Raw genomic sequence first — 230686 nt, 5'->3', positions numbered from 1 at the left:
GAACTTTGCGTTCGAATTTGTGGCGAGCGAATCGCTGAAGCCCTCGACGACGAAAACTCCCTTCGGAGTGCATTGCGAGCCGACGCGATTGCTTTCGCCAAGGTCGTCGCAGTTGTTGTCGCCCAAGCCTTTTCCAGGCGAACTGCGGAACGGCCCCGACCGTTGCGAGGCGGCGTTCGGTCCCGCCCACGTCAGCTTCACGAAGTGATCCGGGCTGGAAAGATCGACCTGGACCGACTGAATGTATGTTTCCGGATACCCCGGGTTACGCAGCGGAGCGTCCGTAATAGGGGCGTCAGCGACCGGGTCGAACGCGGCCCCGCCAATCAGCAGCAAGCCGTTTACTGCGACCAGGGCAACCAACGATGCCAGGATAAATTGCTGTCGCGACAGGTTAGGCAGGTTCATCATCACGCCATTCGGGCAAGCACGAGAAAACAAACGCGACAATCGGACGCCTACGGCTGCGTTGCCGCATCGTCATCGCCGTCTCTGCTTCCTTTCGCGGTGAACACCGCCATGTCGACGTCGTAAGCGATGCTAACCACCGAACCGTCGCAGGAAGCCATGTTCATGCCCGATGGGTGCGGGCTGCCAAAATTCCACGTCACGACGCTCTTGCTATCGCCAACCGGATACCAAGCGCTCTCGATGTCTCGATCAAGCAGCGGCGGGTGAAGCACATTAGTTGATCGCGCATTGTCGCGGTCGAACCCGATGCAAAGTCCTTGGTCGTCTCCGTCAGATTTTCCGTTCGTGTAATACTTAGGGGCCAAGAACTTCTCACCCGCGAGGTAGGTATTGCTCATTCCGTCCAACACCGACCGCGGTTCAACAGTGCTGCGCTGGAAGACAACGCCGTTATGCTGCCAGCCGACCCACGTCTTCAGGCGATCGGTTCCGATCGACCACTTCTCCGCCTCCTCATAGGTACGAGGGCCCGGGCCGCGTTGGTCCGAAGGCTCCAGAGATCCGATACTAGCTGCATAGTCGCTGCGCCCTGCATTCTCTGGCTTGATGGAGTTGAAGAGCGCTCGATTGAACCGCAGGGGGCGGGCGAGACGGCGGGACGGACAGGAAAATCCTGCGAGCGGAGTTGAAAACATCACTCCGGCAGCCTCCTTACGCTGCTGGTCGCTCAGCCCCTTGCCCATGTCGTGCAATGCCTGCTGCTCCATGTACGGAAGGAGGTTGTAACACCACCCGCCTGGCTGGTTCTTTGCAAATCCCCGATTCGGATCGCCAAGCCAAACGCTCGTCCAACCGCCGGAGGAAAGATGCCCCTGAGAGTCGATGTGGAGCTGCGAAGCGATCCCGATCTGCCTGAGATTATTCGTGCAAGACAGCTTCCGAGCGGCTTCTCGCGTCATCTCGACGGCCGGCAACGCCAACTGTAGAAGCAGCGAGATGATCGCTACGACAATCAGCAGCTCAACCAGCGTGGCGCCGCGCGAATGTGGCTTCGTCTTCACGTTCAATCCTTGCGCTTCGACCATTGCGGTCTGGCTACTCACCTGAATCCCAACGTCCAGCCGTGCTCTCGCTCCACGCGAGACTACCGATCTTCGAGTTGGGAGGCTTCACCAAGGGCTGCCGGCATCCCGCGGATGCAAACCCGGCCGGCACGAAAGTCGCGCCGTCGCACGCCGCACGCCGCACCAGAAGCGTCATCGCCAAATATGCGACACTCGGCTCACCATACTCTATCCACATCAAGCGAATCAATAAAAACAAATAACAAATTTGTCCACTTGCCAAACACCGCACACGCAAGCCCGCTAGTCACGTCGACGCACTCCGGGTGTCGCCAAATACGACGCCAACACAGATAGACTGCGAGCCCGCGCGAGAACGAGCCGCCTAGTGCCGCTCAAGCTACGGCAAACGTCTTACAACCATCTCTTTAGTTCCTCAATCGACAGGCCCATCTCATTCAACAGTTGCAAGATGTGGCGACGTTCGATCGGCCGCAAGCCCTCTGCTGCGCCGCTCTCGCAAATCGGCCCCAGTAAAGAAGCCAGTAGGTCGCGGTGCTGGCCAATTTCATCGAGTACCACAGCGGCCTCGGAGCGGGAGTGACCCGAAGTGCGGCCACCCGCACCCAATGCAATTCCTCGGCTATTAACCTGCTCCTGAGACCCCTTGCGAGATTGAGCGAGGCGAAGCAGACCTGCAGTCGAGAGCTCCTTGCCCGAGCGATTAGCGTTCCGGATGTATTGCTCAAACTCCCCATCAGGCACAGTCGCCGCAAGTTGCCATCGCTTAGACTGGTCTCGAGTGATGCCAAGGGATTCGAGTTTCAAAGAGGCAGCACGCCCCTTTGATCGGCGATCCCCTCCCTGCAGCGGCAGTCGAGCAAGCGCTGCACCAGCCTTCCGCTCGGCGCGAAGCTTCAGCTCCGCAGCGCGGTTATGAAGCTGCAGCCCTAACTTCGCAGCCTTCACGTAAATACGAGCAGACTCAGCCAAGCTGCGAGCTTCCTGGAAGTCGCTGAGAGTTGCCGCACCAGTAATAGACTCTGCCGCTCGATCGAGCAAAGCAGTTACTTTGGGAAGGGTATACACGGAACCTAACGACTGCAGTTTATCTGATTGCCCTGCTGGCGACGCCCAGCCGCCCAACGCCCCCGCTTAGCATTAGTTGCAACGGCTGGCCGACATCGCTCATCAACTCTGCAAAAATCCCAAGTTCGGCGTCTTACTCGCCCAGTCTCGTCTCCTGCGCATATCCGCGAGTCGAGAACGGAAATGAATCAATCCCCTCAAGAGCGAACTGCTCTGGCCTCGCAGGCGGCCGTGAACGCCATACACCTCTAGGGTGCTGGCGTGCGGCTATCTGTCCTCAGACTTTAAGTCGCGCAACTCGACATCAAACAACCACGCACCAGCTCTCACGTAAATGAGGTTCGATCGCAACTCCTCTTGCGACAGAGCTCCAATCGCATCGCCCGAAAGAAAGCCGCAAGCCTGAAGGCCTCAGAAACACAGTTGCGATTTGACATTTGCGAGTCTAATTTGCTATACACCGCTCCAAGAGGATCCCACTGGCAAGCAGCACGCATCATTGTTGTCCGTGGCTTGCAGAAGAGCTGCAATACCTTTAAGAGTTGGCGGAGCGATCGCATAGCAATACATCGTATAAACTGCAGCGTTTACAGCCATGCCGCGAGTGAATTCGATTATTCCTCCCGGTTCTTCCCTATAGTCCGCCTTGAATTTCTGAAAGTGCGGCGATGACACGGCAACAAACGAGAGAAGACTGATTAGCGGAGCAAGCAGACAGTGCCATTGAAGCAACAGATGACATCCAAGCATTCACTCGCGATCTTGCTGACCGTCGGGGTTATGGCCCTAGTCGCACAGTTAGCGTATTTCAAGCTGACGGCCCCGCTAAACCAAGACGAACCCTTCCTTGAAGCCGACTTCGGGAAAGCCGACATGTCGGCGCGCGTCGACGACTACCCCGCAACGTTTATCGAGGAAGTCCACGTCAGCCTCACTGGGCCTAGCCATGAGGTACACCTGAAGTGGGCCGGCCCGAATGCGGCTAGCCAGAAGCTGGGGCCGTTCCGTAGCTCGCCTGGCATCGGCATCGGCGGTGATTGCAACGATTTCGAAGAGAGCCGCAAGATGAACTCTTGCTGCACCCCGAAAGGCGAGTGGAAGGTAGTCGGCTTCAATGACTTTCTATCTAGCGTGCGACACTGCCATCACGTGACCTGGTTTCATCTCCCGCGCGAAATCGCCCTCCATAGCCACCCAGACGTCCCTCCTTATGCGGCGTCTCACGGTTGCGTTCGCCTGGAGCCGTACGTCGCGCAGCTTATTCATAATAACACAATCGCCGGCAAGACGGTGGTCCGCATCGACGGCACATGGCAACGACCGCCGGAGAGCAGCTTGAGACGCTCCGTTGCCGTTAGCGACATTGACGATAAATCGTGAAGCGTGTGGCGATTAAAGCACACGCAGCAACCGTCTAGTAATTAAGGCGCGCACGCAGCTTGGTACGGCAAGCCATGCTACGCGTCCGCTGACGCTCCGCAATGCCTCAGTGAAATCAAATGCCGTACGCCGCCAAACCGACAGGAAGCCAACGACTGTGGAGTACATATCAATTCGTATCGCTCTCCTTTTGGCGCTGACATCCGCGATGCACGAACACTCTCACAGCGAAGCGAAGACTGAAACGCCGACGCAACATACCCCCCCAACTAGCGAGTCGAATTTGGGTCGCGTGCCCAAGATCGTCAGGATCGAGTACGCCCTTGCCGAGGACGATCCGACGACACTGCTCGTGACCGCGTACGGGAAACTCCTCGCTGGCGAGCTGAGCGACGTTCACTTACTTCGGCGAGAATACGTTCAACCTCCGGTCGACGGCATTTGGGAGTTCGATTTCCTGACGACCGCGCCCCCTGAAAAGACGAGCAAAGGCGAAACCGAAGCGCGTGCGACGGCGAGATGGACAGGGTACGATCAGTCGATGGCCGGAATCCGCGTCTACGGCGTCGGCAAGGGCGTCAAAGAGGTCAGGTACCACCCCGATGGATGCAAGTAACGCTGCCTGGCAGCGACTCGCGCTAACTCTCGCGCAATGCTGGGCGGTTCGCGACGCAAACTCATCCATCAGCAACGAATCGAATATAGCTCAGGGGCGCTGCGTCGCAATTGCCGGCAGCATAGCCGACGCGCCAGTGACAATTCCTGCGTCGACTTCGATCTCAACCGGCGTTTGCACAAACCACTCACGGCTATCCGACAGTCGACTACGCAACGCCGCCCCCTCAACGGAGTCGCTTTCGCCGTACGGCGGCGTCTCAATGAGGACCACTCGGCGATCGGTAGCAGTCTCCGCAAGGCGCTCGTATTGCGGCGCCGCTTCTTGGCAGTGCGGGCAATCGTGATGGTGAATGAGAATCGTCCAGCGTCCCTCCTGAAGCGGAATCGCTGGGCCGAGATAAGACGCGAGCGGAAACGGCTTCCCAACCCATGATTCAGGATCGAGGATAACAATTCCATCCCCTTCCAAGAAAGCAGGCCCGGCAGGCGACGACGCCCCGCCGAACGCCACGACCGCCGCGGCCGAGAAGCCAAGAACAGCGTAGGCGCCCCCGGCTATCCAAAGCGGTTTCAACTCTTGGCGAGCCCCTCCTGGCGATCTCCAGCCCCCCCAAGCCGCCAGACACACCATGCCCGCATCCAACGCGGCTGTGATCCATGGGTTGACTTGGAACGCCCCGAAACAGCCGCACGACTCATACCCCGCCAAGCCGCGATAGGCTGAAAATGCCCCGAACAAAGCAAACAGAGCAGCCGCAGCGAAAAGTGTTTGCCTCGGCCAGCAACCGAAAATTAGCAGCGCGGCAAACGCAAGCTCCACCTGCACGGCTGCTGCCGACAAAAGCGGGGGAATCCCGTAGACAGCGGCCACCTTTGCCGACTCGGCTGGCGCGCCAATCTTCAGGGCGGCGGTCGCCAAGAGCAAGCCGCCGATCAACATCCTGACGAACCAGACGCTCCGCAGCTCATGCGGCAAACGGAGGTCGCTCAGCGGCGAAACCGTGTCGGAGGCGATTAGTTCGGGCATCGTGGAGATTGAAACCTGGCCTGGCTGACTAATCCTCTTGAAGCTTACAAAAAGTATATCTGAGCTGAAATTAGCGACAATCACATTTGATCGGACGCGCGCACGAGTCGCGAACCAAACGAGCAACCCGCGCGAGCGACCTTGCCTTTTGTCACGGCCGCACTGCTCCCCGCAGCCGAACCGTTCGTACCCGCAACACGCCTCAGTGTATAAGTCACGCAACGAAGCACTGCCCCTCGTTTCAAAGAGGCGCCATGCCCCTTTGATTCACACAGACTCCCTCTGCCGTCGCGATGAATCGGAGTCGCTGCATATTGCCGCACGCCGAAAGCGAATCGCACGCTTGTCTCCCCCACAGCCTCGCCGACGCGGGATTCTTTCAACACGCGCCAGCATGCGCGGGGCTGGAAAACACAGCGCAGGCGATTATCGGCGCGACACGAGCAATCACCGCCGCCCCCCCTCCACCTTAATCGACGCGGCTTACTAACGCGAAGCTGAAGCCTCCGTAAAACACTCTCGTCAGATGCGGTTACATTAAAACAGGTCGCGGTAATGTTCAAGGAATTTAATTGACAACAGTATCCTTAAGGCACTACTCTACGCCGGTTGAACACGCCCCGCATGAGAGGATTTGCATTTGATGCCGAGGCAATCGCCAACTGGAACGCTGGTCAATTGCAAATGTGTGCGAAGATTAGAGCAAAGAACACCTCGCCGAACGGCACCGACAATCGGCCACAGTTAAGATCTTTCTAGTGAACTTGCCAACAAATACCTCTATCCGCACAGGAATATCTCGCTTTCTAAAAAACAACGCTCGCTCAGTGCGACATGCGAGCTAGCGGACACACGTCACGGCAATAAACTTTGAACGGTTTCATTCATGGATAGCCTTGCGACAAGATTGGGCATTAGAGGACTTTCGCGAGTTTCGGTGATTCCTACCGCCGCTGCACTTACCTGCATGATGGTTGTCGCGACATGGATCGCATTGGATTCGAACTATCCAGGGCGAGGTAATCCTGCCGAGTCCACGTTGCGATTCGAAAACACGAGCATGGCGATTGGCACTGGCAGGCCAGGGCAGCGCGTGACAGGCGAAATCGTAATTGCTAACAATGCCGCAGAAGAGGCGTCCTAGGGGCCGACGCGGCAGCTACGAATACACTTCCACATCAGCCGGCATTTAAGAAATACCAAACGTCGATCCGTTCGCTCCCGCAACTACAAGCAGATCAATCGGCGATCGTCGGCTTAGAAACACGCAGGACAACGTCGCCATGAACGCCACAACTGTACGCCAACCGACGTTGCGTACACCCGTGCGCGCCGGCGTTATGAGGCTCGAAGTCATCCTCGTTGCGGCTTTTCTCGCTCTGCTGCTCCAAATCGTCCCCTCGCTTTGGGCGATCGTATGGCAAGCGATCGACGTCCGGCAATGGCCCCGAGCAGCCTGGATGACCTTGAACGTCTTCGTCATCCTCGCGCTCTTTGGAGTCCGCTTCGGACCAAGCGTTGCGACGATCATTCGCGAGCGATGGAAGCAGCCGACGCTGCGCGGACAGAGCAACGCGCCGGCAGCCACTGCTCCAGCAAGCCCGGAAGACTACGGAGCCCGCCGCCGCCGCGACGCCGAGTGGGCAAAGCGAGCGAATAAACGCCTTCCATGGCAGTAGCGAAGCTAGAACCGAGAATCACTGCCTTGCGTCACTCTCGCTAACGAGCCCCCTGTGAAGGCCGCGCAAATCGCCATTCCGCTCGGAGCAATTCACTAACACTCGAAGAAACTTTTAGTAGATGAGGGCGTGTTTTCCGACGGAGCGTGAGCAGGCACGATCAATACCAAACTTGAGAATATACGCTCTATATATGGCATCACATCGCCACGTTCAATGATGGCAGCATTTGCGATGCGTCCTGGAGTGCGTCCCATTCCAGAATTGCGATCTTTCTCGGGGTTTGTTGAGTTTGGCGGCGGGTTCGATTCCCGCCGCCTCCACTCGGACGAAGTGACTCGTCCAGTCCTATTAAGGCCCGTCCAGACGCTCCGAAAGGGCCTCTGGGCGGGCCTTTTCTAATTCTCACGAGCGGTTCAGTTTGAGACGGCGCGAGACTCTTTTAGTCCGAACGAGAACGCGGCCGCATACGTCCGGAGATACGTCGGACACTCTTGGCTACTGCAAACTGCTGCGCTACAATCGCCCAGGCGTTGTTCCGGCATGGTGCCGAACCGCAACATTGCACGATCGGAGACAATAGTGAGTATATGGAAAAGCGTATCGAGGAATCCCAGTGGTCGCGTACCGACCACGAAGCAATTCGGTCATGGGCTAGTGGCCAGATTGAAAAAAGCCGGGGAGCAACGCCGCCTGCGATTTGATCCGTTGCGCAACGAAATTGAAATCGACAACGGCCAACGAGTTCCGATCGGCGATCTGTACGGCGCGTACACGAAAGAAGAGCATTACAGGCGTGTGCCAGTGGTGCAGCGATATGTGAGCACATGGATCAAGCAACTTGCTCCTCGGCCGCTGACACCAGCCACGTCCCAATCTCGAGTGATGAAACGCCTGCTAACGAAAGCGGCAATATCGAAAGCGCTCCATCGCCAGAGCAGTCGCGGGCTAGCTGCACCGGAGAAACCTCAATCTGCCAGTTGACGTTCGGCTTGCTCGAACTATCATTTTTGGTCCGAGGCGATCGCCTCACTGCGTAATAGAGATTTATTTGCGGCGCGATCTGGAGAAGTTGGGTCGTACGGGGCCAGCTCCAGCACTCTAGGCCAATCTGAACTCTCCGCAGACAACTCGAACTTGCCGACTGCTCCCCATGGTGCAGCCGGTCGTTGTCTAGGAGACTTTTAGTGGCTGCATCATCACCCAGCGACCTCACTCCGTCCGACGATGATCGTTGGATATCTCGTCAGGATGTCGCGGACATGGCAGATGTCCACCCCCGGACCATCGACCGCCTAGACGCCGACGATAGCCCTGGCCGGACGTTCCCCCGCCCGAGTCGAATCTGCGTACCCGGCGCGAAGAGAGGTTTCCGTCGGTGGAACAAGCAGGAGATAGCTGACTGGCTCAGAGACCTGAAGCGTACTCGCTGACGAGTGGAAATCTTCCATCCGAACATATTGCTGTGTTCGGATGTTATTTCCACTCAATTAAGGAGCCAGTGAATGCTTTTGCCCGAATACCGCTTGATCGGACCGCCAAGACGCTACTGCGACGGTCGCGGCAAGCCCGCAAAGTCCTACGCTCAGAAGTTTCGTTTGTTGAACGATCCATCCCGCCGGATTCAGAGCATCACTCTGCAAACTTCAGACGGCACGGCGGCTCGCCGCCGTGCCGTCGCTTATGTGGAGCGACGCATCCAGACGATCGCGTTCGATGCAGATCCCCACGCCCGTACATTAGCCAGTTGCATCCACGCAGCGCTCGTGGAATACATTGATGACCTCACCGCTCAAGGAAACACCCGCCGGCAAGCTGACCTAGTTAAGCATCGACTCGAACGCGTCTTAACGGAAGCGAGGCTGACCGAGTACGCGCAACTCGACCCCGTGAAAGTCACGAAAGCAATCGCCGATCTTAAGGCGAAAGAAGAGTTCACGACCGTTGCTACCGCGAATAAGTATCGCGAAGCGATGCGAGCCTGGTCACGATGGATGGTGAAGAACGGTCGGTGGCCGAACAATCCGCTTGAGTTCATGCCGAAATTCAAGGGCGACACGACGACCTCCCGACGTCGAGCCATTCTAACCGACGATCAGTTCACAATCCTCCTGACATCAACCCACCAAGGCCCCCCGCGTAGGAATCTCACCGGAGAGCAGCGATACTGGCTCTACTTGCTTGCCAGCCAAACGGGGCTCCGCGCTCAGGAGCTGCATAGCCTGACGCCACAGAGCTTTCACTTGAAAGAGGCCACGCCCTTTGTCGAAGTCCACTGCACGATCAGCAAACGCCGCACGACCGATCGAGTGGAGCTGCATCCCGAATTGGCGAAACTACTCTCGCGTTGGCTTCGCGATAAGCCGCACGGCCGCGGACTCTGGAGCGATAGCGTGGCATGGTTCAACAAGGCAGCGACCATGCTGCGAGATGACTTAGCAGCGGCTGAGTTGCCGTCGACGATCTCGACGCCTGACGGGCCAGCGATCGTCGATTTTCATTCGTTTCGCGCCTATCGAGTCACGCAGGCAATCATGACTGGCGCGAACAGCCGCGTCGTCCTGGCGACCGTCCGACTGTCATGCGAGGCGTTACTCGACCGGTATGCGAAGATTCCGAAAAACGAAATCACAGCGTGCACCAGAGCGATTCCCGTGCCGAGCGTTCTAACCAAAGCCGCTCAACGTTAACTTCGTCAAGATGCACAATGTAACAGGCGGCACTACATTGCCGGGCAAGATCAAACTATTCAACGCAGCTATCGGCAAGTCGCCGACATTACCTTTTTTACAGCCAGCAGGAACACCACCTTCGATGCAATCCTCCGACGCGGGAATACCAATTTATGTACGGGCTATCGGCGAAGCGTTCGAAGCCTTGGGGTGTGAGATCGTACTCAGCCAGTCTGATGGCGACTATGTAATCAAAACCAGCCTGCCAAGCTCCGGTCGTGACGAACACGCATTTCTTACACTACGAAACCCGTCAATGGACGGAAGCGTTCATGTAGAGATTGAGCTGTCGGGATCAACAAGACTCTGTTTGTCCGATCCTCAGCTAATCGAAATCCTTGAGTCTTACGTCGTGGGCAGACTCCGGTAAGGTCCGACTCGATAGTGATAGAATCCATTAAAAATCGGAAACCCGCAGGTATTCCAGGTTATTCAATGTGGAGATCGGTTAGCGACCGCGAAAGTTAGCGTTGCTGACGATGGCGTTACCATTGCGACCATGGCTCGCGAAAATGCTCCGAGACGCAACTCCGATGACGTTGTCAGGGTTCGAAGAACCATCCAACATTGCTAGATACGATCAACCAACGACTCGACAACCACTTTCCGCAGGGAGCACGCTGCATCGTTCCACGATAGAGGTCGGAATGAATGTTTCACGAAACGCAGCGATCCGGCTAGAAGGAAACATGCCGAGCCAGCCCAAAGTCGCCGTCTACGCCCGCGTCTCAACGGACGAACAGTCCCCCGACGCCCAACTCCGCGACCTGCGCGAGTACGTCCACAACCGCGGCTGGGAGCAAGTCGCCGAATACATTGACGTCGGCGAGAGCGGCTCAAAGGATTCCCGCCCCGCCTGGAACGAACTCTGGGATGCAATCCGACGGCGGAGGGTCAACGTCGTCGTCGTTTGCGCCCTCGATCGGCTGGGACGGTCTTTGCCGCACTTGGTGAAGATTCTATGCGCCGTCAACGATTCGTCGATTTCGCTCATCAGCCTGCGCGAAGGCTTTGACCTCAATACTGCGGTAGGCAGATTGCAAGCCAACCTCCTCGCCGTCCTCAGCGAATACGAACTGTCGCTCATCCGCGAGCGAACCAAGGCCGGCATGCGCGCCGCCCGCGCGAAAGGGAAGCAGATCGGCCCAAGGAAGCGATACTTTGATGTCCGTAAGGCGACCGCACTTCGGGACGAAGGGATGGGCATCATCAAGATCGCCAGGGAACTGGGCGGCATCGGCGTCCAGCGAGTTCAGCAATGGGCCAAACACGAGTACGTTCCGAAGGCTCAGCGGCTTCGTCTTACGGCTAGCGTGACATCGACGAATATCGATCGATAGTTATCGAAGCGAAGATCGACGGCTAAAAGCAGTGCGGTCAGGGAATCTCCGCGATGTCAGCCTCGCGCTCCGAGTCACTCAAGGCCGCTTGGGACAGGGCTCGCCGTTACGCCACCGATAACGGACTCTCCCTTCGTAAAGCCCGGTCAATTCTTGTGACGCTGGCGCAAACTCAACCCAAACGCACTCGACGCTGCACGCCGCCGCTGCTCAACCCCAATCAGGTGGATCTAGCCGCCGCCGAGAAAGAACTACGCTCCAAATATCCCCACATCGTCGCCGGAACGCTCCGAATCGAGCGGCTGAAAGGCGGCTCAACGCGCCGCACCGTGGAGATTCAGTGCGAAACCCGAGGGTGCCAACAACGCCGTCGAATCCATACTTCCGACGCCTTTCAAACCACCAGATGCCTTGTATGTGCAAATCGCCACCGTAAGAAGCGCCGCTCTATCACAACCGCAAAGGAAACGCCTTGAACTACAACACCGCTCAGAACGAAGAGCTATTAGTCACCGTGCTGAGGCAAGCGTACGAGGATATTTCCAGGAATGCTGGACTCGTAGGGATTGAGTATGCAGTCCTTCTCGACCCGCGGATTCGTCATGTATTGGAACAAACGACCTATCCTGACGCGCAACGGATCAACCGAGTTCTCGTTCCGCTTGCATTTTTACTAGGTCGATTTGAAACGATGACACAATTTCGCTTCGGAATCGGCCCCGCTGAAGATCGCATCCCGATCCTTGCGACTTTTCATTCCAACGACAGCCGTGGCTATTTCATCGCGTTAACCTACGAGGAGGCTCATCGGTAATTTGGCTCGTTACGCACGAGGCGAGTACTTTCTTTGCCAGAGCGACTTGAAGACCCATCCGCCAATTCCCGTACTTCCCCGCCATGGTTACCCCACTATAGGTAGATAAGTGTACAAGTCTCTCCATGACGGAGATCTCCTCTCCCTCCGAAGTTGCGTCTCGCTGGTACGTCTGTTTCACCAGCGCATCAAGGCCCCGATCGCCGTGACGCCCCAAACGCTCAATTGCGATCCGGCATCGGCCTTGATGTTTGGCAGCCGGCTGCTGGAGCTATCGAAGGAATTGGCCGCAGCGGCCAACGGCACGGAAGACGTCTTGTTGAGCCGAGCAGCCATGGCGGTTGAGGAGTTGGGGGAGTGGCTGACGGCGAACGCCGAAGCCGACTTGCCGGCCGCAGCCGATGCACTCGGCGACCGACTGTATGTACTTTGCGGGGACGCGGTTGCCAGCGGCATTCCCCTATCTGAAGTATTCGAAGCGGTGCATGAGAGCAACTGCTCGAAACTTCCGCTCGTGACGACTGCGTTCGGAAAAGCCTTCAAGGGTCCCGACTACAAGGCACCCAATCTCGAATCACTTCTCGCTCGCTACGACGTGCTTCGGGCAGAGGACCCCGACGCCAACGAACACGACATCCTGGAATTGTGATGCAGCCTCGCTATCCTCCAACTCCCAGCAATCCGCCTAATGGCAAGCTCTGGAGCGCGTCAACTTATCTTAATTACATCCACGGAGTCGACTGCGAGTTGCGCGAGTTGTGTTTGCGTTGGGTACAAGTCTGTCGATTCGCTCGACAATTGCCTGCTGGATGGGCGTTCTTCGCGGGACGGCTCGCCAGTCTCGGCATCGATCGACTCGGACTTACCAATACGCATGTTCTAGAACTACTAGAGGCGGTTGCTGGATCGGGAGTGCGCATCCCTGAGACCGAGTGGAAACTCCGAGTCGCTCGCCCTTGGTTCGCCCTTATCGAACCGGTGGGCGACGCTCAATCAGTTCTGCCGATGCATTGGCTCGAAGGGCTGGAACTGCACGACACACGGGAGAGCGTCTGGATCGGCAAACGTGCGTTGGAACATCCCCTCTGTCCTGATTCGTTTGCCCACCTTGATGAAGAGGACGCTGGTGCTAGTAGAAAGGCAAGAAAGATTGATTGGTCCTTGTACCAGTCGCACCATTACGGCTGGCAGCGACGAGATGTTGCCGGCTCGCCCGATTCTACGGAGGCACATTCGTGATCGATCCCGATGTTGAGGCCGACTGGCTTCAAGACACTCTTGCCGACGTGGCCCGGAAGATACGGCAGCCCGGCGTTAATACGGCTCAGTTGGCGGACTGCGCGTCGGTGCTCGAACGGATTGTCGGCGATCTGCGGGGGACACCGCCGGTGGAGACGCCTCCAGTGGCTGCGAGAAGCAGTCGGACGCGATGGTGGCTGACAGTCGCCCTTGGCTTCGGGCTATTCCTGACGTTGCGACGACTCTTCAGCAACGACCGCAATTCCTAGCCTGATCACCTTCAACTCGGGAGTCGATGTTGCAACGCCCTAAAGATCTCAGCCGCGGTGAACTAGAACGCATCGTCAACGAGTTGCAGCAGGCTCTCTACCTGCGGTACGACGAGGAGGCAGATGAATTCTTCTGGGATCCGGCGAAGGAGTGGAGCGGGTTTGACGTCTGCGACGCGATGGGGCACGTCCTCGGCGAATTGTCGATGATTCCCGAAGAGCTGAAGCCGTTCCAGTAGGGCGGCGAATTCGACGACTACTATATACAGTCACGGCGGAGGGTGGCAGCTAGTCCCCCCTCCGCCGTTGATGCTAATGCCGCCAGTTTCGAACTATTCGAGGGCGTCCTCGACCGTGTCGAACGCCTCTTCGGCGTCGTCGATGTACTCGATTTGCAACTGGGCCAAAAGTTCTTCGCGAGACATCTCGCTGTAGCCTCTGTGCCCCGACCAGAGGATATCGCCGAGCCAAGCCTGCAAATCCCTGGCCTTCTCTTTGTACATTCCTTCGACCAGCCGTTCATGAAGGACGCCGGCCAGCTCTAACTCTACTGAGTTAGGTTTGCCTTCAATGGTCGGTTCGGCGACGACTCGATCCTCCGCCCAAGCGACGAATCCCTCCTGCGTGAGGGGATGAGTCAGCCCCTCCTCCACTTCCTGCATCTCAACCAGTACCGAGCTGGGATAGGGCACATCGTAGGTGAAGACGAACTGCAGCTTGTTCTGCGACAGGTCTTTCGAGTCGATGCGGCCTTGAATATTCAGCAGCACGGCGTCGTGAAGGTCGGCAAGATACTCCCGAGCGATGGCGTGCGGAGTGGCTGCGTCCGTACGGATCTTGCCGTATTGCTCGGTCCGTTGGAGTTTGGCGTCGTTGGGCGAGGCGTAGCGGGTGTAGTTGAATCGACGCCATGGGCAGCTCCTAGAGGGTTGAGAAGGAACTGCTTCTTCTAGCACCGAGAGGGGGTAGAGATATGCTGAGTGCCGTCACTGGAGCATTCCCAAATGACCGTTTGAGAATATCCAATAAGCAGAACCTTAGAATATTTCCTCATTCGGTTTTGAGACACCGCTGGCAAGATACCTCCGAGAATACTCAGTGACCAGCAGCCGTTTGAGAATAGTGCGCCAGACCTAGCATCGCCAACTCCACGGAGAAGCGGTCAGTCTCTCGCCAAGATTAGAAAACGGCACTCAAATTTAGTCACTGACGCCATTGCTCCGGAACGGTCCAAAAAGCTCGCCAGAATATGTTCAGAACGAATGGCAGACGAGGTCATGTAGGGGCGGCGAGCTTAGTCTTCCTACCCGTAGAAGCCCGAAGGCATGGCATGAGAAACGCCTCCATCGCTTCTTGCGCCTTACGGACGGCATGGTTGTGTTCGCTTTTCCAATCCATGTCGAACAGGTTGTCGATTTGCCTCCGCTCATCACTTGAGACATCGACGCCGCTGGAGAGCTTCGTTCTAGCCTCCAATATTTGGATTACGTAGCTCCGTATGGGACGACGCAACTCGACGACCTCGTCTCCCCAATGCGCGCGCCCCTCAACGATCGCATTCTCGAATTCCGCGTAAACGCGATATATCTCATCGTTCATCGGTGGCAGTCGCCCACGTCTTACAGGACGCAGCGATTTTGCCATTCGAACCAAAGTGTAATTCAACACCAGAATTCTCTTGGCAATCTCGTATTCGCTTTGACCGACTAGTTGACGCTTCCATGCGTTGACACCGATGGTTGCTAAGTAGGCACCCCACGACACAACTAACAAGGACCCGAATTGAACGAGTAGCGTTCCCGCCTTCAGGGCTTCTTCAAACTCCATCACATTGGCCCCCAACGTCGCATGAATTGAAGCGAGCAGCATTTTTGAAGGATTATACATACTTTTGCTGTATTCATAGCCTCTTAATGAGATATCGCAAGCGCCAGTGATTGAGAGCAGATTCGCCTCAGAGTTTAAACTGCACATCCTCCGATCCCTGTGGTTAGGTGCTGATATCGAACCACCGTTCGATACTTCAGAAAATGGCCATCTTCGAGACGGCCAAACTGAGGTTCGAAACGCCTGATGGCTGAACGGATTTTGATTAACTGCGAGCTGCGGTCGCCTACCTATCCATGTACGGGTTCGATAACGGAGCGTCGGACCGACCGCCGCAAATTTCTACGCGACCAGAAGGGACAAGATGCGACAACTTCGTCGATGCCCTTCCTCGCGCCTACCCTGCATGCCTACCGTCCGGTAGCGTTCATGAGCGGCAAGCATTCCATTAAATCTGCGATTGCCGTCGGCGACGCCAGTCCAATCCTTAACCCTGAAAACGGATGCGTCGCAAGCAAACCTACCCGTGAACGCAGGCCGTTAGTTGGATAGCAGCCCGCGCTCAGTATCGAGCAAGACGCATCCGAAACCAACTAACCGGCCCCGGCGGGCCACCTTTGTCTTGCTCACCCGCCGGGGTCGCGCTGTATCCAGAGCAAGACAATCATGAACCTCATGAATAATCTACGCGGCCTACTTCACGAACAGGAACTTGAGGGGAAGCCAACCGATTGGGGGCCCGACTTCGAAGAGCGTTTGATCTCGCTCCTGCTCGAAAAGCCAGATCTCTTCTCAAAGAATGCGGCCTATCTCGGCCCCAAACTCTTTACGTCGATTCCTTGCATGTTCGTCATGCTGCAGATCGCGGACAGCTATCAGGCGCACCGCGTCGTGCCGTCTCGTGAAATCCTTCGGGAACAGCTAGCGAAGCAACTGACGGCCGACGATCCCTGGGAAAAGATCTTCGCTGTCGTTGAATCAAAGCCCTCGCCTAGAGACGTCCCTTTTGTCACCCAAGAACTCGACAGCTTCATCGCCACTAGAATCCTCAGCCAACTCAGAAGCGATGAGATGATCGAGCTCATGGTATCCAATGACGCTCCGCTAATCGCCACCAAGGTTAACGAGATCTACGCCGAGTACGAGACATTCTGCCGCGGCGAAGCCAAAGATTCATTCTCCGCAACGGAACTTGTCGCAGGATTCCCTCAACAGCGACCTGCAGTCGTCGATGGATTCTTTCGAGAGGGCCAAATCGCCAACATCGTAAGCAGCAGTAAAGTAGGCAAGTCGTGGCTGATGTACGGGTTAGCCTTGTCAGTCGCCAGTGGACGTCCCTGGTTCGGGCACGACACTCAATCCGGTCGCGTCCTCTTGGTGGATAACGAACTACAGAAGGAAGACCTCTCCTTTAGACTCCGTTGCGTCTCGGATAAGATGGGCGCACCTCTGGATGCCCTGGACATTTGGACGCTTCGTGACACTCCCCAGAGCTTGAGCGACCTACGGCCGAGGCTCAAATCGTTGGGGGCAGGGCAGTACAAGCTGATAATCTTAGACGCCAAGTACAAGCTCGTCGAAGCCGACGCCAGCGAAAATGACAATGCCGATGAAGCTCGCTTCTACGCCATGCTAAGCGAGATTGCAGGAGCCACCCAATCAGCCATCGCCCTCGTCCATCATTCCACCAAGGGCGATCAGAGCGAGAAACGCGTCACCGACGTTGGCTCCGGGGCTGGGACGCAGAGTAGAGCTGCCGATTGTCACATCGTTCTTCGAGAACATGAAGACGAAGGCAAGGTCGTTCTCGACGCCGCCATCCGATCCTTTAAGCCGGTGAAACCGCACGTCCTATACTTCCAATGGCCGCTGTGGCTGTTAGACAAAGAAGCTGACCCCGCCAAGCTGGCTACAAAGCAAGGGCGAGATCAGAAGGCCAGAGATCAAGAGGGCTGCAGTCAGGTTCTAAATCACCTACGAGATACTGGGGCGGCAACTCCCAGCAAACTCCGGGCGGGGGTAGGAATTAGTGCGGATCGATTGGCAAAGCTGCTTCGTCAGCTAGTCGCTGCGGGAACCGTCACTGAGAATCCCATAAAGGTTCGAGGAAACCCAACTTTTGAATATGACGTTGTCGGTACGTTGTCGGCCGAGACATGCCCCCTACAACACTAGAGCCGACAAGGGCCGTCGTGTGTTGTCGACGTCCCTTAAAAGGGGACATCGACAACGTCACCCCCCAACGATGGCCTTTCCCTGTCGGATAGTGGGCAGACAACGTTAACCGACAACAATATTGAATAGCATATGTAGATCACGGCTGGAGTAATCGGAAGCGCCGGGCAACCACTAGAATCTTCTGAGTGCGTGGAGCAGTTCACGATAACAATGACCTAGCCGGAGGAGAACTAGCAGTTGCAGTTGAGTCTGATCCCTTCAAATCGCCACTTAGCCGCATACCCTCCACTGGCTTTCCTCTAGCCTCCCTTGCTGTCAGTTGTTCCTTAGCTATACCTGGAACCCTGAGCGCTGAAGGCCAACCGAAGGCCCGGAAAGGCTTCGAACGGATAGCCCCCCTGGATCGGCTGCCACTAACGTTGGCGTCAGTCAGCTTAAACTGAATTCGCCGGTTGATGGTTGCGGCCCGTCGCAGACGCCAGCGATGTCATCATGATGCTAGGGGGAGCGTTTCGTGTAGTTCAGGCTCGACACACACCCGTTGGGTCTAACCGCTAGGCCAGGCCAGCGGAAAGCCAAGAAACCCAACGGCGGGATACTTGGACTATCGGGATGGCAAGGGCCCAGCTTGGTAGCGACAATTATCCGACCACCAAGTTTTCATCGCCGCCCTTGAAAAACAACGTCCTCGGAATCGTATGGGGAAGGGGATCGGCACCCCGCTCGCGATCTGAGCCGTCGCCAATCGCTGCAGCAGAACTCGTCGTGTAGCCTCGGAGAGGCTCGCCAATACCCTAAAAGATTATGCGGCAATCAGTTCTACTCGCGATGAGCAGAGTTCCTGTTGCTCGGCAAACCGATACCACCAGAGGCGTTTACTGTGCGATCCTGTAAGAACCTCACGACTCGCTTCGAGCGAGAATTCAGACGCCAATTACTTACTATTACGTTGACGTTAAGGCTGCGCGGTTGACGAAATCCGCTCTCTATTATTCGCCGGCCACGGCTCTCAAGAAGCGGTCGACGCCTTCAAGATTCTCATTACCGCTCACATCTCGGTGCCATCTCGCAAGGTTTTCAAGCTCATCCCATGTATCTCGATCCTGAGTAAAATCTGGGTCGCATTCGTACTTCTCCATGGTGATGCTCATCCCCAAGGCATTCCTCCCCGTAACGTTGCCGACGAAGCGAAACATCCCTGATACCACCACCTCATTGGGACCGGCGGAACCGCCATAGTAGTTTGATCTAAAGTCCTTAGGGATAACAATGACTTTCGGAGGCTGTCCCGGATTCCCAATAAAATGGTCGTCTCCATCAATCAGGTACGTGATACCCCCTGCGTGCATGAGCTTCGCTCGTTGACTTAGTAGCTCACCCCATCTACTCCAGAGCGCCTTAAACGATCTCAGTTTCGCTGCATTTTGTCGGTCGCTGAGAAGTTCCTTCCACTCTGGCAGATATTGCGTCACTTCCTGCCGAAGTTGCTTGCGAATTGCGGCCGCCGATGATTGAGCTGGCGCCACCATATTCAGAGAATTTCTCGGAACGGAGTTCACGAGCAACCCGAGAAGGCAGAGCCCTGCGACCGCGATCGCAATCCTCGGGGACCAACTCTTTCGCCGATGTCGCCGAAAGACAGAGCGTACTTCATCAGCAGGTATCATGTGACTGGCGGGTGGCGACGCTGGAACATCAAAGAGTCCCTTTACTTTGCTTGCCTCAATTGGTTGCCGCATTTCTTCTCGCCTGATGAGGTCCGTCGTCTTCAGCTTGCCCGACAGGGCGAGTTGCCGTAACTGGGCATCAACGCATGGTCCTCGCTCCTCTGTTCCGATTGTGACGAACCAGTTGGCCATACCAGTTTCCTCCGTTGGGCGGTGCTGCGAGCAATTTGAGAAGTCTTCTAGCTGCACCCAGATATCGACTATAGTCGACAGACATTCATGAACCAAGACTTGATACTCCCGGCATGGGCAAACGCCGGGATACTCTGCTGATTGGAGAAGTCTTGCGTGCAGCCCGCTTAAAGGCGGGGCTGACGCAGGAGGCGCTGGCGTTCGCAGCTGATGTGGACCGGACCTACATTTCTTATCTGGAGAATGACCAGAAGTCGCCGACGCTTGAGATGCTCGTGAAAGTCTGCCGGGAGCTGAAGCTGCCTGTGTCGGAGCTGATCAAGCGGGCGGAGAAGTTAGCAAGTTAACCGCCAGCAGCCCCCGCCATCTCTAATCGTTTACATTCGAGACGCGGGAACCGAACCAGAAGACGCAGTTTCCCAACGCGTTTCAGAGCAGCACCTTAAGGCCCCAGCGAGCGAAATGTCTGCACTATGCCTGCATTGCGATGGCAACGCCTGTCACTGCATAGCATCTCTAGACCTGACACTCGTACGAATGACAGAACTCTGTCCATCGCTTTCGGTTCGAATCCGAAAGGCCACCTATGCGATCAGCTTAGACGCAGGACCGCTATGCGATGAGTGGCAGATTGGGTTGGAGCACGGCTAAGTATCGGCAACAATAGATGGCGTCGCTGTTATCTGCTTCCTTTCCTTATCAGCCACTTGCCATCTCATGTCGCTCGACGATCTTCCAGCTCGCGACAGCAATAGCGAGCTTGCTGCATTGGCGGAGAGCGTTTTTGAGTTGGCGGTGGCAGAATTAGCGCAGTTCGCAGTCCAAAAGAAGGACCGAAATGACTATGGCAGTGATTTCCAGCTGGAAGCTCAGCACTCTGGTGGTATGACCAACTACCGCGTGCATGTTCAGCTGAAGGGTACAAGGGCCAAAGGCAATCGTGACGGTTCTGTTAGCGTGTCAATCGCACGCAAGAATCTCAATTACCTCCTGCGACAAGCCCATTCCATATACGTCTGTTATCACGAGCCAACAAAAGGGCTTCTTGTCCGCACAGCTGAAAGCGTGTTTCGGGAGGTGGGGCACCAGCACGACGGCGGGCAAGCCCAAAACAGTCTGACAATTCGATTTGCTGCTCCGTTCGATCACAACTTCCAAGCTGCTCTTCATGCCAGAACGGTCGCAGCATCGACGACGCTACGAGATGACAGACTTCAATGGATTATGATGGAGCCGGACCATTTTTATGAGAAGGTAATTGCAAACGTCCCGTCTATTACGGTTCCCGAGGCGCCGGAGGAGGCGTTTATATGCCTGGAGTCGCTCTTCAACCAAGGACAGGACGAAGTAATTTCGAAGGCGTTTGGACAATTCGCCGCTGCTTTAGGGCTGGGAAGTTCTAATCTCATTTATGCGTATCTGTCTGAGATAAACCTAGCGATGCGACATAGGCGGTTCGACCGAAGTCGGGTTCAAGAGGCCATCCTCTTTTTAGAGAAGATCGAACAAGATCCTGCAGGCGTTCTATATTGCCAAGCCAATGGATACTCGGCGTTGGGACAGATTGATAATGCCAAGCGATATTACCGTCAGGCAATCGAGAAGTTAGGCGGCCAGAATCCCCATCTTGAAGCCATGTGCTGGAAGAATCTAGGCACGGCCATTGAGCAGGAAGGCGACCAAGCTGAAGCCTGCAAGTGCTATGAATCTGCTATTCGACATGAGCCCCAGTTGATGGAAGCGCACATGGCTCTCGCACTTGCACGCGTGAAGGTCCATGAATTGGACTCTGCATTGAAACATTTTAGATGACGTTTCAGCCTATATTGCCAAGGACGCGACAGATGCCGCGCACTTATGGGATCGAGTTGGCCATTGGGCTCAAGTCGATAAGGAGTGGAGAAAAGCCGAGGAGCACTATCGAAAGGCATACGAGTTAGAGCCTGAACGGTACGGATACTGCCTTGGCACGGCCCTTAATTGGTTAGAGCGTTACGAAGAATCCTTGCCCATGCTCCTAAATCAGGCAAAGATCCATCAGCCCAATGCATTGAGTTGGTTCCAGGTGGCGGTAGCACAAGAAAAGTTAGGCGACATCGACGGATGCAAAGAGTCGTTTCGCCAGGTTGTTAACCTGGATCCGGACGATGCTACTGCGGCATTCAACCTCGGTGGAATCTGCTGGAACCACGGTCCGAAGAGCGAAGCAATTCAGATTTGGACTGAGGCAATAATGCAGTTTCCAACGCATCCGCTAGCAATGGAACTGCGTCAGAAGTTGCCACACTTCTTCGGCGACTGTTAACGAACATTAAACATCCCCATTGCCATTGCCGCAGTCCCAGCTTAGGGCCAGTTCCTTAGTTTAGTTTCGTAGACGGGTTCGCCGACTGCACCGCCATCATGGTAGCGATACACTGCCCGTATGTCGGTGTGGCCAACATACTCATCGTGCGGATTCTTGCCACCGGATCGTTCGCGTTGACCCGATACAACCCAGACTAGCGACAACTTGTTTGATGCTAGGAAATCATCGAGCGCATCGCGACGTACTAGCAATGCTGGTGCTCCCTCAGCATATATGGCCGGATCGAAGGCAACGAGTCGACCACTCTGGTCCATCCAGTGACCGTCTTTGCCTATCTGCAAGCCTAGTGAGGCAACAACGAAACTACAGGGAACGTAGAAGGATACGGCATCGACAAGAGAGGCGTCGGAGGCCGTATGTTCCATCGAATACCGCTCGACCCCAGCCAATACCTGGACCGGTAGCTCGTCCCAAGTGCCTCGAGTCCAGCCATCGGGACTACCGCTCGCGCCGACCGAATACTTGTAAGCGTCGCTCCAAAATAATTCACCCCAGAATACGTGCGAGTGCCTGACATCGTCATCCGGCATCGCGTCCGGACGCCATTTCTTCTTCGAAGTCCACTTCAGGAATACGGGCAAATCCTCGGATCGCACGAAATATCCGGCAATCCTATACCAGATGTTTCGAACTGGTAATTCCCAGTGACGGTGTCCTGGTTTCGTCGGCTGTTCCCATTCATAGTAGCCATTCATCGTTACCCATTGGTTTCCGCTTGGATCGCAAGGAAAGATCATTGCAGTCGGATCGGGCAAATTATCGGTGCGGCTAATCCACTCCACGTCGTCGCTCGGAAGTTCCCATTGATCGAAGGGATTATCGAACCACCACGTCTGATTGAAGTGCGTTAGCGACTGATTCCTCGTAGAAGCAAGAAGCATCGAAGGATCAATATCGCGCCCGTAGGAGACCTCCCATGGCCCTTGGAGAGCAGCTTCGTCTTCTAACCATTGACTGCTTGCGCAAAAAGTGTCTGCCAGTCTGGCCTGCATCTCTGCTAGTGCGATCCAGCAATATTTCTTCCCAATACTTTCTTCAACGCAAACAGGGTCGCTATCAGTGCGAAAAGAATGGTCGAACCTTCCAAACCGAGGAGCGGACCAGCCACGATCGCGGATGCGAGCAGACATCCATCTTCGTGCCGCGTGATAGTTGATGCGACGCTCATTCGAAAACACCCAAGGTTCCTCGAAGTAGTCGGCTAGATACGCATTAAATCGTGCGTGCTTGGCGGTCCCCCGCCGAAGAGTCGCGACGAATGCTCGTTGGCATGACCGGAACTTCTTTTCCGCCGCGGCCTCAGCTTTGCTCATTCTATGTTCGCGCTGCAGTCGCCGATAACGAGTGTGAGCAGCGCGAAGCGACGAGAACGCTTTTCTTTGTAGCGGTGTGAGGAGCCTGCCGTACTCACGTAGTTCACGCTCAGGCGTCCTGGTGGGACTACCGTCCAGACGTGTGGACCGCCATTCGCTGAAATCTGTCACATACTTGGCGAAATCGCCATAAGGGCCGTATATATACTCGCGATAAAGGCAGCTCTGCGAACTCAACACCTCATCGCGTGACGGAATTTCACCATCTGCTGGCCATTGGCAGTTATAGGGTGGCCGGAGCACCCTCGTGTCTACAGAAATTGGCAGACTTCTTGCAATTGCCAGTTCAACGGTCTGCCGTAAGTAATCTCGCTCCACGAGATGAGAAGGCGGCGATCCTGAGTCAAAGTACCTGTCGTAAACATAGGACGCCAACCCGATCAGAGCCCCGATATCGTCGGCACGAGCCGATGCTCCAAACGCTACTGCGGCAAGCCGCTCGGAAACATATGGATCATCCACATCTTCAAACCGCTTTAGCAACTGGTGGAGAAGACCAAGTCTCTCTTCATGAAGTCGAACTAGACCTTTGGTCGCGGAATCGCGAAGGCGTCTGTGCGAGCAGGTGAGAAACCAACCAAGCGTGATGCCAGCCAACCGAGCTACTTCCTCTTCCCCGTGCCAATCCTGAGATTGATTCCAAGCCCAGCTGATCAACCGGTCCACTGCCTTTTGGCGACCGCATTGTCGAAAGAGAAACGTTGACCACCAGGAATCCCGATCTGGCATGTCTGCGGCCTCAAGCAGAGTGGCGAGATAATCCGCATTGAGGGGATGCGAAGGAACGGGGGCAAGCGAAACGAGAGCATTCAGTAGCTCGTCGGATGACTCTTCATCCTTCTTCGGAAGCGAGCGTTCAATGAACTTGCGTGTGTAGTCAGTGACGGCTTTGGGATCTCGCCAAGCGAGGCTCTCGTACATGGCGGAGCGCATTGCCCGACTTTCCGCCACGCCTGGCGAGACATCGATTAATTCAACGCCAGTATTCTCGGGCAATAGTATAGCCAGGGCCTCGATAATCCCGCCGAACTCCCAGACAGCTTCTTCGTCGGCGACAAACTTGTGGAATGCTCCTTTCGACTTGAAGGCTTCACCGATTGAATGAGGCTGAACATCCTTCAAGAGCCTCTGCACGAAGAGGTAGTCGGATAAGCGTTGGTAGGTGAAGCGGACGAACTGCCGTTCCGCATCGCCCTGCCAATCTGGCACTACGATAACTAGCGACTCAGCTTCCAAGTGCCGCAGTAGAGAGCGGCTATGACCGGTCGAAGGGAGGATGGCCTCAAGCAGGCTCTTCGCCTCAGAAAAGAGCAATTGGTCAGTACCACGGTTAAACATCGCGTCTGCCAACGCCTCGATGGCTCGTGTCACCACGAGTTCACTCTTGTCGTAGTCCAAGCAGTCTTCCGCGGCGAGCTTCTCATCAACCGCTCGAATAAGAAACTTGAATACCTGCGTGAAACCACGCATTCCCAGAGGAATGCGTCTCACGCCAGCGTCCCGTAAGCCCCGGCACAGGAGTACTAGGAAAAGTGGGTTATCAAACTCCGGTTCCAGTAGTGGGGCAGCCGGCTCCAACTCGAAATGACGAAAGAACTTCGTCGCCGCCTCAAAAGTATGCTCCGAAAACCCAGAATGATGGATGAAGCTAAATGAGCGCTCGGAATCGATCGGAATAACATGCGAACGGTATACGTCTCGCACTGATATGCACAATCTTAGCCAAGGTCTGTCGCGGAGTTCCTCTGCGAAGGCAGCGATATGATGAGACCAAAACCTCCCCCCAGACCCTTCATTCAGCGCATCGATATAGATCGTCGCCAATCCGCCGCTTGCTTGGGCTGCTGCTTGCAGTCCGCCTAAGAACTGTTCGCGGTCGCAACTCAATCCGGCGAGACGGATTAGCTGCGTCCATGGCTCATCCGTCGTGAACTGCTCCCCAAAGAAGAGAAGGGACGGCCTGCCGGCCGATAAGTCCTCCGCTAGAAGGTCACAGAGAAGATGTGTTTTTCCGCTTCCAGCTTCTCCAACGAGCGCAACTGCGTTGGCATTTGAACAACTGCACTCAATGTCACGAAGGAAGTCCTGGAATGTCGATATTCGCGAGCCTACTTTATCGAGAGCTCTAAGCTTGTCGTCGAACGGCAGCTGTGCATACGTAGAGGGTGGCCGTTCAGACTTCTTGAGCGCATCTTTCTGGAGACTGGCGAACTCTGCCTGAGCACAGTAGACGGCATCCATAGCACTGTCTGCTAATTGCGACCATTCATTGGTCGGCAGCGCGGCAGTGAGTGTCCATCGTTCCTCAAGAAAACCCGCTGACGCCCAAAGTCGAAAAGAAACAAGCAATGCGTCGTATGCGGCATTCAGTTGCACTAAGGCATTCTTCGCTTCAGGAAACTCATCTTTGCACCAGACCGTATTGGAGGAATGACGCAAATCGCGAAGTAATTCGCAGGCTGCTTCCCAAAATCGATGAGTCCTTCGGAAGCCTACAAAAGTCCGCTTTGCCTCCGTATCAATATTCAGCTCGGGAATATATCTTGTTCCCGCGGTTTTGACTGATTGATTGCGACGCCTTTCGAACCACTCAGAGGTTAGTACAGTCTGGCCGAACCAATACCAGCACGCTCCTCGGTTCGCGGGCGCTGTCAATCGTTGGGTCAGTTCATGGCTACCCCAGAGCTCGAATTCTAAAGTCCGACCTTGAGCAACGGCAAAAGCCGTCCAATGCGATACCCACTCTTCCCAACGTTGCTGAGCAGTGATAACGCTATCTCGCCTTCCATCTGGCAGATCCAGTGGTAGGCATACGAAATACTTTGTCAGCTGGGGATGCGCATAAAACGCAGTCTCAAATGACTGGTCAAGTTGTGTCCATTGAGCGCTCGTCAGCGAATTCGGGAACCACTTTGCTTGCCAACCCCATTCCTCGCCCGTTGGGAAACGCCACAGGCATTCAATTCCTGCGTCCGGTCTACCCTTGCGTTGAAATCGGCATCCATCCTGCGGCAGCTCAGCCGCGGCAAGCTGGCAACACAGCTCTTCAAACGATGACTCGTATGGCTGCTTTAGAGTACTCCACTCCATTGTCATTCCATAGTTAAGCACGCTCCAATCGCCGATGTGACTCGTTCACCGGCCATCGAAGCACTTATAGATCCTGGCCAACTTCGCGCTTATGCCTCAACCACTTAACGATGATCATTTGTCGTATTCTTTATTATCACTCGGTGCTTCGCTGTCATCGCTTATCACCTCTGCAGTTGAGTAAAACCGCTTAATGATGTCACGGAGTTGTGTTTGACTCAACTCGTCAAGCCATTTGAGCAGCTCTTGCCGCTTCCACACTTTGCATGAAATGCCATGGCTTTTCGCGTTGGCCGTCGCATACGCGTCTGCGTCGAGATCTAGCTGTCCACTCGTAATGAAGAGTGCTTCCACGGTGGAGTAATGACCTGTTACGTTCCATCCATACTTATCAGCGGCGGCTTTGCAGCGGTTGACAAAGTGTCGCTGAACTTCAGCTACGGACTCCTGATAAGTTGCATGTCTGCCTTTGCACTCGATTAATTTGCACTCATTGCCTCTAATCGCCACGACATCCACCTCATATTCGTTTCCGTCCTCATTACTTCGAATGCCTTTCTGGAGCGTGACTTCGTATCCAGCGGCTCGCCATGCAAGAGCAACGATCAATTCAAAGAGTGCGCCTTTGAGGTTGCCTACTACGCCCTCTCCTAAGATCGTTCCCGAAGCAATGGACAGCGTTTTCTCTATCTGAGCTACTTGCTCTTCGCTCGTCGTGGAAGCCAGTACTTTCCAGAGGGACTTCATCAGCTCGTCAACGTTTCTTCCGAACACGTCGCGAAGCGGAACTGGTATTGCGCCAGCACGACGTAATGTGTTCCATGCATCATTGGAGAAAGACGGAGCGACAACGACAGGGACTAGAGCGATCGTCCTCCATCTGAAAGCGACGCTTTTGTAGCGTTCCATCAGGGCTTCGGAATCTATTTTTCCGAATGGTCGGTATCCCAGAAAGTCGAGCGCTAGGAATGCTTCTCTGGCCTGCGTCTTCCTTAGCGTTGAATCACGGGTGAACGGCCCAGCATAGAAGGGACCATGCAAGTCCCAATGTGTCTGATTGAAGCTTTCGATCGAAGTCTCGGTCGTGCGGCATGAGTGCTGGTCGTATGCCAAGAGAAAGCTGTTTCGAAGCCAGTCTCTGGCCTCTTTCAGTAACGTAAGCTCGCTCCGCAGTTTGTGCTCGAAGGCAGCGCGGCCAAGCTCTGGAGCTCCAAACTGAGTTCCAATGCGAAAAATGTCGAACGAAATGCCAACAGTTTCAATTAGCTCCAAATGGAGCAGTTCGCTGACAACCTCCAACAAAGGAAGGCGCCCCCCTGCCGCCGAAGTGTCTCCGTCCGGAAGGCACGCAGAAGCTTTCCCAATTTGTCCGTAGGTGATCCAACCCTTGTTGGCGAGGATGATTTTGTAGACGCGTTGCAAAGCTGGCTTCTGGGCCAACATCTTGCGAACTGCTGTCGCGTACGCACGGCCGCGGTGTGCCGGGAGATAGTAGAGATGGCTCCTATCGAACCGTACTGGTGCTGTCGAAAGAATCTGTTTTCTCTGGGTCGCCCGCTGAATCTCTTTGCGGGCGTTCGCCAGCGTCGATGCGAGCTTGGAAGCGACTAATCGTGCAGCTAGGGAGCTCGAACTGAGCGGCCCCTCATTCGCGAGAATACGTTCAGCGGCAGTGGCTTTCGCCGTCATTGGCGCCTCATGTTTGGACTGCGTGACACTCTTGCTGTCTCAGCTTGGATTGATGAATATTCGCAACTCATTGTACCGCAACGAGTTGCGTCAACTCCAGTCTTTTCGCGAGGTGTTGCCCCTATTAGATAGATATTACAGTATGGGCTGTGTGACACTGTTAGGGATCGGCGAGGCCGATTGGCGTAAATTCCCCACCCTCTGACCGCTACACCACGATCTCGATTTGATCTGACGCCAAGAGGTTCGAGCTAATCAACTCTTCGCGTGCCGCCGCAGGATCATCGGTGAAAAAGAAAACCCTAAGATTTGCCTTTGCTCGCGAAAAGCAGACATACGCCAATTTTCGCGTCCGCTCCAACTGTCCGTCTTTCGGCGTTCCCGCAACTCCTGGCGTCAGAACTTTGGAAAAACTGTAGTTGTACCAGCCGGCTTCAACGTCATCGAGAACTACCACTATGTTCTGGTACTGCTCGCCTTTGACCCCGTGCTGAGTGCTGAAGGGCGTGTTCTCCGTCACAAACTCAACGTACGCTTCGATCTCGGCCGTAGACATCGCAAAGAACGCATCCGCTAGCCAATCTGCTTTGTCCTCAGCGTGACGAAGCTCGTCGTAGGGCTCTGATCGAGTTGGGCGGGCTAAGTGCGATGTAAGTCGAGTGCCGCACTTTGTGAGTGACACTGAGCCCGCCCACCGAAGCAAATCCCCAAGCGAGCTAGTAGCCCACTTGCTCTGCAGTTCACCTATCAACTCTGTTGCAAGTGCCTTCATCTGCTTGACGGTCCGTGTCGCATTTATTCCATGCGGGTCAAATGCTGGACTGCAGTTTCGAAGGACCTCCAATGCACTCTTCATGTCGTTCGTGCGTATCGAACGAAGAAGAGGATACAGCGTCGAGACAAAAGGCAGAGTGAGATAGTGAGTGCCTTTCTCAAACGCCTCTTGACTGCGTGAGGACGCAAGTTCACCAGTAAACAGCTCTTGCAACTGCGGAAAGCCCATTCGCCGGGCGATCATTTGTCGAGCGAGAAACAAGTACTTTGTGTCATCATCGCCGAGGTTCCATCTGGCTAGAGCCTCATCAAACCGCCGGGATGTACGTTCCAGTTGTTCAGCGGTGTATCGTTTTCGAGGACCTTGAGGAGTTTCGGCTTGCACTAGGCAGAATAGGACGCTTCCTTCTCTCGTGGCGTTATCCCCGGCCGGCTTCTGCCTTACATCGGTCCGGAACGAGTTCAAAAGGGCCGTCACAGATCGAGCGCAACGATAGTTCTCTTCTTTCGTTATTGTTACGATGCCATCGCTATGAGAGAAATCTCCTGCTCGCTTGTCGTAGATCTGCTGCATGGGATCGCCGAAGTAGCCTATGAGCGGACGCTTGTTCTTCTGCACAAGCGAGTTCAAACCCATAACAACCTCTTCGAAAGTATCCTGAGCTTCGTCCACGAAGATGTACGGGTATCGCTGTCCTACGATCTTACGAAAACGATCATTTACCTGGAGCATATGAGAGGCTACGCGTACGACGTCATCGTGACTCAGTTTGCCGCTGGCGTAGTCGCTAAAATTTGAGTCACCGTAGTCGAAACTTTCGATTGAAGCCACGTGCTTGATAGCCTCTTGTAGCTGCGAGACCTTCGCTCGAGCCTCGACTGCCTTAACGCTATTGCCACCATTATCATCTGCCTTTTTCTTCTCTATCTGATCCGGTATCACCTTCTCGGTCAGTGCTTCCTTAATGCAGGATGTGAAGCGACCACTCAGACTCCACATAAACGAGTGCAGCGTGGAAATCGCAAACAGATCGTCCCACTCAAGTCGCCCTGAAATTACCTCTACGGCTCTCTTGGTGTAGGCGATGCATGCTATCCGTTGCCCATCTCTTCGAAGGTTGGGTCCAACGCTCTTGCGCAAATGCCTGAGAGCCTCGATCAGCGACATCGTTTTCCCCGACCCTGCCCCAGCAACGACTGCGAAAGATGTGTCGGAGTCGAGGCACTGTCTGATCAGTACGTCTGACTTTGTAGGGCTAAAAGTGCTCATTTAGCTGCGGCACTCCTAGTCTTAGGCTTAGGCTTAGACTTAGGAGCAACTTGGGCCATTGCAACTGGCCTGATACGGCCTTCTAGCCATTTCAAGCCATCTGCAATGTACGTCGGTGTGCGAAACTTGCTTGTCGATGTCAGGACGTCGAGTGCGAACTCCGTCTTCTTGAAAGCCGACGAAGCAACATGGCTGAACACTTGGTCGTACTCCGACGCAAGATCGGGGGCTGAACTAAGGTCGAGTTTGAATGTACCCTTACCTAGGCGAAAAACTTCCAGGTTCTCATAGATGAGTGCCTCTTCGAAAGTTCGGGCATGAAACTTCGCCTTTTCCTTCCCGCGCGAGGTAGGCACCGGTCTTTGGTACGCAACATAACACGCTCCGTTCGCGAGCACTTGCTGAGTTGCCTTGATGGCGATGTAGTCGACAATAGTCTTCTTTGAAAAGAAGAAGCCTAGGGTGGCATTCGATGAGCAAGCTCCAGCATGGTCAGCACGGCACACCGTGTTCGACTTCTTCGGATCAACGGAATCAATGTCAGTAATTACTAGGTAGGGAACGCACAAAAACTCTAATAGGCTTGCGAACTTGCTGGCGTACGCACCACCTACCTCTAGAACGCTGACGTAGCAACTTCTGAGGGTTGCTGCGGACTCGTCGATCATCTCCGCGAGCAAAAGCTTCTCGCCCGCTCCTTCGACCAGTATAGCTGCGTCCGCAAAGAACAAGTCGCAGTGAGTCAGTCGCAGATACTTGCGCAGAAAAGTCAGTGTCTCATTGGCATCTTCTGCAGTCCCAGCTGCCGACTTCTTTGTCGGCTGAAAGTCACGCAGACTCACCACTTCCGTAGCATTTAGTATTGCTGCTTGATTGGGAGCGGCTGGCGTGCGGCGTAGCGAATGGCATCGCCGAAAATACCTTACCTTCGAGAATTCTACAGAGTCCAAGATGTGAGAAGAGTGTGTCGTTACGACGAGCTGAGGCAGCATCTCTGGCTGTCCAGCATCCTTCGAAGTCGCTTGAACTATCTTCCAGATATTGGTAATGAACGTCTGCTGGACCTGTGCGTGAAGGTGAACCTCCGGCTCCTCAATAAATATCAGCTGGCATAGCGGGCGACTTTTCTCGGTGCGTATCCACCGCATCTGGTAGTGGCACACTTGGATCGCAACATAGATGAGGTTCTTGAATCCAAGGCCGTTGTAAGCTTCTGGCAATTGGTGGTTTCTTACAGCATCGACATAGAACAGCGAGGTGCTTCCCCGCAACGCCTCTTCTGCTTTTAGAGATGAGACAAGCTTTAGGCTTCGGTCATTTATAGAAGGCACGCCCAAACTTTGGATCATCCCCATTAGGCCGCTGAAGTGTTGATCGTAGTGCTTGGTGAGATTGTCGTTGTTGACGTCAATGATCTTGTTGGCTTCTTCGCTTACCTCCGCTTGCTCAAGGTTTCGCTTGTAGTAGTCCGCAAAGGCAGACGAAAGCCGATTGCTTCTCGCCATTTCTTGCTCATGAATGTTCCTCTGGGCCTCAACGAAATCGATCCTTAATAAGGACTCCAGGACCCGTCTTCCCTCTTGAGGGTCAAGAGCCGTTGCGAGCGGCTCAGGCGATGCGGATTCCAGTGCGAAATAGGTGATAGCGAAGTGCCGCGATAGGTTGGACTCCAGCGAAAGGAAGTGTGAAAGGGACTTTTGGCCATCGCCGGGCGGAAATGTGTTCAGGTAAGCCTCTTTGAGCTTCTCGGCGTCTACCGCACCGAACCTGAGACGTATACCGACCTCGTCAAATGCGATGTTGGGATCTGGCACAAGTGCAAAGACTCGCCCAAACTCTGTGTTCTCATCGAAGGAAAACCACAAATCCAGCTCAATCGCTAAGAGAGGGCTAGCGGTCGAAGCAGCGCCGAACTCATCGATGTCCTGGATCATCTCGGCCGGAAAGTCATGGACCGAGAATGACGATTTGCCGGTAAAGCACCGAAATGCGGCGCTCACTGATGTTTTCCCACTATTGTTCGGGCCAACGAAGACTGTTTCAGTGTCCTCTAGGTCGATGACGACCTTTTCGAGGCGTCGAAAGTGCCGAAGGCTAATGCGTCGTAGGTGCATAGAAAACTCCGCTAAAACGACTACGGAGGCGCACCTGCCGTTGGTATACACCGCGTCGATGCTAGGCGTCCGAAGAGCAGCTCATCATGGCATCATGCCATGCGGCGTAAACATTAGCACGGACGGCCAGTAATCTCAACAATCTTATAGTCTCGACTGGACAATGCCGTGAAGGCAATCCAGTGCTCTACTTGCATGTGATGCGGCGGAGAATATCGCTCGCTTGTCGCCCTTCAAAACTTGCAGCCAGTTCTCGATATAGCAGGCATGGTCATCGCGAAGTTCGGGCGTAATCTGGAGATCGGCAAAAAGAAACGCTGAACCTAGTTCCGCAACGAGTTCCTCCATTGCATAGCCTCCATCGCCCCATTGCTTCCGTCCTAAATCGCGGTTCAGTCGCGATGGGTGTCGGGTCCAGTGGGTCAATTCATGGGCGAGCGTCGCCGCATGGCTTTCCGCATCGCGGAAGCACTCGAACGGAGCCATACGGACGTGGTCATCGCCGATGGCGTAATAGGCTTGCGTCCCGCGGTGCGGATATCTGCTCCGGTGCGGGCGAAAAAGGCCTCTGCGTGCTCGATCCGCTGCATCGTTTCTAGAGGCTGCTGAGCCAGTTCGTAGAACCGCTCCGGTAAGCCCTCGAGCTGGCTGGCATTGGAGACTGTGTAATCCTTGAGGAACGGAATCTCGGCTTCGACTTTAGCCTCCTCCTCGGTCGTCTCGGATCGTTTGAACGTGCTGGCGAAAACGACGGGAGAGCCATGCTCCCCTTTGCGGACGAATGCGACAAGTTGCTCCGCCTGCTGAAATGTGAGCCAATACGGAGAGTTGAACCCGACGAACTCTGCCGATTGCTAGAATAGGAGTAGAGTCGAGTGCATAATGTTCATCGCGACCTCGTGTCGTTGCCGTGGGCTCGACGTCGCATGCGACGCACGCCTACCAGGATTGCCGGCAGAAAACATTTGGACTTCCCCAAACGCTTCGTCAAAAATTGAATCTTCAATTCGCTTTACTCCGTCTTTCTTAAAAGTAAAGCAAGGTGCGTCAGTGGGTCAGACTGCAAGCGAATTGCGAGTAAAATATTGCTCGTACTGATATCAGCGGCGTCGAGCGTTCTGAGGTCGTGCGTCGCTGCGTCGTTCGAGCGAGTCTTGGAAAGACTCGCCGACCGTGGAGGGAACGCTTAATATCCAACGGCGGCGCAATGGTTGGACGTGTGCGCCGGTACGACGAAGCAATTGATCCGTCGGTAGCACTAGCCCGAATTTCCGGCAGACTCTGAAGAGCAGGGAGACACCGCAGCTCGATACCTAGATTGGTGCGCGTAGGGGGGCACATCGGCAACGTTTGTAAAACGGGTCGAGTTTCGTCGGTGCGACGCTCCGGGCGACCTGCTCTTAGGTTCGTAAATTTGGCGACGTGCGAGAACAGCTTCCAGGATGTGCCTTCTTCTAAGCTGTAGCAGCCGCCTCACGCGAATTTGGACACTACCGGGCCGAATCCTCCCGCGCCTAGGCGGTGAAAATCAGATGTCGCTTCCTGTCGCTTTTAGGCACTTACAGGCCAGGAACATTTCCCTGAGCCATGTTCGGCCCACGGCTGTTGCCGCGTCGGAACCCGGATGGAACTCTCGCCATCCTCCTTTCTGCATAAGGTGCGTGAAGTGAACTTCTTTGTTTACTCTGCCGTCCTCAGGAACGTCTGAGCGTTTGGAGCCGATCTGCGTGGGTCGCATCGCGACGTTTATAAAGCGGGGTGGGGTTGGTCGGTGCGATGACCCTCGCGATCTGGCCACGATCGATGGCGGTGTTTTAGTGGGCAATCTCCTTCTAATGAATGGTAAAACTGGTGACGGATGGTTAATGCCACCGGCTCGTCATGTTTTCGACTTTAAGGGGCTGGACGCGGTCGCAATAGAGGTGAACTGGGACGCTCGCTGATTTGTCACTACCTGTCGCTTGTAGGCACTTCCGAAGCGGAAACTAATTTGCCAAGCGATGCTCACACGCTGCTCCACGTCCGTCGAACTCCAACTCAACGGTGATGAAATTTGCGAGGCTGGGTATCGCGGCGCCGGCTTTCACGGCCATCGCGGTGAGCGCCTCGGCGGCTCTTCGCCTCGCTCGACGCAGTGATCATTGCAAGAAGTTGCCGACGGAAATCCCGCAGCAAAATCCGCGTCGCGTCCTGACCCGTCGTGGGATTTCGAGTCGCTTGCAGTCGCTATTTCGAATAGCGAAATTCACACGGTGGACAGCTGCGTACCGTGGGAATCGCACCCAAGCAACTCATCCTCAAGCAAGCGGTCACTACCTTTTCGCGGCTGAAGACGGCGTCGGACTCCCGGCAATCGCGATGCCTGTCGACAGCTCCTGCAGTGGCTGGAGCACTAGCGACCTCTTCGACGCTGGGCGGGGGAGGGCGAATGCAAGTCGCGACGCCGGCCGCGGTAGCTACTATCAGAGCGGTGACCCGTCGGAATCGTTCTTCGCGTGAAAAGGCTCACAGAGGCCTCGCAGCGTTCCAGCTCTTACGACTTTTCGTGCCCTCGGAAACGCCGCAGGGCAGGGATGGGCCCCGCGGCTGCCCCCATCAGTTCGAAATCATCGAAGAGATATTCTCGACGCCAAGAATGGGCTACCTGCCTCCGACAAGAAGCTCGACCGCAACAATGCCGGAGAGGCGCCTCGCGTCGACATCGGCGCCTACAACGTCGATCGCACCGTGACACGCTGTACTTCGCCGGGGTTCGTCATCCCCAAAGCAATTTTGAGCAGACCATCGTCGCGAAGTGACCGCATGCCGGCCCGCACCGCTCGATCTCTAATCTCTGTGGCGTTTGCTCGCTATTGAATGCCGTCTCACACAGCATCGTCGACGTTCAATAGTTCGAAGATTCTCACGCGACCGCGGTAGTCGCTCTGCCTGCGGTGCTCACAACCTTTATCAATTGCGTCAAGAAAGCTCGCACTCAACCAACCGCCTAACCACTTGCCTCCAGGTTTTGCGATCCCGCGAATATCACTTCACTTCAAGGCAGCCGCGGTTGCGTCCATTCAATCAGTGCAGACCGCAATGCGCACAAATCGCGTTAAGACTTGCTATGGCGCATATGGCGACCAAAAAGCCCGCAAAAACGAGGCGACGACAGATTATTCCTGACTGAGTTCAGGGTGGCCGAAAATAGTCGTTGAAGGCGACGTGTTCATGCGTACACTCTTTAATATCGTCTCGCACGAATGAAATATCGGCAATCGTTTTTGTAGATTCGAAAGCGGCGAGAACTATCCACTAACTCCCGAAACCGTGCAATAGCAAACATGCTGATCAATGCGCGGCGCGCATTTACGCGATCCTTGACTGCTATTCATAAGGCCAACTGACTCAAGACAACACGCGAAGGAGATGTATCGACATGCATTGATGGATATTGGCACAGCTCATGCCGTGCTGCGACGTGAGAGGCACTTTATTGCACTGGCACTTATGCATTAGTTGGCCGGAATTTTCGAATTGAGTCGCGAGACGAGAATGTTAGGGTAGGTTCTGTGGTTAAAGCGACAGGAGCACGCATGCAAGCGTTTAATGCACACAAGATATTTAATAGCACTTTTAGCGAGAGACCTTGGCTAGCGTTCGTCACGAGCAGTTAATCCTGCCGGCTGACTATCCTCGCCTCACTCGATTGGCGAGAGCCCTCAAGGCCGGAGCTAAGTCCGGCATTCATCTGTTGTTGTGGCATAGGCTTGTAACTTCTGCGCTCACACTGCGAGCATTGCGCCAAGAGGTATACGTGTTAACAGAAGAAATGATTAGTGAGATTAATCGCCTCCTGAAGACGACCCCTATGTCCCAGCGGGCGATTGCGCGTCGACTTGGGGTCAATCGCGAGACAGTGAATAGAATCGCAACCGGCTCGCGGTTTGACGTTCATGCACACAGGAAAGCTGTTGCAGCGCTAGCGTCGAAGGAGATTGAGCCAATTCGATGTCATGGGTGCGGAGACCGCATCAATGTGATCCCATGCCTGCGATGCAAGCTGCGGCGGATGCGTCGTCAGAAGTCGCTTGCACAGCGGTTTGCGGACGGCAGCCCCAATGGATCAATTGCCCTCGGCGTCGACTTACTGCCTCCGCACCGCGAACGGTATCTGGCCGTTCTAGCCCGAAAGCTCCGCCGCGGCGAACAGCCGGAGTCCAATCTGTGCCTGACCGCAAACCACCTCACTAGGAGAAATCGAATTATGCCCACCGCCGGCTACGTTAAGTATCTCAAGTGGTTTGTCTGTCATCGAGAACGATTGAATCCGCTCCTAAAGTTACCAGCAAACCTGTCAAGCGCGCCGAGACGGCAGGACAAATGGAATCTCCTAAAGAATGCTGGTGATTTGGTACTGAGCGTCGTGGAAGTGCATCCCGTGCGTGAAGTCGCGCAGGTCTGTGCGACCTCTGAGTTACGACAGGAAGTCGAGCAGGCCGGCATTAAATGGGACCGATTGATCGACCTATTGCCCGCGCTAGTTGATCTGGTCGATATCGTTCAAGACAAAAGACTGGAAGACTAGCTACTAAACGCAACTACAAACCTACTTCCACTCGGTGGATGGCTAACCACGCTAACGACTCCCATCTAAGGTGCTCTTATGGTGACCAAAGAACAAGTCCTGACTGTAATCGACAAGACAATTTCGGCTGGAGAGTTTCTGGCGCCGCTTCTTCCAGGACTCGTCGACGATGCATTCATTAGTTTTCTCAAGTGGGCGCGTTCCGACGCAATTATCCTGAAGTGGTTCGAAACATTCGTACCGCCAGCTCCATCGGCGGTGACAGCGCCTCCTGAAGTCGTCGTCGATTCATTGCGACGCTGGTCGAGCGAAGCCGACCGGCTCTCGACGCCTGGCGGCTACATCAAGTTGATGCAGCTGCTGATTCAGCTCGCCACCACGCTACAAGAGCTGTTCGGCAAATCACAGACGCCAGTTACCCAGTAAGTCGAGCGAGCATGAAGCCACGGGCTGCTCGTGGACCAGGCCATTGCATCGTCAGGTTTTTGATCGGAGAGAGAGCATGTCTGCTTCAACGATTCGTTCGAACAATGAAGGGTTTCGATTCTGTGGCGTTAAGGAATCACTGCTTGAAGAAGCGCGGCGGCAACAGGCAGCATGGAGGAGCAAGCGGCGGCTGCGGTGGTACTTGGCCGATCGACTCGCAGGAATCCCGCTTAATGCATTAACTGCCGCCTATGCTCAGGCCTACGCGAACTGGCAATCTGTATGCGGGCTCGTGTTCGAGCAAACCATGACGTCTAGCGACGCTGACATCGTAGTTCTCGCACGGCGAATCGATGGATCAGGAGGCACGCTGGCTGAGCACGAGTTGCCGATGGGCGACGATCGGCAGCTGCGAGGCTGGTACGACGTCGGCGAAAGCTGGACGACGACCAGTCCGCCTGGCGGCAAGATCGATCTAGTTGCGGTGGCTTGCCATGAAACAGGACATGGCATTGGGCTGAGCCACACAACCGTTCCGGGCAATCTACTTAATCCGTACTACGATCCGGCAATACGGACGCCGCAGCAGTGGGATATTGCGGAGGCTCGAGATCGCTACGGGCCGCCGGTCGAGGAACCCACACCTACCGCTCCCTCCGTACCGCCCGGCGCAATACTGGATCAGTTTTCAGGGCTACTTGAAATGCCGTTCGGAGTGTACACCGCCACCTTTACGAAAACGTTGCTCTAATGCGATTCGTGCAGTCAGTAATGCTTTGGGTGTTTTTAGCCGAGATGGCTGTAGCTAACGATGGAGCTGCCGCGCTCGAAGACCGTCTGTCATCGCCACCGACGGCACAGCCATTTCTTTACTATGTGACAACGTCGTCGGCGATTGATGAACTGGAAAGGAAGCACCAAGAGTACGCACTCAAGCTAGTTGTCCCACACCTGAGCCGTCAAACCGTGCTGGAACGCTGCCTGCCGGTCCAGGTTGGCCCTACACTTTGGCGGCTTAATCTCGCCGACTTGCAGTGGTCGCTCGACAATTGGCGTCACATCATCGCGTCCTACCCGTACCACCGGACGGGAAGCCGCCATCCGCTCGTGGTGCGCGCAGACTGGCTCCTGCTGACCATCACCGACGCGTCGGCGAGTGACGCCTATTATCGCTTGCTGCTAGGGAGGCGTCCGAAGAACCGCCAGGAAGTCTTCCTCAAGCTCGGAGTTATTGACGATCCTCAATATCAGTACGGGCAGATCGCCGGAGGGTCCCGAGTCAGTAAATCGGGGATACGGTTCGTTCGAAGCCTGCCGGTTCTCCGAGGCTGGAGTTACCTCACTGAAGACGCCTTCAAAATCGCAGGCGACCGAGACCCGCTGCAATTTCCTATCGGCAAGTACCCACATGACGGAGAAGAGTTGCTAGTTGCCTCGCCGAAGCTCCATATGGCAACAGGCGTTCGCGGGGTGACGATGGTTGGATTCTTATTCGACGGGAAGGGTAACACTGTCGACAAAGCCGATACCGCGTTGGTTGAAGACTACTCCAAGACGAGAGGCTTCGCTCACATCGTCGCCGGACTAAGCTGCTTCAGCTGCCATCAGTCTGGGCCGAACGGTCCCAGTCAAAACGTCTTGAAACGAATCATTGCCAGTGGCGCCGAAGCAGACGTCTATCGTTATCAAGACCAGGAAGCAATTGAGGCGTTTCATTTTACTGACTTGGGTAAACAAATGAGACGCGAATCGAATGATTATCGTGCAATCGTCCGTCAGGCGACCGGCGTGGAATCTGAAGATGCGGTTGAAGCGCTGCGATCGACGCTCAATAGCTACGACGCCGACGTCACGCTAGAGAGAGCGGCAATCGAACTGGATTTCGCCGTTTCGGAATTAAGGCGCGCCGTTGCTTGGATGGATTCCAAAGACTACCAGATTAGCGGATGGTTCGCCGCGATGCCCCATGCCCCCCAAAGCACAATTCCTCGAGAGGCGTTCGAGGAGCAATACAACACGCTTCGCTCAGCATGCGATGCATGGAGGAAATCTCAGTGACCGTACTAAGAAAATCAAATCGCTTTATGTCGGCCATCGCAATCTTGTTGTCGTTGGGAGTTGTCTTCGAGTTCCCGCCGCAAGCATCTCACGGGGGACAGCCACGATCCGCGTGCCGTCCGCCTGAGACTACACGCGCCCCTCTCATTTCCGGCGGGATTGCCCATCCAATTATTCGTTACCGCGTCGGACAAGAACTTCGCAGCGAGGCCGCGGCGACTTACGGCTTCCGCCAGTCCGACGAATATATCGAGTTGCAGCAGCTGCGAGGTTTCCGGGCCGGCATTGAGAGTCTGAATCAAGTGATGGAAACGCAAACTCGCGTGTCAGCACTGGAAACGACAACCAGGCCAGCAGGCCATGTCACTCCAGAGAAAAGCCGGTCGCAGGAAACTTCGGCACCGACGTCTCCCTACCCGACGCTTTCGCAACAATGCGGTCAGTGCCACTCCGGCGATTCTCCGAAGGGCGATGTCTGGCTGGATGGAAGCGTTAGGTACGACACCCCGGAAATGGCTGAGAAACGCGATGCGATCGTGCATGCTGTCCGAACTGGTCTCATGCCTCCTTCTTTGAACGAAGGCGAGCGATTGAGTCCGGAGATACGAGAAGAGATTGAAGATGAAGTTCACGGCGTCAAGGCCGAGTAGTGGTTCGTGTTTGTTTCATTAGTTTCGAATGAGGAGAAGATGATGCGTCGAATTTTGAATGTGGCGGCATTTGCCGCTGTAGGCTTGGCGGCTCAATATGCCGCAAGTTGTGAGCCCTACGCCGTCCAGGCATTGGACATTGGCTACGCGCCCGCTCCTTTCGTGCTTCGCCAGCAAGTCGACTACCAGTATGTACAGCCATTTACTCAACGCCAGATTGTGCAGGAGCGACTAGTAGTCCCTGTCCAACAGGAGGTAGTCGTCGATCGCGCTCGACGGGCGTCTGTTCAGCGTCTCGTTCAGACGGAGCGAATTCGACAGCCACGTCGATCTCGATCCGTGAGCGTGGAGCGAGTTGTCACACGCGGATACTAGTTGATCCATGTTGAAATACGCCGGCTGTTGCACAGATACGTCTGGCAGCAGCCGGCGCTTTAGATACGGCCGACCGTGAAATGAGAAATGAATGGAAGCGTGGACTCCCTTGCAGATTTTTATGGCTTCCTATGCCGCAGCGGCGATTGGCGGCGTTGGAGCTCTGCTCGCTTCTGACAGACCAATTACGTTGCGATCGCTCGGCAAAGCCCTTGTTTACTACGGGGTTGCGGGCTGTGGATTCGCAATGACCGGATTTGAATACATCGGCGGTAAGGAGAAGCCGTGGCGGATTATTGGCTTCGCGGCGCTACTAGGGGTCGGCGCCATCAAAGTATCCGATGTCGCGGCTGTCGCTAGACGCATGCTTAGTAGCGAGGACTCGAAACCGTGAAGACGCTTCGTGAGGCGATTGACTGTCCCATGCCGATTTCACATCGCGCTCGGGGACTATTTGCGATGATTTACTTCTCAGTCGGCGCAATACTGGCTTTCCTGGCCTACGAGAACGCGGCTCAGAGAGCATTTAGAATTGAAGCCGGCGGCCGCAAGCAGCAGGCGTTAAAAGCGGTTGACGCTTCTCTCGATTTCGGGCGCGTCATTCTAGACTCCAACGGCCGTATTCTTTCGTGGAATCGCGGCATGACGGAGCTTACAGGAAGGACAAGCCAAGAGATGGTCGGGCGTCCCATCGCAGACATCGCCGACAACGATGCGGACACGAGAGAGATGATAATCCGACTAATCTCCGCAGCTGAAGGGGCGTCGTTTGCCAATCTGGAGTTGCCTCGCGCAAACGCCCACCCGGAAGCGAAGACGCTGGTGCGTATGCAGATTCGCACCGTTAGCGGGCAGCCTGGAACCTACCGCTTCGTTGCGGTCGATCCAATCGGCCAAATCAATGCCGTGACGCCCTAGTTCTCATCCGGCGATCGCCGCCGCGATGGTTGCGACCATCTTCGCAATTCTTTCCAAAAGCTGCGGCTGGAATAAGAGCCGGCTTAGCTCATCGATGTGTAACGCTACAGGCTTGCCAGCTAAGACGTCGACAGCAGGCCGACGAACGATGTTCGAGTGCAGAAATTTGCCCTACAGGGGCGTCGCAGTAGATTGCGCTGCGTTACATCAGTTTCCGCGACTTTAGTTACGACGATGGCCGGAAAACCCCGGTAGCTCAAAATCAGAGAACCGCCACACTCAATAGTAATCAATGGCAACTACAGTCACGATTCGTGGAGAAGATTCTTCAATGGGACAAGCTAACTCATCATTGCGAGAGACGTTTGATCGAGTCGTTTGCATCAACCTCGATCGTCGTCCTGATCGATGGAAGGAATTCATCGATCAGCTCTCTTCCATTGAATGGCCATTCGCCGATGTGCAACGATTTCGTGCCATTGACGGCGATCGCGTCGGCTCTCCTGATTGGGTTCAATGCGGCAATGGTGCGTGGGGATGCTTTATGTCGCATTTGCGTATTTTGGAAGAAGCGTTGCTCGACGGCGTCACCTCTCTGCTGATTCTTGAAGATGACTTGTGTTTCGCCCCTGATTTTCGTCAGCGCGCCATGGAATTTCTGGGGCGTGTTCCGTCCAATTGGGACGGTTTGCTTTTGGGCGGCCAACACTTGATGCGCCCTCACTACGTAAGCGATGGAGTCGTTCGTGTTCTGAACGGCAACCGAACGCACGCTCATGCCTTGCAGGGACGCTATATCCGCGCAGCCTACCAGCATCTCTGTAATTTTGCTGAGCATCTTCTCGCCCCCTCCCATCACGTCGACCATCGTCTCGGGACGTTGCATCTTCGAGGAGATTATAATATCTACGCCCCGAATCCCTGGCTTGTCGGCCAGGCGGCTGGTTCAAGTGACATCACCGGACGAGAAGAGTCATTCCGCAAGTGGGATAACTCGATACGCGTGCCGTCGCAGAACGAGCCGCAGCTCGATAAGAACGCTCTCGAACTTGCCGAGAGAATTCCATTGATTGTGCTAATGGGACCCTACCGCAGCGGGTGCGGCCTCGCAGCAGGAGTTCTAAGTCAACTCGGTGGCTATCGGGGAAACGTGGACAATCCCTACATGGAAGACCGCGACCTGCGGGATCTTTGTCGTAGCTGCTTTACGGAACCTGCACTTACTGAGCACGTCCCCAGCCGAGGTCGCGTTCGATTGCTTCGCAATTGGTTGTCGCAGCATCGGCTCGACGCGGCGCGGCGAAATCATCCGTTTGCGATCGTCAAGCATCCCTTGCTATCGCTAATGGGGCGCGATTTAGTAGACGTTTGCAAGGACAACGTTCAGTTCGTATCCGTGCAACGTGCGCTAGAAGAATCCGTAAGAAGTCTACAAGCAATGGAGTGGCCGACGTTTCGCGTTGGCGCCAAAGAGGCGCAAGAGCGTCTTCTTGCCGCACGCGATACCTTCCTAGACGAACATAAGCATCATGTCATTACGTTTGACGACCTGCGTGGTAATCCCATGGACGCAGCGACACAGTTGGCGGATATAGCAGGAGTAATTCCTACTGAAGAACAGCTTAAGATGGCGTGCGCATACGTTAACGCAAGTAGAACGTCGGCGATTCAGTTGCAGGCAGGATAGACATGGCGGCCGGTGATGGGTAGCTACAGAAAATACGTGATCACTAATGTGACCTTGTGAACGCCGGGATGCAATGGGCTGCTTGCACGCCCACCGTATTGGCCTGCGGTTTCAGCGCAATAGGTCTGGTTGCGACGCGCAGTCGGCGGCGGCGTCGCTCCCTTAAACTTTGCCTACAGCGATCAATCTTAGTGCAATCATACGCAAATCGCAGCAGCAATATTAAGTATTTTATGACCCTAATATTTTTGATCTAAGGCTGTCAAATGTCCGAACTTGCCGCCGTGTGCTGCTATTTCAATCCGTGCAGATATGCCGCAAGACGTCGCAACTACGATGCCTTCCGTCGACGGATTGAACGTAGCGGCGTTTCGCTTCTAACGATCGAGTTGCTCTTCGGCGAGGACGACAAGTCCGAGCTAGGGGGGCATGGCGACGTCATTACCCTACTCGGGGGCGACGTGATGTGGCAAAAAGAGCGACTACTGCAACACGGCATCGATATGCTCATTGAGGATGGCCAGACCGCAGTTGCATGGCTGGATGCTGATATCGTGTTTGGACAACTTGACTGGCATGAGTCCGTCCTTAGGCAGTTGGAGCATTTTGACTGCGTCCAAACGTTCGATCGGCTGGTTAGCTACCACGGGCCTGGCTATCGCACATCGATCGCGACAGCGAAGGACCCAAAGTCATTGAGTGCAGGCGGAGGCTGGGCGGCAACCTGCGAATTCTGGCGCCGGGTAGAGCTATATCAGCACTGCATTGTCGGCGGTGGAGACACCATGATGGCAAAGGTATTTCTCGAGTTTGGGCAGGAGAATCCTCGGATATGGTCGTGGCGGTTTAGCGGCCCCCGTATGCAAGGCATGAACGTGGATTTCAGAGAACACGTCATCGCCTGGGCACGCAGGTCATGGGGGCCCTGGCGAGTTGGATGCACAGATGAAGTGACGGCCTATCTGCTCCCCCATGGAACGAGGAGCAATCGGCAGTATGGCGCCCGACACAAGATTCTGGACGACTTCAGACCACTCTCGGATATCAAGTTAGGCCCGCAAGGGGCTTGGCAGTGGAGCAGTTGCAAACCCGATCTGCATCAATCCATCGCAAACTACTTTTTGGGTCGCAACGAGGATGAAGCATGAACGCTGAGTATTGGCGTCGACGCGCACAGTTTCGCTACTACAAGATAGTTCGGCACCTCTTAGAAGATCATGGCCCGGGGGAATTGATCATTGACGTGGGTGGGGGCAGCACTCCTGTCGCAACTTATGGCCATTTCAGAGAGCGACTCTCGATTGATCAAGACGTGATGCCATCGATTGAGGGCGTCCGATCAGTGCAGTCCGATTGGATGGAATTCACCCCGGCACGGCCAGCCTCGGTCGTATTGTGCCTTCAAGTTCTCGAGCACCTTGAAGATGAGCTGGTTCGCCCTTTCGCAGAGAAACTGTTTAGCAGCGGTCGGCTAGTTATCATCTCCGTCCCCTACAAGTGGGACCGCAACAGGTGTCGCCATCACAAACAAGATCCAATCGACGAACGCAAGCTCAATCGGATTACGGGGCGACAACCGCTTGAAAGCCTAGTCGTAACCGAGCGACCCAATCGAGCAGACACTCGACGTTTAATTGCGGTCTATGAAGGCGACGCTTGACCTGCTGTTGAAGGTAACAAAGCTGTCCCAGCAGTCGAGAAAGTGAGAGTGGAATTATGGAGTCAAGGCAAATCCTTCACGAACGAGTCAAGCCATTCATTTTCGTGCTTGGAGTTCCAAGCGGCGGTACTTCTTGCGTGGCGCACCTAGTGCGCCTACTAGGCGTTGATATGGGAAAAATCCCAACCACGAAAGGGCCGCATGGCCGCTCGTACAGCACCTGTGAAGACGAGGCATTCTTCAGGCGAGTCGTAAATCACCACTGCCCATGGCATCGCCCTCTTCCAACGTCATCGCCTCAAGTAACTGCATTGGCGATTCAAGAGTACGTAGCGTTTCGTCGCCGTCAACCTACTTCGGCTATGACGCTAGGTTGCAAGGGCTGGGTCAACTGGGGGGCGACGGACGAGAGGTTCTGGCAGATTCCCGACATCCATGTAATTAACGTCGTTCGCTCTCTTGAAGGAGCAATGAAATCGTTCATGAAGTACCAGCAAGCGGCGCCCGATCATTCAGCTCAGGCGATGGTTCTGGCAGCCGCGCGATTGGGGGCATTGTGGCAAATGAAGGAGATCGCCGTGCTCAACAATCCGACAAAGATTTTCCATATCGATTTTGAGGAGTTGAAGAGCAACCCGTTGGCACAAGTCGAGAGAATTGCGAAGTGGCTTCCTCATCACCCCAGTGACACGCAAATTGGATCGGCAGTGATTTCCGTGCATCAGGGCAAGTGAGATTTAATGTGTCGCAAGGCCGTTTGCGAGGCAATGGAACAATGACTGAAGAGCAGATACGAATGCGTTTTGCACGCCGTCTATCGTTGGCGCAGTGTGAGGAGATTTACGACAATTTGGCGCGATTAGATGCGACCGGGGTTAAGTACATCCTCTATGCGGGATCGCTACTAGGGGCCGTGTTATACGGGGAAGTGCTTCCATGGGACGACGACGTCGATGTTCTTCTTCTAGAAGATGTCGATCGCCAATGGTTGCAGTCGCGCTTACCCGAGTTAACGGCAAGACAACACTGCGCCCAACTTGTGAAAATCTTTCGGCCTGCAAAGGGGGCCTCTAATGGAGTACCTCCTGGAACGCTATCGCTGGATGTTCTTAAGAGCTTTCGAGACGGAGACCAGCTTTGTCACCGGTCAATGTGGGGAGGGATTGATCGATTTCCCATTGACAAAGTGATTCCGCTTAGACGCCTAAAGTTTGGTCCTGTCGACGCGTGGGGGCCTCACTGTCCCCAGGAGTTTTGCCAGATAAAGTACGGCCGCGCCTGTCTGGAATCTGCGTTACCTCCATTCTGGGATCATGTGGCGAAAGCTCGCACTCGCTACCCCCAGATGAGAGTACCGCTAGCGGAAATCGAGCGAGTCATGGGATATCGGGCGCACTTCGAGCAGTCGTAGTCGTTCGTCAAATAGGGCGAATAGGTACAGTCGATCGATACGCTCACAGTTCTGCGGTTGACGCCCAGCGTCCGATGGCATCTCAGCCCAGCGGGTTAAGGGTAGTGCGAGCTTACCCGCTCTTGCTCGTTGGACTCAATGCATTACCGGTCGGCAAATTAACGACTGATTTATTCGCTTTCTGCAAGCTAATCCTTAAATGGAGACGCACGGCAATTCGTGGCACGCCAAGACGAACAGGCGCGCAGCTCAGAAAACGCTTGGCTGTCGGATGGAACTTCAAAAACCACGCTGCTGGCCGGAAACCTCGCGCATCATTCTTTTAGAGGTGCTCTATCTTCGGAATATCGTCAAAGGCGGCCAAATGAGTGCCATTCGCACTTAGATCTTCGGGAGTCGACGTGTTGGCGTTACGACTCTGCACAATAAAGAAATTCTCAAAGGAGTTATCATGACAAATTTTTCGACTAATTATGCCGATCCGTCCGGCGATGATCCGTTGGATGAGTTCATTCTTGCGATGACTGGATCGGGATCTGATGGCAGCTCGGGCGGTAGTAGCGGAAGTGACTCGTCGAGCAGCGACTCAGGAAGCAGCTCCACTTCAAGCAGCAGTTCATCGTCAGGAAGCGAAAGCGGATCCGGCAGCGGATCTAGCTCAGCCGGGTCGAGCTCCAGTAGCGACAGCGGTTCGAGTAGTTCGAGCAGCTCTGGCTCGGAAAGCAGCTCGAGCGGCGGTTCCTCTGGCGGTTCAAGCGAATCAAGTTCCGCTAGCAGCAGCAGTAGCGCTTCGGGAAGTGGTGGATCCGGCAGCGGCTCGGGCAGCGGCTCGGACGACAGCAGCTCGTCAGAAGGTTCGAGCGGCGACGGAGGCGGAGAAGACGATCCGCCACCGAACGATGAGGGACAATGCGGGAAAGATGCGAGCGATGAGCCCGTTTACTACGGCACGGGTGAACTGCAGTTAAGCACCACAGACGTCTCGGCGACGGGAGGCGGGAGAGCGTTATCGCATAGCCGGAGCTATAGCAACCGTCGATCCAATCTTCCCCTGACCAACGGCCGACGGTGGATGACCCGCCAACAGCCCCGGCTTCTTCGTGACAACGGAGATAACAGCGTCATTCGAGTGGTCGTTGCTCCACGAAGCATTATTGTCTTCGATAACGTCGCCACTAGTGGACCGCCAGAATATGTCGGCCGCTACGGCGCGCGACAGATGCTAATTCGCGGGACAGCCGTCTTCAAATTCCTCGACTCGAGTGGAACGCTTTGGGAATTTCACGATTTCGAGCAGACCGCCGCCCCCCAAGGTCAACTGCATCGCGTTACGCCTCCTGGAGGCGCATTGCAAATTGAGTATGCGTACGTCGATGGCCGTCTCGACAACATGCAACGAACGACAGTTGACGGCGCCGAGACCGTGGTCGACAAGTTGGCCTACGCCTACAGCGCTGATCTGATCGCTAGCGTCACGCTCACCCAGAAGATTGGCGTCGCTTCTGAAAAGAACCTGCGTCGCGCAATCTATACCTATGACGCTGACCAATTGCAGCAGGTAGACCAACAGGAACACGACGGCACGGCGTGGATTACAACCGGCTCTTACCACTATCGGTATCATGCGGACGGGAACAATCTATTGAAACTCGTTCTTAGCCCATCGGCTTACGAGCGTGCAAAAGACAATCTGCTAAACGTGGCAGCGGCAACCGACTCCCAACTGAAAGCCTACGCGGACTACTACTACGAGTACGATTCGCAGGGGCGAGTCAACCACGAAGAGGTCAAGGGAGGCGCCCGCGCCTACAGCTTTAGCTACGAACGGCAAGCTAAGGTCGAAGACTTCAATAAGTGGCGCACCAAGACGATTGAAACGTTGCCCGACCAGTCGACGAACACTGTATTCGCCAACTTTCTCGGGCAGGTTCTCCTCAAGGAGCGAGCGATCGGCCAGCAGAAATGGATCGAATACAAAGTTTATAATGACGAAGGACGTCTTACCGAGCAATGGACTCCGGCGGCGGTGGCTTCCTATTCAGTAAGCGAAAATGTCCTTAGCGTCTCTGCTACGACAGACGGGCTGATTCAGGTTACTGAATATGGGTCTGCGACGACAGCGAGTGAGTCGACGGCGGGCGATGTCAAAGGCCACCCGAAACAACAGAAACTGCGTAAAGGAAACTCCGGGCTGGAGGTGACTTTACGCGAGATAACCTACTACAAGCACTTGGACTTGAACGGTCGCGACACCTATCCTCTCGCGGAGGAGACCGTCCACCAAAGCGAAGACGGCTTGCATCCTAGCACCACTAGCTACGAGTACGAGTGGCACGCGGACGTTTCTAATCCGCTGCTGAGTACCTCGCAGATTCGACAGCGAAAGACGCTGATGCCAGTCGTAACCGCGACTCAACAGGGAGCGGCGACGGTGGACTCCAGCGTTCAAGTCTTTGATCGTCACGGGTTAGAGGTTTGGCAGCGCGGAGCTCGCGGCTTTATTCGCTTCAAGAAGTACGATCAAGCTCGAGGCGTGGTACTGCAGTCGATCGAAGACGTCGACGTTTCGCTGATGTCGGACGTGCCCAGCACGGACGGCCAAGCCTGGAGCACTCCGGCCGGTTGGGGAAAGCACTACGTTACCGACTATGCATATGACGTCCAGGGACGCTTGATTCAGACACTGGGGCCTCTTCACAATGCCATCGACGCCGAAGGAGACGAGATTGAGCTTCGTCGTGCTTCATGGATGTTCTACAAGAGCGATCACGAAACGTGGTCGGCGCAAGGTTACCAAAAGGCTAGTGATTCGTCAGTCGTTCTAGTGAATCCAGTATCGATCACTCGTCGATCTACTGACGGGATGGCAACCGAAGCAATTGTCGCCAAGTATGACAGCGCACCGTCGCTTCTAGATCCGGATACAGACGATTTCGATGTTCAGACCGATTGGGTTCGTTGGTCGCGGCAATTCTACAACGCACAGGGGCAGCTGGAGAAATCGCAAGTCTATCATGCGATTCCAGCGAGCGGGGCAGGGACGGTCGGCACGAATTACGATGAAACGCTCTATGCATACGATGATCTTGGGCGTCAGGCAAGAGTGCAAGCCCCTGACGGGACGATTAGCCGTACCGTGTTCGACTTGCTTGGACGAAGCGTTGAGGCGTGGGTTGGCACCGATGACACGCCAACTGTTGGAGCGTGGTCTCCTGACAATACGGCTGGAGCCAATCTTGCCAAAGTCACCTCGACTGAGTTTGATGCGGGTGGCGTAGGCAACGGCCTCGTGACCCAGAAGACACATTACGTCGATGCAGATTCCGGCAACGATCGCATCACGACATTTGATCACGATTGGCGAGGCCGGCAAGTAAGGGCTATTGCACCATCGGATGCTGAGGGTCGGGTGACGTACACGAGCTTCAGCCATGACAACGCCAATCGAGTGATTGCCGTCGAGCGATTCTTGGAGAACGTGGGCACCGATGAACTTCTCGACAAGAGCGAGTCGAGATACGACAACCGTGGGCGCGTTTATCAACAGATTCGTTATAGCATCGAAGACGGCGTTCTAGGTTCGCAAATGATCGAGCGAACCTGGTATGACTGCTGCGGAAATGCGATTAAGCGTCAGCCAGCAGGAGGTGGTGCATTTACGAAATCCACCTACGATAGCCTTGGGCGCGATTACAAAACGTACATCGGATTCGACTTCAATGGTGAGTCCGATTATGCCGCGGCGGCATCCCTAGCCCAGGACAACCTTGTGGAGCAAGGCGAGACGATTTACGACAGTACCGGCAACGTGATCGCGACTATTTCACTCCGGCGTTACCATCCCTCTTCGTTTTCGGTCGGTTTGCTAGTGGCCGGAGAGAATGCTCGGGCCGATTATGCGGCTTCGTGGTACGACGCTTTGGGGAGAGTCGTGACGTACGCCCGTTATGGGAATCAAGGGGACGATTCAGTTGGTTTTGATAGAAGTGCTATTGCGCGTCCGACCATTACCTCCTCAAACATCTTGGTGAGCAGTTCGCAGTACGACGACTCCGGTGATCTCACTTTAGAAGTAGATCATGCCGGGAGAACACATGCCACCATGCGTGACAATGCGGGGCGCGTGACGCGTGTGATTCAGAATGTTGTCGGCACAGGCAGCCCAAGGACGGGCACTTCGGACCAGAACGTCGCCATCGATACATCCTATGGGCCGGCCGGTAGAGTAGCGACTTTAACCGCCTTACAAAAAAACTCGTCTGACGACCAAGTTACTCACTATGTCTACGGCACCGACCAAGGAGACGGCACGCCTGAAGTTTATCGAAACGATCTTCTGCGGGCTGAGATCTATGCTGATAGCGACGATTCCGAAGACCTGTCTGGCAATGGCGCTGACGGTTTATATGATCGCATCGAGTATGAGTACAACCGGCAGGGGCAGGTGATTGTTAAAAAAGATCAGAATGGAACGTGTCATGCATTTGGATATGACAAATTAGGTCGCCAAGTTAGTGATGAGGCAACTGCATTTGGCGTTGGAATTGATCAGTCCGTTGTCAAGATTACTACTGCATTTGATAAATACGGTCGTGTCGGTGCGATTACTTCTTATGATGCGTTAGGCAATGAGGTCAACCAGGTGGCCCGGCAGTACGACGGGCTGGGGCAGCTAATATCGGAGGAGCAAGCAGTTACAGGAGCAGTGGCCATTGGAGTGCCGACGGTATCCTACCAGTATGATTACACGGCCGTTAATGGCGAATTCATCCGGGCAGCGCGACGCAAAGCGTTAGTTTATCCAAATGGGAGGGCGTTGACCTACGACTACAACAGCGTCGATGGTGTCGGTCTAAATCGTGTTGCGAGAATTCGAGACAGTGCTTCGGGCGGCTCAGGATTCGTTCTCGTTGAATATCAATACCTCGGATTGCATTTGCCCGTTGTCACTGAATTACATAAACCTGGCGTCATGCTCACGTACGATCCAGACGGGAATTTCGCATACTCTGGCTTGGACAGATTCGATCGCGTTGTCGATCACTGCTGGTTCAAGAACTTAGATGTTGGATCTGGCGACCCTGATGCAGAGTTAGTGCACCTAAGGTACGGCTATGATTTGCTCGGAAGTCGTGTTTACAGGGAAGATCTCAGGGCAAAAAGCCACGGCAAGCACTACGATGAACTGTACGGATACGACGAGGCAGGTCGATTGAAGTCGATGGATCGCGGCACACTTAATGGTACGAGGACAGGGCTCGTTGGCGGCTCCAGGAAAGCAGTACTGGAGTGGGAGTTGGATTCCCCTGGAAACTGGAGTCAGTTTAGGGAAGATGTTGACGGAACTAGTGGCTGGGATTTTACTCAAAGCCGCACGCATTCGAAGACGAATGAAATTGCCTCAATCTCCAATTGGGCTGATCCGCAATACGATCACGCCGGCAACATGGTGGCAATCCCGAGGCCAGACGATCTCGAAGACGTCTATCGAGCGACCTGGGATGCATGGGGCCGATTGGTTGAGCTTGAAGAGGAGTATTCGTTAAGCTCGTTCCGACCCATCGCTAGCTATCAGTACGATGGATTGAACAGACGTTCGGTTAAGGTGACCTATACATCGGGCACCCCCGTGGAGGCGAGGCGGTACTATTTCTCAGATGCCTGGCAAGTGCTTGAAGAGCGAGTTGGTTCCTCTGAGGACGCGGAACAGCAATTTGTGTGGGGAATACGCTATGTCGACGACCTCGTACTGCGGGATCGCCCCACCGAGCGGCTATATGCTTTGCAGGATGTGCTGTTCAGCGTGGTCGCCCTCACTGACACCAATGCTATCGTTCAGGAGCGTTTTTCGTACCGGCCCTACGGACACAGTGAATCGCTCGCCCCCGACTTCACCTCCGATTCAGGAACGGACTACGAGTGGGAGCATAGGTTTACTGGAAGAAAGCTCGACCTAGAGAGCGGCTTGCAGATAAATCGCATGCGGCATTTACATTTGCAATTGGGACGTTGGGTAGCCCGTGACCCGGTGGGGTATCAAGGAAGTTGGCCGAACTTGTACGCTTACGCGAATTCGACACCATGCCTAGCTACTGACCCCAGTGGCACAGTTACTGTCCATTTCAAGGAGGGGCGGGTGACGCTTTCGTCCGCTTCAGTGATCCCGCTGCCGCCCCGCCTCGATGGAGGACTGGGGCTAAAGTCCCTTCAATCCTTCATGAATGCGGGATGGGACGTCGATACATCCGCCTTCGGTGCAAATGGTTGTTCATCCTGCTCCGAGATCGGTATAGTTCAAATTGTCAAGCAGACGGCAAACACCAACTCAAACCCAGCCAATTACGCACACAATTACTCGTGGAAGGTTGATACACCCAGCACGACAGATCCAACTTACTTATATAACAGCGACATATTGCCAGGCCCGGTGAGAGGTAATCCGCAAAGCACCCCCCACCTTTCAATAGAGGATGTTCCAGGGGTTATACCTACTTACCCAGGATTATGGGGAACGGTAGTTGTGTCGAGCTTCAAGCAAGAATTTGAAACTTATGTTGCTTGTGTTGGCCAAGCTGGGGCGCCGGATGACATCAAGGTGACGACCAGCACCGATTTCGGCATTATGTCGCAGGACTTAACGGATATTTCTGTCTACGGTGGCATTCATTGGTTCCATAGCTATAATCGAAAAGCGAACGGGACTTATTCGGCGACCCGAAGCATCACCAATCGTGACGCGAGGCCTGGTGCCGTATTTGAGTCTACAATCAGCGGATTTTTCCATCGGAGGATTCTCATTCGGGCACTCCCGTGAACCGAGCGATAAGTCGCGAAATCGAACGCTCCAGCCGGACAGCCGCAGTAGAGATTACCAAAGCTAACGTTCACTCGATCCTTGGATCGCCAGCAAGGTACATTGTTGACGGATTCGGTTAAAATATCATGCGTCACTCAATACTGGAACTGTTCGGATGGTTGGCGATTCTAACGATCGCTATGTTAGCCGCGGCGAAAGCAGAATTGTCCATTATGGGCATGCTGTTGCTGGGGGCGTGGGGGGCGGGTGCTGTAACGTCGCTTAAACTCGGCGGCATTTACTTGTGCTCGATAATCAGTTGCGCATTTGGTAGCACGTTCGTGGCCGTATCGCTCTTGCAACTGCGACATATGGCACACCCTATGCCCCCTCAATTGTCTACGACTGAGATCACGACCAGTGCGGTTTTTGTGGGCATACCTGCTGGAGTTTTAGTTGCGATTGCTATCGTAGCAATCCAAAGACTTGTACTTAATCGCATTGAATGAGGCGATTCAGTATCGCGACAAATCTGCCTGCCATACAACACAAACATGACTCAAATAGACAAAACATCAACCGATGCTGGTTATGCATAGGATTTCTTTCCCACCTCCCCCAGGCGGAGTGCTTAACCGAGATTGCTCTGATCGACGCAGCCCGCTCAATTGACGTCGCGAGCTGGTGACTGCGAGGGAACTCGACTATAAGGTCGAAACTTACTGACGACGCGGATCGACCGCGGCTCGCCATGCTGGGCCTAAAGTTGCCCTAGATCTGTCACGACGTCGCCTCCCTTGAGCCGTGGTGGAGCTGAATCGCAAGACTCTCCTTGATCAAGGCATCGACTAGAGTGTCTATCCGCAGTCTCTTGCGCCGTGGCCGCAACGGAGGTATGACCTTCCCCCTTCAAAAGAGCCCACGCCTGGAGCGACAATCCAAGTCGTTTGACCCTCACCCGAATCCTGATCCAGTCGGAATGCTAGGAATCGGCTTGCTTCGCTGAGGCGTAGCCGAAGCGAAGCAAGCCGCGAACTCTTTCGGAGTGCGGTCCCCAAGACTACTGTGGGGACGTTACTCGTTAAAATCGACACTGCAAGCTTCGACCGTCGCCGCGGCTTCTGGCAGGTCTTGGAACCAGTGTTGGTTGAGGCATTCCTGCCGCAGTCGACCGTTGAATGACTCGATGAACGGATTATCGGTGGGCTTGCCGAGCCGACTGGAGTCGAGTGTTACCTCGTTGAAGTATGCCCATCAATCGAGCGACTTCGAGATGAACTCCGGGCCGTTTTCGACGCGAATCGACTGCGGCGTGCCTCGATCGGCTTGAAGGTGCTCCAGAACTGCCAAGACGTCGTCCCAGGTGAGCCGCTGGCCGAGCCGGATCGCCAAACTCTCCCTGGTAAAGTTATCGACTAACGTACCCGGGCTCGGCAACTCTTGCGTCGTCGGGGCGTCTTGATCCGCACCTGCAAGCCTTCTTCGATGTACCGCCGATACACCAGATTGTGATTGACCTACCAGCCTTCGCGCTTCAGCAGCGTATGGAGACGGCGGTAGCCGTACCTTACGCGGCTGGCGGCCAAGTCGCGAAGTCTGATCCGAAGTTCGGCCCGACCGTTACGAACGCCCACGTGGCGATGCGTCGAACGAGGGAAGCCCAACGCTCGGCATGTGCGACGTTCGCTGATGCAGTAAACGGCTTGCAGCCGCTTCACCATGATCTTCCGACGATCGGGCCTTGGACCTTTCCCGAGACGACGTCCTGCAGCATCTTCTTGTCGAGACTCAGGTCGGCCACGAGGGCCATGAGCTTTTTGTTCTCTTCCTCAAGCTGCCGCAGGCGACGTAGCTCAGCGACGCCTAAGCCCGCGAACTTCTTCTTCCAGCGGTAAAGCGTCTGCTCCGTCGCCCCAGCTTGCGAATGATATCCGCGACCTGGGCGCCGCCCTAGTGCTGACGCAGCGCGAACGCGATCTTCTCCTCTGTAAAACACTTTCTCGGCATAGCTTGCGGCACTCCTTCAGAATGCAAGTTTACTAAAATCTTGCATTCCGCGTGGACGAAGAAACGGGGGGACGTCACGGGCGAAGACATCGCTCGATCGGTCCAGCTTCCTCGCTCTTGAAGGCTTCGAGCCAGGTCGATCGCTAAACATTCGCGCGTCACTCGTCGATCCATCAACATGCGAATCGATCAGCCATCGCTGTGCGATCATCGACGAAGTGGTCGCTCCAGGCGTGACCTTTTGCGTTCGGCTTAGCCTGACGCACGATTCGTCGTCAAGCCAGAGCCGCTTTCGTGGCTGTTGGCTGGAAACCTCTTGCACGCACTACATACGCTAGCAATACGCATCAGGTAACAAACGGAATTTCGCTAATTGCCCTATTGGCTGGAAAACGCGCGCATCTATCTTCTCAGGGACTTCTATACTCGGGATATCGTCTAGTGGCAGTCGAACGACACCACTCGCAATTGGTCCTGCGAGGGTGACGTGACCATGTCACGACTCACTGCTATTCGCCTTTTCCAAAGGACGGGCCGCGCGCCTTCGAAGCAGCCTGGATGGGCAACGCTTTGCAAGTATCGCGCCAGAAGCATGAGCAATGCATCCCCTGTGATTGATGTTCCCGAACTGGCGGCTATCATCGGCGCCGACGCGGTCTACTTGAAATTCGAAGGTGTTCACCCGACAGGAACGCACAAGCACCGCGCCGCCCGATCGGTGATTCGCCATGCTGTACGCAGTCAATTTGCCGTCGTGACAGTCGGTTCCTGCGGAAACTATGGCGCTGCGATAGCATTCGAGGCGGCTGCCAGTCGCGCGAGTTGCCACGTCTTTGTTCCGTCAAATTATGCGCGATCGAGAACGGCAGAGATGCTCGAATACGGCGCTGAAGTTCATTTCGTCGAAGGCACGTACGAAGATGCCGTAGCCTCCAGCCGAGAATTCGCGGTTCAATCTGGCGCGTATGACTGCAACGCCAGCGGTTTTGCGGACGACTTAATCCTCCGTTCCTACAGGGCTATTGCCGCCGAGTTGCGTGAACAAGTCCATGGAATTACTGCAGTATGGGTTCCCGTCGGAGATGGAACGACGATCACGGGTATTTACGAAGGGTTCCGAGCAAAGAACAAAGTTGCCCGGATGTATGCCGTTAGCAGTGCTGGGAACAATGCTGCATGTGCCAGCGTAGCGGCTGGAATGGTTGTGGAATTACAGCCCGCTGATATCTGCCCGACTAGCTTCAACGAACCGCTCATAAGCTGGAGGTCGGCGCATGCTGAGGACGTCGTACGGCTAGTGCGTGAAAGCGGCGGAGGGGCGATTGAAGTTACTGATGCCCAATTGAGTGACGCTGCGAGTCAACTATCTTCGTTCGCCGCTATCAACTCATGGCCAGCAGGCGCTGCTGGCCTAGCCGGATTGATTGCAGCTCCAGCCCATCTGCGTACCGGTCGTCATGCGATCGTCGTCACAGCGGCAAAAAATGAATCGCCGTAAAATAAGGAACAAAGGCTGGAGATGAGTTCGAGCTGGCGATGAAATGCCGTCAAGGATACGTAGTGGCTATCGATCTTCCCCTATAGGTTCTCGAAAGATGCACGAAGATACACCACCGAGTAGTGAGACCGGCACTACTGTTTACTACTGGCAGTCACGATCTGGCTTCCTATTGTCGTCACTGATTCCCGAGGCGACATTCATTCAAGCAATTCCCGGTGAAGATAGTGTGGAAGTCATCAATCGCCTGCCGCAATCCGTTGACCGCTTTATTCTCCACCTAGCGGTATCCCAAACTCATGCTTTTCCACTTCGGCGGGACCACTTGTTAAGTGCCCTGAGAGATCGCAGGGTTGCCGTCGTGAACGAGCATGTATTCGATGTTACAAAGCGACACATCCAGGATGTGTGTCGGGCGGCCGACTTACCGGTAGCCGAAGCGACGCGGGATAGCCCGCCCACCCAGCAGCTCATTGTGAAAACCAACTACAATTATGGCGCAAATAATGAACGTGCCTTATCCGCGGAGCTGAGAACGCTTCTGGGTCTCACCTGCATTTCAAACGTTGTGTTAAACGCCAAGAAATATAAAGTTGTCCCCCGACGCAATATTCCGGACGCATGGTGGAATCGACCAGAGCTGTGCATTGAGCGATTTGTGGAGAATCCAGACCACATTTTCTACAGAGTGTATGTCGCGGGGCGACACGTCGCTGTTTCAAAGGTGATTGATCCAAAACCGATCAAAAAAATGCCCGTTGGAATCGAGCGGCAGACGGCAACATTCTTGCTGAAGCCGACTGCGTTAGCACTGGTGGCGGGGCAGTTCGAGTGCCCGCGAAGTTTGCTGCAAACGTTATTCACCTTTCTGGCTGCTTTTCAGCTCGAATACGGTGCCCTCGATATTGTGTTTGAACCTCCGAATTCATACTTTGTCATCGATGTGAATAACACTCCATTCTGGGGAGGGAGCGGACATCCCGAACTCCTGAAGTTCTTGCGAGACGGATTGCTCCAATTCTCACCATCACGATGAACGTCTCAATGCATACTAGAGCTTCGACTCGCAGCTATGGTCGCGGTAAGCTGCATGCCACAATTCGGGCTCCTTATTGGAAATGTGGATTTCGACAACCTCAGACAAATCCCGTGATCGATGAACATCTTTGTGCCCCCTTCCTTACGTGGGAACTTCCAATCACATTCGATCATGACGACGTCGAGTTCCCGGGTAGAGCGGGGCTTCTTCGTATAGCGATCAGACCTTATCGGGAATAGACTCGGGATGACTATCAATGTAGCTCGTACAGCGTTCGTTAAAGTACTCTCGGCCAAGCGATCTGAGTTCCAGCCGTGCAGCGGAGGCAGTTTAACCGACGCCTTCTTGGTGGGTGGTGCGGGAATCTGAGGCAGCTCAGAAGCAGTTCTTACCTGCGCCCTTCTGGGCGTGAACGACCGCGACTTTGGGTCGAGAGCTTTTGCAGGTGATACGATAATATGAGGGTCATACCCTACCGCGAGTTGAGTCAACTCGCATGTCCAGGTGGTCCACAAGTTCGGTACCCTGTCGGCCGCTGGCATCCCGCCACTGGAGTCCATCGACTTGCTCGTCCTCCTGCAGGCAGCGGCTTTTCCCAGTCGATAGCGATTCTCCGCAACCGAGTGCCCGTAGATCTTCGGTTGACTAGATGGGACGCAAATCGCGTGCGTCCTGGAGTGCGTCACGTTCCAGAATTGCGCTCCTTCTGGGGCTTTGTTGAGTTTGGCGGCGGGTTCGATTCCCGCCGCCTCCACTCGGACGAGCAAACTCGTCCACTCCGCATTGAGGCCCGTTCGGATGTTCCCCAGAACTCCGAACGGGCCTTTTTATTAGCTGCCTGCTGCTCCAACCGCGTCAGACAATAGACTGTGACGGCTGCACAATCGCTAAATCGCAGAAGGGAGCGGTGCTCGCACCCTGCTTTATTGCATCATCTTAGCGACGCCTTTACTGTCGATGAGCCGATACTCTGACGCTGGTTCGTCGTAGATACCACGCCAGATCGGCGAGTGCCTCGGATCATCTGACTTGCATTGCCCCTGTACTCTGTTCTTCTCATGCTCTGCAACCGCGATGGGCATGGCTAATAAGAAATCACGTATCAGCATTGGTAAGCTTACGTAACGACCTGCGTCTTCATCGTAGAAGTGGCCGTTCACGGACAGCAGCGGTCGCTGCATCACTACCTTCGAGTTCCCCGTTTCGACGACATTGGGAGCTTCACCGATAGGCAGCGATACCATTGCAGCGCCTTTACTGGCCTTGAGTTTCATTGGCCCTTTGAATGATTGCATAACGCCCTTCGTCACAGGTGGCGTAATACCGAAGCGATGAAAATCATGAATGCGAATCTTCTCAATTAGTGCAAACCCAGGGAGCAAGGATTTCAATGCAGCTTTTAGGTTCTCACGAGTAACGCTGACACACTTGTCAGAACACTCCTCGTACATGAGTTCAACCATTGCCTGGCACGAGTAAACAGCAGAAAGCAACAACCGAAAAGCGTGCTTGGCGTCGCCGACGGCAAACGACAGATTATGAAAAAGAACAGCTCGTTCAAAATGCTCAAGAATTCCACCATGCGGCGTAATTGGAATTGAGACGGCTAGTCCAGGCGCCTTCTGCGGTGTAACCGAATCGGTATGCTGCTCGTCTGACACTGGTTGATCCCCCATTGGTACAGGAGAAACATGACACCAGCGAATTGTATCCGGTTCGCGGGTGGCACCGACACTCTGGCGCACATGCCGCTGCCTACCGGCGACACATAAACGCCAGCGTGTCGGTGTTGCCGCAGGCAACAAGAGACGAGTCGGCGTCAAGATCCTGCGCCTCCTCCCGCTGGCGCGACCCCGACGCTCGGCCGGCAATGCGTTGCAATGCGTTGGCGAATGTGCCGTGATTCGCGCCCAAGTGTCGGGGCCACCTGCGTCATCTCTCGGGCTGGTCGCTCCAGCGACCAGTCGGCGGCGCTCCCCTCCTCGCCGCCGCAAGGCCCGTCGGCCACCTCCCAGCTTATCATTGAACCGACGCAGGCGTCCGCTTATCCTCTAGACTCGCCTCTGCCGCCGGGACGACGCCAATCCCGCCTGTTCGTCCCTCCTTTTTGAGAACTCCTCCATGCTCGTCTCGCCATCCGCCGCCTCGCTCCCGGTGCGCGCTCGCCTGCTGCTCCTCCTCACAGCCTTGCTCGCCAGCGCCGCCACGGCCGGCAGCGCCCGCGCCGTAACCAAAACCTGGACGGGCGGCACGAACAGCGACTGGAGTCTCGTCGGCAACTGGTCGCCCATAGGCGCCCCCGCGAGCGGAGATTCCGTTGAGTTCCCCACCGCCGGCGGCAACCGCACCATCAGCTTGTCCGGGAATCGCACCGTCGCCGATGTGACGTTCAACAGCAGTAACGCCTACCGCCTCATGAACGATCAGCTGACGATCGCCAGCGGCGACGTCACGAGCCTACAGGGCAATCATCGTATCGACAGCAACGTCCTTCTCGGCGGCGAAGCCGATTGGAATATCGCCAGCGGCAAGCTGTCCGTGTACGGGTCGGTGAACTCCACCGCGGGCAACGTCTTCGGCATCAACAAGACAGGCGCCGGTTCGCTCGATTTTCTCAACCAAGGCGCGACGAACGTCATCAAGAACTATCTGCACCAAGCTGGTAGCGCCGAGTTCTTCGAAGGAACCTACACGCTCACGAGCACGTCGTTCGACGCCTTCGCGGCCATGTATATGGCCGAGGGAACGGTCACTGTTTCCCACCGCACGAAGCTGAAAGGAACCAGCGGGGGAAATTTGGTCCTGCAATCAGCCGGCGCCGGCAGCTCGAACCTGATCATCCGCGACGAGGAGACCGAGGTCGCCACCTTCGGCCAGCTCTTCATGGGCGCGAGCGGCACGAGCGGCAACAGCCTCACCGTCACCAAGGACGCGAAGGTGCGGGACATCGGCTTGTTTGTCGCCGGTTTCAATGGCAGCGCGACCGTCACGGTCTCCAGTGCGGCCACGGTGAATTCAGCCGCCATGGCCGTTGGCATGCTCTCGGGCGTCACCGGCACGCTCACGGTCGAGGATGCCTCGTCGGCGCTCACAACGAATTCCCTCGCTTTAGGCGGTTACAACTCCGCCCAAAAGGGCGGCACGGGCACGGCGACAATCAGCGACCGCGCCTCTCTGACTGTCTCTGGCGAATTGAGGTTTTTCTCGTCTACGAGCTCGCTCACCGTCGACTCTGCCACCGCCAGCATTGGCGCGTTGACTAACGAAGCGGGCGTCGTCGGCAGCATCAAACTCGATAACAACGGCGACACGCCCGCCCTGACCATCACCACGCCGGCATCGCTGCCCGGCCCAGTCACGTTCGACGGCGTCATTTCGAACGCCGCCAGCGGTCCCGGCGGCATCGTCAAGCAAGGGCCGGGCGAGCAGATCTTCACCAAGCAGCACACCTACACCGGCGGCACGCGCATCGAAGCCGGCACGCTCAGTTTGGCGACTGCCAACGCGCTCGCTCCGACCGCACCGGTCAACGTCGCTGGCGGCACGCTCAATCTCGCCGGAAACGTTCAGCAAACCGGCACGCTAACGCTGCAGGGCGGAACAGTCGGCGGCGCCGTCGGCAGCGTGCTCGTCCCCGCCACGCTCGCCCTGCAGTCTGGCACGATCGACGTCCCCGTTATCGCCGCTAACGCCGTGAACAAAACCACGGCCGGAATCGCCATTTTGAATCAGGGCATCACGGCCCCGGCGCTCAACGTGTCAGCAGGCACGCTGCAGATCAAAGGCGCCGTGAACGCCAATCTCCAAAGCAACGCCGCGAGCTCCGTCGCGCTCAGCGGCCACACCATCGTGTCCGGAACCACCGCGATCAGCGGCGAGCTGACCGTCGGCGGGCACGCTTTCACCGCCACCCAAGCCGTCGCCGTTGGTTCCGCCACGCTCGCCGGCGGCTCGATTGTCGCCGACGCCGGAGTGACCCTCACCGGAGCGGCTACTGGCTACGGCGCCATCTACTCTCGCATCACCGGCGCGCCTACGAGTTCCATCACCGCAGCGGGCGGACCGCTAACCCTCGGCGACGCCAAACTTGCGACGGGCTTCGATGCCTTCCAGGGCACGCTCAACACGGGCGCGCAGCAGGTCAATCTGCTTAGCGCCGGCGTCGCCAAGCTTGGCGCAACGACCACGCTTGCCGGCGGCTCGCTCTCCAGTCTCCATGGCATTCAGCTCGACTCCGGCAGCACGGTCGCCGGTTACGGCACGATCAACGGCGCGTTCAAAAATGCAGGAACCGTCAACGGCACGGTCGGCGTCGGGGGCATTCGCTTCACCGGCTCCGTCAGCGGCGCCGGCTCGTACGCCGGCTCCGTCCAATTCGATGGCGCCTTCAGCCCCGGCAATAGCCCCGCGGCGGTCTCGTTCGCCGGCGACGCCACGCTCGCCAACACCTCGCTGCTCCTCATGGAGATCGGCGGCGATGATCAGGGAACCGAGTACGACCACCTCGACGTAGCCGGCAAGCTCACCCTCGGCGGCGCTATCGCCGTGCAGTTCATCAATGGCTTCACGCCCACCAGCCCACTGTCGTTCGATCTCTTCGATTGGGGCACGGTCGCCGGCAGCTTCAACTCGCTCAACCTGCCGATCGTCGACGGCTTCGCGTGGAATACGTCGCAACTGCTCAGTACTGGCACGATCTCGCTTGCACCGAGCTCCGCCGCCGACTTTGATTCCAACGGCCAAGTCGACGCCGCCGACCTGGCGATCTGGAAAACGGGCTACGGCGCCGCAGGCGGCCGCAACGCAGGCGACGCGAACGGCGACAATCTCATCGATGGCGCCGATTTCCTTCTGTGGCAACGACAGTTCGGCAGCGGCGTCGCCGCCATCCCCGCGAGCTCCAGCATTCCCGAACCCGCCACGCTAGGTCTAGCCTGCCTGTGCGGCTCAGCTCTAGCCCTCGTCGCCAACAAACGCCGTCGCCGCGGTCAATAACTCTCCGGCTTTCTCATCGTTTGCCGGGCAGTCAGTTCAATTCAAGTAGTGAGCCGCTTTCTCAAGCGTCATCTTCGTCGCCGCGTTCGCCGCTTTTAAAATCAGCTTGTTCGCGGCGCGTCCCGAGAGAGATGATTTTGAGCGAACCACCTCATCGACTTTGAGTTGAGCGAGCTGAGCGGCGCGGGTCTGGACGTAATCCCTTAGTCCATTCTTGCCGGCGGAGTTCTTGCCAAGCTTGCGGCGAGTGCTTTCCCAGAGTTCCGGAGAGATCTGTACGGCAATCCGCGACGCTGCCGTCACCGGGAGGTTAGAACGCAGCCAAGTCATTGCGGAGCGTACGCTCAATTGGTTTCCGAACTTAAGACCGAGTTCCACTTGAGTATTCCTTGGCCGAAATCGGCAAAAGGGAGGAATTTCGCTTCGTGCCTGGGCGGTGCATCCCTGCCGTAACAGGCACAGAGCGCACGGAAAGCGAATCCCATGCCGTTACAATCGGAACAGGCCCAACGCGGGAATACGAGGGCGATTTCGGGCTAGGCTCTCTTTCAACGCCCGCTCGACCGTAGCCTGCCGCTGCTTGCGTGAGTGGTAAAGCACCAACTTGCTGAGCGCCGCTCGCTCGGCGGGAACCATGGATGAAGCAGCGGGTAGCCCTAGCGGGTAGCGGGGTAGCCCTGGTTGGTGTACTCGCCTACCAGGGCGGCGCAGCCGCAAGAGGCAACGCCGCCCAAGCCCTGCCTACTGCACCTGCGCCGCTGGCATTGAGGCGCCGCCAGCTCTAACTTAGCGGCTGGCTCACGAATCGGCAGCAGGTCACAACTTGCCGGAGTGCCACTCTCCACAGGCAACGCCATGAACGAACTACTCGGCATGCACCATGTCGCACTCATTTGCTCGAATTACGAAGCGTCAAAGAAGTTTTACACGTCAGTCTTAGGACTGAAGGTGCTTTCCGAGATCTACCGTGCTGACAGGCAGTCGTACAAACTCGACCTCGAACTGCCAGGGGGAGTGCAGATCGAGTTATTCTCCTTTCCCGAGTCTCCCAAGCGGCTGAGTTATCCAGAAGCATGCGGCCTGCGGCATTTAGCTCTGAAGGTGAGCGATATCGAGCGCGTGATTAATCGTCTGGAGCAACAAGGGATCGAGGTCGAGCCAGTAAGAACTGACGAATCCACCGGTAAGAAATTTTCCTTTTTCTCAGACCCCGACGGCCTTCCCATCGAACTCTACGAAGCATGAACGCCCGCCCGGGTCTCGTACTCAATGCCGACCCGCACCCAACACGTTCGACGATCAGACGCCGCCCTTCATGCCGCATTGCTGCTGAGCTTACTCTTCCCGATATTTGCCAAATTTGGGGGCAGTCGATGGGCGCCTTGCTCGGGTGCAAAAAGTTTACGATTGAGATACCAGGCGGTTGTAACAAGAGCAATCATTGCAGGCGCTTCCACGAACGGCGCAACGACAGTCGTGAACGCTTCGGCAGAGTCAACTCCGTAAACGGCGAAGGCAATTGCAATTGCGAGTTCAATATTATTGCTAGCGGACGAGAGCGACGTCGTTGCAGCGTGTTCGTAAGAATCGCCTCTTGCGTAGCTCCAATAAAAAGCCACCGCGAACATCGTTACACAGAACAGAGTTAGTGGAACTGCAATCAGTAAGAACAGCTCCGAAAAGGCAAGGGCCTCTTCAGCTTTCAATGAGAGGATTAGAACAATAGTCAGCAACACTGAGACGCTCCTCAAAGGCAACAAACGTCTCATAAAAAACAATTCGTACCATTCACTCCCGGCTACACTTATTAGAATCGCTCGCGTGACAACCCCAGCGAGCAAAGGAATTCCTAAATACAGCGCGACGCAGATCGCGAATTGCGAGACGGTCGCTTCAGGCCCAGAGCCTGCAACCCCAATTGTCCGTGGTAGGACTGCGACAAAAAGCCAGGCGTAAACGGGATAGAACAGCAGTTGCAAGACCGCATTGAGCGCAGCAAGTCCTGACGCCAGATCCGCGTCACCCTCGGCCAACTTATTCCAAGTCGCGGCGCCGCCTATTCCCCGAGCCAGACCAATCAAGATAATTCCGGTCATGTACTCCGGCTGCTGGCGGAAGAAGAGCACAGCCAGGGAGAACATAATTAGCGGACTAGCGAACCAATGACTGACGAAAACTGGCCATATCCGACGAATGCTTCGTAACAGGGGTGCAAGCGATTCGTACCGAATTGCACACATCGTCGGGTACATCATCGCTACGAGACCGAAGGCGACGGGAAGGCTCACATTCCCGCAACAAAGAGACTCAAGAAGCTCTTCAGTACTCAAAGAACAAATACAGAGCGCGATGCCCTGAATGATCGCAAGAGCAATCAGAGCCGTGAGATAACGGTTGATCGCAGCTAGCCTGGCGTAAATGCGCAGCATCAGCGTTGTCCGATAGCAAAGCAACGAACGGAGTCGCTCAAATGCCGCAAAGAGGCCAGCTTCGGCTGCTTGTCAGCCTAGCTGCTCGGCGCAAGGCATCGTGAGCGGATCTTTTCCGGATTGACTGAGAATCAAAAGTGCGGCCAGCGCTAGGGATTGGCCTCACGACAACGCTCGTGTCGGAAGAGTGCACTGCGCGCAGTCTCCTGCGCCAATGGCTCAACGAATATTCTTGACGTCGGCGACCGGTTTTGCGCCAATCAGGGCCTCTCCAGGCGCCTTCATTACGGCCAGTACAACTTTGGCCGGTCCTCGATCGGCGACCTTTATCAGATGCTTACCAGGAGGAAGCGATTTCCGCAGGTATTCAACTTGCTGGTCCGTCTTCAAGACTAAAATCGCCTGCTCGTGCTGCCCCGCGTACTCGATCAAGTCGCTCATGCAATTCGCTTCGAAGTGCTGAACGTCGTTTCGGTCGAGATCAAATGGCACGGAGGACCACTCGTGACCGATCGTCGCCATTGGGATCGTGCCCCTCACGTCCAACGCGACCGGCGAACCACTTCCAAATACTGTCTCTGCGAGCGCGAAGCGCGGGATATTTCGGTGCAGCACAACCGCGCTGAGAATGAGCGTGACTGAAACGCAGACAGACCACTGGAATGCCGGCGTCGGCCATCGCCGCATTGAAAGAGCCGCTCCGGCCGCCAGAAGAATCCAGAGGCCCGAGATTGCCGCTCCTGCAGTCCAGGATTCTAGGCCGCTCATCAACATGAAAATGGTGAACCCAATTCCAGCTAGGCAAGTCGCCATGCTCGCTAGCCAAGGCGACCAGCGCCTTGAGAAATCAGCTCCGAATCCGCCGATCGACGCAAACACTGCACGATCTAGATAATGCCCAATCATCAGAGCAAAAGCTGGAGCGGCCGGCAGTATGTAGGTTGGCAGCTTGCAACTCGACATCGAGAAAAAAGCGAAACACCAAGCGCTCCAAAGTACGGGGAAGCTAAGTGATCGAGACCTGAGCTTCCGGATCGGTTCTTTCTTGGACCACAGAAAACTCGCATACGGAATTGCCATGAACGTCCAGGGATGCCCGGCGACAAGCAAAATGGGCACGAAGTACCAGAACGGCTCAGCGTGAAATGCGCCGGCAAACCGTTGCAGATTATGACGGTAGAAAAACTCGCTAATAAACGCCGGGTCTCGCTGCGAAACAGCGTAGAACCAAGGAGCGTTCACTAACACGACGATCGCAAATAGATACGCCCAGTGTCGCACCAATAAACGCGCGGGGTTCTTCGTTAGCCAACAATGCATAACCAGCGGCGGAGCCAGTAGCACGACAGATATTGGGCCTTTGCACAAAAATCCAAGCCCGGCTGCAAGCGCTGTTATTGTCCACCATTTCCAATTTAGCTTGTCGCTTTTCACTGCCTCATATGCGGCCACAAACGAAATGGTCGTGAAGCACGTCAGCAACCCGTCGAGCAACAGAATTCGACTTCCTCCCAGGAATCCAACGGAAAGGAAGAGCGCTAGCCCCGCAAAGAATCCTGCTCGGCGTCCGAGTACCCGATTTCCGAACCAGACTGTTGCGAGCAGCGTCGCCAAACCGCAAATTGCTGGAATGATCCGAGCGGCTCCAGGCGATACTCCGAATATCGAATAGCTCGTCGCGCACAACCAATAGAGCAATACGGGCTTATCGTAGTACGGCCGGAAATTGAGCGTTGGCAGCGTCCAGTCGCCGGACTCGATCATCTCACGAGGTATTTCGCCGTAGCGAGTTTCATCTCGATCGATCAGAGGATAGTTGAGGTTTGAGAGCAGGAGTATCGCGGCAACCAGAATCAAGATGAATTCTGCAAAGCGAAAGCGGCGGTCGTTTGCAGCCTTCTCTGGCGATAGTTTCGCTTCTACTGCTGATTGGCCGTCAGCTGCTGAAAATTGTACCTTATTCCACCAGTGTCGAACCAGACTCGCCAACACTACAGGTATGTGCGCAATCGACACCGTACTCGCCCCAGCCTCGCGCGGCCGGTGCGAAACGCCAACTTCGACGATGGATCGCCCTTGCCGTCGGGCCTGTGAGATGATTTCCGCATTGACCAGAAATCCATTCTCCGTGATGTCGCACTCGTTCAATGTCTCGCGCCGAAACATCTTCAAAGCACAATCAACGTCTCGCACGCCCGTATCGAGCAGCAATCTCACCAGTTGGTTGTAGACGCGAGAGTAGAGGCAACGAAGCGGCGAATCTTTGCGATCAATTCGATAACCGCAAACGATCTCGTAGTCTCGTGAGAGCAAAACAAAGCGATCTAATTCAGTTAAGTTGAACTGGCAGTCGGCGTCGGTAAATGCGACTAACTCGAAGTTGGCCGCCTCGAATCCAGATCGCAATGCGGCACCGTACCCGCGATTCGCTTCATGCCGGATCAGCCTCACGGAAGGTCTCGTGGCTGCCATTGCTGTCACGCGTACGGCAGTTTCGTCAGAACTCCCATCGTCCACAACAATGATTTCGAAGCAGTCTGAAACGATCGCTAGCGCGGCTTCAGCTTCACTAACGGCGCGCTCGATTGATTCAGCTTCATTCCATGCGGGCAGGACAAGCGAAATGCCGTTTGACGTCGAAGTCGCTGTTACTGCTAACGCTTTGCTTGAGTTTTGAAACATACCTCGCATCCATGCGGGTCAAGTATTTGGAAAGCTGGGCACTACACGCCAATTATCGACTATCGGCAAATCGCGCAAAATGGGACGTACGAAAATCTAAGATGCAACGCGATTCCTCAGTTCCGAGTTGTTGGCCCAACCTCAGATACTGAACTTAAATTCGACTATTACACATAAGCACGATTCTATTTTGAAAACCGAATGCAATGTGATGGCCAGCAGCCAGCCGCGCGAGCTTAGTAATGCAACAAAAGCGCCGTCCCAGACGCTCTGGAAAGTCCCGCACGAAGAGCGTGAATCTCCTGGCCGCGTTACCATTTTCGCCGGTCGTGCCACTATTTACTAAACAATTAGTAGTTAGATCAATGCCGATTTTGGGTGGCCATCGCAAGAGCAGGGTAGGACAGGGAGTTTACTTCCAGCTGCGGAATCCAGCGGGTAGCCCTGGTTGGCGTACTCCCCCGCCACAGGCTGGCACAGCCGCAAGAGGCGATGCAAACATGCGCAGCGCTCACGCTGGCTGAGACGTCACCGAGAGTCTCTAATTCGCGACGGACTGATTAGCGGCGATTCCGACCGCTGCAAAGCATCGCCCAACCAACGACCACACTCGATAGACGAGAACCAACATGAGCCCCGACAACCTAAACTGGTTCGACAACGTCGAGCATCGCCCCCACCCCTGGCCGGGCCTCAATTGGCTCACCACCGCGATCGCGTGTGCGGACGTGCGGCGGGCGGTCGACTTCTACGCGCAGGCGTTGTCCTTCGTCGCGATCTTTGAGCTGCCTGGCGATAACGGCGAACTCCTCTTCGCGCGGATGCGCTACCGTGGTTGCAACTTCACCCTTAACAAAATCGGTTGGGACTTCGACGCTCAACCGCCGGCCGACGCCAACCAGACGCCGCCGTTCCAGTTTTACCTCTACGTCGACGACGTCGCCGCGACGAACGCGCGGATGAAGGAGCAGGGCGCCGTGGAAATCTTTCCGCCGCGCACAGAAATGTGGGGAGACCTACGCTCGCGCCTGCGCGACCCGTTCGGCTACGTGTGGGACCTCGCGCAAGCGCCGAGGTAAGCGGCGGGTGGCGCCGACACTCTGGCGCACGTGCCATTGCCTGCCGACAAAACGCAAACGCCAGCGTGTCGGCGTTGCCGCAGGCAACAAGAGGCGCCGAGGCCCCATGCCTCTTTTCGCCGGCGCGACCCCGACACGCGGCCGGCAATACGTTGGCGAATGGAGCGTCATTCGCAGCCAAGCGTCGGGGACATCTGCGCATCAACTGTCGACAAACTAGCTATAACCGTAGAAAGACCAGCAACAAACACGAGAGCGTTGGCTGACGGCATGAAACTTCGAAGACTCTCTCTCGGCGCCATGCTGTCCCTCGTTGCAGCAGTCGCCATCTTACTCGGAACCTATGCCTATCGCGCCGACCGCACCAGAGATCTAAACCGAGCTGTGTCGCAGTTGGGAGGCGTGGTCGTCTACGATCACGAAATATCAAACGGGGAAGCGACCAAAGGCACGCCGCCTCGCGTTCCCGAAGCGATTCTAGCGATCGTTGGCGAGGAATGGTTAGCAGACCCCAAGGCTCTGGTGCTTGATGGAGTCGACGTCAAGAACGAAAGCCTTGACTTCTTACCCGCCTACCCCAACATCTCCGCTATCAGCCTGGGGTCAACCGGCGTAACGGACGAGTCGCTGAAATACATTTCCAAGGTAGAGCGGCTCAACGTCTTAATACTATTCAACGCCAAGATATCCGACGCTGGCTTGAAGCAATTGGCGGGAATGCGAGAACTAACCTACTTGGACTTAAGAAACACACCGATCGGCGATGCCGGGCTCCGCGAACTGGCTGCTGTAAAATCACTGCTAGGCATCAATCTGACTGGAACCAACACCTCCCCAGAAGGACGTCGCGAGTTCTCGCAAGCTCTGCCAAAATGCGATGTAAAGTACGTTGAGTGAGGGTTCGACCGACCGGCATACTTAGACAGCGGGTAGCCCCGGGTCGGCGTAATCACCTACGGCGACGAGCGGTAAACGATCGGTTCGAGCGAACTCGTCCAGCGGCGACTACGTCGCCCACGTCATCCGCGGAATCGTCGCGCGGAGATCGTCGAGCCATTGCGAAGCGTCGACCGGGGCCGGAAGTTCTGGGCGGCTCAACGGCCGCAAGTCGGCGAGAATTCTGCCGACGCGCTCACGATTGAGATCGCAAGGCAAGGGCGCCTCGCGGGCGTCCGACGGCATCTGCTGATCCCAGTAGCTATTGTTGTCGAGCCACGAGAGGACGTCGGCGAGCGCCGCGATGTCTTCACGTTGGACAATGTTGCGGGCGAACTCGCGCTGCACGTCGGCGATGTCAGCGGCAGGGTCTTGAGCCAATCGTCCGAACCCGTACGTATTGGCAAGCTGCAGATTGGGCAGGTTGAGATTGCCCATGACGCGATCGAGGCCCGCCGCCCGCAGGCTTTGCAGCATCGCTTTGATGTAACGCAATTCGACGTGCACCAGCCCCCATTGCGGCGCACGGGCCGTGTCGTCGTCCATCAGGAAGTGCGGCCAGCCCATCACGTGCCGCCCCGAATCGAGAATCGACTGCACGTCGGCGAGCGTCGGGAACACAGGGGTCTGCTGCTTGCCGCCGAACGCAGAGAAGACGAGCGGCCGGTACAGATTGTGGCAGGGCAGGGCGAGGTGGACGTTCGCCGGCATGCCGCTTAGCGCGGCGACGACGGCTTGGCTGCCGGGGGTTTCTTTGGAGAACACGTTGTTCCAACCTTTGGGGATCGGATCCTCCCCCCAAAACGAGATTGACCACGTGTTCGCGTAGAGCGGCGCGGCCGCATTCTGCTTCTGCAAGCGATGGGCGAACTCTTCGACGTACCGCATGTAGTCGTTGACGCCGCACTCGCCGCAGTTGCAGGCGCCCCAGTCGGCGGCGAACTCTTCGAAGAAGTCGGCCTCCTTGTATGTCTGCATGTACCAGGACTGCAAATCGACGGTCTTCTGGAAGTTGTCGCCCTGACGCGGGCAAAGCTGCACGGCGCGGTTTTTACTCTGGTCGCCCGGTTCTTAGTCCGCGGGCACGGTGCTGACGACGGTGTTCGATAAGATGTAGCCGAACTGCAACCCAAGCTCGTGAGCAAGATCGAGCACCTGCAAGCGATCGGCGATCTTGTTGCGTTCCAATTCGGTTGAGGGCAACCGGTTGAACTCGAGCATCGTCGAGAACTTGACGGCGTTGACGCCGCACGCCGATAGCCACTTGATCTGTCGACGCCATTGGGGCTCCTCCCAGTGGAGCGGCGCCAGACGCTGCGGGTCGGCGGTAAAGCCGTCGTGGAAGTAAACGCCGCGCAGGTCGAATCCCCCCTCGCCTGGCTTCTCCTGCGCAGCGGGCGCCGGCTCCGTTTCACCAAACAGCGGACTGCCTGCGCTCAAAGAAAGGCTTGAAGCGGCGGCCCCTGCAAAGCAGGCTTTGCCAAAATCACGGCGATTGACTGGTTGATTTGGTAGTCTCAACGGCATCTTAGAATCTCCTCGATCGATGAATCGGCGCGATGTGACTGTGCACGATGAAGCTGCGGCCGACTACTCCGCATTCATTACATGCTCGCATCAATCGCCGACCGCCAAACGTGAGCCATCAGCGACGCTCCGTCCATCGTGGCGTGAACGCCGTCGGCCGCCCAGCGCTCGGGCGGGGCCAGGGCGACGGCTCGGTCCATCATTTCCTGAAGCGGAACCAGCACTGCGTCGGCGCGTGCGGCGACGGTGCGCACCGCTTGGCGGAATTGACCGAACATCGGAAACCATTTGTCGTTGATCACGCCGCAACGGAGGACGAAAGGTTCGCAAACGATCAGCTTCACGCCGGGCAACGATTGCTTCGTGAGCGCCAGTAACGCATGGTAATCGGTCTCAAATCTTTCGAGCGATTGTTCGATCGTATTTGTTTCCAACGCGCGGGAGGCGTCGTTCACGCCAATGAGAACGCTAACGAAGTCTGGCTTGAGATCGATGCAATCCGCCTGCCAGCGTTCAGCCATGCCTTGCAGCGTCGAGCCGCTGACTGCGCGGTTGAGCAGGGCAATCCCAGCATCGGGGTAGTCGACGAGCAGTTGCGATCCGGCCAACCATGCGTAGCCATTGCCCAATTCGTCTGAGAGCGATTTGACGGCGTTCGCGTCCCGTTGACGACCGGCGTCGGTGATCGAATCGCCTTGAAAGAGAATCCGTCGACCGTTCGGCCAAGCGGGCGCTGCAGGCTCGTCCGCGCTCGCCACTGCGGGCGCCATTGCCGCCGCTCCGAACAAGGAGGCGCCAATGGCATTGAACTGACGACGCGACGGCATGCGATTGGTGCTCATGTGTTCCAAAGCTTTCCAAAAGGTTAACGGCAAATTACGCAAAGGCCCCGTCACCGCAGCGCCGGATCGGCCACGGCCACTCGCAAATCGCAAACGTTGGTATGCGTCGGGCCGGTGTGCAGCAACGCGTCGACGCTGCTAAAGAAGGTGAATGAATCGTTGCGAGCGAGATGGGATTGGAAATCGAGGTGCTGCCGCATCGCAGCGGCGACCACCTCGTCGTCAACGAAGGCGCCGGCGGCATTGGTAGGCCCATCTTCGCCGTCGGTGCCTCCCGAGACGAAGCATGTTCCCCGCCAGTCGGCTCGCAGCGACGCCAGCGCGAGGGCGAGGTGCTGATTGCGTCCTCCTCTGCCGCGTCGCTCACTGGAGCAGAGTTTGACCGTCGGCTCGCCGCTGATCAAACAAGCTAGTGGTCCCTGTGTGTGCAATTCGTTCATTGCCGCCGCGATGCCCGCCGCGACCTGATTGACGTCGCCTGTCGCGAGTTCATCGCCCGAGTTCACGCCCGCGTAGCCTAGCTCGCGCGCTCGCCGGGTCGCCGCCATGACCGCTAGATTGTTGTCGCCCACAATCGCATTATGAACGCAGCATCCAAAACGGTTGACGCCGTCGATGCGCGACTGCCAAGCAGGCGCTTCATCGCTGCGCTCAGCCATTCGCTTTTGCAGCAGGTCGACGGCGATCACTCCCGCGGGAAGTCGCGTGAGCGCGTACTTGTCGATGATGCGCAATGCGGCCGCCGGCGAGGCGGTTCCCAGCGCCGTCGGACCGGAAGAAACCATCGAGCCGTCATCGCCCATCACATCGGAGATGATCAGCGACACGAGCCGCCCGGCTCGGCATGCCTCGGCGAGCCCGCCCCCCTTCACGCGACTCAGCGACTTTCGCACGGCGTTTATCTCTTCGATGGTCGCGCCGCACGCGGACAGCTCGCGGGTGAGGGCGGCCTTCTCGGCGATCGACAAACCTGCGACCGGCGCCGGCATCAGTGCGGATCCGCCGCCCGAGACCAAGCAAATGCACAAGTCCCGCGGCCCGAGCGCGGCAAGCAGTTCGAGCATCCGCTCGACGCCGCGCAGTCCCTCTTCCGTCGGTTCGTTGATTCCCGCTGCTCGACCGACATGCAGCTCGATCGCGACGGTGGCTTCCACGCAATCGGCCGGGACGTTCACCACGCCCGTGAGCCGTTTTGCTTGAACGATGTCGGCCCCCAAGCGCTGCTCCAACGCCACGGCCATCCCGGCGCCGGCCTTTCCGCCCCCGACGACGGCGATCCGTTCGATGCCCGCGAGATCAAACTCGTGCTTGGCGAGCTGCAAAACGCCGCCGGACACCTCAACCGCATTGGCGATGAGTCGAGGCGAACGAACCGCTTCTAAGCCGGCATGCCAGATTTGCAACGCATCGTTACGGAGTTGGAGCGAGGTACGCTGCATCTCTTCTCGGCGTGGAGGACGTTGTTCAGATCGGATGGCGGCCAAAACGCGGGCTAGAAATTTTCGCGATTCCACCCCTTCTTGATCCACCCGACGTAGTTGCTCAGCGGCGTGTGAGTCGCGGCGAACGTCGGCGACGACGCCATCAGCGCAGCGAATTCCCTCGAGAGCTGGTCTGTGCGATCGTGCTCGCCGATCGCGGCCCCAATCAGCGCGATGGCTTTCGAAGTCGTGGCCAGCCACTCCAGCTCTTCCGCTTTCTGCGGGCCGACCGAATTCAACGCGGAGGCGACGAGCGACTCGATTTGCTTTCCCTTCGCCAGATGATCTTGATTCTCGGCCCCCTCGCACATGAACGAATCGAGTAGCGTCAGCGCCTCGTAGAGTTGATCGGCCGCCTCGGCGTTGTCGTTGGCGATCCACTGCACATACTCGCGCAGCGCCTCGTGCGGATCGGCGGAGGAGTTCCAGAAGAACCGCGACGCGATGTACGAGTTCGCGAATTTGCTTGGTTCCTCGATGCGCATGTGATGCACGGCGTCGACTTGGTACTGGCGAGCCGCTTCCATCGTCGGGGGAAAGTAACCCAGCATAGGGATCAACAGATTGCAACCACTCTCAACGTTCGTCGGAAAAATAAAACCGTTGCGGCGGAGCCCGCGCTTCATGGCCGGCTCGAGCGTCGTGCCGCCGTTGGTAAGGCGGTCGATTACCGTCAGTTCAACCTCCGACTTGGGGTCGGCGTCTCGATATTGCTGAAACAGATCGAGGAACTGATCCTGGCATTTGACTTTGTAGGTTTCTTCCAACGCCCAAATTGCCCACAGATGAACTTGATAGCGTGCGGCGGGGTTGGCCTGCTTCACGATCGAACGGAAGGCGTCGACTTGCTCCATCATGCGAAGCGCCTGATGCTCGCGGCAATTTTGTTGGTCGGGCCCGCAGAAGCAGCCGCCCGGATCGTAGAAGACGAGGCTGAACTCGTCCGCCTCGCGGAACCAGTGCACCTCGCTGGCGTAGGCGTCGGTCGCCAGATCGCGCACGCCGTTCCAGGAATGGGGGCCGAGCGTCAAACGATCGGGAGCGGCCCAACAGGCGACTGGAAAGCCGTGCTTGGCATACTCGATCGACGCCTTCGCGGTTTGCTCGTTCGCTTTGAAGATGTCGCGCGGGATCAGCGTCGGCGAGAACTGATGCGTGACCTTCAAGCCCCGCTGGTGTGCGTAGCGAATCATCGTGGCGATCCGCTCGTGCAACGTGCGATTGAACTTGTTGTTCGTCGCGGGCGATTTGTCGAAGCAGAGATGCTCGGACCAAAGAAAGAAGTAGATGTGCGTGAATTGAGCGCAAACGGCCTTGTCGACCCAGTGACGCCATTGCTCATCGGTCCAATTGATCGGCGTGAGATCGCCCAAATCTTGCCAGGCGACGTTGTAGTACACGCCGCGTTCTTCGAAGCTGGGGCGAAAGACTTCGTGATAGCCCCCCTCTTTGGCCGTACGTTCCTTTTGCAGCAGCAATTCGCCCTGGTCGCGCTGCAAATGCGTCCGCAAGTGCGAGGCGGCGTAGATGGCGCCCAAGGGATTCCAACCGGCGGCGACGATCACCTTGCCGGAGTCGCCAACGACTGGCTCGACGCTCACCACATAGCCTTGCTGCTGCACGAACTTCGCTTCGTCACGCAGCGCCGCCTCCAGCTTTCGACCAGCCAAATGCTCGGCCGCCAAGCTGTTTTGATCGCACTGACCCACTACGAGCAGATTCGACGACTCGCGTTGCTCCGCCGTGAGCGCGCTGTCAGCGACGACCGAAACTGGCGTTCCCAACAGCGCGGCGACGTCATGCTGGAGCGCGGTGATATTCTCGACCACGGCCGGCGCTTCGTTCGTACCGGTGACGATCAACCACGGCCGAGCGTTCGCCTGGGCGATCGCGGCGGAGGCGCTCGTGACGCACGCCGCGAGGACAATGAACATGCGGATGATCGTCATCTACTTTCCCCGTGAGGCGGAACTTTTAATCAGCGAATGCGTTCGGAACCGACGACAAGCGGTCCAGAGCCGAACCGTTGAGCCAGCGGTAGATGGCGTCGTCGGCTAACTGCTCGTCGCGTTCCGACCGTCCGGCGCCAATCACTTCGCCACGTCTCGGACGGGGCGCCGTCCATCCAGCCTCTTTGTTGGCAATCGAAAGAGACTTCTGCGAGTGCTCTTCTGCAAACAACGCCATCCAGCGGTCAATCGCCGGGCGGCTCGATTGAAGTTGAAAAGCCTGCAACTCCAAGCCATTCAACGCAGCCAGAGCCGACGCCGAGTCTTGCCCTTCAACGCTCGCAGCGGCGCTAGAAGATTCCGACGACTCCGAAGCCGCAACGCTGAAACGTTCACTCACGCTCGCCTCGGTCGCGGCGACTGCCAACGAGACTGCGGTTCTCGCAGCCTTTTGCCCGAATCGCGTCCGCCAGATGGCTAAATCGTCGGCATCGACGTCGCGATCGAGGTCGGCGTCTCCCTGAGTTGCAGTCGCGTTGCCCGACGCCCCGAAGCCACGTTGCCAAGCCAAGAAGTCGGCGCCGTCGACGATGCCGTCGTTGTTGAAGTCGGCCGACTGCTCAGCAGCCGAATCGACGGCGTCGATGTTGATCAGGAACCCGCTCTGCTTGGTGAGCGTTAGCGTGTGATTGCCGTTGGTTAGTCCCCTGGTGAGGATGAACGGCATCTTATTCGTGTAGCTGGAACTCTGCAGGCTGACAGTCCCTGAACCGCCGGCGCCGCCGTCGATGCTCCACGCAATCACGCCATAATCTCCGCGCAGCGTGGCGGCGATGCCGACCGCCGTGCCAGTGAACGGGATCGTCACCGAGGCGGCGTTCTCCGTCGTGAAATGCCACGAACCGCCGCTGGGCGCTCCCTCGCTCGTGGAGGCCCATTGCCCGCTGTATGTCAGCAGTTGGCGATCATCCTCGCGCCGCAACCGATTATTGTTCTGGACGACGACGCCGTCGATTTGGATGGCCGTGCTGGCCGCGCCGCCGATCTTCTTGATCGTCAACACATGGAGCGTCTGCGCCAGCCCCGTGGCGAGCAGCGTTTCAACTTGATCGGTCCGCGTGGCGGCGTTCATCTGGATCGTGCCCGACCCGCCCGCGCCGCCGTCGATCGACCACGAAGCCGTCGCCCCTTGTTGCCACAGCGAGTGGATCAGCGAGACGCCGCTGCCGGAGAACACGATGTTCACTTCGCTGTTGATGGTCGAGTTCTTGATTGCGGTGCCGCCGGAGAAAGCGGCGGACGATTCCGTCGTCCACTGCGTGTCGCGGGCGTACGAAAAACTGCCGCCGGTTTGTTCCACGCGCCCGTCGAGCTGCTTGAAGAGCGTCGGGAAGGCGGGCGCATCGAACTCCAAGTAATCCCCGGAAAGCTCCACCGATCCGGCGACGGAAGTCGGAATGTTCAGGCGGAGGAAATCGTAAATGATTCCCAACGGATGGTTCTGATTCGTGGTCGTCTGCCAAAACTGCGAAAGATATGCCTCCATGCGCTGCAGGGCGCCCGCCGAGCCGGCTGAATGGAAGTCAGCCTCTATTTCAGCAGCTTCCGCCCGGCTCAGCGGCGCGATCAACGCGGCGACTGCGGGGTACTGGTCGTTGAGGTAGCTTTGCGATTGGGCGACCAGATTGCCGATGTAAGCGGCGTCGTGCAAGAACTGGATTTGATCCCGCAGCATTTGCACCCACGCGGCGGCCGTGATCTGCATCGGAATCTGCGACACAGCGCGAGGATCGGTCACGGCGGTGATGTTCGCCAACGCGGAGTGCAAGTAGCCCAGCTGAGCAGCGCTGTAGCGCGTGGTAAACGGCGCCGCCGCGTTCACCGGCTGCAACGCGGCGGCCGTCCAATTGGCGATGCCGCTCACGGAATCCCAAAAATCGCTGAGGCTGCCAATCGCGTTGGCGAGGGCCGTCTGCTGCGCCGGCGGCTCGACCAAAAACGCGGCGAATTCTTTCAGCAGCGTCGCCTCGCTCAGATTCACGTCATCGAGCAGCCGCGAGTAAACATATAGCGACGGCAACTGTTCCGTCGGATGCGAGATGTGAGCGACGACGCTGTCGATGCCCTGCGCCTCGATCTTTCTCAGGTAGTTTCTCGTCCAGTCGAAGTGCAGCTTCGTATGGCCGACTGGAAATTCGTGATCAATCAGGAAGAAGGGCCACGCGTCGACGTCCCGCCCCGTGGCTTGCAGAGAATTGGTGAGCGCGTCGTCGTTGCCGTGCGTGCTCAGCGGCACGTCGCTCGGCAGGCGAGACTGCTGGACCAGAAATTCCGCGAGTTGCGAACTGTAGCCGGGCGACGTTCCCCACCAGTTGAGGCCCCACGTTTCCGCCACGACGCTGGCCGACGGATTTACTTGTCGAGCGGCGTACCGCATCGCAATCTGCAGCGAGACCAATTCCGAAACGTTGCTCGGATTCCCCAATGGCGACGGCGTCTCGAATGCGTAATCGATGCCTGCGCTCGACGGCGAACCGCCAGGATCTTCGCCCCCCATCACCCATTCGTCGACCCAGGCGCCATACTTGTTCGCCCAATATTGGTAGTCGCTCAGCAGCGTCTGCCAGTTGGGATCAGCGGGGCTGTTGCCCGGCGACAGAATCCGCCAGGGATTAGTGAGATCGCCGTGCCACGTCGTGCCGAAGACGATCGAAGTGGTCATCCCCCGCTGCTTCGCCGATTGCAGCACCTGCACCCACAGTGCTTCCTTCGCCAGTTCCGCCGGCGTTTGCGCCGGGCGTTCCGACCACGGCGCCCGCATCAGCTGGAGGTGATTGAAGTTCAAGAACTCCATCTGGTCGAGCCAGGTCTCCCACTGCGCGAAGGTCCAGTCCTTCGGCGCCCACACGCCTTGGTACGCGCTCAGCGTAAAAACGTAGACGCCGCGGGTCGTCGCCCAGGGCTGCGTTTGCGCCTGGGCGTCGTCCGTTGCGGTCGCCATGGTCGCGAAATCTGCAGCGACGTCGGCGACAGGTTCAACAGCCGGCGCCTCCGCTGCATCCATATTCAGCAACGGCGCGTCGGCAGCCAAGAGCTGTCGCGGCTCCAGCAGTTCAATATGGAGAGTGCGTCGCCGCAACTGCGAGAGGTTCATGTCGAATCAAGGCGTCAATCAATGGTGCAACCAAATGACGAGAACGGGCGGCCGTCCGGGTTGACGACCGCCCGCTCCGTCCCCAACCAAGCGAGATTTATGTTTGCCGACGATTCCGCAAGCAAGCGAGCAGCGAGAGACCGATCAAGCCGATCACGCCCGCCGCCGGTTCCGGCACGGCAGTCGCAACGGTCGTGGCGGCGGCGCCGAACTGCGTCTTCCAAATGTCGAGGTCAGCGGCATTGACGATGGAGTCGCCATTGGCGTCGCCCTGCTGCAGCGTCGAACCCGAGCCGAAGCCCCGCTGCCAGATCAAGAAGTCGCGACCGTCGACGACGCCGTCGACGTTGAAGTCGGCGTTGTTCTGGATAACGACTCCGGAATCGTACACCGCGAGCGCATCGAAGATGTTGTAGCCCAACCCCGTCGGAATGGCGCCGCCGGCGCTCGAGCCGCTGAGCGTAATGCTCAGGGTGTGCTCGCCCGACGAGAGACCGTTCACGACCAACTCCGGCCAACGCACCGCAAACCCGTGCACGTCGAGATCGAGTGTTTGGTCGACGGTTCCCGCCCCCCCCAGTCCGCCATCGACGGCCCAATCGTAGACGCCGGTGATGCCGCCCCAGTTGAAACCGTAGAGCGCGAACGCCGTGCCCGTGAACTTGATATCGAGCTTCTCGCCAGCGCCAGCCGACCCCGACCGAGTACCTTCGTAGAGCGGCCCGTCGCCGAGCCCGATATCCCACAACGATGGGTTGACGTAGTTCCAGTTTCCGGAAAAGTTGCTGTCGTCGTCGAACGCGAGAGGCGACTCATCGTAGACGTCGAAGGCATCGATGATCGCGCGCCACTTGCCCCCTTGGCCACCGTGGAGTCCGTCAGAATCGTTCACCTTCAGGCGAAGCATGTAGATCTTATCGGCAGTCAGCGTGCCTTGCGCGGCGAGCGTCACCTTCTGGCCAACCGGGCCGCCGGCAGCGTAGGTCTCGACAGTGCCTGAAGAAACAACTTGGAATTCGTTATTCGAACCTGAGGTGACGATCTCCCAGTCGTAGCTTTCACCGACGGCGTCGTTGATTTGGAGGACGTCGAGCCCGGTGCCGACGAACGGCAAGCGGAGTTCGGCGGAGCCGTAATGCGCGGGGCCCAGTCCGGCATTCGCCATCAACCGCGCGTTGTACTCCGACTGATCGAACATCAGCAGCGAGTAGCCGTCGGAAGCGACGGCGTTATAGGCGGCGTCGCCGGCGCTGTACCCAACGTCGAAAGTGCCGTTGAAGTAGCGAATCCCCACGTCGTTCTGCCCGGTGGGGTTCGTCTTGCTCACTTGATGCCGCGTCGTTTGTGCAACCGCCGGCGCGGCAACGATCGCGGCGCTCAACGCGACGGCGACCGCTTGTAGCATTGGCGAAAGAGTCAGTCTCCGCGCTCGTTGCGGCGCACGCCCCTGGCCCCGCTGAACGCTGGCCGCACAGGCGACTTCAGAGACTGGACATTCGGTACTCATCAGGGAGTCTCCTCTTGAGATTCGGGGATGTAACTTAGTTGTAACTGCAATCTGGCTGACGGGCGCGCGAACGGCCTGGCCGCCGAGCGTCCGCAACCCATAGAAAAATGGTTCAAAAACGCGAGCAGCCTGAAGCGACGCCGCGATTGGCGCGATTGGCGCGCAGCGAGAGACGGAGCAATCCCGAGCGAGAACCACCCGAGTATTGATGCGATGAAAGAGACGAATCTCCACTCGCAAGAAAAGCTTTACTTCGATCTCTTCGCGAGCAATTCTGAACTAACGGCGACAAGAAAAATGGCGTCCGCACACATTTACCTCCCGCCGCCCAAGACGATAGGTGACCGCTGCATGCCTGTCTTTTCCATCTCCCACGCGACGATCTTCTTTGGAATCGGCTTGTGTTCGATGTAAACAAACATTAACATAGTCAAACATTCGTGTCAACGATTCGCAATCGTTTCGACAAGAAAAGATGAAGACCGCACGATGGCGAACATCGCCGTTGGGGAAGATCGAAGAGCAGGACGCGAGCAGCGACGAGTGCGGCGCATTTAAAGCGCAACAACTCGTCGTCGGCAGTGGCAGACTTTCACCCGGAACGCGCATGGGGTACTTTCCACATGCGGAGTTTCCGCTTTTGCGGTTTGCCACCCACAGCCTTAATGCGTCACGTCCTATGGGAAATGCGGTTCGCGACAAAAAGCTCATTGAGATGATCGCCGCCAACGGCGAATGCTCAATTGATCAGTTGGCCACGGAATTGGGCGTCAGCGACATGACGATCAGACGCGATCTGCAGTCGCTCGCCGAAAGCGGCAAGATCATTCGCACCCACGGCGGGGCGGCCATGGCGGAAAGCGTGAGCTTTGGTTTTGAATTTCTGAAGAAGTACGGCCAGCACCAAGAGGCCAAAGAGGCGATCGCCAAGCTGGCGGCCGGCAAGGTCGAAGAGGGCCAATCGGTGCTCCTCGACTCGGGCACGACGACGCTCGCGATCGCCACGCAGTTGCGTGCGAAACCGAACATCACCGTCGTCACCACGTCGCTGCCAATCGCTTCGCGCTTGCAGTACGCGCCGAAGGTGGAGGTGTTGTTGCTCGGCGGTTACGTCCGACCAACGTCGCCCGACTTAGTCGGTGCGCTAACCGAATCCAACCTCGAATCACTGTGCGCCGACATCGCCTTCATTGGCGCCGCCGGCATCGACCACAAGGGCATCGTTTATCAACAATCGCCGGAAGTCGCCAAAATGCTGGCGACGATGGTGAAGTCGGCCAAGGTCGTCTATCTGGTGGCCGACAGCTCGAAGTTCGGCAAGACGGCGCTCTGTCGCTGCGGGAAACTACAAGATTGGGACGGAATCATCACCGACCGCGGCGTTGACAAGAAGCTGGTCGAATCGTTCGCAAAGAAAGGGGTTCAAGTTCTGCTCGCGTAGCTAGGCGCCTAGCAACCGCGCGAGAACTTGCTGGCACGATGAGCTCAAGTCATGCGTTGGTTGCGGGAGCCGCAGCGGTCGACATCACCCCGACCCGCAGCCTCTTCCTGTTCGGCTACCCGAACGTCGAGCGGAACAGCACGGGCGTCAACGACCCGCTTCTCTGTTCCTCACTCTACCTAAGCGACGGAAACGTCGCGCAGCTCTTCGTGGCGTGTGACGTCATTTTCGTCGAGCGCCGGCTGGCGCTGCGAGCGAAAGCGCGCATCGAAGCTACGACGGGAGTTCCCGCGGCCCATATGCTGATCTCGGCGACGCACACGCATTCGGCGCCGATGACGATGACGATGCTCAGCAACGCGGCGGATCCGCGCGTTCCCCCGATCGATCCTGAGTTCGTGCAAGCGCTCGAAGACGGCATCGTCGCCGCCGCTGTGCAAGCGTACGAAACGAAGCGGCCCGCAGAACTTGGCGTCGCCGTCGCCGACGCCTCGGCGGTGGGGAGCAACCGTCTCGACCCATCGGGACCGTCGGACCCGACCGCCCCAGTGATGTCGGTGCGCTGCGCTCAAACCCACGAGCCGATCGCGCTGCTGCTCGTCTGCTCGATGCATCCCACGGTATTGCGTGAAACGTCGACGCTCGTGAGCGGCGACTTTCCCGGGCTCGCACGGAAGTATTTGCAGGAGCAAACGTTCGGCAGCAAGGTTCCCGTCATCTACCACACCGGCCCATGCGGCAACCTGAGCCCCCGGCATGTCGTCCGCGAAAACACGGTCGCCGAAGCAACTCGTCTCGGCTATCTGCTCGGCGCCGCCGTCGAAGCAGCGATGCACAGCATTGAATACTCCTCGACGCTACGACTCAGTTGCCGGACGGACAGCTTGCGATTCCCGCTGCGAAAGTTTCCCACCGTCGGCGCCGCGAACGAGTTGCTGCATCAAGCCGAAGCTGATTTCCGGCAACTCCAAGCCGCCGCGGCCGATCCCCGCACGACTCGCACGGCGGAATGCAAACTGTTCGGCGCGGAAGAAACCGTGGCCCTGAGCCGAGCTTCCGAGCAAGGCCTCGTGGCGCAAGCCGCCGCGGAGGTGCTGCCAGCCGAACTGTCGATTTTTCAGATCGGCGATTGGCGCTACGTCGGTTGGCCAGGCGAGCAGTTCGTCGAGTTCTCGCTCGAAGTCAAAGCCCGCTATCCGCAGTGCTGCATCATCAGCATGGCCAACGGAGATCTGCAGGGATATCTCGTGACCGCCAACGCGGTGCGCGACAAAACCTACGAGTCGCTCAACGCGATTTTCGAAAGCCCCGCCTCGGGCAATCTGCTCGTCGGGCGCACGCTGGAACTACTTTCTCAAAACTAGAGCTAACGGCGACGAGCAGAGCGCTCGTCGATTGCAATGATTCTTGCCATCGATCTCGGGACGACGTACTTCAAGTTCACGCTGTTCAGCCGCCGCGGCGAACTCCTGCGCACCGTGCGGGTGACTCCGGCCGCGAGGTCTCCCCACGCTGGCTGGGTGGAGATTCCGGCAGAGAAGTTCGAGGCGGCGATCTGCAAGGGGATCGAGCAAGTTCTGGCGCCGAACGGAACTCGTCGCGCCAGCGTCGACGCGATTGTGTTTGCGACGCAAGGCAACAGCTTCGTGCTGCTCGATGCGGAGAATCGCCCGCTGACGCCGATCATCTTGTGGTCCGATCGGCGGGCGACCGATGTCGGCGCCGAACTCGCGCCCGTGGCGGGACTCGCCGACTTTTCCGCGACGACCGGCATTCCGGCGCTCAACGAAGAATTCATGGTCGCTAAGCTGCAATGGCTCGCGCGCGAACAGCCGCACGCCTGGAACCAGACCGCGCGGGTCTGCCTCATCAGCGACTATCTCACGCTGCTGATGACCGGGCGTCACGTCACCGAGGCGGGCGTCGCCGGTCTCACCGGGTTGGTCGACATCGAGCAGCGCGACTGGTGGCAGCCGGCGCTCAAACGCTTTGGCTTGAACGCTCAGTGGCTACCGCAGGTGGTGAACGCCGGGACCGATCTGGGGAACATCCTACCCAAGATGGCGCAGCGTTTGGGAATCGACCAAGCATGCCGCTTCATCGTGGGGACGCTCGATCAGTACGCCGGCGCGATCGGCGTCGGCAGCGTCGAACCTGGCATGCTTTCCGAAACCACTGGCACCGTGCTGGCCGCCGTGGCGTGTGCCGCGGAACTTGATGACAACCCGGCGCCGGGCGTCTACCAAGGCCCCGCTTATCGGAATGGCCTCTATTGGCGGATGTCGTTTGGCAGCGTCTCGGCGAACTACCTGCACTGGTACCGAGACCAACTCCCCGACCTGCCGGAATTCGATGACCTGGCCCCGTTGGCCATGAGCGTCGCCCCCGGCGCCGATGGCCTCGCCATTGATCGCAGCTCCGCGACGCCGGCCGACGCGCTAGCGCCCTACGTCGACGTGCAACCGCGCGGCAAAGTCGTGCGCGCCATCATGGAAACCGTAGCGGCCGCGCTCCGCGAGCACTTACAGCGTCTGCAAGGTTCGTCCGCAGCGCACTGGCGAGAGGTCCGCTCGGCCGGCGGCGGCTCGCGCAGCGCGATTTGGCTGCAAATCAAAGCCGATGTGCTCAACCTGGTCGTCTCGACCACGGCCTACGGAGAACCGACAAGCCTCGGCGCGGCCATTCTCGCCGAAGCGACGCTCAGCAACTTGCCGGTGGCAGAAGTGGCGCAGAAGTGGGTGCGTTTGCAGCACCCACTTCTGCCGATTGCCGACAACGTCGTTCAGTACGCAGCCATGGCGAACGACGCCAACGCCGCACTAACGCCTTAGGCGACTGACGCCCTAGGCAAGCAGTTGCTTCGCTTGCTCCAAATTGCACGAGCCGTGCACGATGGCCATCAAGGCCCGCGTCATCTTCGCCGGATTGGCGTGCTGAATAATGTTGCGCCCGTAGACGATTCCCGACGCTCCTTGCTCGATCAAGACGCTCGTGCGGCGGAGGACTTCGTCGTCCGGCACTTTTCCGCCGCCGCGCGGTAGCACTGGGCAGCCCGAGGCCGCCTGCACCACGAGGTGGTACTCCTCCAAGTTGTCGCACGGGTCGGCCTTGATGATGTCGGCGCCGAGTTCAGTCGCCTGCCGCACCAGCGGCACGATCTTCTTGATGTCGCCGTCGACCATGTAACCGCCAGCCGCGGAGTTCGATTGCATCACCAGCGGCTCGACCATCAACGGCATGCCGTACCGCTCGCACAGCGGCTTGAGGCGGCTGACGTTCTCGACGCATTGCTGGTGAACTTCCGGCTGATTCGGAATTCTGAACAAGTTGACGACCACGCACGCCGCGTCGAGACGAAGCGCCTGCTCGACGGTGTCGTCCATCACATGGCTGAACAGTGTGCGCGGCAGCTCCGAACCGTAGACGTTGGCCACGTCGGTGCGCAACACGAACGCAGGCTTGTCGTCGCAGCTGGCGAACTGCAAGTGCTTCGCCTGGCCAGCCGTCAGCTGGATCGCATCCGGCTTGGCGTCGAGCAGCGTTTGCACGGCGCGCGACATATCTTCGATCCCTTGCAAGAAGGGCCATTCATTGAAGAAGCCGTGATCGACGGCCACGTTGAGGCAGCGATTGTCAGCGGCAAACAGGCGACGGAGACGCGGGACGACGGACATTTCAACCCTTCGATAGGTGGTGATGGCATTGCGCGGGCCCACAGCGCTGCGCAGATGTTCGTAAGCCGACGGCATCCTTCGCGGAAAGCCGCAGCGGCGAGAGGAATGGGCGGGGTTTCGTTGCAGCGGCCCGCCGAAATCTGGCTGACCTTCGCAACTTCTCGCGACTTCCTGCAAACGCGAAAACTCCTCAGAGGATGAGGAGCAAAACGCTTGACCGATTGTTCGTTTATGATAACATCTGTTTATATCGAACACAAGAGTTCGGATTGGGGCGGCCCCCACGGCTCGCAACGTTCGGCATGACGAGAGTCGGTCGAGCAACGCAGCGACGAAAGAAATAGTCTCCGTTATGGCTGTCCATCGTTGGCTCTTGTGCGACGCGAAGCAGCGACACTACGCGGAGCCGCAGCGAATTTCATCCGCGGCGGTCTCCACGTCGTCAACGTGGAGCATCGAAACGCAAACGCTTCGCGGCGGACGGCAAGACGGCGTCGACGTCATTGAAGTCGACAACGGCGCCATGCGATTCGTCGTCGTGCCGACTCGCGGCATGAACGTTTGGAAATGTTGGCTGGGGTCGCGCGAGCTGAGCTGGCCCTCCCCGGTAGAAGGTCCAGTCCATCCGCAGTTCGTCCCTCTGGAAGAACCCAGCGGGGCAGGGTGGCTGGAAGGATTCGACGAGTTGCTGACTCGCTGCGGGCTCCATTCCAACGGCCCTCCCGAGTTTGCAGCAGATGGTCGGCTGACGAACCCGCTTCATGGCCGCATCGCCAATTCGCCGGCCCACTGGGTGGAAGCGTCGTACGACGAAGAATCGCAAGAGATTGCCATCGAGGGAATCGTTTGCGAGCAACGATTCGGAGCCTACTCGCTGCAGTTGACGTCGCGCATTAGCACGCGGCTCGGCGAGACGAGCTTGAGGGTGAACGATCGAGTGGCAAACCGCACGTCGCGGCCCGCCGATTGCCAACTGCTGTATCACATTAACTTTGGATCTCCGCTGCTGGATGAAGGTTCGCAGTTCATCGCCCCGGCGGCCCGGCTCACGCCTCGCGACGCGAATTCCGCCGCGGGGTTGAACGACTGGGACCGCTACAGCGCTCGAGATGAAACGGTTGCTGAAGAAGTCTACTTCCTGGAGTTAGCCGCTGACGCGCAAGGGAACACGCAAGCACTGCTCAAGAACGGCGCAGGCGATCTTGGGGTTTCCGTGCGGTTCAACGTTCGCCAGCTTCCGTACTTCACGCTGTGGAAAGATCGTTTAGGAGCAGAAAACTTCCGCGTCACCGGCTTAGAACCCGGCACGAATTACCCGAATCAGCGAACGCTTGAGTCCCGCGCGGGACGAGTCGTTTCGCTTGGTGCAGCAGAGGAGAAAGAGTTCGAAGTAATGATCCAGTTTCACGCCGAGGCAACGGCAGTGAAGCAAGCATGTGATGAAATCGCTTTTCTACAGTCGTCATTACCGCCGAGGGTCGTCTAAGGCCCTCGTTTATTACGGTGCATCGATTCTCAGGCGACGCCGATGCCCGCTACACAATCATCGCAGAGAGTCAGAGGTCAACAACAATGGAATTTACCGTCTTGCCACTTGGGGCGAGGGCAGGTGCGAAGACGCACCGTCGTCGTGCACTGCTTAGCGGCGGCTTTACGTTGGTCGAATTGCTGGTGGTGATCGCCATCATCGGCGTGCTCGTCGCGCTGCTGCTTCCGGCGGTGCAGGCTGCCCGAGAAGCGGCGCGCCGCTCGCAGTGCACGAACAATCTCAAGCAGCTGGGACTCGCCCTCCACAATTTGCACGACACGAACCGCGTCCTGCCTCCGTTGATGACCCAAGGCGAAACCTTCGGCTACTCCTCGCTCAAAACCGGCCCGTATGCGAAAGCAACCGGCTACACGTTCTTCAACTGGCTGCTGCCATACATTGAGCAGGGGGGCATCTTCAGAGCTGCCGAAGCCAACGTGAACACGTACGTCAACGGGCTCCGCATCAAAGCTCATGTGATCCCGACGTTCCTGTGCCCTTCCGAATCGAGTTCGCCGAACGGCATTCCAGACAGCTACAAAGGACGCGTCGTCGTCGACGGAGCGCCTGAGCCTTGGACGGTTGGCAATTACGCCGCCAACTACCAGGCGTTCGGCGATCCAGAAGTTCCACTTTCCATCGGATTAGCGCTGGGCAAAGCCAAACGCGTCGAAGCAACCAAAAAGTTCTCGCAGTTTCCTGACGGCCTTTCGCAAACGTTGGCGTTCGCCGAACGCTACGGCACCTGTGGGAACACGGGCGTCAGCGATCAAGCCAATGCGAATCTCTGGTCTGACTCAAATCCTGGCAGCCGACCGTTGTTCTGTACAAACACGACCGATCAGGTCGCCAGCCACGCCGATCCAGTCGCACCTGCCTGCTTGGTATTTCAGAGTCGTCCAGATTGGGTCTCCACTTGCTTGGTCGATCGTGCCCAAACGCCCCACTCGACGATGAATGCGGCCTTCGTTGACGGCAGCATTCACTCGCTCAGCGACGGCATCGACGAGCTCGTATGGGCCCGGCTGTGCAACGCGTCGGACGGCGAGCCGGTGGCGCTACCGTAACGATGTTTTGATTGCTCTGCAGGTGCGAAGTCGCTCCAACTCGCTAGCCGCTTTAGCACGCTGAATTATTTATCCTGTTGATAACGCCTTCGATTTAGGAACCCTTCGCATGTCATCTGCACTTTCTTCGCCGAATGTGCCGTCCACCTTCTCGAGCCTCGAATGGGCGCGAGTCGACTTAGCCAATTGCCCGCAAATTGACGGCGAAACGCCGGGGCCCGAGTCTAAGCGGTATCACGAGCGCTGCACCAAGTACTTCAAAGGACTCTCGGGGCAGGTGAAGCTGTTCCCCGTGACGTTCGAGTCGGGCGAAGGCTGCGTGCTGCGAGACGTCGACGGCAACGAGTATCTCGACTTCTCGTCGGGCATCTACGTGACGACCCTCGGGCACTGCCACCCGAAGGTCAGCGAAGCGATTGGCCGTTACGCCTCGACGCTGATGAACGCCCATGACTTCACGACGCCCATCAAAACGGCGCTATGCGAGAAGTTGGCGGAAGTGCTGCCTGGCGATTTGAACGGGTTCCAGTTCTACGACTCCGGCACCACCGCGGTGGAAGCAGCCATTCGCGTCGCGCGAGCGGCGACGAAGCGCAACGAAACGATCTCTTGCTTCAACGACTTCCACGGCAAAACGTACGGCGCCGTTTCGCACGGCCAAATTAGCAACCGCGTCTACGGCGCGACGCGTGCCCCCGGCGCCCACATGGTGCCGCGCCCCGACGTCTATCGCCCGATTTGGACGAAGAGCGACGGCACCATCGACACCGACAAGTACATTTGGTTCTACGAGCAGTACATCGACAAAGGAACCGTCCACGACGTCGCGGCGTTCATCCTTGAACCGATCCAAGGCTGGGGCGGCTCGGTCATGCCTCCCGACGACTTCTTCCCGAAGCTCCGCAAGTTCTGCGACGATCGCAACATCTTGCTGATCATGGACGAGGTGCTCACTAGCTGGGGACGCACCGGCAAGTGGCTCTGCTCCGAGTACTGGAACGTCGTCCCCGACATCGTCACCATCGGCAAGGGCTTCGGCAACGGCTTCCCCGTCACGTGCGTGGCGGTTCGCGAACCGTACAAGGAAAGCTTCGAATCGATCAGCGCCTCCTCAAGCTACGGCGGCAACCCGATGGCCTGTGCGGCCGCCTTGGCGTCGACCGAGGTGATCGAAGACGAGAACCTGCTGCAGCATGCCCAGTACCTGGGCGACGTGGCGCTGCGGCGGCTGAAGCAAATGATGGCCGACCACCCGATCATCGGCGACGTTCGCGCCAAAGGCTGCTTGATGGGCATCGAGCTCGTCAAAGACCGCGAAGCCAAAACGCCGTTCAACGAAGCGGGCGTCCGCGTTTATCAGAAAGCCTTCCGCAAAGGCCTGGCGTGGATCCCGGCCGGGCATATCCTGCGGATGAGCCCGCCGATCGTCATGGGCGAAGACGCCCTGCTCAAGGGCCTCGACATCATCGACGAATCGATCGGCGAAACCGAACGCGAACTCGGCTTTGCCTAACACTTTCGAGCCATCACCGATTCAACTGATAAGGAGAGGCCACGATGCCAGAGATTCCTGATTCATTGCAAATTCCGCCGCAAGAACGGCGTGCCGCGCTGGACGAATGCTACCAGCACATTTCGGAATGGAAGGTGGCCATGCCGCCCGCCGTGCCGCTGGTGCTCGATTTCGGCCTGGGCGACTTCGACCGGTTCGGCTTGTACGAGTTCTGGATTGCGAACGAGATGGAAGCCGGCTACTGCGGCAAGTACATGTTCGTGAAGGACGGGCAAATGTGCCCGCGTCATTGTCATCGCATCAAGCACGAAACGTTCTTCGTGATGAAGGGCGCCTTGCGCGTCACGATGGACAACGAAGAATTCGTGTTGAAAGAAGGCGAGACGCTGGCCATCGCGCCGAACCAAGTTCACTCGTTCGAAGGGATCGGCCCCACGCTGATGCTCGAACTTTCGATGCCGTGCGACCCGAGCGACAACGTGTTCGAGCAGCCGGAAGCGATGGCCTGGTTGCATCGCAACATCGGCGTGCCGGCGGCCTCGGCGTAAGGGCTGCTCAATTGACATGCGATGCGGATTGAACCGCACGTCTTCAACGTATCGAAGGATTTCGACATGATGCATTCTTCCGGCACGACAGGAGCAGGTTCTGGGGCAGGGCTCCTGTCGCCGCCGGGAGGCGGCCACGACAGCGGCTACCTCTATCGCATCACGATAATTGCCGCGATCGGCGGCTTTCTCTTCGGCTACGACCTGTCGCTCATTTCCGGGGCGATCATCTTCCTGCAGAAGGAGTTCGCACTTACTCCCTTCTGGACCGGCATGGTCACCGGCAGCGCGATCCTCGGCTGCCCCTTTGGCCCGCTCTGCGGCATGTGGCTCGCCGACGTGAAGGGCCGCAAGTGGTCGCTGCTGCTCGCCGCCCTGTTGTTCATGATCTCGGCGGTCGGCAGCGCACTCGCGCCTTCGGTGTGGCAAATCATCTTGTGGCGTTTCGTCGGCGGCATGGGCGTCGGCCTCGCCTCGACCGTCTCGCCCATGTACATCGCCGAGATCTCGCCCGCGGCTCTCCGCGGCCGGATGGTGATCATCAACCAATTGGCGATCGTCATCGGCCTCTCGATGGCGGTCGTCGTCGCCTACTTCCTCTCGTTCGGCGGCCACTGGCGCTGGATGTTCTTCTCGCAGGCCATTCCGATCGTCGGCCTCTTCGGCGGGTTGTTCTTCGTTCCGAACAGTCCCCGCTGGCTGGCGATGATGAACCGCGACGCGGAAGCCCTCGACGTGCTCAACCGCATCAACACGCCGGAGCAGTCGGAGCAAGAGCTGCGCGCCATCAAGCAAGAATTGGGCGAAGAGAGCGGCGGATTCGCCGAGTTGCTCCGCCCCGGCATTCTCAAGGCGGTGATCATCGGCCTCGTGCTGATGGTCTTCTCGCAAATCAACGGCGTGAACATGATTCTGCTCTACACGCCGTCGCTGTTCATGGAGGCCGGCATCACCGACGCCCCCGACGCCATCCTGAACAGCGTCATCATCGACGGCTGGATCACGATCTGCACCGTGATCGCCTTCTGGCTCACGAGCAAGTTTGGCCGGCGCCCGATCCTCATCGCCGGCGCACTGGGGATGGGCGTAGGGCATCTGCTCATGTACGCCAACTTCGCCTTCCAGTTGCCGATGCAAATGACGCTGCTGGCGATGATCGTCGCCACCGGGGCGTTCACGCTAACGCTCGCGCCGCTCAGTTGGGTCGTCGTCTCCGAACTCTACCCCACGCGCATCCGCGGCAAGGCGATGTCGATCGCCACCTGCGCGATGTTCACCGCGTCGTTCATTACCGTCAACTTGTTCCCCGTGCTCACGAATTGGTTCAGCGCCCACTTTGGCAGCGCGGGAGGAACGTTCTTGATCTTCTTCGGCATTTGTCTGGCGGGCGGCCTTTTCGTCTGGAAATGGATCCCCGAGACGAAAGACAAAACGCTGGAAGAAATCGGCGGCTTCTGGCTGCATGACTCCGATCGGGCCGAGCGCCCTTTCGTTGAAAACGAATTAGTCGCCAATCCCAACGCTTAGCTTCCACTCGTTTACGAAGTCGCTGCGGCGCCTCCCGTGGGGGACCGCCGCCGCACGCTGACGGCCATCACCACCTTCGACTGCATCGAATCTTATGACCGCAATTCGCACGATCCTCGGCTTCTGTCTGTTGCTGCTAACCACGCTCGCGACGCCGGTCCTCCATGCGGCCGACAAGAGCGCCGGACCAGCGCAGCCGCCCGCTGCAGAAAAAATCATCGGCATCTACGTCCATCAACACTGGCCGTACAACCATCCTTACGCCGCCCGCGAGTGGTCGCTTGAAGATTGGGAAGGGTACGTCGATGGCGTGAAGCAACTCGGCTACAACGTCATCCAGTTCTGGCCGGTCATCGAAACGATGCCTGACCCGCTCACCAAGAGCGACGAGGCATACCTGGAGAAGTGTCGTCAAGTGATCGACATGATCCACTCCAAAGGAATGAAGGTCTTCGTCTGCCTCTGTCCGAACGTGATTGCCGACGACGCCGTCGCCGGCCAAATGACCTTCGAAGACCGCGTGTTCTTCTTCTGCGATCTGCGCGTCAACCCGGGCGACGCGGAAGCGATGGAGCGGATGATGAAGCGCCGCGAAAAGCAACTTCGCCCGCTCGCCCAGGCCGATGCGTTCGTCGTGATCGACAGCGATCCGGGAGGTTATCCCGGTTCGACGACGGAAGAGTTCGTCGCGCTGCTCGGCGCTCATCGCAAGATGCTCGACCAACTCCGCCCCGGCATCGAAATGCTCTACTGGATGCACGTCGGCTGGCCAGGTTATTGCCGCTGGTATGAAACGGGCAAATTCGAATTCAGCACCGAAGCCGAATTCGACGCCGCACTCAAGCAACTCAAGGAGTTGAATCCAGAACCCTGGGGCCTCGCCGGAAACATCCATCATGCCAATCGCGTCGGCCAAACCGATCGCGCCATCGACTACCGCTATGGATCGGTCGAGGGCGAGCCGACGTTCCCGCTGACGAACTTCGGCTCCGACCGAGCGTACCAAGCCGGCCTTGAACCGACCGGGCGCGGCGTGATGGCGAACGCTCAAACGCACTGTCTGCAGTTGCCCTACATCTTTGCGTTCGCTCGCGGCGCCCAAGGCAAACCGCTCGCCGAAGCCGATTACGTCGAATTCGCCGACCAGCTGCTCCCCGGCCACGGCGCCGAAATCGTCGCCGGTTGGACGGCGCTCACCAGCGTCGACACGGAACACATGCTCGCCACCGCCGCCTCGCTCGAGAAATTGGCGGCGGGCGACCTGAAAACGGGCCCGCTCAAAGGCCTCATGTTTGGCGATCCGCAGCGATTTCTCACCGACATCGCCATGCAGCTGCGACTACGGGCGGCCGGCGAGAAGTTTATCGTCGCCCAGGAACAGGAAAACGCTGACGCCAACGAGCTGTTCGCCGCCTTCGTCGATCAGTTCAGCCAATGGCAAGAACGCCACGGCTACCGCGGTCGCGTGATTTTCGAATGGAAGCGTCTGGACGATGCGCTCACGAAGCTCGACGCCCCGGAAATCAACGCGGTGTTGCATCCCGAGATCGACGCCCCCACGCCGTTCGCAAAGATCAAGGAAGACTATGCGATCGCGGAATCGGCCTCGGCGAATCTCGTGAAAGCGATGCAAGCGACCGCAGACCGACTCGCTAAAGAATCGAAGTAAGCGAGGCTGAGCGCCGGGAAGGCGTTCAGCCCAGCTCCCTGCCAAAGAGCTTGCCAGCGCACGTGAACGAAGCCCGACGCTGAGCGTCCGGGATGGCGCTCGCGCTCGAAATGTGCGAGAGCTTGTACGCTAAGCGCGCGTGCCCGCAACCTCTCAACTGACGGCGCCCAAGCCGAGCGTCGCAATCTAACAATCCGCGCCGAGCGAAGGATCGAGTCGGCTCGCGCTAGCCAAACGATTGGCAAGCGCCGCTTCCTTTTGCGCCTCGCCGCCGCGTCTGCATTCAAAACGAACATTTGTTTGCCCCTTAATCACATAACCCCCCAGCCAAATGAGATTATTCGAGGCGACTCAACACTTCTTCAACGAAGCGGCAGACCAACTCGCCGTGCACGACAGTCTCCGCGACCTGCTCTCAACCCCCTTGAGAGAGGTGCAAGTGCAAATCCCCTACGAAACGGACGCCGGCAACACAGCGTGCCTCGTCGGCTATCGAGTGCAACACAATCGCGCTCGCGGCCCCATGAAAGGGGGCTTGCGCTATCACCCCGGCGTCGATCTCGACGAAGTGCGCGGGCTGGCGTCGCTCATGACCTGGAAAGCCGCGGTGGTCGACCTTCCCTACGGCGGAGCGAAAGGAGGAGTCGTCGTCGACGTCGCCAAAGTCAGCGAGCGCGAGCTTGAACGCATCACGCGCCGCTTCATCGACGGCATCCACGACGTCATCGGCCCCGACGTCGACATCCCCGCTCCCGACATCGGCACCGACCAGCGCGTGATGGCCTGGATCATGAGTCAGTTCAACAAGTACCACGGATTTAATCCGGGAGTCGTGACTGGCAAGGCCGTGGAGCACTACGGCATTCCGGGTCGTGCGGAAGCGACCGGCCGAGGAGCCGGCATTTTGGCGCTCAAGCTCATGCAACGCCTCAACCGCGATCCCCGCGACACGAGCGTCGCCGTGCAAGGGTTCGGCAACGTCGGCTCGCACGTCGCCCGCTTCTTGAGCGAAGCAGGGTGTCGCATCGTCGCGATCAGCGATCAGTACGGGGCTCGCTACGCCCCTGCAGGGTTGGACATCGGGCAAGCATTGCGACACGTCGCGCAGCAAAAAGCTTCCATCAACGATCTGAGCGAAGGCAGCCCCATCTCCAACGAAGAATTGCTGGAGCTCGAAGTCGACATGCTCATTCCTGCGGCCATCGGCGGCGTGATTACCGAGCAAAACATGTCGCGCATCAAAGCCTCGATGATTGTCGAGGCAGCCAACGGCCCTACATCCCCCGCAGCCGACCGCTATTTGAACGCACGCGGCGTTGCGATCCTGCCCGACATTCTCGCCAATGCCGGCGGCGTAACGGCCAGCTACTTCGAATGGGCGCAAAACCGCCAGCACTACCGCTGGAATCTCCACCGGGTTCGCAGCGAACTCGAACGGACGCTGACGACCGCCTACGACGAAGTCTGCGCCGAAGCAGACAGCCGCAACGTTTCGCTCCGCTTGGCAGCCTACATGATCGGCATTCAGCGCGTCGTTTTCGCAACGTCGCTGGACGGCATGAGCTAGCTTCGTCTCAGGAATATCAACCTAATAAAACGCGCGGATGAATCGACGCTAAATTCCCGTTGCCAATCGCTGCCAACTAACGTCAGCCGACGTCGCCTGCTGCAGATTGTCCCTGTGAATCGCGGGTAGCACGCCCGCGATTCACATGAAAATAGCGGGTAGCCCTGGTCCTACCAGGGCGGCGCAGCCGCAAGAGGCAACGCCATCACAGCCGCTCCTCGATACCCAACCGCAGAGCAACCGGAGCATCGAACCGCGAAAAACGCACAACCGTACCAGAGGCAACAGCGCGGAAAACCAGCAACCGCTCTAGTAAATTGACCGCCAATTCCAACCAACTATCCTAGATGCCTAGCAGATTCACACTCCCACTTCTGCTTCCCACCCCCACCGCAGCGCACCGAGCCCACGCCAGTCCTCCATGCCTCACCGAATCCTCCGCCGTCCCCAGCGCTGCCTGAACCTCGCCCGCCGCACCGCCCACGCTCGACGCCCTCGAGCGATCGCACTCGCCCTCGCGGCCATCTCCTCGCTCACGCTCGCCCCCGCGCACGCCGACATCAACTGGATCGGCGGCGCCGGTAACTTCGGCAGTGGCGCCAACTGGAGCGGCGGCGCCGTTCCCATCCAAGGCGAGTCGATCGTCATCGCCAACGGCGGCACGGCGCAAATCGCCGGCGCGAATGGCTACGCCGTCAGCACCGTCACGCTCGGGCAAGCCGGCTCCGGCGCCATCGAACTCGGCTCCGGCAACAACACCCAGTTGCAGGCAAACGAGTTCTACGTCGGCTACAGCGGCCAGGGCACGCTCACCGCCGGGTCGCAAGCGTTCATCGGCACGAGCGATTTCTGGGCCGGCTACAATCCAGGCGCGACGGGCATCGTCAACTTGAACGGCAGCTACTTATCCCCTTTCACGGTCTACTTCGGCTACGGCGGCAACGCGACGATCACGCTGGAAAATGCCTCGACGCTGCAAAGCACCACCGGCTACGTCGGCTACTCCGCCGGCTCGCACGGCGTCGTGAATCTCACCGACAGCACCTGGAAGGCCGAGAACCAAAGCATTCCCCGCGACGTCACGGTCGGCGTGAGCGGCAAGGGCGAGGTCCACGCCACGAGTTCGCTCCTCTCCGTGAACAACCTCATCCTCGCCGCGAACGCAGGTTCCACCGGCGACGTCTCCGCCGACGGCGGCAACATCACCGCCGCGGAAAATCTCACCGTCGGCGCCGCGGGGACGGGCAGCCTCACGCTCACGAACTTGGCCTCCGTCCAGGTGATGGGCGTCGCCGCGATCGGCTTCAACGGCAACGGCACGCTCGACGCGACCGACGCCGACTTCGCGGCCCCCGAACTCTTCGTCGCCCAAAACGGCGGCTCGACCGGCACGGCCACGTTCTCCGGCGGCGAGATGGCGATCTCGGGCGAGTTCCACGTCGGCTACGGCGGCGCCGGCACGTTCACGCTCAACGGCGGCGGCACGCTCGAAACCAACAAGGCGAACATCGGCTTCGCTTCCGGCTCCACCGGAACCGTCGACGTCCTCGACGCCGCGTGGACCAACAAGCTCGCGATCTTCGTCGGCGCCTCCGGCCAGGGCACGCTCAACCTCGGCGCCGGCGGCGTCATCAACAGCGAGAGCGGCTACGTCGGCCAAGACGCGATCGGCGAAGGCGAGGTCAACGTCACCGGCGGCTCGTGGGCGATGACCAACACGCTCGCCGTCGGCGTCAACGGCGGCGGAACGCTCACGATGACCGGCGGCGCCATCTCCTCGAAGTGGGCGCAAGTTGGCCTCTCCGGCGCCTCGCTCGGCGTCGTCAACGTCGGCAACGCCAGCTGGACGACCGAGCAAACGCTCACCATCGGCGCCAACGGCAACGGCGGCGAGTTCTACGCGACCAATGGCGCGAACGTGACGGCGCAAACGATCGAACTCGCCGAGAGCGCGAACGTCACCGGCCTGCTCAACGCCGTCAACGCAACCATCACCACAGAAAACATCATCAGCGGAGCGGGCACGGCGTCGCTTTCACTTTCAGGCGTCCAACTAAAACTCCTCGGCGGTTCGTCGGTCGTCGACACGGCCCTCATCGATGGCTTCGCCGCCGATGCCGTGGTCGTCGGGGCAGGGGGCCTCACCGTCGACACCCAAGGCGGCAACGCTCAGATCCCCACGATCCTCAGCGGCGCCGGTGGCCTCACGAAGACGGGCGCCGGCCGGCTCCGGCTCACCGCGGCGAACACGTACGCTGGCGGCACGACGATCTCGGGCGGCCTGCTCGAAGTCACGAACAACGCCGCCCTCGGCGCCGGTAACGTCGCCCTCGGCTCCGCCGAGCTCCGCGCTCATACGAGCGCGACGCTCGCCGGCAATCTCAACGGCGGCATCCAACTCGTCTCCGTCGCCGCCAACCAAACCGGCGTCTTCTCGGCGGCCCCGAACCAAACGCTCACGCTCGCGCCCCTCGACTTCCTCCTCGTCGCCGGCGCCACGATGCAAGTCGGCAGCAGCGGCCAAACCGGCTCGGTCGTCTTCGCCCCCACCGGTGCGGTCGCGCTCACTGGCGAGGCCTCACTCAACGTCGCCGCGGGCACGCTCGTCGCCGACAATAGCAGCCTCGAGTTCATCACTTCAATCGCCGCGTCGACCACCGTCGCGAGCGGCGCCACGCTCAACTTCCAAGACCACCTCTCCACCGGCGGCGTCCGCGCCCTCTTCGGCGGCGGCACGGTCAACATCGGCTCGAGCGCCGCGACGATGCTCGTCGTCGACGCCGGCAACTTCGCCGGCAACATCGCCGGCAACGGCGGCCTCGTGAAAGATTCGAACGGCACGCTCACCCTCTCCGGCCAAACAGCCTTCACTGGCGGCACCACGGTCAACGCGGGCACGCTCCTAGTAAACGGCTCGCTCTCGTTCGGCTTCGGCAGCGCCGCGGTCAACGCCGGCGCCACGCTCGGCGGCAGCGGCCTCGTCGGCGCCGTCTCCCTCAACGGCGGCAACCTCGCCCCCGGCAACTCGGCCGGCACGCTCACCGTCGCCGATCTCCTCTGGACCTCCGGCAACCTCGTCTTCGACCTCGGCGCCACGTCGGCTCAGTCCGACTCCCTCACCGTCGGCGGCCTGCAAGGCTTCGCCTCCAGCTACGCATTCACGTTCACGAACAACAACTGGAACGTCGGCACAACCTACGACTTGGTGAACTTCGCCTCGACCACCATCCCGATCGCTGACTTCAAGTTCACCAACAGCCACGGCCTCGACGGCGTCTTCGCGTACAAGGGAAACATCCTGCAGTTCACGCTCACCGCCGGCGAAGTCGTCCCCGAACCCGCCGCCGCAGCGCTGCTCCTCCTCGCCGCCGCCTCTTCCATCGCAACCCGCAGGCGCCCCCGCGATAACTAGGCTTTGTCCCCAAGTCTTGATTGGAATTAAAACGCCGGAACGAACGCTCGAAAGCGACGGCAACGTCCCAGCGGGACGACCGATAATAGCCCAGCAATTCATTGCTGGGTAAAAAAGCCGGCGCATGATGAAGTCCCGTAGGGACGACTGAATGACTCCGGAATTCAATTGTCCCTACGGGACATCGGTCATGGCGGCGATCATGCCCCAGCAATGAATTGGTGGGCTATTGTCGAATCTCCCTCCGGGAGAAAAAGACGCAACTCGCTCGAAATGCACTCTTGGGATGAAGCCTAGGACTGGCCGCTTCAGCGACCAGTCGACAGCGCTCACCGCTCCCCCAACCCGCGCGCCAAATCCGCGCGCCCCCCGGCCAAAATCTGCCGCGCCGCCCAAAATTCTCCCCAAAAACTCCAAAATAAATCCCGCGACTTTTGTGTTGAAACTAGGCCACCCATTCCTCTAACGTGAACCCCCGTGCTGCGCATTCCCTTAGGCCCCGGTTCTTCAAACCGGGGGCAAGGCGCCACGCCAACGATTCCAGCGCACCCGCGCGCCCGCAACAGAGGAGGGCCCAACCATGCAAGCCACCAGCTACGCTAACCGCCGCATCATCGACGCCTCGAAAAAAGAACGCTTCTGCGAGCTCGTCCGTGACAGCTACTCGCTCGAAGAAGCCGCCGAGCAGCTCGACGTTTCCCTCCGCACGGTGCAGCGCGAGCGGCAACGCGACGAAGCGTTCGATCGTGACGTCCGCGCTGCCCAGCAATCGCATCCCAATTCGCTGCTGCTCATGGAAAGCGCCGCCCGCACCCACTGGCGGGCCGCCGCGTGGCTCCTCGAACGCGAACGCCCCGAACGCTTCGGCCGCCGCCGCGCCAACATGGCCCGCAAGCACGAAGTCGAGGCCGCGCTCGACCTGGTGCTCGAAGCCGCCCTCGCCGCCACGCCCCCCGAACAGCGGGCCGCGCTCTACCAACCAGTCGTCGCCGCCGTCGAACAAGCATTTCACAAATGCTTTCCGCAAGCCGACCGCTGCGACAACGCGAAACCTTGCAAATTTCCCGCCACGCCGCTCGCCGACGAAGCGGCCGCCGCCAGCGCATCCTCAACAGCGGAAGTCGTCATCCAACTGTCGCCCAAAATCGTCGAGGCGACAGATGACGATACGAACCCAAACAACGCAACGGCGCCCAAACCGCCGCAACACACCGCTCGAATGCTCCCCGCAATCGCCAGCCCCCACTCATCCGCCGCGCATGTGTCGCCTAAAATAGAAAAGGCGACACCAAGCGACGCGACACTCGCAGACATCACGACGCGCCGGAAGCAGCGGCAGCTCGCGAAACGAGAGAAGGCCGCCAAGAAGCGCGCCGCAGCCTCCAGACGACGCAACGCCGGGTAGTTTGGTCTTTTAAACTGATTGGCGACGCTACATAAGCTCGCCCCAACGCAGCCGACATTGATGGAACGCAAACCACAAGCGCCCTGGAAGCCCACGAAGGCCCAACTCGCGGCCGCGCAAGACAAGCGCGTCCCCGACCTCCTCGCGAAGGACCTCATCGTTCTCTTCGCGGGGATCAACCCGGGCCTCTACACCGCGGCGATCGGCCGCCACTTCGGTCGCCCCGGCAATCGCTTCTGGCCCGCGCTCTACGGCGGCGGTTTTACGCCGCGGCTCTTCTCGCCGTTTGAAAGCGACTCGCTCCTCGACCTCCACCTCGGCATCACCAACGTCGTCTCGCGCGCCACTGCCCGCGCCGACGAACTCACGAACGACGAACTCCGCGCCGGCGGCAAGCGCCTCGCCGCGAAAGTAAAACGCTGGCAACCAACCGTCGTCGCCTTCGTCGGCATCGGCCCCTACCGCATCGTCTCCGGCGTGAAGGACGCGAGCGTCGGCTTGCAAAAAGACCTCTTCGGCGGCAGCCACGCCTGGGTGCTGCCGAACCCGAGCGGGCTCAATGCGCACTACCAACCCGCAGCGCTAGCCAAACTATTCGGCGAGCTACGCGTGTGGGCGATGGCGGAGCATCGCCGGCAGGAAAAGAAGCATTCCGCCCGTTGAAGCAATTCAGCATTCTGCTGAAGCGACTGGCAACGCCTGCAATAACGGACAAGGCCCACCCGACGCGCCAACGCCGCGGCGATACTGCTCAAGCAACTCCTTCGAACGCTGCGCCAGCATGCGCCGCACTTCGCGTCGCTTTCCTTTCTCGCGCGGAATTTTCATCGAGTCATAGGCGGTCGTTTGATGACGCATCCAAGCAATCACCGCCGCCTCGGCCCGTTGCTCAACAGGAATCCGTTTGGTTCTCGCCACCGTGCCGCTGCCGACGGGCGTCGCGTGGTTCGTCACCGCGGCGGCGAACCGCTGCGCAAGCGGTGCATGAGCGACGTGAAACGCGAGGAAGGAGACCACGGCGCCATGAAAATCGTCGACGTACTCCGCCTGAACTTTCTCCCGTCGCTCGGCATCGGCAACCTTCCGCTTCGCAAAGCTCGCGGTCGAACGCTCCGCCTCAAGATCGGCTTGAATGCGAGCAATCGTCGCCGCCGGCGCCCACACCCCGCGCGAGAAAACCTTGCGGCCGCGCTTCTCCGCAACGACCCAATGCTCCCCAGCCGCCTTCACGCGGCGAGTGAGCGCCGCATCGCCCGGCGGCAGCAGCGACCAATCGGCGGGGGCCGTCAACAAGGTTCCATCAGGGGCGCGGACGGTGTCGGGACTCGGGCCGGGAGCGTAAGTGGCGGCGTTCATGGTTGCTTCAGCGGCGATGCAGAATCCGGTAAAATCGCATTGTACCGCTCCATCGCCGCACGACGATTGGTGCAGCGCCGAGATTCCCTCGACACAAAAACAAACGCCATGGCCAAGAAGACACCGAAGAAGCTAGCACCGAAAAAAACTGCCGCGAAGCCCGCCGCTGCGCAACCAAAACTCCTCGCCGGCGGCAATCCGCAAATCGCCAAGGGCTACGGCGACGAGCCAGTGCAAGCCTACATCGCGGCGATGCCGGAGTGGAAGCGCGAGCTCGGCGAACGACTCGATGCGATCATCACGCGGACGCTGCCCGACGTGACGAAGGCGGTGAAGTGGAACTCGCCGTTCTACGGCCGCGAAGGGGAAGGGTGGTTCCTCAGCTTCCACTGCTTTGCGAAGTACGTGAAAGTCGCGTTCTTCAAAGGCTCCTCGCTGCGACCGCTGCCGCCGGGCGAGTCGAAGCAGAAGGAGGTGCGGTATCTCGATATCCGCGAGGATGATGAGTTCAACGAAGCGCAGTTTGCTAAGTGGGTGAAGCAGGCGAGCAAGTTGCCGCTGGAACGGATGTAGTCAGATCCACGAGGAAATCATATGGCGAGCAAAGCGTCCGAGAATCTCGATGATTGGCGAACAGAAACGCTTGAGCGCATCCGCGAGCTCATCGAGCAGGCCGCTCCCGATGCGGTCGAAGAAGTGAAGTGGCGGAAGCCGTCGAATCCCGCGGGCGTGCCGACGTGGTCGCAAGGCGGCATCCTCTGCACGGGCGAGACATACAAGGACAAAGTGAAGGTGACGTTCGCCAAGGGAGCGTCGCTCCCCGATCCGAGCGGGCTCTTTAACTCGAGCCTCGACGGCAACGCGCGGCGGGCGATCGATTTTTTTGAAGGGGACAAAGTGAAGGCGACCGCGTTCAAGGCGCTCATCCGCGCAGCGGTGAAGTTGAACGCCGCGAAGAAGTAGCACGATGAGTGCAGGCCTCACACTGAACGCATCGCCTTCAGGCCCAACGGGCCGCGCTATGAAAGCCCAGGGCGCAGCCCTGGGTAAAACGCCGCCGTCAACAACGAAGCCCTGTAAGGGCGCGCTAACCTTCGCGCGCCCTTACAGGGCTACCGATGGTGGTTCGCAATGTTCCCAGGGCTACGCCCTGGGCTATCACAGCGCGGCCTTACAGGCCTGAATGCAACTGCTCTTCGTGACTCGCCACTCTGCTTCCACCTTGCTCACTGAGCCCGAAATCGCGCACAAAAAACTTCTCCCCTCGGACGCTGGACATCGCCCTCGAACCGCAGTATGTTGACGCCCGTTGCTGGTCGACCACAAGCGATTGTGGTCGCGACAAGAGGGAACCTGGTGCAAATCCAGGGCTGCCCCGCAGCGGTAAGCGGAAACGAACGCCGTCAATAAGCACTGGCTCGCAAGGGCTGGGAAGCGACGGCTACTAGGCGCCGGAGGTCCTTTCGAGGCCCGCCGGCCAGTCCGCGAGTCCGAAGACCTGCCAGCGACTGAGCGGTTCAGAATTACAGGATTGCGATGACCGGACGTCATCGGACTGAGCCGCTTGTCTACCGAACCTTCTCGGGAAAGGACGGTCGAGGATGTTGTTATTCTGCTGCGCGCAGTCATTACTCGCTGGCTTCCGCTCGTTGACGAGCGCTGGCTCTCTCGCGACTGCACTCTCGCACGATTCCTCGATCGGCGTTCACCGGTTTGGTTCCGGGAAACCCGCTGTCCCCTATCGGGTCGATAGGGAGAGGAGTCACTCTCATGCTGTGCGCCCCCCACGAATGGATCGTCCGCAAACGCGACGGCCGTCACGTTCCGTTTGAACTCGACCGCATCCGCGGCGCGATCGCCAATGCGTTTCGCGCGGAACTGAACATCGCCGCCAGTGCGCCGCTCGATGACGACGTGGCCGCCGACGTGGCAGGCGTGCTGCAGTCGGTGTCGGACGACGTCTCGCCGCTGGCGAATCAGGGCGAAGGGGTGAGCGTCGAGCGTATCCAAGACATCGTCGAGATGGAGCTGATGGCCCGCGGCCATTACCGCGTCGCGCGGCGGTACATCATCTATCGCGCCGAACACGCCAAAATGCGGGCGATTCGCGGCGAAGCGCTCGTCACGGCGCCGCCAACCGTGCAGGTGACGCTCGCCGACGGCAGTCGCGTGCCGTTCGATGCGCGACGGATTCGCAAGCGGCTCGCCGAGGCAGCGACGGGGTTCGAAGAAGTTGTCGACGTCGAGGAGTTGGTCGACGAAGTGCTGCGGTCGGTCTTCGACGGGATCTCGATCAACGAGATCTACCGCGCGCAGATTCTGGCCGCCCGTTCGCGGATTGAACGCGATCCGGCGTATGACGTCGTCACCTCGCGGCTGATGCGCAACGTTATCTACCAGGAAGCGCTCGGCGAAACGCCCGATGCGCGGTCGCTCGATCGACTCCATCAGCATCAGTTCGAGCACTACATCATCGACGGCATTCGTGCGGGCCGACTGTCGGCGGAGTTGCGTGAGTTCGACCTAGAAAAACTCGCCGCGGCGATGAAACCGGAGCGGGATGCACAGTTCCATTACCTCGGCTTGCAGGCGATCTACGACCGCTACCTGCTGCACGTGAACGGCCGGCGGATCGAGACGCCGCAATACTTTTGGATGCGGGTGGCGATGGGCGTGGCGCTGCGGGAAGCGGCCCGCGAAGAGCGGGCGATCGAGTTCTACGAGATTCTGTCGACCTTCCGCTTTACTTCCGCGACGCCGACGCTGTTCAACGCCGGCACGCCGCATCCGCAGCTTAGCTCGTGCTACCTCAGCACCGTGAGCGACGACCTCGGCCACATCTTCAAGGTGGTGTCGGACAACGCGCTGCTATCAAAATGGGCCGGCGGGCTGGGGAACGATTGGACGAACATTCGCGCCACCAACTCCCACATTCGCGGGACGAACGGCCGCAGCCAGGGGGTGATTCCGTTCCTCAAAGTAGTGAACGACGCCGCGGTGGCCGTGAACCAAGGCGGTAAACGAAAAGGCGCCGTCTGCAGTTATCTCGAAACGTGGCATCTCGACGTCGAGGAGTTTCTCGAACTGCGGAAGAACACCGGCGACGATCGCCGTCGGACGCACGACATGCACACGGCGAACTGGATTCCCGACCTGTTCATGAAGCGCGTGCGGCAGAAGGCCGATTGGACGCTTTTCAGCCCGAACGAAGTGAGCGACCTGCACGATCTGTACGGCCGCGAGTTCGAAGCTCGCTACGAGCAGTACGAGCGGATGGCCGACGAGGGGGAGATCGAGCTGTTCCGCCGCGTCCCCGCCGCCGACTTGTGGCGAAAGATGCTGACGCGGCTGTTCGAAACGGGGCACCCTTGGATCACGTTCAAAGATCCGTCGAACATCCGCTCGCCGCAGGACCATGAGGGCGTGGTGCATAGCAGCAACCTGTGCACGGAGATTTTGCTGAACACCTCGGCCGACGAAACGGCGGTCTGCAATCTTGGCTCGGTCAATCTCGCGGCACACATCGTCGACGGGGCGCTCGATATGGCGAAGCTCGAAGCGACGGTGACGGTCGCGGTGCGGATGCTCGACAACGTGATCGACGTCAACTTCTACCCGACGCCCGAGGCGGCCAACTCGAACCAGCGGCATCGGCCGGTGGGGCTAGGGCTGATGGGTTTTCAAGACGCCCTCTACGCACTCGGGCTGAGCTACGCAAGTGACGAGGCGGTGGCGTTCGCCGATCGGAGCATGGAGGCGATCTCGTACTACGCGCTACTGGCGTCATCGCAACTGGCGGCCGAGCGGGGCGCTTACCAGAGCTACCCCGGTTCGAAGTGGGAGCGAGGACTGCTGCCGATCGATACGCTGCAACTCCTCGAAGAAGCGCGGGACGTGCCGATTCCGATCGACCGCACGGGGTGGCTCGATTGGTCGCCGGTCCGCGCATCGATCGCCGCCCACGGGATGCGCAACAGCAACGTGCTGGCGATCGCGCCGACGGCGACGATCTCGACGATCATCGGCGTCTCGCAATCGATCGAGCCGGCGTACAAGCATCTCTACGCGAAGAGCAATCTCTCGGGCGAGTTCACGCAAGTGAGCGAGCCGTTGGTGGCGGAGTTGAAGCGGCGCGGCCTGTGGGACGGGGCGATGCTCGACGAGCTGAAGTACCACGACGGACAGCTGCAAAACATCGGCCGGATTCCGCTCGAACTGCGGCAGCGCTTTCTCACGGCGTTCGAAGTGGCGCCGAAGTGGCTGATCGCGTGCGCCGCTCGTCGGCAGAAGTGGATCGATCAGGGGCAGTCGCTCAACCTGTATCTCTCCGAACCGAGCGGCCGCAAGATGCACGACATGTATCAGCTAGCGTGGGAGCTGGGACTCAAGACGACCTACTACCTCCGCACGCTCGCCGCGACGCAGGTGGAGAAGTCGACGCTCGACGTCAACCGCTTCGGCGTGCAGCCGAAGTGGATGAAGAACCGGAGCGCCTCGAGCGACGTCGAGATCCACCGCGAGAGCGAGCCAGTCGCCACGGCGGCGTGCAGCCTCGACGATCCGACCTGCGAAGCTTGCCAATAAGCGGACTGGCGACTTCCAATTCCGCTCCATTACATACTTCAAAAATTATCTGCGAAAGCGATTCTCGATATGTTTCTGACTGCCGATGCCCCGAACTCTCTCCCCGCTGCTCCCGCCACTGGCCGCGTCGACGCCCGTGCGAAGCGGCTGATCAATTGCAACGAAGTCGACGTCAACCAGCTGATGCCGCTGAAGTACCGCTGGGCGTGGGAGCACTACCTCAATGGGTGCGCAAACCACTGGATGCCGACCGAAGTGCCGATGCACAAAGACATCGAAACGTGGAAGTCGAGCAAGCTGACCGACGACGAACGCCGCGTAATTCTCCGCAACCTCGGCTTCTTCTCGACGGCCGAGAGCCTGGTCGGCAATAACCTGGTGCTGGCGATCTTCCGCCACGTGACGAACGCCGAGTGCCGGCAGTATCTCCTGCGACAAGCGTTTGAAGAGGCGGTCCACTCGCACACGTTCCTCTACATCGTCGAGAGCCTCGGCCTCAACGAGGGAGAGGTCTTCAACATGTACCACGAAGTGCCGTCGATCGCCCGCAAGGACGAGCTCGAGATGGAGCTGACGGCGGAGATTCTCAGCCCCGACTTCACGACCGACACGTTCGAAGGGGCGCAGGCGTTCTTGAAGAACTTGATCGGCTACTACCTGATCATGGAAGGGATCTTTTTCTACACCGGCTTCGTGATGGTGCTATCGTTCCATCGGCGGAACCTCATGACCGGCATCGGCGAGCAGTTTCAGTACATCTTGCGCGACGAGTCGATCCACCTGAACTTCGGCATCGATCTCATTAACGGGATTCGCTACGAGAACCCAGAGTTGTGGACGGCGGAATTTCAGGCGGCGATGATCGAACGCGTTCGACTCGCCGTCGAGCTAGAGATCGACTACGCCCACGACGTGCTGCCGCGGGGCATTCTAGGGCTCAACGGCGATCTGTTCCGCGACTACGTGCAGTTCATCGCTGATCGTCGCTTGGAGCGGATCGGCCTGGCGCCGCAGTATGGGTCGTCGAATCCATTTCCCTGGATGAGCGAGACGATGGACCTCGCGAAGGAGAAGAATTTTTTCGAGACTCGCGTCACGGAGTACCAGAGTGCATCGACCCTCAGTTGGGACTGAAGAGGATCGTGCTAGCGATCTTCGAGTGGAACTCGGCTGTGCCGCGAACTTTCGCGGCACAGCCACTGTCTGCTCGGCATGGGCCGTTGTTCCGACACTACTGAAACCTCGACGACGCGCGGAACCGCCTCGCTGGCGAAGTCGCTCGCGCCGGAAGAGATCCGCCGCGGCGACTACGTGACGGCGTTGCACGTCGTGAGCGAATGGCCGTCGTGGTACTGGGACGATGATGATGCGCTTCATCCTCGCGACGAACTCGTGCGCATCCGCAGCGTGCCGTGCGACGAGGCGGCACCGCTGGAAGTGATCGACGTTTGCCTGCCGTTCGTCTTGGTGAAGACGCCAGAGCGAGAGGGCAAGGTGCTCGACGTTCGCCGCATGCGGCTGGCGCGGCTCGACCGTTCGTTCGCCAAAACGGCGCGACGCGAGTTGCAGCGGCGCGAGAAACGACTCGAAGCGAAAGCGAAGAAGTAGCGCCGGCCTGTCGGCAGACGAGCGGCGCATACTTTAATCTTTCATTGATCGCGGGCGATTTTTAGAAAAATCCTCGGCGATTGGACGGTTGGCGCACGTCGTGAGAGTTCCGCGAGCATCGCTGCGCGTCTCTGGAAGGCGAAACGCAGCCTCTCTCGGCAGGAAACCATTGGCGGACAACGATATCCGCTACATGGCACGCGGCGTGCATTACTCCAACCTGCCAGCCCAATTCGGCTGTGCCAGCATAAGGAGAGAGCCATGCGTACGTGGCTACTGCTAGCAACGATCGTGACCTGCGGTTACCTGAGCGGCTGCAAGACGGCGGAGATTGCCGTTGATCACCAGATGACCGGCATTCACGTCGCCGCCAAGTTTGAAGGCAAGGACGAACTGCCCGAGTCGAACGCCAGCGACGAGCGCGACGACGCTGCGGCGGAGTCGAACGAGCGCGTGGCGTTGCGGCCCGATGATTTTACGCGCTAGGCGCGACGGCCGACTTAGAGCTTGATGTCGCAGAGCGGCACGATCTTGCTTTTCGAATTGACCAGCTGCGCGAGCGTCACGCGGCCGAGGCTTTCTTCGGCGTACGCGTAGACGCGGTCAAGTTCCTTGTGGAGCGGACAGAGCTTCGTGTGCGACGGCAGCCCGAGCGGGCAGTGGGTGATGCGCTCCAGCGGCGCGACCGCGGTGACGACGGCGAGGATCGTCACTTCCTCGGCGGCGACCGCTAGCGAGTAGCCGCCGCCGGGCCCCGGCTGCGAGCGCACCAGGCCGGCCTTCACCAGATCCTGCAGCACCTTGTGCAAGTAACGGCGCGGGACTTTCGTGACTTCCGCCAACTGATCGGCGGCGGCAGGTCGCTCGGCGCTGGCCATCCAAACGGCGGCGCGGAGGGCGTATTCGGCAGTCTTTGAGAGCATCTGCAGCCTGTGGGGCAGGGCGGTGGGCGACTTCGTCTCAATTCTAGAGGAGCGGCCGGATTTGTCGTAGCGACAAAGAATGGCCTCGCTTAAATCTACATATTGACGTGAAGTATTTTTATTCTATGATTCGGAGAGAGCCGGCCGGCGACCATTGCGTCATTTTCTTTCGCACCTTCAACGCAGCAGGTTGCCATGCTCACCGACCAGACGATTGCGATTGTTAAGCAGACCGCCCCCGCGGTCGCCGCGAATGCCGAGGCGATCACCCGCCGCTTCTACGCGCAGATGTTCGCGGGGAACCCTGAAGTGAAGGCCTTTTTCAATCAGGCCCACCAACATTCGGGCGGCCAACAGCGGGCTCTTGCCGGCGCGATTTGCGCGTACGCCGCCAACATTGATAACCTCGGCGCCCTCGGCCCGGCGGTCGAACTGATTGCCCAGAAGCATTGCTCCCTGGGCATTCAGCCGGAGCATTACCCGATTGTCGGCAAGTACCTGCTGCTGGCGATCGTCGACATCCTTGGCGACGCCGTGACGGAAGAAGTCCTGGCGGCGTGGGGCGAGGCGTATGGATTCCTCGCGGGGATTTTCATCGCTCGCGAGGCGGAGATTTATCGCGAGCAAGCGGCGGCGCCGGGCGGCTGGAATGGCTATCGGTCGTTCGTCGTCGATCGTCGCGAGGTGGAGAGCGACGTTGTCGTGTCGCTCTACTTGAAGCCGGCCGATGGCCGTCCGATCGCGGCGTTCAAACCGGGGCAGTATATCACCGTGCAGGTCGATCATCCGGTCACGCCGACGTCGCCGCGGAACTACAGCCTCTCCGATCGGCCGGGGCGCGACTACTATCGCATTAGCGTGAAGCGCGAAGCGAGCCCTGCGGCAGGCGCGCCGGGCGGGTTGATCTCGAACTATTTGCATGACAATGTGCGCGTGGGGGACAGGTTGAACGTCGGGCCTCCGTGCGGGGAGTTTACGCTTGCTTCCGACACTGCTGCGACGACGCCGGTGGTGTTGCTCTCGGGCGGGATCGGCATCACGCCGCTGCTGTCGATGGCCCACGCGCTCGCGGCCGAAGGCTCTGCACGACCGCTTCACTTTGTGCACGCCGCGCGGAATAGTCGAGTGCATTCGCATGTCGACGAGGTTCGCCGATTGGCAGCCGCGGCGCCGAACGTGTCGGTGCACGTCCGCTACGATGCTCCACTCGCAGACGACGTCGCTGAGCGGCGTTGCAACAGCACCGGAGTCCTCGATGCGGCGCTCCTGAAATCGATCGCTCCGGCGCTCGACGCCGAGTATTACATCTGCGGGCCGAAGCTGTTCATGTCGAGCGTGATCCGCTCCCTGCGGGCGGAGGGCGTCGACGACGCGCGGATTCACTATGAGTTTTTCGGACCGAAGGCGGAACTAGCGACCACGGAGGCGTGAAGAGCAAGCGGGGACTCGTCGGCAGCCGGGAGCAGGCGATATATTGTGTCGCTCTGCTTCGCCCCATGCCGCCTACTGAACCGCCGACGCCATGACGACCGCCCTACCTGCTGAGAAAATTACCCTGGAAGTTTGCGTTGGCTCGGTGGCCGATGCGCGGGCTGCGATCACCGCCGGCGCCGACCGGCTGGAGCTTTGCTCGGGACTCGAGGTCGGCGGGCTGACGCCCTCGATCGGGTTGGTCGAGACGGTCGTTGCAGCGAGCAGCGTGCCGGTGATTGCGATGCTGCGTCCGCGGGCAGGCGGGTTTTGTTACGACGCGGACGAGTTCGCGGCGATGCTCCGCGACGCTGAACGATTTCTGGCGGCCCGCGCGGCGGGCGTGGCGTTTGGGATCCTCGATCAGCGGGGCCGCCTCGACGCCGCCCGCTCGCGCGAAATCATCGCCCGCGCGGGGACGCGCGACACGGTAATGCATCGGGCGTTCGACTTCACGGTAGACCAATTCGCGGCGCTCGATACGCTCATCGAATTGAAGGTAACGCGCATCCTCACCAGCGGCGGCGAACCGGCGGCACTGGCTGGCAGTGCGAAGCTACACGAACTAGCGACGCGGGCCGCGGGACGAATCGAGCTGATGGCGGGCGGCGGCATCAACGCCGACAATGTTGGCAACGTGCTGACCGCGTCGGGGCTGCGACAGGTCCACATCGGCGCTTCGGGGCCGGCGGATGATCGGTCGATCGCGCCGACGGCGTCGATCAATTTGTGCGATCAGCGGTTCTTCCACGGTGCGGAGTACCGCGTCGTCGTACAGAACAGCGTGGCGGCCACGGCCGCGGCCTTGCGCAACGCCTGTTAGTGCGACCTTACCGCCGCAACAGCGCGACGCGAATGGCGTCGCGAAGTTTGTCGACCGTAGCGGGCTTCATAATGCGCGTCACCACAGGTTCGTGCTCAAGCACGACCTCTTCGATGTCCGGGTGACCGGAGACGAGCACCGCGGGAATGCCGCGCTCGGCCAACTCTTCCGCCGCGGTGAGACCATCCATCACTGGCATGTCGAGATCGAGGATGACGAGATCGACATGTTGGTCAGCGCATGCTTGCAGTAGCTCGGCGCCGTTCGAAGCGGAATAGACGACTTCATGGCCAAGCAGCCCCAGCAAACGAGCCATTGTCGACCGTAGATCGGGTTCGTCGTCGGCCAGAGCGATCTTGACGCGGCCTGCCCCCTGTTCCGCCATATGTAGCTCCGTTGCCGCAATCACTGCTCAAGCTGCCTGGATCAAAGATGCTGCGAGAAAAGGGGCGCCCCGCCCGTGCGGAGCGGCGCTGCACCATCCGCGTAGGTGCATACCGTGTGCCGGCGTGGGCGCAGACCGCTCGCTAGAGCGGTCTACGCCCACACAATCAGGCCGCAGGGCCTATACGCACGATCGCCGTGGGGCGTTCGCCTAACTATTCAACCCGCTTGCCGCCCATTGCGGTCGCGCCCCACACCACAATGAGGGCGCCGACGATCGACATAATCCACCCCGCCCCCTGGAATGCTCCGCCATCGGGCCGATATCCGAGCGCCCACGCGATGAGGCCGCCCACGATTGAGCCGCCGATGCCGAGGGCGATGGTATTAGGGACGCCGATTTTCTGCTTACCGGGATATAGGGCCCGGGCGAGGAGCCCAATGACGAACCCGAAAACGATCCAAGAGATGATGGCGCCGACAGTGCCCATGGCACGACTCCGTTGCTCGATTGGAAACCAGTTGGAAGGGAACTCCTTGGTTGGAGAACGCTCAGCGGCTACGCAAACTTCGGGCCGGTGACGGTTATCCGGAAGAAGTGGCCGCCGCACGATATGGCACGGCGATTGCGTCCGCTAGCAATCAACGCCGCGGCGGTGGAAAGCTCGGGCATGGTTCCGACAACTGACCAAGGCATCATCTAGCGCTTGCTTCGGAGGACGCCATGTTACGCTGGGCACTTATTTTTCTGATCGTGGCTCTGGTGGCAGGGGCGCTAAGCCTCGGTGCTGTAGCCGGTACGGCCGCTTGGATTGCCAAGGTGCTGTTCGTTGTCTTCATCGTACTGTTCCTGGTGAGCTTGGTGGCGGGACGTCGTCCGCCTGTTGTCTAGCGACCAGAGCTAGTGCGACAAACGCACAGTAGAAGAAATAGCAGAGAAGGTTGAGCCGACGAGTTGCTCTTATTGCGGAAGCTTCGACATATGTCGCAGCGCCCGACCTGAGAGCGACTTCGTCGGCTCGCCGTTTCTAATGGCTGCTTTTCCGTTGACGAAGACCCACGGAATTCCCTGTGGCGCTTCGAATGGTTGATCGAACGTTGCGCCGTCGATGATCGCCTCTGGGTTGAAGACAACCACATCGGCGAATTGGCCGGGCTTCAGGTAGCCACGGTCGACGAAGCCGAGCACGTCTGCGGGCAAACCGCTCGCACTTCTTACCGCCTGCTCGAGCGGCAGCACCTTTTCTTTGATGGCGTAGTAGCCAATCTTCCGCGGGAACGTGCCGAAACTACGCGGGTGAACCATGTCGCCGCTCGGTTCTTTCACCGAGCCATCGGAGGCAGTCGCGACCCAGGGGCGCTGCATCACGAAGCGGACGTCTTCTTCTGTCATGCCGAAGTTGATCGCCGCGGGGCTGCCGTCTCTCAGCAATTCGATGGCGACTTCGATCTGGGGCCGGTCCTCGGCGGCGGCGATTTCGTGGATCGCCTTACCGGTGTATTCCGGTTTCGGACTGTACGAGACGATGCGAACGCGGGGGCGTTCATCGAGCGCGATCTGCAGAGCAGGGCGGATCTTTTCAAGCTGCGCTGGATCGGCGAGCCTCGCCATGGTCGCTTCGCGGCCACCTTCGCGGGCCCAATCGGGGAGGAGCATCGCTTCGAGCGACGTACTGCTGGCGGTGTAAGGGTACTGGTCGGCAGTGACGCGTTGGCCCGCAGCTTGGGCGTCTTCGATCAGCTTCGCGGCCGCGCGGACCATGCCCCAATACGGTTTGCCGGAGGCCTTCAGGTGAGAAACGTGCACCGGCGTATTCGCGCGGCGGCCGATTTCGATCGCTTCGCTCACCGCTTCTAACAGGGCGTTGTCTTCGCTGCGGATGTGGCTGGCGTAGATGCCGCCGTGCCGGCCAACCGGCTCGGTCATCGCGGCGAGCTCGTCGATCTTCGAATAAGCTCCCGGGATGTAAATGAGGCCGGTCGCGATGCCCCAGGCGCCTTCGCGCATCCCCTTGTCGACGAATTCTTGCAGCTTGGCCAACTCTTCGGGCGTCGGATCGACTTGCCGGCGGCCGAGCACCAAGGCTCGGGTGGAGCCATGCGGGATAAGGTGGGCGATGTTTGTGCCTGCGCCGTGAGCGTCGATCTCGGCGAGATACTTGGCGACGTCGACCGCTCCGCCGCCGCAGTTGCCGGTGACCAGCGTCGTGCAGCCTTGGCGGATGTAGTTTTCCGCGGTGCGGGTTTCGTCGGCGACGATCGATTCGTCGCTGTGGTTGTGGAGGTCGATGAACCCAGGGGCGACGATCAGGCCGGTGCAGTCGATCGTTTCGCCGATTTTGCCCGGCGTGAGTTGGCCAACCGCCACGATGCGGTCGCCGATGATGGCGACGTCGGCAGTCACGGCTGGCGAACCTGTGCCGTCGAGGACTTGTCCCCCGCGGAGAAGAATGTCGGCGTCGACTGGCGGCGGGGTTTGAGCGGTTACCACGCGGGTCGATGCCAGGACAAGCAGAATTCCAGCCCACAGGCCGGCGGCTAAAACCCGTCGCATCACGGTTTCACCCAATGTTTTCAGCCCCCGACTCATCTTCTTGGCGTCTCCAGCCTCTAGAAAAGTGATCTCGCGCGAACCGTCGACTCCCCCGCCTTGCTAGATCGTCGGCCGCCATCGACAATCGGGGGTTGGAGGAATCTGAACGGTGAGCACCAATATAACAAACAGCGCTGCAAAGCGTGACGCCGCGGCGACCGTCCCCGACAATCAGGGGCGGTTTGGCAGCTTCGGCGGACGATACGTCCCGGAAACGCTTGTCTACGCTCTCGACCAACTCGAGGCGGAGTACAAGAAGGCGCGGGCCGACGCTGCCTTTCAGGCGGAACTCGACGAACTGCTGAAGTACTTCGTCGGGCGGCCGTCGCCCCTGTACCACGCCAAGCGGCTGAGCGAGCAGGTCGGCGGGGCCCAGATCTGGCTGAAGCGGGAAGACCTGAACCACACGGGCGCCCACAAGATCAACAACACGATCGGCCAGGCGCTGCTTACCCTGCGGATGGGGAAGAAGCGGGTGATCGCCGAGACGGGCGCCGGGCAGCACGGGGTCGCGACGGCGACGGCGTGCGCCCACTTTGGCCTGCCGTGCGTCGTCTACATGGGCGAGGAAGATATCCGTCGCCAAGCGCCGAACGTGTTTTCGATGAAACTGCTTGGCGCCGAAGTTCGCCCTGTGACCAGCGGCAGCCGCACGCTCCGCGACGCCGTGAACGAAGCGATGCGCGACTGGATGTCGAGCGTCGGCGACACGCACTACATTCTCGGCTCAGTGGTGGGGCCGCATCCGTTCCCGATGATCGTCCGCGACTTCCAGGCGATCATTGGCCGCGAGACGATCGAACAGTCGATCGAGCGGATCGGCCGGCTGCCGAACATGGCGGTCGCCTGCGTCGGCGGCGGCAGCAACGCGGCTGGGATGTTCTACCCGTTCGTTGAGCACAAGAACGTCGAACTCGTCGGTGTTGAAGCGGGCGGCCGAAGCAACGATCCCGGCGAGCACGCGGCGCCGCTTACCTACGGCAGCCCCGGCGTGCTGCACGGTAGCTTCAGCTACGTGATGCAAGACGAGGATGGCCAGACGAGCGACGTTCACTCGATGTCGGCCGGCCTCGATTACCCCGGCGTCGGCCCCGAGCATAGCTACTGGAAGGATGCCGGGCGCGTTCGATACACCAGCTGCCGCGACGACGAGGCGATGCGGGCGTTCGATGCATTGGCTTCGACCGAGGGGATCATGCCAGCGCTCGAGAGTTCGCACGCGATTGCCAAAGGAATGGAACTGGCGAAGGGCCGGGCGAAGGACGACGTCATTGTGGTTTGTCTCAGCGGGCGCGGGGACAAGGATGCGAGCGAGATTGCTCGGATTAAGGGCGTGAAGTTCGGGTAGGCCGCAGGACCTCGCATGGACAATACTCTCTGGCTGATCGTCGCCATCGCTGGAGTCATGCCGCTGGCTTGGCTGGTCGCCGAATTCCAGCCTCGAGTTTGGTTGCGAATCGTACTAGGCCTAGGAGCCATGCTCGGAGTCGTTTGCTTGGCCTTTTTTGCGATGGTCGGAGCCCGCTTCGAAACGAACTCGTACTACAGCTTCACTAGCCAGGAATTTATCGAAGCCCCGATCGACGGCTTACAGAACGGCGACCCCAAGTTGGTGCTGAAAGAGCTGCAGTCACTGAACCAGAAATTCACACCGACATACGAAAGCAGCAATCAGTACCAAGAACTGGTACATGCTTACTCGAAAAGACTTAAGGACCAACGCTCGAATGAGCTCGATTGATCAACTCTTCGCCAAGCTCCGCTCCGAGAACCGCAAGGCGCTCATGCCGTTCATTACGGCGGGCGATCCCGACGTCGCGTTCACCTCTGCTGTGCTCCAGGAACTGGTGAAGCGGGGCGCCCACATGTGCGAGGTCGGCATTCCGTACAGCGACCCGATCGCCGACGGGCCAGTGATTCAGGCGTCGTACACGCGGGCGCTCGAGAAGAAAATCAAGCTACGCGACATCCTGAAGATGCTCGGCGAGACGACGCCGAAGCTCGCGGCCCCCGCGGTGACGATGGTCAGCTATGCGATCGTTTATCGCCACGGCGTCGAAAAGTATTGCGACGACGCCAAGGCCGCTGGCGTGGCGGGGCTGATTGTTCCCGACCTGCCGGTGGAAGAATCGCCTCACCTGCTGAAGATCTGCAGCGATCGGGGCCTTAGCCTGATTCAGTTAGTGACGCCGCTGACGCCGCGCGACCGGGCCCTGCGGATTTGCGAGACCTCGACCGGGTTCGTCTACTACGTCTCGGTCGCCGGCATCACTGGCGAGCGGACGCAATTGCCGCCGGAACTGGCGGAAAACGTCGCCTGGCTGCGTGAGCAGACTAAGCTGCCAATTTGCATCGGCTTCGGCGTCAGCCAGCCGGAGCATGTGCGGTTGCTCGCCCCAGCCGCCGACGGCCTCATCGTCGGCTCGGCCATCGTCCGCCGCATCGCCACCGCCGCTGAGCGGCCGCGCGAGGAGGTGCTTAAAGAAGTCGGCGACTACGTCGAGACTCTTATTAAGGCGCTTCCCTAAAAGACTAACCACGAAGACACAAAGACTCGAAGGAGTGCACGAAGGTTAAGGGGCGCTCACCGCCCTTTGTGGGCATTCCTTCGTGCCTTGGAGCCTTTGTGGTGAGATCTTTCCGGCAAACTGGATTTGACCGGCGCAGCGAACCGAAATTATAATTGAGCGGGTTGGGCCTCTCGCGTGGATCGTGAGTCGGCTCGATCCCGCCCTATATAGCGACCCACCATCCGGTGGTTGGGTCGTCCGCTTCTGTTCGACGCTCACCACCGGAGACGCCTGAGGGATCAAAGGCGTCTGGGTCGCGGTACTGACACGTTCCGCCACCGCCTTAGGAGCGTCTGCCGATGACTGCTGATCTGCCCGACCGAAATGAGCTGCTGCGCCGGTTCTTCGCCGGCGTCACTGAGCACGCGTTCGCGGTTCGCATGGGGGTCGCCGACCCGCCGCTCGTCGACTACGTCGCCGAGATGCTCGTGCGATTCGTGCGCAACGATGCGATGTACGGAATGCGAACGCCGCGCGGCGAGCGACTAATGCAGGTAGCCGACATGCTGGCCGAGGCGCAAGCTCGGCAAGGTTCTGCCCGACGGCGAGCGCATCGCCACATCGGCGACTTCACGCTCTTCTGGCTCGGCGTTTACCCAGAAATCGCCAAGCGGATGCGGCAGGGAAGGGCGGACAGCCTCATCGACTACCGCGATCAAGGAAAGCGCAACTACCTGCTGGCGAGCACTCTGCCGCCGGCCGTGGAGGAACCGGCGACCGATGAGGTGCTTAAACGGCTGAGCGACAACTTTGAGCTCTGCGTCTACGGCCTCGGCGAAGTGCGGCGGCAGTGGGAGCAGCGTGAAAGCGACGGCGATGCGCCGTTGCTGTTCGGTTGATTAGCAACGCGAATCAGCGAGCCGGGGCGTCTCGCCCCCGGCGTTTGTTTCATTTCTACGCTTTTTTGTTTTACTGAAACATCGCAAGCGCGCCGGGGTCGGGACGACCCGGCTCGCTTATGATGATTGAAGAACGCTCACACACTGCCGCCGTCGACGACGCGGCGCCAGGTGTGCGCCATCAGCGCCGCTCCATCAGCCGAGGGGTGCACGCCGTCGCCGGCCCAGCGTTCCGGCGGTGCAATTTTGGACGCTTCGTCGAACATCGTCTGGAACGGCACGAAGATCGCCCCAGCTTGCTCGGCGACTCGTTTGGCAGCGGCGCGGTAGCCGTCGAATTTCGGGAACCACGCATCGGTCACAGCGCCGCAGCGAAGGACGAACGGCTCGCAGATGACAAGCGTCGTGTCGGGGAGCGCAGCTTTCGTCTTCTTGACAAGGGCGTGGTAACCCTCTTCGTAGATTTCAGCGGTTCCATTCTCGCCGCGGTCGAACGTCCGCCAGATGTCGTTGACGCCGATGAGGATGCTCAGCACGTTCGGCTTCAGGTCGACGCAGTCGGCTTGCCAGCGCTCGTCGAGGTTGGGAACCTTATTGCCGCTGATGCCGCGGTTGAAGATCTTGATGCCGTCGCCAGGGCGATCGACCAGCAACTGCGAGGCGGCGAGCCAGGCGTAACCGTTACCCAGGGCAGGTTGCGAGTTCGCCTCTCCCGCTGCTTCGCGACTGCGGCCGGCATCGGTGATCGAGTCGCCTTGGAACAACAGCGTAATGCCCGGCTTCAACGGCGAACCAGCGGCAGCTTCCGCTCCTTGCGCCCGCCCCTGCAGACCGTGAGCCGCGGCAAGCGTTGCGGCTCCGATGGCGGCGAAGCGACGGCGAGAAACGACGGAGCGCGGGCTGAGCGATTCTTCGTGCGGCATCGATAAAGCTCCCGGAAGACGAGTGAGAAGACTGCCGATAGCGTAAGCCAACGAGCGGCAGCCGACTAGCGTCTCTCGGAGTGGTCGATGCTACATTCTGCGACGCCGGAAATTCAGTACCGCCAGTCCCGCGGCAATTGCCAAGGTTACGGTTGCCGGTTCTGGAACCGCCGACACGCTGGCGACGGCTGCCGCTCCGCTAAATCCGCTCTTCCAAATTTGGAGATCGTCGGCGTTCACCAGTTTGTCGCCGTTGGCGTCGCCAGTGGCGAGCGAAACGCCTGACGTGCGTCCGAAATTGCGTTGCCAGATGAGAAAGTCATTGCCATCGACGGTTCCGTCTTTGTTGAAGTCGCCCGTAGGAGGGACGGCAAGAAACTGCGTCAGGAACTCATCCATCGTTCCTTGGTAGACGTCGCGATCGACATTGCCGGTAATTCCCGAAACGCTTCCGGATTGAGTGTACTGCCAGATATCCCAGCCGTCCCAGACGCCGTCGATCGAGGCGGGCGGAATTGCGGGCGGGGAGTAGTTGTAGTTAGCAACCCACAGGTCGTACTGCGTGAGATCCGTCGTGAAGTAAGTTGCGGCGTAGCTGGTATTGCAATAAATGATTGGATCCATCCCCAGACGGTTCTGGACCACTCCGATAAAATCTCGCACCCATTCGGAGATGTACGCTTTGTTCGCGGCGGTCGTACTCAAGCCGGGGGTATTCTCGACGTCGAGCACCGGCCTTAAAAACCTTCCCGGCTGCTGGTAGTACGGCGCGATCGCGTCAACGAAATCATTGGCTTCGTCAATCGCGTCGTTGGGATTCGACGTGTTGCTGTTGATGCGCCCGAAGTGATAGGGACCGACATAGACGCCCGCATTACTGGCGTTCGTCATGTGCTTCGTGAAGCTGGCGTCGACAAAATCAACGCCTTCGGTCGCCTTTACGAAAGCGAACATCGTTCCCGCGTTTTTCAGCGACGTCCAGTTCGCACTCGACTGATAATTGGAGACGTCGATTCCATAGGTGTACTGCGCATTGCAGGTGCTATGGGCTACGTGAAAGGCGAGGACGGCGCAAACAACTGACAACAGGCGGGCGGTAGAACGCATATCGGTTCCAGGGCGGCGGGCGGATCGTAGGGCGGTACGGGGCTCCTAAGCCGATTCTACGCAACCGACGCCAAATGCACCTCGCGCCCGCCCGTGATTCCTACAATTTTGCGCACAGGCGCACCCTGGCTGCGCTCGCAGAAGATTAACCTGACGGTTCCTACAGCCGATCGCCGAGTTGCGATCGCATGCGTCTAGTAGCTGCGTTAGGCGACGATCTCAGTTGAGCTTGAACGTCGCCGAGATCGGATTGTGATCCGAACCGCTCGTTTCGATCGAACCTTGCGGCATGCGGAGCGACCCCTTGATGTACTGCTTTTGCATCGCAGGCGAGCAGAGAATGAAGTCGATCACCGAGCGGTACTCGCCCGTGTTGTAGGTCACCGCTTCGGGGTCTTGCTGGTCGCTGCCAGCCGACCAGAGCGCCTTGTCGCCATTGCCGACGATCGTCTGCAGCGTCTGGCTCTCCGGCGTGTCGTTGAAATCGCCGGTAACAATGATGCGGGCCTCGGGGTTCTCCGCTAGATCCGCATCAAGCAGATGGCGGACTTCACGGGCTTCGGCAAGACGGATCGGTTCGGCCGCCTCGCGGCCGCCAGCGTTGCTCTTCAAGTGAACGACCCATACATCGAACGGCTTCGCATCCTTGGGTTCGAGCGTCACTGCGAGCACGTCGCGATTGAAGCGAGCTTCGCCGCCGTCGTGTCCCTCGAAACGCAGATGACGCCGCGAGCGGACTTCACCGACGGGGATGCGGGAAATCAATCCGACGTCGATGCCACGGCCGTCGTTGCCTTCGAACAGCACCACGTCGCGGTAACCCATCTCCGGCAGGAACGTATTTACGAACCGTTCCAAGTAAAACCGATTCTCCACCTCTTCGACGGCGATCACGTCGGCGTTGAGGGCACGAATGCTTGCCGCCAAGTGCTCCAATTGAGCGCGGGGCTTGGCAGGCGTGCCTTCATCTTCCTTGTAGGGGTCATCGTGCTCGTCGAATAGATTGAGGACGTTGTATGCCGCCACCACGACTTCGCCCGGCTTCGACGCTACCGCCGCGTTCTGCTTCGGCTTCGTCGTCTTGGGCAGCGCGTCGAGAACCTCAATTTGCTCAGGGCTCGTCACCACAATCTGCGGCTGGTCCTTGAACATCGACACGGTACCGCGAATGCGAACGATCTTGCCGTTGTACATCTCGCTGGGCGGCTTCGGAAAATTCGTCAGCTTGTCTGAGAAGATCACGCCAGCGAAACGGACCGGCCGTTGCGTATCGAAGTTGATGAAGGTGATCTTGCCGACGGTTGGCACGCCAATCACTTTGCCGCAGACGTACGCCACCTGTCCGACTAGCGGCCGAGCGTCTTCCCACATGACGACGGGGCGGCCTTCTTCGGGAGCGATCGCGGGTTGAGCCCACGCTGAAGAGGCGACGAACGACAGGGCAACGGCGACAAACAACGACCACGGCTTCATCGAGGTTCCTCTCAGCAGGACCGCCTGTGGGGGAAATGAAAGTTCCCTCCAAGATACCGGCCGCCGAGCCTCGGGCCTATAGTCGCCAGGGCGTCACGCGGGCCTCGCACGTCGTGAACGTCCCGGCCGATGCGGGCGTTCCGTAGTAGAAGCCTTGGCCGTAAACGAAGCCCATGTCCTTACAGACGGCGTGCTCCTCGGCCGTCTCGACGCCTTCGGCCAGACTGACGATGCCGAGATCGGCGACAATCTTCACCAAACTTTCAAGCATTTTTTGCCGTTCGGCGCTCGCGTGGTCGATGCCGCGCACCAACTGAATGTCGAACTTGAGATAATCGGGCGGCGCGTCGCCGAGTTCCACCAACCTCGCTTGGCCGGCGCCGAAGTCGTCGTAAGCGAGTTGCATGCCGAGTTCGGTGAGCAGCTGTCGTAACGCTCGCATTTGCGGAACGCTGGTCGCCGCCGCTTCGTGAATCTCTAACACGAGAGCTGCACTTGGGGCCGCTGCGCGCAGTTCGCGGAGCGACTTCTCCAGCAGGGACTCATCTTCCAGCTCGGCGGGATGGGTGTTCACAAACACCAAAGGATTGGAGGGCAGCGATAAGGCTGAGCGGACCCCCTCGTCGCGCAGCATCCGGCTGAGTTCGCCTTCAAGGTCGAGCAGCGCCGCCGCCGAGAACATCGCGTGCGGCGTCTTGAGCCCGAACAGCGGGCTTCTCCCCAACACTTCAAAGCCAATCGTCCGCTGGCTACTCATCTCCACAATTGGTTGGTAATGCGGCAGCACGGCGCGTTCTGCGATGAGTTTGTCGAACTGAATCATCGCTAGCGCGCGATCGGTCGAATCGCCGGCGATTGTTTTGCAGTCGACGTAGCCGCGTTGCTCCGTCACGCGGAATACGATCTCGGCGATCTGCAGCAGATCGCCCGCATGGACAGCCGCCTCGCCCGTGACGCGCGTGCCGTTGACGAACGTGCCGTTGGTGCTTCCCAAGTCGCGGACCACTAGTCCGCCGCTCTCCGAACGCAACTCGGCATGCTGACTCGACACCGTCGGGCTGGCGATCGTGAGCGTGACGCTGGGGCTGCGTCCGATGACAAAGGGCCAACTCGCGATGGTCACGCTGCGCGCAATCTGATCGGCTCCCAGCTGCCCCGTTAGGAGCCAGGTTACGTCGTTGCGCGGCGATATGGTTGGCGGATTCGTCATCAATTCCATCTACAGCACTTGCGTCATCGCCATCGGCGACGCTTCAAACGGGACGGCGGCCACCGCAGGCATGCGGCGCGGAGGAGCGGCCAGCGGAATCCAATCGACGTCGCAGCGACTGCTCACTCGATCGGCAAACTCCAAGCAATCTCGACGGCGGTCGACCAAATCGAGCGCCGTCCGCGACGGCGATAGGTTCCACGATTCGACGCAGCGGACTGTCTGCGAACCGACGCCTACGAGCGTCGTCACGCCGTTCGCGCTCGCCTGCTGCACAGCGATCCCCGCGATAGCGCTGGGGCGTGTTTCTAGCACCGCGTACGTTGAATTTAGCGGCAGAACGTGCGGCAGTTGGCTTGAATCGATCCCAGGATCACTGGCATCCGTTTCGGCGGCGAATGAGGCGCCAGCGGCGAGCGTCGGCGAACTGGCCAATTGCTCGGCCTGCCGCGTCGCGGCCTTCGTTAGTTCGACGACCAGTTGCTCTCGCACCCGCGGGCTGCCCATCGCCACCGCGATGAGTCCGCCGGATGGCTGCGTGAATGATTGCTCAAGCCGCTCGTCGACGCGATCGCAAAGCGACGTGAGTTGCTTCGATAGTAGTCCGGTAAAAGCGCTCGGCTCTCCTTGCGGCGCATCAGCAGGGAACCGAGCGAGCATCCCCTTAAGTTGCCGGGCGAGTTCGCCGATGCGATCGCCGACGCCGCGCAGCTCCGCCAACGCACGTTTGGCGACGAGCGCCACCGCCAGCAATGAGTGCTGATCCGTGCGGAGATCGCGATAGCCGTCGCATAGTTCCTGTTCGCGCGCCGTCGACGCGCTCGTGTTGCTTCGCTCGCGCTGCCAGCGATCAATCTGCATCGCCATCGCCGCCGCTTGCTGCGAAAGTGCCGCGGCGATTTTCGATGCTTCGGCGTCGAGCTGCTGCAAATCTCCGCGCCACCGACCAATGGCAGCCTCGGCGCCAGGCACGCGAAGCCCCAGCGAATCAACTTGCTCCATAACCTCCGTCGACATCGTGGCGGCAATCGACTGGGCAATCGGCGCGGCGACTTGCTCTAGCGGCCGGCCACCGACGAATGCTCCAGGGCGATCATCTGGCGCTGCGAAGTCTGCATTGACGGCGGCGATTCGCTCGCTCAGCCCCATCTCCGACCGTTGCAGGCTCGCCGAATCGGCGAGAGTCTGCGTGATCAGCTTGCGTGTCTGCGACGCCAAGTGCTCAAGCGTCGGCAGCTGACTTGCCGGCGCATCGCCTGCCACAGCAGTCGGCGCTACGTTCTTGCCGGCTTCGCCGTTAGTTCGCACGCCCAACCAGCGACAGACCACCGAACGGCTAATCAACTGAGCGGCGGCTTCAATGGCGTCGTCGGCCGCAGCGGAGACGGTCGTTACGGCGAACGATCGCAAGGTGGCTTCGTCGCCCGGCTTCGCTTGCTCGCGGCAGGCGGCGAAGAACTGCTGGGCTGGCGTCACCGCGTCGAGGTAGAGATACTCGGCCACGTCGGCGGTCGCCTCGCTCCATGCCTCTTCCTTGAGCCCATCGCCCAAGTTGAGGAAGTAAGCCGCATCGAACGCCTTGCAGGCTGGCGCGAGCGCCGGCAGCCCGCACGCTTCGTCGCCGGGATAGGAGCCGGCTGCTCGATGATAGTGGTTGTATTCTCGCAGCCACGCGCACGAGTTCACGCGAGCAAGTTCCGCTTGCCGCGGATCACGATCAGTCGAGTGTAGGAACAGCCCCACGACTTCGCCGTCGTCGATGCCGAGCGTCGCGAGTGCGGAGCGAATGGCGTAACCGAGATCAAGCGACATTCCGCTGCCAGTACCGCCCGACACGGACGCGACCAAATAAATTCGCGGCGATGCGTTGCCAACGTCTTGAGCAGCGACGGCGCCCTGAATCGCACCAATCAGGCGTTCCTCGACGCGCTGTGCGTGATCGACGAAAGCCAAACGCCCCAACGGACGAAGGCCCTCGGTCCGCAACGACTTGGGAATATTGTAAAGCCAGCGGCGACTCAACCACCGCATGAGCAGCGCCGAGTCTTCGCGGTATTCTTGCGGGCGACGGAGCGGCAGCGCCATCGCTTCGTTTGGTCGCAGAGCGTTGCGCTCGTTTCCTTGCAGCGCCGCCGAGATCTCGCGCGGATCACTGTCGAACAGCAGCAGTTGGACGGCAGCGGCCGCCTCTTCGCTGAGTTCTCTCGCCACGCGTGCGCGGAAACGGCGCATCACGCAAGCTGCCGCACCGCCGATGCCGATCACCAGCGTCGGCCGGCTTGAGAATCCCTCTGCGGAGAATTCCACCGCATCGACGCGGTGCGGCTCCGCGGGTTCGTCGGGCGCCTGCTCAGCAGCTCCCCACTCATTCGCGGGATCGCCCCAGGCTGCTTCGAATTGCGTTTCCGCATGCGGGCCGGCGAATAGCGGCTCCATCGGCCCAGGGCGCTGTTCAGCGCGGCGTTCCGGCAAAGCGGAGCCGAAGTCGCTAAACGTCCGGCCGTCCGACGGTTCAGGGCCAGCGAATTCGGCCGCATCGCTTGGTTGTGCACTCGCGCTTGATTGAGCGAGCAATGCGTCGATCATCGCGCTACAGTTTGGAAATCGCTGCGTCGGATCTTTCGCAAGCGCTCGGGCAATCGCGAACCGATCCGACATTGGCAGCGGAGCAAGGTTCGCTTCGCCCTGCAAATGCTGCATCGTCAGTTCGGCGGCATTCGCGCCAGCCAGCGGCGGCGTGCCGGTGAGCATTTCCTGGTAGACGACCGCCAGACTGTACTGATCGCTGCGAGCGCCCGGCATCCCTTGAAACACTTCGGGCGACGAGTAGAGCGGGGTCAATCCGCCGACGAGCGACGCCTGCGTCTTGCCGACCTCTTTCACGAGGCCGAAGTCGGCGACCTTCACGTGCCCCGCGACGAGCAGCAGGTTCTCCGGCTTCACGTCGAGATGCTGCAGCGAGTGCCGTTCGCTGAGATAGTCGAGCGCTTCCGCCGCATCGTGCATATAGCCGAGCAACTCACTGCGTGGGATGCCGGGCAGCCCTTGGCGACGGCACTCGTCGTAGCGGTCCTTCAGGCTCGAGTCGGCCAGCTCGGTAACGATGGCCAAGCGGTCGTCGACTACCTCAATGCGTTCTAGCGAGAGTAAGAATGGATGCCGTACCGACTTGATGCGATGCAGAGCCCGCAGTTCATGCTCGGCACGGCGGTCGTTGAACGAGCCGAAAATAAACTTGACGGCCTTCGGCACGCCGCCCGGCGCCTGCGCAAGCCAAACCTCGCCGTAGCCGCCCGCGCCGAGACGCGCGGTCAGCGTGTAGCCAGGCAGCGTCGGCGGTTGGCGGTCGGAGTCGTGCACGAGATCATCCAGCGATGGTTAACTAACCGTTGAGAGCGGTGAAATAGCTTTTGGCGACGCGGTCGAGCAATTGGGGCGTCAGCTGCATCGGCGTATCGTTGAAGACGCAGTAGTTCCCCGCCGCCGCCAGCAAATCGCGGGCATGACAACGACGCAGCGGTCGGCCGTACGGCCGGTAGTGAGTTTGCACCAAATAGTCGACGGCCTGCGGCTGATAGGGGCAGCCCATCGCCAAGCAGGCTGATTGGAATAACTTGCGGAACTCTTCGATCGACGGGTCCACGATCTCGATCTTGTAGGGAATGCGTCTGAGGAACGCCTCGTCGGCCAGATCGGTTGGTTCGAGGTTCGTCGAAAAAATGATTAACTGATCGAACGGAACTTGAATCTTCTTGCCGGTAGCAAGCGTCAGGTAGTCGTGCCGATTCTCTAGCGGGACGATCCAGCGGTTGAGCAGCGCCGCCGGTTCAATCCGCTGCCGACCAAAGTCGTCGATCAGCAAGCAACCGCCATTGCTCTTCATTTGCAGCGATGCTTCGCTGACATTCGTATTCGCATCGTGGCGAATCTCGAGGCTGTCCATCGTCAGCTCGCCGCCGACGACCACCGTGGGGCGGCGAATCTTAATCCAACGTTGATCGTGAGCAGCGACTTTAATGATGTTCGACTCGGTCGCCCGTACCGCTTCGTGAAACGCGGCGTCGTACAACTTGATGATCTGGCCATCCTCGACGATCGTCTGCGGAATCCACATGTGCTGGCCGAAGCAGCGCGTGATCCGCTTGGCGATTGTCGTCTTACCGTTGCCCGGGAAGCCGTACAGGAACAGCCCCGCGCCAGAATTGATCGCCGGGCCCAGCAGTTCCATCGTCGGGGCATCGACAGACACGTCGCCAAACGCCTGTTCGACGTCGCGACGACGCACCGCTTCAGCGCGAATCGTCTGCGCTTCGACCGACACGATGTAATCGTCAAGCGGCACGGGCGCTGGACCGACGTAGCTGCATGCCGCTGCCGCGACGCGAGCACGTTCGGCGGCGACGTCGGTGAGCGCGTAGTAGTAGTCGCTCAGTTGCGACTGGCCTTTATGAATCAGCATCTGCCTGCCGCGAAGGCTCAGCAGAAGGTCTTCGAGCAGACGGAACGGCAAACAAATCCGGCCGGCAATCTCGCGTCCCGACGCCGAACCGACCTGCAGCAAGTATTTCAGAATCAGCGTCTCGATCACCACGGGCGAAAGGCCCGTTTCCTCGAGCGTTTGCGGCTCGGGAGGTCGGTACGCATCGCCGCCTAACAGCGATTCGAGCAGGTCGTCTTTCGGTGGTTCCAGGGTGCTTGCGCGCATACGATGTCCGCCAGGGGGAGCAACAATCTCCATTCATGTAAACTTAGGTTACAAGTGGAATACCGTAGGGGAGCCGCGACGCTTATCTTGAGACGTGGCCGCACAATCGCGTCAACCCGACCGATCACGGCAAATCGCCTGAAAAACGAGCCGTTCGGCCATCCGCAATCGCTAATCTTCCCTGCAAATTCGGCTATCTCGATCGATGAAGCGCATCCACATTCTCGGCCGCAAGAACAACGGCAAGACGACGCTGATGGTCGAGCTCGTCGAGCATCTGACAGCGTGCGGACTGCGCGTCGGTACGATCAAGCACACGCACCATGCGCATGAACTCGACACGCCCGGAAAAGATTCGCACCGACATCGCGAAGCGGGAGCGTGCGTTTCGGCGATCCTGTCGCGGTCGATGAATGCCGTCTTCTGGCCTCCGGAATGGCCGCGCGAAGAAGCGCCGGCAGATGGCGCCTACGATCGCTACGCGGAATTTGCGCCCCACTTCGCCGACTGCGACCTTGTGCTCGTCGAGGGCGACACGACCTGCGCGGGGACGAAGATCGAAGTCTGGCGGGCCGTGGTCGGTTCGGAACCGATGGCGCCGTACGACCCGCAGATCAAGGCGATTGTGAGCGACGACGCGATCGACCTGCCGATTCCGCGCGTGCCGCGTAGCGACATCGCCGCGATCGCCGCGAAGGTGCTGGAACTAGCCGGCGTATAGCGGCAAGTTCAAGTCACCAACCCTTTCGTGACGAGCATGAACACGTCTTCCAGCGTCGGCTCTTTGTCGGCAAAGGAAACGACGCCGCACTCCGCGAGCGCGAGCTGACGCAGCAACCGCTGCACGTCTTCGTCGCCGCCATCAAGTTCGACGGTGCAACTGCGCGTGTCTTCAATGACTTGTTGCACCTTCGGATCGCTGCGGATCAAACTCACCCCGGCCGCTGGGTCGCCGGCGAAGCGAACCTCGAGCGTGCGGTTGCGCTGAATCTGGCGGTAGACCTTTTCGATTGGGCCGTGCAGCAGCAATTGGCCGCGTTCGATGATGCCAATCGAGGTACAGCAGTCAGCAAGTTCCGTGAGGATGTGACTAGAAATGAGAATCGTCTTTCCCATCCGCCGCAGCTCTTTCAGCAGCGCCTTCACCTCCAAACGGGCGCGCGGGTCGAGGCCGCTCGACGGTTCGTCAAGGATCAACACGGGCGGATCGTGCACCAGCGTCTTCGCCAGGCAGAGCCGCTGCTTCATGCCGCGCGAGAGGCCGTTGACGAAGTCGTCCCGCTTGTGGGTGAGATCGAGGAGTTCGAGCACGTCGGTGAGCACCGCCTTCCGACGCGACTTCGGCACCTGATAGGCGACGGCGAAGAAGTCGAGAAACTCCCACACCTTCATGCCGTCGTAGACGCCGAAGTTGTCGGGCATGTAGCCAACGCTCCGCCGCACGGCGATCGGATCTTTCGTCACGCTGTGTCCGTTGACCGTCCCCTCGCCGTGGCTCGCCTTGAGGAGCGTCGCCAGAAAGCGAATCGTCGTGCTCTTCCCGGCGCCGTTCGGCCCGATAAAGCCAAACATCTCTCCCGCCTCAATTTTGAGATTGAGGTTCTCGACGGCGGTGAAGTCACCGTATTGCTTGCCGAAGTTTTTTAGTTCGATCATGTGAAGTGGGTCCGTCGCCAGTCGTCCGTGGTCAGTTGCTACTTCGCGAGTCCGAGTTCTAAGGAACTGACAACTGACCACCGGCAACTGACGGCCTCGTTACTGTTCCTGTTCTTCCGCCGGAGAATCCTCAGCAGGCGGTTCTTCATACGCATTCTTCCGCCCGGCCGGCTGCACGTCGCGGGGGCTATTGCGGTCAGGCTCGGCCGTGGCGGCTTCTCCTAAACGGAGATGTGCAATCACGACAGACGAACCGGTCGATTGCGAGGCGGCTGGCGAGACGACGTTGCCGGGAAGGACCTTGTTGATGCGGCCGATGAGACGGTATTCATCGCGAGCTCCGTGGATCGGGTCATCGAGTTGCGGAAACCAAAACGCCAGCCGCAGCAAGGGGTCGACGTTCAACGGTTCGCTACTCGCCAGTTTGTTCGCCGCCGCCCGTTCGTCAGCGAAGGGCAGCTCGCCCTCCGCGACCAACAACGGTTCGAGCTTCTGCAGCAGTTTGCCGTCGCCGCTTTTCAAGTCGCCGATCCAGAAGCCCTTCAACTTGCTCCAGCTTTCTCGCTGCACCTCTGCGGACGATTCAGACGCGGCACGCTTGACGGCGGTCGAACCATCGCGAAAGACGATCGCGACGTCGGTCAAATCGAAACCTGACTCGTTGTCGACCTGCAGCAATCGCGGATTGTTGCTTTGCGACGAAAGCCGAATTGGTCCGTCGAGCGGCAACATCTGCTCACTATGAATCATCTGCGTCGTCGCTGAAGAGACTTCGACGCCGCGCAACCGCGGCTGGTCGTACTTCTCGAATGCTACAGTCGACAGCACATCGCCGATCGCGGGATTCCAGCGATCGTCGCGAGGAAACGGCGATGCAACGGCCGAGCTGTTCTCAAACTCTAAATCGTAAGTATCGGAGAGCGAGGAGTAGATCGCTGTGAACCGCGTTAGGTGTCCGCGCGGCAAATCGCCTTGCAGTTCCATCACGGCAATCTCGGTCTGCGAGCGGACGAAGCCGATGTCGAGCTGTGCCTGCCGCACGACGGCAAACGTGCCGGCCAAAGCGATCAACGGTGCGCTAACCCAAGCCCATTCCACGCGACCCAACGCGTAAAACACCATCCAATTGAGCGGCACCAGCACGACGAGATAAATCGCCAAGCAGATGACGACGAAACTCGCCCCAGGAACGCGCACTCCGGCTGCCTCGACCAGCGCGTTGCGACCGGCGTCGGCCACAGGGCCAAATTCGTTCCACTCGCCCAGGCCGCCCGCGCGGTCAGGTTTAAGCGTCATCTCGGCATACGGCTGGCCCATCGGGTAGCCGAGCTGTTGGTTCTGCAAACCATTGACAGGCTCGGAAACGCTACGAACATTCGCGCTGGTCGCGGCGTCGCGCGCGAACCACCGCAGCGGCGTCGTAAAGTAGGCGTCGCGGACGCGATCGTGGGCGCCGACCCACCGCGTTTGCAGTCCCGTCCAGGCGCCATCATCCTCGACGCTGAATTCCCGCGGCGGGCGGCGGAGCAGGGCGCCATTCAAAAATCCGTCGAAACCAGGCCAGTTGACAAGGTCGCGCTCGGCCAACTGCACCGCGGAGACGACAATGCTCCCAGCGCCGACCGAACGTTCGTAGAACAACTTATCCGCAAACGGCAACGCCTTCGCCCCCGCGCGGGGCTGCAACTCAACGCCCGACCAAGGTCGTGTCACTGAGATCGCTGCGGTCGGCTTCCCGTCGACTCGAGTTCCCCACCCCGTGGAAAACTCTTCCAATGCGTTTTGATCGAAGGTCGTCCGCTCGCCCGCGTCGGCCGGCAGGTACTCCTTCAGAAAGCTTCCACGCAGGGCGTCTAGTGAATCAGGACCGTTGATCATGAGCCGTCCGCCCCAGTGAATCCAGTCGACGAGTGCCTCCCGCTGAGCGGGATCGAGCTGATCGAGGTTCACTTCGTCCCAGACGACGTACGCCACGCTCGTCCAGGTGAGCACGTTGGGCGGCAACGGCAACGGTTTGTTTCCATCGGCGAGCACGACGCGGTAGTGCGGCTGCTCGCTTCCGTTGACGTCCTCGTAGGGACCTTGCACCGAATCGGTGACTTTGAGGAACGCATACCGCGCCGGTTCGCGCGCCAGCACCATCAAGAAATATTGATGCGACGGCATCAGCGTCCAAGGCTCGGTCGACGGCAAGTCGGCAATGCTGCCCGTCGCGTTTACGAGTTCTGACGAGACGTTCAACTTCTCCGCGTCGCTGGGAATGAGCAGCTCGTTCTCAACCCGCTTCGATATCCCCTTTGCCAAGACGGCGGGACGGCTGGAAGTCATCTCGTACGAAGTGTGCGGAATCGCGAGCGGATTTCCGCGTGCATCGACCGCGGCGATGGTGACGCGTCCCTCGAAATCGCCGAGGTTTGCCTTCATCGGTTGGACAGTGGTCGCCCAGTGCCCCGGCTTGGCCAGCCGCAGCGAAACGCCCGCCTCTGCCTCGATGAGGTTCTCGCTCAGCAGGGGCGTTAGATGGCCGACGATGAACGGCTTGCTCTTTCGCTCCTCTTCGAGCTTTCTCTTAGCTTCCTCGATTTCTTTGAGTTCGCGGGCTTTGCGCTCGGCCGCTTGCTCGGTGGGAGTCTGCTGGCTGCAACCGCCGCAACCGGTGAGCGAAATCGAGGGCGCCAGAACCAGCAGAAGCAGCAGCCAGCATCGGCAAAGCGCACTGCCAGCGCTCGACGTTTGACGGCTCTCACTCCTCATCGCTGCTTCTCCGACGCGAAAACGATTCCGTGTACGTCTGATTCTAGCGAGTTCCCGGCGGCGACACACGCTCCGCCGATACGGATTCCTCCGGCCGGTTTTCTGCCCCCGACCATCCCTTTTCTAAGGCTCCAACTTACGCCCACCCGCACCGTCGACGCCTTTCATAGCGGCCCAGCGGTCGCGTAAATTGTCGGTGCTAGCCGATCGCGTCCCCGCCATCGCGTCTTTCGTCAATGATTGAGTAGGAGCCTTTCCCGCCGTGAGCCATCAGTCGCAGCCCTCCGCCGAGCAACCGAATCCACTCGCCTCCGCGCATCGCGCCACGCAAGCCGTTTGGGGAGGGGAGGGGGGAACTCACTGGGAACGCTCGACGCAGACGCCGGTCGTCAACAGCGTCTCCTTTGGCTACGGCGATTGCGACGAGTGGCGGCGCGTCGCTCTCGGAGAAACGCCCGGCCACATCTACGGACGGAACACGAATCCCACGGTCCGCGTGTTCGAAGAGAAGGTCCGCCTGTTGGAAGGCGCCGCGGCAGCGACGAGCTTTGCTACCGGCATGGCAGCCATTAGCGATACGCTCTTCACGCTACTCGCCCCCGGCGATCGCGTCGTGTCGGTCGTCGACACCTACGGCGGCACCAACCGGCTGTTCAGCGAGTTCCTTCCGCGCGTCGGCGTCGTTGTGGAGCTTTGCCAAACCGAAAATGCTGAAGCGATCGAACAAGCGATCGACGCTGGACTACGGGTGCTTTACCTCGAGACTCCTACGAATCCGACGTGCAAGGTGCTCGACCTCGCGAGACTTGCTCGGCGGGCTCATGAGCGCGGAGCAAGCGTCGTCGTCGACAACACGTTCGCGACGCCGATCAATCAGCAGCCGCTGCAGCTTGGCGCTGATTTGGTGATTCACAGCGCCACGAAGTTTTTGGGCGGACACGCTGATGCGCTCGGCGGGGTGCTGGTCGGCGACGCGGAACTCGTCCACAGCGTCTACCGTCGCCGCGAGATCACCGGCGCCACGCTTCATCCGGAGGCAGCCTACCTGCTGCTTCGCGGCATGAAGACGCTGGCGCTCCGCGTCGAGCGGCAAAATTTCAACGCCATGACCGTCGCACGGCATCTGCGGCAGCACCCGCGCGTCGCCAAAGTGTTCTACCCTGGTCTCGAAGATCACCCGAACCACGACATTGCGAAGCAGCAAATGACCGGCGGCTTCGGCGGCGTGTTGAGCTTTCAGCTTCATGGCGAATTCGACGCTGTGAAGCGATTCCTGCCGCGGCTGCGGCTAGCACACCGAGCTGCGAATCTTGGCGCCGTGGAAACGGTCGTCGCTCCGCCGGCAACGGGGTCGCATGTCGAGCTAACCGCGGAGCAACGAGCAGCTCTCGGCATTCCTGAAACCCTCGTCCGCTACTCGTGCGGCATCGAGGATGTGCGGGATCTGATTGCCGATTTGGATCAAGCGCTTAAGGCGTAAACCCTGTCGATCACATCCCCCCGTGAAGGCCATTTAGTCGCGGGCGGCGGGGCTAAATGGGCGTTGTGGGGTGGCGGTCGGCAGCGTGCTGCATAGCGATAGCAGAGGAGCGAGTCAGCGCGCTACACCCAACCTGCCCTGGCGGGGCCTGCGCGGTTTTGTTACGGTCCGCCGGCTCGCACCATAACGCCGCTCTCGCTCCAGCTAACCATGCCCGAAGCACGCCGATCTACCATGTCGACGAGACTGCTGACGACTCTCCGCGCGGCGGCTCCGCACGCGGCGCTTGTCGCGCTGCTAGCATCGGCGCCAGGCTGCATGCTTTGGCCGTGGGATCCGAAAGAGAACACGACGATCATCACGCCCGGCATGCGGGCAGCGTCGATCCGTGAGATGGGCCCCCGCGCGAAGGATGGCGATAGCGAAGCCCAAACCAAGGCTTGCGAGCAACTCGCCCTGCAAATTCGCACTGAGCCTGATCCGATCGTCCGGCGCGCCATCCAAGAGACTGTCGCGGACTTTGAAACGCCAATGGCCTCTGCGATGCTGATCGCCGGGCTCAACGACGAAGACCGCGACGTCAAAGTCACTTGCTGCCGCGAGCTCGGCAAGCGCAAAGAACCGAAGGCGATCGCTCCGCTTGGCAACCTTGTCGCCAAGGACTCCGATCTTGATGTTCGCCTCGCCGCCGTCGACGCTCTAGGGGCGATGAAAACGAAGGAAAGCATCGCCAGCCTCGCCGCCGCGCTCAAAGACCGCGACCCAGCGATGCAATACGCTGGCGTCGAGGCCATGAAGAAAGTTTCCGACGAAGACCTCGGCAACGACGTGCAAGCATGGCGTCAGTACGCAGACCGCATCGCCGGTCCGGCTCCCGCCGCTAGCATCGCTACTCAGCCGGGCGATACAACGGTTAAATAGCCGCCTCTTCGTCGACGCGACGATTGCCGAGCGTGCATCGTGCGTTGAAAACTGCGAGAGGCGAGGCAACCTCGGCAATCTAACGAAGCCAGCGATCTCAAACTGGTTCGCCTAGTCTCTGATAGCGAAGGCGAGCAGCATATTTCCTGGTAATTTGCCGCGCCGCGCGACAGACGCGCGGCTCCGCTCTCTCCAGCGAGTTACTTCTCTGTAACCCCTGAACTCTCACCCCCAATCAGGTTGAATTTCAGGCCTGCGCCGCCCGATATCAAGGAGGCGGGATTAAATTCGGCCCGCTGCGCGATCGTGCGTCTCCGCCATCCCTCACTTGGGATGCGAAGGAAAACGCCGCATGGTTGTCGGCACTACGCTTCGCTGCCGCCATGGCAGCGGCGACTCGTCTGCCGCAACGTCGTCGCGTACTCGATTAGGGAGTTGCTTGAGGGGGGAACGATGAAGTCGGTGCGCTCACGATCTGCGTTGAAAAATGTTCGTGCGGGTTGGCTGGCGGCAACGGCGGGGATTCTCGCCGGGACATTGCCGACCGGCTACGCTATCGACGACTCGTTCCATGCGCCCTCGACGCTCGCGCCCCAAGTGGCGCCAAAGTCGAACGATCTCGACGCGACGATTGCGTCGATGGTCAGCCGCGGCAAATTGCCTGATTTGCGCCCAGCACATTCGTCGTCGCAAACGCCGGCTGCGTCGTCCAAGCCAACGGCAGTCGTCGCGCAGCCAACTCCGGAACCTTCGTTCCCGACGCTGCCCTCGACGTCAACCTCAGCGCCCACGCTTCCGTCAGCGACCGCTCCAGTAGCGCCCGCCCCGACGCTGCAACCGCAACGCGTCGCTGCTAACGCCCCGGCCACGACAGCGCCAGGACAATGGCGCCCGGCTGGTTCAAGCAGCCTGAAAAATCAAAAAGCGGCCGAAGAGGCTTTCTCCGAGCCGCAGTTCCCGTCGCTACCGACAACGCCCGAGTCATCGCCATCCACTTCGAGCGACGGTCCGTCGTTTTCGCTATCGCCGGTAGCCACGACGCCGACGCCGGAACCGCAGCTCGCCGCTTCGCCCGCGGCGACGACGCCAACGCTTCCCAGCGAACCTGCCGAGCCGAAGGTGGCGCCGACGGAGCAGGAAGGCGTCCGACTTCACGCACCGATTAAGCTCGGCGGTCCGACGCTCGCCCCATCGCCATGCGCTGATGATGAATCGGCGGATGACAATGACCTGGCGCCGATCGACGAACTCTCGGAAACGCCGGCGCCGGACACCGACGCCCCCGGCGATCCGCAGGAACCGGAAATGACCGGCGCCGCCGTCGCCGATCCGTCGGCCGGTGCTGCCAAGCCGCTCAGCCAAGCGCCCAAAACCAGTTCCACTGCGGGCAACGTCGCGCTCGGCGAACCTGATCGCTACTCGCGTCCCAGCGATCGCGTCGAAAATCCGACCGATGCGAAGGATTACGAAGATTCCGACGAGCCGACGCCTCCGACTCAGCAACAACGAGCGTTGCCGCCGCTCACGAAGAATCAGATCATGCTGCGGAACAAAGTCCGCCAGGTGCTGAAGTACTACTACACCCGTCCGCTCAACGCCGCGGAACGGAGCCCGTGGGAAGTCATGCACGGGATGCTGGCCTTCGAAGTTCACAGCCGCGTGCTGCAGGGAACTGGCAAGCAACCGATCACCGCGGTCGGTTGGCTTTGCTTCAATCAACCGTGCGAGAACCGCACGCTGATGTACCTGAACGAGGACGGCGATCTGCGTGCGAAAGTCGGTCCGGCGCTGCAAGGCCACCATGGCCAGCTGCTCGCGATCCTGGCCCAGGCCCGCGTCCGCTCCGACTATCCGCTGAAGGTCGAAGGCAAAGACTTTACCGTTCAAGACCTTATCGAAGTCGAGAAGCTCACCTGCTACCCGAAGACAGAACTAACATTCAAACTAATTGGTCTGCAACGCTATCTCGACATCAACGACACGTGGGTCAACGACCAAGGCATGCAGTGGGACTTTCCCAAACTGATTGCTGAGGAAATGGCTCAACCGGTCCGCACCGCAGCCTGCGGCGGCACGCACCGCCTCGGCGGCTTGGCGCTGGCCGTGAAGAAGCGCAAGGCGTCTGGCCTGCCGATCGACGGCCAATACGCCGCCGCTCAGAAGTTCGTCGCCAACTACCAGAACTACTGCTACCGCCTGCAGAACAGCGACGGCAGCTTTAGCACCGACTGGTTCAAGGGCCCCGGCGCCGATCCCGACATCGATCGCCGTTTGAAGACGACCGGTCACCAGCTGGAACTGCTAGTGTATGCCGGCTCTGACGAGCAGTTGCATAACTACCGGACGGTACGCGCCGTGAACTACCTCACCAACATCATGCACGCCAATCGCACCCGCGATTGGGAAGCTGGTCCGCTCGGCCACGCCATCCATGCATTGGTGTTGTACGATCGCCTGGCCTTCGGACCATACGATGCGGCGCCTCAGCCGGCTCCCGTCGCTCAGAAGCCGGGCACGACTCAGCGCTAGTGAGCAGCGGCAGGCCCGATCAGGGTTCGCGCTGAGGGGTGATCAGAGGTGCACCCTTTGGCGGCTTTCTCTTTGGTCAGCTGATTCATTCGTGGACTATCGCTCACAATCGAACGCCTCGTCGCCGACTCGCCATTGAACGAACGTCCTAGCTCGCCTACACTGCAGCATCTCGACGGCATGCTCTCTCTCGCCGCCGATCGCGTGGGGCAACCTCGGCCGACGCCGCTGCTGGCGCCGAGTCTCGCAATCGCTTTCGCTACGGGGGGACGAACCGTCCGGACTTTTGTCCCCGAGGCGGCGTAGCGATGTCAGCTCCACCAAAATTCTCCGATCAGCTTGCCACGTTTTGCGACGTTGGGCGGCAGATTGCCAAGACCGCCGAGGCTGACTCGCTCCTGTTCCTGCTCGAGGCTCCGCTCGATTGGGTCCGACTACGCCAGGCGACTGAGGGGCTGAACGTGCTGCTCGCCGCCGATCGGGCCGCTGACCTCGTGGGCGCCGCCGACGCCGGCTTCAGTGTGATTCAGCTCGTCACCGGTGACAGCCCCGTCTACGAACAACTGACTCGCGCGCTGCTGGAAAGCGTCGCCGACGATCTGCTCAATCCCGCCGCATGCGTCGTGGCGATGTACAGCGGCTTCGAAGCCGGCGTCATCGACTCGCTCAGCGTCATTCGGCTCGACGAGCATCTCGGCCGACTCACCGCACAAGATTTGCGTCAGCTCGAAACCCGGGTACCGCTCGACACGCTGAAGACCGCCGTCGACTTGGCGGTGGCTATCGGCCGCGAGGGTCGCGAAGGGAAACCGGTCGGCACGCTGTTCGTCGTCGGCGACCACCGGATGGTGCTGAAGCATTGCCATCCGCTCGGCTTCGACCCGGTAAAGGGCTACGGCACGCACGAACGGCAACTCAACGACTCGAAGGTGCGGGAAGCGATCAAAGAAATCGCCCAGCTCGACGGCGCGTTTGTCGTCGCCTCGGACGGCACTGTGGTCGCCGCCTGCCAACATGTCTCTGCGCCGGCAGCTGACATTACCCTCAGTAAGGGCCTTGGCGCCCGCCATTGGGCGGCCGCTTCGATCAGTCGCGCCACGCAAGCGATTGCGATCAGCGTCAGCGAGTCGAACGGCACTGTCCGGCTGTTTCAGAACGGCGAAGTGATGCTTCGCATCGAACCGTTCCGCCGCGCGATGAAGTGGCGGGATTTCGAGTACGATCCGTCCGCCGGTGGACAAGACTGAGGTCTTTGGCCTCTGATTGAGTTCTATCTCGCTCGCTATCCGCGGGAGCGTCGCCGCTGGAAGAGCAGGGCGAGCCCCGCCACGACCATGATGCCGGCCGCAGGCTCTGGCACGGCTGAAGAAACCGCCGCGCTGCTCGCCGCGTTGAACTGCTGCTGCCAGAGCAAGAAGTCGGCGCCATCGACGATGCCGTCGACATTCGCATCGCCAGTCGCCTTCGTCGCTCCGCTCGCCAGCCCGAAGTTTGTTTTCCAGGTTGTCAGATCATCGCCGTCGACGAAGCCGTCCTGGTTAAAATCGGCAGCGAGAAATGGCGCGAAGACTTCGAAGCTCACTGGGAACGTTTGCAGCGCGTGGGCGGCGCCTTGGCTGCTGCTCGACACGGTGATCACGCCGCTTTTCAGGCCTGGCGTCGCGGTGTTCAACCCAACTTGATGTACATTCCCGCCTCCCAGGGCGAAGTCGATCCCCGTCGCTCCGCCGAATAGGTCGCCGCTGGCGCTGAGCGTGTAATCGAGTTCATCGGCGCCATTCACGGCAACGACGTTCGCGATGTTCGAGATCGTGATGCCGACGGAGATCGACGCCCCCAGCGTCACGGTCGTGGGCATCGCCGCCACTTGAACGCCCATGATGGCCGGCAATTGATAGTCGGCGACGACGGGTAGGTGATCGCTCGCCTTTGTCAGCGCATCAAGCACTGCCGGCGCCGCTCCCGTCCCATCCGCAATCGAATTGTTGCAGCAACCATGCGTGCCGTTATTGCCGAACGCGCGGTAGGTGCCAGGGATGTAGCTCAAGCCTTCGCTGTCGAGCATTTCGCCCGTCATCAGCTGAAAATCAAAGCGATCGTCGACGCCACCGATCGTCTGCCCCGTGAACTGCAAGGAATTCGACGGGCTCTGCGTATGGATCGACGTGAAGTTTGAATTGCTCGTCCAACTACCCGGCGAATTAATCGGATCGAGCGCTTGGCCAGGCCCAGAGGAAAGCAGGTGCTGATACATGGCCTGGCTGCTCGATTGGATGTTGTAATCGCCGACGTAAATGGCGTGGACGCCGTCGCCTAGCGCGTCGGAGTTAGCGCGTATTGACTGAGCTTCAACCAACCGCCGATTGTTGTTGTCCGTGCCGGTGTCGCTTTTGTAGTGACTGTTGTACGCATAGAAGTCGGCGGACGAATCGTAGCCGACGGGACGCAACTGGTACCGCATCGTCGAGCGCGGCTGCTGAGCTGGATTGCCGTCGAGGCCGTCATTCGATCCAACGTTGCCGAAGGCGAGTTCGCTGATGAGTTGTACCGTTTGCGTGTTGTAAACCAACCCGGGTCGTCCAGCGCGAGCCTGCGAATCGCTCGTCGCGCCGTTGATCGTGCTGCGCGCATAGACGCCGGCGCCGTAAATACTGTTGAGCATGTCGACGAACGATTGCGTCGTGACCTGCATCGAAAACTGTTCCTGCAGCAGCAGGACGTCGATCGGCTTCGAGATACCCGCCTTTAGTTCGGCGCCGATCGCTTGCAGGATGATCGACGTCTCAGGCCGCGCGGTCTGAGTACCGGGATTCTGCCCAGTGGCGGTGTTGTAAGTAACGATACGCAGCTGCGCGGTCGCAGGCGAGGCGACGCACAAGCAAACCAACGCGGCGCTGAGCGCTGCAACGCACCTCGCCAATCTGCCAGCACGAAACATTTAATTCACGCTCACGAAATAGAAACGGCCGCCCCGCCGCTCATTGAGCAACGGGTGCGGCCAATCTCATTGAAATCACAACTACTGCAATCGGCAACTACTTGGCACGACGGCGAACGCCGGCAAAGGCTGCGAGAGCGATGCCAAGCATGCCCAGCGTCGCCGGCTCCGGCACGGCGCCGACCGCCACTTCGGCCGGCGGGCCGCCGAACTTTGACTTCCAAATGGTGAGATCGGCGGCGTTGACGTTGCCGTCGCCGTTGGCGTCGCCCGTCGACTTGTTCGGCTGGCCAGTCAGACCGAAGCCACGCTGCCAGACGAGGAAATCCTTGCCGTCGACGACGTTGTCGCCATTGAAGTCGGCGTTATTCGCTGGCGGCGCCACTGAACCGACGAAGACAACGCCGCGGAAAGCGGTGTTGGCCGCGGCGGTCGCGAGCGTCGTCGCCGTCGCCGTGGCCCCGGTGTCAACCACCGAGATCAATTGATTGGCACTCGTGGCGGTCGTCGTCCCGTAGAGCACGGCGTTGCCGCTGCCGTCGACGGTTCCCGACAGACCGCGGACGCCAGTCGTCGCGGCGCCAGTGTTCAGCAGAATATATTGCTGCGTCCAGGTTCCGCCGCTCTGGGTCCACTTCTGAATGCCGCCGCCATTCGCGGCGGAAGCATCGCCGGCGACGTACAGCGTATCGGCATCCTTAAACCAAAAATCGTAGCTTGAGCTAGCCGCCCCCGTGGAGGCGATAAGGGTCGACGTTTGGCCGGCTTCGGTCGGCAATCCCACGCCGGTGCTACTGACGCCGAAGTAGGTAGTGGAGGCGCTGCTAAGATACAACTGTCCGTTGAAAATTTTAGCGACGCGCACATTCGTTGGCGCCGAGGTGAGCTGCGTGGAAGTAGTCGCACCAAGCGTTGTATAGCGTACGCCGGCATTCGCACCGGGACTGCCGCTGCCTGCCATCCATAACTTCACGCCGTCGTCGGAGGCAACGCTCCGCATCGCGCCGCCGCTGAAAGAGGTATCCGTAAACGAAGTCGTCGTGTCGACCGCACTCGTCGCCAGCTCGATTCGACCAACGACGCGACTTACCGCTGGAGAAGTCGTGGAGGCGATGCCGGACACGAGGGGGACCGCGTTATAGCCGCCCATGAGCAAGTACTGGCCGTTGCCCGATAGCGACAGATACCCCTCCCCGGTCGCCGAGCCAGAGGTCGTCAGCGGGAAGTTGGCGCCAGAAGCCGCGGTCGGCATAGCAATCGTCGAGACAGCCGATCCGCCGCCGTCAGCAAACTTTTCGACGAACGCGGCCGTCGCTGCGGGCGACAACGTTGCAGAGCCATCGCCGACGCGCACCACGTACAAGTCGGCCATGGCCACTTCGGCCGCTAGCCCCGACGCTACAACGCCCAACGTTAACTGAACAAACTTTAGTTTCCAAGCACTCTTGCTCATCGATCTCTCCCACCGGACTCAAACGATTGATCACGACACGTATGCATTCATCATGTTCGCTGAATGACTGACCACGACAATCTTGTCGACTCTTCGCGATCCATGCGACTCAGCAGCGGAACGATTTCGCCTCGACTGCTTGCTGAAAACTCTCAACACCCGCGAGAGCGCGTGGACGGCGGGAATCCCCTTTCCAGAAACTCAATCGCCTGGGAGGCGACTGGCATGCTCCGCATGCGAAGCACGTTGGGGATCGTGGCGAATGTTGCCGGCGGCGGGCAACGCGGGGCGGTTGGCTACGCGAGCCCCAGTATACCCGCCGTGCAACGCTCCTGAAAGGAAATTCACGCTCTCGAAAATCCGCAAGCCGTTAGCGCTCGGTTAACCGCACCGGCGTAGCGCACGAAAAAGGCCCCGTCCGAAATGGACGGGGCCAAAACTGTGGTTTCAGTTTTTAGGTAGTCGACCCGCTGCTACGAGGCCCGGCGGCGACGGCTTGCCGCGACCAGCCCGACGGCTGCGGCCAGACCGATCGACAAGGTCGCCGGCTCGGGAACCGAGGCCACTGGCGGCGTTGAGCCGGTAAATTGACGCTGCCAGATCAGGAAGTCGGCGCCGTCGGTGACGTTATCGTTGTTCGCGTCGCCGGCGGCCGTCGAGCCGTAGGCGGTTTTCCAAGTGGCGAGATCATCCGCGTCGACGAAGCCGTCGTGATCAAAGTCGGCGGGGCTGAACGTCGCTGGGCTGCCCCCTACGGCAGCTAACACCTCGTCGAAATTCAAGCCGATGGAAACCGTGTCAATGTGCGCTTTCGACGGGCCGTTCCCGCCCTGGCGCAATGCGAGCGAACTCATGCCTTCAGTGAGGTCCGTCGCTACGTTCTCCGGCGGCGCCGTATCCGTCACCTTCGTGCTGGAAGCATTGACGGGGTTCACCCAAAGGCTCGCGTAACCGTCGCTGCCGGTCAGCGGACCCGTAAATCCCGGATTCGGCATTGTGTTCGGCGGATCGAGCGGATTCGGCAGCGTCGCACGCGGATCATTGAGCGACGCCGTGTAGGAGACCATGACGGTGTACTGCGTACCGAACGAAAGATCGCTTCCCCAAGTCGTTGCTAGATTTCCGGAAGACGAGGTGATCCCAAGCTTGAACGTCCCAGGCGTCGAACCCGCGGTCATGTACAGACGACCGCGAAAGTTGAACGTCCCCGAGTCCTTGAAGTGCATGAAATAAGTCGTGCCGAGCGAACCAGTTCCCGGCGTCGCCCGTGTATCCTCGAAATTCAACGAAGCCCCGTAGTAGAGCGTGCTGCCCGGAGCGAGCGTTGCGCCCATCGCACGATTAATATCTTCCGAAGCCGTCGCCGTTGGCGCGAAAACGACGTCTGCCTTGTTGTTAGTGACTTGCAGCTGTGCGGCCGTACCACTGTGGCTTACCCAACTACCGGCTGAGTTCGTGACCAACGAACCATCGGCGTAGTCGAATCCATCCGTAAAGTACGGGGCCGCATTAGCGCTGCTTGCCAACGCCGTTAGTAAAATGCTTGAGGCCCATCGAGAGAAGCGTCTCTGGATCATCTACAATTCCTTACTCTTGCTAATCTTGAAACGTCGAGTTGCGTATATTCAATGCGTGCTGGAACGCTGCGAACTGCCTCTGCGGACGGCGACGCCTGCGACAGCGACGATTAACTCGCCGTCGCCTTTGACCGCCATCCTTAACCCGCCACAATGAGACGCCCGCCGCATGAGGCGAGAAATCCCGTAACCGCCTACTTCTACCAACCAGTTGTGTCGTCTCGATGAAGAGGAAGCAAATATTTCCTGGATTTTCCCGGAAAGAGCTCTCCTCAAATCGTCACACGACCCGGGTTGGCGCAAACGGCCCTACGTTAGCAGCAAAGCTTATGCCTACCCCCCTGGCGACTGCATGAAGAGTCGGCTCGCACGCCCCTTAACATCCCGTCCTAAGGCACGCGACTATTACTCAAACCATTACCTGGAAGCACCTTAGATAGTTGCGACGTCAGGCCTGAGATTCGCCTTCGCCGAGTGACGCCGACAACTGCCCACATCCGCAACTGCCCGTAGTCTCCAAACAATTGCCCGATCTCTTGGCACGCCTCGCCCCCTCGGGGGCAGATCCCTCAGCCCTCGTGAACTGCATGACTTCCCACCACCCGACAGCTTGGATTCTTGGAACGCTGCTGGTGTTCCTGCCGAGCGTTTGCACCGCCGAGAAGGTTCGCGTTGCCACGTTCAACCTTTCGCTTTACGGAGAGTCCGCGGAGCAAGTGCTCAATCGCCTAACAACCGGCAGCGATCCGCAAGCGAAATACTTGGCGGAAATCATCCAGCGCGTCCGCCCCGACGTTATTCTCCTTAACGAAATTGACTACGACGCGCAGCATGAGGTTCTCAATACATTTTGCGATATTTATCTCGCCATTCCACAGCATGCATCCTCCGCTTCGACTGGCCCCGCCGCAGTGATTGAGTACCCCCACCGCTACTCCGCCCCGGTAAATACTGGCCGCCACTCGGGCTTCGACCTCGGCCGCAATGGCACAATCGACGCTACGCCGGGGAGCGACGCCTACGGGGCCGACGCCTGGGGCTACGGCCGCTACGCCGGGCAGTACGGCATGGCGATTCTTTCGCGTTACCCAATCGACGAGGCAAGCATCCGCACGTTCCAAAACTTCCGCTGGCGCGACATGCCCGACGCTCAGCTTCCCGATGACCCGGCGACGCCGGAACCACACGACTGGTACTCTGCCGCGGCGCTGGAACAGTTTCCGCTTTCTTCTAAGAGCCACTGGGACGTGCCGATCCTCGTTGACGGCCGCACGATTCACCTCCTCGCCTCGCACCCGACGCCACCGACGTTCGACGGCCCCGAGGATCGTAACGGCAAGCGAAACCACGACGAAATCCGCTTCTGGGTCGACTACACAGGACAAGCAGAGCAGGGCGCCTACATCTACGACGACCAAGGCGAGAAAGGCGGACTCGCGCCGCTCAAAAGCGAGCCGGGGCGCCCCGCCCCCGACGCTTCCTTCATCATCCTCGGCGACCTCAACGGCGACCCGCTCGACGGCGACGGCCCCGCTGGCATTGCCGCGCTTTTGACATCCCCGCAGTTGCTGAAGTACCCGCCCCCCGCTTCGCTCGGCGCCGCTGAGCAAGCGAAACTCCAGGGTGGCGCCAACGCCCGCCACAAGGGCGATCCGGCCCACGACACCTGCGACCCCGCCGACGATCCTGGCCCGGGCAATCTCCACATCGATTACGTGCTGCCATCCGCCAACTTGCGGGTGGCCGCGTCGGGCGTCTTTTGGCCGGCGAGCGACGATCCGCTTTTCGGGCTGGTGGGAACACACCCTTTTCCCGCATCGGACCATCGGCTGGTGTGGATCGACTTGGAATTACCTTCGCGAGACTAAGTAATTGCAGTCGATCGACGGCTTTTTCCGCGATGCTTCGCGTAACTCCTTTAACGAAGCGGTTCGGAGGTGCGGTTTGCCAAAACAGTTGGAAAATCATTTTGCGATTCCCACCACTTCCCTTAACATGGACCAGTTAAGTTGCGTGCGATCCAGGCAGTCGCCCGCAGCGGCCCTTTGCGCCGCACTGGAGAGTCGAATCAGAGCTGGGCGGCTTTGACGTACAAAGGACAAGGCCATGCAGACGCGTCGCTTGCGCGGTTTCACGCTCGTTGAGCTCTTAGTTGTCATCGCCATTATCGGCGTTTTGGTCGCGTTGTTGCTGCCGGCTGTGCAGGCAGCGCGAGAAGCGGCGCGCCGCACGACCTGCGTTAACAACGTCAAGCAGATGGCGCTCGGTGCGGCCAACTACGAATCGGCTAAGAAGTATTTTCCGCCGGGGCGACTCTATCCCGACTGGAGTGAGAACGGGACCGTCAAGACTGGATATACAAACTATAATTCCGTTCAACAAAACGCCACAACGAAGACCGGATTTTACTCTGTGCACGTTTGGCTGCTCCCCTACATGGAGCAGGGCAACATCTTCAACATGATCAACTTCAAAGTTGGTCAAGTGCTGCAAATGACCACGGGTGGCGGCGTAACTCCGCTCAATGTCAATTACAACGCCTATGCCAATGCGGCGGGAATCTTTATTTGCCCCAGCGACGCTAACACTGGGCGTATTATTTCGGAAAACAACTACCGCTCCAATTTCGGTGGTTCAACTCCTTTTGGAGGCGACGCCAACCCTGGCTTTCCCGGAAATTTTACTGCTCAAACGGCCGATGGTTTTGCCGTCGGCGGCAATGGTGCCTTTTCTATTGGGAAAAATGGCCTGAGAGCAGGTGAGTATACGGACGGCCTTTCGAACACCGTATTCTTTGCTGAACGGACCAAGGGTTCTGCAAAAAACAAAACAAACGAAGTTCCGACTAAAGTGGATATGATCACGTCGCCTAATCGATCTACTGACCCCACCGGTGGATTTGGCACCTCAAAAACTCTGGACACGATCGTTAACGCTCATTACAACGCCTGCCAATCTTACGCTCCCGCAGTTGATGCTGAGTACAATTTCATGACGACTGGTCGATGGGCAGACGGCGATGATTGGTCTAACGGCTGGCCCTTCGCTGGATACGCTAACACTCAGTACAATCATGTTGCTCCACCCAACTGGCAGGGAACTGATTGTGGGTTTACGAGTTCAATTGCCGACACTCCTTACGAGCACGGCATCTACGCCGCCCGCAGTGATCACCCCGGCGTCGTAGTGGCGGCTTTCGGGGATGGACATACCTCAATCGTTGCCGATGGCATCGATGTCTTGACTTGGCGCGCTCTTGGCAGCCGTAACGGCGCTGAGGTAGTTCCTGAAGCCTTCTAAGCGATCCGTCCAGACGACTGGCTTCTGCAATCGGTGTCACGAGCCGTCGCCTGCGGATTTCCATAGTCTTGTTGAATCGGCGGGGCGCCACTGCATTGGCGGTGACAATGTCGTAGAATCTCGGCTAGTTTGCTCGCGGTAGCGAGTCCGGCTTTCCTTGATCCTCGCATAGCGGTAGCCCACCCCGTGCTCCACTTCACCGACCTTCTCGCCGCCGCCGTCCGGCGCGCCGGCAACTCCGTTTGCGTGGGACTCGACCCCCGTTGGGAACAGCTTCCCTGGCCGATTACCACCGGCCGTGAGAACGAGCCGAACGGGCATGCTGACGCCTATCTCGACTTCTGCTGCGGGGTGATCGACGTCGTCGCGCCGCTCGTGCCGGTCGTGAAGCCGCAGATGGCGTTCTTCGAGGAACTCGGCCCCAGCGGGATGACGGCCCTGGCCGAGGTGATTCGCTACGCCCAGGAGCGCGGGCTGCTCGTGATCCTCGACGGCAAGCGGAACGACATCGGCTCGACCGCCGAAGCCTACGCCCGCGGGTTGCTTGGCCGCGGCGTGAGCCCATGGGGGGCTGACTGCCTTACCGTGAGCCCGTACCTGGGCGAAGATAGCCTGACGCCGTTCGTCGACGTCGCTCGCGAGCGATCTGCCGGGCTGTTTGTTCTCGTGAAAACGTCGAACCCTGGCGGCGGGATGCTGCAAGATCTCGTGGCGAACGACCAGACGGTCTACCGGCATGTAGCGGCGCTCGTCGAAAAATTCTCCGCCGAGACGGCAGGCGAGTCGGGCTACGGCCTCGCCGGCGCCGTCGTCGGCGCCACTTACCCCGAGCAACTCGCCGAGCTCCGCGCCGCGATGCCGCACACGTGGTTCCTCGTCCCCGGCTTCGGCAGCCAAGGCGGCGCGGCGAAAGACGTCGCTCCCGCGTTCGACGCGAACAGCATGGGCGCGGTGATCAACAACAGCCGCGGCATCATCTTCGCCCACGCAAAGAAAGAGTACGCCGAAACGTTCGGCGATCAGCACTGGCAAAAGGCCGTTGAAGCGGCGACGAAGCTAATGATCGAGCAGCTGGGCGAGATTTGAATACTCACCACTAAGGCTCGAAGCCTCGAAGGAAAGCGCACAGGCAAAAGGCACAAATCTCTTTGTGAAATCCTTCGTGCCTTCGATTCTTCGTGGCGAGTCCTACTTCTTCTGCCCCGTTTCCTCGCCCGTCTCAAGAACCGCGAGGAACGCCTTCTGCGGGATGTCGACCATGCCGATCGACTTCATCCGCTTCTTGCCTTCCTTCTGCTTTTCCCACAGCTTGCGTTTGCGGCTGATGTCGCCGCCGTAGCACTTGGCGGTGACGTTCTTCCGCATCGCGGAGATGTTCTCGCGGGCGACGATCCGCGTGCCGATGGCCGCCTGTAGCGACACCTCGAACATGTGCCGCGGAATTTCTTCCTTCAGCTTTTTGATGATCGCCCGGCCACGAGAATCCGCGTCGCCGCGGTTGCAGACGATGCTGAGCGCGTCGATCCGCTCGCCCTTCACCAGGATGTCCATGCGGCAGAGGTCGTCGGCGCGGTAGCCGAGGATCTCGTAATCCATCGTACCGTAGCCGCGGGTGGTGCTCTTCAGCTTGTCGTGCATGTCGTAGATCACGTCCGCGAGTGCGAGATCGTAGACGAGCATCGCCCGCGTCGGCGAAAGGTACTCCGTCCGCACATACGTGCCGCGACGGTCGGCACAGATCTTCATGATCCCGCCGATGTATTCGGTCGGCAGAATGAAGTTCACGCGCACGATCGGCTGGCGGAACTCCTCGATCTCACCATGATCGGGCACGCGTTGCGGCGTGTGAACTTCAAGCGTCTCGCCCGACTTAGTGACGACCTCGTAGGTGACGTTCGGCGCCGTCTGCACGAGGTCGATGTCGGCTTCTTCTTCGAGCCGTTGCTGGACGATTTCCATGTGCAGCAGCCCCAGGAACCCGCAGCGGAAGCCGAAGCCGAGGGCATCGCTCGTTTCGGGTTCGAAGTCGAAGCTGGGGTCGTTGATCTGCAGCTTGTCGAGCGCTTCGCGAAGTTGCTTGAAGTCCTGCCCGTCTGAAGGGTAAAGGCCGCAGAAGACCATCCGCTTGGGCTCTTCGTAACCTGGCAGCGCTTCGGCCGGATGGTCGCCGGGAACGGTCACCGTGTCGCCGATTTGCACGTTGCCGAGCGACTTGATGTTGCAAACGAGATAGCCGACTTGGCCGGCGCTAAGTTGGTTGGCGGCCTTGCGCTGCGGGGCGAAGTGTCCCAACTCAACCACTTCGTGCGTGGTTCCCTGCTGGACGAACTTAATCTTCTGGCCCTTCTTCACCGTGCCGTTCATCACGCGAACGTAGGTGATAGCGCCGCGAAATTCATCGTAATGGGCGTCGAAGACCATCGCCTGGAGCGTCGCCTTCGGGTCGCCCGTCGGCGCCGGGACGCGTTCGATCACAGCCTTGATGACATCCTCGCAGCCAAGTCCCGTCTTGCCGCTGCAGCCGAGGACTTCGTCGGCGTCGAGGCCGAGCGTCTGCACCATCTCCTCGCGGACCTGATCGGGGCGAGCGTGGTTCAGGTCGATCTTGTTCATCGCCGGGACGATGGTGAGATCATGCTCCATCGCCGCGAAGGCGTTGGCAACCGTCTGGGCTTCGACCCCTTGGAAGGCGTCGACCAATAGCACAGCACCCTCGCAGCAAGCGAGCGATCGCGAGACTTCGTAATGAAAGTCGACGTGGCCTGGCGTGTCGATCAGGTTCAACTCGTACTTCTGGCCGTTGTACGTGTAGTGCATCGTGACGGCGCGGGCCTTGATCGTGATGCCGCGCTGCCGCTCGATCGCCATGTCGTCGAGCATCTGCTCCTTCGACTCACGTTTGCTCACCGCGCCGGTGATCTCCATCAGCCGATCGGCAAGCGTACTCTTGCCGTGGTCGATGTGAGCAACAATCGAGAAATTGCGAATGAACTTTGGATCAATCATATGACGTCGATATAGTAGCCGCGGCTCAACGAGCCGCCGGAGCGATCAAAACAAATGTCGAATGTGGAATGCTGAATGGGGAGTTAGAAGGTTGTACGCCGCCTCGGCGACTTCCCCCATTCCCCATTCAGCATTCCCCATCCGTTCTTACCTCGCCGTCGCCGCCAGCAGGTACTCGCGACGAGCCCAGCCGGCCGCGCCGATGTACCCAGCGTCGCCGCCGAGGTGGGCGAAGTCGATGTGAATATTACCCCGCAGGCTGTGAATCATCCGGCCGGTCGCTTCCTCGCGGATGCGGGCCATGAACCGTTCGCCCAGCGGATTGCCGTCGCCGCCGAAGGTCATCGCTCCGCCGATCACCACGCTTTCGGGGTCGATCGAGTGGACAGCCGTGACGAGGCCGATCGCCATGTAGCGGGCCGTTTCCATGATCAGGTCGAGGCACAGCTGGTCGCCGCGTTCGCCTTCCTCCGCGATCATCTTAGGCGTGAGTTCTTCGCCGCGTTCAATGCGGGCCCGCAACGCACTCGGCCCGCCATGCGCGAGGGCCTCTTCCGCTCGACGAATGAGGGCGTACGCTCCGCAGTAGCCTTCGAGCGTGCCGCGGATGCCAAGCGAGTTGATCGGCGCCTCAGGGTGGCAATCGATGATGATGTGGCCGAGTTCGCCGCCGCAGCTGTGAACGCCCTCGATCAGCATTTCCTCGACGATAATGCCGCCGCCGATGCCGGTTCCCATCGTGAACAGCACCATGCTGCGATATTCGCGACCGGCGCCCGCCCAGTACTCGCCGTAGGCGGCCGCGTTGGCGTCGTTCACGTAGGTGACGGGGTAACCGCACGCGCGGCTGACGAGATCGCGGATCGGCGAGTTATGCCAATGGGGTAAGTTGCCGGGGCCCAGCAGCATGCCAGCCTTGAGGTCCATCGGCCCAGGCGTGGCGAGCCCCACTCGCGCGACGTCGCCTTGATGCAGGCCCGATTCGTCAACCAACGACCGGACGGCGGCACCGATGCGATCGGCCGCGTCGGCTGGGCCGCGCTCTTCGTGAGTTGGAATCGACCGATAGGCGACGGGCCGGCCGCCATCGTCGACGATCCCAATCTTGATGTTCGTGCCGCCGACGTCGACGCCAACCAGCAGAGGCCGACGAGCAGCCGCCGCGGGGAGAAATTGTGAGGTGTCAGCCATCGTAAGCCCGGGAGAGGAAATCGCCGCAACTACTGTCAATCAAGGGGATTCGAGCAAGCCAGCCAGTATACGGGGGGGCCGGCAGACCCGCAATTCGAGCAGGGAGCCGCGGGTCAACGACCCGCCGGAGCGGTGATCGATAACTGCATGCTTCCCAGCGTCCCCGCTCCGGCCGGTCGTTGACCGGAGGCTGCTGAGCCGCACCTTCCGCTTGACTGCTCCGTACAATTCCCCAGTTAAACATTCGTACACCCGCCTTTGGACTCCCGCCATGTCCCGCCCCATTTCCCCCAATTGGCAATTCGCCGCCGGCGATTCCTCGTCCGCCGACCGGCCACAGCCGGCTCGCCCCGAAGGGGACGCCGCCGCTGCTAGCGATCTCGACCTGCTCGACGCCTACTCCCGCGCCGTTATAGGCGTTGTCGAAGGCCTCGGCCCGACGGTGCTTTGCATCGAAGGCCCGCGCGGCGATACCCGCGGCGGCAGCGGTTCGGGCGTGCTGCTGACTCCTGACGGCTACGCCCTCACCAACAGCCACGTCGCCAACGGGCGGAGCAAACTCACGGCCGTAACCGAAGAAGGTGACCGCCTCGACGCCGAACTCGTTGGCGACGATCCGCTGACCGACCTGGCGCTGGTGCGGCTGGCTGCTCGCGATCTGCCGTTTGCGGAACTTGGCGACAGTGACGGCCTACGCGTGGGGCAGCTCGTGATCGCCATGGGCAACCCGCTCGGCTTCCGCTCGACAGTTTCGACCGGCGTCGTCAGCGCGACGGGCCGGGCGATGCGCGGCGTTGGCGGCCGGCTCATTGAGAACGTGATTCAACACACCGCGCCGCTCAACCCCGGCAACTCGGGCGGGCCGCTTGTCGATACCCGCGGCCGCGTCGTTGGCGTCAACACGGCGATCATCGCGATGGCGCAAGGGCTCGGGTTCTCGGTGCCGTCGAATACTGCGCATTGGGTCGTCGGCGAGTTGCTCGCTCACGGCGAAGTCCGTCGTCGCTGGCTCGGCATCGCAGGCACGACGGTTGGACTGCCGCGAACGCTCGTGCGCGAGCTTGACCTGCTCGCCGACGAGGCGATCGAAGTGCTCAGCGTCGACCCGAACGGCCCCGCCGCTCGCGCTGGCCTGCAGACCGGCGATGTGATCGTCGCTGCCGCGGGTCGCGTGACGATGACCGTCGACGATCTGACGCGAATCGTCTCGCTCGCACCCGCAGGCGAGCCGTTGGAGCTGTCGATCATCCGCAACGAACAGCTGCGCGAACTGGCAATCGCTTCGTAATTGTAGCCGCGGGTCAACGACCCGCCGGAGCGGTGATAAATGGGGAATGCTGAATGGGGAGTGTGGAGAAAACTACAGGGATTCGATGCCTCCCCATTCCTCATTCCCCATTCGGTATTTGATTATCATCGTTCCGGGCGGTCGTTGACCGGCAGCTACTTGAGCGGAGCTACTTGTCGGCCGCGGGGCCGTCTTCGTCGGCGCCGAAACAGAAGAGGTGATCATCGCCGCGAATCAGCAGCCGATCGCGCACCGGCACCGGAGTCGCTACGACGCGCTCGCCGAGTTCATTTCCTCTTTTGTCGGTCAGTAGTTTGAAGCCATCGCTCACGTCGACGACGAATGCCGTGCCATCCTCCCGCACGCAGTAGAGGGTATCGCCAGCCAGCACTGGCGAAGCAAAATACTTGTCGCCTCCCTTGGGCAGCGCGCCAGCCCACAGCTCTTCGCCCGTGTTGACGTCGCGGCACTCGAGTCTTCCTTTGTCCGAAAGCGTGTAGACTTTGTCGCCGCTGATGATCGGCGTCGGCACGTCGGGACCTTCGACTTCTTCTTCCCACAGGCGGTTCGATTCGGTGACGTCGCCCGCGCCGCCGAGCTTCACGCCCGCCAGGAACTTGCCGCGGCCGAACGGCACGACGGCGACTTTATCGTTCATCGCATGCGAGGCGATGACGCGCCACATCCCTTCTTCCTTGGGGTTGAAGCCGGCGCTCTCCCAAATCAACTCGCCCGTCTTCGCATCGTGGCCGGTGAGATGGTCGGCGCCCCAGGTGACAATCACCTCGCGGCCGCCGATGTTGGCGACCTGCGGCGTCGTGTAGGCCTGATCCGATTCTTCAGGCCGTTCGTACTGCCGCTTCACCTTCCAAACTTCTTCGCCATTCTTCGGGTCGATCGCGACTAAGTAGGAATCGCCGGCCTGGAGCACGGCGATGACGATGTTTCCCGCCGCGAAGATTGGCGACGTGCCGAGGTCCCACCACAAGGTGTTTTCGCCGTAGCGTTCCTGCAAATTGAACTGCCACTTCTCGTTGCCGGCGAGATCGTGGCAAGCGACGCGGCCACCTTTGAAATAGGCGACGACGATATTGCCGTCGGTCAGCGGCGACGAGTTGGCGCCGGTCCCCTTCGGATGCTTCCCCTCTTCGCCGGGGCCGAGCGTCTTCGACCAACGCTCCTTACCGTCGAAGCCGTAGCACAGCAGAACGTCCTGCCCGCCGTCGCTTGTGGTGAGGAAGATTGCATCGTCCCACACCACCGGCGAGGAGCTGCCCGCGCCCGGCACGTCGATTTTCCAGACGACGCCATCTTCGCCGGAAAACGCAACAGGGTAGTTGCCTTTGTCGGCGACTCCTGCGGCGTTGGGCCCGCGCCACTGCGGCCAGTTGTCGGCGGCAACGAGTGAGGAATGCCAACCAAGGGCAACGAGCGTGACGAGTGCGAATCGCATCAGAGACTCCGGGCACGAAAGCCGGGGGAGAATGCTGTGGAGAACAGCCACCCATTCTATCGCCGCGGCAGGGGCGCGTCACCCAATTGGACTGGGTGGCATGCTCTCGGCCTTCAAGCCGTGAGCATGTGAGCCTTGAAAACGCTCTACGATGTCCATGGCCACGACGGAGTACCGTCGAGACCATGCCACCCAAGCGGCAAAGCCAAATAGTCGCTAAGAATCGACTAACGCGGATCTTAGCTCAGTCGAAGAAACATCCTCACGAAACTCGCCGGCAGAAACTTCATCGCAAATCGCGGCGAGCGCCGGAGGTAGGTTGAGGTCGCTAAGCACCGTGAATTCACCCTCAATCATCCGGCCAAACGCCAGGAACCGGCAACCTTGCGAGGCGATCTCCGAAATCGCCGCGTCGCGGCGGACTTCGTCGCCGTCGTAGTACCGCGGCTCCGCGATCCGCGCAAGCGTGTCGATGCCGACCACAAACGTCGCCCGCGGAAACAACTCCGACTTCTCACGGAACGTGGGGGCGCGCGTCAACGCGACCAGCCGTTTGTCGTCGCTCGCCCGAATCGCGGTGATGCGCTCTTTCATCGACATGAAATCGAGCGGCAACTTATCGACGTTCGTGATCGAAAGCTCCCAGGCGGCCGGTGCCTTCACGCGCTGCTCGGCAATTTCCATCATCCGCAGATGCCCGGCATGCGGCGGATTGAACGCCCCCGGAAAGACGATGCCCACCGCAGGGCTATCCGACTCCGGAAAGTAATTGAACGACGATTCCGCCTTCAAAACGGCAAAACGCCGCTTCCCCATCAACAGGTCTTGCTGCGGAAATTCGCCGCGGCCGCCGTTTACTTGCAACAGTTCATCCTGGCGGCTCGTCGGCAGCGATTGGTAAAGCTTAGCGTCTTTGACGCCGCAGGCCCCAGCGATGATCCACAGCAAGAAACTTGTTGACGCGCGCTCGTCGTCCGCGCGATTCGGCGTGATGTCGGCCAGGCAGTACGACTCTACCCACGTCTGCTCCGCGCTTTGCCAAGCGACGTGAATCCGCCGGCCTCCCAGCTTCGGCCGATCGGTCGCGAGGCTCGCCGTTGCCCCAACGCCCAGCAGCGAACGCGGATCGGCCGCCGGAGCGAGTCCGCGCGCCCGCATGTACGACGCCATCGCCATCGCTCGCGCGGTGGCCGCGCTGCAGGCTTGCTCCGGCACGGCGCCGATCCAGTCGACTAGCGCCGCATGGGCGTACGGCACCACCGCCTCCAGCATCGTGCGCGAGGCGCCCGGCGTCTGGAGCAAGGCGCTCACAGCACCGGTGCCGCCGCCGGTCACGGCGAGCACCATCTGCCGGCCGCTCGCATGAATCTGCGCAGCAACAGCAGGCCAAGCCACCGCGGAATCGTCGGGAAGAGTTGCCACGATTGAGATCCAATCAGCAACGAAGGGCAGGGGAGGGGCCAAAGAGTGCGTTCAGCATGAACGCTGCGGCCGGAAGGCTCAAGATGTGGGCAGTGTGAACTGCGGGTTGGGGCAGCACGGCCGGGGGCGAGGACGCCCCGGCTCGCTCAGAGGTCCTTCCTGAACCCTGAACCCCGAGACCTGAACCCTCTGCTGGCCCCGCGGGCAAAGACGCCTGAGGGGCGCCGCGCCGTTTCCAGCGCTACGACCCCTCAGACGCCTGCCACGCTAGGCGCCACCCCCCCGAGTTGTCGCCAACAGCCGCGCGGGTGTGCGCGACCATCGGCGACTGGCGTTGAACCCACCAAAACGGAACCGTACCGGTTCCGACCTGCCTACCTATCACGAACTTTGTAAACCCACGGGCCAATCGATCGCGGCCAGCGCGCGGAGCGACCTCCGCGACTCAATGGGCGTTATTTGAATGCTGCGAGAAGCGTGCCGCATTGCTGCGACGTTACGGCTTCTGCGCCGCCTGCGGTTCGCTCATTTCCTGAGCCCGCGCTTCGGACAAGGCAGCCGCCTCGTTCGCAAGTTTGAACTCAGGACCAGGAGCGTAGTACTGCACGTCGTCAGACAGATGATAGGGGCTGGGGAGCGTTTGCCCCGCCACGTCGATCTGACACCCGGTCGACATGCCGCACGCTAGCAGCAGCAAGCCGCCTGCCAGCATTTGAAACCGCCCCGAGCGATTGGAAGTCGAAATGTTCACGATGGGCTCCCAACAGGAGTCTGTTCTATCACGGTCGCCGCTCGTCGGCGTGCCCCGTAGCTCGCGGCGCCAGCGTGGCGACGACAAACCTTACAACCGTTATCGGCGGCACGACCCGCAAACTTTCACTTCCGCCATAATTTTTGCCTCTCAGCCGTGCCGGCCGGCCCGCCGGCTAACCATCACTCCTCACGCAGCGTCCCGAATCACCCGCAGACAGCGTGCGAATTCGCCTGCCCGAATCGCTCTATTCAGCCCCAATTGCAAGCATTTCCACGGCGGATTGCTAGAATGAAAGCCAGTGCCAAGCGCTCCCCGCATTCGCCTTGGCGCCTTTGCTGACGCCGTGCTTCCGTTCCTTCACAGGCTCGACGGGGCCGGCCGCTTCAGCCCCGGAACAGAGAGAAAAACGATCATGCAAGCATCAGCTAGCGGGCTGAAGCTCGCGTCTTGGGCAGTCCTCGCGGCGATAATGATCGCCGCCGGCGCTCGCACGGCGCAGGCTCAGCTTGGCGACACGATCCCTTCGCGCGCGTACTACAACGGCGTTGATGAGCTCTACCGCGGCGACCTGCGCGACGCGCAGCGCACGTTTACCCGTTCCTTTACCGGCGGCGTGAAGACGCTCGGTCCGACGGGCACGATTCGTTGGATCGACTCGATCTGCTATCACGCGATGCTCGGCGAGACCCTCTATCACTGGGGGCAGCCTCAGCAGGCCCTGCAGCAGTTCGATCAGGCTTGCACGCTCTTCCTCCAGTACCCGCGGTGGATGATGCGGGTGCAGTTCAATCCGCAGATCAACGCCGATACGTCGCTGACGCGGGTCGTCATTCCCTGGGGCATTCCCCAGCGCCCGTTCGTCCCGGGGAAGTATCCGACGACAATGCCGATCTCGCAGGGACAGGTCGATGCGAGCCAGCAGATCCAGCAGGGCGGCGTGGTTCAATCGCCTCAGCTATGGCCCGTCGACGTCGTCGAGGTCGTCCGCTGCACCGCGCTCGCGCTGCGCCGCCGCAACGAAATTCTGGGACCACTCGGGGCGCATGACGCCATCTCGAAGAACGTCGCCGCCGCACTCGCCCGCGGCGGGCATCCGCCGAACCATTGGTCGGGCGCTTGGACCGACGTCCTCTACGGCATTGCCCTCGCCGGCGTCGGCGATCGTGAGCAAGCGCAGCAGCGTCTTGAGCGCGGCATGCTCGTGGCAGGCCAGTTCGATCACCCACTCACCTGCGTGGCGCTCCTGGAGCAAGGACGGCTGGCGCTCGATCGAGGCGACGCGGCGGCAGCCGACTTCTTCACGGAGGCCAGCTACTCCGCTTACCTATTTCGCGACGTCGGCCTTGTTGACGACTCGCTCCGCAACCGTGAGCTCGCGCGCTTCGCGGCGGGGATCGTCGATCCCAACCAACCGCTCGTCAATGCCGCCGCTTGGGCGCGGCGAGAACGCTACGACTTGATCTCCGCGCGGCTCGGACTCTCAATGGCCGACGAACTGCTCACGGCCAACGACGTGAAAAACGCGGCGGTCGCACTCACTGCCGGCGTGGCTCTGTTGCGCGACGCCCGCACGGGCATTCTTGGCAATTACGCGCAATACCTTGACGCGCGCCTGCAGTTCGCCCAAGGCCGCGGCTCGGCCGATGCGGCGATGGCCACGGCGATCACCGGCCAGCAGAAGATCTCGCATCAGCTCTTTCAGATTGGCCTCGCGAACCGGATGTTCGACGACCAGACCCTCCCGATGCGTTCTGCGTCGACGGTCTACGAAGTCCTGCTGTCCGACCCGCGCCCCATCGATGTCATGACGCGGCCGATCGAAACGATCGCCGCCGCGGCGACCGCGCAACCGCAGGCCTTCGACCGATGGATCTTGGCGGCCATCGATCGCAAGAACATCGCCGCCGTCCTGGAAGTCACTGACTTCGCAAAACGTCGGCGATTCCATAGCGATCTCGCCTGGGGGGGCCGGCTCGCTGCACTGCGCGACGTGGCGCTTGCACCGGTCAATCGCCTGACGCCGCAACAGCACCAGCAGCAGACGGAGATTTTTGCACGGTACCCAGGGCTGGCCGATGCGGCCGCCGAAACGGCCCGCCTGCAGCAGCAGTTGAGCGCCGCCTGGATCCCCGGCGCCGACGAGGCGGCGAAGAAGCGGTTACCCCGACTCTGGAGCGACTACGGCGACGCCGTCGCTCGTCGCGAAGATATTATCGCCAATGTCGGCTTGGCTCGCCTGCCGGCTGATATTTCCTTCCCGCCGACAATGGCTCCGATTGATTTCCAGTCGAATCTCCAGCCCGGCAAGGCGCTACTCGTGTTCCACGACACGCCGGACGGCATGCTCGCCATCCTGCTCACCAACAAGGCGGTTACGAATTGGAACCTTGGCCCTTCGAGCCGACTAGGCGGCCAGGTGGCGGAGTTCCTCCGAGCGATCGGCAACGTCGACGCGAATCATGAGGTTCCCGTCGAAGAACTCGCGTCCGACAAATGGCAGGCGAGCAGCGCTGAACTCTACAAAGCAATCTTCACCGGAGCCTCGATCGATCCAGCGGCGCTAAAAGAGTTGATTGTCATCCCCGACGGCGTCCTCTGGTATGTGCCGTTCGAAGCGCTCATCCCAAAGGTCGATTCGCAACCGAAAATGCTGTCGGACATTGCGACGATTCGTTACGCCCCCACCGCAGCGTTGGCGTTCAGCTTTGACGGCACGTGGCGAAGGATTCAGCGCACCGGCCTCATCGCCGGCGCCATGATCCCGGGCGACGAACCTGAGCAAGAGAAGCAGGCGCTCGCCGCCCTGCAGGAGGCGATTCCCGGACCGATGCCGCTCGCCACGCCGGCGCCCGCCGCAACGCCGCTGCTAGCGACGCTGCTCGATGCGCTCGTCGTGCTCGATGAAGTCGATGCGCTTGGTTCCGATCCGCTCTCTTGGTCGCCGGCTCCGATCGACCGCGTCGCTCAGCAGGGCTTTCTCGATCAGTGGATGGCAATCCCCGGCGACGGACCGCAGCGGATCCTGCTCCCGGGCATGCACACAGCGGCCGAACGTGGCGGTAAAGCGTCGCGGCGGCGCCGTGGCGGCGGAGACGCCGTGGCCCCCGGTGACGAGTTATTTTTCGCGAGTTGCGGGCTGATGTCAGCCGGCGCCGACACGCTGCTGCTCAGCCGCTGGCGCGTCGGCGGGCAGACGACGCTCGACTTGGTGCGCGAGTTCATTCAAGATCTTCCACACAACGCCGCGGCGAGCGCCTGGCAACGAAGCGTGCAGCTGATCCGCGAAACGCCCGTCGATCCGGCCGCGGAGTTGCGAGTGAAAGAGGGCAAGGAACCGGTCGAGTTCACCGCGAAGCATCCATTCTTCTGGGCGGGCTATTTGGTCGTCGACGCTGGCTGGCGGCCGGTGGAGCAAGAAGACCCCGCTGTCGATCCTGCCGCTGCACCGGCGGCAGAGCAACCACCCGCAGGCGCCCCCGCGGCTGGCGCGGCGCCGGTTCAACCCGGCGCGCCGGCCCCTCCGTCGCCAACTGCTCCTGGCGCCATTGCTGATCAGCCAATGAAAGAGGCCGACCCCAAGGCTCCGCTCCCAGCTCCAGCCCCCATTCCTGTAAAGCCTGCTCCGTTGCCGCCAAAGGAAGGGGAAGCTCCCGCTTCGCCGCCAGCGACGCCGAAACCTGATGGCAAACCGGGGCCGGGAAGCCTCCCGCCGTTGGAAGAGCCGAAGTAACCCTGTGCTGCATGCTCGCTGGCAGCCGGAATGGGTCGCTTCAGTTAGAATCAAGCTATGTCAGCGGCTCCCCTCATCATGCGTTCGACTCTCGCGACGCTGCTCATCGCTGCGTGCGCGGAGCTCGGCCACGCCGCCAATTGGGCGGTCACGCGCGTTAATCACGCGTTTCTCACGCCGCCAACTGGCGTCACCGTCACGGAAATGAGCGGCATCACCTACGTTGGCGAGGTCGACGGCCTCTCTCGGTTCATCGCCGCTGAAGAGACGAAGGGCGAACTCATCCAGTTCGATCTCGCGTTCAGCCCGGCGGGCGGCATTGCCGGCGTCTCGAACATTACGCCAATCGACATCGTCGCCACAAACGACTTTGAGGGGATCGCGTATACGAACGCAGCTCGCAATAGCGTCTTCCTCGCCTCGGAGAATGGCGTCGGCCTTCGCGAAGTCAGCCTTACAACCGGCGCCAATCTGCAGAACGTCACGCTTCCCGCGGTGTTCGCCAACGCCCGAGCCAATCTCAGCTTTGAATCGCTCACCCGCGCCGCTGACGGCAGGTCGATGTGGACCGCTAACGAGCAGGCCCTCACCGCCGATGGTCTGCCGTCCACTCCCACTGCCGGAACAACCGTGCGGCTGTTGGAACTAAGCGTTATTGGCAACGCAGTGACGCCGGCCCGTCAGTTCGCCTACGTCGTCGATCCGATTCACGGCTCATCGACGCTCGGCACGCCGCAAAGCGGCCTCTCCGATCTCGCGCTCATGCCCGACGGCACGCTGCTGGCACTTGAGCGGTCCGTCGCCCTCGCGACTCCGATCTATCGGAGTCGGATTTACGAAGTCGATGTCGCCGGCGCTACAGACGTGAGCGTTGCACCGCTCGATACAGGGCTTACCGGCAAGTCATTCACCGCCGTCGGAAAATCGCTCCTCTGGTCCGGCGCCGTCGATGCTGCTTCTGGCCAGAACATGGAAGGCCTAACGCTAGGGCCGCGACTCCCTAACGGCGACTGGTCGCTCATCGGCGTCGTCGACAACGGCGACGGAGCCAGCGGCAACACGCTCGTGGCGTTCACAGCGCACTTAGTTCCCTCGGCAGACTTCAACGCCGACGGAGCGATCGACGGCGCCGATTTCTTGCAGTGGCAGCGGGGGGCGGGACTCGCCGCGAATGCAACGCATCAAGAGGGCGACGCCAACCTCGACGGCAAGGTCGATGCGGCGGACCTCAACATCTGGAAAGCAGCGTTCGGCGGCCCCGCGGCGCCAGCGGTTCAACCAATCCCCGAACCCATCGCCGCCACGCTAGCCATCATCGCGCTAGCCGCGATCCATCCGCGAATAAAAAAGCCGCGATCGTCGATCGCGGGCATCTAACCCCGAATCGCTAATCGCGGCCCAAAGCGGGTGAAGGGAATCGAACCCTCGCCTAAAGCTTGGGAAGCTTTCGTTCTACCATTGAACTACACCCGCAAGACTCTCCAAGTCTACTCCACCCTCCTGGCCATGGAAAGCCACCGGCGTTCGCCCGTGGCAACCGCCGCATCCTGAGACTCCGACCGCTACCGCTCGCCCTTCGCCGCCGGCGCTTCGCTATCTTCCTGCTCGGCGTCCTTCGTGAGTGCATCCAACCGCCGGGTGAGCTCATCCTCTTCGGCCGCCCCTTCGAGCGACGTCAAAAAGTCCTCTTCCTCGGCATTGAGAGCAGCGAGTTCGTTCCGCACGAGATCGACCGTCTCGTGCAGCGCCCGCGGAGCGGCGACGAAACGGCGTTCGCTCTTGCTGAGCCCGTCGTAGTAGAGCCGCACGAACGAGTGGTGCCCCGCCAGTTGTTCGAGTTGCTCGACGAACCGCGCGATCTCGCCTTCACTCAGCCGGCCACGACGGGCGACGATCGTGGCGTCGATTTCGTCGAGGCCTTCGTGATAGCCGCGGATCTGGGCGTTAAGCTCGGCCAGGTTGACCGTCACGGGCTCCACCGGAACGGGCGGGACGGCTGGCGGCTTCGCGGCAACCCTGGGCGTGCTCGGCGTCGTCGGCGTTGCATCGACGATGGCCTTCGGCTCCGTCTCGGCTGGCGCCGCTGCAGGCGGCGACTGTTCTGCCACCGCAGTTGGCGCGGGGACGACCGGCTTCATCCCCTGCGGTTTTTCGAGCGGCTGCGCGTTCTCGCTTGCGCGCGGCTGCTGCGCGGCAGCAACGACCGGCGGCGTTGGGGCAGGGGGGGCTTGGCGCGGAGTCTCCTCAGCGAGCGCGACTCGTGGCTTTTCTGCTGGAGCCGGAGTTTGCGACGGTGCAGGAACGACGGGCTTCGCCGCGACAATGCGCTGCGACGCCTCATCTGGCGGCGCGGGCGCGTTGGCCTGCTGCGATCGCGGCGTTAGACGAATCTCTTTCGCCCGCGGCGGCGTGTAAGCTTGATTTGGTTTTAGGGTGACGTCGCGCGGCGGTTGCGCTGGCTGCGTAGCGGGCGCCTTCGCTGATGGAACGGCTGCGGTCGCCGGGGCAGGGGAGTCGGTCGCAGGCAGCTCAGCAACGACGGCTGGCTTGCCGAAAGTCGGCGTCGCGGGAAACTTCCCGCTCTCGCCTGGTAACGACGCCACGACCGCGGCCCGCAGCCACTGTTCGAGCAACTGCGAGTCCGCCGGTGATTGCGGTGACTTTTCGAACGCTGCGAGCGTCTGCTCCAACTCAGCTTGCCGCGCCGTCCGCGTCCGCCCGTCGTGCCGCCACGACATTTCGATCTGGAACCGCACGTCCGACGCGAGCGATTCGACGCGCACGCCGTCATTCTCTCCTGTCGGCTGCGCCGTCACGCCTAGGCCCAAGATTCCGAGCGCCACCAAGGCGCTCACAATCGTCGTCATTCGTTCGCTCATTGTTGCCCTCGCCATCGCTGATCGGCCATCCTCGCCACGCTTCCTTGCCCGCTCTCGCTGGTGCGCGAGACAGATTGGGGATTTCCGTCCCCGTACTTTCCGCTCAAACTAATACCGCGGGCAACGTCCGCACGAACCGACCGATAGTCGGTGCGCATCGCAACTCGTTGCTCGCAGTTGCACAAAGTTAGAACCTCGCCGACTCAAGTCAAAAACCGACGCCGCCTGCCGCGCATGATCGACCGCTCTCTGCTGAAACCGCTGCTGCTCGTGACGGTCGTGCTGGTTCTGCCGCTGGCGATCCTGGCGTTTCACGGCGAGGCCTACGCCGACGCCCTGCAGCGTTGGCGGGACGATCCCCCGCCGCGGCCGCTGCTCGCACTCGCCGTCGTCGCCATCCTCGCCAGCGACGTCCTGCTGCCGATTCCCTCGGGACCGGTGAGTACGCTTGCGGGGAGCCAACTCGGCTTCGCGCTCGGAACGTCGGCGTCGGCGCTCGGCACGACGCTCGGTGCAGCAATCGCTTTCGCACTCGCACGGCGGTGGGGGCGGCCGCTGGCGGAGCGCTTCGCCTCGCCCGCGGCGCTTGCCGACGCCGATCGCGCGTGCCAGGAGCATGGCCCATGGGTGCTCGCGTTCACGCGGCCGCTGCCGATCATCGCCGAAGCCGCGGCGCTCGTGTTGGGAGCGCTGCAAATGTCGTGGCGAACCTTCCTGCCGCCGGTCGTCGTGAGCAACATCGCGATCGCCGCGGGATACTCGCTGCTCGGCGTTCAAGCCGCCTCGGGAGGCTGGCTGCCGATCGCTCTAGCCGGGAGCATTGCCGTGCCGCTAGCGATTGCCGCGCTCGTTCGCCGGCGGTGGAAGTAGCCGCTGCCGGCTTGGAAACGGGCCGGCACTAGCTTGTTAGAATGACCGCCAACCGCCCCCCGCACTCTTCGAGCTTCTCATGCCAGATCAATCAGACGCCGCGCAGGCCGCCACTGAAACGGAACAGGTGCTCGTCGAGTGCCGAGCATTGCTCGCCGACGATCACTTCGTCTACATCTCCGGCGACCACGGCAGCGGCTGGGTCGACAAAGACGCGATCTTCGTCGACTTGCAGCGCGTCCGGCGACTCACCCATTTGCTGGCCGCTGCCGTGCGCGATCTCAACGCCGAGATCCTCTGCGGCCCAGCGACCGGCGGTTTGATCGTTGCGCAGTGGACCGCTTACGAACTCGGGCTACCCGCGGTCTTCGCCGAGCATACGCAACCACGCACCGCACAGCAGCTGCGCGGCGAGTTCACGTTCCACCGCGGTTATGATCGACTCGTGGCAGGGCGCCGCGTGCTCGTCGTCGACGACGTCGTCAACACGGGGCTCTCCATTCGGCAAACCGTTGCTGCGGTGCAAGCCGCCGGCGGCGAAGTCGTGGCCGCAGCGGCGCTCGTCCATCGCGGCAACGTCGATGCGGCGGGGCTCGGCGTTACCGACTATCGCTATCTCATGGAGTACGACATTCCCGACTGGACTGCCGCGGAGTGCCCTCTCTGCCGAGCTGGCGTTCCGGTGAACACGCGCTACGCCCATGGCCAAGATTATCTCGACGCCCAACAGCAACGGGCCGCCGATGCGTGAAGCCTGTTGAGCGACGAACTCCCTTCGCGCGACGTTCGCATTCCCTTCATCTTGCCCTGTTAGGCTGAGCGAAGTTCCTCACCACTTCGTCGCCTCAGGCTGATCGCAAGATGCTTTCCGCTGAAGATTTTCGCCGTCACGCCCGTCGCTCTGGCGGCGTCGACCGTCGTTTGTTCATGGCCTTCGTCGGCAGCCTTACCGCAGCGCCCCTCGTGCGAGCGGCCGATTCGATTGGCTCGCGTTCCCCGCTCGGCGAAAATCCGTTTCAGCTCGGCGTCGCCTCGGGCGATCCCGACGCCCGCAGCGTGCTGCTCTGGACGCGACTGGCGCCGCAACCGCTTAAGCCGGCCGGCGGCATGAAACCCGAGCCCGTACAAGTTCGTTGGGAAATCGCCGAGGACGACAAGTTCGCCAAGGTCGTCAACAAGGGCCGCGTCACCGCGACGCCGCAACTCGGCCACTCGATCCACGTCGCCGCCGATGGCCTGCAACCCGATCGTTGGTACCACTATCGCTTCATGGTCGGCGACGAGGTGAGCCCCGTTGGTCGCACGCGCACAACGCCGGCGGTTCACGTTACTCCGGACCGCTTCAAATTCGCCTTCGCCTCGTGCCAACATTACGAGTCGGGTCACTACGCCGCCTATCGCCACATGGCCGAGCAAGATCTGGACATGGTGGTCCACCTCGGCGACTACATTTACGAAGGCAAGGCCGGCAACGACGGCGTCCGGCGCCATGTCGGCAAAGAAATCGAATCGCTCGACGACTACCGCATCCGCCACGCCCTCTATCGCAGCGATCCGCTGCTGCAGGCGATGCATCAGCAGTGCCCGTGGATGGTGACGTGGGACGATCACGAGTTCGACAACAACTGCGCGGGAGCGATCTCGGAAAAGCACGGCGTCGATCCCGTCGAATTCCTGATTCGCCGCGCGAATTCATACCAAGCCTACTATGAAGCGATGCCGCTGCGGCGGCGTTCGTTGCCGACCGGATCCGATATGCGGCTCTATCGCAAAATGTCGTTCGGCAATCTCGCCGACATGCTCGTCCTCGACACGCGGCAGCATCGTAGCGACCAACCAAACGACGATCGCGGCCATGCGATCAACGACGACTGCCGATCGCCCGACGTGACGATGCTCGGCCAGCAGCAACGCCAGTGGCTCGAATCATCGCTGCTGAAATCGCAGTCAAAGTGGAACGTCCTCGCGCAACAAGTGATGATGGGAACCGTCGACCATCAAAAGGGCGAGAAGCAAGAATTTTCGATGGACCAGTGGGCCGGGTACCTCCATGAGCGCAACGGCCTGATGTCGTTCCTCGCCGAGCGGCGAGTCCCTAACCCCGTCGTCATTACCGGCGACATTCACTCAAACTGGGTGAACGATCTACGCGTCGACGATTTCGACGCCGGCGCCCCGGTCGTGGCGACCGAATTCGTCGGCACCTCGATCTCTAGCGGCGGCAACGGCCCGAAAGAATCGAAGGCGATGGAGCAACTGCAGCGCGAGAACGCCTGCGTGAAGTTCCACGACCGCCAACGTGGCTACGTCGCCTGCGAACTCAACGCCGACGAGTGGCGAAGCGATTACTTCGTGGTCGACGACGTCACGAAGGCCGACAGCAAAGTCGAGAAGTTGGCGACGTTCGTCGTCACCGCAGGTCGGCCGGGAGCGGAGCGGACTTAAGACTCACTCGGGTATTTCGCTGCGTGCAACAGAACGCGACGCAGCCGTCTTTCGAAAGTCTGGTCGCGTAACGGGCGTTCCCCAAACGCCCGCTACGCGCTCAACCAGAATTTCTCCAGCGAGAGTTTACTCAGCGACTAACTACGACGACGCGCTGCCAATCCCAGCGCAGCGACGCCGAGCAGGCTGAGGCCAATGGTTCCCGGTTCCGGCACGGCAGCTACCGGCGGCGCGGTCTGACCAAAGTTCGCCTTCCATGTCGCCAAGTCGGCGGGACTCGTCGGCGTCGGCGAGCCGCCGCGCTGCCAAACAAGGAAGTCGGCGCCGTCGACTTTATTGTCGCTGTTGAAGTCGCCGGCCAATCCAGGGGGCGCCAAGCTCGTGACCGTCAGGTTGTCGAACAGCGTGAAAACCAACGACGGGTAGCGGGCTGTGCCGGTGTTTACGTCGGAAGCGCCAATGAGAATGTTCTGACCGCCGAGCGTGACGCTTGCCGCATCCACCGTGGCGATCAAATTGTCGTTGATCGCCCAGGTGACGGCATTACCGTTTTTGGTCACCGTGATCTTCTGCCAGGCGAAGCCGATTGAACCAGCTGCAGAAATTCCCAACATCGGGTTAGCGATCGGGACCGGCGTGGTAGGTTCCGTGTACTCATTTGCAGCAATCGTCTGCTGCACCGCCGGAGCTGATACCGAAGGGAACAGGTTCGTGTAGAAAGTACTCTCGCTTTTCAGGGCATCTGCAGCGGCGCCTGCTGCGTAGACGCCCGCCGTAGTTCCAGCGATCGGCGCCGCCACGCCGGGCAGATACGCGCGATAGTCATCGGCAATGCCGCCGTCGCCTGTCGTCGCGAATGTGACGCCGTCGGGAATTCCCGTGGCGATCGCCCCTGGCTGGCCCAAAACCGCTGGGGTGGTACCTGCAGTCCCCACGCCGAAGTAGACGTTGTTTGTCCCGCCCTGCGAATTGACGTTATCACCGAGGTTGCCATTGTAGCCAAAGTAGTTGGCCCAGGCATAAAACTCCAACTTGTAGCTCGTTCCAAAGCTCTTCCCAGTCGGCGACAACGAGAGGCCCGAAATCGTACCAGTCGGCCGCGTCGTCACTGGGGCTTCAGGCGTGCCGGGTATGTTCGCCCGCAACCGTAGGCCGAGCGTATCGCCCGATCCCGGGGCCGCCGGAATACCGAGTGCGCTGTAATCGAACGCGAACGTCGCCGATTGCTTCGGAATGCTCGCCGCTGGACCGGCGTTCGTCGTCCACGAAGCGCTCGAATTGACGTTGAAGTTATCGCTGAACAGAACTTGTGCACTTGCACTGGCTGCCCCCAGCGTTGACGCGGCGAGACAAATGCAAACGTGCAGCGGAGAAATCTTCATGTGCCAACTCGCAGAAAGCCGTGAGGAATGAAATCTACACAACCGAATCGCTCGTCGTGGCCGCCGAAGCCGAGCCGTAGCGACGCATCCTCTCGACATGGCTCGCTCCTGTCAAATTTACTTCCCCGCGCATGCGCATTTGCGAGAAATTACGAGCCAAGTTTGATGAAGCTCCTTCAATGGGGCGGTTTTCTCGACGAAATCCGGCCTGCGCGCCCCAGAATTCTGGGTAGCTATACTAGAAGACCGTTCCAAAACTCCTCGTCTCGTCAACTCGGCAAACCGCGCAATCGCCGACCCATCTAGGATTGCTCGTCATGCCATCGTCGCTAAGCCTTGCCCCGCTCATGGGGGCGGTGCGCGCTCGTCTTCAGCGCGCCTTGCCGGTCGTCATTCTGTTGGCCTCGATCCTGTCACTGGTAACGACCGCTTACGCCCAACAATTTCCGTTTGGCGTTCAACACCAGAGCTACCGCTCGGGAACTCTCTTTCCCACGAACTACACGCGCACGCAGCTTAACCAACACGTTGCCGCCTACTACGACGTCTGGAAGGGCCGTTGGCTTGCCGCCGATGCCGCCAGCAGCGGCTGGCGCGTGAAGTCCGACTCGTCAGGCCGTACCGTCTCGGAAGGGCAGGGGTATGGCATGGTGATCGTCGCCGCGATGGCCGGGCACGATCCGCAGGCCAAGACCATCTTCGATGGACTCTGGAAGTTTCGGCTGGCCCACCCCAGTACGATCGACAATCGCCTCATGGACTGGGAAGTCCCCAACCCAAGCGGCAACGACAGCGCCTTCGACGGCGACGCCGACATCGCTTACGGCCTGCTGATGGCACACGCTCAGTGGGGAAGCGACGGTGCGGTTGACTACCTGAGCGCCGCGAAGAATGTGATTGCCGGCATCCGCGCCTCGACCATCGGCCCGCAAAGCAAGCTGCCGATGCTCGGCGATTGGGTCAGCCCGAACGGTTCGACCTACAGCCAGTGGACCACGCGATCGTCCGACTTCATGCCGGGCCATTTCCGCGCCTACGGCGCCGCCACCGACGATCCCGCGTTCTGGAATAGCGTCGTCACGGCGACGCAAAACGTCGTCACCGACATCCAGTCGAACGAATCGGCCAACACGGGGCTGCTTCCCGACTTCATCAAGCTCGTCGGCGCCTCGCGCGACCCGCAACCCGCGCCGAACTTGCTCGAAGGCGCCAACGACGGCAACTACTGGTACAACGCCGGCCGCGATCCTTGGCGACTCGGCGTCGATGCCATTCTCAACAACGATCCCATCACGCTCGCGCAAGTGCAGAAAATCTCCAACTGGGCTCGCACCAGCACCGGCGGCGACCCGAACAAAGTTCGCGGCGGGTATAAGCTCGACGGCACGGCGCTCAACAGCTGGCAAGACATTTTCTTCATCGCCCCGCTGGCCGTCGCCGCGATGACCGGCGAAGGCGCCGTCGACCAGCAGTGGCTCAACAGCCTCTACAGCCGCGTCTACCAATCGCACAACACGGGCGACTACTACGGCGACGCCGTGACGCTGCAATCGCTGCTCGCCGTGACCGGCAATTTTTGGGATCCGATGGCGGTGCTCAGCACGGCGACGCCCGGCGATTTTGATCAGGACGGCGACGTCGACGGCGACGATCTCAGCCGCTGGAAGACAAACTTTGGCGTTGGCAATCAGGCTGACGCAGACGGCGACGGCGATACGGACGGGGCCGACTTTTTAGTTTGGCAGCGGAACTATCAGCCAGCGTCCAGCATCGTACTCAACGGCTCCGCTACGACGACCGCCGTCCCGGAACCGAGCGCTGCGTACCTCGCCTGCTGGTTGATTGCAGCGGCCATTGGTTCAAGCATCCGCCGACGCGCCGGTTAGCGGCTCGCTGCAGCTCGCCCCGGCAAGCGCCCGCTCAACAGTTCCGCGAGCGGCCGCGTCGTCTCGAACTCCGCCAGCACGATGCGAAGCATTGCCATGATCGGCACCGCCAAGAACATGCCGACGATTCCCCACAGCAACCCCCAGAACGCGAGCGACAGCAGGATCGTTACCGGGTGAAGTTCCAGCCCGTGCGACATCAACCGAGGCGCAACGAAGCTGCCAATGACGACGTGAATCGCCGCGGGGATGGCCACGACGGCGACGATCAGCCACGGGTTGTTGAACGCCGCGAAGGCAATGGGAATCGGCAAGAGCGTCGAGACGATGCCGCCGATGTTCGGGATGTACGTGAGGATGAACACGAGAAACGCAAAGAGCCACGCCATCGGTAGCCCCAACATCCACAGCACGCAACCGACCAGCGTCGCCGTGAGCGTCGAGATGATCGTCATTTCAACTAGGTATTCGCGAAACGTCCGCTCGATGTCGGCCATGATGCCCGTGCGGCGTTTGTGGGAATCGCGCCCGAACAGGAGAAACACGACGAAGATAATCACCAGCAGCGTGTGCGAGATCAGCCCCATCAGTAGCGTGGCGCTCTGCGTGACGTACTGCGGCACGCGTTCCTCGATCAAGGCGACGACCTTCGCTTGGTCGATTTGAATGTTCCGCGACTGCAAACTGTCGAAGAGCCGTTCGCTCAGATCGCCGACCTGCTGCCCGTAGTCGCTGGCAACGGCGATCATCGCTTGAAACGCAGCGACGAACGCCAAGCTAAGCAGCGATATCAATGCGGCGACGACCAATAGCGTCGTCACTACCGCGACCCAACGGGGAAAGCGAAGCCGCGTCACCTGGTAGTCGAAGAACGGCGCCACCACCGTCGTGATGAAAATCGCCAGCACGAACGGAATCATCACATCGCGCGTGTAAACAAGCGCGAACGCCAACGCCACCGTCGCCAGAATCATCAGCGAACAAACGGCAATCCAAACCTGCTCTTTGCGAAGCCGCCGATGTTCCATGAGAGCGCTCGCCCATGCGTCAGAACGATATTCGTTGAAAATGGCTCCGCCGACGCAAGCTACTCTTGCCAATGCCCCGGCATCCAGTGCCAACCGTCGACGCCCTCGACCCAGGCGCCGTTCACCCAAGTCGCGGCCGGCACGGCGGTCGCCACGTAGGCGCCGGGGATCCAGACCCAGGTCCCGCGCCACTCCCAATGCCCCGGCTGCCAGGTCATCGCGGTCGACGCTGCGGGAGCGGCGGGCACAATTTCCTCGTAGGCTTCGGGGACGGTCACCGGCTTCGCCACGACGACGCCTTGATTGGCCGCGGCCCAGTGAGCGTCTTCCCACACGTACTGGCCGTTCTGATGTTGCCAGTACCCCGGGGTCCAATACGCATTGCTAAACGGCGGCTGCACCCAGGCGCCTTGATTCCAGACCCATTGATCCGGCGTACGATCCCAGTGGCCCGCCACCCAAACGCCACCCGTCGAAGGCGCCGGAGTGATCACTTCCTGTTGCGGCGCTGGAACCGGAATGTACGTCGGCGAGACGACTACTGGCTCGATCACTGCGGGAGCGGCAACAACCGGCGTTTCAACCACGGTCGGCGCTTCCACGACGACCGGCGCCTCAACGACCGCAGGGGTTTCGACGACCACCTGAGCAATGGTATCCCCGCCAATGGCTGCGACGCTCACTGCCAGAATGCTCGCTACGAGACAATAAGAAGATCGTTTCATTGCTGCTCCCTCCCTGGTGAAATGCTGGGCGTCCAGACGAAACGTCCCTCCGCCACGGAGACCAATCTAATCGAGCCGGCTAGCGACGAAAACGGCAGTTAAACGATCGAGAGCTACTGCACAACGCATGCTACAACTCAATTCGCCGCAATCTTAGGGCGTTGGCAATCACCGACACCGAACTGAGGCTCATCGCCGCCGCGGCGATCATCGGACTCAGCAGCCAGCCGAAAACCGGATACAGCACGCCGGCGGCTAGCGGGACGCCGAGGCCGTTGTAGACGAACGCGAAGAACAGGTTCTGGCGAATGTTGCTCATCGTGTGCTCGCTCAGGCGGCGGGCACGGACGATACCTCGCAGATCGCCTTTCACGAGCGTGACGCCGGCGCTCTCCATGGCGACGTCGGTCCCGGTTCCCATCGCGATGCCGACGGCGGCGGCCACCAGGGCAGGGGCGTCGTTGACGCCGTCGCCCGCCATCGCCACGGTACGACCTTCGCTCTTGAGACGCCGCACCGCATCGACTTTTTGCTCGGGCAGCACTTCCGCTTCGACGCGCGTGATGCCGAGCTTCGCCGCGACCGCTTCAGCTGTCCCGCGGCTGTCGCCGGTGAGCATCACAATCTCAATCCCTTCGTCGCGCAGCATCTGCAAAGCTTCAGCCGTCGATTCTTTGATCGGATCAGCAACGCCGAGCAGCCCGGCCAACTGCCCATCGATGGCGACAAACATCACCGTCTGCCCCTCGCGACGACCGCACTCGGCAAGTTCTTGCACAGCATCGGTCGCTACATGCTCCGCCGTCATCAACAACGCATTGCCGACGGCGACGCGGCGACCGTCGACAACGGCGACGACGCCGCGACCCGTGGTCGATTGGAAGTCGCTCGCACTGGCCGCTTCGATACTGCGTTCCTCGGCACCGCGAATGATTGCCGCTGCTACCGGATGCTCGCTCCCGCGTTCCACGGAGACGGCCAAACGCAGCACGTCGGCGTCGCTCCAAGCCCCCTGCGGAGTCACTGCCACAAGCCGCGGTTTCCCCTCGGTCAGCGTACCGGTCTTGTCAACGACGAGTGCGTCGACTCCCTCCAGCGTCTGCAGCGCCTCGGCGTCTCGAACCAACACGCCGGCGCGAGCGCCGCGACCGACCGCGACCATGATCGACATCGGCGTCGCGAGCCCCAACGCACAGGGGCAGGCGATGATCAGCACCGCGACGGCATTCACCAACGCGTACGCGAGCCGAGGTTGCGGACCAATCGTCGCCCACGCGATGAACGTGACGACCGCCACGGCCAACACCGCCGGAACAAAGTAAGCGGCCACTTGATCGGCCAGCCGTTGAATCGGCGCGCGGCTTCGCTGGGCCTGGCCGACCATTTGAATAATCTGCGCGAGCATCGTCTCGGCGCCGACCCGCTCAGCGGTCATCACGAGCGAACCCGTACCGTTCACCGTCCCGCCGATGATGCGAGCGCCGCTCGCTTTTTCGACGGGAATCGGCTCGCCGGTGATCATCGACTCGTCGACGTAGCTTGAACCGTCGACAACGCTGCCGTCGACCGGCACTTTCTCGCCAGGACGAACGCGCAAGCGATCGCCAACAACCACCTCGTCGAGCGGTACATCCTGCTCGCTGCCATCGGCGCCAATGCGGCGAGCCTGCTTCGGCGCCAAATCGAGCAGCGCACGAATCGCAGCGCCCGTTTGATGGCGAGCCCGCAGTTCCAGCACTTGCCCCAGCAGCACGAGCGTGACGATCGTCGCCGCCGCTTCAAAGTAGAGCGCCGCTTCGCCGTGCATGCGAAACGACTCAGGAAACCATTGCGGCGCCAAGGCGGCGACGACGCTGTAAGCGTACGCCGTCCCCGTGCCGACGCCGATGAGCGTGAACATGTTGAGCGCGCGATTCTCGATTGATCGCCATGCCCGCACGAAGAACGGCCACCCTCCCCACAATACGACCGGCGTCGCAAGGGCGAGTTCCACCAGCGGCAACGTGCGAGCTGGAAACCACGCATGAAACTGCTCAACGAAAAACATCCGCGCCATGGCGAGCGCAACGAGCGGCACGGTCAGCGCCGCACAAATCCAGAACCGCCGCGTCATGTCGACAAGTTCAGCATTCGGCTCGTCGCTCGCGGCGACCATCATTGGCTCGAGCGCCATGCCGCAGAGCGGGCAATCGCCGGGGCCATCATTCACAATCTCCGGATGCATCGGGCAGGTATACAGCCCCGATGCCACCGCCCCAGGCGCTGGCTTTGGCTTGTCGCCGCCGTGATGGCAGCAACTGCCGTGGCCCGCTTCCGCGTTTGCTCGCGACGGATCGAGATACTTAGCCGGATCCGCGGTGAACTTCTCCAAACAACCGCGGCTGCAGAAGTAATAATTCTGCCCCGCGTGTTCCGCATGCAGCTTCGCCGTCGACGGATTGACGGTCATGCCGCAGACCGGATCGAGGGCCCTCGGTGGCTCGCTCGCTCCCGGTAGTGCGATGTCGTGGAGTTGATGATCCATCGTATTCGAGCGGGACGAAGCTCTAGCCCTTCGCCCACTTCTCCGGAATGCGGCAGAGCGAGGCGAGCAACAAATCTCGAATCGCGGTGAGATCGCGCGGCAGGCGATCGTACAGCTTGAAGAACAACTCGTTGTGTGAAGCGATCTCTTGGAACCACTCGTCGCGGTTCACGTGCATCGCTTCGTCGAACTGCGCCTTCGTGTAGTCGAGGCCGCGCCAGTCGATGTCGCTGTATTTCGGCGTCCACCCGAGCGGACCTTCGAACGCGCGAGCTTGGCCTTTCGCGCGGCGAACGATCCACTGCAAGATCCGCATGTTGTCGCCAAACCCGGGCCACAGATAGTTCCCCTCGGCGTCTTTGCGAAACCAGTTGACGATGAAAATCCGCGGCGGGTTCTGCAACTGCTGGCCGAAGCTGAGCCAATGGCTGAAGTAGTCGGCCATGTGATAGCCGCAGAACGGCAGCATCGCGAACGGATCGCGCCGCACCTGGCCAATCTTGCCAAAGGCGGCGGCCGTTTGCTCGGAGCCGATCGTCGCGGCGCCGTACACGCCGAACTGCCAGTTGAACGACTGCGTGATCAGCGGCTGCGTCGTCTGCCGGCGCCCGCCGAAGATAAACGCCGTGATCGGCACGCCGGCCGGATCGTTGTGGGCAGGGTCGGCCGACGGGCACTGGTCGAACGGCGCCGTGAACCGCGAGTTCGGATGCGAAGACTTTCCTTCGCTCTGCGGCGTCCAATCGTGTCCTTGCCAATCGATGGCATGCGCCGGCGGCTCGGCGGTCATCCCTTCCCACCAGACGTCGCCGTCGTCGGTGAGCGCGACGTTGGTGAAGATCGTGTTCTCGCGAATCGAGGCCATCGCGTTTGGATTGGTCTCTTCGTTCGTCCCCGGAGCGACGCCGAAGAAACCGGCCTCGGGATTGATGGCGTAGAGCCGGCCATCCTTTCCCGGCTTGATCCAGGCGATATCATCGCCGACCGTCGTCACTTCCCAGCCTTCTTGCTTGAAGTGCTTCGGCGGAATCAGCATCGCGAAGTTCGTCTTGCCGCAGGCGCTGGGGAATGCGGCGGCAACGTAGCTCTTCTCGCCGTCGGGGCTCTTCACGCCCGAGATCAGCATATGCTCGGCGAGCCACCCCTCGTCGCGAGCCATTACCGACGCGATCCGCAGTGCGAAGCATTTCTTACCGAGCAGCGCGTTGCCGCCGTAGCCCGAGCCGTAGCTCCAGATCGATCGCTCTTCAGGGAAGTGGACGATGTACTTGTTCTTCGGGTCGGCCTGGCAGGGCCACGCCACGTCCTGATCGCCCGGCTGCAACGGCGCGCCGACCGAGTGGAGGCACTTCACGAACTCCCCGTCGCCCAGCACCTCCAGCACGCGCCCGCCCATGCGGGTCATGATCCGCATGTTCGCCACGACGTACGGCGAGTCGGTCAGCTGCACGCCGATGTGCGCGATCGGCGAGCCAACCGGCCCCATGCTGAACGGAATGACGTACATCGTCCGCCCGCGCATGCAGCCGGCGAACTTCGGCGTCAGCAGCGCCTTCATCTCCGGCGGCGCCATCCAGTTATTAGTCGGCCCCGCATCGCCTTGATGCACCGAGCAGATGTAGGTGCGGTCTTCAACGCGGGCCACATCGCTCGGATGGCTGCGGGCGAGAAAGCTTTTCGGCCGCAACTTCGGATTGAGCCGAATCATCGTCCCGCTGGCGACCATCTCTTCGCAGAGGCGGTCGTACTCAGCCTGCGAACCGTCGCACCAGTAGATCTTCTCGGGCTGACAGAGGGCGGCGAACTCGTCGACCCACGCGAGCAGTTCGCGATTGGTCGTCGCGGGACGATTGACGGCAGCGGGCATGGTCGGTTTCCTTCCAGATGCATGCGGCGGGAGGGGGCGACCAATAGTTTAACGAAATCTGGAGTCGGCATCCCGACTTTTTGAACGGCGCATGCAAAGAAGCCGCTGAGCGCAGAGGGCAATTCGATTCGCGCACCAGTGAGGGCAACTCAGCGGCAAGCCCGCCGCTGCCGTTGAGCAAACGCCGTCCGGGAAGAACCGGGCGCCTAGGAAACAGCTGGCGGGAACGCTTGCGGATCTGTTGGAGTGAGAACCACGATCTCGCTGAAGCGTGCGAAGTCTTGAGCGTTAAACGTCAGTAGGTGAGTGACGCCATGACGCACCATCGCAGCAACGAGACGAGCGTCGTGAGCTTGTTTGCCGACCACTTCGTGGTGATTGACAAGCGCACGCCAAGCTTCGAAGAGCAGGTCGTCGTCTTGATACAGCGCGTGGAGGTCAAGCGCCGCGGTGATCTCCGTTTCCGCCCTCGCAGCGGAAAGGCCGAGACCGTTTACTTCGAGCGGACGAGTGGCGACTACCCAGAACTCATAGATCACCTGCGGGACGATTACGAGTTCATGGCCGTCCGCTCGAAGCTTAGTAATCGCATTACGAGCAACGCCATGCTGCGGATGTTCAGGCTGAACCGACCGCAACAAAAGATTGGCGTCGATGAGAATTCTCATTCGCCTCGACCCGCGTAGATGCTCTCGCGACTGTCATCCGCTACCGCCGTGACGTCGCGATTGCTGTCTACCCAGCGATTAAACGCCTCAATCCACTGGTCTCGATGCTGATACCTCGCAGGCCGCACCATTGATGGCGCAACTGCACTACCATCTGAGGCCTGATTGAGACGCGTCTCCAGCACGCTAACACGCTCGGCAGCGGCTGCGAGCTTTTGAACCTCTGCTTCGAGCCGCTCTGACAAGGCGTCTTGCTCCTGCTTGACCCTCTCCACGAAGCCTAGAGAGTCGAGCCACGCACGCAATTCCGATTTCTCTTGATCGGAAAGCCGCTCGATCGCCTGTTCGATTTCTTGAAGCGTGCTCATCAAGCCGAGCCCTCGTCAAAAGATCGTCGCTACTCTTTAATGAGATCCCGCACCGTCTTCCCGCCCGGGATCATCGGCAACACGTGCTCCTGATACGGAGCAGCCACGTCAAGCACGTACGGCCCGTCGTGAGCAATCATCTCTTCGATCGCCGCCGGCAGGTCGGACTTCTTGTCGACGTACGCGGCGCCGCAGCCGAAACCTTTGGCGATGCCGACGAAGTTGGGGTAGCGCTCGGCGTGGTTCAGCGAACCGATGCCGTCGCCTTGGCCCGACCACTCGGGGTTATCGATGGGGCCGAGGTACGTGTGGGCGCGGTTGCCTTGCATGAACCGGTCTTCCCACTGCACCACCATGCCGAGGTGCTGGTTGTTGAGCAGCAGCACCTTCACCGGCAGCTTTTCGCAGACGCAGGTGGCGAGTTCCTGGATGTTCATCAGGAAGCTGCCGTCGCCGTCGATGTCGAAGCAAAGGCGGCCCGGATTGGCAGCCTGAGCGCCCATCGCGGCGGGCAGGCCGAAGCCCATCGTGCCGAGGCCGCTGCTGCAGAGCCAACGACGCGGTTCGAGAAACTTGTAGAACTGCGCGGCCCACATTTGGTGCTGGCCGACGCCCACGGCGATGACCGGGTCCTTTTCGATCGTCATTTCCCACAGCGTGCGAATCGCGTGCTGCTGGAGAATGCCGGGGTACTGTTCGTTGTACTTGAACGGCTCGTCGTTCTTCCAACGCATGCACTGGTCGACCCATTCGGAGATATCTTCCGGGGCTTCGACGATCTTGTTCAGTTCGTCGAGGGCGAACTTCACGTCACTGCAGACCGGGATGTGGGCCGGCTTGTTCTTGTTGAGTTCAGAAGCGTCGATATCGACGTGGATGATCTTGCCATGCTTACAGAACTCTTCGACCTTGCCGGTGACGCGGTCGTCGAAGCGAACGCCCAGCGCGATCAACAGGTCTGCCTGATCAACGGCGTAGTTGGCGTAGATCGACCCGTGCATGCCGAGCATGTCGAGGCAGAGAGGATCGGTCGACGGATAGATGCCGAGGCCCATGACCGTCGTCGTGATCGGAATGCCGGTCTTGGCGACGAGCTTGCGGAGCGCCTCCTTCGCCTCGGCGGTGACAATGCCGCCGCCGGCGTAGATGATCGGCCGACGGGCCCGCTTGATCGCGGCCGCCATTTGGTTGATTTGCTCTGGCTTCGCCCGCGGCGACTCAACCTTGTAGCCGGGCAGGTTCAGCGGCTCGTGGTAGTTCGGCACGCACGTGTCCATCTGGACGTTCTTCGGCATGTCGATCAACACCGGACCGGGACGGCCGGTGGTGGCAATGATGAACGCCTCACGCACAACGCGGGCGAGGTCGTTCACGTCGGTCACCAAGTAGTGGTGCTTCGTGATGCCGCGACAGACTTCAACGATGGGCGTTTCTTGGAACGCATCGGTGCCGATGACGGCGGTCGGCACTTGGCCGGTAATCGCGATGAGCGGAATGCTATCGAGCTTCGCGTCAGCAATCGCGGTAACGAGGTTCGTCGCGCCGGGACCGCTGGTCGCCATACAGACGCCGACTTGGCCAGTGCTGCGGGCCCAACCTTGCGCGGCAAACGCGCCACCCTGCTCATGGCGAGGCAGAATCGTCCGCAACTTATCGCCGAAGCGCGTCAGGGCCTGATGCAGCGGCATGCTACAGCCGCCAGGGTACGCGAAGATCGTCTCGACCCCGTGATTAACCAGCGATTGCACCAAGATATCGGCGCCACTGACTAATTCTTCTTTCACGCGGGGTTTCTCGATCGTTGCCATCGTAGGCGCCTCAGGTCTTCAATAACGGGGATAGGACGGGGAGCGACCGCAGTGCTTGCCGCGGCAAAGTGCTCCGTAAACCTGTTTATGGTAAACGGATGGGGGGCCGGAAACAACCTTCCGGCCCTGGCGGCTAACGGCAACTCGGGGGATGCCGGGGCCGGAAAATCCCGCACCACGGGACTTTTCGGCGGTAGGGAAAGGGAGGCCGGCCGCCGGTAAAAGGTTCGGGGCAGGGGCTCCAGAGCGGCCCGACAGGGGCTAGCCGTTCACCCGGCGGGGAATCGTGAAGGAGTAGAGGACGACTACCGCTCCGCCGCCCATCAGGCTCCAGGGCGCCCAATCCGGCGGCACGACCACTTTCTGCTCCGCGGACGGAACGCCTTCCGGCTTCTTCAGAACGGCTCGTTCGACGGCCAACGCCTCGACTCCCAGCAGGCAGCTGTAAACGCCGAGCGCCAGAAACATTGAGCGAAACATTGGTGGGGACTCCATGCCGAGGGGAGGGGCCGCCGGCGGGACCAGAGGGGGTCCTAGATCCGCGGCTTCCATCAATTGATATCGGAAGGGAGTGCTAGCGTCCTGAACCCATGCCGCCTGCCTCCCCAGCGAGTTCTTCACCCTCAGAATCCGCTTACGCCGTCTGTACCGGTTCTCCGGTAACCAGTTGCCGGACAGCTCATATTGAGTCGCTGCTAGACAATCGGTAGCATCGCGACGCCTCGAACTCCCTCGTCTTCCGCCCCGCGAGACCGGCGCATGCCAGCCAAGCTAACCGTTCTACTCACCTGCAAGGATGAACGGTCGAACATCGGCCCCTGCCTCGACAGCGTCGCTGCGCTGGCCGACGAGATTCTGGTCGCTGACTCGGGCTCGACGGACGGCACGCTGGAGTATGCCCGCAGCCGTCCAGACTGCCGCGTCATCGAGCGCGAATACATCACGGCCGGCGATTTCAAGAACTGGGCGATTCCCCAAGCCAGCTGCGAGTGGGTGCTGATCATCGACGCCGACGAGCGCGTCTCGCCAGCGCTGGCCGCCGAGATACGCAAGTCAATCGACAGCAACCCCGACTGCGACGGCTACTGGCTCGGTCGAGCCAACCACCTGATGGGCCATCGCGTCCACTACACCGACTGGGCCCGCGATCAACTCGTGCGACTTTTTCGCCGCGATCAGGGCCGTTACGAAGGCCCCAGCGATCACGGCAACGTGAAAGTGCGGAGCGAACGCTGCGGCTCGCTCACCGCGTTGCTCGATCACTACACGCTCTGGTCGTGGGCGACCTATCTCCATAAGTTTGATCGCTACACCCGCGTGCAAGCGGAGCAGTGGTATGCTCGCGGCCGCCGCCCGAGCTACTTCCGCATGCTGTTCTCGCCGCCATTGCGATTCTTCCGCGACTACATCCTCCACCGCGGTTGCCTCGACGGCATGGTCGGGCTACAGATCTCGTGGATGAGCGCGTTCTACACGTTCATGAAGCAAGCTCGGCTGTGGGAACTCCACCACGGCCTACAGCAAAAGGACGTCGAACCCGAAGCGATTGCCAAAGCCGAACGCCGCGCCGCGTGAGCCGCGGGTCAACGACCCGCCGGAGCGGTGATCAAGAGACTTCACCACGAAGTCACCAAGGGCTCGAAGACGCACCAAGAATGCTCTCAAAAAAGTGCGCGTGACTTGGGCGATTTGCAAACGACTTCCTTCGTGAATACTTAGTACCTTCGAGCCTTCGTGGTTAATCTCTTAACGGCCAACCAACCGACGACTGCTCCGGCGGCTCGTTGAGCCGCGGCTACTCATCTCCCGCGTAGCCGCCTACAATCACCTCCGTGGCGATGGAAACTGCCGCGGGGGAACTCGCCGACGCCGCAGCGGCGTTGCGGGGGTTGCCCGCTCAACTCGAGACGCATCCCGACTTTTCCGAAGTCCTGACCAGCTTGGCCAACGGCCAGGCGGGGACGCTCGGCGGAGTCTGGGGGTCTTCTCGCGCGCTGGTCGCCGCGGCGCTCGCCCGCCGTTGTCCGCGGACGCTCACGGTCGTCCTGCCTCACGCGGCCGACGTTGATCAACTCGTTGACGACCTCGCCGTCTTCACCGACGCGGCCGCGGAAGCATTCCCCGCCACAGAAGCCGACGCCGGCAATCGCATTGTTCAGGACGAGAACTTCGGCCAGCGGCAACGGCTCATCAAACGGCTCGCTGCCGCCGACGCGCCGGCGATCGTCGTCACCTCGATCCAGTCGCTGCTGCAGCCGCTGCCGAGCGAGGAGCAACTCGACGCGGCCAACCATCGTATCGCCGTCGGCCAGCGGCTCGACCTCAATGCGTTCACTCACTGGCTCGCCGAACGAGGCTGCCAGGGAACGACCGCCGTGGAACTGCCGGGCGAGTTCTCGCTCCGCGGCGGCATCCTCGACGTCTTCCCGCCCGACGCCACCGATCCGCTGCGGATCGAGCTATTCGACGAAGAGGTCGAGTCGATCCGCACCTTCGACGTCGCCACGCAGCGAAGCCTCGCCAGCCTGCCGACCGCCGACGTCACCGTGCTCACGGCCGACGTGAAGCTCCGCACGCACTACGCCAGCTACCTGCCCGAAGGAAGTTGGTTCATGCTCGTCGAGCCGACCGACCTCGACGAGGAAGGGAAGCACTATCACCGCCGGCTCGAACATCCGGAAGAATACTTCGCCACGTCGGTGGCGATGGCCGAGCTGCTGAAGTTCCCGTCAGTCACCGCCGCGGGCGTGCCGGCCGGCTCGTACGAAACGACGGCCCACTTGCAGTTCGAATCGGTCGAGCAATTCAGCGGCGACGTCGCCCGCGTTCGCGGCGAGCTAGAATCGGCCTCGGTCGGACAGCACGTCTATCTCGTGTGCGATACCGACGCCGAGGTCGAACGCCTCGGCGAGGTATTCCGCGAGACGCGGCTCGCGCAAGACGGCCGGCTCCACTTCGCGCGAGGGCGGCTAAGCCATGGGTTTCGTGTTCTTCCGATGGGAAGCGGCGAGGGCTTGATCCTCGTCAGCGCCGCCGAGCTGTTCCATCGCACCGAACTCTCGCGTCCCTCGCAACGCCCCACCGGTCGCGCGATCGACAGCTTCTTGCAACTTCGCGAGGGCGACCTCGTCGTCCACCTCGCTCACGGCATCGGCCGCTACCGCGGGCTGAAGCTGCTCGACAAAGAAGCGGGCGCCGAGGAACATCTTGAGCTTGAGTATGCCGAAGGGACGCGAATCTTTGTCCCCACGAGCAAGATCGAGCTCGTGCAGAAATACGTCGGCGGTCGCAAGTCGAAGCCGATGCTCGCGAAGATCGGCGGCACGGCGTGGCTGCGGCACAAGAAGGCTGCCGAGCGGGCGGTCGAAGATCTCGCCGTCGACATGCTGCAGGTACAGGCGGCCCGCGAAGCGCGCCCAGGCATTTCGTTCCCGGCGGACACGCCTTGGCAGCAGGAGTTCGACGCCGCGTTCCCTTACCAGGAAACGCCCGACCAACTGACGGCCATCGCGGCGATCAAGCAAGATATGCAACTCGCCAAACCGATGGACCGCCTGCTCTGCGGCGACGTCGGATTCGGCAAAACCGAGATGGCGATCCGCGCCGCGTTTAAGGCGATCGACGCCGGCTATCAGGTCGCCGTGCTGGTGCCGACGACGATCCTCGCCGAGCAGCATCGCCGCACGTTCACCCAGCGGATGGCCGAGTTCCCGTTCCAAATCGGCGCCGTCTCGCGATTCTGCACCGCGAAGGAAGAACGCACGATTCTCAAGCAAACGGCCGAAGGGACGATCGATCTGCTCATCGGCACCCACCGGCTCGCCTCGGCCGACGTGCAGTTCCAGAACCTGGGGCTCGTGATCATCGATGAAGAGCAACGCTTCGGCGTCGCGGTGAAGGAGCGTCTCAAGGCTCTGCGCGCGAGCGTCGACGTGCTGACGATGACCGCCACGCCGATCCCGCGGACGCTCCACATGTCGCTCCTCGGCGTGCGGAGCATCTCGAACCTCGAGACGGCGCCGAAGGATCGTCTCGCTGTCGAAACACGGATCGCCCGCTTCGACGATACGCTGATCCGCCATGCGATCTTGAGAGAACTCAATCGCGGCGGGCAGGCCTACTTCGTTCACAACCGGATCCACGACATCCAGAAGGTCGCGCACGAACTCCAGCGGATCGTCCCCGAGGCGACCATCGGCATCGGCCATGGCCAGATGAATGAGACCGAGCTCGAAGAAGTGATGCTCGGCTTCGTGCGGCACGAGTTCGACATCTTGCTCGCGACGACGATCGTCGAGAGCGGCCTCGATATCCCCAACGCCAACACGATCTTCATCGACGACGCCGATCGCTACGGCCTGGCCGATCTCCACCAACTGCGGGGCAGGGTGGGGCGGTACAAACATCGGGCCTACTGCTACTTGCTCGTCGACCAAAAGAAGCACCTCTCGCCCGAAGCGGCGCGGCGGCTGCGAGCGATCGAGGAGTTCAGCCAGATGGGCGCCGGCTTCGCACTCGCCATGCGCGACCTTGAGCTCCGTGGCGCCGGCAACCTGCTCGGCACTCAGCAAAGCGGCCACATCGCGGCGGTCGGCTACGAGCTCTACTGCGCGTTGCTGGAAAAGGCAGTCCGCGAATTGAAGAAGCTGCCGCCGAAAGATTCGGTCGACGTCTCGATCGACCTGCCAGTCGCCGCCTACTTCCCCGAGCGGTACCTCCCCGACATGCGGACGAAGATCGACCTCTACCGCCGCCTAGCGCGGATCGGCTCGGAAGGCGAACTCGACGACCTCCACGCGGAGCTAGCCGACCGCTTTGGCGAAGTGCCGCCGCCGGTTGAGCAACTGGTCGAACTCGCCCGCCTGCGGATTTGGGCTCACCAGAACCTGCTCGAGGCGATCCACCTTGAGGGGAAGTACGCCGTTCTCACCTACACGAACCGCGGACCGCTTAACCGGCTGGTCGAGCGGAGCGGCGGCATGCTGCGAATCGCCGATACGCGTTCCGCGTACCTCGTGCTCGGCCCCGACGCCGACGATCCCGAGCGGGTGCTATCGCGGCTGAAATCTCTCTTGCAGCCAGACGGGGTCGCTCCCTAGAATCCCGCCGCCTTGGGCTCCCTAACGGAGCCGTGCAGCGATCCTGCGCGCGATTATCGACGCCTTTTCCGGCGGCGTTCGCGGCTTGTCGTCCATTGTTTGAACTGAGAACAGCTTCGTGTCGCGACGAACTCTCATCTTGATCGGCGGTTGCCTGACGGCCATGTTCTTGCCGTTGGCGGCGTTCGCTCAATCGCCGTTCGACGCGCCGCCGGTGCCTGGCGCCATGCCAGCCGGCCCCTCGTCGCCGAGCGCCTCGGCCGTTCGCGGCGTCCAAGACAACGTCGATCCGATGAAGAGCCCAGCGATGCCCGCTGGCGCGGCGGGCGTGCCGGCCGCAACCTTCGTCGCCCCCAGCCAACCCTCGATGGCGACGACCGAAGCCCTCGGTCCGCCAATCATTCCCACCGACGCCCAGCCAATCACCGGCAGCGAAATCGTCGCGCGCGTCGAAGATCAGGTGATCCTCGCCAGCGACGTGCTGTGGCAAGTCCACCGGCTGATCGACACGGCCGAGAAGTCGAAGAACATGAAGGTGCCGCCCGAGCAGCGGCCCCAGGTCGAGCGTCTCTATCTGGAAAAGATGGTGACGAACCTGATCGACACGAAGCTGCTGTTCGCCGACTTCCGCCGCACGCTGCCGCCGGAGCAACTTGCCCACGTCGAGAAGACGCTGGCCGAGCCGTTCGAAGCGAACGAGATCCCGAAGCTCTACGAAACCTACGGCGTGAAGGACCGCGTGCAATTGAACGCGGCGCTCGCGCTGCATGGGTCGTCCGTTAAAGACGTTCAGCGGCAGTACGTCGAGAAGATGGTCGCCGGCGAATGGCTGCGGCAGCGGATGCCAAAGTTGAAGGTCGTGACCCATGAGGAAATGCTGGCGTACTATCAGGACCACTTGAAGGAGTACGAGTATCCCGGTTCGATCAAGTGGGAAGAGCTGATGGTCCGCTTCGACCGCTGCGGCGGCGACCGAGACAAGGCGTGGCAGCAGCTCACCGCCATGGGGAACGAAGTCTGGGCGATCGTGAAGATCACGCCCGGCCTGCGGGGTCCCGTCTTTGCTAACGTAGCGAAGACGAAGTCGCACGGGTTTACGGCCTCCGATGGCGGCCTACAGGAAACGTCTCCCGGCTCGCTGATGTGCGAGGATCTGAACACGGCGCTCGAAACGCTCGACTTGGGCCGGATGAGCGAAGGGATCGAAAGCCCGCAAGGCTTCCACATCGTCCGCGTGCTGGAACGCAAGCCGCCCGGGCGAACGCCGTTCACCGAAGCCCAGGCCAAGATTCGCGAACTCCTCGAAGCAGAGCAAAAGGAAGTCCTCGTCGCCGAGGAACTCGTCAAGCTCCGCAAGACGGCCCGCGTCTGGACGATCTTCCACGGCGACCTCAACGGGCCGCGGCTAACCGAACTGCTCGACAACAAGCCGCAGAGGCGTTGAGCGGGGTTAAGGCGCCGGGGAATACAGCTGCCCCCGTGTTCCCATGCGGGTTCTCCTCGTTCCCACGCTTCGCGTGGGAACGGACTCTTCGACGCTCCGCGTCATTTCCCTGCACCCGGCGGCGGCTGAATTACACTCTCTTAACAATTGCCGCAGAGCGGCGGGGGCGGCGTTCCCACGCGGAGCGTGGGAACGAGGTTGCGGCCCTATTTCCTGCGCCCTGAACCCTTTTCTCGCGCATTGAACCCGTTCGATGCGCCCGGTAAACTTCATAGCTCCGCAATTTCGCCCCGTTTCGCCCTCGGGCGGCGGTTCTTCTGCGGAACTCCCATCTGCCTGTCTAGCCCGCCGTGTTCGCCGAAAGGATCGTCCGATGTCTGAGGTTGCCAAGCTCTCTACCCCCGACGGCAAGCAACTCGAGCTCCCCGTCGTCGTCGGTACCGAGCAGGAACGGGCGGTCGACATCAGCAAGCTCCTCGGCTCGACCGGCTACATCACCCTCGACGAGGGGTACGTCAACACGGGCGCCACGACGAGCGCGATCACCTTTCTCGACGGCGAGAAGGGGATCCTGCGGTACCGCGGCTACCCGATCGAAGAACTCGCCGCCAAGTGCACCTTCATCGAGGTCGCTTATCTGCTGATCTACGGCGAACTGCCGACGCAGGCCAAGCTCGATCACTTCCGGGACACGCTCTCGCGGCACACGATGCTGCACGAGGATATGAGCCTGTTCTACAACGGCTTCCCCCGCGACGCCCACCCGATGGCGATCCTCGGCTCGGTCGTCGGGGCGATGTCGACCTTCTACCAAGACTCGCTCGACCCGCACGATCCCGAGCAGGTCGACGCCTCGATCGTCCGTCTCGTCGCCAAGCTGCCGACGATCGCCGCCTTCGCCTACAAGAAGTCGGTCGGCCAGCCGCAAATGTACCCGCAGAATTCGCTCGACTACTGTGCGAACTTCCTGCGGATGATGTTCGCCGTGCCGAGCGAAAACTACGAAGTCGACCAGGACTTCGTCGACGCCCTCAACCTGCTGCTGATCGTCCACGCCGACCATGAGCAGAACTGCAGCACCTCGACGGTGCGGATGGTCGGTTCGTCGAACGCGAACCTGTTCGCCTCGATTTCGGCCGGCATCAGCGCCCTGTGGGGTCCGCTGCACGGCGGGGCGAACGAGGCCTGCGTCCAGATGCTCGAGCAGATCCGTCGCGACGGCTCGAACGTCAAGAAGTACGTCGACATGGCGAAGGACAAGAACAACAACTTCCGCCTGATGGGCTTCGGCCACCGCGTCTACAAGAACTTCGACCCGCGGGCGACGATCATCAAAGCCGCCTGCCACCGGATTCTCAAGAAGCAGGCGATCAAAGACCCGATCTTCGACATCGCCCTGGAACTTGAACAGGTCGCCCTGAACGATCCTTACTTCATCGAACGGAAGCTCTACCCGAACGTCGACTTCTACTCCGGCGTGGTTTACCGCGCGATCGGCATTCCAGAGCAGATGTTCACCGTGCTATTCGCCATCGGCCGGCTGCCGGGATGGATCGCTCACTGGGTCGAAATGCACGCCAACCCGGCCAAGAAGATTTGCCGTCCGCGGCAGGTGTACACCGGCCCGACCGAGCGGCCGATTCCGGCGATTGGGGACCGGTAGAGGGTTCGGGGTTCAGAAATGCCCCGTGCACTCGTTCGCACGCTCTGAGTGGGAACGCTGAGGGCGACGCTCTGCGTCGCGATGCTTGGGCGGATGCTCAAATCGCCATGGGGCGGGGCGTTGCGTGGGGGCCGCCTGGTCGCTGAAGCGACTCAGGCCGATCGGGCGAATGGGGAGCGAGCTCTCGGGTCACGGACCGCGTTGATGTCGCGTCGTGTCGCATCGCATCCGTAGTGAAAGTCGCATTTTAGGCGACACTAGCGACTCACGGTAAGTTCTTTCCCGTGCTCGCTTTGCGAGTTTCATGTCGCGTGTCGTGTCGCTTTTACCCTCCGTTCGGGGGGCATGCGACAGCGGCGGTTTGATTGTCAAAGAACGGTTCAATTCCTCGTTCCCACGCTCCGCGTGGGAACGTCCGGGCGACGCTGTGCGTCGCGTCATGCTTACCGGGAACGGCGGCCACGCCCCCTCGTCTCGGCATCTGCCGATCGTTCGCATGTCGACGCTGCGCGACGACGGCGCCTGATGGCTCCCAACGGCCCTGCGCGACGCGGAGCGTTGGAGGCGGCGTTCCCACGTGGAGCGTGGGAACGAGCGGGCACAGCTTGGGTTCAGGCTAGCGAAATGGGTGGCCCAGTTTCAACACAAAACTGGTCCGAAAAAATAGCCCCGGGCTTCGCCCGGGGGTGGCAGCACGCGCCGTTACGCCTTGCGGAATGGATCGCGCCCCCCCGGGCGGAGCCCGGGGCTAGGGAATTGCATAACTGGGTGGGTGCAGCGTTGCGGCCGAGCGAGCCGTTTGGCGGAGCGGCCCGGAGGCCGTGGGCCTCCGGCTATTGAGCCGGAGAACGAGGCGGGCGGTCACAAGGGCGCATAAAAAAACCACGGGGCGCCGAGGGGCGCCCCGTGGGTCGTTGGTTGATGCTGCAGAGCGGCGGCAGCTTAATAGGCGTCGTCGCTCGGCTCGGTCGAATTTTTGTCAGTCGGCAAATCGGACTGCTTGTGATTCGAAGTCATCAATTGGGCGTAAACGAACGGATCGACTTGATCAGTGAGCAACTCAACTTGTCCAGCCATGAAGGCGACGTTGACGCCCCCAGGATGATTACTCGAGGGGAGGCCTGGACGGGGATTCAAATCAGTCGCTGTAGGATTGGCTGCAAAAATGCCATCCATCCCTTGGAAAGTGTCATATCCAATGGGCTCTCGCGAGCCGTTGATACGAGCCTTTAAGTCGTTAGCCACCACAGCAGGACGTTCCCAACCGAATCCGAAATGGTAGGGCTGATCCTTTGTACCGGTGTAATCGGTGCGGTTGAGATATCCCCAATCAAGAGCAGCCAAGCTCTCAGACAACATCATCGTCTTGGTGCTTCCATCGCCCTTGCCTTGCACATACGCGAAAGACATCACAACCTTCGGAGTCCCGTTCGCTCCATCTCGGGGATCGCTGGTGGGCGTCCAATTCGGGCTAGGAGTCTGCTCCTTCAAGTCGGTGATTCGGGTGCGGTCGAAGAACAAGCCGTTGGCCGCGTTCTCATGGTCGGCATTGGCGGTGAAACCATCAGTGGCGCGAGGCTGATTCCGCCAGCCGGTGTTGGCGACGTAGGCGGTTACCGGCTGCCCTTGCGTGACCGGTGGGTTGCTCGGGCAAACCAAAATCTCTAATCCGGTGAAGTTGCTCTGCCCCGTCACGCTGCCATCAAAATCCATCTTTCCCGAACTCCACATCTCGTAAATCTGATTCTGCTCAAGTTGCGGAAAGACGGTGACATACCAGGGCGCCCGCACCATTTGCTGGCTTCCCTTAATACCTAAGGTATTGATGTAGCCGGGCAGATCCTTAGTCGACGTCTCGCGAATGGCCAGAGCCTTCGACAGCTGCGTCAGATTCGCCGAACACGTATTCCGGCGAGCCGCTTCACGAGCCGCCTGGACGGCGGGGAGCAGCAGGCCAACAAGGGTGCCGATGATGGCGATCACCACCAATAGCTCGACGAGCGTAAATGCTTTGCGGTTTGATTGCCTCATCTCTGCGATTCTCCCTGTTCTGTCCGTTTGACGAGTGCCCCTGGCCTGGGTCGCGCAGGTCGAGGATACACGAGAAATAATGGCGCATCGGGGGCGCGACCCTGCATCTCAAATTGTCGCAAATAGCCGGGGAAAAGTCCAGCAAATCCGCGGCTGACGGATTTGTCAGCCACGGATCAGCCGCAAATTGGCCGTGGGAGAGCGGGGGCCGCTGCGGAACTCGCTGCGTTCCGGCGAAATGCGTCGGCTTGCCGGCGGCTGCCCATGGGCTTGCGCACCGGCGACCAGTCCGCACGGCCTCCGGCAGCGCTTGAGCGTCGTCGTCTCAGCAGACGCGCCTCAATAATCGTCATCGCTCGGCTGGGGCAATTGGGCCTCGAATTTGACGAACGCCGGGTCTTTGAGCGTCGACTCCTTATGGCTCGACGTCATCAGTTGGCAGTAGACGACCTGATCGATCTTCTCGGCGAGAAACCGCACCTGTCCTGCAACAAACGCCGCATTCACTCCGTCGCCGTGCTGACTCGACGGAAAACCGTCGCGATCGACCATCTCGCTCACGCCCTCATAACTCGAGGTCGTATCGCGACCGTTGATGCGCAATTCGTCAGCGAAGCTGTAAGGGTCGATGCCGATCGTGTGCTTCGGCTGAACCCACGTGAAGCCGAAGTGGTACTTTGCGTCCGGCGTCTTGTCGTATTCGTCTGGCTGCCCTTCCGGCGCCCCCGAGTACCCATAGCGTACGGTCCGCACGCTCTCTGAAAACATGAGCGTACCGGTCGATCCGTCGCCGCGCGACTGAATGAATGCGAGCGTCATTTTCTTCATCGGCGCATCTTCGTCGGGAGTGTCTCCGTCCAATGTATCGCCGGAATCGGTCCCGAGCATGTTGATGTCAGCGTGATCGGCGCGACGCGAGTTATTGAGAAACACGCCGTTCGCAGCCGTTTCTTTCACATTGCCAGACGAGTCTTGATCGACCCACTCGCCGCAGTTGGCGACGTAGGCCAACCTACCGTCGTCTTTCGATAGCGGTGGATTGCTGGGGCAGACGAGTGTTTCCACGTACTGGAACGCGTTGTAATTTCCCTTCGCCCAGCGATCGTAGAGCGCCCCTTGCTCGAGACTCGGAAACATATAGACGACCCAAGGAGCTCTGGTTGCTTGGCCGTTCGGTACGCCGATCGAGTTGATATATCCCGGGAACTCGCCGAACTTTCCTTCGTACATCTGCATTGCCTTTGCAAGCTGGCCGATGTTGCTCGTGCACTGATTGCGTCGCGACGCCTCGCGCGCACTTTGCACCGCGGGAAGGAGCAGCCCGACTAACGTCCCGATGATGGCGATCACCACCAACAGCTCAACGAGCGTAAATCCGCTGCGGCTTGCCCGCGCACAGCGTCCACCTGTTCTGGCCCATTTCATGGTCACGAACTCCCTGTTCCACGAGGAGAGAAGACACCGGGGGGAGTGACAATCCAGGCACGATAACGGCGGCCTCTATCTCGCCGAAATCGCGTCCCTTCTGCCCCCAGCCTGCACATTATGCGGAAATAGCGTTGCGGATGTCAAATTTGTCGACATTCGGGCGGGGAAACGGAAATTAGAGAGGCGAGGATGAATGCGCGGCCGGACTGGTCGCTGAGGCGATCAGTCTGACGTGGGGGACGGGGAGCCAACGTGCGGGGCTGGAAATACGCGGCAAACGGGCTGATTGGCGAATAATTATCAAACGGGGCCGGTTTCGTTGACAGCCCGCAGCCCCCTGCCTAAAAGACAGACTGAACGCACAATCTGACGGGCGGCGGGAACAAACATTCACCGCAAGCCTTACGAAAAACTTATCCTCAGAGCCAGAGATACAGAGAACGGCTCCGCGGTTATTCCGCGGTGCCGTTTTTTTATTGGTTGTGCTTTTCACCCGCGACGTTTTTGCCTTCGATTGGCCCCTCTTCTCTCAACACTGGAGCGACCGCTCATGAAAACAACTTTCAAACGACTTTTCTTCGGCTGCCTGCTGGCGGTCCTGCCGGGGGGGGCCGCCCACGCGCAAGCGACGTTCAACTTTTCCGGCGGCACGACGTTCACCGGCGTTACTGACACGATTCCGATCCGGGCCAACAGCCCCGGCGGCAACTCGATCGGCACGATCTCGGCGATCGTCTTCGACCCGACCAGCCAGGTCGGCGGCGAGTACAACCGCATCTATTTCACCAACCGCGAGCAAACCACCGGCACGGCGGTCGGCGGGTTGTACGTGACTGATCGCATCACCGAAACGGTCACGCTAATTGGCTTGCAGTCGGGGACTGCGAATACCAATACCAATCCGTCATCACTGGCGATCGACAGCACGGGAACTGTGTACTTGGGCCGCGACGTTTCGCCGCAACTCTGGCGGGTGAACAGCCCGCTCGCGTCGCCGACATTCACTCAGATGCTGGGGAACTACGGCACCGCCACCACCGACGATGATCCGATCAGCATTAGTTGGGTGCCGAGCACCAATCAGGTGATGGTGTTCGACCAAGGGCTCGACACCGATCCGCCGGTAGCCGTATCGCTCGTGAACGCTGGTTCGACGTCGGCATCGCCGTCGTACACGACGATTTGGACCGCTACGCCGGCTGTCGACAACAACATCCGCGGCATGTTCAGCACGTTCGATAACTACGGCTACCTCACCTATGCGGCGCTGCCGTTGGAAAGCGGTTTGGCGGCGATCTACCGGGTCGACCTGGCCGGGAACTTGCAAACGTTTCTGCTCAGCGGCATCACGTCGTCGCTCACGCTGGACGATTCGATCGCGGTGAATCCGCTCGACGGATCGGTGTGGCTGCCGATCAACACCGGCGGCACCGACCGGACGTACTACCGAGTCGATGTGGCAAAGGCCGCGCTGCAATCGCCGGGGGTCTACTTGGCGAGCACGACGGCGGAGTTTACGGCGACCGGCCTCAATGGCGGGCAGAACAGCGTGGCGTTCTCGCCCGATGGGAAGTGGCTGGGGATCGCCGTGCCGGATGGGGCGGACACGATCTACCTGCTGCAGACGAAAGCGGCGGTGCCGGAACCGGCGACGCTCGGCCTAGCGGGAGTGGCGCTGCTCGGCTGCGTCGCGGCGCGGCGGCGGAAGTAAGCGCTGTTTGGCGGCGGTTGATGGTTTGATGATCGCACGGGCCGGCCGGGGGAATTCCTTCGGCCGGCCCGTTTTTTGTGGCTCGACGATTGGTATTAGCCCCCGGCTCTTTAAATCGGGGGTTGGCGGGGCCACCGGCACGAAGGGGGACGGCGCACTCCCCCGGTTTGAAGAACCGGGGGCGAAATCAATGCGGCGGGGGCGAATCAAAGCGTCGCGGGCGACGAGCACGGATGCGGGGCTCGTTCCGTGAGACTTTGCCGAAAATGCCGCGAATGCCGGCATCCTTAACACCGCCCGCGGGCCCTGGTATCCTGCTAGGCTCGCCGCGCTGCGGCGGAGGCTCTGGAGGCTACCCCGGCGAATGACTCGGGGACTGGCCGCGACGCTCTGGCTGAAGCCGGGAGCCGATCGCCGGCTCGCCGATCAACGAACTTACCTTTCGCGTGGGAGAATCTAGGAATGTCGATGTTCATCGGAGAGGCACTGGCTGGCGAAGGAAATGAGATTGCCCATATCGACCTGCTGATCGGCGACAAGGCCGGTCCGGTCGGCGTGGCGTTCGCCAACGCTTTGGCCCGTCAGAGCGAAGGCCACAGCAACCTGCTGGCCGTGCTCACGCCGAACTTGGCCGTGAAGCCCGCCACCGTGATGATCACCAAGGTGACGATCAAGGGCGCCAAGCAAGCCGTGCAGATGTTCGGCCCGGCCCAAGCCGCCGTCGCCAAGGCCGTCGCTGACAGCGTCGGCGAAGGCGTCATCAAGAAGGGTGACGTCGAGAACTTGGTGATCGTCTGCGGCGTGTTCATCCACTGGGAAGCTGCCGACGACAAGAAGATTTACGACTACAACTACGAAGCCACCAAGATGGCGATCAAGAACGCGATGGAAAGCAAGCCGAGCGCCGATGAGATGCTCGCTGGCAAGGATGCGGCGGCGCATCCGTTCCGTGGGTTCTAAGAAATGGCTATTGGCTGTCGGCTATCAGCTGTCGGCCAGTCAGGAATGAGAATGGGCCACGCGTCGCGCTGGGCGCGGCGCGTGGCTTTTTTTGTGAGTGATCGGAGATCGGTGACTGGTGATCGGTCATTTGAATTTTCCGTTCACTGATAACCGATCACCAGTCACTCGCCCCTTGAAACATTATGTCCCTCAAAAAAATCCTCGTCTGCCTCGACGCTGATCCGCAGCCGAGCGTGTTTGACGGCGTGGTGGCGGTTGATTCGGGCGTCGACTTTTTGTTTCGCCATGGCGGCGTGGCGGCTGCTCAGGTGCGCGACCTCGTCTACGGGGCGATGTTCACGCGCGGGCCGCAGGAACTGAAGAACACGGCCGTGTTCATCGGCGGGTCGGACGTGACGGCAGCCGAAGCGCTGCTGAAGGCTGCGGCCGACTCGTTCTTCGGGCCGATGCGGGTGTCGGTGATGCTCGACGCCAATGGGGCGAACACTACCGCGGCGGCGGCGGTACTTGCGGCACGGCGGCATGTGCCGCTTTCCGGGGCGATCGTCACCGTGCTGGCCGGCACGGGCGCCGTCGGTCGGCGAGTCGTACGATTGCTGGCGAGCGAAGGGGCCCGGGTGCGCGTGGCCTCGCGCAAGCTGACGCATGCCGAGGGAACGTGCGACAAGATCAGCCGGATCGTGCCGGGCGCCGATCTCACGGCGTGGACGAACGAAAACGCGATGGCGGCGGCGACGGCGGTTGAAGGCGCCCAGGCGGTGATCGCCTGCGGCCCTCCGGGCGTCGAGTTGTTGCCGAAGGGTTATCTCGCCCAAGCGGCAGGGCTGCAGGCGGCGATCGACCTGAACGCCGTGCCGGCTCATGGCCTGGGCGACGTGGCGCCGACCGATAAGGCGACGCACCATGGCGCCATCGTCTGCTACGGCGCCCTCGGCGTCGGCGGGACGAAGATGAAGATTCACAAAGCGGCAATCGCGAAGCTGTTCACCCGCAACGACCTGGTGCTCGATGCGGATGAGATTTATGCGATCGGGAAAGAACTTTAGGTCGCTGATCGACTGAGCCGCTCGATTTTATTGACAGGATAACAGGATTTCGCGGATCGACAGGATTGCTGAAGGCCGCCGATCACAACGGAAATCTCGCGTCTCGGCTTAGAGTACAAAGCTTTTTCAAATCCTGTAAATCCGCGAAATCCTGTTATCCTGTCCATTTTTCAAGCAAGCTAGCCAATTCAAATTAACCCCTCGCCACATTTGATTCGAGGGACATGGGAACCAGTTATTGATGGCGAAACGCCGTTCAGGTAAATCTTCACGCTCTAGCACGCACGTTTCCGTTGAGCGGATGCGCAGCGGGCAGGGGTATGTGCTCGTCCATCCGCGCGACGTGATGGAGTGCGCTGAAGATCTCGAAGAAGTTCGCGAGATGATCGCCGTCGGGGAAGCCGACGTGGCGGTCGACGAGCTTCGCTGGCTGGTTGAAACGTGCCCCGAGATGATCGAGGCGCACTATCTGCTGGGCAAACTTGCCGTCGAAGCGATGGGCGACGTGGCCCTCGGCCGCGGGCATTTTGGGTTTGGCTATCAGGTGGGGCAGCGCGTCCTCGCGAAGGCGAAGAACCCGACGCCAGTGCCGGCGCTTCATCCGGCGAATCGCCCCTTCTTCGACGCCGGCCGCGGGTTGGCGTGGTGCCTGGCGGAACTCGGCAAGCGCGACATGGCGCTCGAGGTGATCGAGCACTTGCTTCGCTGCGATCCGAGCGACCCGCTTGGCCTGGGGGGGTGGATCGATGAAATCCGCACGGCGGGGGCGCCGATCGTCGAACTCGGCGGGCTCATTCTGCCGCCGCGGGAAGAGTAACTACGAAGACTCGAAGGACTCACGAAGAAGTCTTTTGACTATTCAAGCTTCTTCTTCGTGCCAACCTTCGTGCCTTAGATCCTTCGTGGTTGCATTTAGCATTTCACGGCAGCGGCACGTTTTCGAGTTTGAAATCGACCGGCACCGAGACCACCGACGCCGGGGTGCGGTAGACCCAGTCGTAGTCTTTCAGCTCGCGGCCTTCGGGAAGTTCGTAAAAGAATGCGAAGCCGATTTCGTCTTCGGTTTGCATCGTCGTTTCGAAGCCGGCGTTGTCGAGCGATTGGCCTTTCTTGTCGACGAGCTTCGCGGTGTTCTGAAAGACCCAGCCGCCGTCGACGGTGAGACCGGCGTCGTTGCCCTCGACCTTCAGCTGCATGTAGACCTCCCACAGCGCTTGATTTTTGACGACGCGTTCAATCGTCACCGCCACTTCGCCGGCCCGCTTCGTGACGTCTTTCGCAGTGGCGAGATTGTCGAACCTCAATTCTGCTAAACGTCCCGGCACGAGCGCGGTCATCCGGCCCTCGACGGTGGCGAGCTTTTGCGACGTGCGGGCCGGCAACTGCAGCGAGGCGACGACGTCGGTGGCGCGGCTTTCGGCCTGGACCTCGACGTCGAACACGATGTCGCCGGAGACGACCGGCGTCGGGCGGCCATCGTCGCAGACGGCTTTGAGATCTTCGGACCGCATCGAAAGGCCAATCGGCCGCAGCCGTGGCTCCCACGAAATTTCGAGGTCGATCGACAGGCCGCTTTGGTCGGGGTTGCGAATGCCGCGCTGCGACGAGGCTCCGGTCGGTTCAATGCGGAAGGGGCCGGAGTAAACGGCACGCCCGCCGCCGCGACGCAGCACACCCTGGTCGCGATCGATGATCGCCAGCGATTCGCCGCCCGCGTCGCTGTAGGGCGACATTTGCACGCTATCGAGGATCGTATCGACGGCCTTCCAAAACGGCTCCTTCTCGCCGCGGTAGGTCACCTTCTTCTCGGTGTCGGGCTGGCCAAACTCGTCGCGGTAGTCGACCAAGCGATTGCCGGTCTGCTTCTCGATCTCCTTCAGCGCGTCGCCGAGCGGAACGTCGGCGAGGTCGAGCGTGAGCGTCGTTCCCTCGATCGCCCGCTGGGCGGTGCGGAGGCGAATCTCGTTGGCGATTCGCGTGAGTCGCACTTGGACTTCTTGCGGCATCTCGTCGTTGGGCTGGGGGAGCAGGTTGACGAACGCCTCGCTCGCGGCGGCGACGCCGGCTTGGGTTCCTAATTCGATGAGCTGCTGCTCCGCCGCATCGCGAGCGGCTTTGTCGGCAGCGTCGAGTTGCTCGACGAGCTTTTCAACCGCTGCTTTGTCGACCTGCGGCTCATCCACCGACGCCGCTTCGCTCTTCTCAGCGGCGGTAGACTCTTCGGCAACTGGCTTCTCAACGGCGGGTTCATCGGCCCATGAGATCGATGGAGCCAGCAGTGCGACCGAGCAGAACAGGGCGGCCAAGGGGACGGGAGTGGCGAATCGCATAGGAGTCGTACGGGCCCGGCGGTGCGAAATGGGACGGGGCCGGCGGCGGGCCGGCGACGAGTGGGGTCGCACCGATTGTACCGTCAATCGCCGCTGGGACGCACGCCGCCCGGCGGAAATGATCTAGAGTTAGATATGAAACCGACCCAGCGAATCTCAATCGGCGCGATCATTCTCGGCAGCCTGTGGCCCAACGTGACCGCTGGCGCCGAGCAAGTCGCGAGCATCCCGGCGCCGTTCATGATGCAGGCGATGGTCGCGGGCAAGCCGGTCGACGGCCAACCGCTTGTTTGGAACGACCAGCAGATGTATTTGCTCGGCCGCGACGGCGCCCTCAACGAATTCAAGCCCAGCGATGCGAAGAATGCGAAACGCTACGGCAAGGGGTTTGTCGGTTACAGCGCTCAGGAGCTGAAGAACAAGCTCCGCGACGAGTTCGACCGCAGCTTCGAGATTTCGATGACGCCCCACTTTGTCGTCGTCCATCCGCATGGCGAATGGCGCGAGTGGGGCGAGCGGTTGGAAGCGCTCTACCGTTCGTTCACCCACTACATGGGCGTCCGCGGCTTTCGGCTCACTGAACCGGCGACGCCGCTGGTGGCGGTGGTCTTCCGGACGCAGGAAGATTATTACCGCCACGCCGCCGCCGACGGCACGCCGCTGCCGGCCGGGACGCTGGGTCACTACTCGCCGGTCAGCAATCGCGTCTTCCTCTTCGACACCGCCGAGGACAACGGCGACGCCGATTGGTCGACGAATGCTGAAACAATCATCCACGAAGCGACGCATCAAACGGCTTACAATGTCGGCGTCCATCGTCGCTTTGCCGTCCAGCCGCGGTGGCTGCTGGAAGGGCTGGCGATGATGTTCGAAGCCCGTGGCGTGTGGGACAACGCCTCGCTGCAGCAACAGGCAGCGCGGATCAATCAAGAACGCCTCGGCGATTTCCGCAGCGGCGCGAAGAACCGCCCGGCCGATTGGCTGACGCAACTTGTAGCGAGCGATGCGCCGTTTCAAAGCCACGCGGTTAGCGCCTATGCCGAGGCGTGGATGCTAACGTTCTACCTGTGCGAGACGCGACCGCAGGAGTACAGCAATTACTTGGCGCGGGTCGCCGCGCGGCCGGCGTTTAGCGATTACACGCCGCAGGAGCGGATGGCCGATTTTACGGCGGCGTTTGGGAAGGATCTTTCGCTGCTTTCAGCGCAGCTGCAGCGTTACGTCGATGAGTTGCCGTAGGTGATTGCGGCGCGTTCTTGTTTTTAGCCCCCGGTTCTTCAAACCGGGGGTGGTTTGGGTTTGCGGCGCGATGGCGTGACGGCGCACGCCCCCGGTTTGAAGAACCGGGGGCTAATTCGCACGGCGTGCTACAACGGTGCGGGGACGTCGCGATTGCAGAAAATCGCGGCGCTGGCGGCGAGGGCTCCGCAACCTAGCCCCAGCAAGCAGCCATTGTATTGCCAGAACAGCGGCCAGAACGCCGCCGGGTCGCGATGGATGCCGATGGTGAGCAGCGTCGGTTCGTACACCGACAAAATCGTGAGCCGATTCATCCACTCGAAACGATCGTTGAGTCGGCCCACGATCATCAGCGTCAGCTCGACGACGTAGAACCCGATCACCAATCCCACCGCTTGCGAGCGGCTGCGCACGAGGGCCGAAATCAGCGTCGCGGCACCGGTGATGAAGACGCCGAGACAGGCAAAGTTCACCGCGGCCGGGGCCAACTGCCGCCACGCCGGCGGGTCTTCGTACCTGCTAAACTCCAGCCCCAGCTTCACGCCAAGCCAACTGGCCGCCGCCATCAGCAACACGCCGATCAGCGTCACGGCCGTGTGCGTCGTCACCAGCGTCAGCCGGCGGACCGGTTGAGCGAGCAACATTTCCATCGTGCCGGCGCCGATGCGGCCTGCCAGGCAATCGGTCGCACGCGTGACGGTCCACAGCCCGAGCAACATCAGCAGGCCGAACTCTTCGAAGCTAAACGCCACGCGGCCCAGCGGCGAAGCGAGATCCTCGATCGGCACCGGCAGCAGGCCTTGGAAGATCTGCAGCCCCTCCGAAAAGAACTTGATGAATGCATCGACCTTAATGTGAGACGCCACCCACACCCGCAACCAGGTGAAGCCGAGGGAGAGCAGTGCGCAGCTCGTCATCAGCAGCCAACTGTCGCGGAACGATCTGCCGAGCAGCACGCGGTTCATTCGTCACCGCCGATCGCCGGGTGATGGCGCTCGTAGACGCTGCGGAGTCCGATCGGTTCGATCTGCAGTTGCGCGAGCGGCTGTTCCGCTAACCAGCCGAGCAGCGGGGCGAGTTCGCCGCGGGTGATGATCGAGACCGCCTGATCGCGGCCGGCGTGCATTTCGATCGACTCGGCCAACTGCGGCGGAGCAGGGGAGAGGGGCCCGGTAAGCACCGCCTGAATGCGATGCTGCCGCCGCACGTCGATGACGCGAACGGCGTCGACGAGGCGGCCCGCCTTCAGCACGAGAACGCGATCGCAAACATCTTCGACCTCTGAAAGCACATGCGATGAGAAGAGAACCGTCTTCCCTTCGTTGCGGGCGTCGCGAATGAGTTCGACGACGTCGCGGCGGACCGTGGGATCGAGGTTAGCCGTCGGTTCGTCGAGAATTACCAGCGGCACGTCGGGGGTGAGCGTCACCGCGAGGGCCAGCTTTTGCCGCATGCCAGTCGACATCTGCCGTACGCGGCGGGTGAGATCGAGCTGCAACCGCTCGGCCAGGCGGAGCGAGCGCTCCAGCGACGCATGCCGCAACCGAGCAAAGAAAGCGAGCGTTTGCCGGCCGTTGAGTTGGCGGAACAGCCTCGCATCGCCGGGCAGATAAGCGAGCTTTCGGTGGACGGCGACCGATTCGGCGTAGCAATCGAGCCCGTCGATGCGGGCTGTGCCGCTCGTCGGCTTGAGGTAGCCGAGCAGGAGTCGCAGCAGCGTTGTTTTGCCGGCGCCGTTTGGGCCGAGCAGGCCGAGAATCTCGCCGCGCGGCACCTCGAAGGTGCAGTCGAAGAGCGCCGCGAGCTGTCCGTAACGTTTCGACAGCAGGTCGGTCTGAATGAACACGAGCGCAACTTCCTTGGCGAATCGTGGTCACCTACGTGCGCCGGATACGGTCGGCGCCGCGAGCCGTTGCGGACTCGCGGCATGCGTCACGCTGGCGCTACGCGGCGGGGGCGGCCTCGGCGGCCGGTTCGGTTGCCGGAGCTTCGGCAGCCGGCGCTGCCGTTGCATCAGCGGGAGCCGCGGCGCCTTCCGCACCTTCAGCGGGAGCATCGAGCGGCGTCGCGCCTGGAGCGGCGAACAATGTCTCATTCACCTTCGGCAGCATGATTTGAGCAAACTTGTAGGCCACGTTGTCCGTGACCGACTCATCGCGTTCCTTCATTGGCGCCGTGAAGTACATCTTGTAGAGCGCTCTGTTGTTGCCGAACGCCAATCGCGTGGCATCGGGCGCCACCCAATCCTTTTGCTCGCCAGTGTCGGGGTTCCATGCCCAGAAGACGCGGACCAGCGGCCCGCCGGCGCCGAGGGCGGCTTCTTTACGGAACCGGGCGGTGTGGAACTCGCCTTCCTTATCGGTCCCTTCACCCTTGATCCGCTGCTGAAGCTGCGTGCCGTCCATCGCAAAGCCTTGGCTCGGATAGCAGACGTCGGGCGTATGGCGAGAAATGTCGCGGGCATGACCGACGATCAGCCACAGATCGACTTCTTCGCCCGTCTCTTCATTCTTGTAAACGCGCGAGATGTGACTCACGGCGCCCGCCGTTTTAAGCGTCTCTTCCGGCACCGGCCGATCGACGCCAACCCACGGGCCCACCTTCTTTGGCAAGGTAGCGAACTTTTGGTGGAACTGTTCGGCGGAAACGCTCGAACCATTCAAACGATCGGAGTACACGCTTTCCCAGAACGTCATCGACACGATGAGAACGACGGCGACGGCAACGGGAATATACAAACGCGTCATGAATGAATCTCGAAGAGACGTAGATGGACCGCCTCCCACGCTCGAAACGGAAGTCGAGCCGCGGCGAAGACTTAATTCACGGTAGGCGCGTTGCCGAAGAGTGTCAAGCAACGGCCTCGGCAGGCGGCAGAACCGTCACAATCGGGCCGGAAACCGGGCGGTTTGATGGGTTGCGGCCGCGCGCGCCGCTGCCCGTTAGCCGGAGGCAAGCCTGCCTCCGGGAAGACCGCCGGCAGACTCGCCAACGGCTAAGAAATGGGCGCCGCTGGCATCCTGCCAGTGCTGCAGCGGGTACTCGCTCGACACTTCTCACTGGCAAGATGCCAGTGGCACCCACCGCGCGTGCCCCGCAGCCGCCGGCTTAGTGTTCCGCCAGCTGCTCGTCCTCGAGCCCGAGCCGCTTCATTTTCTTATAGAGCGTCGTGCGGTTCACCCCAAGCGAGTCGGCGGTGGCGTTGCGATTCCAGCCGTTCGCTTCGAGCACCTCGAGAATGATTTGCCGCTCTGGTTCTTCGAGCGCTTCTTTGAGCGTCCGATGCCCGCCCCGTGTCACGCGGATCGCCGAACCGCCGATGATGTCGCGCGGCAAGTCGGCCGGGGTGATGAGCTCCCCCTTGCCGAGCAAGACGGCCCGTTCGACGACGTTCTGCAGCTCGCGGATATTGCCGGGCCAAGCGTAGGCCTCCAGCGCGGCGACCGCCTCTTCGGTGAAGCCAGTTACCTTGCGGTTCGTATCTTCGCGCAGCTCGTTGAGGAACGTTTGCGCAAGGAGCAACACGTCGCTGCGACGGGCGCGGAGCGGCGGCAGTTCGACGTTGATCACATTGACGCGGTAGTACAGGTCTTGGCGGAACTTGCCCTCGGCGACCGCCTTCGACAGATCTTCGTTCGTGGCGAGGATCACCCGCACGTCAACCTTGAAGGTCTTGTCGCCGCCGACTTGTTCGAACTGCAGTTCTTGCAATACGCGGAGCAGCTTCACCTGCATCGCCGGGCTGGCGGTGCCGATTTCGTCGAGAAAGATCGTGCCGCCGTCGGCCTGCATGAACTTGCCGACCTTGTTGCCAGTAGCGCCGGTGAACGCACCGGCCACGTGGCCGAACAGTTCGCTTTCGAGCAAGTTCTCCGGAAGGGCGCCGCAGGCGACTTCGATAAACGGCTTGCCGCTGCGGCGGCTGCGGCGATGAATCGCACGGGCGATCATGCTCTTGCCGGTGCCGCTTTCGCCGGTCACGAGGACAGTCGCCTTCGTATCGGCGACGCTATCGATGACGTCGAAGATCCGCCGCATTTGCGCGTCGTGCCCGACGACGTTGTCCATGCCCTTGCGTTTGTCGAGTTCACGCTTGAGCTGGGTGTTCTCTTCGATGACTTTGTGCTGCGTGAAGGCACGTTCGATCGAGACGAGCAGTTCGTCGTCGATCAGCGGCTTCGTCAGGTAGTCGAGGGCGCCAGCACGCAACGCTTCGACCGCGGCGTCGGGATCGCCGTAGCCGGTCATGAGGATAACCTGGCTCTCGGGGTGCGAACGGCGGACTTGCTCAAGCAAATCGAGGCCGTCGCCATCCTTCAGGCGGACGTCGACGAGCAGCAGGTCGTACGACTTGCGGGCGAGACGCTCATTCGCTTCGGCGACGCCGCGCACTGCGTCGACTTGCAGACCGTGGCTGCGGAGCCAATCGGCCATCGAATCGAGCACCTGACGATCGTCGTCAACCAGCAGCAGTGAACCGTGAAGCATATGCAGACTCCCCCAACTGAAGCCGCGCAGGGCGGCTCGAACGTAACGCGGCCGACGCGTCGCCAGAGGCGGCGCGGTCCGCGGGATTCAACTTGTCGCGGCCGGGCGTCCAGCGGACTTCGGCATCATCAATGACAACGCCGAAGGAGCTGGCGGGGAGATTTCGCCATGGCCTGTTGAATTATTTACGTCGCAGGATGCGTTGAGGCAACGTGGTTGCTGAGGAGTTGCGAAGAGCGTGGTCCGCTTGTAGCGATTGGCACGATTGCACCCTAGCCCCGGGCTCTGCCCGGGGGTCGGCAACCATTCCGGTAGATGTCGTCGCGCGTTACGCCACGTCACCCCCGGGCGGAGCCCGGGGCTAGAGGGGAGATGCACCTCGTCGCACCTGCAAAAAAAACAGGGGCGGCCCGGCCTTGGGAGAGGAAGAGACCGGACCGCCCCGCGACGGTGGAGGGTCGCCGATCGAACCGCGGCCGGCGCATAACATACGCCGCTTTGCCTGCTCATAAAATGAAACCGCGGCCGATCAGCGTCAGTTGGCTGATTCGACAACGGTGAGAGCGTCGGGGCGGCTGGGATGTTACAGCTTGGAAAAACAAACCACGAAGACGCCAAGGCACTAAGGACGCACGAAGGGCTGGAAGGCGGTAAGAAATCAGGAAAATTGATTCCCCTATTCCTACTTCTTTATTCCTTCGTGACTCCTTCGTGCCTGAGAGCCTTCGTGGTTAGCCCTTAATTCGCCCGCGGATGCGCCTTCTCGTACGCCGCCCGCAAGTTGGCCGTGCTGACGTGCGTGTAGATTTGCGTCGTCACCAGGCTCTTGTGGCCCAGGAGTTCCTGCACGCTGCGGATGTCGGCGCCGCGGTCGAGCAGGTGCGTGGCGAAGCTGTGCCGCAACGTGTGGGGGCTCGTCCGCAGATCGAGGCCCGTTTCTTTGAGGTACTTCTCCAGCATCCGGCCGACGCTGCGAGTGGTGAGCCGCGTGCCGAAGCGGTTCGTGAAGACCGGGGCCTCGCGGCCTTGCTTCTCGCTCGGCGACAGCTTGCGATGCCGCAGCCAGGCTTTCAAGGCGCTCGTTGCGTAGGAACCAAGCGGCGAGAGCCGTTCGCGACGGCCCTTGCCTTTGACCAGCAGAATCTCTTGGGCCAGATCGACATCGGCGTCGGAGAGGCCGACGACTTCGCTGACGCGCAAGCCGCCCGAGTACATCGTTTCGAGAATCGCCCGATCACGGATCCCCATCGGCGACTCGGCCGGCGGCGCCGACAGCAGCGTGCCGATTTCCTCGGTCGTGAGGAAGTGCGGCAGCGAGCGTCCCTTGCGCGGATTGCGAAGCGCCCGGGCGGGATTGCTCGTTGCCCAGCCTTCGCGCTGTCCGTAGCGATAGAAGCTGCGCAGTGACGCGAGCTTCCGCGCGATCGAGGTCTTTGCGTAGCCTGCTTCATGCAACGCCGACAGAAATCCGCGCAGTTCGACCGCAGTAATGCTCGCGGGAGCGGGGCAGGTTCCGTCTTCCTCGGCAAAGTAATCGGCCGCCGCGATGAGGTCTTCGCGGTAGCTCTTCACCGTGTAGTCGGAGGCGCCCCGTTCGACGCGCATGTAGGTCAGGAACTGCGCGATCTGTCGTTGCATGGGGTAGGCGCTATTGGGAAGGCGCGAGGCGCTAGTTGCAGGCAATCGCCGGCGCTAGCAACCGCACGCGGTCATTCGCTAGCGCCTAGCAACTAGCGTCCAGCGTCTAGCTCAATCATCGCTCGGCTGCGGCAGGTTCATGCGGCGGGGGAGCGTTGCCTTCATTTCTGGCACGCTTTCCGACGCATTGTTGCGAACCTTTTGGCTCAGCACGGCGGCGTCGTACCAGGTGAAGCTCAGCTCGGGGTTCGAGGCGAAACGGCCAAGCGTGCGCAGCGCTTCGGCGCGCTGGGAATCTTCGTAGAGGAAGATGTAACGCTCGCGTCCCTTGACGAGCGCTAGCACATTAATGTCGTCGTTCACGGCTTGCGGGGCCTCCTAGCGGCAGCAGTGGGCAGCCGACGTGCGTCGCTGGTAGCGTCGGTTGCGGGGGGTGGGCGGCCGCCGTGGCGAAGGGCCTTGTGCGCACACGGTCGTCCTTGATGCTCGGCCTGGGTGCTGCAGCGTCGAACGTTCAACGTTCGACCTGCTCGCTGTCTCTGTCCTGAAAACTCACTCGCGGAGAGTTTGGTTCCGCCCACAAGTGGGCGTCGGCGACGCCTGCGCGATTGTGCGGATTGTTCCGCCGATTCGCGCTGACCGAACCATTGCTCCTTACGCCTTATCGGCGTTCGGGCCACCGCATCAGCACATCCATTTTTGCGCTCCCGCCGCCGCGAGCTGACAGCATCTCGCAGATGTGCAGGTGACAGCAGAAGCGGATGTACTCGTTACTGCGCGACAGATAAGGTTGCCAGCCGCCGTAGCGCTGGTCGTCGCGGAAGAAGACATATCCTTCCAAGGCCTCGGTGACCTTGTCGTCGGCGCCATTGTAGATTCCCGTGTGGGAGAGCACCGGGCCGTTGAACGGCACGCACGCAGCCCGACCGGGGCCCATCGCGTACAAACCGCCAAAGTTGTTGTCGGGTCCGCAAGCACATGCCTCGGGCGGCAACGGGTAACCTGCAGCGGCTGCAGCGGCAGCGCCGAGAGCGCCGGCTGGCGCGGTTGCAACAGCCTGCGGCGCGCTCGCTATGGCGGCATTGCTGGCGACGCGCTGCGGCGCCTTTGCTTTCGCTTTGGCCGGCGATGCTTTCGCCGTCGCGGCTTTCGCTGGCAGCGTCTTCACCGGAGTCGTGGCCGGCATGTCGACTTCGAGTTGCGCCGGTTGCACGTTCTCGTCGACGACGCGGAGGCTTGACGTTTGATTCGGATCGAAGAACGGATTGTTCTGCGACGGTGCGGCGTCCTCGCCATCGTCGTCTTCTGAGTGGTCTTCGCGAAGCGACGGATCGACGAGCGGCGCGACTGGCGCCGGCTGATTGCCCGTCGGCGGCGCCGGCAACGGCTGGCAAGCCTCGTCGCACTGCGGCGAGATCCCCTGCATCTCCGCACGAAACAACGCCATCTGCGATTCGTATACCAACGAGTCGGGAATGTACTCTTCCTCCGGCGTGCCCCAGGGCAGGCCGTAACCCGCGGGAATTTCGTGGAAACCAGGATTTGCCGCGTACCATTCGACGCGCATGCCGATCCGCGGCGGATAGTATTCGGCGTAGTCGATCACCGCACCAACGGCGACGGCGTCGACCCCTAAGAGTTGCCCCAGCCGGCGAGCTTCCCCGGGACGGTTGAGATCGATCCGATGGGCGATGATCGCCTCTTCGACGACCCCCAACGGCACGACTTCGAACCCGGGCGTTAGCTGGAGCTCAGTGAAATACGCCATCGCGAATTCACGACCGTCGACCGTGGGCGCATCGCTCTGATTGAAGAACGGCGCGACCGCCACGCGACGCAACTGCGGGAAGGGGTTGCGCACGATCGGTTCCTGAGTCATCTCAGGAAGCATGATCTGGCAACCGCCGCACGAAGCGATGGCGGAGCAGACTGCTAGCAGCAGTAGCAAATGGCGCAGCACGATGGAGAAGAACCTACCGCAATGAAAGGAGCCCCCCTTTCATTCAAGGCACGGTTTTGACGGCATTGGCGGCGTGCAAGCACGAGCCGCTGGTGCGCGTCAGTCGGTAAGATCGGCAGAATCCGCAGGGTCGCTTGAGGGAAAAGCCAGGTCGGCCGCTAGCAAACGGGTCATACTGATTCACCGCGACCACGCATCGCTGTTTCGATCCACTCGGCGTCAGCAGCGTCTTTTAATCGCCCCGTCGCCCGCTTGTTGGCGAGGAGATCTCGCCAATGCAAGACAAACGCAGAAACCCCGTCATAGTCGGCAACTTTCCGACTACCCCACGCGTTCTCGAAACCGATGGCGGTGATCGATGTGAGAATATCGATCCGCTCAGGCGGAACGCCGAAACTGAAAACGGCGTTCGAGTCCGTCAGTTCAATCGGCTCCTTTACCCAACTCTTGGGGATTCCGAACAGACGGAGCGCTTCCCACACCCGTTCCGCATTTTCGCTAGTTGGACGCACCCAAATATCCAGATCGCCCGTCGCTCGGGGATTGCCATAGGCAGCGAGGGCATACGCGCCAACCACGAGGTAATCAACTTCCGCGTCGTTCAACGCGGATAACATGTCTCTGAAATTCTTGTTCAGTGACGGGTTCACCGGCTATCGCCCATGCTTGAACTGTTAGCGGCCAGACCAACGCCATACATTCGCCCATCGATAGATGAGCGAGATCATCCTCGAAGCCTTGCTCCGAGAGTGTGGACTTCTTGACTACCCAGTGGCTGCGATCGGTCATGCATCAATTATAGCATTTGCGAAACGATCGGCCTAAACCAATCCAGCATCGTCGACATTTCGAATTTTGACAGGATCGCATCCAGTCGATCCGCGACATCCTGTAATCCTATCTAGTCTTCGATACGCTCCGCCTACACTAATTCGCCCATCGACCGCAGCCCAAGCGGCTCGCGGCTCGTAAACGGCTCGCCGTACCGCACGCCGATCGTTTTGCCCCAGTAGGCTGCTTCGGCTTCGAAGTGTTCCAAGAAGGTCGGCGACGCCGTCGGCCGGCCGGTGATGAACTGGCTTTCGAACGCTCGCACCGACGCCAGCTTGCGGTCCCACTCGGCGGTGATGTCGAGCACGAACGCCGGCTGCAGCGCCTGCTTCAGGTGGATGCAGTAGTAGTTGTAGATTCGCGCCGGGTGGTGGGGCTCGCCGGGCAGGTCGGTCTTCGTGAGCTTTGACCAGAAGCGGGCCGCATCGACGAGTTCGGTCGCCGCGATGTGATCGGGATGGGCGTCTATCCAGTAGGGGGCGAAGAGCCATTTTGGCTTTTCGCGGCGGAAGACGGCGGCGAGCTTCGCGCGGTTTTCGATCGTCGCTTCAAGGCTGCGGTTGGGCAGACCGAGATTCTCGCGCCACTCGAGTCCCATGATCTTGGTGGCCGCCGCCGTTTCGCGGGCGCGAATCTCCAGCGACCCGTGCGGCGTCGGCTCGCCGCTGGTGAGGTCGAGCACGCCGACCCGCCGCCCCTCGGCGATGAACTTCATGATGGCGCCCCCCATGCCAAGTTCGGCGTCGTCGGGGTGCGGGGCGATGACGAGGATGTCGAGCATCTTGGGAATCTCTATACGTGCGAAGCGAACGTTTCAGGGGCTGCCGACCCTGGTTCCATGATATCGCCATTCACAGGCCTGATCCATCGACGCCCCGCTGATCTTCGGCCACAATAGCTCACCAATCGACGCACCTGCACACCGAAGCACGACTGTCTCTCGAGCGACTGATATGTCCACTACCGCCGCCTACGAATCCCTCTGCAACCAAGCCCGCGAAACGGCCAAGCTCGCCAGCATCATGGGGCTGCTTGAGTGGGACGAACGGACGAAGATGCCCACCGCTGCAGGCGAGTACCGCGCCGAGCAAATTTCGTTTCTCGCCGGCGAGATCCACAAGCGGCAAACGACGCCGCAGATTGCAGGTTGGCTCGACGAACTCGTCGGCAGTCCGCTCGCCGCTGATGCTCACAGCGTCGAAGGAACGGTCATTCGCCAACTCAAGCGGCAGTACGACAAAAAAACGAAGCTGCCGCAAGCGCTTGTCGAAGAGCTATCGCGGACCTCGGTGCTCGGCCAGCAGATGTGGGTCGAAGCTCGCAAGGCCGACGACTTCGCGAAGTTCCAACCGTTGCTGGAGAAGACGATCGAACTGAAGCGGCAAGAAGCGGCGGCCATCGGTTATAAGGTCACGCCGTACGATGCGCTGCTCGACGACTACGAACCGGGCGCCACGACGGCCGAAGTCGCCGCCGCGCTCGGCGGGTTGCGTGATGCGCTCACGCCGCTCGTCGAGCAGATTGTCGGCAGCTCGCGCAAGCCCGACAGCGAACTGCTGAAGCGCGACTTCCCCGTCGACGCACAAGAGGCTTTCGGCAAGGCAGCCTCCGCGGCAATCGGCTTCGACTTCAACGCCGGTCGGCTCGACACGACCGATCACCCCTTCTGCGCCGGCGCCGGACCGCGCGATCAGCGGATCACCACGCGATACAACATCAACGACTTCAGCGACGCGTTTTTCAGCACGCTGCACGAAGCAGGCCACGGCCTCTACGAGCAAGGGCTGCCGGCCGACCAGTTTGGCCTGCCGACCGGCGAAGCATGTTCGCTCGGCATCCACGAATCGCAATCGCGGATGTGGGAAAACCAAGTCGGCCGGAGCCGAGCGTTTTGGGAACACTTCCTGCCGCAGGGACAGCAGAAGTTCGCAGCGCTGAAGGGCGTCTCGCTCGACCAACTCTACGGCGCCATCAACGAAGTTCGCCAGTCGCTCATCCGCGTCGACGCCGACGAAGTCACCTACAACCTCCACGTGCTCATCCGCTTTGAGCTGGAACGGGCCCTCATCGAGAACGATCTCCAAGCCAAAGATCTACCTGCCGCCTGGAACGAGAAGTACCAAAAATATCTCGGCATCACCCCGCCGAACTTCGCCGACGGCGTCCTTCAAGACGTCCACTGGAGCGCTGGACTGTTCGGCTACTTCCCGACATACTCGCTCGGCAACCTCTACGCGGGGCAGTTCTTCGCGACCGCGAGCAAGGAACTTGGCGACTTGCCGGCGGCGTTCCGCAAAGGTGAATTCCAACCGCTGCTCGAGTGGCTTCGCAAGAACATCCACGCCCACGGCCAGCGCTGGTCGGCGGGCGAACTGGCGCTGAACGTCACTGGACAGCCGCTGGGCCACGGCCCGTGGATCGAACAAATGCGCGCGAAGTACGGCGAACTTTACGGCCTGTAGCGATTGCAGCGGCGACTGCCGGCAGTCGCGTTCGTGAAGAAACGCCCCGCAACATCGAAGTTCGCCCCGCGGCGTAGCTAGCGTCCCGACGGGCGCTAGAATTCTCGCGCTGCCGCCGACAAACAACCGGCGTATTGTTAAACTGAGAACCCGCGGCGGCGGAGCATTTGTCGCGTCTCGCACTGAAGCGGGATGAGTGTAACGGAGTCGAAACGTAGGAATTCCATGGCGTCGATCACCCTCTGCCCGCGCTGTTCATCGCATCTCGAATTGCCGGCCGGCCTCACGCCGACGTCGCTCGTCGAGTGCCCGATCTGCGAAGCGGAATTCCTGCTCGCGTCGGTCGCCCCTCGCGCCATTCCGAAGGTGCGGCTCGTTGAACAAGACATTCATCATCCCTCATCGGAGAGCGATGACGAGCTGATGGATGAATCGACGCCGACGCGCGAGCCGCTCGGCATCATCGTCGACGACGACATGGCAACGGAGCCGGATCAAGAACCGGTTGCCGAATCGACCGACGACAAACTCTCGCGGCTGTTGCGATCGACCTCCAGTTGGCAATTGCCCGGCGCGCCGTCGCCTGAAGCAGTAGAACAAGACGACACTGAAGACGCTGAAGAATCGACGGCGGAAGTGGCTTCGTTTGAAGAGTTCGAAGCCGAAATCGACGACCGCATCATTCCGAACGATCACGCCCCGCGGCCGACGTTCGGCGCCACGCTCGACGCCGCCTACCGCGACGCCGATCCAGAAACCGCACAGCCTGCCGCGACCGCAGCCGACGAACTGAAACTCGGCGGCAGCCGCCTCGACCAGTTGCTATCCGACCTCATGAAGACGCCGCCGGCGCCGCTTGCCGCTGCAACGCCAGCCGCGGGCGAGGACAAGCCTGCAGAGCCGGTCGCTGCGTCGCCGACGTTCGCCGAATTCGAATCTGATGAGCAGACGGCAGAGGAACTCGAACCGGCGAACTATGCCGAAGTCGCCGAAGCCGAACTCGCGGAGTACGACGCCGTCGACGACGACTCCAGTAGCGACGATGCTGGCAGCGACGAATCGTTTGAAGACCGTTGGCGCCGCGTCCAAGCGACCAACGCTGCAACGGAAGTGAACAGCGTTACTGAAGAGTACGCAACCGACGACTACGCTGAGGCGGAAGCAGAAGACGACGCCGTCACTTACGAAGCAAGCGCCGAGGCCGAGAACGAACAGTGGACCAGCGACGAAGAGTTCGACGAACTCGAACGCTCCGCGCCGAAGCGCCGCAAACGCCGCCCATCGGTCGTGAAGACGCTCGTCGGCGTCGTTGGCGGCGGGTTCATTGGCATCTTCCTCGCCGGTTACGCGCTGTTGTGGCTCAAGGGCCCGGACGGCGACTTGCTCGGCATTGCCAACTTGCTGCCCGCATCCATGCTGCCGGGCGGCGTCGTTCCCGCCTCGCAAGAACCGTTGAGCATTGCCGACGATCACTTGCCAGCGCCTGCGCCAGTCGATGCCGCTCCGCTAGCTGAAGCCGCTGCGCCGTTGCAGCCACCTAGCGAATCGACGCTCGACTTCGCTGACGAGTCGCAACCGCCGACCGGCAACGAGTTGGCCGCGACCGATGCGCCCGCCGCAGCGGAAGCACAGCCCGACGCGCCTGCTGCGACGATGCACCGCGACGCCGAGGTCATGCCGACCGCCGCGGTCGAGCCGGTCGAAGCGATCCATTGGCCGACTACGCCGATCGTCGGTGAGCTGAAAGGAGTCTCGCTGTTCAGCGTTGATGATTTGAGTTCGCACATCGCGAGCGCCGACGCCGCCCATCGCACGTTCCTTGCCGGCGATCTCGCGCGCAAGGAAGACGTCGCCGCGATGGGGCAGGCGTACATCGAACTTTGCAAGCTCGCCGAGCGGTTCACGCTCACCGATCCCAAAGAGTTCGGCAACGACTTGGTCACCAAGCAGATGGCCGCGAAGCTGATTTTCCGCGGCGCCGTCGGCGACTCGGCCCGTCGTAACGACCTCGCGATGATCGCCGGCCGCTGGCTTGAGCATCCCCGCCGCCCGAATCAAGGCGTGCTGCTGCTCGGCCGCGTCACCGATCTGCAGCCGCAAGGGAAGTGGACCGAGTACACGATCGAAACGCCGCTCGGCTCGACCGTCTCGGTCAACAAAGTATTGATGGACAAAATTACTTTTAAGTTCGGCGAGGAAGTCGCTGTCGTCGGCGCGATCGTTGCCAATCCGAGCCAAGCGATCGCCGGCTATACGGGCGATGCGAAGCAAGTGGTCGTCGCGGGCTTCGCGTTCGCGCCGGAAGATTTCGTGGCGCCGCGAACGGGCGCGACGGCGGATCTCTTCACGCCGTAATTGATCCAGCTGGGCTGGTACTTTCTCGCGAAGCCGCCAAGGCGCGAAGGATCGCAAAGAAATGCGAATGCGTGGGGAATTCCTCTGCGCACGCCGCGCCTCTGCGAGAGGTCGCTTCTTTCGAATAAATCTCTCGCAGAGGCGCGGAGACGCAAAGATAGTGCGGGCAAGACTTACCTACTTCTTCTCGGCGTTTTCTTTGCGCCTTGGCGGCTTTGCGAGAGAAATCCAGCCTCTCACGCACAAGATGCAAGCATCGATTGGAATTGACCGGCGCCCCTATCTCTGCGAGGCTCGCCAACCTCAATGCCAATCCATCCCACAGCCGTCGTCGATAGTGCAGCGGAAATTCATCCGAGTGCATCGATTGGGGCGCACGCCATCGTCTCGGGCAACGTCGAGATCGGCCCCGACTGCGAACTATTGCCCTCCTCGGTCGTGATGGGACACACCACGCTCGCCGCAGGTTGTCGCATCCATTCGTTCGCCACGGTCGGCGACTCGCCCCAAGACTTCAAATACGGCGGCGCCGTTTCCTTTTGCCGCATTGGCGAAGGGACGGCGATCCGCGAAGGGGCGACCGTTCATCGCGGGACGGCGCCAGGCTCCGCCACCGTGGTCGGCGACCGCTGCATGCTCATGACGAACAGTCATGTGGGGCACGACTGCCAGCTCGGCGACGGCGTCATCCTCGTGAGCGGGGCGCTGCTCGGCGGGCACGTTCAAGTCGGCGCCAACGCCATCGTTTCGGGGAATGCCGCCGTGCACCAGCATGTGCGAATCGGCGAGCTAGCCCTGGTGGGAATTCTGGCTCGCATCACGCAAGACGTTCCCCCGTTCTGCATCACCGATCAGGATGGAACCGTCGTCGCAGAGAATCGCGTCGGCATGAAGCGCGCGGGCTTCACCATCGACGAACGACACGAGCTGAAGGCGGCGTTCGCGGCCATCTACCGCCAAGGAATTGGGAGAAACGAGGCTGTGCGATACTTGGAGGCGACCGTCAAAACGGAAGCTGGCCATCGATTACTCAGCTTCTACGCGCACGATTCCGCACGCAGTTCGCGGGTAAGATTGTTCGATCCGCAGCAAGCGGCGTAACGCCTACAGCAGTGAGAGATCGAAGTCCATCGGCCCTTGCCGACGCTGCTCGACGATGCGAATGCTATCGTCAGCGTTCAGCATGATCTTGTCCTGCAGGATCTCTTGAATAACGATTTCCATCGGAAACTTCGTCTTGAGATCGACCAACGGACGGGCGCCGGAATTTAGCGCAGCCAGCCGTTTCTGGATGAGGGCCGAAAGCTTAAAGCGACCGCCGACTTTGTTGACGATCTGTTCTTCTTTGAGGGCATCGATCATTCGTGGTCCGCTGATTTGAGAGTTGAACGCCCGCCAAACGACGGGGGTTGATGCGACTAGTGGCCGTGACGAAGCTTCGCGAGTCGATCGTCGAGCTTGTGCTTCCGAAACTGGTCGCCGTAGACGTAGTAAAACATGCTGAGCGTGCAGATTCCGACCTGCGCCGCAGAGCGGAGCGCCGATCGCTGCACTTCGTCGTCGAGCGCGAAGTCGTCGCAGCCAGACTCCGCCGACGAGCCGGCGTCGTTCTCGCTGCCGCCGCCGTGGCAGTTCGCATGCAAGCCGCGGTCGATCGTTCGATGATGCAGCCGTTCGTAGATGCCCGCGGTCGCCGCGTCGAGTTGACGCAAGTGACGCAGCATCAGCCCATTGGCGAATGCGGTTCGCTTCAGGTCGGCAGACCGATCGTCATCGACGCGAGCGAGCCAAATCCGTTGCCGCTCCTCGTCGCCCGCCATGAAGACGCCGTGTATAGCGGCTCGTAACGCGGTACGCATGAGCGAATAGGATTCGGCGACTTGCCCGCTGAGCGCAAGCAATGACGCGGCCCGCAGCGCCCCATGCGTCTGAATTAACATCGACCGGGCGACGCGTTCGCGACTTTCGTCGCTGAACGCCGTCAGAACATTGAAAATCACGTCGATTTCAGACAACGCCTCGAAATGCTCGCGATGCCGGGCGATCGACGACTCGGCGTTGCGCCATGCGGCGGTAAAAAAATGGGCGAGCGGCGATTCCGCCTGCTCGGAGGCGATAGGTTCGTCCACGTTCACTTCCTCGACTGACATCGGCGATCCCTCGGGTGGAGCGGGTCCAGCGTCACTCGGCGTCGCCGGCCGCGTGCGACCGCGCGAGCTCGCGTTTCGCAGCCGCCAGCGCCGCTTGTCGCGGGGCGTCTGCCTGTACGACGGCGCATTGGGGGTGGATTCCTCGCAAGGAATAAGACCGCTTGCCGCAAACCGGACACTCCTTTCCCGCGGGGGTCGAGTAGAGCGGAGCGGGTTTCTTACACGACTCGTCGACGAATTTCTGAAGCATGAGAACCTCCGGATTCCAGTGGCTGCGCGGCGGCGATCGCATCGAATGGAGGCTGCGGCAGCCGATGAATCGACTGCCGCAGTCGCTCGTCAGTTACGCGACCGGCTGGACGTTCTCGGCCCGCTTGCCCTTCGGTCCTTGGCCTTCGGTGTAGGAGACCGCTTGGCCTTCGTACAGGCTGTCGTAGCCCGAGCCTTCAACGGACGACGAGTGGAAGAAGATGTCTCCGCGCTCGCCTTCAATGAATCCAAAACCCTTGTCGGTCAACTTTTTAATCGTTCCTTGCGACACTTCGTCTTTTCTCCAGCACGCATCATATGGGTAGAGCGCACGGCCGCGCCGTCGTGCAAACCAGCAAGTGGCCGGGCAATGGAAGGTCTTCAGAGCGACCTTCGCATAAGAGAGCAAAATGACCCGCACAGCGAATCAACAAGCGGAACAACTATCGGAGAAGTCGTCCCGACGAAGGGCTAGATCTACGAGAAGTAACGCCGCTGGCGAATTTCAATCATTCGCCTTGGCGTAGCGTCTAGCAGCGCCTTCGCTATCTTTAGTGCCCTGATACTACCTTAAATCGACTGAATGGTCAAATCAGCCCGGTTACCGGCTGGCGGAGCTGGTTTTCTCTCGCAAACCCGCTAAGGCGCGAAGGAACGCAAAGAAATGCGAACGTGCGGGGAGTTTCTCCGCAATCTCTGCGCCTCTGCCAGAGGCCGGTTCTTCTGAATAAACCTCTCGCAGAGGCGCGGAGACGCAGAGGGAGTGCGGGCCAGTGCTTACCTCTTGTTCTTCTTTGCGTTTCCTTTGCGGCTTTGCGCCTTTGCGAGAGACACATTAAGATAGGGCGATGGCAACGGACTGCACCGCCGAAACGCTCGCCTCGCCCAAAGAACGCCAGTCGTTCCGTCGCCGGCTGCTTGCTTGGTTTGCAAAGCACAAACGCGACATGCCGTGGCGGCGGACGCGCGATCCGTATCAGATCTGGCTCAGCGAGATCATGCTGCAGCAGACGACCGTCGCCATGGCGGGGCCGAAGTTCACGGCGTTCGTCGCAGCGTTCCCCACCGTGCACGACTTGGCCGCCGCCGATGAGCAGCAAGTGCTCCGCATGTGGGAGGGCCTCGGCTACTACCGCCGCGCTCGCGGGTTGCATGCCGCCGCGAAGGTGATCGTCGGCGAGCACGACGGCCAGTTGCCGCGCGACGTGAAGACGCTGATGGCGCTCCCCGGCGTTGGCCGGTACACCGCAGGCGCCGTGGCGTCGTTCGCCTACGACGTGTCGGCGCCGATTGTCGAAACGAATACGCAACGCGTTCTTGCTCGTCTTACCGGCTACCGCCATGAAGTCGTCGGCGGGGCAGGGCAGCGGCACATTTGGAACGCCGCCGAATCGCTACTGCCGATCACCGGCGCCGGCGAGTACAACCTCGCGCTGATGGAACTTGGCGCGCTGGTTTGCAAACCCTCCGACATCCGCTGCGACGTTTGTCCTGTGACCGCCCACTGCGCCGCGTTCGCCGGGGGGCTGCAGAATGAAATCCCGAAGCTCGCCGCCAAAGTGAAAGTCACCGCGGTTCGCGAAGGGACCGTCGTCGTCCGCAAGTCGGGCCGCGTGCTGTTGCGGCAACGAGCCAAAGGCGAACGCTGGGAAGGGATGTGGGACTTCCCGCGGTTCGCCCTCGACGGCGAAGGCCCCCTCTTCGTCCGCCGCGAACTCGTCGACAACGTCCGCGAACAAACGGGCGTCGACATCGAGCCAGGCCCGCTCCTCACGACGATCAAACACGGCGTCACGCGTTACCGCATTACGCTCGAATGCTACGAAGCCCGCGCCACGGGCGGCCGCCTCAAGTCGACGGAGGAAAGCCCGGTACGTTGGACGCCGCTCGCAGAACTTGGCGATCTACCGCTGAGCGTCACTGCTCGCAAAATCGCGACGCTTATTAGTAAGCAAGCGTAGATTCCTCTCGCAAAGCCGCGAAGACGCAAAGCAAACGCAAAGAAGACAAAAGGCGCGACTAATTATCTGCTCTCGCTATTCATCCCTCTGCGCCTCCGCGCCTCTGCGAGAGATCGTTTTAAGAATTTTCTCGCAGAGGCGCAGAAGCGCAGAGGAAAAAGAAAAGAGCGATTGAACGAAATCGATCCGTCCAATCACTCTTTATCTTCTTTGCGTTCCTTCGCGTTTTGGCGCTTTTGCGAGAAACTAAAACCGCAACCTCAATAAGCGACGTCAACCCACTGCTTCGCCCGTCCGCTCCTCAGCACGGCGTCGCAGATCGCAATCTCGTTGTGCCCGTCGAGGAACGTCGCGAAGTCGCCTCCCTTGCGATTGCCGGCGATGAACCCGTAGACGTTGCGGAACAGATTCTTCGGCCCGTCGGGATACGCTTCGTTGTGTCCGCCCGGATAGTGGGCGTATTCACGCGCCTCGGGGTAGAGCAGGCTCGGGTCTTTCATGAGGACTTCATTCGGCCGATCGCGATGGCCGATCCACAGTTCGTTCGGCTTCTCTTGATCCCACGACAAGCCGCACTTCGAACCATTGATCTCGTAGAACAGCCGGTTCTTCCGCCCTGCCGCGCATTGGTTGACAGTCATCACGCCGTGCGCGCCCGAGTCGAATTCGAGCAGAATCGACGCGTAATCTTCGGTGCCGATCGCAACGTCTTCCATCTCTTCAGGCTTCAGCACCTTGCCGGCGTACGTCTCGACCTCGACCTTCGGCCGCTTCCGCGTGGGGTGAAGCGTCACGAGGTCCGCCATCACGCGAGTGATCTTCAGCCCGGTGACGTACTGAATGAGATCACACCAGTGGCTCCCCACGTCGGCCACGGCCCGCGAGTCGCCCGATAGCTCCGGCACGAGTCGCCAGTTCCAGTCGGTTTCCTTGAAGAGCCAATCCTGCAGGTAGCTCCCTTGCACGGCCAGCACGCGGCCCACGTCGTCGTGGTTCTGGCACATCGCCCGCGCCTGCTGCACGAGCGGCATGTAGCGATAGTTGAAGTTGATCGCGTTGATCACCCCGGCCTTCTCGACGCGATTAACCAGCTCGCGCGACTCGGCCGAGTTCATCGCCAGCGGCTTCTCGCTAATGACGTGCTTGCCGGCCGCGATGATGTCGCAGTTCACGCCGAAGTGCAGATGATTCGGCGTGCAGTTGTGAACGACCTGAATCTCCGGATCGGCGAGCAACTGCTTGTAGTCGCCGTACGCCTTCGGAATCGACAGCTCCGCCGCTTTGCGATCGGCGAGCCCCTGATCCCGCTCCGACACGGCCGCGACCTCGACGAACCCGAGCCGCCGCAGCGCCTCGATATGAGCCGGGCCAATGAATCCAGTGCCGATGATGCCTGCTTTGATTTTTGACATGATGAACTCGTTAAAAAGGCTTGTTGTTCTCGATTGCGATGAGACTATTTTTGAGACTCTAAGATTAGCTTCATGGTTTCGTTCCCTTCTTCCGTCCCGTCTGGGCGAGAAAGCAGATAGTCGAAGACTTCCGCTTGGCTCACGGTAACTTTCTGCCCCGCCTTCAAGTCAGGGACGTTGAAAGGTTCGTTCTGAAGCGTGCCGCTGATCTCGTCGCCCTTCCAACTCGAAACTTCAACCCACATGAACTCTCGATCTCCATCCGCCGTTTTAAACGGCGCCTTCACCAGCAGCAGTTCGCCCGACTTCAAGCCGGCGTCGAATCCTTTCTGCAAATCGGAGAGTTTCGCCCGCGCGGCTTCGCTCGCGGCCTCGATTTTTTCGTTGTGCTCAACGCCGATGATCTCTTCTTTGGAGCCAAACAACTCCGTGAGCGCCAGCTCTTGTTTCGCGAACTCATCCGGCCCTTCGTACTCGTCAAACCGAAGCTCAATCAAATCATTCTCAGGGTCGCCTTCGTCCCGCCGGCCTGCTCGCAACGTCAGGCGAACAACGCCTTTGCCGTTCTCCAATACTGCCCCCAGCATGTCTTTTCGCAATTCGTCTTGCTCGATCGACTTCAGTTCCAATTCAAACTTCCCAGGCGACTCAAACTCAGCTCCTTCGACAAGCCGCTGACAAAACAAATTCATTAGTAGGCCAACTTGAGAGTTCGCCGACCCTGGCGACGTCTCTACCACGACGTCAGGCAAACCGAACTTAGACATGCCTAGAGTGATCGCACGAATATGCTCGCCGTTTCTGTAGGCGTGAATCGTCGTATGCTCGGCGGCGGTTGCAAGCGGCTTCGCGGCGTCGACGAGTTTTTCTCCCCACGCCTCGGGAGAGTAAATCATTCGAGTCTGCTCGTCCCAAATCAGCCCATCGGTCTCGCGTGCAATCTCTCCCAACGTCGCGTAGGCGATCTGCAACGTCGCCCGCGCCGCTTCACGAGAATAGACGAACGAAAGGGTCAACGCCTTCTGGGAGTCCTGCAGCCACTCGGTCTGCTTTTCGTCCAGCCCGCGTCCGAAATGCTTCACCGCATCCGGACTTGGTGGACCGTACGCCGCGGTATCGATTTCTGCGACGACGACGAAAGGGAGTTCGACTTCGCCCGGCTTTGGCCAAGCCTCCAGAGCCGTCATCTCCTTGGCGTGCTTAGCAACGGCCTTCCCTGCGATATCTATGGCGTCAGTTCTAGACGCGACAGGCAAGTACACCGCCAACTGACACATGGCGATTGGCTGCGACTCCTGCGTCACCGCCTCTGCGTCGAAAGTCGCTGGCTCTTGCGCAACAAGATTGCACCCCCGCGGATTCCACAACACTCCAATCGTCGCGGCGCATGAAAATACGAGGGCAATTTGGCGAAGCTTCATTGTTCGTAGTCCGCGAAATCAGTTCGGGGCGCGGTAATTCTCTGAGTTCAATTCTCGTGAACTAGATTATTTACCGCGAGGCGCACTCTCAGAACCAGAAGAAAGGCAACCTACTTAATCACTTCTACCTGCGCCCACTTGCCGCCGTCGATCGACTTATCGACCGCCTCGAGCACCGCCACGCATTGGGCGCCGTCTTGGAAGCAGGGCTGGCACGACTTGTCGTTCGCGATGCACTGCACCAGGTCGGCCGCGGCGTTCGAGAAGGTGTGGTCGTAGCCCATCATGTGGCCCGGCGGCCACCAGGCGCCGGCGTAGGGATGCACGCCTTCGGTCGCGATGATCCGGCGGAAGCCGCGGCGGTCTTCTGAATCTTCCGTCGAGTAGTAATCGAGATAGTTGAGGTCCTCGAAGCACCAGACAAGCGTTCCCTTGCTGCCGTTCAGTTCGAACCGGTTAAAGTTCTTCCGCCCCGGCGCCATACGGGTCGCTTCGAACGTGCCGATCGCGCCGCCGGTGAACTTCGCCAAGAAGACCGACGCGTCGTCGACCGTCACCTTCTCGGTCCCTTCGCCAGCGGTGGCGCTAATGCCGTGCGAGGTCCCCTCGGCCGGCCGCTCTGCGATGAACGTCTTTTGCATACCGACGACTTCGCCGATCTCGCCGACGAGGTAGCGAGCGAGATCGATCGAGTGGGCGCCCAAGTCGCCGTGCGCGCCACTGCCGGCCGCCTCGGCCCGCATCCGCCAGTTCATCGGGAACTGCGGATCGACGAGCCAGTCTTGCAGGTAGGTAAACCGCGCGTGGCGAATCTGCCCGATGGCGCCGCTGTCGATCATCTTCTTCGCCAGCGCCACCGCGGGGCAGCGGCGATAGTTGAAGTTGACCATATGCTTCACCCCCGCCTTCCGCACGGCGGCGAGCATCGCCTTTGCCTGGGCGACGGTAAAGCACAACGGCTTCTCGCAGAAGACATGCTTCCCCGCCTCGGCGGCGGCGATCGCAATCTCATCGTGCGTGTAGCCGGGGGTCGAGATATCGACGACGTCGACGTCCTTCTGGCCGATCACCTCGCGCCAGTCGGTCGAGGAAGTCTCCCAGCCCCAGCGCCGGGCGAACTCCGCCACCGCCGCCTCGTCGCGGCCGCACACCGCCTTCATCACCGGCTCGGCGTCGAGATCGAAGAACCGCCCCACGGTCCGCCACGCCTGGCTGTGGGCCTTCCCCATGAACTTGTAACCGATGAGCGCGACGTTGAGCTTCTTCTGAGCCATCGAACGAAGATCCTTCAATGCTAAGGCATGTTCCGGAAAAGAGGACTCGCTCCCGGCTGACAACCACGCTGAGTTGGCGCGGCGAACTACCGGCGGAGCGTCTGTCTCCCTCCCCGGCGAGGGGACAAGGGTGGGTCGCCATTTTATCAGTTGCCACCCTAACCGGTAGGCGCCAAAAGATCGGCGCAGCGTGAGAAAGGGTCGGCGCCCTGTGCCGCTGGATCAATTGCGACAGCCAGGGAACGGCGTCGCCAGCGGTAAATAAGGCCCGACTCCGATGGGCGGGATCGATTATTAAGGATTGCTCCGCCTTAAAGATCCTGCCTCGCGAATTACCACCCCACGGCTCGCCCGCGATTCTGTTCCTGCAGCCATACCATGAGCGGGGCGAAATAGTCCAGCATCGGTTTCGCCGAGAGCTCCTCGCCAGTCGCGCTTTTCAGGACGTCGCGCCAATCCTGCGTGGCGCCGACTTCGAAGATCGAGCGTAGAAACTTGCCTACCTCCTTGTTGCCGAAGTAGTTGCAGTTTTGCGGATCGGCCTGGAGGATGTTCTTCGCGATATGGTTGTGCAGCTGAAACTTGATGATCGTGCCAATCGCGTAGTCGTAGTATAGGGCCGCGTCGTCGTTGATGTGGGTTTTCGTCGCTGCATCGCACAGTTGCTCGCCCCGCGGGCCAGGCGGAGCAATCCCCTGATAGCGTCCCGCAAGTTCCCACCATGCGCGATTGAGCGCCCCGTCGGGAATTTCTCCCGCGTAGAACTGCTTTTCAAATTGCGTCATCGTCCCCGCGGCAAATAGCAGGAAGGCGACGGCGGTCTTGTTCAGCGCCGGCTCCAATAGCCACTCAACCGCCTCCGGCGCCGGCGCTCCCTCAGGCAGCAATCCAATTGACGAGAGGTAGGTCGGTTGCGAGGCCGCCAAACCAATGAGGTCGCCAACCCCCTCGTGAAATGCGCGATTGGCCCCCGCCCGCAGGAGGATGGGAACCCACGCTTTCGAATAGGCTAGATAGTAGTAGATGTGCCCAAGCTCGTGATGAGCCGTCGTGAACCAGAATGAGTTCGGCTCAATGCTCATCAGACAGCGCACTTCTTGATCTCGATCCATGTGCCACGCGGACGCATGGCCATTCTTGCGGCGACTCTGGCCAGCAGGTACGGGATATAGATCAGACTTTTCATGAAAGACTGGCGGCAGCGCGTCGAAACCAAGCGAGCGATAGAACGCCTCCGCCTGCTGGATGATGAACTCCTTCGGCTTGCCGGCAAATGGAGCGTCGAGATTGATGGCATCGACCAGCCCAGGCCAATTCTGGGCCCAGCGATTCGGAAACCAATGCGCCGGAATCAGCCCCTCGGGCGGATCAACGCCGTAGCGCACCGCGAGCTGATACTTCGCCCAGGTATGAAGTTGCTCGTAAAGCGGCCTCAAATCTGCGACGAATCCATCCGTCAGCGACGTCATCTCATCGACGGTCATGCCATAGTCGGCCACCTGCAAAGCAAAGTACGAGTCGAAGCCCACTTCCCGCGCGACTCGATTCCTCAACTCCCGCAGCCATAGCAAATTGGACCGCAGCGCCTCGCCCACTTGCTTCGACGAATCCCAGACCGCCCTTCGTATTGGCAACGACGTCGACGTCGTCAGCGCCTTGTCAATTTCGCCCAACGTAATCGTGGAGTTGAGACCCTCCGGCGACAGCCTGTAGACGAAGCCGTTCTGGAGCGACTGCTGTCGGGTCGCCGCCTGAGAACGCATGCTCACCGTATCCGCAATCGTGCTCGCCACCTCCGCGCACATCAGGTGTAGCTTCTTCAACTGCCGCACAGTCGCCGGAGCGAGCCCCTCCGGATGCTCCAGCAATTCCTGCAACGGTTCGATAATCTCCGGCGATCCCAGGTAGCGATCCAACGCCTCGCTTGCCTTGGTCACCGCTTCGTCATGCGCATCCGACACATCGGTGCGTGCAAGCCACCCTGCCTGACCAGCCTCTAAGTCGAGCGGCCGCCACTCGCCGACGACTTTCTCCAGCAGCTTCTGCGCACGCTGTTCCGGAGTCTCCTCCGATTCGCCAGCCACAACCCCACGACTGCCGACCAGGTAGAGGCTGGCCCCCGTGAGGGCAAGAAATGTGCGGCGACCACAAGCGGCAAGCGGGGAGTCGTCATCCATCTCAGTGGCTCCAGCAAGGCGTCGCAATCCGAATCGCGAACGCCATGCTAGTGAGCCCTCAATTCAATCACAATCAAGATAGCAAACGACTTTTATCAAACTCGTGGACCCGAGAGTGCCACACGCCTGTCACTCCACTCGCCTCACTTCGCTGCGTCTTGCGGATCGCCAAACTTTTTATTGAGCGCCACCGCCTCGCGAGTTAGCTTGCGCACCGTCGCCTCATCGATCGCCATCTCCTCGCGTAGCTCAAGCGTCGCCATCTCATATTTACCGCCCGGCTTCAGTCGCGGCTCGATCTTCAGCAACCGCTGCCCGCGCCAGAAACCAAAGAGCACGCGCGACTCCTCGGCGCGAATGAGCAGCACCGGGCCGTTGGAGAAGTAGACGAGGTGACGCCACTTGATCGCTTCCTCCAGCTTCGCCGCGGCGAGGACGGCGCGGCGCAGTTGCTCGACGAGTTCGCGGCGCCAGCCATCGAGTGCGGCGACGTAGGCGTCGGGGTTCGCGGCCGGGGTCGACTTTTTCATCGCAAGCTCCTGACAGGACTCAACGTTGCTCCCTTCTACCCGAGGGAGAAGGAGCGGGGATGAGGGCATCGTTGGCTCGACGGCACGTCGTTCACTGATAATTTTGCCGTCCATACCCACTTCTGGTATGCTTGGAATACCTTTCTAATACAGTCTCTTCAGCATCATAGGTGAGGTCGAAGGTGCGCCAAGCGAGTGGAATTCTGATTTCATTGTTCCTCGTTTTTAGTGCGGCGAGTCTCGCCGCGGGGCGAGTCGTGGCCGTCGACTCCGAAGCGTATGATGCAGCGTTCGCTCCGGAGCAAGTTATTCGGAGCGCATTTCATTTGCGTGCGAGCGGTCGTGATCACGAGACCCCTGATGCATCTGTCGACGAGAGTCGTCGTCGCATCCAACGGCACTTCAGTCTGGTGCTCGCTCATCTGAATGCCAGTGCCGATCGCAGTCTCGATATCGCGCTGGAGCGGCTGCAGTCGGCGCGTGGCGAACGATGGACCTCTACAGAACTGGAAGCTTGGGGGCACACGTTGGCGGTACGTCGCGAACTCAACATCCGCCGCCTACGGCTTTATCGAAGTCGCGGGCTGTTTCCGCAAAATGAACGCGCTGCGAAGCATGCTGTCCCGATCTTCGTCGACGATCACGACACGGCATGCGCCGTCGGCCATCTGATGCGCGAATCCGGTTGGGGCGCCGCGGTCGCAGCGATCCAAGCGACTAACAATTTTGTCTACGTTGCTGACGTTTCAAACGGCCCACTCGTCGATTGGGTGCTTGTCTCCGGATTGACGCAGGAAGAAGCTGCGCTCATTCAGCCAGGCTACTATGCCATCTTTAACAATTCGAGTCCGGGCTTCGATTCACTCTCTACTGGCGGCGAGATCCTCCACGACGGATTGGTATACAGCAACTTTAGGTTTATAGCAGGAGAGCTAAATGACCTAGAAAACTTCCCCGTGACGCCTCCGCCAGCCAACCAGTACGCGTTGAACAACTATGCTTCTCGTGTAGGCAAGGGAGTACTCAGCACGGGCGGGAGGGTTTACGACACGATCTTCGATAACTGGATAGCCTTTGGGGCGCGTCAAGACAATGAGTTTGGGCCGTATAGCATTTATTCGCCCAATGGGCCGTCTGGCGTCATTGTCTCCTACGACGTAGCCACTGCGAATCCGAACGTGCGATTTTCGGGAGCTTCGATTGATAGCTTGCGAGGTACTTTCAACACTAGCGTCAATGGCCAGATCAACATGCGGTCGGCGATATATTCCGCATCGACTGGCGCGCCCGCTGAACTTGCTGTATTAACCATTGACAGCGGTCCGCCGACCCCTGGTAACCCAAATCTAGTAAAACAGGATTTTGCAGGGTTCGACCCGCAAGCAAAGCTCCGTGTCGTCACCTCGGTCCGCCTCCAGGGTGACGCGATGTTTACTTCATTGTTTCAATCATTCCAGCTAGTGCCGGAGCCGGCTACCAGCGTCCTGGGAGCAATGGGGTGGACGTCGATGCTCTGCCTTCTGTCTCGGCGAAAACAATGCTAGCGACTGCGAGCCTTGCCGCTTGGCTGGCAGCGAAGCCGTAGCAATTCATGGCGTGAGTGGCCGCCACGGCCGCAAACTCCTCGATGTCGCCGCGCTGGGCGCCACTGGCGTGTCGCCAGTGAAAAGCGGGAGCATGGCCTACGTCACCTGCAGACGTCAGGCGGTCCTGTCTTCCAGGCTGCTTGCAAGCGAAACGGCATCCATTCATTCTTGGCACTTCGCACTGGCAGGATGCCAGTGGCGCCCGGAGCTAAGTTAAGGCGATTTCTTCAACCGGATTTTCTACTTGCGCCGGCAGACATTACTAGCACAGAGGATGCCGAGCCCTGCCATTAAGGAGACTAGCCCAGCCGGCTCCGGCACCGCCCGGAACAGCATCACTCCCGGCGGCTCTAGAAACTGAGTGTGTGGCGTAGCGAACGTCAAACCAGCTTGGGATTCGAACGAAGTGCGGAGTATCGCCGTCATCTGGATCGGCGGAGATGGCCCGACCCCATCCACCAGCCCCAAGGCAAGCTTGTTGCCATTGGGGGGAAGAATCGTAAATCCGATCAACTCGCCCAAAGCAAGCGTCGGCGTCACGTTGGTCGCGTAACTTTGCGTCGAAGTATCAACCCCTGCCGATTCCGCGAGCGCGACCACGTCGCCCGACTCGGCGAGCGAAAATCCTTCGAACAGCCCGCCGCTGCCGGTCTGGCCAAGCACGTACTGAAACTTCGCTTCGCGATCCGCTCCTGGAAACTGCGACGAGAGCAGCGTCTGCGAAAGATCGAGCCACTCCCGCTGATTGACGTCGTCGTACGTCAACAATCCGTCGCCGGGGGTCTTCCAGTCACGTGAAATGACTCCGGCGCGTGCACTCAGCCCAGGCAAGGGCGCGCAAACCCAGAACGCGACAAGACTTGCAAGCAATACTCGCTTCATGAAACGCCTCCTCAGCCCCTGCGAGTCGCCCGCTGACCGAATCGCTTCACCCCGACGACCGCCCCATGGGCAGGCAGCACCAACTCATGAAGAACTCGACCAATGCAACTATTCTTCGCTCCGTTGCCACTATATCGCCGCCCTGCGTACGATTCAATGACATTTATATCAACTTACTTCCTTCAAGAAGCGGCGTTTGTGCCGACAGTCACTTCCACGGCTTCAAGAGATGCAATATCAGTCCAATCGGCGGTGCTCGAAGCAACTTGAGCTTGCTCGGCGGGTAGTACTGGCAAGCCAACTCTGGGCGCCACTGGCGTGTCGCCAGTGTGAAGTGCCCAACAGCATGCCACTCGATCGACTTGCAAGTAGCCTGAAGGACAAAGACGCGAGTGGAATAGATTGAAGTCCAGCCTGGGCAGCATAGCGGCAAGAAGCTTCATTGAATCGATTTCGTCGCGCGGCTGGCCCCCTGTGCAGCGCAGCCTCCCGCGGCTACTCAAAAAACTCTCTGCGCCTTCGCGCCTCGGCGAGAGCTTACTCACGCCCCGCCAAACGCCCCACTACGCCCGCCGGGCGTCACAGGCATCCTGCCTATTCTGCGGTAGGTACACGACCACCCTCAGCAGCAACACTCCTCTATCCGACCAACTCCGTGTCGCAACGGCCCAAGGATCGCCAAAAATCACTTGCACTGCAATTCGCCCCCGCTCGGTTAATTTCGAGTAGGTTTGGCGGTCTAGATTAAGGCCGCCCGCTCCGCGGCTTGCCAACCGCCAAGAACACAAGACTCCCCACCGGCCCGTCATGACCTACGCCACCGTTGCCGCCATCCTCGCGGCGCCGTGCCTGCTGGCGATTTCTGCGGGCGTCGTCCTACTGAAGCGAGCCTTCGCGCGACCGCAGCGCCTGCCCGAAGAATTTGCCCTCGCCGCGGCCTGGGTCTTCCTCGTCGGCAGCTTGGTCTGGCTCGGAGCATTTCTCAGCGAATCGACGCTGCTTGGATACAGCGCGCCGTGGACATGGATCACCGCCGCCCACTTTGCGTTTGCGGGTTTTGGAGCGCTCACCGTCACGGCGCTCTGCTGTCGCGTCGTTTCCAATCGGCACGCGTTGAAAGTCATACGGATCCTGCTCGTGGCGCATCCGCTCGCCTATTTGGTGACGGCTGCCGGCATTCTTGGTTTCCGCTACTGCGATGAGGCGGGGGCGACGAGCTACGCGCTGATCTTTGCGACGCAGTGGGGAGCCGTCGTCCTCGGGCAGCCTGCTCGCATCGCCCGCGGCCCATGGCTGCTGCTCGTGCTGGCGCTCGCCGTCCCCTTGGCGACGATGGCGCCGGCGCTCGCTTGGGCTTGGGGTCGCCCGATTCTTCAGATGTTGCAAATGGTTCACTACCATGGCATCGTGAACGCCGTCGGCCACGTTGGACTCGCGTTCGTCGCCTTCGCCTGGGGTCGTCCGCCGTCGCACTCACCTATTCAAACCATCGATACGCAAGCGCCCCAAGCGTAACGCTTCGCGCTATTTTCGCGTTGTTCCAGAATGCAAATCTTCAGCTTTCACCTCGCGGAGACGACGCCGGCGACGACGGCGGGCGCCATGTGCCGGCCCCCAACGAGCAGTAGCGTCGCCGGCCTGCGCTATGCCGAGTGCATGGCGGCGATGACGCTCGGATCGCCCATTCTTTCGCCGGCGCGGATGCAATTGCGGAGCCTCGCCGTTTTCGCCTCATGGGAGAGCGAAGCCGCGATCGATGCGTTCCTGGCGGAGACGAAGCTCGGTCGCACGCTCACGGCGGGCTGGCACGTCCGCCTCAACTTCCTCCGCCAATGGGGTCGATTCGCGGAGCTCGGCGAGTTGCCGGCGAACGTCGCGGACGCCGATCCGGCGCAGCCCGTCGTGGCGGTAACGCTCGCACGACTAAAACTTCCGCAGCTTGCTCGCTTCATTCGGTGGGGCAAGCCGGTGGAGAAACTCGTGCGCGACCACCCCGGCGCGACCTTGGCGCTCGCGGCGTTCCGTCCCCCGCGCACCTTTAGCACGTTCTCGGTGTGGCGATCTCAGCGAGAGATGACCGACATGGTTCACGGCCGCGGCTCCTTGCTCGGCGCCGACCGCCACGCAGAGGCGATGGTAGAGCGCAATCGCAAGGATTTTCACTTCCAGTTCACGACGCTCCGATTTCGAGCGATTTCGGAACATGGAGAATGGGCCGGACGGGGCGACATCATTCCCCAATGATGAATCGCCTCCGTCGCCGCCGCGGTTCCATCGCCCGGCAGCAGCGTTGGAGTGGCCGAAAATCACCTACTGCGAAGCCAGGCCTCATCAGCTAGGCTCAGAGGTGCGGCACTCCGTCTCGACGGGAGCCGTGCGTTCTTTGAAAATCCGCTCCCCCCCGATCGCACGGCAGAACCGTCAGCTAGCCACAGGCCCCGACGAATAGCCCAGGTTGACGTCCAGCCTACCTGGGCGGCGCAGCCGCAAGAGGCGCCACGCATTCAAGCAGGAGCCGGCCCCCTCACACCATCGAGTCCGCTCCAAATGCCGCCAATGCGACACGACATCAACGCAACATCGCCGCAACATCGGTACCAACAATCACTTAGAGAAAACGCTTAGTGTCGCCTAGAATCGCATCGGGACTTGGATGCGATGCGACATGCAGGCGACATGAGCATCGAAGCGCAGCGACGGCATCCCATCTAGCCCCGGGCTCCGCCCGGGGGTCGCGCACCATGTCACCGAGAACTCGCCCCTACTTCGCGTCCACCCCCGGGCGGAGCCCGGGGCTAACCAGAGAAAAGGCAGGCCGCTGTGCACGCTACACGTCGCACACCTTAAAACCTTCGGCCAGCGAAGTGAGCGGGTCGCGGGCGGGAATGAACTCTTGGCCGACGTAGCCGTCGTACCCAGTGTCGACGATTGCTTGCACGATCGCCGGATAGTTCAGTTCCTGCGTCTCGTCGATTTCATGCCGGCCCGGATTGCCGCCGGTATGATAGTGGCCAATGTAGTCTTTATTATCACGGATCGTGCGGATGACGTCTCCCTCCATGATTTGCATGTGGTAGATGTCGTACAGCAACTTGAACCGCGGCGAGCCGACCTGCTTGGCGAGTTCGACGCCCCACGGGGTGCGGTCGCACATGTAGTCGCCGTGGTCGACGCGGCTATTGAGGAGTTCCATGCAGATGGTGACGTTCTTCTTTTCCGCGAGGCCGACGACCCGCTTGAGGCCGGCCGTGCAGTTTTCGAGGCCTTCCTCTTCCGACATGCCGTTACGGTTGCCGGAGAAGCAGATGACGTTCGGCAAACCGTTCGCGGCGGCGAACTCGATATGCTCGCTGAGATCTTTCTCAAGCTGGTCGTGATGTTCCTTCCGATTAAAGCCGCGGTTGATCGCGTCGGCGCCGCTGAGCATCGCGCAGGTGAGGCCAGCCGCCTGGACGACGGGCACCTCCGCCGGCGTCAGGAGTTCAATCGATTGGTAACCCATGCCCTTGGCCGCGGCGGCGAGCTTGTCGAGCGGGATGCCGTTGTAGCACCACCGGCAAAGCGACTGTTTTACGTTTCCTTTCGGAGTGGCAGCTGCCTCGGCGCCGCGAGACTGGCCGCTGGCGAGCGAGACGCCAACCGCTCCGACAATTGCCGCGCCGGCCGCCTTCGCTGCAGTCCGCCGATTCCAATGCTCCGCCTGGGCCATGTCGAGATTCCTTACGCTGCGATTAATTTTTGAGGAGAGCGAACGCGAGAAGAGGCTGATGCGCATCAACGATGCAGCTACGATTCTCGCCGATCCTTGAGCATCAAGCAACAATCGCGCGGACCGCGGCCAAGCTTGTGCTTCCGGCCGCTAGCTCCGCGCTTCGTCAGACGCCGTGGAATTCAGCGGCGGCGCGACGGCCGGCTTCGAACGCGGCGGAAGCAGGCGGCTGCGGAGGAATCGCTGCACCGGCAATTCAAAACCTTTGTACATCACCACCGACGCCGCTAGGCAGGCCGCGGTTACTGCCGCCGACCAGAGCCAGTCCTCAAGCTTCGGGCCGTCGTACAGCTTCAACACCTTGTTCGACGCGATCACAGGGAACGGATGAAGCAAGTACAGCGAGTAGCTGGCGTCGCCCAACAGGACGAACAGCCAGGGCATTTTTGCTTCGCGGAACGTGAACAGCGCTGCGCCGACGAAGAAGAGCGACGGGACGCCGTAGTCGAGTACTCGCAACCCGGTTTCCCAAAAACCCAGCTGGTAAGCAACAAACCATCCCAGTAGCGCGACCAAACAGACCGCAGCGCTGGCACGGCGGAACGTCTCGCCGCGCCGTTCCGATGCAAACCACCAATGGCACAGCGCCATGCCGAGAGGAAATTCGAGAAAGATGAGGTTTCCGTAGAAGTCTGCGATCGCTCCTTCATCCTTCAACGCCAAACCGATCGCTACCATCGCGGCGATCAGGAGCGAGGCAACGGCCGTCGTGTGCTTCCTGCTAACGGCCAGAGCAATGCCGAAGATGGCGTAAAAGATCATCTCGCAGTTGATCGTCCAACCGACGTAGAGCAGCGGCTGCAAGGAGACGCCGTTCTTGTAGAACGGGATGAAGAACATCGACTTGAGCAAGTCGCCGACGTTAGCCGCCGTGTTGTTCATTAGCCGTGGAGAAACGAGCGCTACGGCGAAGACGCCGAGCGTCATCAGCCAGTAGATCGGAACGATGCGAATCAATCTCTTCCGAAAGAAGTATTCGCGATCGAACGTCGCCGTGTAGACGATGACGAAGCCGCTGATGATGAAGAAGATGTCGACGCCCCACGTTCCGCCGCCGATCGTCGGAAGGTGGACCGCAACCACCGAGAGCGCGGCGAAGAAACGCAGGACTTGGATAATCTCAAGTCGTTTTTTTTCTGGCAGCCAAGCGGCTTCCGGCATCGGAGATCCCTTATTCTGACTGCAAGCCGGGCGGGCCGCACGATGGCAACTGAGAGCGATGGAGGTTCTTGGCTTGAGATGCGCGAAGGCGGCTAACACTCAGCGGAACTTCATGATAAGCACGAACGGGCCATCTCGGAAGGATGACGCTAGTCGGCAGACAGCCGCGAGACCTCCCGAGAAATCCGCAGCAAACCCGACAAAACGCTTGCTAATCACTTCGTTCGGAGACCGAAGCTCTAACCGACCAGAGCCCGACGCGAACCGTGCGACCGTTGCAATCGAACCCTTTCGCGGCGACGGATGAACCTTCTCAAACCGAGGCCCGCAAGCGATACGAGAACCAGAGCATGCGGCTCCGGCACCGCCTGCGATAACGGCGCTGCGGCCGCTGGCGTAAAGTGCCGCTGCCAAACTAAGAAGTCGGCGCCGTCGATGCGGCCGTTGCCGTCGGCGTCGCCCATCGCGACGGTAGCGCTGCCGCTGGAGTTGCCGAAGTTGACCCGCCAAATGCCAAGGTCGGCGGCGTTCACCAGCTGGTCGCCGTTGAAGTCGCCGGGGATCGGCTCGACCGCCTGATTGGGAACGGTAACGAACGCCGTCGGCTCCGTGAAACCGCCGCCGCCGGGAGTAGCGAAGACGCCGTCGCCAATGAGGGCGCCGTTGAAATCGTAGTGGGCCATGTGGCCCAAGCCATTCGCAAAGCCGAGGATGCCGGCGATAAAGCCGTTACCGTCGGGAGCGAGCATCAGGCCCTGCGGGAAGGCGAGGCCGGCAACACCGAAAGTCGAGTCCGCCGAACCGTCGGAGAGATTGAAACGCCGAATCGTGCCGGCGAACATGCCGGTAACGTAGAGATAGTTGTCGTGGACGAGCAGGCCGGAGGCGCCGTTGAGCGAGGTCGAAGGATTGACGAAGTAGCTGAGATCAGCGGCAGGAGGGTCGACGCGGCCAATCGCGCCGTGCGTTCCAGAGGGAAAGCTCTGAAAATCGCCGACGAGCAGGTCGCCATTGGGGTGGAGCGCGAGCCCGGAGAATTGGAAGTGCTCCGCATTGATCGGCGCTGGAAACGCGACCGGAGCGCCGGCCAGCGTGCCGTCGAGGTTGAACCGCGCGACGCCGGTGCCGCCGAGATTGGAAACGTAGATTGTTTGCGAATCGTCGCTGAACAGAATCTGACTCGGATTCGCGAGCCCGTCGGAACCATCGGCGAAGATGACGCCGTTGGTCGCCGTGCCGGTGGCGGCGTTGTAGTCGTAACGCATCACGCGGGCATTGTTGAAACTTGAGACGTACAGATGCTGCAGGTCGGGCGAGAGGCTGAGGCCAGTCGCTTGGTTGATGTTCGCGTTGTCGGTGACAACCGTGTTGAGCAACGTGCCGGTTTGGCTGTAACGATAGACGCTGTTCGAAAGGCGGTCGGCGACCAGCACGTCGGCGGCTTGCAGCCGCGACGTCGATAGCGCGAGCACGCTAAGCGCAATCACTGCAAGCGTGGGCGCGATCAAGTTGAAACGGCGGGAATGCACGAGGATTCTCAAGCGATGCAATATCAAGGTGGGAAGATTCAGAGATTCACACTTGCAGAATTACGGCGCTGCCTGCGGGCGGGGCTGTTGGCGTTTCGCCTTTTTCTGCTTGGCGCCCGCTCGCCCCAACTTCGGCGTCTGCTTCGCGAGGTCGATCATTTCGTCTTGCTGTTTGTTCCAGAGCGTTTCGAGTTCCTGCACCCGTTCCGGTTGCTGCGACGCCAAGTTATTCGACTCGGCGCGATCGGTTCGCATGTCGTACAGTTCCCACGGTTCGTCCCGCGCGGCGACGAGCTTCCAATCGCCCTGGCGAACGGCGCGGTGCCCGTTGTGCGACCACCACAGCGAATCGCGTTCGATCGGCACGTCGGCCGCGAACGCCGGCAGCAGGCTGCGCCCCGGGGCAGGGGGGATCGGCTTACCGTTCCACTCGGTCGGCTTCTCGACGTCGAGCACATCGAGCAGCGTCGGCACAATGTCGATGAGGTGCGCGGGCGTGCGACGGAGTTCGCCTTGCGCGGCGATCCCCTTTGGCCAGTGAACGATCAGCGGCGTGCTGATTCCCCCTTCATGCACCCACACCTTGTGCCGCCGGAACGGCGTATTGCAAGCGTTCGAGAAGCCCGGACCAAGGCAAAGATAAGTCGCTTCGCTCCCCGGCTCGGCAGTCTTATCGTGGCCGCCGTTGCGAATCATCAGCTCGGCGCTGGCGCCGTTGTCGGCGGCGAACATGATGATCGTGTCGTCGTAGGCGCCCATCGCCTTCAGTTGATCGATGATGCGGCCGATCTCGCGATCCATGCGATCGACCATCGCGGCGTGGATCGCCATCTTTGTTGCTTGGAAGCGGCGCTGCTCGTCGGTGAGGTCGTCCCACGGCAGCGGGCGATTCACTTCGCCAGGGCCGAAGCCTTCAAGGACGTTCGGAAAATCGTACGGCGGGCCAAGACCGCGCTCCACCGGCGAGAGAGGCGTGTCAAGCAGCTTCATCGCTTGTTGGCGTTCGTAACGCTCGGCCCGCATTCGCTCCCAACCTTCGAGATACCGATCGCGATAGCGGGCGATGTCTTCGGGCAGCGCGTGAAGCGGGAAGTGAGGAGCAATGAACGCCACATATTCGAAGAAAGGTTGATCGGGATGATGCTTCGCGTGATCCTGCAGCCACTCGATCGCGTAGTCGGCGGTTTCCGTCGTGGCGTAGTAGCCCGATTCGTCGGCGTCGGGCGTCACGGCCACGTCGTCGACAAAGTTGCCGCGAGCGGTGAAGAAGTTTCCCTGGTTCTGCATCATGAACGAATGATCAAATCCGCCGGCGAGCGGGCTGCCGTCGACGTGCCACTTGCCGCTGTGGTAGCTGCGATAGCCAAGAGGTTTTAAGAAGTCGGGGAGCAAGCGGGCCCACTTCTGCCGCGTGCCATCGTTGCCGCCGCCGAGCTTGGGAAGGCCATCGCGATGAACCTGCTGCGCGTAGTAGCCGGTGAGGAACGCCGCCCGCGACGGCCAGCAGCGGGCCGTGTTGTAGCACTGGGTGAAACGCAATCCATTCGCCGCGAGGGCGTCGAGATTCGGCGTGGCGATTTCGCCGCCATAGCAACCGAGGTCGGAATAGCCGAGATCATCCGCCAGGATGAAGAGGATGTTGGGTCGGCGGGCCTCGGCGGCTGCCGTCGTCGCAGCAACATTCGCGAAGCAAAGGAGAACCGCGGTGACAAGCAGCAGGGCAAATGGTCGTTGCATCATGGCAGTCGCTGAGTGATTCGATGTCACCCGATTATAGCGGCCCCCATGCAGCGCGCGGGGATTGAGGCCTCGATTTCCACCATCGGTGGCTTACCGTAGCGATCACGTTCGCGCGACGCCGGTGCGTTGCTGGCGGGCCAATCGGCTACGAACGCCGGCCACAACAGGACGCCAATAGCGCCGTGATCAGCATGCCGAACGCCCCAGGCTCGGGCACGGCGGCTGCCGTGCTATTTGCTGCGGAGGCGCCGAAATTCGCCTTCCAAGCAGCGAGATCCGCGGCGCTAAGCGGAGCAGGAGAGGCGCCGCGCTGCCAAGCGAGGAAGTCGGCGCCATCGACCACGCCGTTCAAGTCGAAATCGCCCTCCAAGCTTGTCGAAAATTCCAGCACCAGACGCGGCGCGGTGGCGGTGAGGTGCTCGCTTGTCGCGATCCGAACGTACGGTCCGGCAGTCGTGC

Annotated in this window: 170 protein-coding genes, 1 tRNA gene, 3 pseudogenes and 1 riboswitch (2 of these 175 only partly in view); of the genes and pseudogenes, 89 read left to right on the top strand and 85 right to left on the bottom strand. The window is 60.3% G+C overall.

Going from position 1 to position 230686, the window contains the following annotated elements; translation table 11 throughout:
- The 3 genes from ACQY7R_RS23475 to ACQY7R_RS23465 form a co-directional block, all read right to left on the bottom strand.
- Nucleotides 1-411 carry the 5' portion of a M15 family metallopeptidase gene (locus tag ACQY7R_RS23475; protein ID WP_428307979.1) on the bottom strand. 1242 nt of this gene lie to the left of the window's left edge, so the window shows 411 of its 1653 coding nt (coding positions 1-411); it begins with the start codon at nucleotides 409-411; its stop codon lies off the left edge, out of view.
- A gap of 47 nt (nucleotides 412-458) precedes the next feature.
- Nucleotides 459-1514: a DUF1559 domain-containing protein gene (locus ACQY7R_RS23470; protein WP_428307978.1), complete on the bottom strand. Its 1056-nt coding sequence runs from the start codon at nucleotides 1512-1514 to the stop codon at nucleotides 459-461.
- 375 nt (nucleotides 1515-1889) lie between these two features.
- Nucleotides 1890-2537, bottom strand: coding sequence for a hypothetical protein (locus ACQY7R_RS23465; protein ID WP_428307977.1), 648 nt, complete (start codon nucleotides 2535-2537; stop codon nucleotides 1890-1892).
- A gap of 762 nt (nucleotides 2538-3299) precedes the next feature.
- Between ACQY7R_RS23465 and ACQY7R_RS23460 the strand changes: the two genes are divergently transcribed.
- Nucleotides 3300-3944, top strand: a complete 645-nt coding sequence (locus tag ACQY7R_RS23460; RefSeq protein ID WP_428307976.1) for a L,D-transpeptidase — start codon at nucleotides 3300-3302, stop codon at nucleotides 3942-3944.
- A 208-nt stretch (nucleotides 3945-4152) separates the two neighbouring features.
- Nucleotides 4153-4560, top strand: coding sequence for a hypothetical protein (locus tag ACQY7R_RS23455; RefSeq protein ID WP_428307975.1), 408 nt, complete (start codon nucleotides 4153-4155; stop codon nucleotides 4558-4560).
- 90 nt (nucleotides 4561-4650) lie between these two features.
- Here the strand turns inward: ACQY7R_RS23455 and ACQY7R_RS23450 are convergent, their stop codons facing one another.
- Complete coding sequence (locus ACQY7R_RS23450) at nucleotides 4651-5589, bottom strand: MauE/DoxX family redox-associated membrane protein (RefSeq protein WP_428307974.1); 939 nt, start codon at nucleotides 5587-5589, stop codon at nucleotides 4651-4653.
- Between the two features lie 1283 nt (nucleotides 5590-6872).
- Between ACQY7R_RS23450 and ACQY7R_RS23445 the strand changes: the two genes are divergently transcribed.
- From ACQY7R_RS23445 to ACQY7R_RS23410, 8 genes are all read left to right on the top strand, one after another.
- Complete coding sequence (locus ACQY7R_RS23445) at nucleotides 6873-7268, top strand: hypothetical protein (protein ID WP_428307973.1); 396 nt, start codon at nucleotides 6873-6875, stop codon at nucleotides 7266-7268.
- A gap of 1505 nt (nucleotides 7269-8773) precedes the next feature.
- Nucleotides 8774-9958 carry a tyrosine-type recombinase/integrase gene (locus tag ACQY7R_RS23440; RefSeq protein WP_428307972.1) on the top strand — a complete coding sequence of 395 codons (1185 nt, stop codon included), beginning with the start codon at nucleotides 8774-8776 and terminating at the stop codon, nucleotides 9956-9958.
- A gap of 10 nt (nucleotides 9959-9968) precedes the next feature.
- Nucleotides 9969-10370 (top strand): hypothetical protein, encoded by a 402-nt coding sequence (locus ACQY7R_RS23435; RefSeq protein ID WP_428307971.1) that lies wholly within the window; start codon nucleotides 9969-9971, stop codon nucleotides 10368-10370.
- 277 nt (nucleotides 10371-10647) lie between these two features.
- Entirely contained in the window at nucleotides 10648-11340 is a 693-nt protein-coding gene (locus ACQY7R_RS23430) for a recombinase family protein (protein ID WP_428307970.1), read from the top strand.
- 472 nt (nucleotides 11341-11812) lie between these two features.
- Nucleotides 11813-12154, top strand: a complete 342-nt coding sequence (locus ACQY7R_RS23425; protein WP_428307969.1) for a hypothetical protein — start codon at nucleotides 11813-11815, stop codon at nucleotides 12152-12154.
- 109 nt (nucleotides 12155-12263) lie between these two features.
- Nucleotides 12264-12803: a hypothetical protein gene (locus ACQY7R_RS23420; RefSeq protein ID WP_428307968.1), complete on the top strand. Its 540-nt coding sequence runs from the start codon at nucleotides 12264-12266 to the stop codon at nucleotides 12801-12803.
- Nucleotides 12804-13389: 586 nt separating this feature from the next.
- Nucleotides 13390-13662: a hypothetical protein gene (locus ACQY7R_RS23415; RefSeq protein ID WP_428307967.1), complete on the top strand. Its 273-nt coding sequence runs from the start codon at nucleotides 13390-13392 to the stop codon at nucleotides 13660-13662.
- A 26-nt stretch (nucleotides 13663-13688) separates the two neighbouring features.
- Nucleotides 13689-13901 (top strand): hypothetical protein, encoded by a 213-nt coding sequence (locus ACQY7R_RS23410; RefSeq protein WP_428307966.1) that lies wholly within the window; start codon nucleotides 13689-13691, stop codon nucleotides 13899-13901.
- Nucleotides 13902-13994: 93 nt separating this feature from the next.
- On the opposite strand, the gene ACQY7R_RS23405 is transcribed toward ACQY7R_RS23410, so the two are convergent.
- Together ACQY7R_RS23405 and ACQY7R_RS23400 are read right to left on the bottom strand one after the other, a co-directional pair.
- A complete protein-coding gene (locus ACQY7R_RS23405; RefSeq protein WP_428307965.1) occupies nucleotides 13995-14618 on the bottom strand; it encodes a hypothetical protein in 624 nt (207 codons plus the stop codon).
- A gap of 319 nt (nucleotides 14619-14937) precedes the next feature.
- A complete protein-coding gene (locus ACQY7R_RS23400; RefSeq protein ID WP_428307964.1) occupies nucleotides 14938-15636 on the bottom strand; it encodes a hypothetical protein in 699 nt (232 codons plus the stop codon).
- A gap of 519 nt (nucleotides 15637-16155) precedes the next feature.
- Between ACQY7R_RS23400 and ACQY7R_RS23395 the strand changes: the two genes are divergently transcribed.
- Nucleotides 16156-17664: an AAA family ATPase gene (locus ACQY7R_RS23395; RefSeq protein ID WP_428307963.1), complete on the top strand. Its 1509-nt coding sequence runs from the start codon at nucleotides 16156-16158 to the stop codon at nucleotides 17662-17664.
- Nucleotides 17665-18656: 992 nt separating this feature from the next.
- On the opposite strand, the gene ACQY7R_RS23390 is transcribed toward ACQY7R_RS23395, so the two are convergent.
- Entirely contained in the window at nucleotides 18657-19526 is an 870-nt protein-coding gene (locus ACQY7R_RS23390; RefSeq protein WP_428307962.1) for a DUF4339 domain-containing protein, read from the bottom strand.
- Nucleotides 19527-19639: 113 nt separating this feature from the next.
- On the opposite strand from ACQY7R_RS23390, the gene ACQY7R_RS23385 reads away from it, so the two are divergent.
- The 3 genes from ACQY7R_RS23385 (at nucleotide 19640) to ACQY7R_RS23375 (ending at nucleotide 21831) form a co-directional block, all read left to right on the top strand.
- Nucleotides 19640-19873 carry a helix-turn-helix domain-containing protein gene (locus ACQY7R_RS23385; RefSeq protein ID WP_428307961.1) on the top strand — a complete coding sequence of 78 codons (234 nt, stop codon included), beginning with the start codon at nucleotides 19640-19642 and terminating at the stop codon, nucleotides 19871-19873.
- A gap of 370 nt (nucleotides 19874-20243) precedes the next feature.
- Complete coding sequence (locus ACQY7R_RS23380; protein WP_428307960.1) at nucleotides 20244-21338, top strand: DUF4365 domain-containing protein; 1095 nt, start codon at nucleotides 20244-20246, stop codon at nucleotides 21336-21338.
- Between the two features lie 199 nt (nucleotides 21339-21537).
- On the top strand, nucleotides 21538-21831 hold the full coding sequence (locus ACQY7R_RS23375; RefSeq protein ID WP_428307959.1) for a hypothetical protein: 294 nt from the start codon (nucleotides 21538-21540) through the stop codon (nucleotides 21829-21831).
- Nucleotides 21832-21872: 41 nt separating this feature from the next.
- On the opposite strand, the gene avs2 is transcribed toward ACQY7R_RS23375, so the two are convergent.
- The 6 genes and pseudogenes from avs2 to ACQY7R_RS23345 form a co-directional block, all read right to left on the bottom strand.
- Nucleotides 21873-26357 carry an AVAST type 2 anti-phage system protein Avs2 gene (gene avs2, locus ACQY7R_RS23370; RefSeq protein ID WP_428307958.1) on the bottom strand — a complete coding sequence of 1495 codons (4485 nt, stop codon included), beginning with the start codon at nucleotides 26355-26357 and terminating at the stop codon, nucleotides 21873-21875.
- Between the two features lie 114 nt (nucleotides 26358-26471).
- Nucleotides 26472-27800, bottom strand: a complete 1329-nt coding sequence (locus ACQY7R_RS23365) for a restriction endonuclease (RefSeq protein ID WP_428307957.1) — start codon at nucleotides 27798-27800, stop codon at nucleotides 26472-26474.
- A gap of 454 nt (nucleotides 27801-28254) precedes the next feature.
- Nucleotides 28255-30090, bottom strand: coding sequence for a UvrD-helicase domain-containing protein (locus ACQY7R_RS23360; protein WP_428307956.1), 1836 nt, complete (start codon nucleotides 30088-30090; stop codon nucleotides 28255-28257).
- Nucleotides 30087-32204 (bottom strand): ATP-dependent nuclease, encoded by a 2118-nt coding sequence (locus ACQY7R_RS23355; protein ID WP_428307955.1) that lies wholly within the window; start codon nucleotides 32202-32204, stop codon nucleotides 30087-30089. Before ACQY7R_RS23355 ends, ACQY7R_RS23360 begins: the two co-directional genes overlap by 4 nt.
- A 144-nt stretch (nucleotides 32205-32348) precedes the next feature.
- A pseudogene (locus ACQY7R_RS23350) lies at nucleotides 32349-32741 on the bottom strand (zincin-like metallopeptidase domain-containing protein); the annotation flags it as partial.
- Nucleotides 32627-33031, bottom strand: a pseudogene (locus ACQY7R_RS23345) (ArdC-like ssDNA-binding domain-containing protein); the annotation flags it as partial. The pseudogenes ACQY7R_RS23345 and ACQY7R_RS23350, both read right to left, overlap by 115 nt.
- A gap of 3419 nt (nucleotides 33032-36450) precedes the next feature.
- Here ACQY7R_RS23345 and ACQY7R_RS23340 point away from each other — a divergent pair.
- The 12 genes from ACQY7R_RS23340 (at nucleotide 36451) to ACQY7R_RS23285 (ending at nucleotide 52770) form a co-directional block, all read left to right on the top strand.
- Entirely contained in the window at nucleotides 36451-36771 is a 321-nt protein-coding gene (locus ACQY7R_RS23340) for a hypothetical protein (RefSeq protein WP_232536286.1), read from the top strand.
- A 78-nt stretch (nucleotides 36772-36849) separates the two neighbouring features.
- Nucleotides 36850-37197, top strand: a complete 348-nt coding sequence (locus tag ACQY7R_RS23335) for a hypothetical protein (RefSeq protein ID WP_428307954.1) — start codon at nucleotides 36850-36852, stop codon at nucleotides 37195-37197.
- 76 nt (nucleotides 37198-37273) lie between these two features.
- Nucleotides 37274-37948, top strand: a complete 675-nt coding sequence (locus ACQY7R_RS23330; protein WP_428307953.1) for a matrixin family metalloprotease — start codon at nucleotides 37274-37276, stop codon at nucleotides 37946-37948.
- Complete coding sequence (locus ACQY7R_RS23325; protein WP_428307952.1) at nucleotides 37948-39255, top strand: hypothetical protein; 1308 nt, start codon at nucleotides 37948-37950, stop codon at nucleotides 39253-39255. Before ACQY7R_RS23330 ends, ACQY7R_RS23325 begins: the two co-directional genes overlap by 1 nt.
- Nucleotides 39252-39905: a hypothetical protein gene (locus ACQY7R_RS23320; RefSeq protein WP_428307951.1), complete on the top strand. Its 654-nt coding sequence runs from the start codon at nucleotides 39252-39254 to the stop codon at nucleotides 39903-39905. Before ACQY7R_RS23325 ends, ACQY7R_RS23320 begins: the two co-directional genes overlap by 4 nt.
- A gap of 466 nt (nucleotides 39906-40371) precedes the next feature.
- Nucleotides 40372-40674 carry a hypothetical protein gene (locus tag ACQY7R_RS23315; protein ID WP_152097271.1) on the top strand — a complete coding sequence of 101 codons (303 nt, stop codon included), beginning with the start codon at nucleotides 40372-40374 and terminating at the stop codon, nucleotides 40672-40674.
- Entirely contained in the window at nucleotides 40671-41198 is a 528-nt protein-coding gene (locus tag ACQY7R_RS23310; RefSeq protein ID WP_428307950.1) for a PAS domain-containing protein, read from the top strand. Before ACQY7R_RS23315 ends, ACQY7R_RS23310 begins: the two co-directional genes overlap by 4 nt.
- A 292-nt stretch (nucleotides 41199-41490) precedes the next feature.
- Entirely contained in the window at nucleotides 41491-42885 is a 1395-nt protein-coding gene (locus ACQY7R_RS23305) for a glycosyltransferase family 25 protein (RefSeq protein ID WP_428307949.1), read from the top strand.
- Nucleotides 42886-43151: 266 nt separating this feature from the next.
- Nucleotides 43152-44033, top strand: a complete 882-nt coding sequence (locus tag ACQY7R_RS23300) for a hypothetical protein (protein ID WP_428307948.1) — start codon at nucleotides 43152-43154, stop codon at nucleotides 44031-44033.
- Between the two features lie 568 nt (nucleotides 44034-44601).
- Nucleotides 44602-45279: a sulfotransferase gene (locus ACQY7R_RS23295; RefSeq protein ID WP_428307947.1), complete on the top strand. Its 678-nt coding sequence runs from the start codon at nucleotides 44602-44604 to the stop codon at nucleotides 45277-45279.
- 41 nt (nucleotides 45280-45320) lie between these two features.
- Entirely contained in the window at nucleotides 45321-45956 is a 636-nt protein-coding gene (locus tag ACQY7R_RS23290) for a LicD family protein (protein WP_428307946.1), read from the top strand.
- Between the two features lie 451 nt (nucleotides 45957-46407).
- Nucleotides 46408-52770, top strand: coding sequence for an RHS repeat domain-containing protein (locus tag ACQY7R_RS23285; protein ID WP_428307945.1), 6363 nt, complete (start codon nucleotides 46408-46410; stop codon nucleotides 52768-52770).
- Between the two features lie 1059 nt (nucleotides 52771-53829).
- On the opposite strand, the pseudogene ACQY7R_RS23280 reads toward ACQY7R_RS23285, so the two are convergent.
- Nucleotides 53830-54759: pseudogene (locus tag ACQY7R_RS23280) on the bottom strand (transposase); the annotation flags it as partial.
- Between the two features lie 592 nt (nucleotides 54760-55351).
- Here ACQY7R_RS23280 and ACQY7R_RS23275 point away from each other — a divergent pair.
- On the top strand, nucleotides 55352-56257 hold the full coding sequence (locus ACQY7R_RS23275) for a pyridoxal-phosphate dependent enzyme (protein ID WP_428307944.1): 906 nt from the start codon (nucleotides 55352-55354) through the stop codon (nucleotides 56255-56257).
- A gap of 97 nt (nucleotides 56258-56354) precedes the next feature.
- Complete coding sequence (locus ACQY7R_RS23270; protein WP_152097261.1) at nucleotides 56355-57293, top strand: hypothetical protein; 939 nt, start codon at nucleotides 56355-56357, stop codon at nucleotides 57291-57293.
- A 926-nt stretch (nucleotides 57294-58219) separates the two neighbouring features.
- Here ACQY7R_RS23270 and ACQY7R_RS23265 read toward each other — a convergent pair.
- On the bottom strand, nucleotides 58220-59119 hold the full coding sequence (locus ACQY7R_RS23265; protein ID WP_428307943.1) for a hypothetical protein: 900 nt from the start codon (nucleotides 59117-59119) through the stop codon (nucleotides 58220-58222).
- A gap of 298 nt (nucleotides 59120-59417) precedes the next feature.
- Here ACQY7R_RS23265 and ACQY7R_RS23260 point away from each other — a divergent pair, with 298 nt between their 5' ends.
- Nucleotides 59418-62291: a beta strand repeat-containing protein gene (locus ACQY7R_RS23260; protein ID WP_428307942.1), complete on the top strand. Its 2874-nt coding sequence runs from the start codon at nucleotides 59418-59420 to the stop codon at nucleotides 62289-62291.
- Between the two features lie 36 nt (nucleotides 62292-62327).
- Here the strand turns inward: ACQY7R_RS23260 and ACQY7R_RS23255 are convergent, their stop codons facing one another.
- Nucleotides 62328-62669: a hypothetical protein gene (locus tag ACQY7R_RS23255; RefSeq protein ID WP_428307941.1), complete on the bottom strand. Its 342-nt coding sequence runs from the start codon at nucleotides 62667-62669 to the stop codon at nucleotides 62328-62330.
- Nucleotides 62670-63146: 477 nt separating this feature from the next.
- Between ACQY7R_RS23255 and gloA2 the strand changes: the two genes are divergently transcribed.
- Entirely contained in the window at nucleotides 63147-63536 is a 390-nt protein-coding gene (gene gloA2, locus ACQY7R_RS23250; protein WP_428307940.1) for an SMU1112c/YaeR family gloxylase I-like metalloprotein, read from the top strand.
- A gap of 68 nt (nucleotides 63537-63604) precedes the next feature.
- Here gloA2 and ACQY7R_RS23245 read toward each other — a convergent pair whose 3' ends face one another.
- Both ACQY7R_RS23245 and ACQY7R_RS23240 read right to left on the bottom strand, forming a co-directional pair.
- Nucleotides 63605-64720 (bottom strand): arsenic resistance protein, encoded by a 1116-nt coding sequence (locus tag ACQY7R_RS23245; RefSeq protein WP_428307939.1) that lies wholly within the window; start codon nucleotides 64718-64720, stop codon nucleotides 63605-63607.
- Between the two features lie 219 nt (nucleotides 64721-64939).
- Nucleotides 64940-67402, bottom strand: a complete 2463-nt coding sequence (locus tag ACQY7R_RS23240; RefSeq protein WP_428307938.1) for a glycosyltransferase — start codon at nucleotides 67400-67402, stop codon at nucleotides 64940-64942.
- Nucleotides 67403-68031: 629 nt separating this feature from the next.
- On the opposite strand from ACQY7R_RS23240, the gene ACQY7R_RS23235 reads away from it, so the two are divergent.
- Nucleotides 68032-68481, top strand: a complete 450-nt coding sequence (locus ACQY7R_RS23235; RefSeq protein WP_428307937.1) for a VOC family protein — start codon at nucleotides 68032-68034, stop codon at nucleotides 68479-68481.
- Nucleotides 68482-68781: 300 nt separating this feature from the next.
- Nucleotides 68782-69378 carry a hypothetical protein gene (locus ACQY7R_RS23230; RefSeq protein WP_428307936.1) on the top strand — a complete coding sequence of 199 codons (597 nt, stop codon included), beginning with the start codon at nucleotides 68782-68784 and terminating at the stop codon, nucleotides 69376-69378.
- Nucleotides 69379-69486: 108 nt separating this feature from the next.
- Here ACQY7R_RS23230 and ACQY7R_RS23225 read toward each other — a convergent pair whose 3' ends face one another.
- The 7 genes from ACQY7R_RS23225 to ACQY7R_RS23195 form a co-directional block, all read right to left on the bottom strand.
- Nucleotides 69487-70458, bottom strand: a complete 972-nt coding sequence (locus ACQY7R_RS23225) for a hypothetical protein (RefSeq protein ID WP_428307935.1) — start codon at nucleotides 70456-70458, stop codon at nucleotides 69487-69489.
- A 30-nt stretch (nucleotides 70459-70488) separates the two neighbouring features.
- On the bottom strand, nucleotides 70489-70857 hold the full coding sequence (locus ACQY7R_RS23220; RefSeq protein WP_428307934.1) for a hypothetical protein: 369 nt from the start codon (nucleotides 70855-70857) through the stop codon (nucleotides 70489-70491).
- A 164-nt stretch (nucleotides 70858-71021) separates the two neighbouring features.
- Nucleotides 71022-71786, bottom strand: coding sequence for an SGNH/GDSL hydrolase family protein (locus ACQY7R_RS23215; RefSeq protein ID WP_428307933.1), 765 nt, complete (start codon nucleotides 71784-71786; stop codon nucleotides 71022-71024).
- Between the two features lie 50 nt (nucleotides 71787-71836).
- Entirely contained in the window at nucleotides 71837-73225 is a 1389-nt protein-coding gene (locus ACQY7R_RS23210) for a glycerate kinase type-2 family protein (protein WP_428307932.1), read from the bottom strand.
- A 53-nt stretch (nucleotides 73226-73278) separates the two neighbouring features.
- Entirely contained in the window at nucleotides 73279-75216 is a 1938-nt protein-coding gene (locus ACQY7R_RS23205; RefSeq protein WP_428307931.1) for a hypothetical protein, read from the bottom strand.
- 25 nt (nucleotides 75217-75241) lie between these two features.
- Nucleotides 75242-78370, bottom strand: coding sequence for a hypothetical protein (locus ACQY7R_RS23200; protein WP_428307930.1), 3129 nt, complete (start codon nucleotides 78368-78370; stop codon nucleotides 75242-75244).
- A 97-nt stretch (nucleotides 78371-78467) separates the two neighbouring features.
- Nucleotides 78468-79775 (bottom strand): dockerin type I domain-containing protein, encoded by a 1308-nt coding sequence (locus tag ACQY7R_RS23195; RefSeq protein ID WP_428307929.1) that lies wholly within the window; start codon nucleotides 79773-79775, stop codon nucleotides 78468-78470.
- Nucleotides 79776-80352: 577 nt separating this feature from the next.
- Between ACQY7R_RS23195 and ACQY7R_RS23190 the strand changes: the two genes are divergently transcribed.
- Genes ACQY7R_RS23190 through ACQY7R_RS23180 form a run of 3 tightly spaced genes read left to right on the top strand, consistent with a single transcriptional unit; the run spans nucleotide 80353 to nucleotide 84149 of the window.
- Nucleotides 80353-81318 carry a DeoR/GlpR family DNA-binding transcription regulator gene (locus ACQY7R_RS23190; RefSeq protein ID WP_428307928.1) on the top strand — a complete coding sequence of 322 codons (966 nt, stop codon included), beginning with the start codon at nucleotides 80353-80355 and terminating at the stop codon, nucleotides 81316-81318.
- A gap of 38 nt (nucleotides 81319-81356) precedes the next feature.
- On the top strand, nucleotides 81357-82682 hold the full coding sequence (locus tag ACQY7R_RS23185; protein ID WP_428307927.1) for a neutral/alkaline non-lysosomal ceramidase N-terminal domain-containing protein: 1326 nt from the start codon (nucleotides 81357-81359) through the stop codon (nucleotides 82680-82682).
- A gap of 36 nt (nucleotides 82683-82718) precedes the next feature.
- The gene (locus tag ACQY7R_RS23180) at nucleotides 82719-84149 is read left to right on the top strand and encodes an FGGY-family carbohydrate kinase (protein ID WP_428307926.1); all 1431 of its coding nucleotides are present in this window, start codon (nucleotides 82719-82721) and stop codon (nucleotides 84147-84149) included.
- A 12-nt stretch (nucleotides 84150-84161) separates the two neighbouring features.
- On the opposite strand, the gene ACQY7R_RS23175 is transcribed toward ACQY7R_RS23180, so the two are convergent.
- The gene (locus ACQY7R_RS23175) at nucleotides 84162-84992 is read right to left on the bottom strand and encodes a class I fructose-bisphosphate aldolase (protein ID WP_428307925.1); all 831 of its coding nucleotides are present in this window, start codon (nucleotides 84990-84992) and stop codon (nucleotides 84162-84164) included.
- Between the two features lie 352 nt (nucleotides 84993-85344).
- On the opposite strand from ACQY7R_RS23175, the gene ACQY7R_RS23170 reads away from it, so the two are divergent.
- The 10 genes from ACQY7R_RS23170 (at nucleotide 85345) to ACQY7R_RS23125 (ending at nucleotide 99891) form a co-directional block, all read left to right on the top strand.
- Nucleotides 85345-86478 carry an aldose 1-epimerase family protein gene (locus ACQY7R_RS23170; protein ID WP_428307924.1) on the top strand — a complete coding sequence of 378 codons (1134 nt, stop codon included), beginning with the start codon at nucleotides 85345-85347 and terminating at the stop codon, nucleotides 86476-86478.
- Between the two features lie 86 nt (nucleotides 86479-86564).
- Nucleotides 86565-87587, top strand: coding sequence for a DUF1559 domain-containing protein (locus ACQY7R_RS23165; RefSeq protein WP_428307923.1), 1023 nt, complete (start codon nucleotides 86565-86567; stop codon nucleotides 87585-87587).
- 109 nt (nucleotides 87588-87696) lie between these two features.
- Nucleotides 87697-89100, top strand: a complete 1404-nt coding sequence (locus ACQY7R_RS23160; protein ID WP_428307922.1) for an aspartate aminotransferase family protein — start codon at nucleotides 87697-87699, stop codon at nucleotides 89098-89100.
- Nucleotides 89101-89144: 44 nt separating this feature from the next.
- Nucleotides 89145-89648: a D-lyxose/D-mannose family sugar isomerase gene (locus ACQY7R_RS23155; RefSeq protein ID WP_428307921.1), complete on the top strand. Its 504-nt coding sequence runs from the start codon at nucleotides 89145-89147 to the stop codon at nucleotides 89646-89648.
- A gap of 66 nt (nucleotides 89649-89714) precedes the next feature.
- Entirely contained in the window at nucleotides 89715-91175 is a 1461-nt protein-coding gene (locus ACQY7R_RS23150) for a sugar porter family MFS transporter (protein ID WP_428307920.1), read from the top strand.
- A gap of 94 nt (nucleotides 91176-91269) precedes the next feature.
- Nucleotides 91270-92844 carry a hypothetical protein gene (locus ACQY7R_RS23145; protein WP_428307919.1) on the top strand — a complete coding sequence of 525 codons (1575 nt, stop codon included), beginning with the start codon at nucleotides 91270-91272 and terminating at the stop codon, nucleotides 92842-92844.
- A 331-nt stretch (nucleotides 92845-93175) separates the two neighbouring features.
- Nucleotides 93176-94411, top strand: a complete 1236-nt coding sequence (locus ACQY7R_RS23140; RefSeq protein ID WP_428307918.1) for a Glu/Leu/Phe/Val family dehydrogenase — start codon at nucleotides 93176-93178, stop codon at nucleotides 94409-94411.
- Nucleotides 94412-94832: 421 nt separating this feature from the next.
- A complete protein-coding gene (locus tag ACQY7R_RS23135) occupies nucleotides 94833-97823 on the top strand; it encodes a beta strand repeat-containing protein (protein WP_428307917.1) in 2991 nt (996 codons plus the stop codon).
- A gap of 580 nt (nucleotides 97824-98403) precedes the next feature.
- The gene (locus ACQY7R_RS23130; protein WP_428307916.1) at nucleotides 98404-99228 is read left to right on the top strand and encodes a hypothetical protein; all 825 of its coding nucleotides are present in this window, start codon (nucleotides 98404-98406) and stop codon (nucleotides 99226-99228) included.
- A gap of 60 nt (nucleotides 99229-99288) precedes the next feature.
- Entirely contained in the window at nucleotides 99289-99891 is a 603-nt protein-coding gene (locus ACQY7R_RS23125) for a mismatch-specific DNA-glycosylase (RefSeq protein ID WP_428307915.1), read from the top strand.
- Nucleotides 99892-99897: 6 nt separating this feature from the next.
- Here the strand turns inward: ACQY7R_RS23125 and ACQY7R_RS23120 are convergent, their stop codons facing one another.
- Nucleotides 99898-100584, bottom strand: coding sequence for a DUF2293 domain-containing protein (locus ACQY7R_RS23120; RefSeq protein ID WP_428307914.1), 687 nt, complete (start codon nucleotides 100582-100584; stop codon nucleotides 99898-99900).
- 108 nt (nucleotides 100585-100692) lie between these two features.
- On the opposite strand from ACQY7R_RS23120, the gene ACQY7R_RS23115 reads away from it, so the two are divergent.
- From ACQY7R_RS23115 to ACQY7R_RS23090, 6 genes are all read left to right on the top strand, one after another.
- Complete coding sequence (locus ACQY7R_RS23115; RefSeq protein ID WP_428307913.1) at nucleotides 100693-101157, top strand: DUF1801 domain-containing protein; 465 nt, start codon at nucleotides 100693-100695, stop codon at nucleotides 101155-101157.
- A 21-nt stretch (nucleotides 101158-101178) separates the two neighbouring features.
- Nucleotides 101179-101547 carry a DUF1801 domain-containing protein gene (locus ACQY7R_RS23110; protein WP_428307912.1) on the top strand — a complete coding sequence of 123 codons (369 nt, stop codon included), beginning with the start codon at nucleotides 101179-101181 and terminating at the stop codon, nucleotides 101545-101547.
- Between the two features lie 333 nt (nucleotides 101548-101880).
- Nucleotides 101881-102104: riboswitch (cobalamin riboswitch) on the top strand.
- 250 nt (nucleotides 102105-102354) lie between these two features.
- On the top strand, nucleotides 102355-105168 hold the full coding sequence (locus ACQY7R_RS23105) for a ribonucleoside-diphosphate reductase subunit alpha (protein WP_428307911.1): 2814 nt from the start codon (nucleotides 102355-102357) through the stop codon (nucleotides 105166-105168).
- A gap of 69 nt (nucleotides 105169-105237) precedes the next feature.
- Nucleotides 105238-106302 carry a ribonucleotide-diphosphate reductase subunit beta gene (locus tag ACQY7R_RS23100; protein WP_428307910.1) on the top strand — a complete coding sequence of 355 codons (1065 nt, stop codon included), beginning with the start codon at nucleotides 105238-105240 and terminating at the stop codon, nucleotides 106300-106302.
- Nucleotides 106303-106380: 78 nt separating this feature from the next.
- Complete coding sequence (locus ACQY7R_RS23095) at nucleotides 106381-106776, top strand: hypothetical protein (RefSeq protein WP_428307909.1); 396 nt, start codon at nucleotides 106381-106383, stop codon at nucleotides 106774-106776.
- A gap of 261 nt (nucleotides 106777-107037) precedes the next feature.
- Nucleotides 107038-107262, top strand: coding sequence for a hypothetical protein (locus ACQY7R_RS23090; RefSeq protein WP_428307908.1), 225 nt, complete (start codon nucleotides 107038-107040; stop codon nucleotides 107260-107262).
- A 14-nt stretch (nucleotides 107263-107276) separates the two neighbouring features.
- Here the strand turns inward: ACQY7R_RS23090 and ACQY7R_RS23085 are convergent, their stop codons facing one another.
- Nucleotides 107277-107699: an RrF2 family transcriptional regulator gene (locus tag ACQY7R_RS23085; protein WP_152097240.1), complete on the bottom strand. Its 423-nt coding sequence runs from the start codon at nucleotides 107697-107699 to the stop codon at nucleotides 107277-107279.
- 195 nt (nucleotides 107700-107894) lie between these two features.
- Here ACQY7R_RS23085 and hmpA point away from each other — a divergent pair, with 195 nt between their 5' ends.
- Entirely contained in the window at nucleotides 107895-109130 is a 1236-nt protein-coding gene (gene hmpA, locus ACQY7R_RS23080) for an NO-inducible flavohemoprotein (RefSeq protein ID WP_428307907.1), read from the top strand.
- Nucleotides 109131-109221: 91 nt separating this feature from the next.
- Nucleotides 109222-109992, top strand: coding sequence for a copper homeostasis protein CutC (locus tag ACQY7R_RS23075; RefSeq protein ID WP_428307906.1), 771 nt, complete (start codon nucleotides 109222-109224; stop codon nucleotides 109990-109992).
- Between the two features lie 7 nt (nucleotides 109993-109999).
- Here ACQY7R_RS23075 and ACQY7R_RS23070 read toward each other — a convergent pair whose 3' ends face one another.
- Both ACQY7R_RS23070 and ACQY7R_RS23065 read right to left on the bottom strand, forming a co-directional pair.
- Nucleotides 110000-110377 carry a response regulator gene (locus tag ACQY7R_RS23070; RefSeq protein ID WP_428307905.1) on the bottom strand — a complete coding sequence of 126 codons (378 nt, stop codon included), beginning with the start codon at nucleotides 110375-110377 and terminating at the stop codon, nucleotides 110000-110002.
- Nucleotides 110378-110591: 214 nt separating this feature from the next.
- Nucleotides 110592-110867, bottom strand: a complete 276-nt coding sequence (locus tag ACQY7R_RS23065) for a GlsB/YeaQ/YmgE family stress response membrane protein (protein WP_428307904.1) — start codon at nucleotides 110865-110867, stop codon at nucleotides 110592-110594.
- A 233-nt stretch (nucleotides 110868-111100) separates the two neighbouring features.
- Between ACQY7R_RS23065 and ACQY7R_RS23060 the strand changes: the two genes are divergently transcribed.
- Entirely contained in the window at nucleotides 111101-111268 is a 168-nt protein-coding gene (locus tag ACQY7R_RS23060) for a DUF1328 domain-containing protein (RefSeq protein WP_428307903.1), read from the top strand.
- 69 nt (nucleotides 111269-111337) lie between these two features.
- Here ACQY7R_RS23060 and ACQY7R_RS23055 read toward each other — a convergent pair whose 3' ends face one another.
- Nucleotides 111338-112930 (bottom strand): N-acyl-D-amino-acid deacylase family protein, encoded by a 1593-nt coding sequence (locus tag ACQY7R_RS23055; protein WP_428307902.1) that lies wholly within the window; start codon nucleotides 112928-112930, stop codon nucleotides 111338-111340.
- A gap of 160 nt (nucleotides 112931-113090) precedes the next feature.
- Here ACQY7R_RS23055 and trpB point away from each other — a divergent pair, with 160 nt between their 5' ends.
- The 4 genes from trpB to ACQY7R_RS23035 all read left to right on the top strand — a co-directional run bounded on the left by trpB (nucleotide 113091) and on the right by ACQY7R_RS23035 (nucleotide 116378).
- Nucleotides 113091-114317, top strand: a complete 1227-nt coding sequence (gene trpB / locus ACQY7R_RS23050; protein WP_428308915.1) for a tryptophan synthase subunit beta — start codon at nucleotides 113091-113093, stop codon at nucleotides 114315-114317.
- 15 nt (nucleotides 114318-114332) lie between these two features.
- Nucleotides 114333-114710, top strand: coding sequence for a hypothetical protein (locus ACQY7R_RS23045; protein WP_428307901.1), 378 nt, complete (start codon nucleotides 114333-114335; stop codon nucleotides 114708-114710).
- The gene (trpA, locus tag ACQY7R_RS23040; protein ID WP_428307900.1) at nucleotides 114697-115497 is read left to right on the top strand and encodes a tryptophan synthase subunit alpha; all 801 of its coding nucleotides are present in this window, start codon (nucleotides 114697-114699) and stop codon (nucleotides 115495-115497) included. The genes ACQY7R_RS23045 and trpA overlap by 14 nt, the downstream gene beginning before the upstream one ends.
- A 341-nt stretch (nucleotides 115498-115838) precedes the next feature.
- Nucleotides 115839-116378 (top strand): hypothetical protein, encoded by a 540-nt coding sequence (locus tag ACQY7R_RS23035; protein WP_428307899.1) that lies wholly within the window; start codon nucleotides 115839-115841, stop codon nucleotides 116376-116378.
- A gap of 137 nt (nucleotides 116379-116515) precedes the next feature.
- On the opposite strand, the gene ACQY7R_RS23030 is transcribed toward ACQY7R_RS23035, so the two are convergent.
- From ACQY7R_RS23030 to ACQY7R_RS23005, 6 genes are all read right to left on the bottom strand, one after another.
- Nucleotides 116516-117301 (bottom strand): SGNH/GDSL hydrolase family protein, encoded by a 786-nt coding sequence (locus ACQY7R_RS23030; protein ID WP_428307898.1) that lies wholly within the window; start codon nucleotides 117299-117301, stop codon nucleotides 116516-116518.
- Nucleotides 117302-117391: 90 nt separating this feature from the next.
- On the bottom strand, nucleotides 117392-118408 hold the full coding sequence (locus ACQY7R_RS23025; protein WP_428307897.1) for a GH25 family lysozyme: 1017 nt from the start codon (nucleotides 118406-118408) through the stop codon (nucleotides 117392-117394).
- 219 nt (nucleotides 118409-118627) lie between these two features.
- The gene (locus tag ACQY7R_RS23020) at nucleotides 118628-119881 is read right to left on the bottom strand and encodes an endonuclease/exonuclease/phosphatase family protein (RefSeq protein WP_428307896.1); all 1254 of its coding nucleotides are present in this window, start codon (nucleotides 119879-119881) and stop codon (nucleotides 118628-118630) included.
- Between the two features lie 76 nt (nucleotides 119882-119957).
- Nucleotides 119958-121091, bottom strand: a complete 1134-nt coding sequence (locus tag ACQY7R_RS23015; protein WP_428307895.1) for an EAL domain-containing protein — start codon at nucleotides 121089-121091, stop codon at nucleotides 119958-119960.
- A gap of 9 nt (nucleotides 121092-121100) precedes the next feature.
- Entirely contained in the window at nucleotides 121101-124451 is a 3351-nt protein-coding gene (locus ACQY7R_RS23010; protein WP_428307894.1) for a tubulin-like doman-containing protein, read from the bottom strand.
- Nucleotides 124452-124473: 22 nt separating this feature from the next.
- Nucleotides 124474-125796 carry an AAA family ATPase gene (locus ACQY7R_RS23005; protein WP_428307893.1) on the bottom strand — a complete coding sequence of 441 codons (1323 nt, stop codon included), beginning with the start codon at nucleotides 125794-125796 and terminating at the stop codon, nucleotides 124474-124476.
- A 205-nt stretch (nucleotides 125797-126001) separates the two neighbouring features.
- Here ACQY7R_RS23005 and mobB point away from each other — a divergent pair, with 205 nt between their 5' ends.
- The gene (gene mobB / locus ACQY7R_RS23000; protein WP_428307892.1) at nucleotides 126002-126517 is read left to right on the top strand and encodes a molybdopterin-guanine dinucleotide biosynthesis protein B; all 516 of its coding nucleotides are present in this window, start codon (nucleotides 126002-126004) and stop codon (nucleotides 126515-126517) included.
- 8 nt (nucleotides 126518-126525) lie between these two features.
- Here the strand turns inward: mobB and ACQY7R_RS22995 are convergent, their stop codons facing one another.
- Together ACQY7R_RS22995 and ACQY7R_RS22990 are read right to left on the bottom strand one after the other, a co-directional pair.
- Nucleotides 126526-127452: an ATP-binding cassette domain-containing protein gene (locus tag ACQY7R_RS22995; RefSeq protein ID WP_428307891.1), complete on the bottom strand. Its 927-nt coding sequence runs from the start codon at nucleotides 127450-127452 to the stop codon at nucleotides 126526-126528.
- Between the two features lie 99 nt (nucleotides 127453-127551).
- The gene (locus ACQY7R_RS22990) at nucleotides 127552-130206 is read right to left on the bottom strand and encodes a hypothetical protein (RefSeq protein WP_428307890.1); all 2655 of its coding nucleotides are present in this window, start codon (nucleotides 130204-130206) and stop codon (nucleotides 127552-127554) included.
- A 262-nt stretch (nucleotides 130207-130468) separates the two neighbouring features.
- Between ACQY7R_RS22990 and ACQY7R_RS22985 the strand changes: the two genes are divergently transcribed.
- The 4 genes from ACQY7R_RS22985 (at nucleotide 130469) to ACQY7R_RS22970 (ending at nucleotide 136383) form a co-directional block, all read left to right on the top strand.
- Entirely contained in the window at nucleotides 130469-131686 is a 1218-nt protein-coding gene (locus tag ACQY7R_RS22985) for a cystathionine gamma-synthase family protein (protein WP_428307889.1), read from the top strand.
- 234 nt (nucleotides 131687-131920) lie between these two features.
- Nucleotides 131921-132607: a HEAT repeat domain-containing protein gene (locus ACQY7R_RS22980; RefSeq protein ID WP_428307888.1), complete on the top strand. Its 687-nt coding sequence runs from the start codon at nucleotides 131921-131923 to the stop codon at nucleotides 132605-132607.
- A gap of 333 nt (nucleotides 132608-132940) precedes the next feature.
- The gene (locus ACQY7R_RS22975; protein ID WP_428307887.1) at nucleotides 132941-135136 is read left to right on the top strand and encodes a hypothetical protein; all 2196 of its coding nucleotides are present in this window, start codon (nucleotides 132941-132943) and stop codon (nucleotides 135134-135136) included.
- 308 nt (nucleotides 135137-135444) lie between these two features.
- Complete coding sequence (locus tag ACQY7R_RS22970; protein ID WP_428307886.1) at nucleotides 135445-136383, top strand: DNA integrity scanning protein DisA nucleotide-binding domain protein; 939 nt, start codon at nucleotides 135445-135447, stop codon at nucleotides 136381-136383.
- A 35-nt stretch (nucleotides 136384-136418) separates the two neighbouring features.
- Here ACQY7R_RS22970 and ACQY7R_RS22965 read toward each other — a convergent pair whose 3' ends face one another.
- From ACQY7R_RS22965 to ACQY7R_RS22955, 3 genes are all read right to left on the bottom strand, one after another.
- On the bottom strand, nucleotides 136419-138074 hold the full coding sequence (locus tag ACQY7R_RS22965; RefSeq protein ID WP_428307885.1) for a hypothetical protein: 1656 nt from the start codon (nucleotides 138072-138074) through the stop codon (nucleotides 136419-136421).
- 97 nt (nucleotides 138075-138171) lie between these two features.
- Nucleotides 138172-139527 carry a dockerin type I domain-containing protein gene (locus ACQY7R_RS22960; RefSeq protein WP_428307884.1) on the bottom strand — a complete coding sequence of 452 codons (1356 nt, stop codon included), beginning with the start codon at nucleotides 139525-139527 and terminating at the stop codon, nucleotides 138172-138174.
- A 473-nt stretch (nucleotides 139528-140000) separates the two neighbouring features.
- On the bottom strand, nucleotides 140001-141104 hold the full coding sequence (locus ACQY7R_RS22955) for a PEP-CTERM sorting domain-containing protein (protein ID WP_428307883.1): 1104 nt from the start codon (nucleotides 141102-141104) through the stop codon (nucleotides 140001-140003).
- 587 nt (nucleotides 141105-141691) lie between these two features.
- Here ACQY7R_RS22955 and ACQY7R_RS22950 point away from each other — a divergent pair.
- The 3 genes from ACQY7R_RS22950 to pyrF all read left to right on the top strand — a co-directional run bounded on the left by ACQY7R_RS22950 (nucleotide 141692) and on the right by pyrF (nucleotide 145490).
- Nucleotides 141692-142972 carry an endonuclease/exonuclease/phosphatase family protein gene (locus ACQY7R_RS22950; protein WP_428307882.1) on the top strand — a complete coding sequence of 427 codons (1281 nt, stop codon included), beginning with the start codon at nucleotides 141692-141694 and terminating at the stop codon, nucleotides 142970-142972.
- 238 nt (nucleotides 142973-143210) lie between these two features.
- Complete coding sequence (locus ACQY7R_RS22945) at nucleotides 143211-144404, top strand: DUF1559 domain-containing protein (protein WP_428307881.1); 1194 nt, start codon at nucleotides 143211-143213, stop codon at nucleotides 144402-144404.
- Between the two features lie 186 nt (nucleotides 144405-144590).
- Entirely contained in the window at nucleotides 144591-145490 is a 900-nt protein-coding gene (pyrF, locus tag ACQY7R_RS22940; protein ID WP_428307880.1) for an orotidine-5'-phosphate decarboxylase, read from the top strand.
- Between the two features lie 102 nt (nucleotides 145491-145592).
- Here pyrF and lepA read toward each other — a convergent pair whose 3' ends face one another.
- Both lepA and ACQY7R_RS22930 read right to left on the bottom strand, forming a co-directional pair.
- A complete protein-coding gene (gene lepA / locus ACQY7R_RS22935) occupies nucleotides 145593-147410 on the bottom strand; it encodes a translation elongation factor 4 (protein ID WP_428307879.1) in 1818 nt (605 codons plus the stop codon).
- 147 nt (nucleotides 147411-147557) lie between these two features.
- Nucleotides 147558-148601: an ROK family protein gene (locus tag ACQY7R_RS22930; RefSeq protein ID WP_428307878.1), complete on the bottom strand. Its 1044-nt coding sequence runs from the start codon at nucleotides 148599-148601 to the stop codon at nucleotides 147558-147560.
- Between the two features lie 271 nt (nucleotides 148602-148872).
- On the opposite strand from ACQY7R_RS22930, the gene ACQY7R_RS22925 reads away from it, so the two are divergent.
- A complete protein-coding gene (locus ACQY7R_RS22925; RefSeq protein WP_428307877.1) occupies nucleotides 148873-149889 on the top strand; it encodes a S1C family serine protease in 1017 nt (338 codons plus the stop codon).
- A 169-nt stretch (nucleotides 149890-150058) separates the two neighbouring features.
- On the opposite strand, the gene ACQY7R_RS22920 is transcribed toward ACQY7R_RS22925, so the two are convergent.
- From ACQY7R_RS22920 to ACQY7R_RS22910, 3 genes are all read right to left on the bottom strand, one after another.
- Nucleotides 150059-151342 carry a PQQ-binding-like beta-propeller repeat protein gene (locus ACQY7R_RS22920; RefSeq protein ID WP_428307876.1) on the bottom strand — a complete coding sequence of 428 codons (1284 nt, stop codon included), beginning with the start codon at nucleotides 151340-151342 and terminating at the stop codon, nucleotides 150059-150061.
- A 216-nt stretch (nucleotides 151343-151558) separates the two neighbouring features.
- Nucleotides 151559-152764, bottom strand: coding sequence for a hypothetical protein (locus ACQY7R_RS22915; RefSeq protein ID WP_428307875.1), 1206 nt, complete (start codon nucleotides 152762-152764; stop codon nucleotides 151559-151561).
- Between the two features lie 496 nt (nucleotides 152765-153260).
- Nucleotides 153261-153515: a hypothetical protein gene (locus ACQY7R_RS22910; RefSeq protein ID WP_428307874.1), complete on the bottom strand. Its 255-nt coding sequence runs from the start codon at nucleotides 153513-153515 to the stop codon at nucleotides 153261-153263.
- Nucleotides 153516-153930: 415 nt separating this feature from the next.
- Here ACQY7R_RS22910 and ACQY7R_RS22905 point away from each other — a divergent pair, with 415 nt between their 5' ends.
- Nucleotides 153931-157248 (top strand): CHAT domain-containing protein, encoded by a 3318-nt coding sequence (locus tag ACQY7R_RS22905; RefSeq protein ID WP_428307873.1) that lies wholly within the window; start codon nucleotides 153931-153933, stop codon nucleotides 157246-157248.
- A 78-nt stretch (nucleotides 157249-157326) separates the two neighbouring features.
- On the top strand, nucleotides 157327-158625 hold the full coding sequence (locus tag ACQY7R_RS22900) for an esterase-like activity of phytase family protein (protein ID WP_428307872.1): 1299 nt from the start codon (nucleotides 157327-157329) through the stop codon (nucleotides 158623-158625).
- A gap of 25 nt (nucleotides 158626-158650) precedes the next feature.
- On the opposite strand, the gene ACQY7R_RS22895 is transcribed toward ACQY7R_RS22900, so the two are convergent.
- Nucleotides 158651-158721: transfer RNA gene (locus tag ACQY7R_RS22895), tRNA-Gly, on the bottom strand.
- An 89-nt stretch (nucleotides 158722-158810) separates the two neighbouring features.
- Complete coding sequence (locus tag ACQY7R_RS22890; protein ID WP_428307871.1) at nucleotides 158811-160127, bottom strand: hypothetical protein; 1317 nt, start codon at nucleotides 160125-160127, stop codon at nucleotides 158811-158813.
- A gap of 234 nt (nucleotides 160128-160361) precedes the next feature.
- Between ACQY7R_RS22890 and ACQY7R_RS22885 the strand changes: the two genes are divergently transcribed.
- From ACQY7R_RS22885 to ACQY7R_RS22875, 3 genes are all read left to right on the top strand, one after another.
- A complete protein-coding gene (locus ACQY7R_RS22885; protein WP_428307870.1) occupies nucleotides 160362-160997 on the top strand; it encodes a TVP38/TMEM64 family protein in 636 nt (211 codons plus the stop codon).
- Between the two features lie 79 nt (nucleotides 160998-161076).
- Entirely contained in the window at nucleotides 161077-161748 is a 672-nt protein-coding gene (locus tag ACQY7R_RS22880; RefSeq protein ID WP_428307869.1) for a phosphoribosyltransferase family protein, read from the top strand.
- Nucleotides 161749-161858: 110 nt separating this feature from the next.
- A complete protein-coding gene (locus ACQY7R_RS22875; protein ID WP_428307868.1) occupies nucleotides 161859-163442 on the top strand; it encodes an alkaline phosphatase D family protein in 1584 nt (527 codons plus the stop codon).
- 137 nt (nucleotides 163443-163579) lie between these two features.
- On the opposite strand, the gene ACQY7R_RS22870 is transcribed toward ACQY7R_RS22875, so the two are convergent.
- Nucleotides 163580-164824: a PEP-CTERM sorting domain-containing protein gene (locus ACQY7R_RS22870; RefSeq protein WP_428307867.1), complete on the bottom strand. Its 1245-nt coding sequence runs from the start codon at nucleotides 164822-164824 to the stop codon at nucleotides 163580-163582.
- A gap of 317 nt (nucleotides 164825-165141) precedes the next feature.
- Between ACQY7R_RS22870 and ACQY7R_RS22865 the strand changes: the two genes are divergently transcribed.
- Complete coding sequence (locus ACQY7R_RS22865; RefSeq protein WP_428307866.1) at nucleotides 165142-166710, top strand: glycosyl hydrolase family 8; 1569 nt, start codon at nucleotides 165142-165144, stop codon at nucleotides 166708-166710.
- Here ACQY7R_RS22865 and ACQY7R_RS22860 read toward each other — a convergent pair.
- The 8 genes from ACQY7R_RS22860 to ACQY7R_RS22825 form a co-directional block, all read right to left on the bottom strand.
- Nucleotides 166707-167738 (bottom strand): AI-2E family transporter, encoded by a 1032-nt coding sequence (locus tag ACQY7R_RS22860; RefSeq protein ID WP_428307865.1) that lies wholly within the window; start codon nucleotides 167736-167738, stop codon nucleotides 166707-166709. The genes ACQY7R_RS22865 and ACQY7R_RS22860 overlap by 4 nt on opposite strands.
- A 59-nt stretch (nucleotides 167739-167797) precedes the next feature.
- Nucleotides 167798-168463 carry a hypothetical protein gene (locus ACQY7R_RS22855; RefSeq protein WP_428307864.1) on the bottom strand — a complete coding sequence of 222 codons (666 nt, stop codon included), beginning with the start codon at nucleotides 168461-168463 and terminating at the stop codon, nucleotides 167798-167800.
- A 130-nt stretch (nucleotides 168464-168593) separates the two neighbouring features.
- Nucleotides 168594-170987 (bottom strand): heavy metal translocating P-type ATPase, encoded by a 2394-nt coding sequence (locus tag ACQY7R_RS22850; protein WP_428307863.1) that lies wholly within the window; start codon nucleotides 170985-170987, stop codon nucleotides 168594-168596.
- Between the two features lie 22 nt (nucleotides 170988-171009).
- Nucleotides 171010-172854, bottom strand: a complete 1845-nt coding sequence (locus tag ACQY7R_RS22845; protein WP_428307862.1) for a phosphoenolpyruvate carboxykinase (GTP) — start codon at nucleotides 172852-172854, stop codon at nucleotides 171010-171012.
- 206 nt (nucleotides 172855-173060) lie between these two features.
- Entirely contained in the window at nucleotides 173061-173522 is a 462-nt protein-coding gene (locus ACQY7R_RS22840) for a type II toxin-antitoxin system VapC family toxin (protein WP_428307861.1), read from the bottom strand.
- Entirely contained in the window at nucleotides 173519-173890 is a 372-nt protein-coding gene (locus ACQY7R_RS22835; protein ID WP_428307860.1) for a hypothetical protein, read from the bottom strand. Before ACQY7R_RS22835 ends, ACQY7R_RS22840 begins: the two co-directional genes overlap by 4 nt.
- Before the next feature lie 29 nt (nucleotides 173891-173919).
- On the bottom strand, nucleotides 173920-175698 hold the full coding sequence (gene ilvB, locus ACQY7R_RS22830) for a biosynthetic-type acetolactate synthase large subunit (RefSeq protein WP_428307859.1): 1779 nt from the start codon (nucleotides 175696-175698) through the stop codon (nucleotides 173920-173922).
- A gap of 261 nt (nucleotides 175699-175959) precedes the next feature.
- Nucleotides 175960-176178 carry a hypothetical protein gene (locus ACQY7R_RS22825; RefSeq protein WP_152097190.1) on the bottom strand — a complete coding sequence of 73 codons (219 nt, stop codon included), beginning with the start codon at nucleotides 176176-176178 and terminating at the stop codon, nucleotides 175960-175962.
- Between the two features lie 279 nt (nucleotides 176179-176457).
- On the opposite strand from ACQY7R_RS22825, the gene ACQY7R_RS22820 reads away from it, so the two are divergent.
- From ACQY7R_RS22820 to ACQY7R_RS22805, 4 genes are all read left to right on the top strand, one after another.
- Nucleotides 176458-177273 carry a glycosyltransferase family 2 protein gene (locus ACQY7R_RS22820; protein WP_428307858.1) on the top strand — a complete coding sequence of 272 codons (816 nt, stop codon included), beginning with the start codon at nucleotides 176458-176460 and terminating at the stop codon, nucleotides 177271-177273.
- A 263-nt stretch (nucleotides 177274-177536) separates the two neighbouring features.
- Entirely contained in the window at nucleotides 177537-180797 is a 3261-nt protein-coding gene (gene mfd, locus ACQY7R_RS22815; RefSeq protein ID WP_428308914.1) for a transcription-repair coupling factor, read from the top strand.
- 118 nt (nucleotides 180798-180915) lie between these two features.
- A complete protein-coding gene (locus ACQY7R_RS22810; protein ID WP_428307857.1) occupies nucleotides 180916-182241 on the top strand; it encodes a peptidylprolyl isomerase in 1326 nt (441 codons plus the stop codon).
- 373 nt (nucleotides 182242-182614) lie between these two features.
- Nucleotides 182615-183904 carry a citrate synthase gene (locus ACQY7R_RS22805; protein ID WP_428307856.1) on the top strand — a complete coding sequence of 430 codons (1290 nt, stop codon included), beginning with the start codon at nucleotides 182615-182617 and terminating at the stop codon, nucleotides 183902-183904.
- Nucleotides 183905-184846: 942 nt separating this feature from the next.
- Here ACQY7R_RS22805 and ACQY7R_RS22800 read toward each other — a convergent pair.
- Nucleotides 184847-185935 (bottom strand): DUF1559 domain-containing protein, encoded by a 1089-nt coding sequence (locus ACQY7R_RS22800; RefSeq protein ID WP_428307855.1) that lies wholly within the window; start codon nucleotides 185933-185935, stop codon nucleotides 184847-184849.
- Between the two features lie 339 nt (nucleotides 185936-186274).
- Nucleotides 186275-187360 (bottom strand): DUF1559 domain-containing protein, encoded by a 1086-nt coding sequence (locus ACQY7R_RS22795; protein WP_428307854.1) that lies wholly within the window; start codon nucleotides 187358-187360, stop codon nucleotides 186275-186277.
- 553 nt (nucleotides 187361-187913) lie between these two features.
- On the opposite strand from ACQY7R_RS22795, the gene ACQY7R_RS22790 reads away from it, so the two are divergent.
- The 4 genes from ACQY7R_RS22790 (at nucleotide 187914) to ACQY7R_RS22775 (ending at nucleotide 191900) form a co-directional block, all read left to right on the top strand.
- A complete protein-coding gene (locus tag ACQY7R_RS22790) occupies nucleotides 187914-189074 on the top strand; it encodes a PEP-CTERM sorting domain-containing protein (protein ID WP_428307853.1) in 1161 nt (386 codons plus the stop codon).
- Nucleotides 189075-189536: 462 nt separating this feature from the next.
- The gene (gene fae / locus ACQY7R_RS22785; RefSeq protein WP_428307852.1) at nucleotides 189537-190034 is read left to right on the top strand and encodes a formaldehyde-activating enzyme; all 498 of its coding nucleotides are present in this window, start codon (nucleotides 189537-189539) and stop codon (nucleotides 190032-190034) included.
- A gap of 185 nt (nucleotides 190035-190219) precedes the next feature.
- Nucleotides 190220-191083, top strand: a complete 864-nt coding sequence (locus tag ACQY7R_RS22780) for a methylene-tetrahydromethanopterin dehydrogenase N-terminal domain-containing protein (protein WP_428307851.1) — start codon at nucleotides 190220-190222, stop codon at nucleotides 191081-191083.
- Between the two features lie 241 nt (nucleotides 191084-191324).
- Nucleotides 191325-191900, top strand: a complete 576-nt coding sequence (locus ACQY7R_RS22775) for a hypothetical protein (protein ID WP_428307850.1) — start codon at nucleotides 191325-191327, stop codon at nucleotides 191898-191900.
- A 103-nt stretch (nucleotides 191901-192003) separates the two neighbouring features.
- Here the strand turns inward: ACQY7R_RS22775 and ACQY7R_RS22770 are convergent, their stop codons facing one another.
- Nucleotides 192004-193413, bottom strand: a complete 1410-nt coding sequence (locus ACQY7R_RS22770) for a hypothetical protein (protein WP_428307849.1) — start codon at nucleotides 193411-193413, stop codon at nucleotides 192004-192006.
- 135 nt (nucleotides 193414-193548) lie between these two features.
- Here ACQY7R_RS22770 and ACQY7R_RS22765 point away from each other — a divergent pair, with 135 nt between their 5' ends.
- A complete protein-coding gene (locus ACQY7R_RS22765) occupies nucleotides 193549-194652 on the top strand; it encodes a DUF1570 domain-containing protein (RefSeq protein ID WP_428307848.1) in 1104 nt (367 codons plus the stop codon).
- Between the two features lie 128 nt (nucleotides 194653-194780).
- Here the strand turns inward: ACQY7R_RS22765 and ACQY7R_RS22760 are convergent, their stop codons facing one another.
- The 9 genes from ACQY7R_RS22760 to bshB1 all read right to left on the bottom strand — a co-directional run bounded on the left by ACQY7R_RS22760 (nucleotide 194781) and on the right by bshB1 (nucleotide 204350).
- Complete coding sequence (locus ACQY7R_RS22760; RefSeq protein ID WP_428307847.1) at nucleotides 194781-195617, bottom strand: ABC transporter permease subunit; 837 nt, start codon at nucleotides 195615-195617, stop codon at nucleotides 194781-194783.
- A complete protein-coding gene (locus ACQY7R_RS22755; RefSeq protein WP_428307846.1) occupies nucleotides 195614-196498 on the bottom strand; it encodes an ABC transporter ATP-binding protein in 885 nt (294 codons plus the stop codon). Before ACQY7R_RS22755 ends, ACQY7R_RS22760 begins: the two co-directional genes overlap by 4 nt.
- Nucleotides 196499-196595: 97 nt before the next feature.
- A complete protein-coding gene (locus tag ACQY7R_RS22750; protein ID WP_428307845.1) occupies nucleotides 196596-197399 on the bottom strand; it encodes an exosortase-associated EpsI family protein in 804 nt (267 codons plus the stop codon).
- 361 nt (nucleotides 197400-197760) lie between these two features.
- Entirely contained in the window at nucleotides 197761-199140 is a 1380-nt protein-coding gene (locus ACQY7R_RS22745) for a sigma-54-dependent transcriptional regulator (RefSeq protein ID WP_428307844.1), read from the bottom strand.
- 738 nt (nucleotides 199141-199878) lie between these two features.
- Nucleotides 199879-200778, bottom strand: coding sequence for a tyrosine recombinase XerC (gene xerC, locus ACQY7R_RS22740; RefSeq protein WP_428307843.1), 900 nt, complete (start codon nucleotides 200776-200778; stop codon nucleotides 199879-199881).
- Nucleotides 200779-200889: 111 nt separating this feature from the next.
- Nucleotides 200890-201141, bottom strand: a complete 252-nt coding sequence (locus tag ACQY7R_RS22735; RefSeq protein WP_428307842.1) for a hypothetical protein — start codon at nucleotides 201139-201141, stop codon at nucleotides 200890-200892.
- 298 nt (nucleotides 201142-201439) lie between these two features.
- A complete protein-coding gene (locus ACQY7R_RS22730; RefSeq protein ID WP_428307841.1) occupies nucleotides 201440-202738 on the bottom strand; it encodes a hypothetical protein in 1299 nt (432 codons plus the stop codon).
- A 170-nt stretch (nucleotides 202739-202908) separates the two neighbouring features.
- On the bottom strand, nucleotides 202909-203355 hold the full coding sequence (locus ACQY7R_RS22725) for a hypothetical protein (RefSeq protein WP_428307840.1): 447 nt from the start codon (nucleotides 203353-203355) through the stop codon (nucleotides 202909-202911).
- A gap of 305 nt (nucleotides 203356-203660) precedes the next feature.
- Nucleotides 203661-204350, bottom strand: a complete 690-nt coding sequence (gene bshB1 / locus ACQY7R_RS22720; RefSeq protein WP_428307839.1) for a bacillithiol biosynthesis deacetylase BshB1 — start codon at nucleotides 204348-204350, stop codon at nucleotides 203661-203663.
- A 172-nt stretch (nucleotides 204351-204522) separates the two neighbouring features.
- Between bshB1 and ACQY7R_RS22715 the strand changes: the two genes are divergently transcribed.
- The 3 genes from ACQY7R_RS22715 to lpxA all read left to right on the top strand — a co-directional run bounded on the left by ACQY7R_RS22715 (nucleotide 204523) and on the right by lpxA (nucleotide 209487).
- Nucleotides 204523-206031, top strand: coding sequence for a carboxypeptidase M32 (locus ACQY7R_RS22715; protein ID WP_428307838.1), 1509 nt, complete (start codon nucleotides 204523-204525; stop codon nucleotides 206029-206031).
- Nucleotides 206032-206256: 225 nt separating this feature from the next.
- Nucleotides 206257-208386 (top strand): hypothetical protein, encoded by a 2130-nt coding sequence (locus ACQY7R_RS22710; RefSeq protein ID WP_428307837.1) that lies wholly within the window; start codon nucleotides 206257-206259, stop codon nucleotides 208384-208386.
- A 306-nt stretch (nucleotides 208387-208692) separates the two neighbouring features.
- The gene (gene lpxA / locus ACQY7R_RS22705) at nucleotides 208693-209487 is read left to right on the top strand and encodes an acyl-ACP--UDP-N-acetylglucosamine O-acyltransferase (protein WP_428307836.1); all 795 of its coding nucleotides are present in this window, start codon (nucleotides 208693-208695) and stop codon (nucleotides 209485-209487) included.
- A gap of 3 nt (nucleotides 209488-209490) precedes the next feature.
- Here lpxA and ACQY7R_RS22700 read toward each other — a convergent pair whose 3' ends face one another.
- The 4 genes from ACQY7R_RS22700 to ACQY7R_RS22685 form a co-directional block, all read right to left on the bottom strand.
- On the bottom strand, nucleotides 209491-209748 hold the full coding sequence (locus ACQY7R_RS22700; protein WP_428307835.1) for a DNA-directed RNA polymerase subunit omega: 258 nt from the start codon (nucleotides 209746-209748) through the stop codon (nucleotides 209491-209493).
- 56 nt (nucleotides 209749-209804) lie between these two features.
- Nucleotides 209805-210536: a hypothetical protein gene (locus tag ACQY7R_RS22695; RefSeq protein WP_428307834.1), complete on the bottom strand. Its 732-nt coding sequence runs from the start codon at nucleotides 210534-210536 to the stop codon at nucleotides 209805-209807.
- 31 nt (nucleotides 210537-210567) lie between these two features.
- A complete protein-coding gene (locus ACQY7R_RS22690) occupies nucleotides 210568-210786 on the bottom strand; it encodes a hypothetical protein (RefSeq protein ID WP_428307833.1) in 219 nt (72 codons plus the stop codon).
- 93 nt (nucleotides 210787-210879) lie between these two features.
- Entirely contained in the window at nucleotides 210880-211077 is a 198-nt protein-coding gene (locus ACQY7R_RS22685; RefSeq protein WP_428307832.1) for a cold-shock protein, read from the bottom strand.
- Between the two features lie 556 nt (nucleotides 211078-211633).
- On the opposite strand from ACQY7R_RS22685, the gene ACQY7R_RS22680 reads away from it, so the two are divergent.
- Nucleotides 211634-212746: an A/G-specific adenine glycosylase gene (locus ACQY7R_RS22680; protein ID WP_428307831.1), complete on the top strand. Its 1113-nt coding sequence runs from the start codon at nucleotides 211634-211636 to the stop codon at nucleotides 212744-212746.
- Nucleotides 212747-213006: 260 nt separating this feature from the next.
- On the opposite strand, the gene ACQY7R_RS22675 is transcribed toward ACQY7R_RS22680, so the two are convergent.
- The 5 genes from ACQY7R_RS22675 to ACQY7R_RS22655 all read right to left on the bottom strand — a co-directional run bounded on the left by ACQY7R_RS22675 (nucleotide 213007) and on the right by ACQY7R_RS22655 (nucleotide 219560).
- Nucleotides 213007-214158, bottom strand: a complete 1152-nt coding sequence (locus tag ACQY7R_RS22675; protein WP_428307830.1) for a Gfo/Idh/MocA family protein — start codon at nucleotides 214156-214158, stop codon at nucleotides 213007-213009.
- Between the two features lie 44 nt (nucleotides 214159-214202).
- Nucleotides 214203-215579 carry a DUF2314 domain-containing protein gene (locus ACQY7R_RS22670; RefSeq protein WP_428307829.1) on the bottom strand — a complete coding sequence of 459 codons (1377 nt, stop codon included), beginning with the start codon at nucleotides 215577-215579 and terminating at the stop codon, nucleotides 214203-214205.
- 110 nt (nucleotides 215580-215689) lie between these two features.
- Entirely contained in the window at nucleotides 215690-216853 is a 1164-nt protein-coding gene (locus ACQY7R_RS22665; protein ID WP_428307828.1) for a Gfo/Idh/MocA family protein, read from the bottom strand.
- A gap of 332 nt (nucleotides 216854-217185) precedes the next feature.
- The gene (locus tag ACQY7R_RS22660) at nucleotides 217186-219030 is read right to left on the bottom strand and encodes a M2 family metallopeptidase (RefSeq protein ID WP_428307827.1); all 1845 of its coding nucleotides are present in this window, start codon (nucleotides 219028-219030) and stop codon (nucleotides 217186-217188) included.
- Between the two features lie 143 nt (nucleotides 219031-219173).
- A complete protein-coding gene (locus ACQY7R_RS22655) occupies nucleotides 219174-219560 on the bottom strand; it encodes a DUF1801 domain-containing protein (RefSeq protein ID WP_428307826.1) in 387 nt (128 codons plus the stop codon).
- Between the two features lie 257 nt (nucleotides 219561-219817).
- Between ACQY7R_RS22655 and ACQY7R_RS22650 the strand changes: the two genes are divergently transcribed.
- Entirely contained in the window at nucleotides 219818-221104 is a 1287-nt protein-coding gene (locus ACQY7R_RS22650; RefSeq protein ID WP_428307825.1) for a hypothetical protein, read from the top strand.
- Between the two features lie 282 nt (nucleotides 221105-221386).
- On the opposite strand, the gene ACQY7R_RS22645 is transcribed toward ACQY7R_RS22650, so the two are convergent.
- The gene (locus ACQY7R_RS22645) at nucleotides 221387-222028 is read right to left on the bottom strand and encodes a PEP-CTERM sorting domain-containing protein (RefSeq protein ID WP_428307824.1); all 642 of its coding nucleotides are present in this window, start codon (nucleotides 222026-222028) and stop codon (nucleotides 221387-221389) included.
- An 807-nt stretch (nucleotides 222029-222835) separates the two neighbouring features.
- Here ACQY7R_RS22645 and ACQY7R_RS22640 point away from each other — a divergent pair.
- Entirely contained in the window at nucleotides 222836-223543 is a 708-nt protein-coding gene (locus ACQY7R_RS22640; protein WP_428307823.1) for a YndJ family transporter, read from the top strand.
- 30 nt (nucleotides 223544-223573) lie between these two features.
- Complete coding sequence (locus ACQY7R_RS22635) at nucleotides 223574-224272, top strand: hypothetical protein (protein WP_428307822.1); 699 nt, start codon at nucleotides 223574-223576, stop codon at nucleotides 224270-224272.
- Between the two features lie 583 nt (nucleotides 224273-224855).
- On the opposite strand, the gene ACQY7R_RS22630 is transcribed toward ACQY7R_RS22635, so the two are convergent.
- From ACQY7R_RS22630 to ACQY7R_RS22610, 5 genes are all read right to left on the bottom strand, one after another.
- Nucleotides 224856-225737 (bottom strand): hydroxypyruvate isomerase family protein, encoded by an 882-nt coding sequence (locus ACQY7R_RS22630; protein ID WP_428307821.1) that lies wholly within the window; start codon nucleotides 225735-225737, stop codon nucleotides 224856-224858.
- A 150-nt stretch (nucleotides 225738-225887) separates the two neighbouring features.
- Entirely contained in the window at nucleotides 225888-226958 is a 1071-nt protein-coding gene (locus ACQY7R_RS22625) for an acyltransferase family protein (protein ID WP_428307820.1), read from the bottom strand.
- A 239-nt stretch (nucleotides 226959-227197) separates the two neighbouring features.
- On the bottom strand, nucleotides 227198-228487 hold the full coding sequence (locus ACQY7R_RS22620) for an SMP-30/gluconolactonase/LRE family protein (protein ID WP_428307819.1): 1290 nt from the start codon (nucleotides 228485-228487) through the stop codon (nucleotides 227198-227200).
- A 60-nt stretch (nucleotides 228488-228547) separates the two neighbouring features.
- The gene (locus ACQY7R_RS22615; RefSeq protein WP_428307818.1) at nucleotides 228548-230224 is read right to left on the bottom strand and encodes an arylsulfatase; all 1677 of its coding nucleotides are present in this window, start codon (nucleotides 230222-230224) and stop codon (nucleotides 228548-228550) included.
- A gap of 148 nt (nucleotides 230225-230372) precedes the next feature.
- A protein-coding gene (locus ACQY7R_RS22610; protein WP_428307817.1) for a hypothetical protein crosses the window boundary here: on the bottom strand, nucleotides 230373-230686 show its end. 1012 nt of this gene lie beyond the right edge of the window; the window shows 314 of its 1326 coding nt (coding positions 1013-1326); the start codon falls outside the window, past its right edge; it ends in the stop codon at nucleotides 230373-230375.

Source organism: Lacipirellula sp., from assembly GCF_965279485.1.
Classification (GTDB): Bacteria; Planctomycetota; Planctomycetia; order Pirellulales; family Lacipirellulaceae; genus Lacipirellula.
Note: the sequence above shows the minus strand (reverse complement) of the source record. Positions and strands in the feature narration are given on the sequence as shown.

Bases quoted from the DNA above. Each gene is read 5' to 3' on its own strand.
- ACQY7R_RS23460 (WP_428307976.1), top strand. From the start codon at position 3,300: ATGACATCCAAGCATTCACTCGCGATCTTGCTGACCGTCGGGGTTATG.
- ACQY7R_RS23455 (WP_428307975.1), top strand. From the start codon at position 4,153: ATGCACGAACACTCTCACAGCGAAGCGAAGACTGAAACGCCGACGCAA.
- ACQY7R_RS23450 (WP_428307974.1), bottom strand. From the start codon at position 5,589: ATGCCCGAACTAATCGCCTCCGACACGGTTTCGCCGCTGAGCGACCTC.
- ACQY7R_RS23445 (WP_428307973.1), top strand. From the start codon at position 6,873: ATGAACGCCACAACTGTACGCCAACCGACGTTGCGTACACCCGTGCGC.
- ACQY7R_RS23440 (WP_428307972.1), top strand. From the start codon at position 8,774: ATGCTTTTGCCCGAATACCGCTTGATCGGACCGCCAAGACGCTACTGC.
- ACQY7R_RS23435 (WP_428307971.1), top strand. From the start codon at position 9,969: ATGCACAATGTAACAGGCGGCACTACATTGCCGGGCAAGATCAAACTA.
- ACQY7R_RS23430 (WP_428307970.1), top strand. From the start codon at position 10,648: ATGAATGTTTCACGAAACGCAGCGATCCGGCTAGAAGGAAACATGCCG.
- ACQY7R_RS23410 (WP_428307966.1), top strand. From the start codon at position 13,689: ATGTTGCAACGCCCTAAAGATCTCAGCCGCGGTGAACTAGAACGCATC.
- ACQY7R_RS23400 (WP_428307964.1), bottom strand. From the start codon at position 15,636: ATGTGCAGTTTAAACTCTGAGGCGAATCTGCTCTCAATCACTGGCGCT.
- ACQY7R_RS23395 (WP_428307963.1), top strand. From the start codon at position 16,156: ATGAACCTCATGAATAATCTACGCGGCCTACTTCACGAACAGGAACTT.
- ACQY7R_RS23390 (WP_428307962.1), bottom strand. From the start codon at position 19,526: ATGGCCAACTGGTTCGTCACAATCGGAACAGAGGAGCGAGGACCATGC.
- ACQY7R_RS23385 (WP_428307961.1), top strand. From the start codon at position 19,640: ATGGGCAAACGCCGGGATACTCTGCTGATTGGAGAAGTCTTGCGTGCA.
- ACQY7R_RS23380 (WP_428307960.1), top strand. From the start codon at position 20,244: ATGTCGCTCGACGATCTTCCAGCTCGCGACAGCAATAGCGAGCTTGCT.
- ACQY7R_RS23375 (WP_428307959.1), top strand. From the start codon at position 21,538: ATGCTCCTAAATCAGGCAAAGATCCATCAGCCCAATGCATTGAGTTGG.
- avs2 (WP_428307958.1), bottom strand. From the start codon at position 26,357: ATGGAGTGGAGTACTCTAAAGCAGCCATACGAGTCATCGTTTGAAGAG.
- ACQY7R_RS23365 (WP_428307957.1), bottom strand. From the start codon at position 27,800: ATGTTGGCCCAGAAGCCAGCTTTGCAACGCGTCTACAAAATCATCCTC.
- ACQY7R_RS23360 (WP_428307956.1), bottom strand. From the start codon at position 30,090: ATGAGCACTTTTAGCCCTACAAAGTCAGACGTACTGATCAGACAGTGC.
- ACQY7R_RS23355 (WP_428307955.1), bottom strand. From the start codon at position 32,204: ATGCACCTACGACGCATTAGCCTTCGGCACTTTCGACGCCTCGAAAAG.
- ACQY7R_RS23340 (WP_232536286.1), top strand. From the start codon at position 36,451: ATGCCCACCGCCGGCTACGTTAAGTATCTCAAGTGGTTTGTCTGTCAT.
- ACQY7R_RS23335 (WP_428307954.1), top strand. From the start codon at position 36,850: ATGGTGACCAAAGAACAAGTCCTGACTGTAATCGACAAGACAATTTCG.
- ACQY7R_RS23330 (WP_428307953.1), top strand. From the start codon at position 37,274: ATGTCTGCTTCAACGATTCGTTCGAACAATGAAGGGTTTCGATTCTGT.
- ACQY7R_RS23325 (WP_428307952.1), top strand. From the start codon at position 37,948: ATGCGATTCGTGCAGTCAGTAATGCTTTGGGTGTTTTTAGCCGAGATG.
- ACQY7R_RS23315 (WP_152097271.1), top strand. From the start codon at position 40,372: ATGGAAGCGTGGACTCCCTTGCAGATTTTTATGGCTTCCTATGCCGCA.
- ACQY7R_RS23305 (WP_428307949.1), top strand. From the start codon at position 41,491: ATGGCAACTACAGTCACGATTCGTGGAGAAGATTCTTCAATGGGACAA.
- ACQY7R_RS23300 (WP_428307948.1), top strand. From the start codon at position 43,152: ATGTCCGAACTTGCCGCCGTGTGCTGCTATTTCAATCCGTGCAGATAT.
- ACQY7R_RS23295 (WP_428307947.1), top strand. From the start codon at position 44,602: ATGGAGTCAAGGCAAATCCTTCACGAACGAGTCAAGCCATTCATTTTC.
- ACQY7R_RS23290 (WP_428307946.1), top strand. From the start codon at position 45,321: ATGACTGAAGAGCAGATACGAATGCGTTTTGCACGCCGTCTATCGTTG.
- ACQY7R_RS23285 (WP_428307945.1), top strand. From the start codon at position 46,408: ATGACAAATTTTTCGACTAATTATGCCGATCCGTCCGGCGATGATCCG.
- ACQY7R_RS23275 (WP_428307944.1), top strand. From the start codon at position 55,352: ATGAGCAATGCATCCCCTGTGATTGATGTTCCCGAACTGGCGGCTATC.
- ACQY7R_RS23270 (WP_152097261.1), top strand. From the start codon at position 56,355: ATGCACGAAGATACACCACCGAGTAGTGAGACCGGCACTACTGTTTAC.
- ACQY7R_RS23260 (WP_428307942.1), top strand. From the start codon at position 59,418: ATGCTCGTCTCGCCATCCGCCGCCTCGCTCCCGGTGCGCGCTCGCCTG.
- gloA2 (WP_428307940.1), top strand. From the start codon at position 63,147: ATGAACGAACTACTCGGCATGCACCATGTCGCACTCATTTGCTCGAAT.
- ACQY7R_RS23245 (WP_428307939.1), bottom strand. From the start codon at position 64,720: ATGCTGCGCATTTACGCCAGGCTAGCTGCGATCAACCGTTATCTCACG.
- ACQY7R_RS23240 (WP_428307938.1), bottom strand. From the start codon at position 67,402: ATGTTTCAAAACTCAAGCAAAGCGTTAGCAGTAACAGCGACTTCGACG.
- ACQY7R_RS23235 (WP_428307937.1), top strand. From the start codon at position 68,032: ATGAGCCCCGACAACCTAAACTGGTTCGACAACGTCGAGCATCGCCCC.
- ACQY7R_RS23230 (WP_428307936.1), top strand. From the start codon at position 68,782: ATGCTGTCCCTCGTTGCAGCAGTCGCCATCTTACTCGGAACCTATGCC.
- ACQY7R_RS23215 (WP_428307933.1), bottom strand. From the start codon at position 71,786: ATGAGCACCAATCGCATGCCGTCGCGTCGTCAGTTCAATGCCATTGGC.
- ACQY7R_RS23210 (WP_428307932.1), bottom strand. From the start codon at position 73,225: ATGCAGCGTACCTCGCTCCAACTCCGTAACGATGCGTTGCAAATCTGG.
- ACQY7R_RS23205 (WP_428307931.1), bottom strand. From the start codon at position 75,216: ATGACGATCATCCGCATGTTCATTGTCCTCGCGGCGTGCGTCACGAGC.
- ACQY7R_RS23200 (WP_428307930.1), bottom strand. From the start codon at position 78,370: ATGAACCTCTCGCAGTTGCGGCGACGCACTCTCCATATTGAACTGCTG.
- ACQY7R_RS23195 (WP_428307929.1), bottom strand. From the start codon at position 79,775: ATGCTACAAGCGGTCGCCGTCGCGTTGAGCGCCGCGATCGTTGCCGCG.
- ACQY7R_RS23190 (WP_428307928.1), top strand. From the start codon at position 80,353: ATGAAGACCGCACGATGGCGAACATCGCCGTTGGGGAAGATCGAAGAG.
- ACQY7R_RS23185 (WP_428307927.1), top strand. From the start codon at position 81,357: ATGAGCTCAAGTCATGCGTTGGTTGCGGGAGCCGCAGCGGTCGACATC.
- ACQY7R_RS23180 (WP_428307926.1), top strand. From the start codon at position 82,719: ATGATTCTTGCCATCGATCTCGGGACGACGTACTTCAAGTTCACGCTG.
- ACQY7R_RS23175 (WP_428307925.1), bottom strand. From the start codon at position 84,992: ATGTCCGTCGTCCCGCGTCTCCGTCGCCTGTTTGCCGCTGACAATCGC.
- ACQY7R_RS23170 (WP_428307924.1), top strand. From the start codon at position 85,345: ATGGCTGTCCATCGTTGGCTCTTGTGCGACGCGAAGCAGCGACACTAC.
- ACQY7R_RS23165 (WP_428307923.1), top strand. From the start codon at position 86,565: ATGGAATTTACCGTCTTGCCACTTGGGGCGAGGGCAGGTGCGAAGACG.
- ACQY7R_RS23160 (WP_428307922.1), top strand. From the start codon at position 87,697: ATGTCATCTGCACTTTCTTCGCCGAATGTGCCGTCCACCTTCTCGAGC.
- ACQY7R_RS23155 (WP_428307921.1), top strand. From the start codon at position 89,145: ATGCCAGAGATTCCTGATTCATTGCAAATTCCGCCGCAAGAACGGCGT.
- ACQY7R_RS23150 (WP_428307920.1), top strand. From the start codon at position 89,715: ATGATGCATTCTTCCGGCACGACAGGAGCAGGTTCTGGGGCAGGGCTC.
- ACQY7R_RS23145 (WP_428307919.1), top strand. From the start codon at position 91,270: ATGACCGCAATTCGCACGATCCTCGGCTTCTGTCTGTTGCTGCTAACC.
- ACQY7R_RS23140 (WP_428307918.1), top strand. From the start codon at position 93,176: ATGAGATTATTCGAGGCGACTCAACACTTCTTCAACGAAGCGGCAGAC.
- ACQY7R_RS23135 (WP_428307917.1), top strand. From the start codon at position 94,833: ATGCCTCACCGAATCCTCCGCCGTCCCCAGCGCTGCCTGAACCTCGCC.
- ACQY7R_RS23130 (WP_428307916.1), top strand. From the start codon at position 98,404: ATGCAAGCCACCAGCTACGCTAACCGCCGCATCATCGACGCCTCGAAA.
- ACQY7R_RS23125 (WP_428307915.1), top strand. From the start codon at position 99,289: ATGGAACGCAAACCACAAGCGCCCTGGAAGCCCACGAAGGCCCAACTC.
- ACQY7R_RS23120 (WP_428307914.1), bottom strand. From the start codon at position 100,584: ATGAACGCCGCCACTTACGCTCCCGGCCCGAGTCCCGACACCGTCCGC.
- ACQY7R_RS23115 (WP_428307913.1), top strand. From the start codon at position 100,693: ATGGCCAAGAAGACACCGAAGAAGCTAGCACCGAAAAAAACTGCCGCG.
- ACQY7R_RS23110 (WP_428307912.1), top strand. From the start codon at position 101,179: ATGGCGAGCAAAGCGTCCGAGAATCTCGATGATTGGCGAACAGAAACG.
- ACQY7R_RS23105 (WP_428307911.1), top strand. From the start codon at position 102,355: ATGCTGTGCGCCCCCCACGAATGGATCGTCCGCAAACGCGACGGCCGT.
- ACQY7R_RS23100 (WP_428307910.1), top strand. From the start codon at position 105,238: ATGTTTCTGACTGCCGATGCCCCGAACTCTCTCCCCGCTGCTCCCGCC.
- ACQY7R_RS23095 (WP_428307909.1), top strand. From the start codon at position 106,381: ATGGGCCGTTGTTCCGACACTACTGAAACCTCGACGACGCGCGGAACC.
- ACQY7R_RS23090 (WP_428307908.1), top strand. From the start codon at position 107,038: ATGCGTACGTGGCTACTGCTAGCAACGATCGTGACCTGCGGTTACCTG.
- ACQY7R_RS23085 (WP_152097240.1), bottom strand. From the start codon at position 107,699: ATGCTCTCAAAGACTGCCGAATACGCCCTCCGCGCCGCCGTTTGGATG.
- hmpA (WP_428307907.1), top strand. From the start codon at position 107,895: ATGCTCACCGACCAGACGATTGCGATTGTTAAGCAGACCGCCCCCGCG.
- ACQY7R_RS23075 (WP_428307906.1), top strand. From the start codon at position 109,222: ATGACGACCGCCCTACCTGCTGAGAAAATTACCCTGGAAGTTTGCGTT.
- ACQY7R_RS23070 (WP_428307905.1), bottom strand. From the start codon at position 110,377: ATGGCGGAACAGGGGGCAGGCCGCGTCAAGATCGCTCTGGCCGACGAC.
- ACQY7R_RS23065 (WP_428307904.1), bottom strand. From the start codon at position 110,867: ATGGGCACTGTCGGCGCCATCATCTCTTGGATCGTTTTCGGGTTCGTC.
- ACQY7R_RS23060 (WP_428307903.1), top strand. From the start codon at position 111,101: ATGTTACGCTGGGCACTTATTTTTCTGATCGTGGCTCTGGTGGCAGGG.
- ACQY7R_RS23055 (WP_428307902.1), bottom strand. From the start codon at position 112,930: ATGCGACGGGTTTTAGCCGCCGGCCTGTGGGCTGGAATTCTGCTTGTC.
- ACQY7R_RS23045 (WP_428307901.1), top strand. From the start codon at position 114,333: ATGGACAATACTCTCTGGCTGATCGTCGCCATCGCTGGAGTCATGCCG.
- trpA (WP_428307900.1), top strand. From the start codon at position 114,697: ATGAGCTCGATTGATCAACTCTTCGCCAAGCTCCGCTCCGAGAACCGC.
- ACQY7R_RS23035 (WP_428307899.1), top strand. From the start codon at position 115,839: ATGACTGCTGATCTGCCCGACCGAAATGAGCTGCTGCGCCGGTTCTTC.
- ACQY7R_RS23030 (WP_428307898.1), bottom strand. From the start codon at position 117,301: ATGCCGCACGAAGAATCGCTCAGCCCGCGCTCCGTCGTTTCTCGCCGT.
- ACQY7R_RS23025 (WP_428307897.1), bottom strand. From the start codon at position 118,408: ATGCGTTCTACCGCCCGCCTGTTGTCAGTTGTTTGCGCCGTCCTCGCC.
- ACQY7R_RS23020 (WP_428307896.1), bottom strand. From the start codon at position 119,881: ATGAAGCCGTGGTCGTTGTTTGTCGCCGTTGCCCTGTCGTTCGTCGCC.
- ACQY7R_RS23015 (WP_428307895.1), bottom strand. From the start codon at position 121,091: ATGACGAATCCGCCAACCATATCGCCGCGCAACGACGTAACCTGGCTC.
- ACQY7R_RS23005 (WP_428307893.1), bottom strand. From the start codon at position 125,796: ATGCGCGCAAGCACCCTGGAACCACCGAAAGACGACCTGCTCGAATCG.
- mobB (WP_428307892.1), top strand. From the start codon at position 126,002: ATGAAGCGCATCCACATTCTCGGCCGCAAGAACAACGGCAAGACGACG.
- ACQY7R_RS22995 (WP_428307891.1), bottom strand. From the start codon at position 127,452: ATGATCGAACTAAAAAACTTCGGCAAGCAATACGGTGACTTCACCGCC.
- ACQY7R_RS22990 (WP_428307890.1), bottom strand. From the start codon at position 130,206: ATGAGGAGTGAGAGCCGTCAAACGTCGAGCGCTGGCAGTGCGCTTTGC.
- ACQY7R_RS22980 (WP_428307888.1), top strand. From the start codon at position 131,921: ATGTCGACGAGACTGCTGACGACTCTCCGCGCGGCGGCTCCGCACGCG.
- ACQY7R_RS22975 (WP_428307887.1), top strand. From the start codon at position 132,941: ATGCGAAGGAAAACGCCGCATGGTTGTCGGCACTACGCTTCGCTGCCG.
- ACQY7R_RS22970 (WP_428307886.1), top strand. From the start codon at position 135,445: ATGTCAGCTCCACCAAAATTCTCCGATCAGCTTGCCACGTTTTGCGAC.
- ACQY7R_RS22965 (WP_428307885.1), bottom strand. From the start codon at position 138,074: ATGTTTCGTGCTGGCAGATTGGCGAGGTGCGTTGCAGCGCTCAGCGCC.
- ACQY7R_RS22960 (WP_428307884.1), bottom strand. From the start codon at position 139,527: ATGAGCAAGAGTGCTTGGAAACTAAAGTTTGTTCAGTTAACGTTGGGC.
- ACQY7R_RS22955 (WP_428307883.1), bottom strand. From the start codon at position 141,104: ATGATCCAGAGACGCTTCTCTCGATGGGCCTCAAGCATTTTACTAACG.
- ACQY7R_RS22950 (WP_428307882.1), top strand. From the start codon at position 141,692: ATGACTTCCCACCACCCGACAGCTTGGATTCTTGGAACGCTGCTGGTG.
- ACQY7R_RS22945 (WP_428307881.1), top strand. From the start codon at position 143,211: ATGCAGACGCGTCGCTTGCGCGGTTTCACGCTCGTTGAGCTCTTAGTT.
- lepA (WP_428307879.1), bottom strand. From the start codon at position 147,410: ATGATTGATCCAAAGTTCATTCGCAATTTCTCGATTGTTGCTCACATC.
- ACQY7R_RS22930 (WP_428307878.1), bottom strand. From the start codon at position 148,601: ATGGCTGACACCTCACAATTTCTCCCCGCGGCGGCTGCTCGTCGGCCT.
- ACQY7R_RS22925 (WP_428307877.1), top strand. From the start codon at position 148,873: ATGTCCCGCCCCATTTCCCCCAATTGGCAATTCGCCGCCGGCGATTCC.
- ACQY7R_RS22920 (WP_428307876.1), bottom strand. From the start codon at position 151,342: ATGCGATTCGCACTCGTCACGCTCGTTGCCCTTGGTTGGCATTCCTCA.
- ACQY7R_RS22905 (WP_428307873.1), top strand. From the start codon at position 153,931: ATGCAAGCATCAGCTAGCGGGCTGAAGCTCGCGTCTTGGGCAGTCCTC.
- ACQY7R_RS22900 (WP_428307872.1), top strand. From the start codon at position 157,327: ATGCGTTCGACTCTCGCGACGCTGCTCATCGCTGCGTGCGCGGAGCTC.
- ACQY7R_RS22890 (WP_428307871.1), bottom strand. From the start codon at position 160,127: ATGAGCGAACGAATGACGACGATTGTGAGCGCCTTGGTGGCGCTCGGA.
- ACQY7R_RS22885 (WP_428307870.1), top strand. From the start codon at position 160,362: ATGATCGACCGCTCTCTGCTGAAACCGCTGCTGCTCGTGACGGTCGTG.
- ACQY7R_RS22880 (WP_428307869.1), top strand. From the start codon at position 161,077: ATGCCAGATCAATCAGACGCCGCGCAGGCCGCCACTGAAACGGAACAG.
- ACQY7R_RS22875 (WP_428307868.1), top strand. From the start codon at position 161,859: ATGCTTTCCGCTGAAGATTTTCGCCGTCACGCCCGTCGCTCTGGCGGC.
- ACQY7R_RS22870 (WP_428307867.1), bottom strand. From the start codon at position 164,824: ATGAAGATTTCTCCGCTGCACGTTTGCATTTGTCTCGCCGCGTCAACG.
- ACQY7R_RS22865 (WP_428307866.1), top strand. From the start codon at position 165,142: ATGCCATCGTCGCTAAGCCTTGCCCCGCTCATGGGGGCGGTGCGCGCT.
- ACQY7R_RS22860 (WP_428307865.1), bottom strand. From the start codon at position 167,738: ATGGAACATCGGCGGCTTCGCAAAGAGCAGGTTTGGATTGCCGTTTGT.
- ACQY7R_RS22855 (WP_428307864.1), bottom strand. From the start codon at position 168,463: ATGAAACGATCTTCTTATTGTCTCGTAGCGAGCATTCTGGCAGTGAGC.
- ACQY7R_RS22850 (WP_428307863.1), bottom strand. From the start codon at position 170,987: ATGGATCATCAACTCCACGACATCGCACTACCGGGAGCGAGCGAGCCA.
- ACQY7R_RS22845 (WP_428307862.1), bottom strand. From the start codon at position 172,854: ATGCCCGCTGCCGTCAATCGTCCCGCGACGACCAATCGCGAACTGCTC.
- ACQY7R_RS22840 (WP_428307861.1), bottom strand. From the start codon at position 173,522: ATGAGAATTCTCATCGACGCCAATCTTTTGTTGCGGTCGGTTCAGCCT.
- ACQY7R_RS22835 (WP_428307860.1), bottom strand. From the start codon at position 173,890: ATGAGCACGCTTCAAGAAATCGAACAGGCGATCGAGCGGCTTTCCGAT.
- ilvB (WP_428307859.1), bottom strand. From the start codon at position 175,698: ATGGCAACGATCGAGAAACCCCGCGTGAAAGAAGAATTAGTCAGTGGC.
- ACQY7R_RS22825 (WP_152097190.1), bottom strand. From the start codon at position 176,178: ATGTTTCGCTCAATGTTTCTGGCGCTCGGCGTTTACAGCTGCCTGCTG.
- ACQY7R_RS22820 (WP_428307858.1), top strand. From the start codon at position 176,458: ATGCCAGCCAAGCTAACCGTTCTACTCACCTGCAAGGATGAACGGTCG.
- mfd (WP_428308914.1), top strand. From the start codon at position 177,537: ATGGAAACTGCCGCGGGGGAACTCGCCGACGCCGCAGCGGCGTTGCGG.
- ACQY7R_RS22805 (WP_428307856.1), top strand. From the start codon at position 182,615: ATGTCTGAGGTTGCCAAGCTCTCTACCCCCGACGGCAAGCAACTCGAG.
- ACQY7R_RS22800 (WP_428307855.1), bottom strand. From the start codon at position 185,935: ATGAGGCAATCAAACCGCAAAGCATTTACGCTCGTCGAGCTATTGGTG.
- ACQY7R_RS22795 (WP_428307854.1), bottom strand. From the start codon at position 187,360: ATGAAATGGGCCAGAACAGGTGGACGCTGTGCGCGGGCAAGCCGCAGC.
- ACQY7R_RS22790 (WP_428307853.1), top strand. From the start codon at position 187,914: ATGAAAACAACTTTCAAACGACTTTTCTTCGGCTGCCTGCTGGCGGTC.
- fae (WP_428307852.1), top strand. From the start codon at position 189,537: ATGTCGATGTTCATCGGAGAGGCACTGGCTGGCGAAGGAAATGAGATT.
- ACQY7R_RS22780 (WP_428307851.1), top strand. From the start codon at position 190,220: ATGTCCCTCAAAAAAATCCTCGTCTGCCTCGACGCTGATCCGCAGCCG.
- ACQY7R_RS22775 (WP_428307850.1), top strand. From the start codon at position 191,325: ATGGCGAAACGCCGTTCAGGTAAATCTTCACGCTCTAGCACGCACGTT.
- ACQY7R_RS22770 (WP_428307849.1), bottom strand. From the start codon at position 193,413: ATGCGATTCGCCACTCCCGTCCCCTTGGCCGCCCTGTTCTGCTCGGTC.
- ACQY7R_RS22765 (WP_428307848.1), top strand. From the start codon at position 193,549: ATGAAACCGACCCAGCGAATCTCAATCGGCGCGATCATTCTCGGCAGC.
- ACQY7R_RS22760 (WP_428307847.1), bottom strand. From the start codon at position 195,617: ATGAACCGCGTGCTGCTCGGCAGATCGTTCCGCGACAGTTGGCTGCTG.
- ACQY7R_RS22750 (WP_428307845.1), bottom strand. From the start codon at position 197,399: ATGACGCGTTTGTATATTCCCGTTGCCGTCGCCGTCGTTCTCATCGTG.
- ACQY7R_RS22745 (WP_428307844.1), bottom strand. From the start codon at position 199,140: ATGCTTCACGGTTCACTGCTGCTGGTTGACGACGATCGTCAGGTGCTC.
- xerC (WP_428307843.1), bottom strand. From the start codon at position 200,778: ATGCAACGACAGATCGCGCAGTTCCTGACCTACATGCGCGTCGAACGG.
- ACQY7R_RS22725 (WP_428307840.1), bottom strand. From the start codon at position 203,355: ATGTTATCCGCGTTGAACGACGCGGAAGTTGATTACCTCGTGGTTGGC.
- bshB1 (WP_428307839.1), bottom strand. From the start codon at position 204,350: ATGCTCGACATCCTCGTCATCGCCCCGCACCCCGACGACGCCGAACTT.
- ACQY7R_RS22715 (WP_428307838.1), top strand. From the start codon at position 204,523: ATGTCCACTACCGCCGCCTACGAATCCCTCTGCAACCAAGCCCGCGAA.
- ACQY7R_RS22710 (WP_428307837.1), top strand. From the start codon at position 206,257: ATGGCGTCGATCACCCTCTGCCCGCGCTGTTCATCGCATCTCGAATTG.
- lpxA (WP_428307836.1), top strand. From the start codon at position 208,693: ATGCCAATCCATCCCACAGCCGTCGTCGATAGTGCAGCGGAAATTCAT.
- ACQY7R_RS22700 (WP_428307835.1), bottom strand. From the start codon at position 209,748: ATGATCGATGCCCTCAAAGAAGAACAGATCGTCAACAAAGTCGGCGGT.
- ACQY7R_RS22695 (WP_428307834.1), bottom strand. From the start codon at position 210,536: ATGTCAGTCGAGGAAGTGAACGTGGACGAACCTATCGCCTCCGAGCAG.
- ACQY7R_RS22690 (WP_428307833.1), bottom strand. From the start codon at position 210,786: ATGCTTCAGAAATTCGTCGACGAGTCGTGTAAGAAACCCGCTCCGCTC.
- ACQY7R_RS22680 (WP_428307831.1), top strand. From the start codon at position 211,634: ATGGCAACGGACTGCACCGCCGAAACGCTCGCCTCGCCCAAAGAACGC.
- ACQY7R_RS22675 (WP_428307830.1), bottom strand. From the start codon at position 214,158: ATGTCAAAAATCAAAGCAGGCATCATCGGCACTGGATTCATTGGCCCG.
- ACQY7R_RS22670 (WP_428307829.1), bottom strand. From the start codon at position 215,579: ATGAAGCTTCGCCAAATTGCCCTCGTATTTTCATGCGCCGCGACGATT.
- ACQY7R_RS22665 (WP_428307828.1), bottom strand. From the start codon at position 216,853: ATGGCTCAGAAGAAGCTCAACGTCGCGCTCATCGGTTACAAGTTCATG.
- ACQY7R_RS22660 (WP_428307827.1), bottom strand. From the start codon at position 219,030: ATGGATGACGACTCCCCGCTTGCCGCTTGTGGTCGCCGCACATTTCTT.
- ACQY7R_RS22655 (WP_428307826.1), bottom strand. From the start codon at position 219,560: ATGAAAAAGTCGACCCCGGCCGCGAACCCCGACGCCTACGTCGCCGCA.
- ACQY7R_RS22645 (WP_428307824.1), bottom strand. From the start codon at position 222,028: ATGAAGCGAGTATTGCTTGCAAGTCTTGTCGCGTTCTGGGTTTGCGCG.
- ACQY7R_RS22640 (WP_428307823.1), top strand. From the start codon at position 222,836: ATGACCTACGCCACCGTTGCCGCCATCCTCGCGGCGCCGTGCCTGCTG.
- ACQY7R_RS22635 (WP_428307822.1), top strand. From the start codon at position 223,574: ATGCAAATCTTCAGCTTTCACCTCGCGGAGACGACGCCGGCGACGACG.
- ACQY7R_RS22630 (WP_428307821.1), bottom strand. From the start codon at position 225,737: ATGGCCCAGGCGGAGCATTGGAATCGGCGGACTGCAGCGAAGGCGGCC.
- ACQY7R_RS22625 (WP_428307820.1), bottom strand. From the start codon at position 226,958: ATGCCGGAAGCCGCTTGGCTGCCAGAAAAAAAACGACTTGAGATTATC.
- ACQY7R_RS22615 (WP_428307818.1), bottom strand. From the start codon at position 230,224: ATGCAACGACCATTTGCCCTGCTGCTTGTCACCGCGGTTCTCCTTTGC.